Source organism: Halalkalibacter akibai JCM 9157 (genome assembly GCF_000513135.1).
Lineage (GTDB): Bacteria > Bacillota > Bacilli > Bacillales > Bacillaceae_D > Halalkalibacter > Halalkalibacter akibai.
This window is the reverse complement of sequence record NZ_BAUV01000001.1, coordinates 1-230686: the sequence shown is the minus strand read 5'-3', so window position 1 is coordinate 230686 and position 230686 is coordinate 1. Positions and strand designations below refer to the sequence as shown.

At 38.6% G+C, this 230686-nt stretch carries 232 protein-coding genes, 1 other RNA gene, 9 pseudogenes and 2 riboswitches (1 of these 244 cut by a window edge); of the genes and pseudogenes, 36 read left to right on the top strand and 206 right to left on the bottom strand.

Translation table 11 applies throughout. From position 1 onward, the window contains the following. From JCM9157_RS01150 to JCM9157_RS24515, 4 genes are all read left to right on the top strand, one after another. Nucleotides 1-239, top strand: partial view of a YsnF/AvaK domain-containing protein gene (locus JCM9157_RS01150; protein ID WP_035661174.1) — the end only. 244 nt of this gene lie to the left of the window's left edge; only the last 239 of its 483 coding nucleotides appear in the window; the start codon falls outside the window, past its left edge; its stop codon occupies nt 237-239. Between the two features lie 213 nt (nt 240-452). Next, nucleotides 453-974, top strand: a complete 522-nt coding sequence (locus JCM9157_RS23155) for a YsnF/AvaK domain-containing protein (protein WP_052012868.1) — start codon at nt 453-455, stop codon at nt 972-974. Nucleotides 975-1124: 150 nt separating this feature from the next. Further along, a complete protein-coding gene (locus JCM9157_RS01140) occupies nt 1125-2372 on the top strand; it encodes a helix-turn-helix domain-containing protein (RefSeq protein WP_035661171.1) in 1248 nt (415 codons plus the stop codon). A 3-nt stretch (nt 2373-2375) separates the two neighbouring features. After that, nucleotides 2376-2513 carry a hypothetical protein gene (locus JCM9157_RS24515; protein WP_156321465.1) on the top strand — a complete coding sequence of 46 codons (138 nt, stop codon included), beginning with the start codon at nt 2376-2378 and terminating at the stop codon, nt 2511-2513. Between the two features lie 172 nt (nt 2514-2685). Here the strand turns inward: JCM9157_RS24515 and JCM9157_RS01135 are convergent, their stop codons facing one another. After that, nucleotides 2686-3822, bottom strand: coding sequence for a S8 family peptidase (locus JCM9157_RS01135; RefSeq protein WP_035661169.1), 1137 nt, complete (start codon nt 3820-3822; stop codon nt 2686-2688). 244 nt (nt 3823-4066) lie between these two features. Between JCM9157_RS01135 and JCM9157_RS01130 the strand changes: the two genes are divergently transcribed. Together JCM9157_RS01130 and JCM9157_RS01125 are read left to right on the top strand one after the other, a co-directional pair. Further along, nucleotides 4067-4246: a hypothetical protein gene (locus JCM9157_RS01130; protein ID WP_035661166.1), complete on the top strand. Its 180-nt coding sequence runs from the start codon at nt 4067-4069 to the stop codon at nt 4244-4246. An 80-nt stretch (nt 4247-4326) separates the two neighbouring features. Next, nucleotides 4327-4563, top strand: a complete 237-nt coding sequence (locus tag JCM9157_RS01125) for a hypothetical protein (protein ID WP_035661163.1) — start codon at nt 4327-4329, stop codon at nt 4561-4563. Between the two features lie 40 nt (nt 4564-4603). Here JCM9157_RS01125 and JCM9157_RS01120 read toward each other — a convergent pair whose 3' ends face one another. Then, a complete protein-coding gene (locus JCM9157_RS01120; RefSeq protein WP_158318609.1) occupies nt 4604-5419 on the bottom strand; it encodes an endonuclease/exonuclease/phosphatase family protein in 816 nt (271 codons plus the stop codon). A gap of 221 nt (nt 5420-5640) precedes the next feature. Here JCM9157_RS01120 and fbpA point away from each other — a divergent pair, with 221 nt between their 5' ends. Beyond that, nucleotides 5641-5838, top strand: coding sequence for a Fur-regulated basic protein FbpA (gene fbpA, locus JCM9157_RS01115; RefSeq protein ID WP_035661159.1), 198 nt, complete (start codon nt 5641-5643; stop codon nt 5836-5838). A 57-nt stretch (nt 5839-5895) separates the two neighbouring features. Here fbpA and galE read toward each other — a convergent pair whose 3' ends face one another. Then, complete coding sequence (galE, locus tag JCM9157_RS01110) at nt 5896-6909, bottom strand: UDP-glucose 4-epimerase GalE (RefSeq protein WP_035661157.1); 1014 nt, start codon at nt 6907-6909, stop codon at nt 5896-5898. Between the two features lie 275 nt (nt 6910-7184). Between galE and JCM9157_RS25595 the strand changes: the two genes are divergently transcribed. Both JCM9157_RS25595 and JCM9157_RS01105 read left to right on the top strand, forming a co-directional pair. Then, a complete protein-coding gene (locus JCM9157_RS25595; protein WP_268870907.1) occupies nt 7185-7319 on the top strand; it encodes a hypothetical protein in 135 nt (44 codons plus the stop codon). Continuing rightward, entirely contained in the window at nt 7312-7698 is a 387-nt protein-coding gene (locus tag JCM9157_RS01105) for a hypothetical protein (protein WP_035661155.1), read from the top strand. The genes JCM9157_RS25595 and JCM9157_RS01105 overlap by 8 nt, the downstream gene beginning before the upstream one ends. Before the next feature lie 45 nt (nt 7699-7743). Here the strand turns inward: JCM9157_RS01105 and JCM9157_RS01100 are convergent, their stop codons facing one another. Then, complete coding sequence (locus JCM9157_RS01100; RefSeq protein WP_035661154.1) at nt 7744-7995, bottom strand: hypothetical protein; 252 nt, start codon at nt 7993-7995, stop codon at nt 7744-7746. A gap of 185 nt (nt 7996-8180) precedes the next feature. On the opposite strand from JCM9157_RS01100, the gene JCM9157_RS01095 reads away from it, so the two are divergent. Together JCM9157_RS01095 and JCM9157_RS01090 are read left to right on the top strand one after the other, a co-directional pair. Beyond that, on the top strand, nt 8181-9836 hold the full coding sequence (locus tag JCM9157_RS01095) for a M20/M25/M40 family metallo-hydrolase (protein ID WP_035661151.1): 1656 nt from the start codon (nt 8181-8183) through the stop codon (nt 9834-9836). 651 nt (nt 9837-10487) lie between these two features. Beyond that, nucleotides 10488-11687, top strand: coding sequence for a chromate transporter (locus JCM9157_RS01090; protein ID WP_035661149.1), 1200 nt, complete (start codon nt 10488-10490; stop codon nt 11685-11687). Between the two features lie 82 nt (nt 11688-11769). Here the strand turns inward: JCM9157_RS01090 and JCM9157_RS01085 are convergent, their stop codons facing one another. From JCM9157_RS01085 to JCM9157_RS01020, 15 genes are all read right to left on the bottom strand, one after another. Further along, the gene (locus JCM9157_RS01085) at nt 11770-11982 is read right to left on the bottom strand and encodes a hypothetical protein (RefSeq protein ID WP_035661148.1); all 213 of its coding nucleotides are present in this window, start codon (nt 11980-11982) and stop codon (nt 11770-11772) included. Between the two features lie 39 nt (nt 11983-12021). Further along, a complete protein-coding gene (locus tag JCM9157_RS01080) occupies nt 12022-12936 on the bottom strand; it encodes an ATP-binding protein (protein ID WP_052012867.1) in 915 nt (304 codons plus the stop codon). A 33-nt stretch (nt 12937-12969) separates the two neighbouring features. After that, nucleotides 12970-13149, bottom strand: a complete 180-nt coding sequence (locus JCM9157_RS24305) for a hypothetical protein (protein WP_148296784.1) — start codon at nt 13147-13149, stop codon at nt 12970-12972. A 138-nt stretch (nt 13150-13287) separates the two neighbouring features. Continuing rightward, nucleotides 13288-13533 carry a hypothetical protein gene (locus JCM9157_RS01070; protein ID WP_035661142.1) on the bottom strand — a complete coding sequence of 82 codons (246 nt, stop codon included), beginning with the start codon at nt 13531-13533 and terminating at the stop codon, nt 13288-13290. An 877-nt stretch (nt 13534-14410) separates the two neighbouring features. After that, complete coding sequence (locus JCM9157_RS01065; protein WP_035661140.1) at nt 14411-15367, bottom strand: thymidylate synthase; 957 nt, start codon at nt 15365-15367, stop codon at nt 14411-14413. Between the two features lie 608 nt (nt 15368-15975). Beyond that, nucleotides 15976-17997 (bottom strand): TRAP transporter permease, encoded by a 2022-nt coding sequence (locus JCM9157_RS01060; RefSeq protein ID WP_235714764.1) that lies wholly within the window; start codon nt 17995-17997, stop codon nt 15976-15978. Nucleotides 17998-18218: 221 nt separating this feature from the next. Then, a complete protein-coding gene (locus JCM9157_RS01055; protein WP_035661137.1) occupies nt 18219-18716 on the bottom strand; it encodes a DUF1850 domain-containing protein in 498 nt (165 codons plus the stop codon). Then, nucleotides 18703-19734 (bottom strand): TAXI family TRAP transporter solute-binding subunit, encoded by a 1032-nt coding sequence (locus tag JCM9157_RS01050; RefSeq protein ID WP_035661135.1) that lies wholly within the window; start codon nt 19732-19734, stop codon nt 18703-18705. The genes JCM9157_RS01055 and JCM9157_RS01050 overlap by 14 nt, the downstream gene beginning before the upstream one ends. A gap of 270 nt (nt 19735-20004) precedes the next feature. Further along, complete coding sequence (locus JCM9157_RS01045; protein WP_235714763.1) at nt 20005-20784, bottom strand: HD-GYP domain-containing protein; 780 nt, start codon at nt 20782-20784, stop codon at nt 20005-20007. Beyond that, nucleotides 20781-21116, bottom strand: coding sequence for a hypothetical protein (locus tag JCM9157_RS25070; protein ID WP_235714762.1), 336 nt, complete (start codon nt 21114-21116; stop codon nt 20781-20783). The genes JCM9157_RS01045 and JCM9157_RS25070 overlap by 4 nt, the downstream gene beginning before the upstream one ends. A gap of 367 nt (nt 21117-21483) precedes the next feature. Continuing rightward, nucleotides 21484-21789, bottom strand: coding sequence for a YunC family protein (locus JCM9157_RS01040; RefSeq protein ID WP_035661132.1), 306 nt, complete (start codon nt 21787-21789; stop codon nt 21484-21486). A 111-nt stretch (nt 21790-21900) separates the two neighbouring features. Then, a complete protein-coding gene (locus JCM9157_RS01035; RefSeq protein ID WP_035661129.1) occupies nt 21901-23262 on the bottom strand; it encodes a bifunctional metallophosphatase/5'-nucleotidase in 1362 nt (453 codons plus the stop codon). Between the two features lie 20 nt (nt 23263-23282). After that, entirely contained in the window at nt 23283-24095 is an 813-nt protein-coding gene (locus tag JCM9157_RS01030) for a sulfite exporter TauE/SafE family protein (RefSeq protein WP_035661127.1), read from the bottom strand. 49 nt (nt 24096-24144) lie between these two features. Then, a complete protein-coding gene (locus JCM9157_RS01025) occupies nt 24145-24993 on the bottom strand; it encodes a DUF72 domain-containing protein (RefSeq protein WP_035661125.1) in 849 nt (282 codons plus the stop codon). A 320-nt stretch (nt 24994-25313) separates the two neighbouring features. After that, entirely contained in the window at nt 25314-27932 is a 2619-nt protein-coding gene (locus tag JCM9157_RS01020) for an alpha-amylase family glycosyl hydrolase (RefSeq protein ID WP_052012866.1), read from the bottom strand. A gap of 343 nt (nt 27933-28275) precedes the next feature. On the opposite strand from JCM9157_RS01020, the gene JCM9157_RS01015 reads away from it, so the two are divergent. Then, complete coding sequence (locus JCM9157_RS01015; RefSeq protein WP_035661124.1) at nt 28276-28845, top strand: LysM peptidoglycan-binding domain-containing protein; 570 nt, start codon at nt 28276-28278, stop codon at nt 28843-28845. Nucleotides 28846-28901: 56 nt separating this feature from the next. On the opposite strand, the gene JCM9157_RS01010 is transcribed toward JCM9157_RS01015, so the two are convergent. From JCM9157_RS01010 to JCM9157_RS00930, 19 genes are all read right to left on the bottom strand, one after another. After that, a complete protein-coding gene (locus JCM9157_RS01010) occupies nt 28902-29915 on the bottom strand; it encodes a DUF3231 family protein (protein ID WP_035661121.1) in 1014 nt (337 codons plus the stop codon). Nucleotides 29916-30197: 282 nt separating this feature from the next. Continuing rightward, on the bottom strand, nt 30198-31595 hold the full coding sequence (gene sufB, locus JCM9157_RS01005) for a Fe-S cluster assembly protein SufB (RefSeq protein ID WP_035661119.1): 1398 nt from the start codon (nt 31593-31595) through the stop codon (nt 30198-30200). A 93-nt stretch (nt 31596-31688) separates the two neighbouring features. After that, complete coding sequence (gene sufU / locus JCM9157_RS01000; protein WP_035661117.1) at nt 31689-32123, bottom strand: Fe-S cluster assembly sulfur transfer protein SufU; 435 nt, start codon at nt 32121-32123, stop codon at nt 31689-31691. After that, on the bottom strand, nt 32113-33333 hold the full coding sequence (locus JCM9157_RS00995; RefSeq protein WP_035661115.1) for a cysteine desulfurase: 1221 nt from the start codon (nt 33331-33333) through the stop codon (nt 32113-32115). Before JCM9157_RS00995 ends, sufU begins: the two co-directional genes overlap by 11 nt. Next, nucleotides 33333-34640, bottom strand: a complete 1308-nt coding sequence (sufD, locus tag JCM9157_RS00990; protein ID WP_035661114.1) for a Fe-S cluster assembly protein SufD — start codon at nt 34638-34640, stop codon at nt 33333-33335. The genes JCM9157_RS00995 and sufD overlap by 1 nt, the downstream gene beginning before the upstream one ends. A gap of 65 nt (nt 34641-34705) precedes the next feature. Then, nucleotides 34706-35497 (bottom strand): Fe-S cluster assembly ATPase SufC, encoded by a 792-nt coding sequence (gene sufC / locus JCM9157_RS00985; RefSeq protein WP_035661113.1) that lies wholly within the window; start codon nt 35495-35497, stop codon nt 34706-34708. Between the two features lie 315 nt (nt 35498-35812). Next, entirely contained in the window at nt 35813-35950 is a 138-nt protein-coding gene (locus JCM9157_RS24825; protein WP_162831745.1) for a YuzK family famiily protein, read from the bottom strand. A gap of 197 nt (nt 35951-36147) precedes the next feature. Beyond that, nucleotides 36148-36519, bottom strand: a complete 372-nt coding sequence (locus tag JCM9157_RS00980) for a carboxymuconolactone decarboxylase family protein (protein WP_035661111.1) — start codon at nt 36517-36519, stop codon at nt 36148-36150. 592 nt (nt 36520-37111) lie between these two features. Then, nucleotides 37112-37984: a MetQ/NlpA family ABC transporter substrate-binding protein gene (locus tag JCM9157_RS00975; protein WP_035661110.1), complete on the bottom strand. Its 873-nt coding sequence runs from the start codon at nt 37982-37984 to the stop codon at nt 37112-37114. 17 nt (nt 37985-38001) lie between these two features. After that, nucleotides 38002-38670 carry a methionine ABC transporter permease gene (locus JCM9157_RS00970; RefSeq protein WP_035661107.1) on the bottom strand — a complete coding sequence of 223 codons (669 nt, stop codon included), beginning with the start codon at nt 38668-38670 and terminating at the stop codon, nt 38002-38004. Then, a complete protein-coding gene (locus JCM9157_RS00965) occupies nt 38663-39688 on the bottom strand; it encodes a methionine ABC transporter ATP-binding protein (RefSeq protein WP_035661104.1) in 1026 nt (341 codons plus the stop codon). Before JCM9157_RS00965 ends, JCM9157_RS00970 begins: the two co-directional genes overlap by 8 nt. A gap of 143 nt (nt 39689-39831) precedes the next feature. Then, a riboswitch (SAM riboswitch) is annotated at nt 39832-39946 on the bottom strand. Between the two features lie 123 nt (nt 39947-40069). Beyond that, entirely contained in the window at nt 40070-41341 is a 1272-nt protein-coding gene (locus tag JCM9157_RS00960; RefSeq protein ID WP_035661102.1) for an MFS transporter, read from the bottom strand. Nucleotides 41342-41652: 311 nt separating this feature from the next. After that, nucleotides 41653-41889 carry a YusG family protein gene (locus JCM9157_RS00955; protein ID WP_035661100.1) on the bottom strand — a complete coding sequence of 79 codons (237 nt, stop codon included), beginning with the start codon at nt 41887-41889 and terminating at the stop codon, nt 41653-41655. Between the two features lie 118 nt (nt 41890-42007). Beyond that, entirely contained in the window at nt 42008-42394 is a 387-nt protein-coding gene (gene gcvH, locus JCM9157_RS00950; RefSeq protein WP_035661097.1) for a glycine cleavage system protein GcvH, read from the bottom strand. 70 nt (nt 42395-42464) lie between these two features. Beyond that, on the bottom strand, nt 42465-42824 hold the full coding sequence (locus JCM9157_RS00945; protein WP_035661094.1) for an arsenate reductase family protein: 360 nt from the start codon (nt 42822-42824) through the stop codon (nt 42465-42467). A 40-nt stretch (nt 42825-42864) separates the two neighbouring features. Further along, complete coding sequence (locus tag JCM9157_RS24510; RefSeq protein WP_156321464.1) at nt 42865-43029, bottom strand: hypothetical protein; 165 nt, start codon at nt 43027-43029, stop codon at nt 42865-42867. Nucleotides 43030-43212: 183 nt separating this feature from the next. Further along, a complete protein-coding gene (locus JCM9157_RS00940; protein ID WP_035661091.1) occupies nt 43213-44997 on the bottom strand; it encodes an acyl-CoA dehydrogenase FadE in 1785 nt (594 codons plus the stop codon). A gap of 183 nt (nt 44998-45180) precedes the next feature. Then, nucleotides 45181-46359, bottom strand: coding sequence for an acetyl-CoA C-acetyltransferase (locus tag JCM9157_RS00935; RefSeq protein WP_035661088.1), 1179 nt, complete (start codon nt 46357-46359; stop codon nt 45181-45183). A 25-nt stretch (nt 46360-46384) separates the two neighbouring features. After that, nucleotides 46385-48745, bottom strand: a complete 2361-nt coding sequence (locus JCM9157_RS00930; protein ID WP_035661086.1) for a 3-hydroxyacyl-CoA dehydrogenase/enoyl-CoA hydratase family protein — start codon at nt 48743-48745, stop codon at nt 46385-46387. A gap of 322 nt (nt 48746-49067) precedes the next feature. On the opposite strand from JCM9157_RS00930, the gene JCM9157_RS00925 reads away from it, so the two are divergent. Together JCM9157_RS00925 and JCM9157_RS00920 are read left to right on the top strand one after the other, a co-directional pair. Then, nucleotides 49068-49394, top strand: coding sequence for a hypothetical protein (locus JCM9157_RS00925; protein WP_439644327.1), 327 nt, complete (start codon nt 49068-49070; stop codon nt 49392-49394). An 82-nt stretch (nt 49395-49476) separates the two neighbouring features. Beyond that, the gene (locus JCM9157_RS00920) at nt 49477-49806 is read left to right on the top strand and encodes a spore coat protein (RefSeq protein ID WP_035661083.1); all 330 of its coding nucleotides are present in this window, start codon (nt 49477-49479) and stop codon (nt 49804-49806) included. 58 nt (nt 49807-49864) lie between these two features. On the opposite strand, the gene JCM9157_RS00915 is transcribed toward JCM9157_RS00920, so the two are convergent. Then, nucleotides 49865-50680 (bottom strand): methyl-accepting chemotaxis protein, encoded by an 816-nt coding sequence (locus tag JCM9157_RS00915; RefSeq protein ID WP_035661081.1) that lies wholly within the window; start codon nt 50678-50680, stop codon nt 49865-49867. Then, the gene (locus JCM9157_RS00910; RefSeq protein ID WP_035661078.1) at nt 50653-51387 is read right to left on the bottom strand and encodes a hypothetical protein; all 735 of its coding nucleotides are present in this window, start codon (nt 51385-51387) and stop codon (nt 50653-50655) included. Before JCM9157_RS00910 ends, JCM9157_RS00915 begins: the two co-directional genes overlap by 28 nt. A gap of 565 nt (nt 51388-51952) precedes the next feature. Here JCM9157_RS00910 and JCM9157_RS00905 point away from each other — a divergent pair. Next, complete coding sequence (locus JCM9157_RS00905; RefSeq protein WP_035661075.1) at nt 51953-52588, top strand: pentapeptide repeat-containing protein; 636 nt, start codon at nt 51953-51955, stop codon at nt 52586-52588. A gap of 880 nt (nt 52589-53468) precedes the next feature. Here the strand turns inward: JCM9157_RS00905 and JCM9157_RS23150 are convergent. The 5 genes from JCM9157_RS23150 to JCM9157_RS00875 form a co-directional block, all read right to left on the bottom strand. Then, nucleotides 53469-54356, bottom strand: a complete 888-nt coding sequence (locus JCM9157_RS23150; RefSeq protein ID WP_052012865.1) for a VanZ family protein — start codon at nt 54354-54356, stop codon at nt 53469-53471. A 168-nt stretch (nt 54357-54524) separates the two neighbouring features. Then, nucleotides 54525-55607 (bottom strand): polysaccharide deacetylase family protein, encoded by a 1083-nt coding sequence (locus tag JCM9157_RS00890; RefSeq protein WP_052012864.1) that lies wholly within the window; start codon nt 55605-55607, stop codon nt 54525-54527. A 53-nt stretch (nt 55608-55660) separates the two neighbouring features. Beyond that, entirely contained in the window at nt 55661-56371 is a 711-nt protein-coding gene (locus tag JCM9157_RS00885) for an ABC transporter ATP-binding protein (RefSeq protein ID WP_035661068.1), read from the bottom strand. Next, on the bottom strand, nt 56372-58012 hold the full coding sequence (locus tag JCM9157_RS00880) for an ABC transporter permease (protein ID WP_035661272.1): 1641 nt from the start codon (nt 58010-58012) through the stop codon (nt 56372-56374). Between the two features lie 297 nt (nt 58013-58309). Continuing rightward, the gene (locus tag JCM9157_RS00875) at nt 58310-59440 is read right to left on the bottom strand and encodes a Fe(3+) ABC transporter substrate-binding protein (protein ID WP_035661067.1); all 1131 of its coding nucleotides are present in this window, start codon (nt 59438-59440) and stop codon (nt 58310-58312) included. A 235-nt stretch (nt 59441-59675) separates the two neighbouring features. Between JCM9157_RS00875 and JCM9157_RS00870 the strand changes: the two genes are divergently transcribed. Then, nucleotides 59676-60152, top strand: a complete 477-nt coding sequence (locus JCM9157_RS00870) for a hypothetical protein (protein ID WP_035661064.1) — start codon at nt 59676-59678, stop codon at nt 60150-60152. Between the two features lie 131 nt (nt 60153-60283). Here JCM9157_RS00870 and JCM9157_RS00865 read toward each other — a convergent pair whose 3' ends face one another. After that, nucleotides 60284-62581: a glycoside hydrolase family 95 protein gene (locus tag JCM9157_RS00865; RefSeq protein WP_035661062.1), complete on the bottom strand. Its 2298-nt coding sequence runs from the start codon at nt 62579-62581 to the stop codon at nt 60284-60286. A 57-nt stretch (nt 62582-62638) separates the two neighbouring features. Next, nucleotides 62639-64048, bottom strand: a complete 1410-nt coding sequence (locus tag JCM9157_RS00860; RefSeq protein WP_035661059.1) for a family 43 glycosylhydrolase — start codon at nt 64046-64048, stop codon at nt 62639-62641. A gap of 265 nt (nt 64049-64313) precedes the next feature. Between JCM9157_RS00860 and JCM9157_RS00855 the strand changes: the two genes are divergently transcribed. Then, nucleotides 64314-64727 carry an LAGLIDADG family homing endonuclease gene (locus JCM9157_RS00855; protein ID WP_035661057.1) on the top strand — a complete coding sequence of 138 codons (414 nt, stop codon included), beginning with the start codon at nt 64314-64316 and terminating at the stop codon, nt 64725-64727. A 687-nt stretch (nt 64728-65414) separates the two neighbouring features. On the opposite strand, the gene JCM9157_RS00850 is transcribed toward JCM9157_RS00855, so the two are convergent. Together JCM9157_RS00850 and JCM9157_RS00845 are read right to left on the bottom strand one after the other, a co-directional pair. Further along, complete coding sequence (locus JCM9157_RS00850) at nt 65415-65996, bottom strand: superinfection exclusion B family protein (RefSeq protein ID WP_035661055.1); 582 nt, start codon at nt 65994-65996, stop codon at nt 65415-65417. A gap of 311 nt (nt 65997-66307) precedes the next feature. Then, the gene (locus JCM9157_RS00845) at nt 66308-67852 is read right to left on the bottom strand and encodes a hypothetical protein (protein WP_035661053.1); all 1545 of its coding nucleotides are present in this window, start codon (nt 67850-67852) and stop codon (nt 66308-66310) included. 820 nt (nt 67853-68672) lie between these two features. Here JCM9157_RS00845 and JCM9157_RS00835 point away from each other — a divergent pair. After that, a complete protein-coding gene (locus JCM9157_RS00835) occupies nt 68673-69197 on the top strand; it encodes a hypothetical protein (RefSeq protein ID WP_175576994.1) in 525 nt (174 codons plus the stop codon). A gap of 185 nt (nt 69198-69382) precedes the next feature. Here the strand turns inward: JCM9157_RS00835 and cdr are convergent, their stop codons facing one another. Continuing rightward, nucleotides 69383-71320: a CoA-disulfide reductase gene (cdr, locus tag JCM9157_RS00830; RefSeq protein WP_035661048.1), complete on the bottom strand. Its 1938-nt coding sequence runs from the start codon at nt 71318-71320 to the stop codon at nt 69383-69385. A gap of 217 nt (nt 71321-71537) precedes the next feature. Between cdr and JCM9157_RS24820 the strand changes: the two genes are divergently transcribed. Continuing rightward, on the top strand, nt 71538-71708 hold the full coding sequence (locus JCM9157_RS24820) for a hypothetical protein (protein ID WP_162831744.1): 171 nt from the start codon (nt 71538-71540) through the stop codon (nt 71706-71708). A gap of 95 nt (nt 71709-71803) precedes the next feature. Here the strand turns inward: JCM9157_RS24820 and JCM9157_RS00825 are convergent, their stop codons facing one another. The 23 genes and pseudogenes from JCM9157_RS00825 to JCM9157_RS00715 form a co-directional block, all read right to left on the bottom strand. After that, entirely contained in the window at nt 71804-72718 is a 915-nt protein-coding gene (locus JCM9157_RS00825) for a cupin domain-containing protein (RefSeq protein ID WP_035661046.1), read from the bottom strand. A gap of 212 nt (nt 72719-72930) precedes the next feature. Further along, a complete protein-coding gene (locus tag JCM9157_RS00820; RefSeq protein WP_035661044.1) occupies nt 72931-73530 on the bottom strand; it encodes a class I SAM-dependent methyltransferase in 600 nt (199 codons plus the stop codon). 450 nt (nt 73531-73980) lie between these two features. Then, nucleotides 73981-74757 carry a sulfite exporter TauE/SafE family protein gene (locus tag JCM9157_RS00815; RefSeq protein ID WP_035661042.1) on the bottom strand — a complete coding sequence of 259 codons (777 nt, stop codon included), beginning with the start codon at nt 74755-74757 and terminating at the stop codon, nt 73981-73983. 59 nt (nt 74758-74816) lie between these two features. Continuing rightward, the gene (locus JCM9157_RS00810; protein WP_035661039.1) at nt 74817-75044 is read right to left on the bottom strand and encodes a sulfurtransferase TusA family protein; all 228 of its coding nucleotides are present in this window, start codon (nt 75042-75044) and stop codon (nt 74817-74819) included. Nucleotides 75045-75087: 43 nt separating this feature from the next. Next, nucleotides 75088-76215, bottom strand: a complete 1128-nt coding sequence (locus JCM9157_RS00805) for an MBL fold metallo-hydrolase (protein WP_035661037.1) — start codon at nt 76213-76215, stop codon at nt 75088-75090. A gap of 42 nt (nt 76216-76257) precedes the next feature. Further along, entirely contained in the window at nt 76258-76653 is a 396-nt protein-coding gene (locus tag JCM9157_RS00800) for a DsrE/DsrF/DrsH-like family protein (protein WP_035661036.1), read from the bottom strand. Between the two features lie 17 nt (nt 76654-76670). Next, nucleotides 76671-76904: a glutaredoxin family protein gene (locus JCM9157_RS00795; RefSeq protein WP_035661034.1), complete on the bottom strand. Its 234-nt coding sequence runs from the start codon at nt 76902-76904 to the stop codon at nt 76671-76673. A gap of 11 nt (nt 76905-76915) precedes the next feature. Next, a complete protein-coding gene (locus JCM9157_RS00790; RefSeq protein WP_035661032.1) occupies nt 76916-77491 on the bottom strand; it encodes a sulfurtransferase TusA family protein in 576 nt (191 codons plus the stop codon). Between the two features lie 55 nt (nt 77492-77546). Then, on the bottom strand, nt 77547-77831 hold the full coding sequence (locus tag JCM9157_RS00785) for a rhodanese-like domain-containing protein (protein WP_004427588.1): 285 nt from the start codon (nt 77829-77831) through the stop codon (nt 77547-77549). 19 nt (nt 77832-77850) lie between these two features. After that, nucleotides 77851-78150, bottom strand: coding sequence for a rhodanese-like domain-containing protein (locus tag JCM9157_RS00780; RefSeq protein WP_081733997.1), 300 nt, complete (start codon nt 78148-78150; stop codon nt 77851-77853). An 81-nt stretch (nt 78151-78231) separates the two neighbouring features. Continuing rightward, nucleotides 78232-78711: a DsrE/DsrF/DrsH-like family protein gene (locus JCM9157_RS00775; RefSeq protein WP_035661027.1), complete on the bottom strand. Its 480-nt coding sequence runs from the start codon at nt 78709-78711 to the stop codon at nt 78232-78234. A 71-nt stretch (nt 78712-78782) separates the two neighbouring features. Next, a complete protein-coding gene (locus JCM9157_RS00770) occupies nt 78783-79010 on the bottom strand; it encodes a sulfurtransferase TusA family protein (protein WP_035661026.1) in 228 nt (75 codons plus the stop codon). Nucleotides 79011-79170: 160 nt separating this feature from the next. Next, nucleotides 79171-79431: a metal-sensitive transcriptional regulator gene (locus JCM9157_RS00765; protein ID WP_035661025.1), complete on the bottom strand. Its 261-nt coding sequence runs from the start codon at nt 79429-79431 to the stop codon at nt 79171-79173. Further along, entirely contained in the window at nt 79418-79807 is a 390-nt protein-coding gene (locus JCM9157_RS00760; protein ID WP_035661024.1) for a rhodanese-like domain-containing protein, read from the bottom strand. Before JCM9157_RS00760 ends, JCM9157_RS00765 begins: the two co-directional genes overlap by 14 nt. 16 nt (nt 79808-79823) lie before the next feature. Beyond that, nucleotides 79824-80213, bottom strand: a complete 390-nt coding sequence (locus tag JCM9157_RS00755; RefSeq protein ID WP_235714761.1) for a rhodanese-like domain-containing protein — start codon at nt 80211-80213, stop codon at nt 79824-79826. A gap of 159 nt (nt 80214-80372) precedes the next feature. Beyond that, a complete protein-coding gene (locus tag JCM9157_RS00750) occupies nt 80373-80756 on the bottom strand; it encodes a DUF302 domain-containing protein (protein WP_035661023.1) in 384 nt (127 codons plus the stop codon). A 98-nt stretch (nt 80757-80854) separates the two neighbouring features. Beyond that, the gene (locus JCM9157_RS00745; RefSeq protein ID WP_035661021.1) at nt 80855-81412 is read right to left on the bottom strand and encodes a carbonic anhydrase; all 558 of its coding nucleotides are present in this window, start codon (nt 81410-81412) and stop codon (nt 80855-80857) included. Nucleotides 81413-81421: 9 nt separating this feature from the next. Continuing rightward, nucleotides 81422-83083, bottom strand: coding sequence for a SulP family inorganic anion transporter (locus JCM9157_RS00740; RefSeq protein WP_035661020.1), 1662 nt, complete (start codon nt 83081-83083; stop codon nt 81422-81424). 64 nt (nt 83084-83147) lie between these two features. Continuing rightward, nucleotides 83148-83375: a sulfurtransferase TusA family protein gene (locus tag JCM9157_RS00735; protein WP_035661018.1), complete on the bottom strand. Its 228-nt coding sequence runs from the start codon at nt 83373-83375 to the stop codon at nt 83148-83150. A gap of 14 nt (nt 83376-83389) precedes the next feature. Then, nucleotides 83390-84524: pseudogene (locus JCM9157_RS00730) on the bottom strand (MBL fold metallo-hydrolase). Nucleotides 84525-84547: 23 nt separating this feature from the next. Next, a complete protein-coding gene (locus tag JCM9157_RS00725; RefSeq protein ID WP_035661016.1) occupies nt 84548-84937 on the bottom strand; it encodes a DsrE/DsrF/DrsH-like family protein in 390 nt (129 codons plus the stop codon). Between the two features lie 17 nt (nt 84938-84954). Next, nucleotides 84955-85528, bottom strand: a pseudogene (locus JCM9157_RS00720) (sulfurtransferase TusA family protein). Nucleotides 85529-85551: 23 nt separating this feature from the next. Further along, nucleotides 85552-85872: a rhodanese-like domain-containing protein gene (locus JCM9157_RS00715; protein ID WP_035661015.1), complete on the bottom strand. Its 321-nt coding sequence runs from the start codon at nt 85870-85872 to the stop codon at nt 85552-85554. A 193-nt stretch (nt 85873-86065) separates the two neighbouring features. Between JCM9157_RS00715 and JCM9157_RS00710 the strand changes: the two genes are divergently transcribed. Continuing rightward, nucleotides 86066-86458 carry a YgaP family membrane protein gene (locus JCM9157_RS00710; protein WP_035661013.1) on the top strand — a complete coding sequence of 131 codons (393 nt, stop codon included), beginning with the start codon at nt 86066-86068 and terminating at the stop codon, nt 86456-86458. Between the two features lie 54 nt (nt 86459-86512). Here the strand turns inward: JCM9157_RS00710 and JCM9157_RS00705 are convergent, their stop codons facing one another. The 23 genes and pseudogenes from JCM9157_RS00705 to secG all read right to left on the bottom strand — a co-directional run bounded on the left by JCM9157_RS00705 (nt 86513) and on the right by secG (nt 109107). Then, nucleotides 86513-87169 (bottom strand): thioredoxin family protein, encoded by a 657-nt coding sequence (locus tag JCM9157_RS00705; RefSeq protein WP_035661011.1) that lies wholly within the window; start codon nt 87167-87169, stop codon nt 86513-86515. A gap of 5 nt (nt 87170-87174) precedes the next feature. Next, nucleotides 87175-88746 (bottom strand): bifunctional metallophosphatase/5'-nucleotidase, encoded by a 1572-nt coding sequence (locus JCM9157_RS23145; protein ID WP_052012863.1) that lies wholly within the window; start codon nt 88744-88746, stop codon nt 87175-87177. A 24-nt stretch (nt 88747-88770) separates the two neighbouring features. Continuing rightward, nucleotides 88771-88920 (bottom strand): annotated as a pseudogene (locus JCM9157_RS25925) (ATP-binding protein); the annotation flags it as partial. Next, nucleotides 88911-89825, bottom strand: a complete 915-nt coding sequence (locus JCM9157_RS00695; RefSeq protein ID WP_369384669.1) for a histidine kinase dimerization/phospho-acceptor domain-containing protein — start codon at nt 89823-89825, stop codon at nt 88911-88913. The pseudogene JCM9157_RS25925 and the gene JCM9157_RS00695, both read right to left, overlap by 10 nt. Before the next feature lie 34 nt (nt 89826-89859). Then, nucleotides 89860-90549: a response regulator transcription factor gene (locus JCM9157_RS00690; RefSeq protein ID WP_173401240.1), complete on the bottom strand. Its 690-nt coding sequence runs from the start codon at nt 90547-90549 to the stop codon at nt 89860-89862. A gap of 21 nt (nt 90550-90570) precedes the next feature. Then, entirely contained in the window at nt 90571-91131 is a 561-nt protein-coding gene (locus tag JCM9157_RS00685) for a peroxiredoxin family protein (protein WP_035661008.1), read from the bottom strand. A gap of 16 nt (nt 91132-91147) precedes the next feature. Further along, nucleotides 91148-91864 (bottom strand): cytochrome c biogenesis CcdA family protein, encoded by a 717-nt coding sequence (locus tag JCM9157_RS00680; RefSeq protein ID WP_081733983.1) that lies wholly within the window; start codon nt 91862-91864, stop codon nt 91148-91150. Beyond that, complete coding sequence (locus JCM9157_RS00675) at nt 91848-92510, bottom strand: hypothetical protein (protein WP_035661006.1); 663 nt, start codon at nt 92508-92510, stop codon at nt 91848-91850. The genes JCM9157_RS00680 and JCM9157_RS00675 overlap by 17 nt, the downstream gene beginning before the upstream one ends. 570 nt (nt 92511-93080) lie before the next feature. Next, nucleotides 93081-93599, bottom strand: a pseudogene (locus tag JCM9157_RS00670) (MFS transporter); the annotation flags it as partial. Nucleotides 93600-93691: 92 nt separating this feature from the next. Continuing rightward, entirely contained in the window at nt 93692-94411 is a 720-nt protein-coding gene (locus tag JCM9157_RS00665) for a hypothetical protein (protein ID WP_035661004.1), read from the bottom strand. Nucleotides 94412-94708: 297 nt separating this feature from the next. Next, nucleotides 94709-94852, bottom strand: coding sequence for a hypothetical protein (locus JCM9157_RS24505; RefSeq protein WP_156321463.1), 144 nt, complete (start codon nt 94850-94852; stop codon nt 94709-94711). Nucleotides 94853-95152: 300 nt separating this feature from the next. After that, on the bottom strand, nt 95153-95347 hold the full coding sequence (locus tag JCM9157_RS00660) for a hypothetical protein (RefSeq protein WP_035661002.1): 195 nt from the start codon (nt 95345-95347) through the stop codon (nt 95153-95155). A 498-nt stretch (nt 95348-95845) separates the two neighbouring features. Beyond that, nucleotides 95846-97195 (bottom strand): TniQ family protein, encoded by a 1350-nt coding sequence (locus JCM9157_RS00655; protein ID WP_035661001.1) that lies wholly within the window; start codon nt 97193-97195, stop codon nt 95846-95848. 20 nt (nt 97196-97215) lie between these two features. Beyond that, on the bottom strand, nt 97216-98343 hold the full coding sequence (locus tag JCM9157_RS00650; RefSeq protein WP_035660999.1) for a TniB family NTP-binding protein: 1128 nt from the start codon (nt 98341-98343) through the stop codon (nt 97216-97218). Next, nucleotides 98343-101081: a TnsB C-terminal domain-containing protein gene (locus JCM9157_RS00645; RefSeq protein WP_035660997.1), complete on the bottom strand. Its 2739-nt coding sequence runs from the start codon at nt 101079-101081 to the stop codon at nt 98343-98345. The genes JCM9157_RS00650 and JCM9157_RS00645 overlap by 1 nt, the downstream gene beginning before the upstream one ends. A gap of 18 nt (nt 101082-101099) precedes the next feature. Further along, the gene (locus tag JCM9157_RS00640; protein WP_035660995.1) at nt 101100-101915 is read right to left on the bottom strand and encodes a Mu transposase C-terminal domain-containing protein; all 816 of its coding nucleotides are present in this window, start codon (nt 101913-101915) and stop codon (nt 101100-101102) included. After that, the gene (locus JCM9157_RS00635; RefSeq protein WP_052012862.1) at nt 101912-103177 is read right to left on the bottom strand and encodes a helix-turn-helix domain-containing protein; all 1266 of its coding nucleotides are present in this window, start codon (nt 103175-103177) and stop codon (nt 101912-101914) included. Before JCM9157_RS00635 ends, JCM9157_RS00640 begins: the two co-directional genes overlap by 4 nt. Before the next feature lie 659 nt (nt 103178-103836). After that, nucleotides 103837-104173: a transfer-messenger RNA gene (gene ssrA / locus JCM9157_RS23725) on the bottom strand. 147 nt (nt 104174-104320) lie between these two features. Next, a complete protein-coding gene (gene smpB / locus JCM9157_RS00630) occupies nt 104321-104794 on the bottom strand; it encodes an SsrA-binding protein SmpB (RefSeq protein ID WP_035660994.1) in 474 nt (157 codons plus the stop codon). A 98-nt stretch (nt 104795-104892) separates the two neighbouring features. Further along, a complete protein-coding gene (gene rnr / locus JCM9157_RS00625; RefSeq protein WP_035660992.1) occupies nt 104893-107292 on the bottom strand; it encodes a ribonuclease R in 2400 nt (799 codons plus the stop codon). A gap of 30 nt (nt 107293-107322) precedes the next feature. Next, nucleotides 107323-108069 (bottom strand): alpha/beta hydrolase, encoded by a 747-nt coding sequence (locus JCM9157_RS00620; RefSeq protein WP_035661262.1) that lies wholly within the window; start codon nt 108067-108069, stop codon nt 107323-107325. Continuing rightward, the gene (locus JCM9157_RS00615; RefSeq protein ID WP_035660990.1) at nt 108050-108766 is read right to left on the bottom strand and encodes an alpha/beta hydrolase; all 717 of its coding nucleotides are present in this window, start codon (nt 108764-108766) and stop codon (nt 108050-108052) included. Before JCM9157_RS00615 ends, JCM9157_RS00620 begins: the two co-directional genes overlap by 20 nt. Before the next feature lie 116 nt (nt 108767-108882). After that, nucleotides 108883-109107: a preprotein translocase subunit SecG gene (gene secG, locus JCM9157_RS00610; protein WP_162232036.1), complete on the bottom strand. Its 225-nt coding sequence runs from the start codon at nt 109105-109107 to the stop codon at nt 108883-108885. A 154-nt stretch (nt 109108-109261) separates the two neighbouring features. Between secG and JCM9157_RS00605 the strand changes: the two genes are divergently transcribed. Continuing rightward, complete coding sequence (locus JCM9157_RS00605) at nt 109262-109441, top strand: H-type small acid-soluble spore protein (RefSeq protein ID WP_035660987.1); 180 nt, start codon at nt 109262-109264, stop codon at nt 109439-109441. A 264-nt stretch (nt 109442-109705) separates the two neighbouring features. Here JCM9157_RS00605 and JCM9157_RS24300 read toward each other — a convergent pair whose 3' ends face one another. After that, entirely contained in the window at nt 109706-110179 is a 474-nt protein-coding gene (locus JCM9157_RS24300; RefSeq protein ID WP_052012861.1) for a hypothetical protein, read from the bottom strand. Nucleotides 110180-110355: 176 nt separating this feature from the next. Between JCM9157_RS24300 and JCM9157_RS00595 the strand changes: the two genes are divergently transcribed. Further along, nucleotides 110356-111636, top strand: a complete 1281-nt coding sequence (locus JCM9157_RS00595) for a M48 family metallopeptidase (RefSeq protein WP_035660986.1) — start codon at nt 110356-110358, stop codon at nt 111634-111636. A gap of 204 nt (nt 111637-111840) precedes the next feature. Here the strand turns inward: JCM9157_RS00595 and wrbA are convergent, their stop codons facing one another. From wrbA to JCM9157_RS00540, 13 genes and pseudogenes are all read right to left on the bottom strand, one after another. Further along, nucleotides 111841-112533 (bottom strand): NAD(P)H:quinone oxidoreductase, encoded by a 693-nt coding sequence (wrbA, locus tag JCM9157_RS00590; RefSeq protein WP_035660983.1) that lies wholly within the window; start codon nt 112531-112533, stop codon nt 111841-111843. A 14-nt stretch (nt 112534-112547) separates the two neighbouring features. Next, entirely contained in the window at nt 112548-113852 is a 1305-nt protein-coding gene (locus JCM9157_RS00585) for an amidohydrolase family protein (RefSeq protein ID WP_052012860.1), read from the bottom strand. Nucleotides 113853-113855: 3 nt separating this feature from the next. Further along, a complete protein-coding gene (locus tag JCM9157_RS00580) occupies nt 113856-114920 on the bottom strand; it encodes an amidohydrolase family protein (protein ID WP_158318608.1) in 1065 nt (354 codons plus the stop codon). Then, the gene (locus JCM9157_RS23135; RefSeq protein ID WP_052012858.1) at nt 114917-115105 is read right to left on the bottom strand and encodes a hypothetical protein; all 189 of its coding nucleotides are present in this window, start codon (nt 115103-115105) and stop codon (nt 114917-114919) included. The genes JCM9157_RS00580 and JCM9157_RS23135 overlap by 4 nt, the downstream gene beginning before the upstream one ends. Next, the gene (locus JCM9157_RS23130) at nt 115098-115994 is read right to left on the bottom strand and encodes an FAD-binding oxidoreductase (protein ID WP_052012857.1); all 897 of its coding nucleotides are present in this window, start codon (nt 115992-115994) and stop codon (nt 115098-115100) included. Before JCM9157_RS23130 ends, JCM9157_RS23135 begins: the two co-directional genes overlap by 8 nt. Continuing rightward, on the bottom strand, nt 115966-116472 hold the full coding sequence (locus tag JCM9157_RS23125; RefSeq protein ID WP_052012856.1) for an FAD-binding oxidoreductase: 507 nt from the start codon (nt 116470-116472) through the stop codon (nt 115966-115968). Before JCM9157_RS23125 ends, JCM9157_RS23130 begins: the two co-directional genes overlap by 29 nt. Nucleotides 116473-116564: 92 nt before the next feature. Then, complete coding sequence (locus JCM9157_RS00570; protein ID WP_035660981.1) at nt 116565-117347, bottom strand: ABC transporter ATP-binding protein; 783 nt, start codon at nt 117345-117347, stop codon at nt 116565-116567. Between the two features lie 4 nt (nt 117348-117351). Next, entirely contained in the window at nt 117352-118185 is an 834-nt protein-coding gene (locus JCM9157_RS00565) for a creatininase family protein (protein ID WP_035660979.1), read from the bottom strand. Between the two features lie 23 nt (nt 118186-118208). Next, entirely contained in the window at nt 118209-119225 is a 1017-nt protein-coding gene (locus JCM9157_RS00560; protein ID WP_052012855.1) for an ABC transporter substrate-binding protein, read from the bottom strand. 55 nt (nt 119226-119280) lie between these two features. After that, nucleotides 119281-120050, bottom strand: a pseudogene (locus JCM9157_RS00555) (ABC transporter permease). 160 nt (nt 120051-120210) lie between these two features. After that, complete coding sequence (locus tag JCM9157_RS00550; protein WP_035660975.1) at nt 120211-121560, bottom strand: FAD-binding oxidoreductase; 1350 nt, start codon at nt 121558-121560, stop codon at nt 120211-120213. A gap of 356 nt (nt 121561-121916) precedes the next feature. Beyond that, the gene (locus JCM9157_RS00545) at nt 121917-122600 is read right to left on the bottom strand and encodes a cyclase family protein (protein WP_035660974.1); all 684 of its coding nucleotides are present in this window, start codon (nt 122598-122600) and stop codon (nt 121917-121919) included. Between the two features lie 237 nt (nt 122601-122837). After that, a complete protein-coding gene (locus tag JCM9157_RS00540) occupies nt 122838-123170 on the bottom strand; it encodes a YuzC family spore coat inner layer protein (protein WP_035660972.1) in 333 nt (110 codons plus the stop codon). 157 nt (nt 123171-123327) lie between these two features. Here JCM9157_RS00540 and JCM9157_RS00535 point away from each other — a divergent pair, with 157 nt between their 5' ends. Beyond that, nucleotides 123328-124023, top strand: a complete 696-nt coding sequence (locus tag JCM9157_RS00535) for a hypothetical protein (RefSeq protein ID WP_035660971.1) — start codon at nt 123328-123330, stop codon at nt 124021-124023. A gap of 576 nt (nt 124024-124599) precedes the next feature. Here the strand turns inward: JCM9157_RS00535 and eno are convergent. The 8 genes from eno to rpoN all read right to left on the bottom strand — a co-directional run bounded on the left by eno (nt 124600) and on the right by rpoN (nt 134094). Next, nucleotides 124600-125889: a phosphopyruvate hydratase gene (gene eno, locus JCM9157_RS00530; protein ID WP_035660969.1), complete on the bottom strand. Its 1290-nt coding sequence runs from the start codon at nt 125887-125889 to the stop codon at nt 124600-124602. 117 nt (nt 125890-126006) lie between these two features. Further along, on the bottom strand, nt 126007-127542 hold the full coding sequence (gene gpmI, locus JCM9157_RS00525; protein ID WP_035660967.1) for a 2,3-bisphosphoglycerate-independent phosphoglycerate mutase: 1536 nt from the start codon (nt 127540-127542) through the stop codon (nt 126007-126009). Beyond that, complete coding sequence (tpiA, locus tag JCM9157_RS00520; RefSeq protein WP_035660965.1) at nt 127539-128294, bottom strand: triose-phosphate isomerase; 756 nt, start codon at nt 128292-128294, stop codon at nt 127539-127541. The genes gpmI and tpiA overlap by 4 nt, the downstream gene beginning before the upstream one ends. Nucleotides 128295-128320: 26 nt before the next feature. Beyond that, nucleotides 128321-129505: a phosphoglycerate kinase gene (locus JCM9157_RS00515; protein WP_035660964.1), complete on the bottom strand. Its 1185-nt coding sequence runs from the start codon at nt 129503-129505 to the stop codon at nt 128321-128323. 90 nt (nt 129506-129595) lie between these two features. After that, nucleotides 129596-130603, bottom strand: a complete 1008-nt coding sequence (gap, locus tag JCM9157_RS00510) for a type I glyceraldehyde-3-phosphate dehydrogenase (protein WP_035660962.1) — start codon at nt 130601-130603, stop codon at nt 129596-129598. Between the two features lie 61 nt (nt 130604-130664). Next, a complete protein-coding gene (locus JCM9157_RS00505; protein ID WP_035660961.1) occupies nt 130665-131696 on the bottom strand; it encodes a sugar-binding transcriptional regulator in 1032 nt (343 codons plus the stop codon). Between the two features lie 129 nt (nt 131697-131825). After that, a complete protein-coding gene (locus tag JCM9157_RS00500; RefSeq protein ID WP_035660959.1) occupies nt 131826-132077 on the bottom strand; it encodes a glutaredoxin family protein in 252 nt (83 codons plus the stop codon). Between the two features lie 697 nt (nt 132078-132774). Continuing rightward, nucleotides 132775-134094, bottom strand: a complete 1320-nt coding sequence (gene rpoN, locus JCM9157_RS00495; protein ID WP_035660958.1) for an RNA polymerase factor sigma-54 — start codon at nt 134092-134094, stop codon at nt 132775-132777. Between the two features lie 406 nt (nt 134095-134500). On the opposite strand from rpoN, the gene clpP reads away from it, so the two are divergent. Further along, the gene (gene clpP / locus JCM9157_RS00490; RefSeq protein WP_035660956.1) at nt 134501-135085 is read left to right on the top strand and encodes an ATP-dependent Clp endopeptidase proteolytic subunit ClpP; all 585 of its coding nucleotides are present in this window, start codon (nt 134501-134503) and stop codon (nt 135083-135085) included. Between the two features lie 228 nt (nt 135086-135313). Here the strand turns inward: clpP and JCM9157_RS00485 are convergent, their stop codons facing one another. The 7 genes from JCM9157_RS00485 to JCM9157_RS00455 all read right to left on the bottom strand — a co-directional run bounded on the left by JCM9157_RS00485 (nt 135314) and on the right by JCM9157_RS00455 (nt 141813). Continuing rightward, complete coding sequence (locus JCM9157_RS00485) at nt 135314-135568, bottom strand: HPr family phosphocarrier protein (RefSeq protein WP_035660953.1); 255 nt, start codon at nt 135566-135568, stop codon at nt 135314-135316. A 28-nt stretch (nt 135569-135596) separates the two neighbouring features. Continuing rightward, complete coding sequence (gene whiA, locus JCM9157_RS00480) at nt 135597-136559, bottom strand: DNA-binding protein WhiA (protein WP_035660951.1); 963 nt, start codon at nt 136557-136559, stop codon at nt 135597-135599. 52 nt (nt 136560-136611) lie between these two features. Continuing rightward, nucleotides 136612-137565, bottom strand: a complete 954-nt coding sequence (gene mgfK / locus JCM9157_RS00475; protein WP_035660948.1) for a gluconeogenesis morphogenetic factor MgfK — start codon at nt 137563-137565, stop codon at nt 136612-136614. Then, entirely contained in the window at nt 137565-138458 is an 894-nt protein-coding gene (gene rapZ / locus JCM9157_RS00470; protein ID WP_035660947.1) for an RNase adapter RapZ, read from the bottom strand. Before rapZ ends, mgfK begins: the two co-directional genes overlap by 1 nt. Nucleotides 138459-138475: 17 nt before the next feature. After that, complete coding sequence (locus JCM9157_RS00465; RefSeq protein ID WP_035661256.1) at nt 138476-138934, bottom strand: NUDIX hydrolase; 459 nt, start codon at nt 138932-138934, stop codon at nt 138476-138478. A gap of 769 nt (nt 138935-139703) precedes the next feature. Then, on the bottom strand, nt 139704-140648 hold the full coding sequence (gene trxB / locus JCM9157_RS00460) for a thioredoxin-disulfide reductase (RefSeq protein ID WP_035660944.1): 945 nt from the start codon (nt 140646-140648) through the stop codon (nt 139704-139706). 115 nt (nt 140649-140763) lie between these two features. Then, nucleotides 140764-141813 carry a tetratricopeptide repeat protein gene (locus JCM9157_RS00455; protein ID WP_035660942.1) on the bottom strand — a complete coding sequence of 350 codons (1050 nt, stop codon included), beginning with the start codon at nt 141811-141813 and terminating at the stop codon, nt 140764-140766. Between the two features lie 169 nt (nt 141814-141982). On the opposite strand from JCM9157_RS00455, the pseudogene JCM9157_RS00450 reads away from it, so the two are divergent. Continuing rightward, nucleotides 141983-142170, top strand: a pseudogene (locus JCM9157_RS00450) (DUF4177 domain-containing protein). 224 nt (nt 142171-142394) lie between these two features. On the opposite strand, the gene hisIE reads toward JCM9157_RS00450, so the two are convergent. The 18 genes and pseudogenes from hisIE to JCM9157_RS00360 form a co-directional block, all read right to left on the bottom strand. Continuing rightward, a complete protein-coding gene (hisIE, locus tag JCM9157_RS00445) occupies nt 142395-143021 on the bottom strand; it encodes a bifunctional phosphoribosyl-AMP cyclohydrolase/phosphoribosyl-ATP diphosphatase HisIE (RefSeq protein WP_035660940.1) in 627 nt (208 codons plus the stop codon). Then, nucleotides 143018-143776: an imidazole glycerol phosphate synthase subunit HisF gene (gene hisF, locus JCM9157_RS00440; RefSeq protein ID WP_035660938.1), complete on the bottom strand. Its 759-nt coding sequence runs from the start codon at nt 143774-143776 to the stop codon at nt 143018-143020. The genes hisIE and hisF overlap by 4 nt, the downstream gene beginning before the upstream one ends. Before the next feature lies 1 nt (nt 143777). Further along, complete coding sequence (hisA, locus tag JCM9157_RS00435; protein ID WP_035660935.1) at nt 143778-144512, bottom strand: 1-(5-phosphoribosyl)-5-[(5-phosphoribosylamino)methylideneamino]imidazole-4-carboxamide isomerase; 735 nt, start codon at nt 144510-144512, stop codon at nt 143778-143780. Then, the gene (gene hisH / locus JCM9157_RS00430; protein WP_035660932.1) at nt 144505-145149 is read right to left on the bottom strand and encodes an imidazole glycerol phosphate synthase subunit HisH; all 645 of its coding nucleotides are present in this window, start codon (nt 145147-145149) and stop codon (nt 144505-144507) included. The genes hisA and hisH overlap by 8 nt, the downstream gene beginning before the upstream one ends. Before the next feature lies 1 nt (nt 145150). Then, complete coding sequence (hisB, locus tag JCM9157_RS00425) at nt 145151-145741, bottom strand: imidazoleglycerol-phosphate dehydratase HisB (RefSeq protein WP_035660929.1); 591 nt, start codon at nt 145739-145741, stop codon at nt 145151-145153. A 1-nt stretch (nt 145742) separates the two neighbouring features. After that, nucleotides 145743-147013, bottom strand: a pseudogene (gene hisD / locus JCM9157_RS00420) (histidinol dehydrogenase). Beyond that, nucleotides 147010-147648: an ATP phosphoribosyltransferase gene (gene hisG / locus JCM9157_RS00415; RefSeq protein WP_035660926.1), complete on the bottom strand. Its 639-nt coding sequence runs from the start codon at nt 147646-147648 to the stop codon at nt 147010-147012. Before hisG ends, hisD begins: the two are co-directional and overlap by 4 nt. A 1-nt stretch (nt 147649) precedes the next feature. Then, complete coding sequence (locus tag JCM9157_RS00410; protein ID WP_173401239.1) at nt 147650-148822, bottom strand: ATP phosphoribosyltransferase regulatory subunit; 1173 nt, start codon at nt 148820-148822, stop codon at nt 147650-147652. Between the two features lie 736 nt (nt 148823-149558). Further along, nucleotides 149559-149987 carry a VOC family protein gene (locus JCM9157_RS00405; RefSeq protein ID WP_035660924.1) on the bottom strand — a complete coding sequence of 143 codons (429 nt, stop codon included), beginning with the start codon at nt 149985-149987 and terminating at the stop codon, nt 149559-149561. A 498-nt stretch (nt 149988-150485) separates the two neighbouring features. Beyond that, complete coding sequence (locus JCM9157_RS00400) at nt 150486-150974, bottom strand: acyltransferase (RefSeq protein ID WP_035660921.1); 489 nt, start codon at nt 150972-150974, stop codon at nt 150486-150488. Next, nucleotides 150971-151618 carry a pyrophosphatase PpaX gene (gene ppaX / locus JCM9157_RS00395; protein ID WP_035660919.1) on the bottom strand — a complete coding sequence of 216 codons (648 nt, stop codon included), beginning with the start codon at nt 151616-151618 and terminating at the stop codon, nt 150971-150973. Before ppaX ends, JCM9157_RS00400 begins: the two co-directional genes overlap by 4 nt. Then, nucleotides 151608-152564: a nucleoside recognition domain-containing protein gene (locus JCM9157_RS00390; protein WP_035660916.1), complete on the bottom strand. Its 957-nt coding sequence runs from the start codon at nt 152562-152564 to the stop codon at nt 151608-151610. Before JCM9157_RS00390 ends, ppaX begins: the two co-directional genes overlap by 11 nt. A 23-nt stretch (nt 152565-152587) precedes the next feature. Further along, nucleotides 152588-153448 (bottom strand): prolipoprotein diacylglyceryl transferase, encoded by an 861-nt coding sequence (gene lgt, locus JCM9157_RS00385; protein ID WP_035660913.1) that lies wholly within the window; start codon nt 153446-153448, stop codon nt 152588-152590. A 42-nt stretch (nt 153449-153490) separates the two neighbouring features. Beyond that, nucleotides 153491-154429 carry an HPr(Ser) kinase/phosphatase gene (gene hprK / locus JCM9157_RS00380; RefSeq protein ID WP_035660910.1) on the bottom strand — a complete coding sequence of 313 codons (939 nt, stop codon included), beginning with the start codon at nt 154427-154429 and terminating at the stop codon, nt 153491-153493. 441 nt (nt 154430-154870) lie between these two features. Beyond that, nucleotides 154871-155860 carry an L-glyceraldehyde 3-phosphate reductase gene (gene mgrA, locus JCM9157_RS00375; RefSeq protein ID WP_035660907.1) on the bottom strand — a complete coding sequence of 330 codons (990 nt, stop codon included), beginning with the start codon at nt 155858-155860 and terminating at the stop codon, nt 154871-154873. Nucleotides 155861-156066: 206 nt separating this feature from the next. Further along, nucleotides 156067-156906: an aldo/keto reductase gene (locus tag JCM9157_RS00370; RefSeq protein WP_035660905.1), complete on the bottom strand. Its 840-nt coding sequence runs from the start codon at nt 156904-156906 to the stop codon at nt 156067-156069. An 18-nt stretch (nt 156907-156924) separates the two neighbouring features. Beyond that, nucleotides 156925-157772: pseudogene (locus JCM9157_RS00365) on the bottom strand (NAD-dependent epimerase/dehydratase family protein). An 11-nt stretch (nt 157773-157783) separates the two neighbouring features. After that, on the bottom strand, nt 157784-158713 hold the full coding sequence (locus JCM9157_RS00360) for an aldo/keto reductase (RefSeq protein ID WP_035660902.1): 930 nt from the start codon (nt 158711-158713) through the stop codon (nt 157784-157786). A 177-nt stretch (nt 158714-158890) separates the two neighbouring features. Here JCM9157_RS00360 and JCM9157_RS00355 point away from each other — a divergent pair, with 177 nt between their 5' ends. Further along, on the top strand, nt 158891-159217 hold the full coding sequence (locus JCM9157_RS00355) for a winged helix-turn-helix transcriptional regulator (RefSeq protein ID WP_035660900.1): 327 nt from the start codon (nt 158891-158893) through the stop codon (nt 159215-159217). 174 nt (nt 159218-159391) lie between these two features. Here JCM9157_RS00355 and JCM9157_RS00350 read toward each other — a convergent pair whose 3' ends face one another. The 4 genes from JCM9157_RS00350 to rfbF are packed head-to-tail and all read right to left on the bottom strand — an operon-like array spanning nt 159392 to nt 162804. After that, nucleotides 159392-159991 carry a P-loop nucleotide/nucleoside kinase family protein gene (locus JCM9157_RS00350; RefSeq protein ID WP_035660897.1) on the bottom strand — a complete coding sequence of 200 codons (600 nt, stop codon included), beginning with the start codon at nt 159989-159991 and terminating at the stop codon, nt 159392-159394. Nucleotides 159992-160015: 24 nt separating this feature from the next. Further along, nucleotides 160016-160933, bottom strand: coding sequence for an NAD-dependent epimerase/dehydratase family protein (locus JCM9157_RS00345; protein WP_035660895.1), 918 nt, complete (start codon nt 160931-160933; stop codon nt 160016-160018). Further along, a complete protein-coding gene (gene rfbG, locus JCM9157_RS00340) occupies nt 160926-162029 on the bottom strand; it encodes a CDP-glucose 4,6-dehydratase (RefSeq protein ID WP_035660893.1) in 1104 nt (367 codons plus the stop codon). Before rfbG ends, JCM9157_RS00345 begins: the two co-directional genes overlap by 8 nt. Beyond that, on the bottom strand, nt 162016-162804 hold the full coding sequence (rfbF, locus tag JCM9157_RS00335; protein WP_035660890.1) for a glucose-1-phosphate cytidylyltransferase: 789 nt from the start codon (nt 162802-162804) through the stop codon (nt 162016-162018). The genes rfbG and rfbF overlap by 14 nt, the downstream gene beginning before the upstream one ends. Before the next feature lie 180 nt (nt 162805-162984). On the opposite strand from rfbF, the gene JCM9157_RS00330 reads away from it, so the two are divergent. Continuing rightward, nucleotides 162985-164967 (top strand): alpha-amylase family protein, encoded by a 1983-nt coding sequence (locus JCM9157_RS00330; protein WP_052012854.1) that lies wholly within the window; start codon nt 162985-162987, stop codon nt 164965-164967. Nucleotides 164968-165086: 119 nt separating this feature from the next. On the opposite strand, the gene JCM9157_RS00325 is transcribed toward JCM9157_RS00330, so the two are convergent. The 3 genes from JCM9157_RS00325 to JCM9157_RS00315 all read right to left on the bottom strand — a co-directional run bounded on the left by JCM9157_RS00325 (nt 165087) and on the right by JCM9157_RS00315 (nt 166290). Beyond that, a complete protein-coding gene (locus tag JCM9157_RS00325) occupies nt 165087-165740 on the bottom strand; it encodes a hypothetical protein (protein WP_035660888.1) in 654 nt (217 codons plus the stop codon). A gap of 59 nt (nt 165741-165799) precedes the next feature. Beyond that, entirely contained in the window at nt 165800-165985 is a 186-nt protein-coding gene (locus JCM9157_RS00320; protein WP_035660885.1) for a hypothetical protein, read from the bottom strand. 107 nt (nt 165986-166092) lie between these two features. Then, nucleotides 166093-166290 carry a hypothetical protein gene (locus JCM9157_RS00315; RefSeq protein ID WP_035660883.1) on the bottom strand — a complete coding sequence of 66 codons (198 nt, stop codon included), beginning with the start codon at nt 166288-166290 and terminating at the stop codon, nt 166093-166095. A gap of 140 nt (nt 166291-166430) precedes the next feature. Between JCM9157_RS00315 and JCM9157_RS00310 the strand changes: the two genes are divergently transcribed. Continuing rightward, complete coding sequence (locus JCM9157_RS00310; protein WP_035660880.1) at nt 166431-166733, top strand: hypothetical protein; 303 nt, start codon at nt 166431-166433, stop codon at nt 166731-166733. 458 nt (nt 166734-167191) lie between these two features. Here the strand turns inward: JCM9157_RS00310 and JCM9157_RS00305 are convergent, their stop codons facing one another. The 10 genes and pseudogenes from JCM9157_RS00305 to JCM9157_RS00260 all read right to left on the bottom strand — a co-directional run bounded on the left by JCM9157_RS00305 (nt 167192) and on the right by JCM9157_RS00260 (nt 177332). Further along, a complete protein-coding gene (locus JCM9157_RS00305; RefSeq protein WP_052012853.1) occupies nt 167192-167566 on the bottom strand; it encodes a DMT family transporter in 375 nt (124 codons plus the stop codon). A gap of 2 nt (nt 167567-167568) precedes the next feature. Next, the gene (locus tag JCM9157_RS00300) at nt 167569-168105 is read right to left on the bottom strand and encodes a TetR/AcrR family transcriptional regulator (RefSeq protein ID WP_035660877.1); all 537 of its coding nucleotides are present in this window, start codon (nt 168103-168105) and stop codon (nt 167569-167571) included. Nucleotides 168106-168235: 130 nt separating this feature from the next. Continuing rightward, on the bottom strand, nt 168236-168820 hold the full coding sequence (locus JCM9157_RS00295; RefSeq protein ID WP_035660874.1) for a P-loop nucleotide/nucleoside kinase family protein: 585 nt from the start codon (nt 168818-168820) through the stop codon (nt 168236-168238). A gap of 221 nt (nt 168821-169041) precedes the next feature. Further along, nucleotides 169042-169386: a phage holin family protein gene (locus tag JCM9157_RS00290; protein ID WP_035660871.1), complete on the bottom strand. Its 345-nt coding sequence runs from the start codon at nt 169384-169386 to the stop codon at nt 169042-169044. Further along, complete coding sequence (locus JCM9157_RS00285) at nt 169383-169586, bottom strand: PspC domain-containing protein (protein WP_035660867.1); 204 nt, start codon at nt 169584-169586, stop codon at nt 169383-169385. Before JCM9157_RS00285 ends, JCM9157_RS00290 begins: the two co-directional genes overlap by 4 nt. Before the next feature lie 63 nt (nt 169587-169649). Continuing rightward, nucleotides 169650-170738 (bottom strand): DUF4097 family beta strand repeat-containing protein, encoded by a 1089-nt coding sequence (locus JCM9157_RS00280; RefSeq protein WP_235714760.1) that lies wholly within the window; start codon nt 170736-170738, stop codon nt 169650-169652. Between the two features lie 198 nt (nt 170739-170936). After that, on the bottom strand, nt 170937-173810 hold the full coding sequence (uvrA, locus tag JCM9157_RS00275; RefSeq protein ID WP_035660864.1) for an excinuclease ABC subunit UvrA: 2874 nt from the start codon (nt 173808-173810) through the stop codon (nt 170937-170939). 4 nt (nt 173811-173814) lie between these two features. Continuing rightward, nucleotides 173815-175794, bottom strand: coding sequence for an excinuclease ABC subunit UvrB (uvrB, locus tag JCM9157_RS00270; protein WP_035660861.1), 1980 nt, complete (start codon nt 175792-175794; stop codon nt 173815-173817). A gap of 275 nt (nt 175795-176069) precedes the next feature. Next, on the bottom strand, nt 176070-176291 hold the full coding sequence (locus tag JCM9157_RS00265) for a DUF2198 family protein (protein ID WP_035660859.1): 222 nt from the start codon (nt 176289-176291) through the stop codon (nt 176070-176072). 137 nt (nt 176292-176428) lie between these two features. Then, nucleotides 176429-177332, bottom strand: a pseudogene (locus tag JCM9157_RS00260) (glycerophosphodiester phosphodiesterase). A gap of 496 nt (nt 177333-177828) precedes the next feature. Here JCM9157_RS00260 and sda point away from each other — a divergent pair. Next, the gene (gene sda, locus JCM9157_RS23715) at nt 177829-178002 is read left to right on the top strand and encodes a sporulation histidine kinase inhibitor Sda (RefSeq protein ID WP_081733978.1); all 174 of its coding nucleotides are present in this window, start codon (nt 177829-177831) and stop codon (nt 178000-178002) included. A gap of 22 nt (nt 178003-178024) precedes the next feature. Here the strand turns inward: sda and JCM9157_RS00255 are convergent, their stop codons facing one another. From JCM9157_RS00255 to secA, 12 genes are all read right to left on the bottom strand, one after another. After that, nucleotides 178025-178744: a class I SAM-dependent methyltransferase gene (locus JCM9157_RS00255; protein WP_035660857.1), complete on the bottom strand. Its 720-nt coding sequence runs from the start codon at nt 178742-178744 to the stop codon at nt 178025-178027. Nucleotides 178745-178903: 159 nt separating this feature from the next. Continuing rightward, complete coding sequence (locus JCM9157_RS00250) at nt 178904-180091, bottom strand: PDZ domain-containing protein (RefSeq protein WP_035660854.1); 1188 nt, start codon at nt 180089-180091, stop codon at nt 178904-178906. Nucleotides 180092-180220: 129 nt separating this feature from the next. After that, the gene (locus JCM9157_RS00245) at nt 180221-181678 is read right to left on the bottom strand and encodes a S41 family peptidase (protein ID WP_235714759.1); all 1458 of its coding nucleotides are present in this window, start codon (nt 181676-181678) and stop codon (nt 180221-180223) included. 225 nt (nt 181679-181903) lie between these two features. Next, nucleotides 181904-183259 (bottom strand): murein hydrolase activator EnvC family protein, encoded by a 1356-nt coding sequence (locus JCM9157_RS00240; protein ID WP_035660851.1) that lies wholly within the window; start codon nt 183257-183259, stop codon nt 181904-181906. A 130-nt stretch (nt 183260-183389) separates the two neighbouring features. Further along, the gene (gene ftsX / locus JCM9157_RS00235; RefSeq protein WP_035660848.1) at nt 183390-184283 is read right to left on the bottom strand and encodes a permease-like cell division protein FtsX; all 894 of its coding nucleotides are present in this window, start codon (nt 184281-184283) and stop codon (nt 183390-183392) included. Further along, entirely contained in the window at nt 184273-184959 is a 687-nt protein-coding gene (gene ftsE / locus JCM9157_RS00230) for a cell division ATP-binding protein FtsE (protein WP_035660846.1), read from the bottom strand. The genes ftsX and ftsE overlap by 11 nt, the downstream gene beginning before the upstream one ends. 251 nt (nt 184960-185210) lie before the next feature. Continuing rightward, nucleotides 185211-185630 (bottom strand): VOC family protein, encoded by a 420-nt coding sequence (locus JCM9157_RS00225; protein WP_035660843.1) that lies wholly within the window; start codon nt 185628-185630, stop codon nt 185211-185213. 11 nt (nt 185631-185641) lie between these two features. Then, the gene (locus tag JCM9157_RS00220; RefSeq protein ID WP_035660840.1) at nt 185642-186586 is read right to left on the bottom strand and encodes an aldo/keto reductase family protein; all 945 of its coding nucleotides are present in this window, start codon (nt 186584-186586) and stop codon (nt 185642-185644) included. Nucleotides 186587-186898: 312 nt separating this feature from the next. Continuing rightward, nucleotides 186899-187246, bottom strand: a complete 348-nt coding sequence (locus JCM9157_RS00215; protein ID WP_035660838.1) for a c-type cytochrome — start codon at nt 187244-187246, stop codon at nt 186899-186901. A 54-nt stretch (nt 187247-187300) separates the two neighbouring features. Further along, complete coding sequence (locus JCM9157_RS00210) at nt 187301-188173, bottom strand: YitT family protein (RefSeq protein ID WP_035661247.1); 873 nt, start codon at nt 188171-188173, stop codon at nt 187301-187303. Between the two features lie 353 nt (nt 188174-188526). Further along, nucleotides 188527-189631, bottom strand: a protein-coding gene (gene prfB, locus JCM9157_RS00205) for a peptide chain release factor 2 (RefSeq protein ID WP_148296782.1) whose coding sequence is annotated in 2 segments (ribosomal slippage) — nt 188527-189558 and nt 189560-189631 — 1104 coding nt in all. Because the reading frame shifts where the segments join, the coding sequence is not laid out codon by codon here. A 64-nt stretch (nt 189632-189695) separates the two neighbouring features. After that, nucleotides 189696-192212 (bottom strand): preprotein translocase subunit SecA, encoded by a 2517-nt coding sequence (gene secA, locus JCM9157_RS00200; RefSeq protein ID WP_035660833.1) that lies wholly within the window; start codon nt 192210-192212, stop codon nt 189696-189698. 224 nt (nt 192213-192436) lie between these two features. On the opposite strand from secA, the gene JCM9157_RS00195 reads away from it, so the two are divergent. Continuing rightward, nucleotides 192437-193090, top strand: coding sequence for a glycoside hydrolase domain-containing protein (locus tag JCM9157_RS00195; protein WP_439644326.1), 654 nt, complete (start codon nt 192437-192439; stop codon nt 193088-193090). A 22-nt stretch (nt 193091-193112) separates the two neighbouring features. Here JCM9157_RS00195 and JCM9157_RS00190 read toward each other — a convergent pair whose 3' ends face one another. After that, nucleotides 193113-195209 (bottom strand): sensor domain-containing protein, encoded by a 2097-nt coding sequence (locus JCM9157_RS00190; RefSeq protein WP_052012852.1) that lies wholly within the window; start codon nt 195207-195209, stop codon nt 193113-193115. A 24-nt stretch (nt 195210-195233) separates the two neighbouring features. Beyond that, a complete protein-coding gene (locus JCM9157_RS00185; RefSeq protein ID WP_035660827.1) occupies nt 195234-195488 on the bottom strand; it encodes a hypothetical protein in 255 nt (84 codons plus the stop codon). Between the two features lie 402 nt (nt 195489-195890). Between JCM9157_RS00185 and JCM9157_RS00180 the strand changes: the two genes are divergently transcribed. Together JCM9157_RS00180 and JCM9157_RS00175 are read left to right on the top strand one after the other, a co-directional pair. Further along, the gene (locus tag JCM9157_RS00180) at nt 195891-196199 is read left to right on the top strand and encodes a hypothetical protein (RefSeq protein ID WP_035660826.1); all 309 of its coding nucleotides are present in this window, start codon (nt 195891-195893) and stop codon (nt 196197-196199) included. A 382-nt stretch (nt 196200-196581) separates the two neighbouring features. Further along, on the top strand, nt 196582-196887 hold the full coding sequence (locus tag JCM9157_RS00175; RefSeq protein WP_035660823.1) for a hypothetical protein: 306 nt from the start codon (nt 196582-196584) through the stop codon (nt 196885-196887). A gap of 118 nt (nt 196888-197005) precedes the next feature. Here JCM9157_RS00175 and JCM9157_RS23120 read toward each other — a convergent pair whose 3' ends face one another. From JCM9157_RS23120 to JCM9157_RS00150, 5 genes are all read right to left on the bottom strand, one after another. Beyond that, complete coding sequence (locus JCM9157_RS23120; protein ID WP_052012851.1) at nt 197006-199138, bottom strand: LuxR C-terminal-related transcriptional regulator; 2133 nt, start codon at nt 199136-199138, stop codon at nt 197006-197008. Then, nucleotides 199123-199377: a hypothetical protein gene (locus tag JCM9157_RS00165; RefSeq protein WP_052012850.1), complete on the bottom strand. Its 255-nt coding sequence runs from the start codon at nt 199375-199377 to the stop codon at nt 199123-199125. Before JCM9157_RS00165 ends, JCM9157_RS23120 begins: the two co-directional genes overlap by 16 nt. Nucleotides 199378-199388: 11 nt before the next feature. Next, entirely contained in the window at nt 199389-200816 is a 1428-nt protein-coding gene (locus tag JCM9157_RS00160) for an ATPase domain-containing protein (protein ID WP_035660821.1), read from the bottom strand. A 91-nt stretch (nt 200817-200907) separates the two neighbouring features. Further along, nucleotides 200908-200990: riboswitch (cyclic di-GMP riboswitch) on the bottom strand. Nucleotides 200991-201334: 344 nt separating this feature from the next. Next, nucleotides 201335-201886, bottom strand: coding sequence for a ribosome hibernation-promoting factor, HPF/YfiA family (gene hpf, locus JCM9157_RS00155; protein WP_035660819.1), 552 nt, complete (start codon nt 201884-201886; stop codon nt 201335-201337). Nucleotides 201887-202321: 435 nt separating this feature from the next. Further along, a complete protein-coding gene (locus tag JCM9157_RS00150; RefSeq protein ID WP_012960443.1) occupies nt 202322-202519 on the bottom strand; it encodes a cold shock domain-containing protein in 198 nt (65 codons plus the stop codon). Between the two features lie 654 nt (nt 202520-203173). Here JCM9157_RS00150 and JCM9157_RS00145 point away from each other — a divergent pair. After that, nucleotides 203174-204127 carry a DUF6612 family protein gene (locus tag JCM9157_RS00145; RefSeq protein ID WP_035660813.1) on the top strand — a complete coding sequence of 318 codons (954 nt, stop codon included), beginning with the start codon at nt 203174-203176 and terminating at the stop codon, nt 204125-204127. A 137-nt stretch (nt 204128-204264) separates the two neighbouring features. On the opposite strand, the gene JCM9157_RS25920 is transcribed toward JCM9157_RS00145, so the two are convergent. The 26 genes from JCM9157_RS25920 to JCM9157_RS00025 form a co-directional block, all read right to left on the bottom strand. After that, the gene (locus JCM9157_RS25920) at nt 204265-204420 is read right to left on the bottom strand and encodes a Uma2 family endonuclease (RefSeq protein WP_201768888.1); all 156 of its coding nucleotides are present in this window, start codon (nt 204418-204420) and stop codon (nt 204265-204267) included. A 1-nt stretch (nt 204421) separates the two neighbouring features. Then, the gene (locus JCM9157_RS00140; protein ID WP_201768887.1) at nt 204422-204769 is read right to left on the bottom strand and encodes a Uma2 family endonuclease; all 348 of its coding nucleotides are present in this window, start codon (nt 204767-204769) and stop codon (nt 204422-204424) included. Between the two features lie 240 nt (nt 204770-205009). After that, nucleotides 205010-206692, bottom strand: a complete 1683-nt coding sequence (locus JCM9157_RS00135; RefSeq protein ID WP_035660810.1) for a methyl-accepting chemotaxis protein — start codon at nt 206690-206692, stop codon at nt 205010-205012. A 129-nt stretch (nt 206693-206821) separates the two neighbouring features. Next, a complete protein-coding gene (gene fliT, locus JCM9157_RS00130; protein ID WP_035660807.1) occupies nt 206822-207184 on the bottom strand; it encodes a flagellar protein FliT in 363 nt (120 codons plus the stop codon). Continuing rightward, nucleotides 207184-207579 (bottom strand): flagellar export chaperone FliS, encoded by a 396-nt coding sequence (gene fliS, locus JCM9157_RS00125; RefSeq protein ID WP_035660804.1) that lies wholly within the window; start codon nt 207577-207579, stop codon nt 207184-207186. Before fliS ends, fliT begins: the two co-directional genes overlap by 1 nt. Nucleotides 207580-207599: 20 nt before the next feature. Next, nucleotides 207600-209252 (bottom strand): flagellar filament capping protein FliD, encoded by a 1653-nt coding sequence (fliD, locus tag JCM9157_RS00120; protein WP_035660801.1) that lies wholly within the window; start codon nt 209250-209252, stop codon nt 207600-207602. An 18-nt stretch (nt 209253-209270) separates the two neighbouring features. Then, complete coding sequence (gene flaG, locus JCM9157_RS00115) at nt 209271-209612, bottom strand: flagellar protein FlaG (protein WP_035660799.1); 342 nt, start codon at nt 209610-209612, stop codon at nt 209271-209273. A gap of 101 nt (nt 209613-209713) precedes the next feature. Next, a complete protein-coding gene (locus JCM9157_RS00110) occupies nt 209714-210757 on the bottom strand; it encodes a glycosyltransferase family 2 protein (protein ID WP_035660796.1) in 1044 nt (347 codons plus the stop codon). 59 nt (nt 210758-210816) lie between these two features. Beyond that, nucleotides 210817-212052, bottom strand: a complete 1236-nt coding sequence (gene fliB / locus JCM9157_RS00105) for a flagellin lysine-N-methylase (protein ID WP_035660793.1) — start codon at nt 212050-212052, stop codon at nt 210817-210819. Nucleotides 212053-212256: 204 nt separating this feature from the next. Then, nucleotides 212257-213099: a flagellin N-terminal helical domain-containing protein gene (locus JCM9157_RS00100; protein WP_035660790.1), complete on the bottom strand. Its 843-nt coding sequence runs from the start codon at nt 213097-213099 to the stop codon at nt 212257-212259. Nucleotides 213100-213283: 184 nt separating this feature from the next. Further along, complete coding sequence (locus JCM9157_RS00095; RefSeq protein ID WP_052012849.1) at nt 213284-214117, bottom strand: HD-GYP domain-containing protein; 834 nt, start codon at nt 214115-214117, stop codon at nt 213284-213286. Nucleotides 214118-214163: 46 nt separating this feature from the next. Beyond that, a complete protein-coding gene (locus JCM9157_RS24500) occupies nt 214164-214310 on the bottom strand; it encodes a hypothetical protein (RefSeq protein WP_156321462.1) in 147 nt (48 codons plus the stop codon). A gap of 157 nt (nt 214311-214467) precedes the next feature. Beyond that, entirely contained in the window at nt 214468-214854 is a 387-nt protein-coding gene (locus JCM9157_RS00090; protein ID WP_052012848.1) for a hypothetical protein, read from the bottom strand. A 423-nt stretch (nt 214855-215277) separates the two neighbouring features. After that, on the bottom strand, nt 215278-215502 hold the full coding sequence (gene csrA / locus JCM9157_RS00085) for a carbon storage regulator CsrA (RefSeq protein WP_035660787.1): 225 nt from the start codon (nt 215500-215502) through the stop codon (nt 215278-215280). Continuing rightward, complete coding sequence (gene fliW / locus JCM9157_RS00080; protein ID WP_035660784.1) at nt 215503-215958, bottom strand: flagellar assembly protein FliW; 456 nt, start codon at nt 215956-215958, stop codon at nt 215503-215505. It abuts the gene before it with no gap. 86 nt (nt 215959-216044) lie between these two features. Beyond that, entirely contained in the window at nt 216045-216626 is a 582-nt protein-coding gene (locus tag JCM9157_RS00075; RefSeq protein WP_035660782.1) for a DUF6470 family protein, read from the bottom strand. Nucleotides 216627-216689: 63 nt separating this feature from the next. Beyond that, nucleotides 216690-217883, bottom strand: coding sequence for a flagellar hook-associated protein FlgL (gene flgL, locus JCM9157_RS00070; protein ID WP_035660781.1), 1194 nt, complete (start codon nt 217881-217883; stop codon nt 216690-216692). 16 nt (nt 217884-217899) lie between these two features. Then, nucleotides 217900-219597, bottom strand: coding sequence for a flagellar hook-associated protein FlgK (gene flgK, locus JCM9157_RS00065; protein WP_035660779.1), 1698 nt, complete (start codon nt 219595-219597; stop codon nt 217900-217902). 50 nt (nt 219598-219647) lie between these two features. After that, nucleotides 219648-220142, bottom strand: a complete 495-nt coding sequence (locus JCM9157_RS00060) for a flagellar protein FlgN (RefSeq protein ID WP_035660775.1) — start codon at nt 220140-220142, stop codon at nt 219648-219650. 27 nt (nt 220143-220169) lie between these two features. Then, nucleotides 220170-220430 (bottom strand): flagellar biosynthesis anti-sigma factor FlgM, encoded by a 261-nt coding sequence (gene flgM / locus JCM9157_RS00055; RefSeq protein ID WP_035660772.1) that lies wholly within the window; start codon nt 220428-220430, stop codon nt 220170-220172. Nucleotides 220431-220533: 103 nt separating this feature from the next. Next, nucleotides 220534-220974, bottom strand: a complete 441-nt coding sequence (locus JCM9157_RS00050) for a TIGR03826 family flagellar region protein (protein ID WP_035660769.1) — start codon at nt 220972-220974, stop codon at nt 220534-220536. A gap of 77 nt (nt 220975-221051) precedes the next feature. Next, nucleotides 221052-221750 carry a ComF family protein gene (locus JCM9157_RS00045; RefSeq protein WP_035660766.1) on the bottom strand — a complete coding sequence of 233 codons (699 nt, stop codon included), beginning with the start codon at nt 221748-221750 and terminating at the stop codon, nt 221052-221054. Then, nucleotides 221747-223063, bottom strand: a complete 1317-nt coding sequence (locus JCM9157_RS00040; protein ID WP_235714758.1) for an ATP-dependent helicase ComFA — start codon at nt 223061-223063, stop codon at nt 221747-221749. The genes JCM9157_RS00045 and JCM9157_RS00040 overlap by 4 nt, the downstream gene beginning before the upstream one ends. Nucleotides 223064-223130: 67 nt before the next feature. Beyond that, a complete protein-coding gene (locus JCM9157_RS00035; RefSeq protein WP_035660763.1) occupies nt 223131-223988 on the bottom strand; it encodes a DegV family protein in 858 nt (285 codons plus the stop codon). A 139-nt stretch (nt 223989-224127) separates the two neighbouring features. Then, nucleotides 224128-224829, bottom strand: coding sequence for a response regulator (locus JCM9157_RS00030; RefSeq protein ID WP_035661234.1), 702 nt, complete (start codon nt 224827-224829; stop codon nt 224128-224130). Nucleotides 224830-224887: 58 nt separating this feature from the next. Then, complete coding sequence (locus JCM9157_RS00025; RefSeq protein ID WP_035660760.1) at nt 224888-226021, bottom strand: sensor histidine kinase; 1134 nt, start codon at nt 226019-226021, stop codon at nt 224888-224890. A gap of 226 nt (nt 226022-226247) precedes the next feature. On the opposite strand from JCM9157_RS00025, the gene JCM9157_RS00020 reads away from it, so the two are divergent. Then, nucleotides 226248-226892 carry a YigZ family protein gene (locus JCM9157_RS00020; protein ID WP_035660757.1) on the top strand — a complete coding sequence of 215 codons (645 nt, stop codon included), beginning with the start codon at nt 226248-226250 and terminating at the stop codon, nt 226890-226892. Nucleotides 226893-227276: 384 nt separating this feature from the next. Here JCM9157_RS00020 and JCM9157_RS00015 read toward each other — a convergent pair whose 3' ends face one another. Then, nucleotides 227277-228893, bottom strand: coding sequence for a sensor domain-containing diguanylate cyclase (locus JCM9157_RS00015; protein WP_035660753.1), 1617 nt, complete (start codon nt 228891-228893; stop codon nt 227277-227279). Nucleotides 228894-229048: 155 nt separating this feature from the next. On the opposite strand from JCM9157_RS00015, the gene JCM9157_RS00010 reads away from it, so the two are divergent. Continuing rightward, on the top strand, nt 229049-229450 hold the full coding sequence (locus JCM9157_RS00010; protein ID WP_035661233.1) for a secondary thiamine-phosphate synthase enzyme YjbQ: 402 nt from the start codon (nt 229049-229051) through the stop codon (nt 229448-229450). Nucleotides 229451-229606: 156 nt separating this feature from the next. After that, nucleotides 229607-230686, top strand: a 1080-nt coding sequence (locus tag JCM9157_RS00005) for a muramidase family protein (RefSeq protein ID WP_148296781.1), incomplete at its 3' end; no start/stop codon positions are given.

Below are 230686 nucleotides of genomic sequence, written 5' to 3'. Positions count from 1 at the left end.
TCATCGAGCAACATGCCGTAGACCATGAACCAACAGATGATCCGATCACAGATGAGGAAACAATTCGTATTCCTGTCACAGCTGAGAAGATTGATGTTGATAAGCACACGGTTGTAACAGGTGAAGTATCTGCTCATAAGCGTTCCGTTCAAGAAACAGAACAAGTACGTGATGTCCTTCATAAAGAAGTAGCAGATATCGAAGCTCACGGTGACACAGATATCATTAGAGAAGACTAATCTATCCTCATCTTTACCTACTTACCATGTGTAAGTAGGTTTTTTAAATCTTCTCAAATAGACCGTTCCATTGCACTACAGGTACTTGCTTTCCGCGGGGAGGAGCCAAGTACCTTCCGCTCCATTTCACTAGGATTTCAACAAAAGACATTTATAATTACATTAAGTCAGGACAAAATATAATTAAGAAAAAATCATTCTCAGGAGGGTCCGATGGGTATTTTTATGATTATTGGAGCCATTATTGGCGGCACTGTTGCGTTTGTTTTTAATGTTTCCATCGTTTTAAGCCTAATTATTGGAGCCATCGCTGGTCTTATTATCGGTTATTTATTTGAAATGAGAGCAGCTTCGGTAAAAGAAACCATCTCTCCTCCAGAACAAGAACCGGAACAAGTACAGACGATGCAGCTACGCGAAGAGCAACTAGACATTAATAAAGTAAGAGTTCAAACTGGTGAAGTTAAAGTGTACAAAGAAGTAGTCGAAGAAAACAAAACATTTACCGTACCGATTAAACGTCAAGAACTTGTAGTTGAATCAGGTGATGAAGAAGTTTATCGAATTCCTTTAAAAGAAGAAGAAGTCGATATTTCAAAACACCCCGTTAAAGTAAATGAAGTTTGGATAACTAAGCAACAAATTGAAGAAATGGAACAAGTAAAAGAAATGATAAAAAAAGAACAAGCTCGTGTTGAAATACACGGAGAAGCAGATGTGCACGAAGAAAAATAACGTTTCTGGTTCTAAGACATTTGTTTTAGAACCTTCTTCCATTTATTCCCTCTCTTTTTTTCCCAACAAAAACTTTCTCTGTTTAGTCAATTTTCAAAAGTTTAATAATATTATTAGGAGAAACAACTTTATACAAATGGGATGGTACTCATGAAAGTAGGAACTGTTATTAAGTATTACCGAGTTAAACGTAACTTAACTCAATCACAGCTTGCAGATGGAATTTGTTCAATTCCACATTTAAGTAAAATTGAGAATAACTCTTACAGTGCAAACGAAGAAACGGCTACCCTTCTTTTGGACAAATTAGGAGTTGAGCTTTCGAGTGAATTTGATCAGTATCTTCAAATTAAATCCGATTTAGATCATTTTGTGGAAGCTGTTCTTTATTACGATATTGAGAACATCAATATGCTCGGGAAAAAGTTACAGAAGCTTGAAGAAATGTTTGCTAGAACCGATTTAATTAATTTGTATCATGCTTATATGATCAGATTCTTTTTATTTAACAACCATTTTAAAAAAGCAACAGCACATCAGAAAATGTTAGAAAAATTACGTGTAAACTTCACTCCATTAGAAGAGCTTCTTTACTCATTTAATGCTGGTTTATTATTACTGGCAGACAATAAAGTTCAAGAAGCAAAAGATCATTTCCTCCAATTAAAGTCTATGAGTTTAAGTAACAATCCATTTATTATTCGCGATTTATTTTATCAGATCAGTTTATGTTTCAGTTTATTAAATAAGCCAGAAAAGGCTGTTACCTATGCGAAACAAGCTTTAATTTATTACAAAGAAGAAAATAATTACATCCGAACCGTGCACACGCAAATGATTTTAGGGATTAATTACGCAAGACTTGGCTTGTACGACGAAGGAATCGAAGTGTATAAGGTTTTGTTGCGTAACACGCGCTTGCTTCAATTAAACGATTTATATCATCAAATTATTTATAATTACAGCTTACTTTTATTTAAGAAAAAAGACTATAATGGGGCTCTTGCATTTCTATATCAGGCTATCAAAGTCTTTGCAAAAGGCTCTAGGCACCATATACTTAGTCATCTAGCTATTATCGAAATTTTATTATTAACAAATAAGGATACAACTTCTATTCGTGAGCATATCAATGAAGTAATCAAGTATAGCCAGTCTACTCAGCTAAAAAAGTATCGTTTATTAGCTCAGAAGTTTGAACTCCAATTACAATCTAAAACTGACATGTATCAGTTTATCGAAAATCAATTATTTCCCTTTTTAAAGAAAAACGATCATGTGGAAGAAAAAATGAAAACAGCGCTAGAATTGGCCCAATATTACCAAGAGTTAAAAGAGATCGACCTTGCAAATGTTTATTTTAACGAATATATAGTTGCATTAAAAAAGGAGGAATAAGAAATGAAAAAAACATTTTTCATTTTATCATTAGTCATGACAATAGCGGTATCCGGAGGATTTGCCAGTTCAGTCGTCACAGGTGAATCTTTAGGAATGGAACAAACAATGAAACCTGAACCGATTCATCCACCTAGTTAAAAAAATATAATATGAACAAACCCAGGTGAGAAAATTTTTCTTACCTGGGTTTTTGATAACTCAGCACCTATTGTTAAAAAGAGACCACTCAATAAGATGAATAAACACCTCCTTAAGTGGTCTCTGTAAAAAAGGTTGTAGCCAATTCTACCGGCTACAGACCTTTTTATTACTACTGATTAATTGCGTCCATTGCTTGAACTAAGCCATATCCATATTGAGAAGCAGTACCTAGTGACTTCGCTGATGATTGAAGTAGCTCTCGAAGTTCAGTATTGGTTAAATTCGAATTATTTTCTAATAGAAGCGCAGCTACACCAGCTACATGAGGAGATGCCATTGACGTTCCATTATATGAAGCATATCCATTATTAGGAATCGTACTTAATATACTTACACCTGGAGCTGAAATTTCCACAGCAGGTCCTGTACTTGAAAAGGTAGCTCTATTATTATTTTGATCAACGGCAGCAACTGCAATTACAGAATCATATTTGGCAGGGTAGCCTACGTTATCTCCTCTACCTGGACGTGTTCCGCTATTACCTGCTGCTGCGACTAATAATACCCCTTGTGCATAAGCTAAATCCGACCATTCTTTCAAGATTGACGAACTCGTTGACCCACCTAAACTCATATTAACAATGTCCATTCCATTTTGAACGGACCACTCAATTCCTCTCGCAATTCCGGCATAAGAACCACTGCCATCATTATTAAGTACTTTGACTGCATAAAGGTCAGCTTGATAGGCAACTCCTAGTACTCCTAAGTTATTATTAACAGCTGCAACCGTCCCTGCAACATGAGTACCATGACCATTTGCATCATAGTAAGGATCTCGGTTTGCTGCATCATCGAAAACGGAGAAACCACCTTTTACATTTGCAGAGAGATCTTCATGACTCAGGTCAATCCCTGTATCTAAGATCGCTACTTTCACACCACTTCCAGTAAAACCATTTGCCTGTGCAGTCGTTCCTTGTACATGAGGAACACCCCAAGGTACACTCTCGGCAAAAGATTCAGCTGTTGCGTTTTCTTCTAAGTATTTAATATGTGGATTATTAGCAAGCCCTTTTGCTTGTGGTTCAGTAAGTTCTAAGTGAACAACCGGCAATAATTGATACTCATAAATAATATCTTGATTATCGACTCCAAAAGCTTTCAATAGTCCTTTATTAACAGAACCATTAAACTGCACTAAATATTCTTTCGCATTTTGTGGAGATTGTGCAAAACCAACACCTGAAAAAGTCAAGCTAAACAAAAGTACCGCGACAAAAAACAAGGATAAGTATTTTTTCATAAGAAAATTCCTCCTACTCTTATCTTTTAATAAGTAACTTAGTAGCTTGTGGTTTTAATCCCTCCTAATTTTTAACGTCCCAAGAACTCTTGGTACTTTAACGATAGCAAAGAAATCATTTTTTTTGTATTGGGAAAATTTTTGCTCGTTGAATATTTAAATTGGATTAGAGCACCATAAAGATGGATTACTAACATATTAAAAAGTGAAACAATGAGTAAATTTTTTGTAGGAGGTCACATTTGTGAAAAAACTCCCAGTAGGTAGCATCCTTTTCTTTATCTCCGCTTTCCTTTGGCTTTTCCTAGCGTTTACCGGTATCGGAAATTGGTCGACAAGAGTTTATATTTTTCTGTTTATCATTTTCTTAGCCATTGGATTTGTTAATTGGCGCATGACTGATCGAGCTAATTCAGAAAATTGATGAAGAATTAGAGATGTAAAACCTCTCTCCCTTTTTGATAAAAACGGTGGTATGCCACCTATAAACTGAGGTGATCCTTTTTGAACCACGATTTAGATTATGACCGTGATGGTGACCGGGAAGATACGTTATCGACAGATCAATTGATGGCGCAGTTACAAACAAGTCTTGATCAAGAAGAAGAAATGATGAGAACATATTTAATTCTTGCTGAGCGAATTCATGATAACGATACTTTAAAAAACCGATTAGTGAATTTTGCGGAAGGAAATGCGAAACGCTCTCGGCAGTTACTAGATGAACTATCTCAAGACTAATACTCATGAGCCCCGTACTCTTTTCATAGTTAGGGCGGGCTCATGGTTTTAACAGAAGTAACGCAGTAACTGGGAAATGGTCTGATGCTTCCGATTGTGTCACCCTCGTTTCTTTCACAATGAAATCAGAACTGTGAAAAATATAATCAATTTGCCAGTCTTGATTATGAAAGGTTTGAATGGGTATTCCTTTATTGGTCTTTGTTAATAATGACTCCCATACCCGGTACTCCTCATGTTTTGGAAGCGAATTAAGGTCGCCTGTCAGCAAAATTGGTTGATCAAGCCGTTTTAACCTGTCATGTATTTCGTCAATTGCTTCTAAGCGTTCGGAACGGTTTAAGCCTAAATGTGTATTCAGAACATAAATGGATTGCTCTTCTGATATCGTTAATTTCGTTAACATCGCTGTACGGTTTTCAATCCGGTTTGAAAATGGAATAGTAGCTGTATCCTCAATTGGATATTTAGATAAAATGGCATTGCCATAATAAAGCCCTGGATAGTTTAAAGAAGGGGAAAACACAGCGTTCATTCCGAGCGCATTTGCGATGGTCGTTACTTGATCGGTAAAGTAAGAACGAAAGCTGTTCCTTTCTACTTCCTGCAAACTAATAATATCAGCTTCTAATCCTCGTAACGTTTCAATCGTGCGATTTAAGTCAACGCGATTATCAATTCCTTTTCCATATTGAATGTTAAACGTTGTAACCGTTATCAATTCTTCGTTTGGTTTGTATGGAATCGGATGATGTTCCCACATGTATGTATCCTTATTATAAAAATGATATAATATCGTAGAAAGAAGAGTACAGATGAAAAACAGTAGTAGTATGTAGTATCTTTTTTTCTTCAACACTGATCCCTCCATTAAGAATTCTCTATCTATTATACTATATAATCTGAATATTCGGTCTAAAAAAACCAGTTAATTTTTACTAGAAATAATAGCCAATTGTTACTTTTTATATGAGTAATGTCTACAATTTAATTTTGGCTTGATCACATCTTGACAGTGAAGTGCAATTCATCTAAAATGAAATTGTAAACGCTTACATCTTTAAAAGGAGTGATGTTATGTCTTTTACAACACCTGCTGCATTCGATAAGGAACAAATTATCGACACCCTCCTAAAACATCAGTGCTTTAAAATGCCTGACGGTCGTCAATTATACGAAGCGACTCATTCAGAGCTTCAATCCTTAATTTGTTCCAAGGTAAATGACCAATATACGTTCTGCTCGTATAGCAGCGAGTTCATACATGTACAGTAATTAAAAGAGGGTACGTTAGAAGATCATTGACCTTTTAACATACCCTCTTTTTCACATTTATTCGCTGTAACCATTTGGGTTATTTTTTTGCCATCTCCAAGAATCTACACACATTTCCTCGATCCCCTTTGTTGCTGACCAACCCAATTCGACTTTAGCTTTAGAAGGATCTGCGTAACAAACGCCAATATCTCCAGGTCTTCTAGGCGCTATTTCATATGGAACCTGACTGTTTGACGCTTTTTCAAACGCATCGACCATTTCGAGAACACTATATCCATTTCCTGTACCTAAATTGTATGCGTCAGCCCCTGTCGACTCAAGCACTTTTTCAACAGCTTTTAAATGCCCTTTCGCGAGATCGACAACATGGATATAATCTCTCACGCCAGTCCCATCAACGGTCGCATAATCATTACCAAACACTTTTAATTGCTTGAGTTTCCCAACTGCAACTTGAGTAATAAAAGGCATTAGGTTATTGGGAATTCCATTTGGATCTTCACCAATTCTCCCGCTAATATGGGCTCCAATCGGGTTAAAGTAACGTAACAAAGCAATGCTCCAAGCTTCGTCTGAAATATAAAGGTCGCGTAATATTTCTTCAATCATTAATTTCGTTCGACCATATGGGTTTGTTGCTCCAAGTGGAAAATCTTCTTTAATTGGAACCTGCTCAGGCATTCCATAAACCGTTGCAGATGAGCTAAACACGATTTTTTTGACATTATACTTTCTCATGAGTTCACAAAGAACTAATGTCCCAGTTATATTCGTGTGGTAATAATGAAGAGGAATTGTGACTGACTCTCCTACCGCTTTTAAACCTGCAAAATGGATAACAGCCTCTATTTTCTGCTCCTTAAACACTTGCTCAAGAGCCTCTTGATCTAATAAATCAACTTGATAAAAAGGAAAATCTCTTCCTGTAATTTGTTTCACTCTGTCAATGGATTCCATTTTACTATTTGAAAAGTTATCGACCACAACAATGTCATACCCTGCCTCTAGAAGTTCAACGCAAGTATGACTTCCAATGTACCCAGCTCCACCTGTGACTAGGATCAACATGACCACTCCTAAATAAAAATAATTTGCCAGAACAATATAAATCTCTCGTATTTTACCATATGTCTGTCAAATTTGATAGAAGTGGTTCAGCACTTTAAAGTAGATACCATTTTATCCAGCCATAAAAAGATAACCAGAAAGGAACACTTAAACTAACACCCCAAATAAATCCTTTTAACAAGTTCCCATCTTCTTGTTCCAATCGTATCCTTCCTCCCTTTTCCAACGTTTGAAACGAGCCGTAAATGACAACACTGCTTTATGAGGTGATTAGAATGGCTATTAGTTTGTTACTAAGTTCACTTGTCATTATGGCGGTTTTTCTTTTAATAGAACAAATTATCACACTATTAAACGGTGAACATTCTTTTATACTAACTTCAACTCTGATTGGAGGCTGTTATGACTAAAGCAGCTGTGTTTGGTTTTATCTTTGTAGTCATCTGTGTCCTGATTCCAGGGGGACTAGGCTTATATTTTGCCGACAACGATGTTGATGATTCATTATCGGTACCTGAAATCAAAGAGGTGATTGAACCTGGACACCAACAAGAAGAGATAAATTTAACTGGTGCTAGCCAGACATTTACTAGGGAAGAGGCTATCGAATTAATCCTAGAACAATTCACATTTACTGAACTTTTAAATTTGTATGCAACTGTTCAAAATGGTATGAGTGCTGAGGAGAAAAAGGAGATATTATCCTTACTTCAAGAACGCTTTTCCGAAGAAGAGATAGAGGCCATTAAAGTGATGGGGTTTGCTGAATTGGAAAAAGTGTTGCAGTGATTGGTCATAAATTGCCTCAACCAAAAAAAGCCCCTATTGTTAGGGCTACTGAGGCATTCTTTTTTCACAATGTGCAATCATTTCTTCCAAATAATTTTCCGTTGCGAGTGTGATCCAAGGTACTTCAATTCCTTTTCCTGGAGCTAATGCTTTTCCTCTATACTCTGCTTTATCATTGGCAGCAATGTAAATATCCCAACTCCATGTTTTTAATTTACCTGCACCATCCTGTACAGCATGATTATCAATTTCAACTAAAAAATGGTTTTTAACGGTGAACTCTCTAATGTTTTCCATAAAAATCCCCTCTCCCCTCTAATATACTTAATATTCTGCAAAGTGTTGGTATATTCCTATAACAATCGTCAGACATTTTCTGACACTAGTTGCTTTTTTTGTCGAGAAAACGATGATTATAGACTCAATACAACTCCATTTATCTGTTATATTTATTATAATTAGGATTACAAAGGAGTATTCATATGTTAAATAGTCGCGAAGAACTTTTATTTTTAACGAAACAGCTAGTCGAAGTAGAAAGCATTGTTAATACGGAAGGAGAAAAAGAACTGGCACAGGCCATCTATACTCTTCTATCTAGTTTTCCTTATTTTAAAGAAAACCCTTCTTATATTATCAAGCAACAAACGATTAATGATGAGCAAGAAAGATATAACGTCATTGCTTTTGTAAAAGGAACGAAGAAACCAAGTCCAAAAACAGTTCTGTTAATGGGGCATTTAGACACTGTTGGAATCGATGACTTCAACCATCTTAAAAATAAAGCCTGTAACCCAGCCGAATTGATGGAAGCTCTTCAATCAGAGGAACTTCCACCCCTAGTAGCCTCACACTTACAGTCAAGCCAATATCTGTTTGGCCGCGGGGTTCTTGACATGAAAAGTGGAGTGGCTAGCCATATTCATCTACTTAACTATTATTCGAAGCACCCAGATCAATTGGAAGGCAATTTAATGGTTGTTATTGAATGTGATGAAGAAGATGGTTCACACGGGATTTTATCTGCGTTAAAAGAATTAAAAAAACTTAAAGAACAGCATCAGTTTGATTATGTGGCCGCTATTAACGCCGATTTCGTCTCTCCTCTCTATCAAGGTGACGAAAATCGCTATATCTACAAAGGTACAGTTGGAAAATTACTTCCCTCCTTTTTCATAACAGGAGCAGAAACTCATGTTGGCTCTTGTTTTGAAGGGCTTGATCCAAACTTCTTAGCTGCTGAACTAACAAGAACGATTAACTATAACCCTGAGTTATGCAATGAAGCATTCGGAGAAACGACCGTTCCACCGGTTTCCTTAAAACAAACAGATTTAAAGCCAACTTATACCGTGCAAACCGCTCTTTCTGCTTTTGTTTATTATAATTTCTTCATTCATTCCTGGTCTCCAGAAGATGTATTGGACAAGTTAAAACAACAAGCTGAGTTAGCCTTCACCAACGCTCTTGATGAATATAAGAAAAGGTATCTACAATATTGCCAAGCTAGTAAGCAACCTTATCAAGAAGTCGTTTGGAAGCCTCGAGTCATGACTTACGAGGAAATGCAGCAACTATTAATAGAAGAGCATGGGGATGTATACGTTGTTCATATGGAAAACTTTAAAGCTGAATTAAAACAAGATCTTAGCTTAGACACTAGAATGTTCTCAGCCAAAGTTGTGGAAGAAGCTTGGAAGTGGATGCCAGATAAAGATCCAGCAATGATCTTGTTCTACTCATCCTTGTATTCACCGAGAATTGAAGTAACTGGAAAAGACGATAAAGAAACTATCTTAATTCAGGCCTTAGATGAAGCGATTAAGAAAGTTCAACCTAGTTACGATTATCCAATCAGAACGAAAAACTTCTTCCCTTATATTTCTGATATGAGTTTTGTTGCGTTGAGTGACGATGAACAAGGTATTGCTGCAGTCACTAGTAACAACCCAGGTTGGGGCGTTAAACATTTTGTCAATTACCAAGATATTAGAGATATAAATGTCCCTGTTATAAACATTGGTCCGTATGGCTTTGACGCTCATAAACAGTTCGAGCGCTTGGAGCAAACTTATTCCTTTGAAATCGTTCCAATGATTACAAACGAGGTTATTCAAGGAGTTCTTAGGAGTAGGTAATCCTATCTTCATTGAACTGTTGAAGGATTAATAAGAGTAGATTGGGTCTTCATTAGTCTTATGAAGGCCTTTTTTTGCTTTCTTTTTATGTGAGTTGGTCTTCATTAGCCTGATGAAGACCTTTTCTTGCTTTCCTTTTATGTGAATTGGTCTTCATGAACCTGATGATGACCTTTTCTTGCTTTCCTATTAGGTGAATTGGTCTTCATGAACTTGGTGAAGACCTTTTTTTGCTTTCCTTTTATGTGAATTAGTCTTCATGAAACCAAGGAAGACCTTAAATAATTACCATTTTGTTGTTTTAATAAATGTATTAAGCCTCTGGTAGTTTTACTGAAAATTTCCCTTCTGTGTTTTCTTCCCTCTCACCCGTTAATGTTCATTTTATAGTCTTTTTAATCTAGTTTGTTTAGTAAGGTTACACTTCCCTCGTTTCTATTTTAGGTTGCTTTTCACTATAGAAATGATAAATTGGAAGATAGAGTATGGAGAAAGCTTATTGAAACTGTATTCATTTGATTAAAATGAAGCAGCTTTTAAAGGATTAGGCTTTTTTCTCTTAGTGGAGTGGAACGAACACCTCTTCTCTCTCCCTTTAACCTTTACATATAAACAAATGCAAAAGACACGAATAAAAAAGAAGGTGTAATTATGACAGATCCCCATCAAAACAAATTAAAGTCGTTAGTAGAAATCCTATTGATTTCTACTAGGCTCGGGTTTACATCGTTTGGAGGGCCTATTGCTCATTTAGGGTATTTTCATGAGGAGTATGTTCGCAGAAGAAAATGGATGAACGAAAAAAGCTATGCTGATTTAGTTGCTCTTTGTCAGTTCCTCCCCGGCCCGGCAAGTAGTCAAGTAGGCATCGGGATTGGTGTGATGAGAGCTGGAGTCTTAGGAGGAATTGTATCCTTTCTTGGCTTTACGCTGCCGTCGGTTATAGCTTTAATTATTTTTGCTGTTCTTTTACAGAGTTTTGGTTTTACAGAAGCTGGTTGGATTCACGGGTTAAAAATCGTAGCAGTCGTTGTTGTTGCCCATGCGATTTTAGGAATGGCGAAAAACTTAACGCCTGATCTGAACAGGAAAACGCTCGCGTTATTCGCAGTGGTCGTCACACTCATGTGGCAAACAGCATTTACTCAAGTAGGAATTATTATCTTAGCTGGATTGATTGGTTTTCTCCTTTATAGAAATCATACACTTGAAGAACAAACAGATAAAAACGCTTCTTTTCCGATTTCACATCGCTTTGCTGTCATCTGTTTAACCTTATTTTTCGGGCTACTTATTGCTCTTCCTATTTTAAGGGAAGCAACAACTTTAAATTGGATAGCGATGTTTGATAGCTTTTATCGTGCAGGAGCTCTTGTTTTTGGTGGAGGACATGTTGTACTCCCTTTACTTGAAAGAGAATTTGTTCCAACAGGCTGGTTAAGTGAAGAACAGTTCCTAGCTGGTTATGGTGCTGCACAAGCTGTACCAGGTCCGTTATTTACGTTTGCCGCTTATATAGGAGCAGTGATAAACGGTTGGAAAGGCGGACTACTCGCAACCATTGCGATCTTTTTACCTGCTTTTCTACTTATTTTAGGAACTTTACCATTTTGGAATTCAATGCGTCGTAACCCGAGTATTAAAGGGGCATTAATGGGTGTTAATGCAGCAGTAGTAGGGATATTAATCGCTGCGCTTTATCAGCCTATTTGGACTAGTTCCATCCTATCTGCGGCAGACTTCGCTTTTGCTGCTGTCTTATTCAGTATGTTGGTTTTCTGGAAACTGCCTCCGTGGGTTATTGTAGTGACAGGTGCTTTAGGAGGATGGATTTTGTCATTGCTGTTTTAGTGCCTATGCAAAAGGGGGAATCTCAAAAGGTTAAAAACACCCATTTAGATTCCCCCTCAATATATTACGAACTGCTCGCTTTTTAATCCCTATTACACTGAAAAGATATTAATTGAAATCCTGATTTCTCGATAACTGGGAAACCCCCTTGATCAAAACAACCATTTGCCGCTTCTGTTACCTCTACGTAACTAAAATAGGACTGAGTCGCTAATAAGATAAAAGCGATAACAATGGCAAAAACAGCGATTAAAAGAATTCCTTGAACAGGTGTACAATTTCTTAGAAATGCCATACTTACCTCCCTCAAACCCTAAAATTTTATCCTTTATGATTACCGATTAAGTGGTAGTAAAATAGATACCTTCGTACCACCATCTTGATTTTCAAACATAATTCTACCATTATGTTCTTGCATAATTCGTTGTGCAATGGATAGTCCTAAACCAGTTCCTGTATCTTTTGTTGAAAAAAATGGTTCACCGATCCTCCCCATAATAGACAATGGAATGCCACTCCCATTATCTCTAACTTCGATAACCACTTCTTCTTTAGATAAGGATACCCTAGCATCAATCTGAATTCTGCCATTTTGCCCAACTGCTTCAATACCATTTTTGATAATATTTAAGATAACTTGTTTCAATTGAGCACGGTCGCCATAAACAGTAAGTTCTTCTAGCTCATAACTAAATGAAATTTCAATATTATGTAAGATTGCTTCATTTGATATAAGTTCGACCGTCTCAGAAACAATATCCGTTACATTACAACTTGCTTTTTTCGGAGCTGTTGGTTGAGTCGCCAGTAGGAAATCACTGACTAACTGGTTCATTCGATCTAATTCGTTTAAAACAATATCACGAAAATGATTATCTTTTTGATCCTCGAATAGCAGTTGAACAAAACCTCGAACTGACTGCATCGGATTTCGTAATTCATGAGCCAAACCAGCTGACAATTGGCCAAGCATCGCCAATTTTTCCAGTCTTATTAACTTATCATCTACTTCATTGTAACTAGATGTAAAGGCATTTTCTAAAATAACTGAAATGACCGAAGATAACCTCTCAATGGTTTCCATTTCCTCTTTAGTAAAAGCATAGGGCTTCGGGTCAACCGCACAAACTGTACCAAATAGTTTGCCGTTTGGTAAATAAACAGGCATTCCTAAATAAGAACCTACATTTGCCGCATAGATTGAATCAAATACCTTCGCTCGCTCATCTTTCTTTGTATCATTAATCACTAACGGTTCCCGACCGTTAACTTCAATGAGACTTCATAATGCATCGTTTAATTCTAACTCCATTCCTTCATTCAGATCGCAACCATTTTGATTAAATACTTTAATAATCTTAAACGTTTCTTCAATCTGACTAACGAAGAATGTTTTCGTTCCTATTAACTTACTTGAAAACCACAATAAATCTTCTAGTGCTTTCTCATAACGGACACCCACTTGACTCACCCCCGTTTCCCTGTTTGTGTTTTCTCCAATATACGACACTTTGATTATAGCAATTTTTTTATAGGAATGTGGTCTCAATTGGTAGATATCCTCCAAATTTCCTACAGAAAACACAAAAAAGCATCCCAATTAAGGATGCTTAGGCATTTGTTGTTCACATAGAGCCATCATTTCTTCTAATATGTTTTCTCCAATTGGCGTCCACGGAATCTCAATTCCTTGGCCTGGCGCAAGAGCTTTTCCTCTATATTCCTGTTTATCATTCGCCGCAATGTAAATATCCCAACTCCAAGATTTTAGCTTTTCACCTACATGATCAATCTCAGCTAAATAATGCTTTTTAAATTTAAAATCTCCCATTAAACCCTTCATCATTGAAATCACTCCTTTAATTTTTGTTCACGGACAACCTCTTAGTTATTATAATAGTCTGAAAATATCCAAATAAAAAGGTATTCGTCAGATTTTCTCACAAAAAAATCTGTTCATTCTTAATTCGCTTTCCGGAACGCTCTTCTTTCGGCATATTCCAAACATTTTGGACAAACTTTGATCTGTTCATTTCGTGTATTAACATAAGACGTAAAATAACCCTTTGTTGTTTTACAGAAATAACACTGCTTTATAAATAAAGATTTAAGAAACTTAAACACAACACCACTCCTATTTATTGTTCTCACTTTTCTCTATCTTTATCATATTTTACTTAATATGAATAGTGATTAGCATCCAAGTCGATACTTGGTAAAAATAAAGACTGTTTTCGTATATATTTACAATTCCTTACCGGGTCAACATTGCGATTCACTCTAGACGTGACATCAACAATTTTTGCGAACACAGTTAAAATAAAAGAAGGAATGATTAACTATGGAGGAAGATGGAAATGTTTTTAAAGGCCTTATGTGGGGCTCACTATTAAGCGTTCCTTTGTGGGCAGCTATTATTTTTATTGTTAAGCAGTTAATCAACTAGCGGTCGATAATATTAAAAGCAGCCCGTTTCTTGTTGGAGGGCTGCTTTTACATGTACAGTTTTAAGAGGACACAGATGGTCTTATTTAAGATAAAAACAGCTCTTTATTGCCTTTCACGGACTCAGATGACTCTATTAGACGTTTTATGAGCTAAATTAGTGCTGAATGGTTAAGATAAGGGATCTGTTGTCCTTTAACCTCTCAAAAAGAGCTCATTTCATGAAAATAGCGTCTTGTAGGTCCGCTCAATTAAGCCATCTTCATTATTCCACTCGTCTAAACAGCAACAGGTGCTTTAATCGGCCCATGTGGCTCGTAGCCAATTAGCTCAATGTCTTTTAATTCAAAGTCAAAAATACTTGTTAGCGTTGAATTTAATTTAATCTGCGGTAATGCTCTAGGTTCTCTTTGTAACTGCGTCTTAATCTGTTCTACGTGATTAGAATAGATGTGAACGTCAGCTCCCGAATAAATTAACTCTCCAACCTCTAGACCACACTCATGGGCAATCAAATGCGTTAATAGAGCATATGAGGCTATATTAAACGGTAATCCTAGAAACACATCATTTGAGCGCATATTGAACATACAGCTTAACTTGCCTTCATTTACATAAAACTGAAAAGCATAATGACATGGTGGAAGCTGTTGATTTTCTAGTTCAGACGCACTCCACGCATTACAAAGCAAGCGCCTTGAATCAGGATTGCGTTTAATTTCGTCAATAATATATTGAATTTGATCGTAAACTTTGCCGTCAGCGCCTTCCCAGCTTCGCCACTGTTTCCCGTACACATTCCCTAAATCTCCATATTGTTTAGCGAAGTCATCGTCATTTAACACCTTTTCTTGATAAATCGTTAATTGTTCCTGATATTGTTTGTTAAACTCCTCATCTTGTTGAGAACGAATACCGAAATTTTTCATATCTGGTCCTTGATAGTCACTAGACTCTACCCACTTTTGAAAACCCCACTCATCCCAAATATGATTATTGTTTTCAAGTAGATAGCGGACATTCGTATCTCCTTTTAAAAACCAAAGTAATTCAGATGCGATTAAGCGAAAAGGAACACGTTTTGTTGTTAAAAGCGGAAATCCTTCTTGTAAATCGAAACGCAATTGATGACCAAAAATAGAGATGGTACCAGTCCCTGTACGATCTTCTTTTTTTGTTCCATGTTCAAGAATATGACGACATAAATCTAAATAAACTTTATCTGCTTGATTCATTGTATAAACCCCTTTCAAATTCTCGTGATCCAATCTTTATTCCTCAATTTTTTCTATCACTCATTTTAACATAAAGGATGTTAAATGACTCAGTTGATATTTGTTAAAACGAAAGGAGATTAGGTCTCATCTCCCTAACGAATCCGTTCCTTTGCGCTTCAGGTACTTGCTTTCCCCGGGGAGTAAGCCAAGTACGACATTCGTCTATGTGGTCTTGTCCTTCCCTCTTTTCCCGCAGGAGTCAAGTACCTTCCGCTCCATTTCACTTTGGTTTTTTTAAAAATAGAGTCTGGTAAATGAATAAAATTTTAAACTCAGATCCTTAGCGAAGTATATTTCCGGAGCGATCGCTAAGCACCAACTATCATCACCGAATTCTTCATAGCTTTCACACAAAAAAAACAGGTGCTTAGTTTAAACTAAACACCTGTTTAAAGTTATCTGACAATTGATTTCCTGTGAAATAATTCCTAGTTACGTTGCCTGTGGTTGAACTCCATCTCCGCCTTTTTTCTTACGCATCACTTGGATAGCCACTAAAAGAATCAACAATGCGATTCCGGCTACATCTGTCATCCACGAACCATGAATGAATACGAGAGCTGTAGCTAGGCTAATAGACGCTCATAGAAACGCAATTTAACTAAGAAGAAATTTTGGATGAACACAACAAATGCGACGATCCCAAGTAAAGCTGTGAAAATATTTTGTGCAATGACTGGCCATGTGTACAAGCCTGCGTTCTCAGGTAACAATAAAATAACGGTATTCGTAGCAAAAACAAACGGTAATAACAACGCCCCTGAGTCAAACTTAAAACCTTGAATACCCGTACTTATCGGCTCAGAGTTTGCAATACCAGAAACGGCATAGGCCGGTAAGTTAATAGGCGGTGTATCATCAGCTAAAATTCCGTAGTAAAGAACGAATAAATGAGCGGCCATAATCGGTACACCCATTTGAACAAGAGCCGGAGCGACCATCGCTGCTAAAATAACGTATGTGGCCGTTGTTGGTAATCCTAATCCTAAAATTAAACAAGCAATTAGAGTAAACGCAAGAGCTAGATATAAGTTGTCTCCAGCAAAGTTCACAATGATAATTGGTAGCTTTGCTGATAATCCTGTTAAGTTAATAACCCCAATTAAAATACCAGCAGTAGCACATGCAACAACTACTGTTAAAGAATTACGTGCTGCCATTTCAAAGCCAGCAAACAATTCTCTCATGCCAAACCGTACAGGTGCTGCATCAATTTTAAACTGCTTCTGCAATAGGATGACAAATAAAGCTACAAATATCCCGATCGCAACCATGACAGCAATTTCAATTCGCCAATCTAATACAAAATGCATCGCATAAGCGAAACCACCAACGATTGCGGCAATTAAAAGGCCAACGCCCATTTTTTCTCGCATCCGGTGAGTGAACACAGCAAGCGTTAGTAAGATCACAATGGCAAAGAATGCGGCATTTGGAACCGTGTTTCCTCTTACTAAGAAATACACCAAAATAATGACCGGCAAAATTAAATATCCATGCTGAATCAGAGTTTTACGAGCTGACACAAGCATTTCCTTCGGTAAACCGCTGATATTATGCTTGGACGCTTCAATATGAACCATAAATAAAATCGCGATATAACTTAAAATAGCTGGAATCGCTGCCGAACGAATAATCTCCGCATACGTATATGGTGTGTATTCGATCATTAAGAAAGCGGCTGCCCCCATGATTGGTGGCAAAAGCTGGCCACTAGAAGATGAAGCTACTTCAATTCCACCGGCAACTTGTGGCTTAAAACCAACTTTTTTCATTAACGGAATCGTAAATGTCCCTGTTGTAACCGCATTGGCTACCGAACTCCCCGAAATAGATCCTAGCATCCCAGAAGATACAACAGCAGCTTTGGCTGGCCCACCTTTATACTTACCAAATGCACGAAGAGCTAAGTCGATAAACATTTTACCCGCACCAGTCGCTTCTAATATCGCTCCAAATAAAATGAAGATGAAGACGTATACAGCTGAAACCGATAACGGTGTACTGAAAATTCCAGAAGTCGTATAAGTCATTTCATAAATAAAGTTTTCAAAATTAGCACGTGTATGTCTAAACGGTGGGTTTAGATAATGCCCTAAAAAGAAATAAGCAATAAAAATCGAAGCGATAATCACTAATGGCTTTCCAACTACACGTCTTGTTGATTCAAGCACAAGAGCGAGTAGGGTTATTCCCATAATTAAATCCATTGTTGACATTCGACCTGTCAAGATCGACGTTGATGTTTGGTTTGCATATAAATAATAGCCTACAAAAATCGCGAGAAGGGCAATTAAAAAGTCATACCAAACAATTTTTGTTTGACCAAGTCCCCTCTTTATTGGAAAAATTAAAAATACGAGCGCAAGTCCAAATGTTAAATGGATAATCATATGAGTACGAGTTCCGACACCTGGCATTAAACCAAAGCCTGCCGTGTACAAATGATACAACGACATCGCAATCGCAATGACTAAAATGAGTAGCGCCATCCAGCCACGCAGGACCCTGTCACTGCCTGCTAGCTCGTTTACTTTCTTTTCAACTTCGGGATCAGCTTGATAACTAATTTCCTCTTTCTTTGACATACGTTCAACTCCTTTCAAATGATAAGACTGTTTTTTGCAAACTTTTGGTTTAGGGCTTACCTGTCTTCACATGTATGTTCGGTCGTTGCATTGCGCTGCAGTCACTCGCTTTCCGCGGGGAGGTGCCGAGCCTGTGGGGTCTCGGCCCTACCTAATTTCCCGCAGGAGTCGAGTGACTTCCGCTCCATTTCACTACGAGTAAATACTACTTTACAACAATGTTATTTGGTTATTACTCGAATCCGTAGTCGCTCTCCGTTTAATTCACCAGATAAATCAACCGTTTCCTCTCCCACATGAAACGAATGCGGAAAAAGATGTGAAGGAAGGATATTTAAATGTTCAATTAAACGTTCCTGCTTAATAATGATAAAACCATCTTTCATTTCCAACTCATCCTTTGCTTCATAGGGCAAGCCAGCCCCAAATGATTGCGTCCAACTTTCGGTTGCTACCATTTGATACTGTTCATTGATTTTGTAGTATTCTCTTACAGGAGATAACTCTACAGAATGAATATACTCATGATAAAACACATCATTGACAGTAACTTCTGTTTCAAAATAAACCTCATCTTCGTAAGGTAAGTAAATCTGCAAAAAATATGCTTGTTTCTGTTGGAAAAAGGTAAGAATCATCACACATACCAAAAGGAACAAAAAGGCAGTGCTAAAGAGCATTGCCTTTTTGCCGATCTTCTTCTTTTTATTGCTCGTCATAGTAACGTTGTGCACCTGGGTGAACAGGAATTGACATACCATCAAGAGCGGACTCAAGTGTGATGTTATTTCCTTGTTGGTGAGCATTACTGAAAGCATCTGTGTTTTCGAACATTGCTTTAGTTATATCATAAACAAGGTCTTCATCCATATCAGCTGATACTGCTAGCATAGCTAGAACAGCAGCAGTTGTTGTATCACCAGCAGTTCCGTAAGCATCAGCCGGTACTGTGAACTCTGTGTAGTACGGATAAGCAGCTGAAAGTTCAGCAATCTTTTCTGCACTAATTGAAACTAGTGAAATTTCTTTTGTTGCTTTTAATGCTTCAACAGCACCAGTTGGTAAACCAGCTGTGATGAATGCAGCATCGATGTTTCCATCTTGAATGCTTCCAGCTGCGTCACCGAAGCTCATATACTCTTCACTGATGTCGTCATATGAAAGGCCGTGAACTTCTAGAATTTGGCGAGCATTGATTTCAGCACCTGAACCTAAGTCACCTACAGCAACACGCTTACCTACTAAATCTTCAACTGTTTCAATGCCACTGTCAGCAGCCGTGATAATTTGGATTACTTCAGGGTAAAGTGTTGCGATTCCTTGGAATCCTTCTAGTGCACCAGCTTCTTCAAACATGTTAATACCTTCTGAAGCGAAAAACGCTACATCGTTTTGAACTAATGCAAGATCAGCATCTCCATCAACAAGGCTGTTGATATTCGCAACTGAAGCACCTGATGAGAAAGAAGCAGCATCTACGTTTTCTACGTGAACGTTAATAATATTATTCGCAAGTGCCGCACCAAGTGGGAAGTAAGTACCTTGTTCTCCACCTGTCATGACTGTAATGTCTGTGAATTCACGAGTTGTTGCCTCGCCACCCTCAGCTTCTGTTTCTTCACCTGTTTCTTCAGCATCATCCGCTGGAGCTGGATCAGGATCTGCAGCGCCACCACAAGCAGCTAGTACTAGCATAAGAGCTAATGCTAACATCATTAAGTAACTAACTTTTTTCATTTGAAAATTCCCCCTTATGTTTGTTTATATGTAAGCAAACCAATGGCTCGCTTAACAACCTATCTTCATTGAACCCTTTTCTATTCTATCTATATCTTTTTCATTTTACAACTTATTAGGGCTAATTTGTAAGATAAATCTATTATTAGCTATAATAACCAAAAATTAGTAATAGTTCGACAAATCCTGCAGTCTTCTTGCTTTTGCAACCTAAAAAAACGCTTGTGAGCCAGTTACCGCTCGCAAACGTTCATTCATTAACTACAAAAGCTAAACAAAACTACTCGCTGCAAGCGTTGTTTCCGTCTCAACAATCGTAACATTCAACTGTTCAACTAAATCTAACTGATATGGATTCGCGAGTTCTCTAGAGTGCTCCTCTATAATTCGGACGACTGGATGAGTACTCAACTGTTTATTTTGTTTTACTACGATTCCTACTCTACCATCGCTTAGTTTCACTTTTAAACCAGCTGGGTAAACGGCTATCGTTTTTCTAAAAGCTTCCACCAAACTTTGATCAAATTGATTTTCTACTCCTGAATAAAGCAACTCTAGACCTTCATGAGGTAGCATCGGCTTGCGGTAAATTCTATTAGATGTTACCGCATCAAAAACGTCTGCTATCGCAATTAATTTGGCGTAGTAATGAATTTGATTACCTTTTAGTCCTTGTGGATAGCCTGTCCCGTCTATACGTTCATGATGTTGGAAAGCACAATGCGCGGACAACAAAGAAATGTTTGGAGCATTTCGGAGCATATCGTAGCCTGCTTTAGCATGGGACTTTATAATTTCAAATTCTTCAACAGTCAACCTACCAGGTTTATTTAAGACTTCTGTTGGTATCGCCATCTTGCCAACATCATGTAACAACGCGCCCATTCCAATGTCCATTAATTGTTTCTCCGTAAAGCCAAGCTCAACCGCTAAACCAAGCGTATAAACGGTCACATTAAGAGAATGTGTGAATATATAACTATCATATACAAAGATATCTGATAGAATCGCTAAAGCATCTTTGTTATTTTTAATATCCGCTAAGATCAACTCAACTGGACTACTTTGCCAAAGTCCTTGCTTAAATGATCTGCATTAAAGGTTTTCTTTAACTTCAACTCATCCGCTATCGCTATAAATTCATCTTTAATCGTTTTTATTGCTTTTCGTTTTGTTTCCTCGGTAATCACATTTTCAACAACAATATCATCCGTTTGACTGTCTTGAACATATAGAAACGAGAAACCAAGTTGAGTAAGCCTGTCGAGAACTCGTTCGGTTAATTCCGCTCCTTCAAACAACAGCACTTGACCATTATCGTTATATATAGGTTTTGCAAGCTTAGTACCAGAGATTATAGAGCGTATCGAAACTAACCTCATAATGTTCTCCTTTTCAGTAGTGATAATAGATTAAAGAATGGAGCACTGCCCTAATTGGCACGTCTATGTTATAGAATTTAAAAGTGTTTAATAATCGTTCTGACCTTTTCCATTGTCCTATATCTAGTGTACAACATATTAAAATGTGCGCAAGCAAAACTATGCATTTTTACACGAAAAACTTCGAATTTTGTCGAAAAAAGAGATTGAAACATTTTCTCCCTTTTAAAATATCGGTATATCTTTCATTTAATTAAACATTGGAAACTTTTGCTTAATGAAATAAAAATTGACCACCAAATGATCACGTCATTTAATGGTCAATTCGTATTACCTTTTGTCTGCGTATTTGCTTCTATTGCTAAAATTAGTATTTCATTTTTAGCAATGCATCTTTCCCCTTCATACCAACTGTGACGCCTAATTGTTCTGCTTCTAGTGTCACAGATTCTAGCGGTGCCTCTAATAATTGATCAATCGTTCTAACGCCAACAGCGCGACCTGCGACAATTTTACGTTCTTTAAGCTTGGCATTTAAAAGGGCTACGTCTAAAGCTCCACACATGATGTATCCCGTGTCGTTCATAACTGCCATAAAATTGGTTTTCGGGAGCTTTAATGTAACAGCGATAAACGTCTCACCTTCTATTTGAATTGGATTCATTTCAAGCATTGTAAACCCTCCCTAATCATCATTCCAATCTCATTAGTACGATATGAATAGATGATTAAAGGCGTGAACCTAAATTACGTCTTCGTTTAAAAAGGGCATCCCCCTATTAGGTTATGTCCCAATTTGAGCTAATTTCCAAACTAGTACGTCCCTTAGAAACTCAGGCATGAAATACTGCTTATTCTTTGAATCTGTAATTTCTTGAAAGAGATAACCAAATGTGTACATATCAAGAGTCGCTAGCTGATAGGTTTCTTCTTCTTTAAGAGGCTTGTTTTGTATAAAAATCTCTAATTGATCAGATTGAGTATTTACCTCAATCCCTGTAAATAACATCACACCCAAAACCTTCCCTCTAAAGCCAAAACCCTTTAACTCTAATTCTGTAATTTCTTTTGATAAAGCCCTTTTTATCGTGTTCTCTAACTCCCTGCCTGTCAATTCAACGACACAAGGATTGATTGGATGTGGACAGATTCGGTGAGTGTCTGCCTTTGTGACAAGACCGTGCTCCAACGATTCAAGCAGAACGCCCGCATTCAACATGCCAATTTCCTTGCCACACCACTCCGTTACAGCGTCACAAAGCAATTGGCCAAATTCAGTCTGCTTATGCCAATCTATCATCAGTGGTTCTGAGATGGTTGCGACAGGTTCACTTAACAGTTGCACTGCTTCTACTTCGAGCCTCTTTAATATATGATCCGTTTGCGAATCTTTCGCATTCGTTTTGACATCATGTAGGACGGCATGTTTTTGTTGAATCTGCTTATTCAACTCGTTGAATTCAATTGAAATTTCTCCTAAAAAGGCTCCATGCTTGCCCGCTTGTGCGATTAACGTATTACCAATCCATTTGCCGTTTGGTAGGACATGATGGGTGTGTGCACCGATAATAACATCTATTTCATTAAATTCGGTTGCAATTTCTTCATCTTTTTGCAATCCAAGATGTGACATAAGTACAAGAATATCCACTTGCTTCTTTACAACAGGAAGTAAGTTTTCAAGTTGTATTTTGTAAGAAGTTATGTCCCAGCCTAGTTGTTCATAGGAAAGAGTAAATGGTGCAGTTAATCCGATAATGCCAATTTTTACTCCATTCTCCATCGTATGTACAGTAAAAGGAATAGACCAATCGGGGCGCTCTCCTTTTTGATCAAATAAGTTTGCAACGACCACCTGGAACTGAGCATCGTCATATAGATGATTTAATTGATCTTTTGAAAATGTAATACCTTCATTATTACCAATCGTTGCGTAGTCAACGCCAGCAGCATTCAAAAGTTCGACATTGCCTTTTCCAAACGTCGCTTCTGTTAACGGGTTACTTCTATCGGCATGGTCACCAAGATCAACATATAATGTGTTTGCATCACGATGGTGGTTGATATGAGCAACCATCTGTGACCAGTTATCAAAACAGCTATGTATATCATTCGTATGAAAAATAGTTATTTGTTTATGTGTCATCCGCTTCCTCCTTCCCGCTGTTACACGATCCCTTCATATATTAACCGAAGAGCAATCACGATTAACATGAGTCTAAAAACAATCATTAATTTCTCACTGGTTAAACGTTTATTTAACGCTGCCCCTGCTATTCCTCCAAGCCAAGCACCTGGCAAAAGAGCTAACACGTATAACCAGTTTACATTTCCTAATACCATATGTGAAACAGATCCGACCATTGCCGAGAGCAATATCATAAACATCGATGTAGCAACAGCTAAATGGGGAGGAAAATGAAAAAGCACAACCATGGCTGGAACCATCAATGAACCGCCACCAATCCCAAAGAGCCCTGACAACATTCCTACCATAAAAGCAACAGAAAGCGCAGGAAGTATGTTATAACCATATGTATATAGATTTTGTTCCGTGTCGATATACTCTCGTTCAATTCTCTTTTTTACATATGGCCGCTTCTTCAAATATTTCCGGATAAACAGGACTGTGGCCATAAGCAAAATAAAAACACCAAATAAAAGTTGAAACGCTTCTGTATCCACCAAACGATTTAACCAAGCTCCAACAACTGCACCCGGCCCACTTGCACAAAAAAAGAGCAATCCACTCTTGTAATCAACCTTCTTTTGTTTGACATAAGCAATGGTAGCTGACAAACCCGTACCAATCATAATAACAAGAGATGTGCCGACTGCTATTTGCGGGGTAATCTCTAAAATGGAATAGCTAGCTAGAAACAATAAAGCCGGAACAACAATAATTCCGCCACCCAAACCCATTAAGCTTCCGATCGTTCCGCCGATTAAACCGACTAAAGCTAAGATGATCCAGACCATTTTCACACCTACTCCTCGTTAAACATCCGTGATGCCATCTTTATTATTATCAAGAAAACAAATCGAGTTGTCTAGGTGCAAGTCCAGCATACTCTATTCCTAACATGTCAATTAGTTGCTTTGCATTTCCCGCTGCATGCCCACCAGAGTTATTATTGAAAATAATGTAAATGTCCTTCGATTGCGTTTGTAAAAGCGCAAGTCTTTCTTTCCACTCTTCTAATTCCTTCTTATTATATTCATATAAATAACGGACGTCCCGCCATGTACCATCACCCGGATCATTCCAACCATGAACATTGCGTCCATGAAAACGAATGAGCGTTTTTTGCTGATCTGTTGCTTCAGTTACAACTGGCACTGATCTTTGGCCTGCTTGCGGTTCATCGCAAATACTATGTATCCAGCCTTCTTGTTTCATAAAAAGAAGTGTTTTTTCACGAGTCTGTTCTTCAAACCACGAACGATGACGGAATTCGAGGGCAACCGGTATTTCCTTTAGTTGTTCTTTAACAAAACGAATCCACTGTACATGTTCTTTTTTACAATCGAACCAAGGTGGGAACTGACAGAGCACCATCGCTAATTTATTCGCTTTTTGCAACGGAGCTAACGACAACCGGAACGCTTCAAACATCTCCTCTTTCGATTGAAACGGATCAAATCCTTTTTGATGACCCGTCATCCCTTGAAAGGCTTTCACCACAAACCGAAAAGCCGGCGGTGTTTCACTCACCCATTTTTCCATATTCCGAAGAGGTTGTACCGCATAAAACGAGGCATCAATTTCGACAATCGGAAAATGTCCTGCATACACTTCAAGCTTCGACTGCCTTTGCGTTCCGTTCATATACAAATCATCATGATCGCCCCAGCCCGCCAAGCCAATATAAATCATCGCCACCCACCCACTTTACCGTAAATCTTCATTGACTTTATTATACCTGATTTACTACTCGGTCTCACACTCCCCGCCTCGACTTTCACATTTTCTTTTTAGGTGCCTGTCGCCCGGAATTTTATCTACTATTTTTGCGATATATCTACTAATTTTCTGATATATCTACTAACCGAACTCATATTTCTACTTTTCCCCTTCATTTATCTACTACTTTACGAATATATCTACTAACCCTTATAAATCTACGAAATCCGTCGTAGCAGTACAACGCAAAAAAAAGTGAACCTCGACTGAACGCGAGGATTCACTTTTAAGCATTACTTCTTGCTTCTATTATTGAGGAAATAAGAGACTGCGGCAAAGAGTATGACGATTAACCCTATCAAGAAAAACACATACGGATTCGTCTCTGAGCCGGCGTTCTCCTCGACCTCTTTATTTTTTTCCACATCCACATCAGCCCCAGTAACTACTTCCGTTAACTCGCCCTTTATTTCAAAAGCGGCAAACCCGGTTTCACCCGTACGCAAGCGAATGGTCCCTTCTTCTATTTGATGCTCTTCCCCTGTCCAAACGTTAAGCAAACTAACATCGCGTAATTCCTCAAATTTATAAAGAGAAGCTAGATTCAGAGTGCGGTCTACACCTTTGTTAACGATGAGCAAAAGCCTTGATTCTGCATCTTCTCTCTCAAAAATCAGCATATCATCGTTAGCAAAAATTTCAGCATAACTACCTGTTCGTAAAGCAGAATACTCTGCACGTAAAGCAATGATGTTTTTATAATGAGCGAGCAATTCTTGATCCTGCTCTTCGTCCCAAATCATCATTTCACGATACCAACGGTCTTTCCAATCTGAGTAGTCGTTATGATCTTTAGTTTGCGAAAGCCCTACCTCTGTTCCATAATAAATCATCGGTGTACCCGGTAATGTAAACTGTGTAAATGAAGCCTGTTTCAGTTTCTTAGTATCATTTCCAACTTCATGTAAAAATCTTGGCACATCATGATTATCTAAGAAAGACGTCATAATATATTCGGAGTGATAGATTTCAAGATTTTCCTGTACTAGATTACTCACATTACGAAGGGAACCCTCTTCGGCAAAAGCACCTTTAAACGTATCATGAAAACCAAAGTCAAGAGCTCCGTCTAATTTTCCTGAGTACGAATTAATTTTATTACGGCTATCCCAAATTTCACCGATAATAAGATAGTCTTTATCAAGTTGTTTAACCGCATGGCGGAAGTCGACCCAGAAGCTGTAACTTGGTCCTTTCGCATAATCTAAACGATACCCGTCAAATCCTACCTCTTCTAACCAAAACGGAATCACTTCATTTAGCATATAATCTCTGGCTTCATCATGATCGTTGTTAAGCTGAGGCAAAGATTCGATGCCATAGAACGCTTCATAAGAGCCATCTTCATAAAAAGTATACCAGTCATAATAAGGACTTTCTGACCCAAGCGCTAGCGCATCTTCGAAAAATGGATGCAAATTTGAATTGTGATTAGGAACCATGTCATAAATAACTTTCATGTCACGACTTTTTGCGTCTGATATTAATTGTTGAAGCAACTCAAGCGAACCAAAATTACGATCAATATTTAAGAAGTCCATGGGATGGTAACCGTGTGAGTAAGGTCCTTCAAACACAGGAGATAAATAGATCGTGTTCACACCTAACTCTTCAAGGTAATCTAGTTTTTCTATAACCCCTTCAAGATCTCCGCCCATCCAGTCCTTTAACGCTTCCTCTAACCCGACTTCATCCGCATCGACTGTATCATAGTTGTTGTCTTTGTTTCCGTCTTTGAAACGATCAACAAAAATATGATAAATGACCGCGTCTTTCGCCCATTGCGGCGACCTGAAATCATCTACATAATAAGCAAATTCCGTTGCTTCACGAGCCGTTAAGCTATTTGTATCAGCAAACTGTGAGCCTTCTCCCGCTTCGTTCCAGACGTCGATTTTATATTTTACAGGTGTTTCATTTTCTTGAGCTGGGATTATTCCCTCAAAAACAGAGACAAAGCCTCCCCTGTCTTGTTCGTTTGTTTGAACTAAAGTGAGCTCAGCCGTTTGGCCAACTACCGCATTCCCTCTTGCGCCATCTGGAGAAGCTCCGTCTGTTGTAAAATAGATTGCACCATGTGTAATCGGACCATGGTGTTCGATTTCAACAGAAATGACGACATCATCATTCTCGGTTGGAATAAAAGGAGAATGATTAAAGTCGTGAACTACATTTGTTGCAATCGGAATACCCGTCCAACCTTCAACTTTATCTTCAATCAATGTTCCGGTTTCTGAAAAAACAGCGGATCGGTTATCCGGATTCATTTCTTGATACAAAATATCTCCTAACCCATAACGATATTCAAATGTTTCACCAGGATTTCCTTCAACCGTTAGCGAATAAAGACCATTCTCCTCTTTCGTCATCTCCGTTGTAGTATAAGTGAAATTATTTAAATTAGAGGCAACAGTCACCACAACCCAATCAGGAGTTCCTTCTGGCAATTCAAGCTGAAGGGTTAATTCTCCTTCATAATCAACAGCCGGACGAACATCTACCCTTCTTTCATCCTGTGGATAAAAAACAAATTGATATTCACCTGCTTGAGCGGTTGTAAACTCTAAATTTTCGCCTGGCATCCACTCACTATCGTAAACGAATTTATACTCTACATTCTGTCCACCAGGCAGATTAATAGGTTCACTGACCCAAGCACCTTCACTTTCATCAAACACAAGCGGATGGTCATAACCATCCCAAGTTAACGGAGCAACACTCCCCCGCAATACAACGTTTTCGTACCCTCCGTCCTCAGCACTCCATTGGGCAAAACCAACTTGCGCAAACGTTGGCACAAAAGTGGTCAATAAAATCAATAAACATAAAAAAACCATAGATAAACGCTTCATCATTTATCCTCCTTATCCCTTTTAAAATAGAAAAAAACGCTTACATTAAATCTTACTAGTAAAATAGGTTTATTGCAATGGTAAATAGCTGGAGTGAACACCGTTTACGAAATCGTTTGCACTTTAAATTACCTACACAAGCTTATTTTGATATATTTCGCATTCAAAATTGAGAAGATTCAATAACGGACATTTCTAAGTAGGTAAAATACCGACTAAGAATGTACTTAGAGATAAACAGGGATGGTCTGAAAAATTTGTATGATTCTGTCGATACATAAGTTTAAAATCTCATCTAACAGGTATACAGTAAATGAACGTTACTAACAAAGGAGGAGATAGCATGAAAAAAACGACAAAATTCATGACACCTATTCTGGCAGCAGGTATGGTTTTCGGGTTTTCGAGTTTATCCCCTAGTGCCGCGTCAGTAACGACCATTGAGGAAGGTGATACACTTTGGAGTATCGCGCAAAATCATCATATGACTACGGAGGAGCTAATGAACATCAACCATAATTTAAACCCAAATAGCCTTCCTATCGGTACAGAGATTTTGCTAGAACGAGTAGATGATGACAATTCAGATGAAGAAAAAGTCACACACACCGTTCAGCCTGGTAACACTCTCTGGAACATTGCCAATACTTATGATGGGGTGACTGTTGAGCATCTTATCGTTGAGAATATTGGTATAGACCCTTATGCTTTACCAGTTGGCTCCCAACTGACCATTCGAAGCTCAGATGGCTCTGGAGACTCCGTTACACACACAGTACAACCGGGTAATACTCTTTGGAACATTGCTTCGGTCTATAATGGTGTAACCGTAAACGATTTAAGAGAAGCTAATCCAAATGTGAATCTATTGGCATTACCAATAGGATCAACACTTACTATTCCAACCTCATAATAAAAAGTTAAGAGAGGATGACTTCAGGTCATCCTCTCTTTATCTCTTCTCTTTAATTAATCTTTCTTCACAAGCGCACTTCGATTTGGTGCTTGGGGCGGTTGTTCTAACCAACTGCGGTTTATCATGATTTGTGTTCCATCTTCGGCAAAAAGTAATACCTCTTGAATGATCCGATTATAGGTTACTCCAATATCACGACGTGGACTTGTCCCCATACTCGTTCCGTAATGACTCACTGAAGCTCCCGTTAAGACCGTTGCGTGAAACATCATAAGCTTGTCTGAGAAAGTTTGAGTTGTTGAAGTCGTTGGCATCGTATCCCAAGTCATTGGCGATGGAAGTTCTGACTCACTTAAAGCTGATCCGAAAATCTCAATATGCTTTGCTGCGATTTCCTTCGCTCTCACAAAATAGTTAGCAACTTCCTTATCAGTTGTCGTTTGACTAAATCCAGTTACTAATGATTTACCGATTTGATTTCTCTCGATATTAAAGAATAAATTCATGATCTCTACTGCATTTAACGGCCTTCTATCTCCAAACCATCCATTCAAGAAGCTTTGGTGTTGAACAAAATCAACTTGCTTAGGCATTTCTATTTGAGGCGGACGCAAAAACAATCCCTTAGAGAGTAAAGTAGATGAGGTTCGTTCAAATAACTCCATTGAATGCTCTACGCATTTTCTAAAAAAATCTCTCACATCTTTACGAGCCGAGGTTGCTAAACAAAGCGTGAAGCTATTTCCACCAATCTTACCCATGTTATGTAGATACATCAGATAGAACGTATCAGAATACAGTCTTGGAGCAGATAAATTAACATCTGTCTCGACATTAAATCCTTGTGGAATAGCTGCATTTTCCTCTTTAAATAAACCCTCAATAAACGCACAATGCTCTTCAGAAAGCTTTAAAGCATACTCAAGAATAACTTTTATTTCATCATCATCTATGTGTTGTAAAAATTGATTAAACATGCAGATCGCCATTGAATCATTCATGTAAGTTGTCCATAAATCACCAAGCTCTGACGACGTGATCTGCACTTTTTTGTTACCAGGCTGCATTCTAGTTCCGCCCTCCTATAAGTGCTTACTAATATAGTACCCCAGAAATTAACGGAGTATAACTAAACATATGTAAAGTAGCGCTCTGAAAGGATACGAGGCTCGTTTTCCTTGCAGTCTTCAATTTCGTGTAAGGACGATTTTATTAGATTTTCTTTCATTTAATTTATGAATTACGTTTCAATTGATTTTATAAAACGTCTTACATCTGCTTATGCTCTTAAACTTGACAATAAAAAAAAGCACCGCAATGCGGCGCTTCCTTGTAATAATCATTTTTAATTAACCGATAGAACCTTCCATTTCGAACTTGATTAGGCGGTTCATTTCAACAGCGTACTCCATCGGAAGTTCTTTTGTGAACGGCTCGATGAAGCCCATTACGATCATTTCTGTTGCTTCTTGCTCAGAAATACCACGGCTCATTAAGTAGAAGAGTTGATCTTCAGATACTTTTGATACAGTAGCTTCGTGCTCAAGCGTAATGTTGTTGTTTAGAATTTCGTTGTATGGAATTGTATCAGATGTTGATTCGTTATCCATGATTAATGTATCACACTCGATCTTCGACTTCGAACCAGCTGATTTGCGGCCGAAGTGACAGATACCACGGTATGTTACTTTACCACCATGTTTAGAGATTGATTTCGATACAATCGTTGATGAACAGTTTGGTGCAAGGTGATGAACTTTCGCACCAGCATCTTGGTGCTGTCCTTTACCTGCGATCGCGATAGAAAGGATTGTACCTTTTGCTCCTTCACCACGCATGATAACAGCTGGATATTTCATCGTTAATTTTGAACCGATGTTACCGTCAACCCATTCCATTGTAGCACCAGCATCAGCTACTGCACGCTTTGTTACTAGGTTGAAGATGTTTGGAGCCCAGTTTTGGATCGTTGTATAACGGCAGTAAGCATCTTTCTTAACGATGATTTCAACAACCGCACTGTGTAGTGAGTTTGTTGAGTAAACAGGTGCTGTACAACCTTCTACGTAGTGTACAGAGCTGTCTTCATCAGCGATGATTAACGTACGCTCGAATTGACCCATGTTTTCTGAGTTAATACGGAAATAAGCTTGTAATGGCGTTTCCGTTTTGATTCCTTTTGGTACGTAGATGAAAGATCCTCCAGACCAAACCGCTGAGTTTAAAGCTGCGAATTTGTTATCTGTTGGCGGAATAATCGTACCAAAGTGCTCTCTGAAAATTTCTTCATGCTCTCTTAAGGCCGTATCTGTATCCGTGAAAAGAATACCAAGGTCTGTAAGCTCTTGCTTCATGTTGTGGTAAACAACCTCAGATTCATACTGAGCTGAAACCCCTGCAAGATACTTTTGCTCTGCTTCTGGGATACCAAGTTTATCAAATGTATTTTTTATTTCTTCCGGTACTTCATCCCAAGATTTTTCCGATTTCTCTGATGGCTTAACATAGTAAGTAATGTCATCAAAGTTTAATTCAGCAAGATCCCCACCCCATTGTGGCATTGGCATCTTGTAGAATAATTCTAATGATTTTAAACGGAAATCTAACATCCATTGTGGTTCACTTTTCATGCGTGAAATTTCTTCAACGATTTCTTTCGTTAAGCCACGCTTTGAACGGAAAATCGAGACATCTTTGTCTGAGAACCCGTATTTATATTCTCCGATTTCAGGCATTTTTTTAGCCATTTGAAACCCTCCCTTATCATTTGTGTATCTAGGTTGCAATGGCTGGTCAGCTGCTTGTAACAAGGTTAAAAGCAGCTGTTCTCATTGCTAAAACTATTGGTGATCGTTAATTCCCTTTTCCATCGCTTTCCACGCCAAAGTTGCACATTTAATACGAGCTGGAAATTTAGCGACACCTTGCAAAGCTTCAATATCACCCAAGTCAAAGCGGTCATCGTCATAATCTTTTCCAAGCATCATGTTTGAGAAAATTTGTGACATTTCAACAGCTTCTTCTAGTTTCAAGCCTTTAATCGCTTGAGTCATCATAGAAGCGGAAGCTAAACTGATCGAGCAACCTTCACCACTGAACTTTGCAGCCGTAACTTTTCCATCTTCTACTTTCATTTGAAGTTGAATACGATCTCCACATGTTGGATTGTTCATGTTTACGGTAACCGTTTCTTCTTCAAATTCCCCGCGATTACGAGGATTTTTATAGTGATCCATTATTACCTGTCTGTAAAGGGTATCAAGATTAGAAGACATCTCCAAAGTACTCCTTTGTTTTTACTAGTCCTTTGTAAAGGGCATCGACATCTTCTTTTGTATTATACAAATAGAAGCTAGCACGAGCCGTCGCTGTTACTTCAAGCCACTTCATCAGCGGTTGAGCACAGTGGTGACCTGCGCGTACTGCGATTCCTTCTGCGTCAAGGACCGTTGCCACATCATGAGGATGGACGTCATCTAAATTAAATGTCACAACTCCAGCTCGGTGTTTCGGACCGAAGATCGACATCCCATCAATTTCAGACATACGTTCAATCGCATAGCTAGCAAGTTCATGCTCATGCTTAGCAATCTCATCTAATCCTACCTCTTGTAGAAAGTCTATGGCAGCTCCTAGTCCAATAGCACCTGCAATAATTGGTGTACCCCCTTCAAATTTCCAAGGAAGCTCTTTCCATGTTGAATCTTGAAGACCAACAAAGTCAATCATTTCACCACCAAATTCAATTGGCTCCATCTTTTCTAGCAGAGCTTTTTTACCATAGAGTGCTCCTATTCCAGTCGGACCTACCATCTTATGACCTGAAAAAGCAAAGAAATCACAATCAAGATCTTTTACATCAATCTTCATATGTGGTGTACTTTGAGCTCCGTCCACGACCATAATGGCCCCATTACGATGAGCAATTTCCGCGATTTCCTTAATCGGATTAATCGTTCCGAGCACATTTGATACGTGCATCACCGAAACAATTTTTGTATTGTTCGTAATAGTTGTTTCCGCATCAGCTAAATCAATCGTACCATCTGGCTGAAGTGGCAAGTATTTTAACGTTGCTCCTGTTACTTTCGCAACCTGTTGCCAAGGGATGATGTTACTGTGATGCTCCATCATGGAGATGACAATTTCATCTCCTTCTTTAAGGTTATCGCGACCGTAACTTCCGGCAACTAAATTAAGTGCTGTTGTTGTCCCACGAGTGAACACAATTTCTTCAATCGAACTAGCATTGATGAAGTTACGAACCTTTTCACGGGCTCCTTCATATCCATCTGTTGCAAGTGTTCCAAGCGTGTGAACCCCACGGTGAACATTTGAGTTGTATCGACGATAGTAATCATCAATAGCCTCAATGACTTTTAGTGGTTTTTGCGAGGTAGCCGCACTGTCTAAATAAACAAGCGGGCTGCCATTCACATCTTGGTTGAGAATCGGAAATAATTCCTTAATCTCCTTTGCATTCATTAGCGCACTTTCCTTTCGATCGCTTCGCGCATACGCTCCTTAACAGATTCAATTGGTAATTGTTCCACAACTGGCGCTAAGAAACCATGAATAACTAAGCGCTCCGCTTCTGTACGTGAAATACCACGACTCATTAAGTAGAACATTTGAAGTGGATCTACTTGACCAACAGAAGCAGCGTGTCCTGCAGTAACATCATCTTCATCAATAAGAAGAATCGGGTTCGCATCTCCACGAGCTTTTTCACTTAGCATTAGAACACGCTCAGTTTGAACACCATTTGATTTCGTTGCACCATGCTCAATTTTTGTAATACCGTTGAAGATTGCAGTAGCTGCTTCACGCATTACACCATGCTTCAGGATATGACCTTCAGAATGCTTACCATGGTGGAAAATTTGTGTTGTGAAGTTTTGCTTTTGCTCTCCGCGACCAATTGTAACAGTTTTCGTATCTGCCCAAGAACCGTCGCCAACAAGATGCGTTGTATTTTCTGAAACCGTATTTCCATCGTTCATTTGACCAAGTGCCCAGTCAATACGAGCGTCTTTATCAACGTGACCACGACGTACTACATAGGTTGTCACATTGCTACCAAGGTTATCTACTGCACCAAAAGCAATTTTAGCTCCTGCTTTAGCATATACTTCGGCAATGATATTAGCGACAGCCGATCCTTCACTTGAAGAAGTATAGTTTTCTACATACGTAACTGAACTATTTTCTTCCGCTACCACAATTACATGATTGCTTAGTACAGCATCAGGAGTTTCTAAAGAAAACACCGCTTGTAATGGAACTTCTACATGAACATTTTTAGGAACATAGATGAACGCTCCACCATTTAAAAGAGCTGCATGTAGAGCCACTAGACGGTTTTCTTCCGGCTTTACTGCTTCTCCGAACAAGAAAGGCTTCACAAGATCTGCGTGTTTATGAACAGCCGTTTCAATGTCAGTAAAGATAACTCCTTTTTCAGCTAACTCAGCATTTGTTTTTGAGTAAACTGCTGTTGTATCTTGTTGCACTAATAAGTTTTGTTCAGCTGTTTCTTCACCAATTAAAGCTTGGATTGCTTCTGATAGAGCTTTCACTGAAACGGCCTTTGGCTTTTTATTCATATCAAAACGAGTTTGAACAAAATTCCACTTATCTATTTTTGTTTTATCAGGCTTTGGAAGCTCTGCTGTTTCAGATAGCTCTAAGCCTTTTAATCGAATGTCGCGTAACCATGCTGGTTCATTGCGTCCATTCGAGAATGATTCAATTTGTTCTTTTTCGAACAATCCTTTTGTCTCGACTGACATACATACCCACCCTTTACTATTGTACTCTCGTTAAACGAGTCGTTTGTTTATTGTTTGTGCCTGACTTAAGCTTCTTGGTTTGCTTCTACACGCTCGTCTTCAATACCAAGCTCAGCTTTAATCCAGTCATAACCTTCTGCCTCAAGACGTGCAGCAAGTTCAGCACCACCAGATTTAACAATACGACCTTGCATCATTACGTGTACTTTATCAGGTGTGATGTAGTTAAGTAAACGTTGGTAGTGAGTGATAATTAAGCAACCAAAGTTCTCACTGCGCATTTCGTTTACACCTTTAGAAACTACTTTAAGCGCATCGATATCAAGACCAGAGTCAATCTCATCAAGAATCGCAAATTTCGGCTCAAGCATTAATAATTGAAGAATTTCATTACGCTTCTTTTCTCCACCAGAGAAACCTTCGTTTAGGTAACGGTGTGAGAAAGACTCGTCCATATCAAGAACGTCCATTTTCTTGTCTAATTGACGAATAAACTTCATAAGTGAGATTTCGTCGCCTTCTTCACGCTTTGAGTTAATAGCTGAACGTAAGAAATCAGCATTTGTAATACCACTAATTTCACTTGGGTATTGCATTGCTAAGAAAAGACCAGCTTGTGCACGCTCGTCAACTTCCATTTCAAGTAAATCTTCACCATCAATCGTTACTGATCCACTAGTGATTTCATATTTAGGATGACCCATGATCGCAGAAGCTAAAGTAGATTTACCTGTTCCGTTAGGTCCCATGATTGCATGGAATTCTCCACCTTTGATTTCAAGGTTGAAATCTTTTAAAATTTCTTTTCCTTCTACTGATACGTGTAGGTTCTCAATTTTAAGATGTGGTACTGACATTACAATGACCTCCAATGTATTGCTTTATCTATGACAAAGCTACTTTAATTTGTTTAGTTTTTTGATTCTCAATTTATTCTCATTCTAATCTTATAACAAATCTATTATAAGTTCAAGGAAGAGACAGCAGATAAAAACTATTAATCCTATGCTTATAGTACTAACATTTTCTACCATCGTATTTGTGCTTTTCATGGCGCATCTATACTAAGTATGTACAACATTTCAGACAATACTTAAAATAAATATTTTACATAGAAAAAAGTAGCACCACAAGGTACTACTCAATAATAATTTTATCATATTTAATTTGATCTAGCCAAATTGAGCGGCAATTTTTTTACTAGCTTCGTAATCTTTTTCACGTTGTTTCTCGATTTGAATTCGTTTTTCTAAGCTACGTTCATACTCAGAATAACTAATCCCATGAGCTTGTTGCATTCCTTTTTCCATTTCACTTGTTACATCCTTGTTTCCTTCTAATGAATGGATACTGAATCAACCCTTTCTCGTTTTGTCATAAACAATCGTATCATAGTAAGAAAATATGACCAATGTTGAAAAAACGAGATCTGAACGGATATACGGTTGTGAGAAGCGATTATGTATTGTCAGAAAATTTACCAATACAAATGCTAATAAATACTCCCTTATTGAACTTGGGAACCGTTTCCGCCTAATTCAGTTAAACATTCTTGAACAAGTGTTACTGCTTGACTCATTGCAGCTCCTCCACCAAATGCAGCTGTTACACCAACCGTTTCAAGAATCTCTTCTTCTGTGCAACCTTGATCTAAACAGCCCTTTGCATGATAGATGATGCAATACTCATCTTGAGAATAAACACTAATACCTAAAGCGATCATCTGCTTTTCTTTTTGAGAAAGTTTCCCTTCAGCAAAGCAAGCTTCTGTAAAAGCATTGTATTTTCTTGCGATTTCCGGCATTTTTTGTGTGAAGTTCCCTAAACCTTGCTTATACTCATGTAACGCTTGTTCAATTGGATTATTTTGTTGATCCATTATAATGGCCCCCTTATGTCAAAATGTAACAATGGTAGTATTTGTTGCACTAGAGGGGTTTATGCAAGACGATGTTTAAAAAGTGGAAAGTTGTGTTTGGTTCTTTTCAATGTGGACACAGGATACCTTATTTCATATAATCCAGCTTCTTTCCCTGCCTTCGCCGACACAGGGTTCCTTATCAGCCAGATTTACTTGCTCTACCAGCACTTTTTCAACCAATAAGGTACCTGGGGGCCGCTCTCGCCTTCAAAATACCCTATTTCTCAGCAATAAGAGCTCCTGTGTCCTCCCACATTGCGGTGCGGACTCACGATGCCTTATTCAACCTAAACCAGCTCCTTTCTCTACCTCCGCGGACACACGGTTCCTTATCAGCCAGATTTACTTGCTCTACCAACATTTTTTCAACCAATAAGGTACCTGGGGGCCGCTCTCGCCTTCAAAATACCCTATTTCTCAGCAATTAGAGCTCCTGTGTCCTCCAACCTCCTCTCAAAGCAGACTCACTATAATTTTATTCAACTAAAAAAAGCACTTGGATTATGTCTTAATCCAAGTGCTTCCTCGTCAACCCAAGATATAAAATTAATTATTTCACTAACGGAATAACAGCACCGTTATACGTTTCAATAATAAATTGTTGAACTTCTTCAGATTGAAGAACCTCGACTAATTTTAATAATTCTGGACGGTTTGCGTCTTCAGAGCGTACAACGATCAAGTTAGGTTGTAGTACGTCTTCGCCTTCGAATGCAATTCCGTATTGGTCGATGTCAACTCCACCTTCAAGTGCGTAGTTTGTATTAATAACAACTGCGTCTCCTTCACCAGCTTCAAAAGATGGTGCAAGCATTCTAGCTTCTACTTGAAGCTTATCGAATTGTAGGTTTTTCGGGTTTGATGTGATATCTTCTACTGTTGCTAACACGCCTTCTTCAACACCAAGCTCAATTAAGCCATAACGCTCAAAGATTGGTAAAATACGACCGTGATCGCTAATCGAGTCACTCATGATGATAACCGCTCCATCAGGAAGCTCATCTAAGCTCTCAAATTCTTTTGAGTAGATTCCAATTGGTTCAGCATGAACAGATCCAATTTCAACAAAATCATAGTCTGGGTTTTCGTCCATTTGTCTAGCAAGGTACCCTGGAGTTTGGAAATAGTTTGCATCAATGTCTTTGTCACGTAGTGCTTGGTTCGGTAAAATGTAATCTTGGAACGTTTGAATTTTCAGCTCAATTCCTTCTGCTGCAAGTAGTGGTTGAATAAACTCAAGAACTTCTGCATGAGGAACTGCTGATGCACCTACTACGATTTCTGTTAATTCTTCTTGAACTACTTCTTCACCTTCAGGCGCTTCTTCTCCTGCTTGCTCAGCTGCTTCTTCCTCAGCTGTACCGCATGCTACTAATGATAGAGATAGTGCGGCTGCACCAATGATACTTAAAAACTTTTTCATTTTTCTTTTCCCCCTAATTATCTTTTATCTAATTTATTTGTCCAATAATCACCTAGCCATTGAATCATGAAAACAACGAGTAGGATGACGATGGTTGCAACTAATGTGATTTGACTGTTGTTTCTTTGGAATCCTTCGAGATAGGCAAAGTGCCCAAGCCCTCCAGCTCCAATCACTCCAGCCATTGCTGTGTAACTGACTAAAGCAATCGCGGTAACCGTAATACCTGAAATTAAAGCGGGCAACGATTCGGGAATTAATACTTTGCGAATAATATCCCAATTGCTTGCTCCCATTGCTTGCGAAGCTTCGATAACACCTTTATCAATTTCTCTCAGGGCGATCTCAACCATCCGTGCGTAAAATGGAGCTGCACCAATGATTAGAGCTGGCAAAGCAGCATTCGCACCGAGCATCGAACCGACAAGCATTCTCGTAAAAGGAATCAGTAGGACGATTAAGATAATAAATGGAATGGAGCGAAAGATATTAACGATTAATCCTATGACACCATTTACCAATGCATTTTCCCATAGGTTACCTTTACTTGTTAAATATAAGGTTAAACCTAAAATCAATCCTAAAATAAAGGTGGCTGCGACTGAGATTCCTGTCATATAAAACGTTTCAAGTGTTGCTTCCCACAATTTATCCCACTTTACTTTGCCAAAGTATTGATCAAGCATGGACAATCACCTCCACTTCTACTTCTTTCTCTCTGATGAAGGCGATCGCTCGATCTATTTCAGTTTGGTCGCCATTTAACGCGACAAACAGCGTCCCATAGGAGCCTTGCTGAATTTTGGTAATCTTTCCTTGAACAATATTCACTTCGATATCGAAATGTCTAATCAACTGAGTAATGAGTGGGCGTTCTGCTTCTTCACCAACAAATGTTAGTTGAACGACCCGTCCATCTGGGTGCTCCGCCAACATGTGTGTGACGGCATCGACCGTTTCTTCTGGCTCAGTGATCTGCTTAACAAATTCTTTCGTCATGTTTTCCTTTGGCTTTCGGAACACTTCACGAACAGGTCCTTGCTCGACAATACGTCCTGCTTCCATCACAGCAACTTGGTGACAAATTTTTCGAATAACATGCATTTCATGTGTAATCAAAATAATGGTTAAACCAAGCTTTTCATTGATATCAACTAGCAAATCTAAGATTGAGTCCGTTGTCTTTGGATCTAGTGCTGAAGTTGCTTCATCACAAAGGAGCACTTTGGGATTATTAGCGAGCGCGCGCGCGATCCCGACTCGTTGCTTTTGACCACCACTTAATTGCGAGGGGTAGCTTTCTCCTCTTCCTTGAAGACCTACCAGGTCAATGAGCTCATTGACTCGTCTATCACGCTCAGACTTTTTCACACCGGCTATTTCGAGTGGAAAAGAAATATTTTCGCGCACTGTTCGTGACCAAAGTAAGTTAAAGTGTTGAAAAATCATACCGATTTCTTGACGAGCTTTTCGTAAATCTTTTTGACTTAGCTTTAACAGGCTTCGGCCTGCCACTTCAACGACACCTTCAGAAGGGCGTTCTAGTAAATTCAACATACGAATTAACGTACTTTTACCAGCCCCACTGTATCCGATCACACCGTATATTTCACCTTCATTAATGGTTAAATCAATTCCATCAACAGCTACGACAGGACCATCCTTTGTTTTGAACACTTTTCGAATGTTTTGTAACGAGATCAATTTCCTTCCTCCTTCCTTTTGTTTTTATCAGTTATCCAATTTGAATACTCCGAATTAAAATTGGATGGGTATTTGACTAGCCTTTTTATTTAAAACAAAAAATCCTTTCTGCCTATGATGACAGAAAGGATCGTTACACCTTTCTCTCATCTTTCAAAGCAAAATTGCTTTGCAGGATTTAGCACCTTCTTAGATGACGTTTCATCTAACGGTTGCCGGGCATCGTCGGGCCAGTCCCTCCGCCACTCTGGATAAGAGTTTATGTGATATTTTATAACAATGAGAGAATAATAGCATGCAAGAAAAATAGAGTCAATAGATATAATCAGCAAATGAAAATGTCTTTCTTTTTAGAAAAATCAGTGTTTTGCTTATTGTTGTTTAGGCCACTTCTTCAACATTTTTATTTTTCTTATCTAAACGTCTGAAGACAAAGTAGAAGTAACTTGATCCAATTAAATAAAGAACAGAAGTGATTGTGAAGACATAAGCATATCCATAATAAGCTCCGTAGACAATTACAATCGACGTTGAGACGGGTCCCATCACGGCCCAACCTAATTGAAAGATCATTTGCCCAACCGAATTGGCTAGTCCTTTCATCGAATCGTCAACCGTTCTCATCATTAAAGCCATTTGAATTGGATTTCCTGCGTTCATAAGTGCCTGTCTAAACAGAAAACCAATTACGGCTAACCAAAGTGTTTCTGTGTACGCTGTTAACAAAAGAAACGGAAGCGATGCGATTTGAAGCATGACAACAGCTTTCACTTCACCGTATCGTTTCACAACAGATGGTCCAATCATAAAGGCAACAGCTGTCATCGCTTGGCCTAGTGAGAGAATAATGCCAACCAAAGAATTGCTGATTTCAAAGCGGTCACTAAAATAAATATTCAAATAAGGAATGACTAAGCCTGAGCCAAATCCAATTAACAGATTAGCAATCGCAAAAAGTCCAATCCATTTTAAGCTTGAGCGATGTGTCGTAAATAATTTCCCTAACGAGCTTGCTCCTGTTTTTTGTTCTCGTTTTTTTAGTTCTTCACGAAGTTTTAGTACAGGTAATAATGCCATGAAAAAGAAGAAAGAGGCAATGATTAATGTAATACGTACACTTTCTAGCATTGAAATTGAAAATAAGAAAGTGAATAAATCCGTCAGTGTTCCTCCTAGTGCATTTCCAATTACATTAGCTACCATGATCAGTGCAAAATTGAAACTAAATAAATGAACTCGTTCTTTTTCGGTTGAGTTCTCAGCCAATAAAGGAATCGAAGAAACTTGAATAAAGGCCATGAAAAAACCTGTGGCAAAGGCCGTTGTTAATAACGTCACGTCTGCTGTCAAAACAGCTCTAAGCAAAAGACTAGTCGCAGTGAAGATTGCACCGATGAAAATTAATTTTTTTCTTCCAAATTTATCACTCAATAAACCTGCAGGTAATAAAGCGATCGCACTTGCCATCGCCTGCATCGCAATAATCCTACCATTCATCTGATCATCATAACCAAGCTCGCGAATGTAGTAATTATAAATCACCATGAAAATACCCATTCCGATATTGGCTAGTACGGATGCCAATAGAAACAATTGAATATTTTTATTGTAGGATTTTAACTGTGTTGTCCACTCTCCAAAAAACCTCTTCATAAACAAACACCATTTTCTTTTTATTTCGTATCTCTAAATATGATAGGCGATCTTATAAAAAAAGAAAAGAGGGAATTTTTTTTCGATTCAGGTGGGGATACTATTTTCATAAATGATGAGAGGATTGGATAAATAAATGTTTAACGAAAGAAAAATCATGACACTTATTTGGATGGTTGTTGGTAGTGCACTACTAACGACTGTCTTCAGCAGCGTTTTAATCGGATTAAACTTCAAAGTTCTTAGAAAGTTAAATAAGGCATGAAAAAAGGACTGACATTCTCAGGTAAGAATGTCAGTCCTTTAGCTGATTAACACCAGCCCTCGTCACAGCCTTCAACATATGATTTTACTTCGTTCGGATTTTCTTGCTCGTAACGAAATACTTTATCATTTTCAAACTCAAAGCCTTCAGCCATTTCATGCTGAAATCCTTGATTCGTTTCAATTACTTTCCCGACTTGCGCTTCTCCCATATATAAATTCATATGGCCATTTTCGTACTTTCCCTTAACCTTGCTTGTAACATCAACACGTACAAGTCCCACAGTACTAACCTCCCTTTAAACAGAAGTTACTATTATGTTGTCCGACTTCATCAATCACAATCATGGTTAATACAAGAAAAAAAGGAAGAGCAAATTTATGCTCTTCCTCCTTTTTAAATTAGTCTTCACTAATCATTTCTTGATATTGTTCAGCTGTCATTAGCTTGTCTACTTCGCTTGAATCACTTGGTTCAACTACGATCATCCAAGCTTTTTCGTACGGAGACTCATTAACGAATTCCGGAGAATCGTCTAAGTCTTCGTTTACAGCTACAACTTTACCACTAATTGGAGAGTATAGCTCTGAAACTGTCTTAACTGATTCAACACTTCCGAAAGGCTCGTCCGCTTCGATCTCGTCCCCAACTTCTGGAAGTTCAACGAACACGATGTCGCCTAGTTCAGATTGTGCAAAGTCTGTAATTCCGATACGAACTGTTTCGCCTTCTACTTTAACCCACTCATGTTCTTCCGAATACTTTAATTCTTTTGGTAAATTACTCATCGACAAAATCCCTCCACTAAATAATAGCAATTATTTCTACATTATACCTTTTTTATAACAAAAATGAAAACTACTTGTTCCACGTTTGTTCAAATTGGTCTTCTTTAAATCCAACTGTCACTTGATCGCCATCAAATGTTAATGGACGCTTGATTAACATTCCGTCTGAAGCAAGTAAATCTAATGCTTCCTCTTCTGACATATCTTTTAATTTATCTTTCAGACCAAGCTCACGATATTTCTGACCACTTGTATTGAAAAATTTCTTTAGTTCCAACCCGCTTTTTTCATAGATACTCCGCAACTCATCTTTGGAAGGGGGATTTTCAACAATATGTATGTCATTTACGTCAATATTCTTTTCTTGAAACCACTTGCTTGCTTTCCGACAAGTTCCACACTTAGGGTATTGATAAAAAACGACTGCCATTAAAATGACCTCCTTTAAATTTGTTTACCAATGCCTATTATTACTTATCCTTTTCACCTTCACAATTTTTTTGCTTATCTAATTCCGATTCAGTTTCCCATGTTTTTTGTAAAGCGTCATGAACGGAATCAACACTCATATCTTGGGCAAATTCTTCAACTCCTGTTAACGGTGCCGTGTAGCTTACTTTCTCGTTTTGTTTCATTCTAAACCCTCCTCAAAATGTTAATCATAGATTGTGTCATTCAGGTCTGAAACATACTTGCTGGCCCCAAACGACAAAGAAGCCCCATTGGGACTTCTTTGCACTAGAGAGGAGAATGCTCCATAAGAAAGGAGTATATATTATTTTTGGGGAAGGATGAACTTCCCCAAAAGTGAAAACGAATTAAACAACGTAACGTTTTTCTTCTAGAACGACACTAGCAATTTGACGCTTTTTAGCAACAACATTAATTGGCGTGTGACGAGTTAACTTACGTAAAACACCTAACATTGTACGAAGCTTGTCGCCTTCTTCCATAGCTACTAAAGATTCTTTCGCATGAGCTTCAATGCGGTTGAACGCTTCTTGACAGAACACTTCTGTCATTAGTAACTTTTGAGCTGCTTTATCAACACCTGCTTTGTTAATTGCTTTTTCTGTACGAAGGATCACCGATTCCATCGAGTAGATCTCACTTACGATATCTGCAACATTAGATAACTGCTCTTGCTCATGTTGCAGCTTTTCGCCGTACTTTTGAGCGCCGTTACCAGCAACCATTAAGAAAACTTTCTTCGCCATTCCTAGTAGATACTTTTCTTGCTCAAGAGGTTCATCACTGATTTCTTGTGGCATCATCATCATAATTTCTTCTTGTAATGCCATCGCTTTTTGAAGAAGTGGCAGCTCGCCTTTCATTGCTTTACGCATGATCGTACCTGGAACAAGTAGACGGTTAATTTCATTTGTTCCTTCAAAAATACGGTTGATACGAGAATCACGGTACATACGCTCTACTTCGTACTCAGCCATAAATCCATAACCACCATGGATTTGAACAGCTTCATCAACTACATAATCAAGCGTTTCAGAGCCAAATACTTTATTTAAAGAACACTCAATGGCATATTCAGCAATTGCATTTGCAACAGCACGACCATCTTTTTGTTCTTCAGCCGATAAACCACCTAAGCGTTCTTCGAAAAGACCACCTGTACGGTAGATAGAGCTTTCTGCTGCAAACGTTTGAGTAGCCATGTTTGCAAGCTTTTCTTGGATCAATGTGAACTTACCAATTGGTGTTTTAAATTGCTTACGCTCTGTTGCATATGTCGCAGCAAGCTCAAGCGCACGCTTTGAACTACCTACACAACCTACCCCAAGCTTGTAACGACCTACATTTAAGATGTTAAAGGCAATAACGTGACCTTTACCGATTTCACCTAATACGTTATCAACCGGCACAAGCGCATCTTCAAGAATTAACGTACGAGTTGATGAACCTTTAATTCCCATTTTCTTTTCTTCTGGACCTGTTGAAACGCCTTCAAAATCCTTTTCAACGATGAATGCCGTGAACTGTTCGCCATCAATTTTTGCATAGACAACGAATACATCTGCAAAAGCTGAGTTCGTGATCCATTGCTTTTCCCCATTTAATACATAGTGAGTACCCGCTTCATTTAGAACGGCTGTTGTTTTAGCACCTAGGGCATCCGATCCAGAACTAGGCTCTGTTAAAGCGTAAGCTGCAAGCTTCGCACCTGAAGCTAGATCAGGTAAATACTTTGATTTTTGTTCATGGTTACCGAAGAAAACGATCGGTAAAGAACCAATTCCAACGTGGGCACCGTGGCTTAAACCGAATGCTCCTCCACGTACAAATTTCTCAGAAATTAATGATGAGCTAATTTTGTCTAATCCAAGACCGCCGTACTCTTCAGGAACATCAGCTCCTAGTAAACCTAAGTCACCAGCTTCTTTTAATAGCTTAACTGTATGCTCAAACTTATGCTGTTCGATTTCTTCTAATACAGGCTCAACTTCATTAATAACAAATTCTTCTGTCGTTTTCCCGATCATCACATGCTCATCTGTAAAATCCTCAGGCGTAAATACCGCGTCTGCCTCAATATCTTCAACTAAAAAGCTACCGCCTTTAACAACTTTGTTTTCTGTTTGACTCATGATCCGTTCCTCCTCTTAAATATATAAGTTTTTTTATTTATCTATGAAAGCATTTAGAACTGATGCCAAGGGCTGGCAATGGCTTCACTCACTACGCGCCTTTTATAAGAAGGTCGCTTATAAAAGGCTTAAGACCTTGTAGCGGCTTCGCTCATTGCAGTATAAACAGGGAAGTTCGCCTGTTTATACTAACTCAAAAACTCCTGCTGCACCCATTCCACCCCCGATACACATGGTGACGACACCGAATTGCTCGTTACGACGTTTCATTTCGTGAAGAAGAGTGAGTGTTAGCTTCGCTCCTGAACATCCTAGTGGATGGCCTAGGGCAATCGCTCCTCCGTTGACATTTACTCGGTCTTGGTCAAGACCTAAATGACGAATAACTTGAAGCGACTGAGAAGCAAACGCTTCGTTTAACTCGAATAATCCAATATCAGAAAGTTCAAGGCCCGCAATTTGAAGGGCTTTTGGAATTGCTTCAACAGGGCCAATCCCCATAATTTCAGGAGCTACCCCAGCAACAGCAAAGCCACGGAATTTTAATTGCGGTGTTAAGCCGTTTGCGAGGGCTTCTTCTTTATCCATTAAAAGGACAGAAGCTGCTCCATCACTCATTTGTGACGAGTTACCAGCTGTCACACTTCCTTTCGGATGGAAAGCTGGACGAAGCTTAGCTAAGCCTTCTGCTGACGTATCTAGTCTTACTCCTTCATCTGTATCAAAGCGTACTTGTTTTTCTTTTAGTTTATGATCAGCACCTACTGAACGAAGTGTTACGTCAACAGGTACAATTTCATCTTTGAAGCGTCCTGCTTCAATCGCTGCTGCAGCTCGTCTATGACTTTCTACAGCAAAGGCATCTTGATCTTCACGACTTACACCAAAACGATTGGCTACCTCTTCAGCTGTGTACCCCATTCCCATGTAATACTCAGGCTGTTCTTCAACTAGCTTAGGATTTGGTGCGATTACGTGCCCTCCCATTGGGATTAAGCTCATAGACTCCGCTCCACCTGCAATAATCGCTTTCGAGTGACCGAGCATAATGCGCTCTGCTCCGTAAGCAATACTTTGCAAACCTGAAGAACAATAACGATTGATCGTGATGGCAGGTACTGTGTTTGGCAGTCCTGCTAAAGCAGAAATGTTACGTGCCATATTCATGCCTTGTTCAGCTTCTGGCATTGAACATCCCATGATGACATCCTCAATATACCTAGCATCAAAATCTCCAGCACGTTTCAATGTTTCACGAACTGTAATAGCTCCCAAATCATCTGGACGAACATTCGCTAACGTTCCGCGCTTTGCTTTTCCGACTGGTGTTCTTGCACCAGCTACAATAACCGCTTCTCTCATTGTCGTATCCCTCCTATTCTTCTGATTAATTACGAAGTGGTTTCCCTTTTGTTAACATATATTGCATCCGTTGCTGTGATTTCGGTTCAGCAACTAGACTTAAGAATGCCTCACGCTCTAAATCAAGTAGGTATTGCTCATCAACAAGTGTTCCTTTTGGTACTCGACCACCTGCAAGAACAAAAGCAAGTTTTTCAGCGATTTTCAGATCATGATCTGAGATCATTCCACCGAACTTCATTGTTTTTGCTCCAAGTAAAAGCGTTCCATAACCCGTTTCACCAACAACAGGAATCTTCGTTCTCTCAGGAGGACGATAGCCTTTAGCTGATAGGTGAGCTACTTCTTGCTTCGCTCGGTCAATTAGGAAATCTCCGTTTATAACAATTCCGTCTCGCTCACTTAGGAAACCATTTTCTTTAGCTTCTTGAGCTGATGTGGCGACTTTAGCCATTGCAATCGTTTCAAACGTTTTGTTTGCAACTGCTTGTAGGTCGCCACCACCAGATTTTTCAAGATTACGGAGGTATAATTCTTTATTTCCGCCTCCTCCAGGAATAAGTCCAACACCAACTTCTACTAATCCCATGTAGGTTTCAAGCGACGCTTGAATACTTGCCGATGGTAAACAAATTTCAGAACCGCCACCAAGTGTCATTCCAAATGGAGCTGTAACGACTGGCTTTTGCGAATATCTAATGTTCGCCATTGCTTGTTGGAATTGACGAACAACTAAATCTAATTCAAAGAAGTTATCATCTTGTGCTTCCATTAAGATCATCATTAAATTAGCGCCAACACAGAAGTTTTTGCCTTGGTTTGTAATAACAAGACCTTTATAATTCTTTTCAACCTCTACAATAGATTTGTTGATCATTTGAACCACATCTGAGCCAATTGAGTTGTTTGGCGAATGGAATTCAAGAAGCGCTACGTCATCTCCGATATCAAGCAAGCTTGCTCCTGAATTTTTAAACACAACGTTATCTGGCTTTAATGATTTTAAATGAACAATTTTCTCGTTTACTTGCTTTGGCGAATAACCACCTTCATGGTAGAAGCCATTGTCTTTGTAGAACGTTTCTTGACCTGAAGCAAGCATATCTTTGACCCAAGTAGGGACTGTCTCTCCCTCTGCTTCCATTCGCTCAACGGACTTTGCCACACCAATGGCATCCCATGTTTCGAATGGACCTTGTTCCCAACCAAAGCCCCACTTCATCGCTTCATCAATTGCTTGAATATCATTAGCAATTTCATAGGCTTTTTCTGCTGAGTAGAGTAATGTCGGTTTAAGCAAACTCCAGATTAATTGACCAGCTCGATCATCTGCATATGCTAGCGTTTTCATTTTGTCTGAAAGTTTCTTTGCTTGTTTTGCTTGTTCAACAGAAGCTGCTTTTAATTTTTTGCGTGCTTCGTATTCCATTGTTTCTGGGTTTAATTCAAGAATTTCTTTTCCTTGTTTCAAGAAAAACCCTTGGCCACTTTTACTTCCAAGCCAACCTCTTTCAGCCATGTCATTCATAAACGGCGCAGGATTAAATACTTCCTTTTCTTCTCCGTCTACAACGTCATACACATTCTTGGCTACATGTAAAAATGTATCAAGCCCAACAACATCTAACGTACGGAATGTTGCACTTTTTGGACGACCAAGTAATGGTCCTGTTACAGAATCAACTTCTCCAACCGAATAGCCACCTTTTAACATTTCTCGAACAGTTACAAGCAGTCCGTATGTTCCGATTCGATTCCCAATGAAGTTTGGAGTGTCTTTTGCTTCAACAACCCCTTTACCAAGCGTTTCTTCAGCAAACGCTTTCACGAATGTTAACACTTCTTCATTCGTTTTAGCTGTTGGGATAATTTCTAAAAGCTTTAAGTATCTAGGTGGATTGAAGAAATGAGTTCCTATAAAGTGCGCTTTGAAATCTTCTGAGCGACCTTCAGACATTGCTTCAATTGAAATCCCTGAAGTATTTGATGTAACAATTGTTCCAGGGTTACGAACGGCATCAATTTTTTCAAATAGCTGTTGTTTAATTGCTAAATTTTCAACAACAACTTCTATAATCCAATCTACTTCTTTTAGTCGATTTAAATCATCCTCTAAGTTTCCTGCTTCGATATAAGAGGCTTTTGCTTTTGAAGATAATGGAGCGGGCTTTTGTTTCGCCAATTTTTGAATAGCAGTAGAACTTAAACGATTTCTAACGACTTTATCATTTAATGTAAGTCCTTTTGCTTGTTCGCTAGCTGTGAGTTCTCTTGGTACGATATCAAGTAATAAAGACGGAATTCCGACGTTTGCTAAATGAGCTGCAATCCCTGAGCCCATAACACCAGATCCAATAACGGCAACTTTACGTATATGACGAGTCATGATTCTCCCCCTTTTCCTGCTTAAAATCAGAATAAATTTGGCTTTGTCATAAAACGAATGAATACTCATTCATTATTTATCCAAAAAAATAACGACAAATTTCAAATGTCATTTTCTATAAATATCATAACGGAGTTTCTCAATTGCGCAATACATAATTCTGAAAATTATTAATTGAATCTTAGATTTTTTCTTTAGTTCCATAAAATGGCCAAATCACCTCTTTGTGTGACACATACATCTAACCAATTTACTTCACACTAATGAAGTATCCGAATGACGGGTACGTTGCTTTTGCAACATCCAAAGGAGGGTATATAAAATGGATCAACAACAAGGAATGCAAGGAATTCAGCAACAACAAATGGGCATGCAAAACCAACAACAAATGGGAGGACAACAGTCTCAACAAGCAACCTTCCAAACGCCTCCTCCTGTCATCACGACAAAGGACCAATTATACCTTACAGACATGCTTTCTTGGAACTTAATTGCAATGAAAAAAGCCCACTTCTTCGCTCAACAATGTCAAGATCAAGAAATCAAAGCTACTTTAGAGAAAACAGGTCAAATGCATCAACGTCATTACGAAAAAATACTAAGCCATCTTCAAACAAGCCAAGCACAACAAACAATTCCAATGCAATAATAGGAGTTCTTTGTCATTAAAGATCCTAATGTTCCATTTATAGGCATTGGTTTATACATTTTTAAAGGGGGCTTTTCTCATCATGAATCAACAATCAAAAAAAATTCAAAATCCAGAACTACAAGTACCAAAAACACCACAAATGAATGACCGCGATTTCATTAACGATATTTTGATGTGCGCTAAAAACATGACTAACTCTTACAGTGTCGCTTTAAACGAATTAAGTCATGATCAGTTGTATCAAGATGTGAACCAAATTTTTAACGAAACACAAAATTGTCAACGTGAGTTATATAATGTTATGTTCCGTAAAGGTTTCTACGGTTTAGAAGCTGCAGAACAGCAAAAGCTTGATCAATCTTATCAACAATTCTCTGGCTATAGCAGTCAATTTCCATATCAGCAATAAAGAAAAAGGGTTATCTCATGGAGGTCTTATTACAGACCTCTTGAGATAACCTTTCTTTTTATGAGCCTTTATTGATCTGCTCTGTTAAACGCTGGAGATCTTCTCCTAATTCCGCTAACGCTTCAGATATGGTTTGCAATGTTTCAACAGAAGCTAGTTGTTCTTCAGACGCTCCAGCAATACTGTCACTGTTCACCTGAGATACTTTAGTAATTTCAGTCATTCCACTGACCGACTGACTCACAGATAAAGATTGTTCATCAATCTCCTTCATCGTCGTCATGACGTCCTTTAATTGTTGTTCCATATTAGTAGTCGCATCGACAATTCGCTCAAACATATCTTTAGCGGATGTAATGGATTCTGTTCCAGAGGTTACCTCTTCTTGATTAGAATTCACCACATCAACGGCTTTAGCTGTTTCTCTTTGAATATCGGCAATGATCGAACGAATTTCCGAAGTAGCATTCTCCGTTTGTCCAGATAATTTACGAACCTCGTCAGCTACAACAGAAAACCCTTTTCCATGTTCCCCTGCTCTTGCTGCTTCAATCGATGCATTTAACGCTAACATATTCGTTTGACTTGAAATATCGGTAATGACTGTCACGATTTGTCCAATTTTTTGTGAATGATTTGAAAGTTTTTTAATAACTTCAGCCATTTCATCCATTGAACGAGCAATGGTGTTCATTTGAATCGTTGACCCTTCAATTAAATCACGACCAGCTACAGCTTCTTTGGCTGTTAGTTCTGAAGCTTGTTTAACTCGATTTGTAGAATCAACAATTGTCTGGATACCTTTATTCATTGTTTCAATTAGAATTTCACTCTGTCTGGCATGGCCTAACTGCTGATCAGCACCTGAAGCCATTTCTTGGATCGAAGCAGCAATTTCCTGCTCGCCAATTTGGATTCTTGTGACCCTTCCTTTAATTGTAAAACCGTATTTAAAACTTGATTAGCCGTTTTGGTAAGTTGAGCCACCAGTAACTCTTCTTTCTCTTGTTGCTTTTCTTTTTCTATCTGCATTAGAGAAGTCGCTCGGTTTTGCAGTGTAATAATCAAACTTGCCGCACCACTCATTAAAATGAGAAAAACGGCGTGAATCATTAGCAATGAGAAAGCATAATTTTCTGTTCCGCACAGTAGTTGTGGAAATAAGAAATACCCACCAAAGTGTTGAATCGCAAAAATCACTGTGCTAATAAGGATTAGTTTGAATGAATTAAAAAAGATGATAAAAGCAAGAACCATAAAAATAGAAAAATGATATTCAACTAATCCGTCCCCACCGGCAATAATGGAAATGCTCGCAAATGTTAATGTAAGTGTTAATAATAGCGGCAGTTGATCATGCTTTTCCTTCTTAAAAAGGAAAAAGCTTACGATTAATAACAAAATAGGCACTATAAAGAAAAGATTTTGAAGCAGTTGTAAACCGGGAGACAAAGGTGTTACCCCTTGAATAATTAAATAGGTTTCTAAAAAACCAAAAACCCGATGAAGCAAATGAATAACAACTGACAACAACACAACAAAAGCAGAAACAATAAGCATAGTTTTATTTCTACTACCCACGACGAAAGTCCTCCTCAAGTGTTATACGGTGAACCTACATTATAGATGAATCATTCGAATCAATCACTGGTAGCGCTTCCCATATACGTATATTAATTTGTTTTCAATTTCATATACCCTAAAGTCCTAGGATTAAAACATCATTTTTAATATTTTTTTATTCTGTTGATTTGAATTTTTGCATCCTAGAATGTTCATTGCATTGCGGTCAGGTCACTAGGAGGGATTCATTCGTAGAAATAATCTTTACAAAAAAGCCTTTTGATTGATCTATAACCTCACCCTCTTTCTACGAGTAAAGGTTTTTCGCACTTCCTCTTTTCGTAAAAATGTTGTCATAGTTATGTTTGTACTATAGTGGAATGGAGCGAAAGGTACTTGTCTTTCTCTCCCCGCGGAAAGCAAGTACCTGTAGCGCAATGTAACGGTGCAGTTCCGCTGAATATTAGTACAAACCTCATTAAAAAGACTAGTCTTTATTTCACACCAGCTGTTTCATATAGTTATATATAGAAACTCAATCAAGACGTTGCAGCAGTAAAGAGCGAAAAGAGGTATAGCAAGTATGAAAATAGATGCGCCTAAAATTCCAAAGGATTTACAAACAAGACCTTTTGAAGATATTTTTTATGAGGAAGAACCTGAACTTGAGCTTTGTACAGTCATTGATTCTGATTTTGATCATCAAACTTTAGAAAGAGTGCGTTTATCAAACATGGTCATAAAAAACGGTCGCTTCAACCATACACATTTTGGCCGAAGTGATTTGACTGATGTTTTATTTGAAAACTGTGATATGTCTAATGCCAATCTGAGTCAGTCTTCCATTCACAGAGTCCATTTTAAAAACTGCAAATTAATTGGTGTCGATTTTACAGAATCAAGATTCGGGAATGTACGCTTTGATCATTCACTATTGGATATGACATCATTTGGCCACTCCAAGTTTGAGAAAGTGATCTTTCAGGAAACCTCACTCATCAGTGCCGATTTTTACGAGTGCAAATGGAAAAAGGTCAATTTTGATTTTTGTAACCTGAACGACGCGAACTTCGAGCGAACCCCTTTAAAAGGGATTGATATTAGTTCTTCCCGTTTTGAAAAGCTAACTGTGTCTTTGTCAGATTTGCAAGGATGTAAAGTCTCTAGCCATCAAGCTCTTCAGTTTGCAACTTTGCTAGGATTGATTATTAAGGATTAAATCAAAAAGAAGGAGTTCTCTTTCTAATAACTCCTTCTTCCCTCAAAATATAACTCTTACCTTCTTACATTTACTTACATTAATATTGCAAATTTTGAGCATCCTATGTCTGTACTAGCCTATCACGGTTGAAAGGATCATGACATGAGGCATATCATTTTATCTACCTTCCTTGTATGTTTAAATTTCCGACAAGAAACCTGGCGACTTCTCCCAAAGTTTCTCCAAGCTTTACTATACATTGCGTTTATTAATTCGTCTTATTACTACTTTTTTAAACGGCGTATCCTGTGGGAATTTCAATCCCACATTTTGAATTTAAAGGGGTTACGCATTATCCACATCTTCTTTATCACGCCTTTGTTGTTTTTATTATGCATGAAAAATCTTCCACAAGAAAATGTAAAATTACAGATGATCCATATCATCAAATGGGCTTTTAAATGTGCTTTTTGTGAGTTTCTTGGATTAAAAACGAAAATGATCTTTTTCAAAAATGGCTGGAGCATTTTCTGGTCCTGGCTCATTTATATTTTTCTATTTACCTTCGGCTATATTTATACGAAGAGACCTTTACTTATTTGGAAATTAAGCGCTCCCACTTTGTTGTTTTTTTTATATAAATTCAAGGCGCCATTATATCGGATTACCATACTCGGTCCGCTATTTTTCTTTATAAGAAAAAAACAACCAACTCTTTAAATTCATAAAAAAGCTCTCTTTTTGAAGTCGCCTTTTACACTCTTTTCCTTATCAGCCCGTAGCAAATGTTATAAAGAAATAAAAGAGTGGTGCACATCCCAACTTCGGGCTATGCACCACTCTTTTTTTGTACTTACTGGGTTTCACCAGCTTACCCCAGCTTATTGCGTTATTAGAACTAAACACTTTTGTTTCTTCGGCCTTTATATCTTCTTTGACTTTTGTTCTTACTTTTACGGATATCAATAAAACAATAAAGTAATAGAGCCAGGGTAACTCCAGTAATTCCACCGGAGAAATCTAAAATAACATCTTCGACTAACGGTGATCTGCTTGGTGTGAACGCTTGATGGACTTCATCAGAGATGGCATAGAGTAAGTTAAAGATTAGGGCAATCACATAGCTGGTCCTTTTTTTACAACTACTAGCAAGTAGAGCACGGTACGTAAGGAATCCTAGTGCAAAGAAAAAGCTGAAATGAGCAGCTTTGCGAATGAAAAATTCGATAAAACTCTCCAAACCTAATCGTTCAACACTTATCAAATTTCCCGCATATGTGAACTCAATGCCTCTAACAAGCTGCATGGTTCCTTCGCCCATTAAACGATCTTTTACATACAATAAAGCTTCTTCAATTCGAAACGCAAAAAATATCCCGCTGAACATTAAAAGTATTCCAATCAAAGCAACAAAAGTTAAAATGGATATGGTTCTAAGGAAACGTTTAAACCCTCTTTTTCGAATGTAAGCAACTGAATACCGGACACCGATTCCGAAAAGAATTAGAAGCATAAGTCCGATGAATCCAACGAACCATTTTCCTTTTTCCACGATCAACACTAACGTTCTTTTAAAACCATTTTCTTCTAAGTAAAGCCGATGTTGAACATGCTCTACTTTTAGTTGATTGTACATATATTGCAGTTTTTCCATATCGGTAACGTGACTTAGATATGGCCTTATGTCTTGTTGATGATATGGCTGAGATGAAGCGGTGAAAATCATCGCAGCAACAAAAAAAACAGGTAACCAATATAAAAACAAAAGTTTTACAAGTCTTCTCATGGAGTAGCTCCTAGTCTGTGAAAGATTAATAGCTTTACACTGATCAAGAATGAACAGCATTGTAGGTGCTACTATAACTATTAGTTTACCATAAAAGAGATACCCGTTTATAACCAACGACACAAACCGTATGACTCATTTGTCATACGGTTTCGGCTAAGCTTTTTCCTAATCTATAATAATGTCTGACTCCCAAGATAGCTGCTCACACATCTTATGTAATCGGCGCATGTCTTTTCTCGCGACAATTTGTTTGCATCCTAAGTCTTGCGCGATTTTGGCTGCCCATCTTAATACATATACTAAGGCATCAGCCGCTGACTCTCTTAAAAAGAAATCAAGTAAGACCAATTGTTGCTGATCGACCCCGAAGCGAGCAAATCCCCAACAGTCATCGGTTTTTTGCCAACTTGAAAATAACTGTCTGTCTTCAAGCACATTTTTATAACGCAATGACTCCGACAAATGCCTTTGCCACTCAAGTTCAGTTTCTATCCCCATTAGTGTCTGCTTTACTCCCCAATCAAATGTCTCTGCACTGATTGGTTCCACTTTATCTTCAAAAGCCCAATCCTGATAAGAATCCTCATTCAAAGAAGTGGTTGGAACGTTAATGACTATTTTCCACGTTCGATGTCTAGGTGGTTCTGCTACTGCTTTTAGCATATCAGACACCTTAACTGGAGTCAGTTCATCCTTAATCGCCTTACGAAGAAGTGGCTTTAAGGCTGCTGGTGTTCCTTTGGCTATATCATTACAATGTAGTACGAGTATCGCACCATTTTTTAATAAGGGTTCTGCGTTTTTAATGATCTGTTCAGGTTTGAGACCTGCCCAATCTCCCGTATCATCCCCGCCGATGTGGACGTAACCATTATCTGAAATCCACTTTAAATTTTCTTGATTAAAGTTTAGATAAGGAAACCGTAATAACAGCGGACATGGCATTCCAGTTGCTTCTTGGTAGGCCAACTCGGTTTGTTTTAGCTCTTCAAAGAACTGATCCTGATTGAGTTCAGACATATTTCTATGATGATAGGAGTGCGGAGCAAGCTCATGCCCACGTGAAATTAGTAGCCGTGCCTTATCTTGGTTACGGTCGATCCATTCTCCTGTAAAGAAAAAGGTTGCACGAGCACTAAGCTCTTCTAAGGAATCTAACCATAGTTCTAGCGGGAGTAAATCAGGTCCATCATCAAATGTAAACGCACACAAATTTAAGTTAGATTCAATCGAATGTTTGTTCATCATCATCATCTTCCTTTTTAGAAAATAACCGCATGACCATCATCATGCGGCTTAGCTTATGAATTCGCCCACATTAACAAACTTGCACAACCTAGCACTTCTTCTGGAGGTCCTATTTGTTTAATCTTGCCGTTCTCTATAAAGACAATACGATCAGCTAATACCTTAGCATCTTCTTGATCGTGAGTCACAAAGATTGACGTGATTCCTGTTTGTTTTAATATAGCTCTTAACTCATCTCTAATTTTTAATTGTAAATTGGCATCAAGATTACTAAATGGTTCATCAAATATCAGAAGAGAAGGAGCTGGTGCAAGAGCTCTAGCAAGCGCCACTCGTTGTTGCTGGCCTCCACTTAGTTCAAAAGGGTAGCGTTTTTTATACTCCGTCAGGTTAACTAATGCTAACATTTCTTCGACTCTTTGATTTTTCTCTTTACCTGACATTTTCCTGAGTCCATATTTAATGTTTTTTTCCACTGTCATATGTGGAAAAAGCGCATAATCTTGAAAAACCATGCCCACTCCTCTTTTTTCAGGCGGAGTGAACGTATGTTGACTCATGATTGTCTTCCCACTAATGGAAATAGAACCGTTGCTCGCTTCCTCTAACCCAGCTATTAAACGTAAAATGGTGCTTTTACCGCTTCCGCTTTCTCCAAGTATACAAACAACTTCTCCTTGTTCGATGTCTATAGTAAAATCCTTGATCGTTGGTTCGCTCGCATTCGGATATTTATACTGTAAGTTTGAGATCTGTACAAACATTTAGCTCGACTCCTTATCTAAGACTTTATGGAAGACAAAAATACAAAGTGCACTTATTAAAATAATCAGAACAGAAGCAGATGCTGCCTCATTAACCATTTCATCATTTGCATAAACAAAAGCTTTCGTAGCTAAAGTGGAGAAATTAAAAGGTTGCAAGAGCATGGTTAATGGCAACTCTTTTAAAATGTCGACAAACACAAGAATAAAGCCACCCATGATTCCACCTTTAATCATAGGGATATCAACTTTGAAAAACGAACCTATCGTTGATGAGCCTAGCGTTCTTGATGCATCCGTGAAATTCGTTCCAACTTTCTCAAATCCGGCATCAATTGAGTTAAATCCAACGGCTAAAAAACGAATCACATAAGCTGAAATCAGGACAATCAAACTCGTACGGAAGAAAAAGCTTGGCTCGGCCTGAAAAGATTGAAACAGACTGTAAATATAATCATCTAACGCTAAAAATACAGTGATAACGGCAATGGCAATTACAGCACCTGGAATGGAATACCCTAGAACACTAAGTTTAGAAATAATTTTACTAACCACTCCGCGATGTAGCCTCGTGTAATTGGCTATAATTAAAGCGAGAACGACAATGACTGTTGCCCCGACCGCTGCGACAAAGAATGAATTTTTAATAAGAGTGAAAAATTCAACACTCCAAATTTTTTCAAACGTCATAAACACCCAATAGATTAATTGAATAAAAGGAATTAAAAAGGCAATCGCAAAAATCCCAAAACAATAACTAAACGCCATCCATTTTTTTGTACCAGATAACAGCTGAGGCTGGATCGGTTTAATTTTTGATGTTGAGTAACTATAGCGTTTTCGACCTTGGATGATCTTTTCAAATACTAAAATAAAAATAACAACAATCATGAGTGTCCCAGCTATCTTAAAAGCACTATCTAGATCGCCCATCCCAAACCAAGTTTGGAAAATAGCTGTGATGAACGTTTGAACTCCAAATAATTTTACAACCCCATAGTCATTAATAATTTCTAGCATGACGATCGTAATACCACCAACAATGGCAGCCCTTGAGATTGGTAAAATCACTCGAAAGAAAACTTCGAAAGCATTTCCACCTAATAAGCGAGCGTTTTCAATAATTGAAGATGGTTGATTTTGCAGAAAACTTTTCGTAATAACAAAAATATATGGAAAAAGGAATAATGTAAAAATAAAAATGGTTCCTTCAATGTTCATAATGTTAAAGTACTGTTGATTTACTGAAATATCAAAGTTGTTGCGCAAGGTTGATTGAATAATACCTGTGTAGCTCAATATGCCGTGGTACGTATATGCACCAATAAATGGTGGAATGGCGAGTGGCAAGATCAAGCCCCATTTTAAGAAGTTTCTTAGTGGAAATTGGTAGGCTGTAATAAGCCAGGCTAAACTTGTTCCTATGATGGTTGTTGTGATGCCTGTGAAGAACAGTATTACAACTGTATTGCGAATGATATCGGCTAATAAAAATTCTTTAATGTGTATCCAATTGTCGTTTGATTCTGAGAAGAATTCAACAGCGATCAATATATTTGGCATGAGAATGATGGCAATGAATAGGAAACTTAGTACAGCCCAAATATCTAGTTGTTTTTTCATTTGTTGAACTACCTTCATGGCTGCCACTTCCTTAATCGCTGTATTTAAAAATTTGTTTCGCATTATAACGTGTTCGTTCCATTCCGCTACAGTCACTCGCTTTCCGCGGGGAGGTGCCAAGCCCCCACGACATTCGTCTGTGGTGTCTTGCCCTACCTCTTTATCCCGCAGGAGTCGAGTGACTTCCGCTTCATTTCACTATGAGTTAAAACCTTATTATTTGTACCGCCCATTTATATAAGAGAATAATTGTTTAGAAATAGCAATGTACCGTATCTTTTGGATACGGCACGTCTACTATTCTATCATATTTTCTTATTTCCAACCAACTTCATTGAATAATTGGATGGCTCTTGCGTTATTTGTTCCTAGGATGGTTAGGTCAATGTCTTGTTCTTTGAACTCGCCCCAAGATGCTAGAAGTTCAGTTGGCTCGACCTTTGGATTTACTGGGTATTCGTTATTTCCTTCAGCAAATACAAATTGTGCTTCTTCGCTCGTTAAGAACTCGATGAATTTAATTGCATTTTCAACGTTTTTAGCATGCTTTGTTACAGCTGCTCCACTGATATTAATGTGTGTTCCAGTTGTATCTTGGTTAGGGAAGAAAATTCCAACATCTTCGCCAATTTTCACTTCTTCGGGATTCTCAGAATTTAATAATCTTCCTACATAGTATGTGTTAGAGATGGCCACATCGCCTTCGCCAGCTACAACCGCAACGACTTGATCTGTATCGCCACCTTGTGGTTCTCTTGCCATGTTTTCAACAATTCCAGCAGCCCATTCTTTTGCCGCTTCTTCACCATTCAATTCAATAAATGAAGCAAGAATAGATTGATTGTAAATATTTTCAGAAGAACGGATTAACACTCTTTCTTTCCATTCTGGCTCAGTTAATGCTTCATACGTTGAAAGCTCTGATGGATCAACGCGGTCTTTAGAATAAACGATTACACGTGCACGTTTCGTTAATCCGAACCACTCATTATCATCATCACGTAATTTATCCGGAATATTTGCAGTTAATACTTCACTATCAACTGCTTGAGTTAACTCTTTTTCTTTTAATCGTGCCAGGTTACCTGCATCAGCAGTAATAAACACATCTGCTTCAGTTGCTGGACCTTCTCGGTCAAGACGTTCCATTAACTCATCGCCTTTACCTTCAACCACATTTACAACAATTCCTGTTTCTTCTGTAAAACGGTCGTAAAGTTCACGATCCGTATCATAATGTCTGCTTGTATATAAGTTTACAACACCAGCATCCTCTGATTCAGTTGCTTCTTCACTCGCAACTTCACTTTCATCTTGCTCTTCTACTTCCACTTCAGCTTCCTCTGTTGGCTCAACTGCTGGTTCTTCGTTAGCACCGCAAGCTGTCACAACTGTAAGAGCCAATGCTAACAAAGCAAATAACATTAATTTTAAAGCTTTACTCATCGTAATATTCCCCTCCATATGTATCTGTTTATTAGTGGTAATGAAATTCATTATCAACTAGTACATTGATTATCATAATAGAGTTGATAATCAATGTCAACGGGTTTTTAGAATTTTCGTTAACTAAAATTTCAGTTCGGTGAACATGCTTAACAAAACAGACACAAACGTTTTGTACATACCCATTTCATATTTGGGAAAACTACATTTCAAATGATGGAAAGGGAGTATAAAATTGAAGACATCAAAATATCTAATTGTAATGACCCTTTTACCTTGGCTTACCCTCCCCTTTATTGGTTCAAAAACGTTAAAACGCTTTCTACCAGGAGCATTGTTTATGTGTGTGTATGTTTTTCTTGAAGGGACTTTTGGAGAAAAGAAAAAATGGTGGTGGTTCCACTTTAATGTGAAGCCTAATGTGTTAGGAGAAGTACCGCTTATTATTGGTCCGTTTTTTGTCGGTTCTCTTTGGATATTAAAATACACTTTCGGAAACTTTAAATTGTACCTTTTGACTAATCTTATCGTCGATTCTATTTTCACTTATTTTGGACTGACTTGGTTTAAAAAAATAGGGTACGTTTCTCTAGTACGATTAAGTAAACTACAGCTTTCTCTTGTATTTATGATTAAATCGTTTGTTATGTATGGGTTTCAGGTGCTTTATGAGAAGGTTTTCTCAAACAGAACATGGAAACAAGCCTATTAATGAACCGCATGACCTGATGGTCAAGCGGTTCTCTCTTCTACTAGGTAACACTTTTTAACCGAATAGAAATGTAGATGGATTGATGCATCTCTTTCTGCCAAAGTTCTTGATTTTTAATGACAGTGGTTTATCTACTGTTCAATTTGATCAAACAAAAGTTGACATACTCCACTTTTTATTTTTATGTCATAAACACCGGAGTTGATTTCCGTGAGTATAAGGTCTTGCTTTCTTACACTCACCTCTAATGCCTGATTCGTTCTGATTCTACAGACCTTATTATCTTGAGTTTTTATTGTGCAGGATTTTAGTTTATGATTATCCCAACTTAAGTCTACTTCATATCCTCCCCTAGCTTTTAGACCTTTTACCATTCCACTTTTCCATGCTTTTGGAAGAGCAGGTAGCAAGTGAAGCTCCTCATTATGACTTTGCAGTAACAGTTCTGCTATACCAGCTGTTCCTCCAAAATTCCCGTCAATTTGAAATGGTGGATGGTTATTAAGTAAGTTAGGCAATGTAGAGGATCTTAATAGATCAAGGATATTTTGATAAGCTAGTTCTCCTTCTTCTAAACGGGCCCACATGTTAATAATCCAAGCCCGACTCCACCCTGTATGACCCCCACCATGCATTAATCTTCTTTCAAGGGTAACTTTAGCTGCTTCCGTTAGTTCTGGTGCTGTCCGCGGAGAAATTTGATTACCAGGATAAAGGGCAAACAAGTGTGAGATGTGACGATGTCCAGGTTCTGCTTCATCATAATCTTCTAACCACTCTTGTATTTGACCATGCTTTCCTATTTTAGGCTTAGGTAACTTTTCTCTTAGTCCCAACAGTGTGTCTCGAAATGTTGGATCTGTATCTAAGATCTCACTAGCTCTAATGCAACTAGAAAACAGCGCAAAGATGATTTGACTGTCCATGGATGGTCCTTCGCACAACGTTCCACTTTCACCATTAGGCAATATATATGTATTTTCAGGTGATACTGAAGGCGTTGTAATTAAAAGACCCTTTTCGTTTTCAACGAGAAAATCTACGAAAAACAAGCAAGCTTCTTTTAACGTATCATAAGATTTTTGTAAGAATTCTACATCATTAGTAAACTCATAATGCTCCCATAAATGTAAACATAGCCACGCTGCTCCCATCGGCCAAATGGTTGCTGGCAAATAAATATCTTGTGGCGCTGTGTCTCCCCATATATCTGTGTTGTGATGAGCGGTGAAACCTCGGCATCCATACATGGTCGCTGCCGTTTTTCTGCCGTTTTCCTTTATTTTCTCAATATGATCAAATAACGGTTCATGACATTCTGATAGATTACATATTTCTGCCGGCCAATAATTCATTTCCGCATTAATATTAATAGTATATTTACTATCCCACGGTGGTAACATTTGATCATTCCAAATCCCCTGTAAATTAGCAGGGAGGGAATCAGGACGACTAGAAGAAATTAATAAATAGCGTCCATACTGAAAGTAAGTACTAATTAACGATGAATCCTCTTCTCCCTGTTTCACTAGTTCTAAGCGTTGATCTGTAGGCAGGTCTGAATATTGAGGAGTCGACTCATTTATTTGTAAATCCATTCTGTTGAATAACGCCTGATAATCATTAACATGAGCTTCTCGTAACTCATCGTACGATTTTGCAGCAGCCTGCTCAATTGTTTTCAAACATTGTTGCTCAGGATCTTCAAAACGATAAGAAGTGGCGGCAGCAAGAATCAAAGTAACCGCATCTGCTTTTTCAACGATTAAATGATTTCCAAGCGTTTGCACGGTTCCATTTTCAGGAATTGCTTTTATCCCACATCTAAATGCAATTCCATCTTTCCCTCCAGTCTCTCCTCTTAACATCGTGCAGTTAGGAGACAACGCCTCTAGTTCGTCAAAATTCCTTCCGTTTCCACGATCCAAACGTGTTTGAAATGAGAGTGAACCTTCTTTTGAGGCGGTCATCCGAATGACCATCACTTGATCTGGATAACTAGTGAATATTTCACGGTTAAATGTAACATCATCTATCGTATACTCCACCTTAGCCATAGCCGTTTCCAAATCTAATTGTCTAGAATAATCATTTGCTTTTGTGCTTGCATGGTTCAAGTTTAGTAGTAAATCACCAAGAGGTTCATAATGACGTTGTGTTTCTGGTACACCTGTGAATGCGAGTGCCGCCAGCTCTTCAGCTTCTTTCAATCTTCCATCTTTTAATAGTTTTCGAAGTTTCGGTAATTGCTTTAATGCATCCGGGTTATTACGGTCTCTTGGTCCACCATACCAAACAGAATCTTCATTTAATTGGATTCGTTCTTTCGTCACATGACCGAATATCATCCCACCTAATCGACCATTTCCCACTGGCAAAGCTTCATTCCAATCTTTTGCCGGTTGTTTATACCATATTGTATTCTTCAAGTTGTATCCCCTTTCATAAACGACTAGGATTAGCTTGATCGTGTAAAGTTAGAATCCCTATTCCAATGTAAAAGAAGCTAAGCTAGCCCGACCATTTCCTGTGTACGTAATATAAATTGCCTGGATACCGTCTGGGATCGCTATGTCAGCAGAATATTCGGTCCATACATTTGTAAACTCAACCGGTATTTTTCCGAGCGCCGGACCATCCCAACGTGTTTTCACTTCAAATTTACCATTACAATAGCCTCTTACCTTAATTTTGACTTTTTTGATCCCTTTACAGTTAAAATATTTAAATCCTGCTGTTGCAGAATCTGTCATATTAGCGATGTATCCTATTTCTTCATCGCCGTCTTTTCCATCCTGGGTTATTTTCGGAAATTGGCTGTCCATCCATAAATCACCTGTATATATTGCCTCATCTCGGTGAATTAAATTGCATGCTATATATGCTGGATACTCTCCCTGTCCAATAAGTGGACCACCATTAGAACCACAAGATGTCATTTCTACCTGCGGAATTGTACCATCACTTAGAAATTCAATTGCCTCCACACAACCTTGTCGGCTAAAATTCGATCCATTGGTATGTCTATGATAGAAAATATACCACTTATCCTTGATAGCAGTTATACTGCCATGGTTATTTCCACCATAGTACATGGGCTTGTCTGCTGGTTTATAAGATTCAATGTGAAGATCATTATTGCTGATAATGACTCCTTGATAGATAAAATCCTTTGTTGGATGTTTGCTTGTAGCGTAACATAGCTCATGCATGACAACAGAGGAATAGATCAAATAATAAGTATCCCCTTTTTTCCTTATTGAAGGTGCCTCAAAAAATTCGTGACCCTCGAAACTACTTCCAGCACTATAAGGTTCACTCGGAGCGATAAAAACAGGCTCTTCTAAAATAGTAAACATATCCGGTCCAAGTACCGTTGCCATAGCGCCGCTCCTCGATTTATCACCAATTGCACAAAACCCTGTATATAAATACGTTTTGTCTCCTTCCGTTAACACCCCAGGATCAAACTGTGGCTCGTCCCCAGCTCTTTCTCCTAGACGTACTCCATCTGAATAATGAACATATCCGTAGAATTCATATTTTCCTGCCGGCGTATCACAAACCGCTACTGATACAACGGGAACTTTATCAAGTACATAATACAAATAATATCTTCCATCCGGCCCAACCGTAACGTCAGGTGCATAAAGACACATTCTCCCATCAGGATTCAGCGGGTCATCTGTTTTTTCATAAATCACACCTTCGTAGCTCCAGTCTGCGAGATCGTCCACTGGTGCAGACCAGCAAACATAATCGTTTAAACAATAGACATGGCCGTTAAAACGGTCATGAGACCCGTAAACATATACTCTGTCATTAAACACATGCGGTTCCCCGTCTGGAATGTACTCCCAAGACGGGAGGTAAGGGTTTAGTCCTTGTTTTTTCATTGTGTGCACCTCTAATTATTTAAATTTTTAATGAATTTAGTTTGTAAACGTTTTCCTTCATAAATAATATTACGCTGTTTAACTAAAGAAATAAACCGATTTTCAATAGGATATATCAATAACTGTATAGGATTTTTTTAAAACAGGGTCAAAAACGACTGGTTGTTATTTATCCCTTATAATATTAATCCTTATCTTTTATATTTCCTCTGTTCAATATATAATCTAAACGGAAACATTCGTTCTACCTAGAGGAGGGAAAGTAATGTTAACTTTAACAGAAGCCGCTTATCTTGCAGGAATAATTGATGGAGAAGGAACAATTACATTATCTAAAATGCACCTCACTGAGAATAGGAGACCTATTATTTCCATAGCTAGCACGGACAAAGAATTACTCGTTTATATTAAACAGTTAGTTGGTGGCTATATTACAACTAAGAAAAATTATAATCCTGCATCACACAAAGACTCCTTCGTTTTGACTATAAAAAATAAGAAAGATATATTTAGTACTCTTAACTATATTGTTCCTTACCTTAGAATTACCCAGAAGAAAAAACGGGCAACTCTAATATTAGAGAAATATGATAAATTGACCTCTCGTAACGGCAAATACACTCCCGAAAAGTTGGTCTTAAAACAACAATTTGAAGAAGAATTTTTATCAATAAAATAAGTTCTTTCGTAATGATTGTTGCTTTGAATATGGCCTACTGCTCATAGTGAAATGGAGCGGAAGCCACTCGTGTAGAGGACCGGGCGAGACCTCGCAATCGTGTTGAGGAGGCTCGGCTCCTCCCCGCGGAAAGCGAGTGGCTGCAGCGCAATGCAACGAACTTGTCCCTACACTCAAACCCCTAAAAGCAACAAATTATGCGAAAACAGTCATAAAATAAAAAGAACCGCATGACCTATGCGGTTGTGACTTGAACCATTACTTTGCCACGAGAAGTATCATATCTTTGCCAATGGTTCGTATGTCTGGATTTCTACTTATATTTTTTCCAACTTTCACTATTACCTCTAGGAAAATAATGTATATTTCCCCTTACCACCTTTAAGATTTTGCAACTTTGGGCAAGGTTACGAGGCGTATAAAAACTTCAGGCAAAAGTATAATTCAGTGTGTAATATCACATTTTCCCTTAACATTCTTGTACAGTATCGTTGTACCGTGCAGTATATAGGTTGTATTTTGTCTTGGTTATTCAACATCAGCGCCTGATTGTTGAAGAGTATAATTAAAGAAAAGCACCAGCTAGTTGATCTTCAAGGGCATCTTTTCAAGTGTTTATACCTAATTAGTCTCTAATATACCAGATTATTATAAATGTTTTTCATTTAACGCCCACTACCAACAACTTTACAAATAATCGACTCCTACTTTCTCCTTATTAAAGTCTTCATCGTACTGCAATTCAAATGCTCTACGAAAATCGGACAACAAATTTGTTTTATTATTTATTTCATCTACTACCCATGGCTGTAATAAATAAGGAAATGAGGCATTGTTTAAATCGCTAACAAAATATTGTGAAGTTGCTTTACCAACCATCATGTTTTGTTCAAGCTCTAATACAGCACCATCGTGTAACGGAAGAGGTAATGTTCGATTATTTTGTTGATATAACGCATATATTATTGCTTTTTGATAATCGTTAAGTTTTTGTAGTCTTATTTCTGCTGTTGCATAAAAATTCTTTTTGGATTTAGCATTAGAAATAGATGTAAAAGTTTTATATAGTAAATTCACAATGAGGATAGACATCGAAACAATGAATACAATTCCAATAATAAAGCCATATTTTTCTCTGAAACCAAGCATATACATTCGTACTATTAATGCTGTAGGTGAGAATAAAAGGATACCACTCGCTAATGACAGGGCAGCCATGATTGTCGTAGGCAGGGTTAGAATCTCTTTGATATTAAAATCTATCTTCATAAAGTCCTCCTGATATATTTCTTTTCTTAACAAACCAATAGATTTGTTAGAGTAAGTAATTTTATATGAATTCCATGTTTTAATATTATTCCTCTTTTCCAAACTAACTTCTCTATTTTAAGTACATTTCTCCACAATGTTTTGCTTAACAATCTAGCCTTTAAAAGAAAGAAGCGCTTCTCCTTGTTCATGTGTACATGGAAAGCGCCTGTTTTGGGAAGAACACTACGTAGAGTAGTTTAAGATTTAAAGAGATATTAATTTTCAGGATTTCAAATCGCTTAAATCTCTGAAAAACATTGGTGATTATATCACTCATCCATCTCATCAAATTCAAAGTCTGCCTCGATTTCCTCTATTCTTAAATCTAGGTAATTATTAATTTCATCAAGAACACCATTTATGTCTCTGATTATAGGAATTTGCGATTGTAAATTATCCTTGTAAAATTCCATATAAGTTGTCTGTTGGATCTCTTTGGTCGCTCTTTTAGGGATTAAATATTTAATAATACTGTCTTCTAAATCAGCCATTAAATCGGAGGTATATAAAATTAGATGGTAATTTTGAAACCAGAATTGTTCGTTCTGCTTTTCTTTTAATATACTGATTTCTCCTTTTTCAAATAATCCATCTTTTAGATAATATGAAATTAATATTTGATTATTTGTTTCTATAACTGCACCTTTTGTTTCAGATAATATATCTGTAAAACCAAAAGATTTTATTGCATAATAAAAATAGAGTTGCTCTTCATTAAATAAGTTTTGAAGTGACTCTTTATATCTAACCTTTAAAAATTTATGTAACCTGTAATTATCAAAATTACTCATGTTACTAAATCTATTAACTGTATATAGCAGTGACTCAGGATTCAATTTTAACAAAAAGCATAACTGGTGGTAGTCATAGTCCTTGACCTGAAATTTCTCTAAATCCAACTCTATAAAATATTTTGTTTTGAAAAAGTTATTTATAAAGACTTTTTTAAGTTTTTCATCCTCTAAATTCGAAAGTCTATATACAAGCTGATTAATGAAGTATAGCTTGTTATCATCCTTCTCCTTATTAATCCTAATATTAGAGTGTGCAATTAATTTTTTCCAATACCTTGCAACCAAGTTGTATTTGTTAAAAGTTTCATAAGTCCAAACTTCCTTTTTGGTATCGTTTCTCTCAAGTTCATATTGTTCTAATACTTCATCAAAAATCTTTATTACATTATCAGCATCATTCTTATTGCAAAAGAAGAAAAAATCATCAGAAAAATAAGAGAACTCACAATCTATGCCTGATTCTCTAATTTCATTTTGAATGTCCTTACTAATATTCTTCAAGTTGGATTCTGCGAAAAATAACGATAAGTAATTCCCCATTATTAGACCATTTGTTTTCCCAATATTCATATTAGTAAGAAAGTTTTCCTTGTGTCCTTGATAATCTATTAGATGCGTGTATATTCTTCCATAATACTCCTTAATATCTACTTTTATTAAATTGTCATATACGCACAATCTGTTAAAGTCTTCCTCTAAATGTCTATCATACTCACCTGATACAAAATCTCCAGTACTAATGTTTGCAGATAATCGTTTATGTAAAGGATCCATATCTTGAATTGACTCAAAGTTTGATATATCCTTGAAATGCTCACAAGCAGCTACAAAATTCAATATATTAGGTATTTTTAGTGTGCGGTGTTTATCTTCTTGTTTTTTCACTCTAAAGTTAAATGGCTCAACCCAACTTAACTTCTTAATTTCAATTGTGGATATATCTGCTGGGAATCTCAGACTTTCAATATCAAGAAAATGCTTTACCGAATTTTTGAAATTGTATAGACTATTAAGATTCATTCTTTTCCCCCGTTTAAATAATTTCTTTTTTGAACACCGCTTAATCTAGTTTCGATGGTTTAACAACAATGGATTATAGTCAACTGCATCGTTACTCGTACTAATTCACAACCCATTACATTTTAACATATATCTCCAACTTAATTAGTAACCTCTCTTCCACAATCTGGCCCAATTGTGGAACCCTACCACCGATAAATAAATCTTCTTTACTTTAAAGCACATTATTTCATAAACGAAATTATTTATTGTGCAGTATCCGTCTACTCCGCGGCAAATAACGCTGTTTTTTTTCATCTTTTCTACTCAACATAATCTTCCTGTTATACTATATATAAATACAATCAATTACCATAAAAAAACAGACATTTAATTAAAAATAGTCTGAGAAATATAATGCTCATTCTTCAATTCAATTCGAGCAACTGCTTAACAATCGCAGATATGATGTAGTAGGGTTTACTTTAAACCCATTTTCCTGAAAGATACGTGTTGCTAAATAGCCTCGAAATGCTAGACGTAATCGAAAATCGTCAATAGAGATATTAATATCCCCTTCGATAAATCCATTTCTAACTTGATAGCTGTACATCGACTAACGTAGCCCCCTCTGCCACGATTTCAACGATTCAGTGCCACTGAACAGTTTTCAATCACACCCTCCACAATGTTGATTGCTACGTACTTAGGCATATTTACAGGATCTTCGTGCTTTTTGTTTATATAATCGGTTTAAAATTAATGTTCAAGAAAATATTTAATCAGTAAATATTAATAATGAAATTCGGAAAGATAAATAAAAAAGAAAGGAGCCCATAAAATGCGTATGCCAAACATTGTTCGAATTATTTTATTGGTAGCCCCTTGGCTTTCAATTTCTTTAATACCCAAAAGATCCTTTAAGCAATTTCTTCCTGTTACTCTTTTTGCTTCAACGCTTGTAGCTGGGCTATGCGCATTAGCAGTACCTTATAAATGGTGGGTTGTAGAAGGTGGCTTAAAAAACAAACTCCTTAATGATGGAAGTTTTATATTAGGACCATTTTTTGTTGGAACAATATGGATTTTTCACTTCACGTTTGGAAATTTCAAACGCTATCTATTAATAAACTTGCTCATCGATTTGTTTTTTTCTTACCCTTTAAACTGGATATTTCAAAGAATGAGACTTTATAAATTAGTACATTTCACACCAAAACATATATTTTCTATATTTACATTGTTTGCATTTATAATTTATGGATATAAATTATTATTAAGTCGTTTAAAAATTTTTTATTTAATAATATCTAGAGGTTGCCTCGTTGGGCAACCTCTTATTTACTTTCTATATATGGCTGGGTAGTGACCAACAAATATGATGTAGTATATTTTCCTTATCTTATCTTAAGTGCTAGCGAAACCTTAAATAGATGTTAGGTCCTGAGTAACAATCCACTATTAATTAGAAGATTTTGTAGACTTCAAAAAAATTCAAGACCAATTCACAAGAAGAAATATGAACTTTTTCCCACGCCTTAATTTCCAGCACTAATTTCTCTGAACATAAGCTTTAACCAGTTTCCCATCTTTCTTTTCCTCTAGTAAAGTATGGCCATTGTGCTCACACCATGAAGGTAAATCCCTAACAAATTGTGAATCAGTTGCTGTTACTTCTAAAATTTGTCCTTTTCCCATTTCTTTTACTGCTTTTGCTACACTTATAATAGGTCCTGGGCACTGAAGGCCGCTAGCATCTATTTTTACATCTGGTCTAAACTCTTGGCAATCAAGTCGTGCCACACCGGAGTCGTCCGTTTTCATATCACAGTCTTTCTTTTTGTTGCTATGCACTGAAGAGTAGGTTTTCCAGCCACCATCTAAATTTTTCACTTTAAACCCATTTTCCTGAAGGATTCGTGTAGCTAAATAGCCTCGTAACCCTACTTGGCAGTTAACATAAATCGTTTCATCTTTCGGAAGCTCTGCTAGACGTTCCCTGATGTCATCAACAGGAATATTAATGGCCCCTTTGATAGATCCCATTTCTAACTCGATAGGTGTACGTACATCGACTAACGTAGCACCATTTGCCACGATTTCATCGATCTCGTACCACTGAACGGTATCAATCACACCTTCCACAATGTTGGTTGCTGCGTAACCTAGCATATTTACAGGATCCTTTGCTGAAGAATATGGAGGAGCATAAGCTAGCTCTAAGTCAGCAAGGTCTACGACAGACAATCCCCCCTTAATTGCTGTTGCAATCACATCAATTCGTTTATCGACCCCATCCTTTCCAACCGCTTGAGCTCCATATATTTTGCCTGTTTCTTTATCAAACACTAGTTTGAATGCAATAGGTGCTGCTCCGGGATAATAGCCGGCATGTGAGCCAGGATGAAGATGAATCACTTCATATGGAATCCCTAAACGTTTTAATGTCTTTTCATTATTTCCTGTCGTCGCCACCATATAGTCTAGAACTTTAGCAATCGAAGTCCCAAGTGTACCGTTATACTTTGTTTTCTTTCCATAAATATTATCAGCTACAAGTCTGCCTTGCCGATTTGCCGGCCATGCAAGTGGAATCATCGTCGGCTTCCCGTTAATATAATCCTTTACTTCAATAGCATCACCAATTGCATAAATATTTGGGTCGTTTGTTTGTAAATAGTCATTTACTTGTATTCCTCCACGTTCTCCAACATGAAGGCCAGCGTGAACGGCAAGTTCATTCTCTGGACGAACGCCAATCGATAAAATAATGAGGTCTGTCTCCATTCGCTTACCGTTATTTGTAACAACAATCTTTCCTTCGCTTTCGAAAGAACGGACTCCATCGTTTAAAACAAGGTTGACTCCCTTTTCTTCAAGATGCGTATGAATGATGGATGCCATTTCATAATCTAACGGGGCCATCACCTGGTTAGCCATTTCAATAACCGTGACATCTATCCCACGTTTATGGAGGTTCTCTGCCATTTCTAAACCAATAAATCCACCACCAACGACAACCGCACGCTTTGGTTTCTCGTTATCGACATAAGACTTAATTTTGTCTGTATCTGGTATGTTTCTCAAAGTAAAAATGGCCTTTGCTTCATTCAAACCCGGAATCGGTGGCACGATTGGACGTGCCCCTGGTGAAAGCACCAAATCATCATAAGACTCTTCATACGTATTCCCCGTTTTATGGTCTTTGACTTGGACCGTTTTTGCTTCGCGATTAATTCCAATGACCTCACTAAGGTTACGGATGTCTAAATTGAACTTTTTTGACATTCCTTCTACCGTTTGCACTAATAGCTTTTGGCGATCTTTAATCGTCTCCCCAATGTAATAAGGTAAACCACAGTTAGCAAACGATATATATTCTCCTTTTTCAAATAGGACAATTTTTGACGTTTCATCTATTCTTCTTAAGCGAGCGGCTGCTGTTGCACCGCCTGCGACTCCACCGACAATTACAATTTTTTTACTCATTATTTTTTCCCCCTAGTTAGTTTTCTAATTACCTTATAGGTATATACCTATATAGTATGTTACAAGGTTACTCTCTTTTTTGATGTGATTTAAATCACAGTTTAGCCTTTTTTATTTTAATTTTATAAAGCTAACCTACGAAGGAAAAAGATCTAGATAAAAAGATAAAAACAAAGTATAATCACACTAAACTAATAGGAATTGGAGGTATTTGCAAATGACTATTATTAGTCTCTTTAAAGATACATGTCCGACTTGTAAACAAACACTAAAACACGATAAGTCTGAAGCTTTAATAGGACGAATTGTTAAACATTGCCCCGAAGGTCATTACGAAAAAGAGTATCATCCAGCTTTAGAAACTTTTGTAGAGACAATTCAACACTAAACACTATAATATTGAATATAAAAGAGCTTGAAAAACAACCGAATCGAACATTCGGTCGTTTTTTTCAAGCTCTTATCTTTCTTTATTAATGTATATCAGTGACCGTGTTCTTCTTCAGCAGCCATGGCTATAGCTTTCGTTTCATGAACAGTTCCATATGGATGCTGAGGTGGAGCATAGATAGAGTACAGCTTAAGTGGTTGATTACCTGTATTGGTCAAGTTGTGCCATTTACCAGCGGGTATCACAATCGCATAATCGTCATAGACTTTTTCTTCAAATTCTAGTCGATCTTTGCTGTCACCCATTTGAACAATCCCTTGCCCTTGTTCAATGCGTAAGAATTGATCAAGATTTGGATGAATTTCTAAACCAATGTCCTCTCCAACACCAATACTCATCAAAGTGACTTGCAAATGATCTCCTGTCCATAAGGCGGTACGGAAATTGTTGTTTTGTTTAGTTATTTCTTCAATATCTACTACAAATGGCTCCGCACCATAATCCATTAGTTCATTTGTGAGTTCATCTTCTAATGAACTAAATCGTGTAGCGTTCTCTTGTTCACCTGTTAAAGCCCACATAAACACATTTTGAATTTGTGGATGCCCCGTAAGATGAGAACTCTTTTGATATTCTTCATACCCCTCTAATTCCAGCTCATAAGCCTTTTGTAAACCATCTCTATAACTATTAAAGGGAATTGTATCAATCTGATATATAGGTTGTATACCAGTAAGATGGGTATAAAGATTGGTGAAGTGTGTTAATTGAGCTTTGTTCCCTTCTAAAGCCTGAAGAATGCCCTTTTTATGCTTATTAGAAGGCGCAGCATTGGCTAACTGTCTATAAAATTTAATGGCTTTGGCCTCTCTTTTAATCCCTCCAAGTACCGCTTCAAAAACTTGGTCATCCTGCCCGTGATAATTCCTTGCCATAAAGTCTGGATTATAGGTTGATGTGTTAGCATTAGCGTAATATGGATATGGATTCGTGTTAGAATAATACATTTCGTTCATTCCCTTCAATGGTTTATCAAATTTATCATATGCCTATGTGTAGAGAATGGACTTCTAATGAATATACTTAATTAAAAAAGGGCATTTGATTAGTTTAGAAATTTTCAAGTGTTCTTTTGCATCAAAAAAGAATAGAATAGGATCTACACCTAATCTATTCTTTAGTGAAATTACTAAGAAAAAATCATTAGTGGCTTTTGAATTCACTCTGTTTTTTGTCCGACAAATTGAATAACATGAGACAAGCCATTATGTAATTCTCCTTCATGTCGGACAACCTCTCCCATAAAAAAGTGAACAATACGCCAATCAGAAAAGACATTTAGAAATTCTTCGGGTTTGTATAAAAGCTCTAAGTTTTGAGGGCCCCCACTATTATATGGTATTTGATAATGCGAATAGACTTCGGTAATAAAATAACCACCTGGATTAACTGACTCTTTCACTCCTTGTAGTGTTTTCTTGCGTAACACTTCTGGAAAGTGACCAAAAATACAGACAATCTCATCCCATTTGTTTTGTTGCCAAACGGCTTCATTTAAATCAACCAGTTGCGTATTAACTTTTACACCTTTTTCATCTGCCAATTTATTCATTTTTGATAGACCTGATTCAGCGTAATCCCAAGCTGACACGTTCATTCCTTGTTCAGCTAAGAAAACGGCATTGCGTCCTTCACCTTCTGCAATAGCAAGAGCGTCACCTGATAATGGAAGTTTTCTCTGCATTTCCGCTAAAAACACATTTGGTTCTGTTCCATATACATAATTCTCATTCTGAAAGCGCGTGTTCCATGGATTCATTGTCTATTCTCCTTTATTGTATTTTATAATAGTAACACCCTATAGTCTGAATAGACATATAGGGTGAATGAATGATTAACGAATCACGACAAATTGACCTGTACCCAATACATTTTTCGTATAATCTATTTTAACATCATTAAAATAAACCTTATCTTTTTGAGCAATTAAAAATTGAAACCCATCCTGCTCCATAATTTCATCATTTTCTAAAGCTGACTCTTCCAGAGCCAGGCGAAGTTGTGGTCCTCCTCAACCAATACCCATGGTTAATCGGATGAAGGGTTCGACTCCTTGTTTGATTGTATCTTGTACTTCATTTAAAATCTGTTCGATTGCTGTGGGTGTTATTTTAACCATTTTTATAACCCTCCTGACTTATTTGAATTTCAAAACAAATATCCAGTAAAAAAGTTTATATAATCGTATGTTTTACATTGCGCATTACTTTTATAAGATATCAATCCAAATCTTAACTGCCGTTGCTGCTATTAATACAGCTAATATTACTTGCAAAATTTTTGTATTCATCTTCTTTCCTGCCATCGCACCTAGTGGAGATGCTATTAAACTCGCTACAATCATAATGAATGCTGGATAATAATCAATTTGTCCTGTGCTAATCTTTCCGACGGTTGCTCCTATGGATGAGATGAAGGTAATCGCTAATGAAGAAGCGATAGTCATTCGCGTTGGAATTTTTAAAACAACAAGCATAATTGGGACCAATAAGAACGCCCCAGCAGCACCTACAATTCCTGCTCCAACCCCTACGATTAATGCAAAGCTAGCCGCTAACCATTTATTAAATGTCACTTGATCAAGTGGAATATCATCAATTCCCTTTTTAGGAATAAACATCATGACTGCGGCAATTAACGCTAAAATTCCGTAAATAAGATTAATTCCGCCTTCTGACATCAGTTTTGATCCATAACCACCAACAAAGCTACCAATTAGAATAGCTGATCCCATATAAATAATTAAAGTCTTATTTAAGTATCCGCCTTTCCGATAGGCCCATACCCCACCTATTGTTGCAAAAAACACTTGGATTGCACTTATTCCTGCAACTTCATGGGCACTAAAAGCTGCCAATCCGAATAATGGTGGGATAAAAAGAAGCATGGGATATTTAATAATTGATCCGCCAATCCCTAACATTCCTGAAATATACGAACCTATGAAACCAATTAAAAAGATTGTAATAATAAAAGCAAAATCCATCATAACCTACCTCCTTTTAAAGGAAAAGGGAACCAACCCGGTTCCCTTTTCTTTTATATTTAGCCTTTTTTAATCCAGAACCTAAATACACCATCTTCTTCCGTATCTGATAGTAACTCATGACCGCCAGACTTCGCCCATGCTGCAAGGTCATTTTTTGCTCCTTTATCAGTCGCATGAATTTCTAGCACTTGACCTGATTCAAGTTCCATCATAGCTTTCTTTGTTCGAACGATTGGCATTGGACATGCTAATCCTTTTGCATCTAATACTTTATCTGAGTTCATTTATAAAACCTCCAGTTAATTATTTCTATTTTTTTATCGTTTGTTATCTTACTGCACAACGGTTTGGCCCAATTTCCATTTCACGTTGTTTCTCTTCATCCGGTGTAATTTTACCCATATTGGTTTCACGAATTTCTTGATACGCGTTTGGTTGTGGCGGTAAGTTTTCTGTCACCATTGATCTAAACTCATTTTCATCTTCAATGTTTAAACCATGATTTTGAGCAAATAATGTGCCTAGTTTTTCTGCAACACTTCCATCTTCATTTAGCTCTTCGATGATCATAAAGTGAGCCGGTAAAACAATCAACTCTTCTGATAGTTCTCTATAACGCGTATAAAGCGACTCACGTAAATCTCCTACCCAATCTTCAGCGAGTCCTGCTAGGTCAGGTCTTCCAATTGAATCAATGAAGAGAATGTCTCCGGATAATAGGTATTTTTCATCGATAACAAATGAAGTCGATCCGATTGTATGACCAGGTGAGTATAGCGCATGAATGTTGATCGTTGAGTTTCCGATCACTACGTCATTCCCACCTTCAAGTGCCGCATATTCAAACACTACTTCACCAGCGTCTTTTGGAGGTAACCAGTACGTTGCACCAGTTGCTTCGGCAATTTTTCTTCCTCCAGAAATATGATCAGCATGTAAATGAGTATCAAATACGTGTGTGATTTTTGCATTGATTTCTTTAGCAAAGTTCACATACACATCTGCCATACGTGTTGCATCGATAATCGCAGCTTCCCCATTTGAAACAACCATATAAGATAGACAGCCTTTACCTAGACGGACAAATTGATATAGCTCACCACCGTCTTTTAGGTTCCCTACTTTAACTGGCTCTAAATATTCACTCCAAGTCTTCATTCCGCCTTCAAGATAAGAAACATCTAGTCCTTCATCAGACAACATCTCTGCTACCATCATCGAAGAACCTTCTTTCGCACAAACGACTAAGACTTCTTTATCTGCTGGAATTTTATCCATGATTTCTTCTACGCCATCTAATAGTTCAAAATAAGGAATATTAAAGTAATCAAAGTTTTCTCCTTCAATTTTCCAATCAGCGAAATCACCTTCATTCCGAACATCTAGAATAAATAGCTCTTTCTTTTCGATTACTTTTCTTGCTACTTCTTTTGAATTCATCGCTTTTACTGACATTTTTATACCCCCGTTAGTATGTTTTGTTTTAAAAAAATTTAATTAAAACGTTAATGTTACATCTGCATCCTTGGCGAATTCTAAGAATGTAACTGCTCCACCCACTTCAATTCCATCAACAAATGCATCTTTTTCTAGTTCCATAACATCCATTGTCATTTGACAACCAATCAATTTAACACCCATTTCTTGTGCCATTGCCACGAGTTCAGGGATCGCTGGAACATTTGCTTTCTCAAAACCCTTTTGGTAATGCTCTTTCCCCTCTGGCATTGGTAATTGACCGTATGCTTCTTTATGAATTAGGTTTAGACCTTCAAAGGTAAAGAATATCGCTACCTCTTGGTCTGTTGCAGCTGCAGCTGTTGCTACATTGAAAACTTTATAGGCATCAAATAACCCACCATTGCTTGCGATAATCGCTAATTTTCTACTCATCTTCTTTCAACCTCCTATTATTTTCTCAATGCTGACATAATGCTATTTGGATCATAACCAACAACCCACTGGCCGTTCACTTCCGTTTGTGGAACCCCTAATTGACCTGTTTTTTCTACAAGTTGCTGCATAATGGCAGGATTTGTTTCTACATTCACTTCTTGATAGGAAATGTTTTGATCTGATAAAAAGTTTTTTAACATCACACAATAACGACAGTGATTAGATGTATAAACAGTAATCTGATTCATGTTGACCCCTCCTATTTATTAAGACTATCTGTTGGGTTACCCCATTCACTCATGCCAGGTACGACATTAATAACTGTTTTAAATCCAGCTTCTGTTAATTTTTGTGCGGCTAAATCACTACGGCTTCCAGTACGACACACAACATAAATATCTGCATCCTCGCTTAGTTCATTAAAACGATTCTCAAGTTCACCAAGCGGAATGGATTTTGCACCAGGAATATGATTGAAGGCATATTCAGCTGATTCACGTACATCTAACACTAGAATCCCTTCATTGTTAGCTAATTTCGCTTGAAGTTCCTCGTTGTTTACAACATGTGGGTGTTTCTTCTCTTCTTTTTCTTCCCCAGTCGCCTTACGCAGATAATGTTTTAACACTTCACCCTCTTCAAGCGTTCCTAAATATTGATGTCCAGTGCTCTGTGCCCACGCCTTAATATCAGCAGTTGATCCTTTATCTGTTGCTTGAATTTCTAATACTTTTCCTGGTTCGAGCTCATTCATCGCTTTTTTTGTACGAACGATTGGCATTGGACATGCTAATCCTTTTGCATCTACTAGTTGATCAAATTTAATAGTTTCCATAAATAGTCCTCCTTAGAATGAATACCTATATAGGTATAATAAACTTCAAAAAAATTTACTGCACGTTCCCTTCCCAGTTCATCATGCCTCCAACCATATTGGTAGCATGAAACCCGTGACTTGACAGAAACTCAGTGGCTCTTCCACTTCTAGCACCAGAGCGACAAACAATAATATATTCTTTCGTTTTGTCTAGTTCATGTAGACGAAATTCTAGTAATCCAAGCGGGATGTTTACACTTCCAGGAATATGCCCTGCTGCTACCTCATCCGTTTCACGAACATCAATAATATTGGGGTTAACGAGACGTTCTACTTCTTTTGGTGTGATTTCTTTCATAACTGATCTCCTCCTAACGTTAGTTCCAAGCGCTCATACCGCCTTTTACATTTGTGATTTTTTGAAAACCCATTTTTCTCAAAAGTTTTGTTGCCTTATTGCTGCGCATTCCACTCTGGCAAATAACAACAACCTCTTTCTCTTTTGATAACTGACTTCCTTTTTGAGAAAGTTCATGGAGTGGAATGTTTTTGAACGTGTTAATCTTGTTTCTAGAAAACTCACCTGGTGTTCTTACATCAATAAATTGAACATCTTTTCTCTTTAACTCTTTTTTAAGGTCACTCGTTGAAATTTGTTTTACACCTTTAACAGGCATGAACTTATTAATTAAAAAGAATGCTACTATAAGACCGAATAAAACATTTATGACTAAATCCAATTTAAGTACCCCCTTGGGTTAAATAAATAAGTTCACATTTCCTTCTTCTGCATCAGCTAAATATGCGGCTACACCAGCATATTCTAAACCATCAATCAACTCTTCTTTTTGTAGTCCTAATAGATCCATTGTCATTGTACAAGCAACTAACTTTACGCCTTGTTCTTGTGCCATTTCGACTAAATCAGGTAATGGCATAGCATTGTGTTTTTTCATCACATGCTTAATCATTTTCGGTCCCATTCCGGCGAAGTTCATATTGGAAAGCCCCATATTGTCAGCGCCTCGTGGCATCATTTTCGCAAACATCTTTTCTAGGAATCCTTTTTTCACTGGTACGTGTTGATCCTTTCTAAAAGCGTTTAGTCCCCAAAATGTTGAGAAGATTGTTACTTCATGATCATAGGCTGCAGCACCGTTTGCGATAATAAAAGCAGCCATCGCTTTGTCATAATCCCCACTGAATAAAATGATTGTTGTTTTTTTCTTTGCTGTCATGTTGTCCACTCCTTTGTTTTTTCTTAACTCATACCAGTACAGGTATATAAACTTTCAAAAAAATAGGTTGGTTAGCCTTTTTTAATCCAGAACTTCAATACATGACCTTCTTCAGTATCTGATAGTAACTCATGCCCACCAGATTTTGCCCAAGCCGATAAGTCATTTTTGGCTCCTTTATCGGTCGCATGAATCTCTAAAACCTGACCTGATTCCATCTCATTTATTGCCTTCTTCGTTTTTACAATTGGCATCGGACAAGCTAGTCCTTTTGCATCAAGAACTTTATCTGCCTTCATTTAGATAGCCTCCCTTTTCACTTTAATACATATACCTCTATAGGTATTATAAAAGAATAAAAAAATTTGTCAATAACTTTTTAATTCGTTTCGCAAAGCTCATTTAAACCTATAGGGGTATTATAATTGATGTCACTCACCCCTGTCAATCATCTTTTTATTATCTGCTTTTTACTAATAAGTTCACAGCTTCTTGAATAAGCGCTTCTGTGTCTTCGCCTTTTACAATTTGCTCGCGGACACACTGCTCTAAGTTAGAGCTTACGACTAAACCAATCGTTCGGTCCAACGCATTTCTTGCGGCTGACATCTGAACGACAAGATCCTTACAGTCCTTACCCTCTTCCATCATTCTAAGAATCGCTCTGACTTGTCCTTCTACACGTTTTACTCTGTTTTTCATTTTGTCATTGTACTCCATGGATTTCCCTCCTTTTTCTACAGTTAAACCTAGTTGGTTGTTTATTATTATACAGATAATACCCTTTAACTTTTGCACCCTTATTCTTCAAGAACCTGGCACTTACATTAACATCAATCATCTCTGAACCAATGATATAAATGCTGTTCCCCTCAAAAAGATCGTAGTTCCTTTTTAAATAGGCTAATGGAATATTAACAGCTCCTGCTACCCGAGATTTATAAACAATAGAAGAATCCCTTACATCAAGAATGATAGTATGATCTTGATCATTTATTTTCTCCAGTTCAACACAACTTAAACCAAGAACTGGTACATATCTTTTATATAAGAAGCGAGTAAAGATAATTGTTAATACGATTAAGAATGTCGTCATATAAGCACCTATGAAGTTATTTTGTAACCTCGCCTTCCCACTTAAGCATTCCGCCTTTTACACTGACTAAATCTTGATACCCAAGATCCTTTAATGCATTTGCAGCTTGAAGACTTCTGTTCCCACTGCGGCAGATGATGACGATTGTTTGATCTTTAGGAATAAGTTCGGTTTGATCACCTAGTGTACTTAAAGGAATATTCATCATACCATCTATATGCCCTTCATTAAATTCATGAGACTCACGAACGTCTACAAAGAAAACATCTTCATGTGGCTCATTCATTAAATTGGCTAATTGTTCCGTGTTCATTTCATCTATCCCTGCATTAAGCGATAATTTATATCCAAAAAAGCCAATTAATATGGTTATAGGGATTATGATATGCCAATATTTTTTTATCAATGATCTGCCCTCCTCGTTGTTTATACTCATATGATATACCCTGATAGGTATATAGTCAAGCCTAATTTTTAAATGGAAATTATTATTTAACAAGCAATAAAGAAGTCTCTTAATGAAAAGTCATGACCTTTCACAAGAGACTTAAATTGGTTGTTTCCCTTAAATACTTTTATCTATAGCGGACATCAATCTTTTTTCAATGTCTAAGGCAATCTCATTCAATTCCTCATCATTTACATTTTGAATTAAAGCAGATGGCTTCGGCATTCCAATTTTTGTTTTTCCTTGGTCTGTATAAACAACTATTTTACAAGGGAGAAAGTAACCAACCATTTTATTTTTGTCTAATACTCTTTTCGCTTCATGTGGATTACACACTTCCAAAACTTTATACGGTTCATTGAATTCTAACCCTTTCTCTTGGAGCTTTGCTTGAATGTCAAACTCCCATAAGACACCAAACTTTTCTTCCATAAGAGTTGCTTTCAACTTTTCAATTGTTTCTTCCATCGTGTTCGATGTTTCAATTGTGTAATCAAACATGTTATCTCTCCTTTTAGGTCTTTTTTATACCGCACAGGGTATACAGTAAAGTATGTCGGTCTTGTTGTCAAACATTAAACTCATTTTTTTATATAACTTTATAAAGGATAAACCCTTTCAAGCTCTCCGGATTCTACGTGAAACAAGCAACCAATCATTTGTACACCTTGCCCATATTTTTTATAGATCGGATGCTGTTGTAGATGTTTAACTTGTGATAATACATTTTCTCTAGTTAACTCATCCATCGAAACATCTTTTAACAAGTTGTGATCCGGCAAACTTTTTCTAACCTTGTCAATCCAACCTCGGAGCTCTTCTTCATTATTGCCCGACCAAGCTGCTTTGACTCCCCCACAATCAGTATGGCCTTTGATCACAATTACTTTTACATTTAAATGTCTTAAAGCATAGTAAAGACTTGCTGAAAAACTCTCATCCTCAATAGAAATTTGGTTAGCAATATTTCGATGAACAAACATATGCCCTAAAGGCATTTGTGTGACGACAGAAGGGCTTACTCGTGAATCGCTACAGGACAGCACAAAAAATTCTGGAGCTTGCCCCTTCTTTAATTCATCAAAGAAAGTTGGATCATATTCTTTCATCTCTCTTATAAATTCTTCATTTCGTTTACGTAACTCTAAATTCCGCATAGCTTTCACCTATTTTCCGATTGCTTTTAAAGCTTGGTTAATAAATAAATAGTTAAGATTATCGCCATATTTCTTATCCCAATCTGCCTTCTTCATTAAATCCATCACAGGGCCTTTAATCCCTGCAAATAAAAACTCAATTCCACCTTTACCACACGACTCCATTACTTCTTCTAAAGAATGAATGGCAACAGCGTCAATTGAATTGACACCTGAAAAATCAAGGATAATCCATTTCGTTTCTGGTTTTTCGCCAACTCGCTCACATAGTTTATCCTCTAAAAAGGTCATATTGGCAAAATACAGTGAAGCATCCGTTCTAAAAATTATCACCTCAGGATCCACTTTCGCCTCAGGATAACGGTTAATGTTTCTAAAAACATGATCTTCTGTTAAATATCCTAACTCGGCAACATGAGGATAGGCACTTCTAGCAATAAACACGAGCAAGGAAAAGGCAATCCCAATCAAAATCCCTACTTTAATTCCGAGCACAAGTGTCGCTATAAATGTAACCACCCAAGTCCAACCGTCCGCTTTTCGTATCCTAAATAATCGTTTTGCTTCCTTTACATCAATGAGTTTATAGACAGCAACCATAATGATGGCTGCTAAAACTGCATTAGGAAGGTAATAAAATAACCCAGTGAAAAAAAGCAAAGTGAGGATAATTAATGCGGCTGTAATCAGTGAAGCTAATGGTGTGCGAGCACCTGCTTGATAATTAACAGCTGACCTCGAAAAACCACCTGTAACTGGATAAGCCGAAAAAAATGATCCAGCTACGTTTGCTAAACCAATGCCGACTAACTCTTGATTCGGTACAATTTTATATTTTTCTTTTGCCGCAATTGCTTTTGAGACTGAGATAGCCTCCATAAAGGCAATAAATGAGATCGTTAAAGCAATTGGCAGTAGTGAGACGGCTGAGCTAAGTGAAAGAACTGGCAGACTAAAAGCTGGAAGTCCTCTTGGTACTTCTCCCACAATCTTCACGCCTAATTCATCTAGCCTTAAAAATAACACAACTAAAATGCTTAGTGTTACAACTACAAGAGGGGCTGGGATTTTTGGAAGACGTTTCAATCCAATTAACAAGAAAATACTAATTAACCCAATTGCCAACGTAACGATATTTATCTCCACTACTCTTACGATTGCCTCCCAAACAATGGTGAAAACATTCTGGTCCGCAAGTATATTCACCCCAATTAGATGCTTTAATTGGCTGAGTCCAATGGTAATAGCGGCAGCTGATGTAAAACCACTTATAACCGCATTCGATAAAAAATTTACAAGGAATCCAAGCCGGAACAGTCCCATTAAAAATAATATAAGTCCGACCATTAACATAAGTAAAAGCGTTAATGAGATATATTCTGCTGTACCTGGTTCTGCTAAGACAGATACACCCGCTAAAACTAATAAAGAGTCCATGGCAACTGGTCCTACGGCCAATTGACGAGACGTTCCAAATAGTGCATAAACAATAATCGGAATAGTAGACGCGTATAGACCAATGACAGGCGGAAGTCCTGCTAACATCGCATAAGCCATTCCTTGAGGTATTAACATCACCGCTACAATTAAGCCAGCGGACATATCTCCTCTCAGATCTGTTCTCTGATAATTGGGGATCCACTCTAATGCAGGAATAAATTTTTTAAACACATCTATTGCCTCCTTTCTGTTGTTAACAAATGGTATGTAGAAGGGTGCAGAGCACCCTTCTTAATTAGGATTTCTTAATATAGAATGTAAAGACTCCATTCTCTTCTTTGTCACTTACTAATTCATGCCCTCCAGAATTTGCCCATGCTGTAAGGTCATTTTTTGCACCTTTATCTGTAGCTTGAACCTCTAACACTTCACCTGACTGTAATTCATCCATTGCCTTTTTTGTTCTCACAATTGGCATTGGACACGCTAGACCTTTTGCATCTAAAACTTTCGTCACTTCCATCTTTTCATTCCTCCTTAACGTACTGCACAGCGATTTGGCCCAATCTCCATCTCCCGTTGTTCCTCAAGATCAGGATTGATCTTGCCCATATTCATCTCTCGAATTTCCTGATATGCGTTCGGCTGTGGCGGTAAATTTTCTGAAACGGTTTTTCTAAATTCATTTTCATCATTGATGTTCAACCCATGATTTTCTTTATACAACTTACCTAATTCTTCTGATACGCTCCCATCTTTTTTCATTTCATTAATTCCCATGTAATGCAGGTAGCACAATCAGATTATCTGCCAATTGTTTGTACCGGTCATAAAGGGTTTGTCTAAGATCTGATACCCAGTCTTCAGCTTTTCCGGCTAAATCAGGCCGGCCAATTGAATCGATAAATAAAATGTCTCCAGTTAAAAGATATTGATCATCAACAATAAAGGACGTACTCCCTATCGTATGTCCAGGCGAATAAATAGCTTTGATTAACACTTTCCCAACCCTGATCTCATTTCCATCCTCAAGCTTCGTATATGAATACGTTACCTCTTCAGCATCCTTTGGTGGTAAGTGATATTCAGCACCTACCTTTTCAGCTAAAGTTCGTCCGCCGGAGATATGATCAGCATGAAGATGCGTATCTAACAGGTGAGTTAGCTTTAAGTTATGTTCGCTAATAAATTGTTCATAAGGTTCAATCATACGTGCTGCATCAATGATAGCTACTTCTCCATTTGATTCAACTAAATAGGATAAACACCCTTTACCAATTCGAACAAATTGATAAATAGTACCTCCACCTGTTAAATCACCTATTTTAATGGGCTCTAGATGTTCACTCCAAGCTTTCATTCCGCCTTCAATAGAATAAACATTGTTGTACCCCGCATCTGCAATTTGTTCAGCGACAAATTCAGAGGAACCTCCCTTTGCACAAATAACATAGATCGGCTGATCTTTAGGCAGTTGATCCATAATCGGATCAAGACTGTCAATTAAATCAAAGTAAGGCTTGTTAATAATATGGACGTTTTCCCCTTCAATTTTCCAATCGTCAAAATCACCTGTGTTTCTTACGTCTAAAATAAAAATGTGATCGCCATTAAGAATCTTTTTTGTTAACTCTTTAACATTGATTCCTTTAATCGCCGTTGTTGTTGTCATAGTTCCCCTCCTATAGTTCTGTATTAAAATGTCAGGGTCACGTCAGCATCTTTTGCATATGTCAAAAATGTAACGGCACCACCAACATCAATTCCCTCAATAAAATGTTCCTTCTCTAAACTCATGACATCCATTGTCATTTGACAAGCAATCATTTTTACACCCATTTCTGTTGCCATCGAAACAAGTTCATCAACTGGTGGGACGTTGTTCTTCTTAAAACCTTCTTGGAAATGTTCTGTTCCTGCAGGCATTGGAAGGCTTTTATGTGCCTCTTTATGAATTAAATTTAATCCTTCAAAAGTGAAAAATATTTCAACTTCAGCATCTGTAGCAGCAGCTGCTGTTGCGATATTAAAAACTTTGTAAGCATCAAACATTCCACCATTTGCAGCGATAATTGCAATTTTCAAGACACTCTCTCCCTTTTTTAATGAAGTTTATTTATTGGGCCCGTCCATTCTTTCATTCCAGGTACCACATTTTTCACACGATTAAATCCCTTTTCAGCAAGCTTTTGTGCTGCGAAATCACTTCTGCTACCCGTGCGACACACGACATGAATCTCATCACTTTTATCTAATTCTTCAAAACGTTCTTCAAGCTCTCCTAACGGAATATGAACAGCTCCCGGAATATGACCAAAAGCATATTCTGCAGATTCTCTTACATCTAAAATGGTGACTTTTTCGTTACCCTCTATTTTCTTTGATAATTCATCCAGCGTAACAACATGAGGATGATTGGTTTCGTTTTTTTCTTCTTCTGAGCTTGCTTTTCGAAGGTAGTGCTTTAGAGTATCTCCCTCTTCAATGGTTCCCAGATATTGATTTCCTGTACTATCTGCCCATGCTTTTATATCAGCCGTTGAACCTTTATCAGTCGCTTGTATTTCCATGACTTGACCAGGTTCAAGCGTATTCATTTCCTTTTTTTGTTTTAACAATTGGCATCGGACATGCTAGACCTTTTGCATCTAATGTTTTATTTACTGTTACTTCCAATTTCTTCACCTCCCTAACATCTTTTATTTTCGTTCTAATTCACCTTTCCAATCCAACATTCCACCTGCCATATTCTTCACCTTATACCCTTTGCTTTTCAAGAATTCAGCAGCTCTCCCACTTCTGGCACTGGATCGACAAACTAAGATATGTTCTTTGCTTTTATCTATTTCACTAAGTCGATCCTCAAGCTCTCCAAGTGGGATATGGTGGATACCAGGAATGGCTCCTTCCGCTATTTCATCATGCTCACGAACATCAATGATGCTGTCTCGCTTGCCTTCATTTATGCGTTGTGACACTTCGGTTGGTGTAATTTCTTCCATTTGTGTTTTTGTTGACATATTGTATATTTCCCCCTCAATATGCAGATAAAAAAAGAGTGGTACATAGTTATCATTTCAAAAAAATAAATTTTTACTTCTTCAAAATTAAAAAGACTTTGCTAATTTCAGTTAGCCAACCCAAAAATCAAATTCGCCCTTTACTCCTATTCTGCGAAAAGTTTTATCAATTAATTGAAAGAGGTGAACTCACATGGGATTCCTTCCCCCAACTTCAAAAAGAGTTCAGTTTAACACTTCAGAAAGGATTAACGAAAAATTCGCATTAGAAACACAACTTAATATTGAAAGATATCGATATGAGGACCAAAAAGAAATAATGAGGAGAATCGAAGCACTTGATCAAGAGTGGGATACGGAACGAGTTTTAGAAGCTTCAGCATCATCTTTCATTCTCCTTGGAACCATTTTAGGTCTCACGAGTCACAAAAGGTGGCATTTACTTTCAGGAGTAGTTGGTTATTTTTTACTCCAACACTCTTTACAAGGTTGGTGTCCTCCATTACCTCTAATAAGGGAGCTGGGTATTAGGACCGCTAATGAGATTAATGAGGAACGCAATGCTTTACAAACTCTTTTACACTAAATAATTATGGCAAAAAAGACCTCAAACATAATGTTTAAGGTCTTTTAAGATGAATTAAATACTATTATGGGTTTTATAATCTTTTAAAACCAATTCAACTTTTTCAATACCAAATGCGTGTAACGTTTGTTGTAGACACCTTTTCATGTTGTAAGCATTATGTTCTGAAATTGTTTTTTTTTCATGGTTAATATAAACTCGTGCTAAATCTTCTTCAAATTTAACTAATTCTAAAGTAGCGCTATCTGGAAAGGGGTTAATTAATGGTGGTTGAAAATCAGCTTCTAATAGCAAATTGATTGCTGTGATACGAGGCGTTTTCACCGATGTTGGATTAGTAAAGTCTATGTCTACCGCTTCAAGTGCGTCACCATTGAGTAAATAGATAGTGTAAGATTCTACACTCTTCTCTCTTTTGGCTCCGCTTGGTAAGGTTGTATAGTTTTTTTTAGTTTTAATCAGTTGTATTACCTCGTCTGTTTCCTTAAATCCCTCAATCCGATGGAATTCTTTTCCATTTTTATCTCGAATCAACGTAGTCGGATTATTTTTTATCCGTGCCTCATTCGTTAACTCAGGTTCTTGATCAATAAACACAATTGAAAATGTTAGTTCAGGTAACAAGGTTGTAACCTCTTCCAGAACATGCCGCATCGTTCTACCTAAGGGACAAGCTGACATTGTAAATAAAGTGATGTCATTCACTTTCATCGGTTTCACTCCTCTATATTGCTATTCTTTAATGGAAAACACCTCTTTTGAAATTTCTGGGCATCTCGTATACGTAATGGTTTACTCCACCCTTCTTCATATACAGGTAATGCCGAATTATCTTTCATCCAGTCGATCACCATCTCAATATCTGTTTGTTCCCATTTACACACATGCTGTCCTTTTTTTAAAGATGAGTACTTATGGCCACCTTCAAACATCAACTGGTTCAAAACAACCTTATAGAATTGATCAAGGGAGATTGGTTGATTATTCACTCTTACATTTAGAACTAAGTTTTTCAACTTAGAGGAATATTGATAAACAAAAGCAAGTCCTGTTACTTGAATAAGACCACCAACTCGTTCTTCTACATCTAGATGAATTTGGTTTATAATACTTTGTTCTAAAGCTGCTACAATATCTCTACCTTTTAATTGTACGGTATAAATAGATGAACGATGAGGTAACAAGTTCGTTAACTGTTCGAGTGTGATAGGCCCAGGAGGGATCGTTACCCCAAACCCTATTCCGGGTAATATTGAGATATCACTAGTTGTCTTAGTACGTAGAATATTGCCAAAGAACGTTTCAGCAGGCGATTCTCGCTTATAATTACGAATCATAGGAGATGTAATACTTCCGACATCCTGCTCTAGTCGATCTATGTGCTCAAACCACATTTCATTTATCATTCTTTGTATATTTACATTCGGTTGGAAGTTCTCAGGTATAATAGGGATAATACTTCCTTCTGCTCCTACTAATGAGCTACGATTAAATTGCAACCGTAGTACCCCAAGTCCAGTATAGTATGGTGTAGACTGAGAAATGATGACACCATTTCTTATCTCCTTTGGAATGGGTTCATGAGAATGCCCTCCTACAATTACATCAATTCCTTCTATGTTTTCTGCCATCTTTCTATCTAAATCTGATCCTAAATGCGACAATATAATTACGCAGTTAACTCCCCTATTTTTTAATCGATTAATGTCCGACTGGATTGTTTCTAAACTAAACGTGTATTTAGCGCCACTTGTATTCTTTTTTGACGTTGTTTCGGGTGTTAAATGATAAGTCAGACCGTAGATACTTATTTTAAAACCATTGATCTCTTTCACCATATAAGGATTGCCTAATAAAGGTGCTTCTGTTTCCTCTTCTAATAAATTAGCTGCTAACATAGGAAAGTTCGCTTCATATGCTCTTTGTTTTAAAACCTCTATTCCATAATCTACATCATGGTTTCCTGGTGTCATTGCATCATACCCTAATTGGTTCATCAATTTAATGTAAAAACTGCCTTTTGTTATGTTCGCAATTTCACTATCACAGAATACATCTCCTGCTTCAAGTAGAAGTACATGATCATTTTCTTGCCGAATACGATTAACTGCTTCAGCTAAATAGCCGAAACCACCTAACTTTTTATATAGTGGAAATGAGTGACATAGACGCAATTGAGAAGAGATATCCAAACTAGATACCTCAATAGGCAATAACTGTCCATGACTATCATTTGTATGAATTAATGTGAGTGTCCAATCGTCTTTTTTTTGCTCCTTATAACTCATTGACAGCCTCCCCAAAAAACAACTTTATCCAGAAAACGTTCTATCATTTTCAATTGGTAACGTAAACCAAAAGGTATGAACATTTTGACTCGTTTTTAGGCCTACTTCTCCGTTATGACTTTTAATAATCTCTTTGACAATCGACAGCCCTAACCCAGACCCTCCTAAATTACGATTCCGTGAAAGGTCAGCTCGATAAAAACGTTCAAAAGGTTGGTTCTGATCTTCAACTGGATAGGTAGCCCTTCATTTTTCACTTGAACTTGATAGCCTTTTTCACTCATAAAACCTTTAATCTCCATCCATCCCCCCTTATCATAATTGAGGACGTTTTCAATTAGATTTGTTAAGACCTGTTTCAATCCCTCTTTCTCAGCGTGTAACTTTTTATCTTCTACGCTAACCTTGATTTGGATCGAGTGTTTCTGAAGTTCTAAGCGAAAAATTTCAACTTGACTTTCAATAAGCAGACGAATAGATAAGCACTCATAATTTACAGAGCTGCCATATTCATTTTTCCATACATTAAGTTGTTGCAATTGTTCAACAAGACTTGTAAGCCTCTTCGATTCTTCGAAAAGAGAATCGTATAGCTCTTGATTTCCATTTATTACTCCCGATCTTAATGCCTCTAAATAGCCATTGATATTGGTTAAAGGAGTTCTTAACTCATGAGCAACATCTTGAGTCATTTTCTCACGAGATTCCTCTACTTTTTTTATTTTCCTTATCATTTCATTAAAGTGCCTTGTTAATTGGCCGATTTCATCAGAGTTTTTGTTATAAATAATCGCTGGATTGTTCCCTTTTGCAATCTCTTTTGTCGCCTCCGTTAATGTACTTAGTGGGTATAATAACGAACGAATAAAATAAAAATGAACGACCCCAGCAATGAAGATGGAGAGAATAACAGCGTAAACGAGGTAAGAATTCAATTGATTTGTAAAACCCAACCTTTGTTCAGCTGAAAGAGAATTTTCTTGTTCTATTAAGTAGCAAGCAAAATCTTTTACAGATACACCAACAATCCAAATGACCAGTCCGACAAGGATGCTATTTATCACCGTTAGCTTCAACATAAGGTTTATTTTTAACATTCTTTTTACGATTTGTTTAAAAGGCAACAAACTGATACCCCATGCCCCGAACTGTTTTAATACAATCTGGAGCGTCTACTTGCTCTAGTTTTTCCCTAAGATTTCGGATATGGACATCAATTGTCCGATTCGTAATATCTTTCTCAACATTTGGATAAAGTTCCTCGATCATCTGTTCTCTTGATAAGATTTGATTCGGGTGCTTCATGAACATGTATAGTAATTTGCTTTCATTATTTGTTAAAGAAAGTTTCGTTCCATTAAAATTCACTTCTCCTTTTAAAGGCTTCACTGTGATCCCTTGAAAACTAATTTTATTACAACGATTCTCTGTTCGACGCAGCACCGTTTCGACGCGAGCAACAAGTTCATTGGGACTAAATGGCTTTGTTATATAGTCATCTGCCCCCATTCTGAGTCCATTAATCCGATCCTTTTCTTCCACCTTGGCTGTAACCATGATAATCGGACTATCACTTTTCTTCTCTGTCCTAATCCATTTACAAACCTCTTCTCCACTGACTTCAGGAAGCATTAAATCAATGATCGTAAAACACGGATCGTACCGCTCAAACATGTCTATGCCTTGTTTGCCGTCTCCCGCCTCCCACACATCATAACCTTCTTTTTCAAGATAGATCTTAATTAATTGTCTTATTTTATGATCATCTTCTACAATTAAAATAGATTTGCCCTTAGTGTTCACTCCGAACCTCCACATCTCGTATTAATTAATATTGTTTATCATTGTCTCCATCATTTCATAAGACATGGGCCCAATCACTTTATTTTGAACTAACCCCTCAGTATCAATGACATAAGTTGTTGGTATAGAGTAAGCTTGGTACATCGCTCCAATATCACCATCCACATCTAATACAACTGGAAATGTCAATTGAAATTCCTCATACACAAAAGGCCTTACCGCATCTTTATTTCGCTCTTGAGTTGTTAAATTAACTCCCAATATTGTAACTCCATCATTCTTATGCTTCTCATAGTAGTCTTGCATATGGGGCATTTCAGCTCGACATGGCGGGCACCAAGTTGCCCATAAGTTTAGGATTACTTTTTCCCCTCTAAAGTCTGATAACTTCAATGGCTCTCCTTCTAATGTTTCTAATTCAAAGTCCGGTGCCAAATTTCCTTGGTTTAATCCTACTTCAACATCTACTACAGTCGTTTCACTATTCGGTTCATTCCCACTTTCTCCACGTAAATCCATTAAACCCCATCCTATTAGCCCAACTAAAAGGAGGATCACAATCAAATTCTTTTGTTTTTTCATCTTTTATTTCCTTTCCTTAACCAAAATAGGTGAAAGTTGCAAGCCAAGCACTAATCCTTTGAAATTGACCTGTAAATAGAAGCAAACCTAAGCCGATTAAAATCCAACCATTAACTACACTCAATTTAGGTAAGATTGAATTAATATTCCTTACAACTTTCAATGAATAGGTCACAAGTATTGATACCATTAAAAATGGTATCCCCAATCCTAATGAGTACACTGACAATAAAATCACACCACTACTTACTGTTTCGTGCGAGGCTGCTAATAATAAAATAGAGGATAAAACAACACCTACACATGGACTCCATCCAAATGCAAAAGCCATTCCAATTAAAAAGGAAGGTCCTGCACCTGCCCTTTTAGATTGCATATGTATTCTTTTTTCCCTCATAAGGAATTTGAGTTGTAAAAGGCCTACCATTTGAAGTCCAAAGATGATAATAAGGAGTCCGCTTATTTTTTCAACAATGTTTCTATTTTCCATAAACATTTGACCTATGAAACTTGCGGATACTCCTAAAAGGACGAAGATGATACTAAATCCCAAAATAAAGCTTATTGATCTAGTAAATACTAGTTTCTTATTTACATTGACCTTATCAGAGACTGTAGAACCTGTTAACGTAGCAATGTAAGCAGGAAGTAATGGAAATACACATGGTGATAAGAAAGAAAGCAGTCCTGCAGTAAAGGCTACTAAAATGGATAAATTATCGATTTTTCTCACCCCTTTTCCTTTTCTGTACGATTAGCATAAGTAGAGCTAACAAAATAAAACCAATTTGGAGATTTGTGAACCCAAAAATAACTGGTTTTATTTGAGTCAAATACCCTAAAAAGATTTGACCTAGACTATAAATTAATAAGCTGTTGGATAATCCTTTTCCAAGATCTACTTCTTTATTCTTCGACATGACAAATAGTAGCCATCCAGCTAAAAAAATTTGACCAGAGTAGTAAAAATAATTTGTATGGAATAAATAAATAAAATAAGTTGCGCTCCCTGCAAGCCAACCACTGAAAGTAAGATTCACATACGTTACTATTCCTATGCTCTGCTTAGTAGATTGAAAGTAAATATAAATGAAGCCCATTAGAATTCCTAACAACATTCCTTCTTGACCACCATCAAAATAAAGAATCCCCAGTGGATAGGCAAAAGCATGAACCGGATTGAATAATACATAACTTAGTTTCCAAACAATAAAGCCATAAAATAACGCATTAAATACCGTATCTAATAATGGTTTCTTGTCTAAATTTAATCGACTTAAACGAATGTTCATTGCTAGATAGGTTACTACTAGTGCACCCCCAATAAAGATCCATTTGATAGGCAAACGTATCGAACCAATAATTAAAAACTCCTCCATAATGCTCCTCCTTTATCTTCAGTTATACTTTGTGAATATTAAGAAACGTTTAAGAAATAAATAAAACGAAAAAAGTGCATTTTTACATGCACTTCTCCATGACTCTTTAACTAAATAAAGTACGATCCATAATTAACAATATCCCCTAAAAAATTGAGAGTACAGTACCCATAATACTATAGATAATAAATATAGCTCCTACCAGGAACCAAAGATAAACAGCTGGTCATATTGGAGGCGATACTTTTGCCTTTTTACCATCTGTTGTCCGTTTATTCATTCCTCACTGGTTAGTTGAACAACTTTTTTCTTCATTCTTCATATGATGCACACTCCCTCTACTAAATAATACCCTAACAGGTACAGTTTATACCTATTAGGGTATGTAATCAACTAGAATTACAATTGTTTCACATATTTGATGAATTAAAAAGCCGATTTCTACGTTAGGCGTTATAGCGTACTTTACGTTGAAAATAGTTAGATTCCCAATCTCCTGCCTCTAATTTTAATAGTGACTTTTAAATCACTGCTAATCGTTAGCTGATGTAGGTTAATCTGAATCAATTCTCAAACATCAGACTCTTCTCTTCTTTTTCCCTTCCTTCTAGACCAGATCACCACAGGAATCAGTAATAATGACAATCCGCCTCCAGCTAGTGATAATATTGTATAGCTCGTATTAGCTACAATCATTCCAGACATAGCTCCACCAGAAGCACCTGCTAATGCAATGAAAACATCCACTGTTCCTTGAGTCTTAGCTCGTTGTGATGAAGCAGTCGAATCAACAACTTGAGCTGTCCCACTTATCAATCCAAAGTTCCACCCTACTCCTAGTAAGGAAAGAGCTATGATTAAGACAAGAATAGAATCACTTGATGCAAAAGCTGCCAACAAACCTGCTAATAGTAACGTGACTCCAGCAGCAATAGCCATCGCAGTTCGACCAACCTTATCCACAAGTACACCTGTAACCAATGAAGGAAGATACATCGACCCAATATGATTTCCAATAACAAGACCAATTGCGCCAAGTCCATGACCATGATGAGCCATATGAATAGGTGTCATCGTCATAATAGTTACTCTATTTCAGTTTATTAAATGTCATATTACAAGAAAGTCCGTTGACTCTGGAACTTTTCAAGAGACAACGGACCTTTCTCATAAAACTTTTATCACGTTACCTTTTCTTGCATTCTTTTTCTTAAAATGATGATTAAATAGCACAATAAACAATTAATAATTACCGGGAAGATGGCCATGTCAATTTGTGCAAATATCATTAAAATATCTATTCCATTATCAAAGAGAATATTTGAATATTCCGGAAATTCAGAAGATAATTGAAACATTTCTAAGAATAAATGCCAAACTAACGCTATCACCACAAATATTATTCCTATAAATTGAATTGCTCTTTCAACAATTTTCAACTCACCTTGATAACATAAAAATGCCCACGTTACCAAAAGAGTTACAATGTAGATAATATAATCATAACCTCTTAAAATTTCAGTCTCTGAAAGAAAGACCATTGAAAATAATGGAACAATGACCATCCATGCTAATGAGATTCTTAAACTTTGATAAGCTTTAATAGTAAAAACCCACAACGCGGCTAGTATTAAAGCTACCCATAACCAAATGATTATTTCGTTAACAAATCCAATATTACCGAAGATAACGCTTAAAATCAGAGTAATAATGAAAAGTAGACCTAGCCTTCTAACTTCTATACTTCGATTTTTTATATCTAACCAAATAAAGCTTGAAACAGATAATGTAGCAACTGGAGTAACTAAAATCTTGAATATTTCATAATACTGAGATAAAAACAAAAATACTACAGTTAACGTAAGAAACAAACCTAAAAACACCTTTTCTGTATAGTTCACTGAATTCCCCCTCACCTTTATTAGACATGTCCTTCTAATCAATATGCCTTGTACCATTTCCTTATACCTAAATTTTTACATTATTAGTATTTAAAATAAGTCTATGTCACTAAGGAATTCACTAAATTTTGTTGATTTCTTAATGTTTTGGTCTGTTGATACTTCCTGTTGAACAGTATTTAGTCGAATACGAAAGACGATTACTTTAAGAGCAATCGTCTTTTCGAGGGTTATTCTATAACCAATATATTTGTCTGCGCAACAGATAATATTTTATGATCTTTAAACCTAACTTAGTTAATTCCTTACATCGTCCTTGCATATTTCACTAACTAGCTGCCACAACGCGTTGGTTTCTTTATTTTTTGGTTCAAGCCTATCACAAAGCTCTTCTACTTTGTTCCTAAACTCTTCCGACACACCATCATCATGTTCGGTCATGTGGACAACTCCTTTTTTCTGAAAAAGCGACTTTTCTTCTTGAACACTCGCTCTTCTTTAGTCAAAAAACTACTTACAATATGTATTTTATGAAACAGTTTGTTTTGGTGATATTTATTATCTCTTTTTTAGTTATCCCACATACAAAGGCGATAACTTTGCCTTGTAGTATGGTTTTAAACCCAATTGATAAAGAACTTTAAAAAATACAGTTAGTCCCCCAAGTATGCATCCTTAATAGAAACAAAAATCAAGGTATAATATATCTCCCTGCTCTCAGTATTCAGTTTAATAGTTATTTTAGGCGATTATTTCAAACCAAGCCTCGAAATTAGGACTGCCAATTTGACACGCGAAACTACCATTTACAATTACCCCTTCTTTTTCTGAGGCATTGAAAAGTTCCCCTTTATTAACGTTATATCCATTCGTTCTAAAATCTTCTTTCGCTCTTACAATTATTAATTCGTCATCAGGTATAAATATTTTAAACATATTATTTCCTCCAATCTGCTCCGTTAGTTTAAGTGAATACTTCACAAAGTAACCAATATTGACGTATATATAATACCAGAAAATAACAAATTATGTATAAAATAACTATCTAACTATTCTTATCTATGTGCAATTGTTAATTACAATATAAAAGGTATCTTGATTTTAAATAAAAATCGTCTACTACGTAATATAAAAGAAACTCTACAATCAGGCCTAATTGCTAATAAATGAAACCCTCAGCAATTCAAATAACAATTACTTAGGGTTTGGTTTTGTAGGATGAAAACAAGCTCAGCTATCCCTCAATCGTAATAATTAAAAAGGATATCCATAGAATAAAAAAAGACAGCAAAAGACCCAGCTACTGTCCAATAGAAGCATTACTAGTTTTCTTGTAAATCATCATGATACGGAAAATGAAAAATGACCAAATCACGAGGATTCGGTCATTTTTTGTCTTTTAAATTAATCAACAAACCCACTAATCTATTATAGTTAAAAGTTATTTTTTTTTAGAAGCTCCTCCATAATTTCATCAATTACAATTTTTAGTTCTTTCTTAAAAACTGTGTAGGGAATTCTTTGTTCTACAATAGCTTCAGAAGGATATATACCTTCTTCTAGGAGTTTCTCAACAATTGGAATTACATCATACTTAATTTGATTTAGCTTTATTTCTTTTTGTCTAAGAAAGTGCGCCTTCCTCTTTGAAGTTATTTCTTCACACAAATCCTTTGCATGTTTATAGAGAACATAAGTACTATACTTAGATAATTTTATTACTTGAGCCATACTTAAGGGAGGAATTTGTTCTGAATCTAATATTGTTTGAAGTTCTTTTCTAACTTCCTCAGGTGAAACATTATAATAGCTGTGCTGTCTATTTTCGAGATTATCAATCGCAGACAAATTGATGTTACTTTTGTCAATTGGCTTAAAGTGAATTAAATCTACAATTGACGTTTGAAAGTAGAATGATAGATTTAGTAACTTTTCAAAAGTTATATTACTACGATCCATCACATATTCAGAGATCATACTTACATTAAGGATTCTACTAAACTCACTTACATTTCCATCTGTATATTGATTAACGAGCATTTTTACAATTTGATTAGGGAAATGTCTAAGTGGAATGTTGTTACTCTGTTGAAGGAACTCTAAAATTTGTTTAAAGTTCGAGATACACCATAAATCCCATTCATCTAATTCCTTGTATTCTTCAACATTCTCTTTTCCAAGCCAATTGCCACATTTACCACAATGCCCAACCTGCTGACTAGAAGAAATGAATTTGTTTTTCTTGCCACATGAGTAACATTTCTCTTCTAATGGAACAAAGTGATCAGGACAATACTTCATTAATTCTATACTCCATATGAGTGGTTCATATATTTCCTTGCCTTCTTCTTTCCAACTTTCAAAGCAGAGGGGACACCAAGCACGGTTTTTCCTTATCATATTTCTTTTAATACTAAATAGTCCTCTTCCATTTAACAGAGTTAACTTTGATAATTCTCTAGTGGTCACAATCTCTAGAGCATTTAAATACTCCTCTGTAATTTCGGTGCAACTATTGATATAATGCACATGATTAGTTTGTCTTTTCTTAATATATTCCTTTAAGAATTCTTTTGAAAAAAGATAAGCTACTTCTTTCTCCAAAAGTATCCATACAGGTACTACATGTTTTTCAGCTAATCTTAATAAATAACTGTGAAGACTCTCAACTTGGTAGGTATCTAGTCCTTCAGGCATGATGTTGTATAATCTGCTTCTTTCCATGCTAGTAGTTTTGGAAGCATTATTCCCTTCGACTCTTTTTAGCCCTACATTATTACACATTATCTGTCACCAACTTTAATTTACTGTGCATTGTTTAAATATTCCAATCCCGTTTTGTCTCTCTTAGGATCTCTTATCCCAGGCTTTTTATTTGTTGGCTTCTTTTGCTCTACCTCTTTATTTACCTTACCTAATCCTAACTTAAAATTTAAATCATTTTCCGTCTTTTTCTGACTTTGAAGTAAATCTTCTCCAGTAATAATTTCTTCTGCCATTTTATATGCTTGGTCAATTGTTGGCTCAAACTTTTTAAAATCATTTAACGTTAATGTTTTTGCATTTGGAGTTTTATTTAATTTATACTCCAAAGTATTTGTTAGCCAATCTCGTAAAATTCCAACACAACCAATAGTTCTTTGATAAAAATACTCCCAATTATTCATAAGGTCTGGTTGATTTTGTATAGGGAGATGAACTTGAAAAAAACCAATAACATTCTTAAAAGCATTTATTTCATCGGTTAATTCTGCATTATACCTTGGGAAATTTATATCTATGCCTCTTCTACTTAATTGACCACTTAGATTTCTAAAGCTTAAAAGTTCATAAGTTCCAAACAGAATAATTGGAATTTCGAATTTTGACGCTAATGATTTAATAGTATCCATATGGTTTCTTAAGGCTTTAGAATTGCCTGCCTTAGTCATATGTTGTGCTTCATCAATTATTATTACTTTTACCTTTCTGTACTTTATTACATTTTCCAAGGATCTTCTCAAGGTCCTCTTTGTACGTTGGGTATGATTTGTAGGAACTTGACTACCGTGAGGTAATCTCTTTTCACTAATTAGTATTTCTTCAACTTTTTGAAGTGCTTCAGTGTAAAAGTCGATCCAATCAAATTTTCCATCCTCTGGTGAAGAAGCCTCCACCCCTATAATGGGGACAAAACCCTTATCTTGCTGCATTTCATCGTTGTATTGCTTAGTTATCTCCTTTTCCACTTTTCTGAACAGGGTCGTCTTTCCAACACCACTAGGTCCATAAACCAATAAAACTTTACCTTTGCCTGCAATCTTAATTTTATCCATTAAGTCTAAATATGCTTGTTGTAATGCTGGATGTCCTACAGTTCTTTCTTTGAAGTAGTCAATCCTTTCCTTCTCGGTTCGTTCTAATAACTCCATAGGAAAGCCTAATTTATTCATTAGAAAAACTCCTCGTATAAATCAAATTGAGTAACTTCTTCAATTTCGTCTTTAGAAGTTTTTATATCATCATCTACTTTTTGCAAGTTAGTACTTTTAATCTCACTTTTATTAAAAGCCTTACTATCAGCTTGCTTTTTCGCTAGACTTTTTTTCCCACCTTCAATAACAGTGAGAGATTTTTTAAATGCTTCATCCTTTAACCTTTGAATTTCTAGCAGTTCATGTGCTTCTGTAGTCCTAAGAAACTTTGCTATATCTAATGCCGATATATTAATTGAATCCTGTGTATTCTTTTTCCTACTTCTTAATTCTGCCGTAGCAATTTTTATTTCTTTTTCTGTTCTACCTGCAAACTCTAATTCATATTGTGAGTTTAATTTTATCCACCTCTTATTTACATAAGCGTATGCTTTACTATAATCAAATGGATCGTAACGAACAGGGACTTGTTTTCCCTCAACTGCAGGATTTTGCAACTCATATGACCAGTAATAAACATTGTTTATCTTTATCCCATCTCCTATCTGTACTTTGGCAGTCCCTTTTTTTGTTGTCGGTAGTGTAAACATTTCAAAGTTGTAATCATACTTGATATAAGTTTGCTTTCTTTCACCTGTTTTCCTAATATTCTGTTGATAAGCATCTCGGGGACTTTGATCAAGTGATATATGTGTCCTCTGATCATATTCTTCATAGAGCCATTGATTTAAAGCTTCATATAAATGCTCTAAAGTCCAAATTGCTAAGCCTTTTGGATTTGTATCTTTTGTCAACAACCGCACATTATTTTTGGTCATCTGAGTATTTCCTTGAAGATTATATATGAACATAGTGTTAGTTGTTCCAAATAGCCTTTCACATACTGAGCCAAATCTTGGTTTTGCACCTGGTCTTGTTTTCTTATTACACTCATATTGAGCTAGTAAGGTATCAAAATACGTACCTTGAAAATCCTTCCCGCCGTCTACTATGATTGTCTTTGGCATTCTAGAAAATTTATTTACACATTCTCTTATCGTGTTCATGCATGATCGATAAGACGGAGGATCATAGGTTAAATGAAATGATAAGACTCTTCTTGAATAAGCATCAACCAATAAGCTTAACCACGGCCTTCCAAGGTTTTTTTGAGTTTTTGAACATATGAGTTCAATATCAAGCTTTGTATGATCAATATGCGCAATCTCAAACGGCCTACCCCCATGTCTTGGTGTCGTTTGGGTTAACTCCCAATAAACTGGTTCCTTATCATATGCTGCTTTTTTCCCTTTTCTTTTCAACTCTTGTTCATGAGAGGGACGGCGTTCAATTTGTTTTTCAAATGTCTTTTTAGTAGGTGGATCAAACCCTTTCTCAATGCAATCTAATTTAAAGGAATTATATACAGATGACACATTACGTTGTTTTTTATTTTCATAAACTTCCGTTATATATATTTCCATTAAATCAATAACATCTTTATTTAATCTTCTTGTTTTATTTCCTTGTTTATGTCGAGCAGGAATTAAACCAATATATCCTTTTCCATACTCTCTTACAGCATCATTGTATTTCTTCTTCCAATGTCTCAATGTTCTAGGAGGGACATCCACTACTTCTCCTTCTAGATGCTTACGCAAAAGAAAGTACTTCTCATTTGCCTCTTGAAGGTCAGAGGGACTTGCTGACTTAATAATTTCTTTATATTCTTGAACTTCTTCATCGTGTTTCTCATTGGATTCATTTGAAGCAAGTGATTTTATGTATCCTTTTTTTATCAGTTCCTCAACAGAATGTTTAGGTAAAGGAATTATTTTTTCTGCCTCATCTAATAAAGAAATTTCAGTTTCCCCAATATTTACAACCATAAACAAGTTTCCGTTCCAGAGGATATTACCACCTATCTCTAGAACAACTTTATTATCTAGTTCAATCCCGTCAATGTCTCTATTAACAGTAGTTGCTTCAAAATTTAATAAAGCTACGGCAACCTCTTTATCTATAAAGAGGGGGAACTTTTCAAATTTTTCTATTAAAAACCCATCTAAATCTACATAGATTTCACCTAAGATAATTAACTTATATATATCATCTACACTGAATTGAGCATCCTCAACAGACAATAAATCATCAAGAGTTATCCCTAAATCAGATTTAATATAGTTAGTAATGATGTTTCTACTAGTTACCGAAACGGATGGATTTTCTTCTAATAAATAATCTTCTAAAAAACGGAGATTCTCCTGAAGAGTCCAGTTTATCTCCTTAGAACTTCTTACTCGAAAGGATAAACCTTGCTCCTTAGCGTACTCTTCAGCTGGTGGGCATCTCCATACCCCATTTTCATCCAAGATGTACCTCTCGGGCGATTCTGCCATCTTCTTGGATAACTCCTCTTCTGTCTTCCACTCTTCCCAACCGATAAAGTCTTTGGAGATTACAAAAAAGTCTGCAGTATATCTGTGACCTCTATTCTTACCATTTATTTTGTAATTTAGTTTGAACGAAGGAGGTTGATCATAAAATTCGTATACGTCGTCATCAAACTCCATTAAATAAATTGCTGCTAACTCAAGTTTGTGACTCTCGAATTGAATTGTTACACCCATTTTCTTACTAGAGTAAAAACCAGGTACGTTTTTTCCGCTACTTTTAACTCTTCTTGCTGGATCAGATGAGCGAATATTATTGATGAATAATTCCTGTTCACTACTAATACCTTGTTCTTTGCAAAACACATCAAAATTGTTGATCATTAATGATTCTCCTTTACTTTAATTAAAGAATAGTATTGAGAGCTTTTTCCAATTATTATCAAGATAAGCGTAAACGTTATTTATATCTTGAGGATCGAATTTCACCATAACCTTTCTACCGCTAAGATTTGGGTTTAGGAAGTCACGTGTCCAATAATAAATATTGTTGAACCTAATTCCCTTTCCACTAACTATCCTTAATTCAATCTGGGGTAAACATAAAATGATGAAATGTTGATCATACTCTGCTCTTGGTGGTAATCTACGTGAAGTACTTTTCGAGTTGAAAATTCCTCTTGGACATGTTCCCATATATGTCATTTGCTGATCATAAACCTCATATAACAAAGATGAGATAAACAAATTTAATTCATCAAAGTACCACGGTGAACGGCATCGTTCTTCCATTCTCTCGATCAACTTGCTTACATTGGTGAACAATTTCTCACAAAAATGTTTTGGATAGGTAATTTTTTGAATATAATATGCTGATAGTAACGTATCTAAATTCATATTATTAAATACTTTACGATCATCATCGGTTAACACAATGTTCTTTGGGAGCATTTTGTTTATTCTCACACATTCCCTTACGACCATCATTATTGATACATAAGATGGCGACTCCATTGACAAGTCAAAAGCGAGAATCCTTTTAGAGTACTCATCCATTAAAATAGTAAGCCACGGCCTTCCGAGAGTATTATTTGTTACCGGGCTTATTACTGCTGTATCCAGACAAATGTGACATATTACTGCTCTTTCCATAGGTTCCTTGCCTAGCATCTGTTTAAGCACTGAGTTTGGAAATTTATACTGCTTTCTAATTGTCATATTTGATAGCTCCTTTTTAAATTATTCCATTTCTCTTGAACTGCTTTCTCCTTTAAAAAACCATTACCTAAAATACTTTCCACCTGCCTTCTACTTGGGTATATAGCATGGGAAGATAATGACTTAACTGCTTGCTCAAGTTTTAGTAACTTTAACTCCTCATTTTGTTGGCGATTTTTTTGAACATAATAAGAATAATTAGCCTTTATTTGTTCGCATTCATCTTTGTACTTTTTTGAGAGTAGTTTACGATCACAACCAATCCTTCTTGCTAATTCACTTATTGATACTGGTTCTTTTTCAATGATGGCTTTATGTAAAATATTTCTTATCTCAAAATGGTCATATCTTTCTCTATGATTGAAAACTTCTTCTGCTGAATGTATCAGTTTTATGTCTTTATTCATTTCTAGAAATTCAATGAGTGAAATTCCTAACATCTTTGAGACTTGCAATAAATATTTAATACTAGGGTTGCTTTTTCCAGTCATCCATAAAGTAAATGTTGATTTAGGTACTTTAAGGCATCTTGCCGCTTCAGTTACTGAGCCATCAAAAATAGAGCTAACATAAAAATTTATGGACTCTTTAGGACTTGCAATAGAAAAAGTATTTTTCTTTTCAGCCAACAATTCGCCAATAAGAGAAACATTTTTAAGTGATTCATCTTTGTAACTTTCTGGATAAGTTAGACTATTTATTGTGCCTAACCATTGACCACATTTGGAACAAGTGCCTGGCACTGATTTTCTATTTATTACTGATACAAATTGTCCACAATGCACACATATATTTTTAAGTGGTGACTTATGTTTTAGACATGTGCCAACAAGTTGAAAATTCCAAATTAATTGATCATAAATAATCCGTCCTTTAACCCTATCTTCCTCATAGCATATAGGGCACCATGATTTGGTCTTTTTCAGTAAACCCCTATTTGGAAATATTTGCGAAAAAGCTTTCAAAGTAGTAAATCCTAAATCTGTTCTACCAGTGAATTTTTCAGTTAACTCAATAAATTCCCCAGCTAATTTTCCTAATCCATTAATTCCAATAGCTGAATCATAGAAACCATCTCCCCCTCTAGAAGAGATCTTTGATAAGTATTCTTTTCCTAATAATGGTGTATAGACTTTGGATATCAGACTTCCAGTTAACACACAATGTGCTTCTGAAAGCCTTATGATGTAACTGGTTAAAGACTCAACAAAAGGTGTTCCTATCCCTATTGGCTCAATATTATAGAGAGTACTCCTATCCATAATTTTCTAACACCCCACTTTTTGGGGTATTATTGACATTAGTAACATACCTTTATACCTGTCTTATATTTCTGAATATTCACCTCTCTTACAACAACAAAAAAGCACCGTTTAATAAACCTACATTTTAAGTAAGTTTTTATTAAACGGTGCTTCCGTGTTAGTCAATATTTTTTTTTAGAAAAACTAATTTTTTTAGAACAACTAATTAAACAAAAATCTTTCTCAGTTTAATAAGCGGCAAGGTAATTTCAAGTATTTTGAAGTATATTCTTGCCTAAAGTTTTTTGAAGCATATCCTTGCCTAAGCGGCAAAATTATGGTTCAAGTCACAGCGGTCATGCGATTCATGGTATGGTTTTGGTGGAGACGGTGGGACATGTTATTCCAAGCTTTCGCATTGGCACTGACTATATCTTGAACTTGATTTAAATCAAGTCCCTTGGCGTATTATGAAGTATATAAATTTGTCAGATGACCGAATACTTCATCCTAGTACTACCTGTCTTGCTTAAGTAGGCAGCCTATGAGTCGATACACGGCTGTTGGATTACTCCACATACCGCTCGATATTACCTTATCACCATAAAGGTGACGTAGACTTCATCGATAAAGCCAAGTTATCACTCATGTGTCACCACACGAGGCGACTATTTCCATAATCGAACCCACGTCCAAAGATAACGACACTTACGCTTCTACGAGCGTAGTCACCGTATTAGCATTTCGCCAACACGTCAGCCCAGTGACAGGCTTCGTTGTGGCTAGTCTGATTGATCTCTTCCTTCACCCTCAGACGGAGGGTAACCGGCGTAGCCCACTTAGAGTGAGTCCCAGATCCTACCACATGGGCGATGGAGGGTGGAACCGCAAAGCGCTATTAAGCTGCTAGTGCGAAGTTGTTGTTTTCTTTGCCAGTTAATGGCTTTGGCGTTTTAACGAGGCCGACCCCCTCGACTCGCAACGCAAGCACGACCTATCCCTGTCGAATCCAAAACGTCCCCAAGTTAAAAGTTAGCTTAAGAGGTATTCCCTCAGAAACTAAGTGTCCAGAACAAGTTAATCTCTCGCTCTGGACTTTATTATAGCACACTGACTAATGAATACAACTGGTAATTCTCTACCAATACTGTCATTTCATGCTCAGCCTTTTTGACGCTCTCTTAACGCACGATCAATATCGCGTTTTGCATCCTGACGTTTTAACGTCTCGCGCTTATCAAAATTCTTCTTCCCTTTTGCCACACCTATTAACACTTTTGCAAAGCCATTCTTAATGTACACCTTTAACGGGACAATTGAATAACCTTTTTGTTGTGTTAACCCAATCATCTCATTAATTTGCTTTTTATGAAGAAGCAGCTTACGCGCACGCGTCGGCTCATGATTATAACGATTTCCTTGCTCATATTCGCTAATGTGAGCATTATGAAGATACATCTCTCCATTGGAGATACGAGCAAATGAATCTTTCAAATTCATTCTACCAGCACGCATCGACTTAATTTCTGTTCCCTTTAACACCATACCTGCCTCATACGTTTCTTCAATAAAATAATCATGAGATGCTCGTTTGTTCTGAGCAATAACATTTCGATCTTTATCTTTAACAGCCATTTGCTACACCCTTTTGCTTCACGACATAATCCTAATGATAGCAAACATGAAAGAATGGCGTCAATTTCTCTATCAGAGAAGTTTTCGCCATTCTTTGATTATTTACGACGTTTCCCTTTTTTCCGTTTCGCACTTGGCGCATTTTCGAAAAACTTTTTCTTTTTGCGTCCGCCACCTGTTTTCTCACCTGGCTTGGCTTCTTCCTTGCCAACGCGTCCACTTCCAGCACCTCGACCTTTGCCGCCACTTGAACCAGATCCACGTCCTTTTCCTTCTGACGCGCCACCACGGCCACCACCGCCACGGTTTTCACGTTTACCGCCGATGATAACTTTCGGACGATCTCTCGGTTCACGGCGCTCTCTAGGCTTCATGCCAACGACTTCAAAGTCAATTGAAGCTTCATCAACGTTTACGTTTGTTACTTTTACTTCAATTTCGTCACCGATGCGGAACTGTTTACCGGTGCGTTCACCAATCATCGCATATGATTTTTGGTCATAGTGATAATAGTCGTCCGTTAAGTAACTAACATGGACAAGTCCTTCAATTGTGTTTTCTAGTTCAACGAACATTCCAAAGTTCGTCACACCACTAATCATACCTGTGAATACTTCACCAATTTTATCTTCCATATACTGAGCTTTTTTCACACTATCTGTGTCACGCTCTGCTTCAACGGCACGTCTTTCCATTTCTGATGCATGACGAGTTAAGTCAGGAAGCTTCGCATTCATTCGTTCCTGTGTTTCTTGATCAACATTTCCTTTTATTAAATATTCACGAATTAAGCGGTGAACAAGTAAGTCAGGATAACGTCTAATTGGAGATGTAAAATGCGTGTAGAACTCGGTTGATAAACCAAAGTGTCCAAGGCTATTCACATCATATTTGGCTTGTTGCATCGAACGAAGCATGACCGTACTAATAACCGTTTCTTCCGGCTCGCCCTTGATTTCTTCTAACAGCTTCTGAAGTGCGCGTGGATGAACGGTATTCGCACTCCCACGAACCACATAACCAAAGTTCGTAATGAATTCAAGGAACTTAGCTAACTTCTCAGAGTCTGGATCTTCGTGAATTCGGTAAACGAACGGAAGCTTTAACCAGTGGAAATGTTCGGCAACAGTTTCGTTTGCTGCTAACATGAATTCTTCAATTAATTTTTCCGCTACAGAACGCGTTCTCAAAACAACATCCGTTGCTTTTCCTTCTTCGTCAACAAGCACTTTTGCTTCTTTGAAGTCAAAGTCAATCGCTCCACGGTCAAAACGCTTTTTGCGAAGAATCGCCGCTAATGTTTCCATTTCCTCAAAGAACGGCACAAGAGATTCATAATTAGCACGAGTTTCCTCATCTTTATCAACTAAAATTTTATTAACATCAAAGTACGTCATTCGTTCCGTCGTTTTAATTACACTTTGGAAAATTTCATGTTTGACAACATGACCGTTTGAGTCGATTTCCATTTCACAAGTCAAAGTCAGGCGGTCGACTTTTGGATTTAAACTACAAATCCCATTGGATAAGCGATGTGGAATCATCGGGATGACTCGGTCGACTAAGTATACACTTGTTGCACGGTCAGCCGCTTCTAAATCAATAGGAGATCCTTCTTTTACATAATGAGTCACGTCTGCAATGGAAACACCAAGCAAATAGTTTCCATTTTCTAATTTTCTAACATGTACCGCATCATCTAAATCTTTTGCGTCTGCGCCGTCAATCGTTACGATCGTTTCGTTACGTAAATCACGACGATCTTTAAGATCAGCTGGATCAATTTGATCTGGAACTGAGTTCGCTTGAGCAATCACTTCATCTGGGAATTCAATTGGAATTCCGTGCTTGTAAATGATTGAAAGGATGTCCATTCCTGGGTCATTTTTATGACCAAGTACTTTAATGACTTTCCCCTCTGCACTCATTCTACCTTCAGGGTATTTAATAATCTTTACAACAACTTTATGGCCATCAACGGCACCTTGAGTATTTTCTTTTGGGATAAAAATATCATTGGCAACTCGCTTATCATCAGCGATCACAAACCCGTAAGATCCTTGATCAGAGAAAAGCCCGACTACTTCGGTTGTTCCACGCTCAATGATGCGGATAACCTGCCCCTCAGGTCTTGAACCTGAGCTTTTTTGATTTAAACGAACGAGAACCGTGTCCCCATTCATCGCACTATTCATGTCCCCGCTCGTGACGTAAACATCATCCATTCCTTCAACTTCAGGGATAATAAAAGCAAATCCTTTTGCATGACCTTGTACACGCCCACGGACGAGATTCATTTTCTCAGGAATACCGTAACGATCCGTTCTAGTGCGAACGATTTGCCCTCGGTTTTCAAGCTCATTCAATGCTTTTACTAGCTCTTTAAAAGAGTCACTGCCTTCTACTTTAAACTCTTCCTCTATTTCTTGTATGGAAAGAGGCTTTTCCGCTTTCTCGCGAAAAAAATTTAATAATTGTTGAATTTGATCTTCATTCAATGTTGTTACTCCTTTCGCTAAGCTTCATCCTTATACGGTCCAATCTAACTGTTCCAAAAATAGATAGACATCTTCATGAAGCTGTTCTTTCTCTTTATCTAATGTAATGACGTGTGTGGAATCCTCATACCATTTAATTGACTTCTGATCAGATTCCACGTGGTCATGAATGATGGTAGCACTGTTAATATCAATCATCTCATCATGGCGGGCTTGCACGACAAAAGTAGGTGAGTAGATAAAATCTAAATTTTTTCTCACATCTTCAATCAGTTGCTGTAAAGCCTGCAATGTGTTCATTGGCGTTTCTTTAAACGCAACCATTTCCTCTTCAATCTGATCTGCTTCTTTTTGCTCTAGCTGCTTGTAACCTTTAGCATAGGCTAGAACGCCTTCGTACATCGCTTCTTCTGTCTTAGGCTTCATTGGTGCACACATTGGTACAATTCCCTTTATAGGTAGAGTGTACCCGATTTTAAGCGAGAATACCCCTCCAAGCGAAAGACCCGCTACGGCAATCTCTTCATATCCTTCTGATTTAAGAAATTCATACCCTGCAACAACATCTTGCCACCATTCTTCTGGTCCTGTTTTCACTAACTCTTCAGGAGGAACCCCGTGCCCTTTGTAAAGTGGAGCATGACACGTATAGCCTTTTTTTTGCAAGAAACGACCGATCATTCTCACATCAGCCGTTGTTCCGGTGAAACCGTGCAATAATAAAACTGCTCGTTTCCCTCCTTCGAATGTAAATGGTTTAGGAGCAACCACCTTCATTTTCATCTATCCTCTCACATAAAAATTCTTCTACTTTTGCTATAAGTTGCTTTTTATCATAACCGTGACAGATTAAGTGCTTTGACTCAGGTAAAAAAATTAATTCTTTTACCTTTGATTGAATCGTTTCATATAAAAACACTGCACTTTTCCGAGGTACAATCCCATCTAACTCTCCTTGGATAATAAGAGCCGGAATGTGGACTTGCCTCACATATGGTTTAATTCTTTTAACCACTTGCATAAATTGCAAAACCGCTGTTATCGGTGTTTCAATGACTTTTTTGCGATAATGCTGATAATGCCGATCTGCATCTAGTTCGCCTTTTAAGCGTAGTCGCACAATATCTTTCATCTCTTGCAATAACTGTTGTGGATTCCCATAATAAGCTGCTGCACTTAAAAGCACCAGTTTCGCAACAGGATATTTAGCAGCTATATATGAAGCTAGCATGCCACCCATCGAGAATCCAATAACATACACTTTTTCACAGCGCTTTAATAGTTCCCTAATTGCCACTTCAGCAAGAAACACCCATTCTTGGTAGGTGACATCTTTTAAGTTTCCGTTTGGTCCATGTCCTGGCAACGTAGGGGTATAAACGAGCCAGTTCTTTTCTTCAAGAAAATAGGTTGAGATCGGCTCGACTTCCCACGGTTCACCAGTGAATCCATGCAAACAAAGACAACCAATCATGTTACTCACCCTTCTTCTTTTTCTGTCATTATGTATAGAGTACCTTTTTCCATTTATATCAAGCAAGCAACAGCCCTTAAACAGAAAAAAACAGCAGGCGAAGCCCACTGCTTTTCTTATAACATATATGCAACTGCGATCGTTAAAACAAAAAACAAAACAGCAAGTACGACTGTTGCTTTTCCAAGTACCGCATCGATTCCACGTGCTTTTTGTTTCCCGATAAGCTGTTCAGCTCCACCAGAAATCGCTCCTGAAAGTCCTGCACTACGACCAGATTGTAATAATACAACCGCGATTAAGCTAATTGACACAATGATTAGTAAGACTGTTGCTAACATTTGCACTATTGTTACACCTCCAAGCACAGTTTTCGCTTCTATTACTGTAACACAACTAAGTACAAATACTCAACAGAAATAAAAGCGTTCTCTAGGATAAAATGACAGTTTCTTCTCATAATAAGGACAAACGTTGAAAGGAGTGATTATCAAAATGGAAGCAAACCGTGTAAAACAGATTCTTTCCTCATCTGCTGAAATTGACGTCGTCTATAACGGAACATCTGTCTGGATTGACAAGCTACACGAAGACGAAAAAAGAGCAACCGTCCACTTAAGAGGCACATTAGAAGAACGCTCAGAAGTAGACATTTCAGAACTAGAAGAAATGTAGACTACATAGCAAAACACTCCTATGACCTAAATTGGTTGTAGGATTTTTTGTGGTGACAAGGCTCTTCATAAGTTTCTCCTAGTGAAATGGAGCGGAAGCCACTCGACTCCTGCGGGAAAAGAGGAAAGGGCAAGACAACACAGACGAAGTCGTGGTGGCTTGGCAATACCCCTCGGAAAGCGAGTGGCTGCAGCGGAATGTAACGGATGCGTAAGTATAAATACACATAAAAAAGACTGCCGCATAACGACAGTCCTAAATGTGTTATTGAAGTGTATCTTGATCAACAGCCATTGCCTCATACACTTGCTTTTGAGCTTGAAGCACCTCTTCTTTTTCTTGAACAACCTGTTGTTTCTTTTGAATCACATCTTGTTGTGTTGAACGCAATTGGTTTTGCTTATCAAGCACTTGTTGATGCATTTGTTGAAGATCTAACTTCTGCTGCTGCACTTGTTGTTGCGCTTGTTGTAATTCTAACTGTGCTTGCATTAACTCTTGGTTTTCCATTTGTAGTTGTTGCTGCGCTTGTTGAAGAGCAGTTTGAGCTTGTTGGATCTGCTCAGGAGATCCACTCGCTTGTGCCAAACTTAAAGCAGCACTAGCTTCCTCTAATAAAAGTTGTGCCGGTTGAGCCTCACTTAAAGGTTGTTGTTGCTGTGTATTAGTCGTATCCACATTTGAACTTGCTGTTGCTTGCTCATATAACATCGGTGCTGGATTTGTTTTCGGGTTCATAAGTAAGAAACCTCCCATTCCTTTATTTACGTGCCCAACCTTAGCGTATGCACTAGCTGTTTTTCTATCCTGTACAATCCCTACCAGTCACATTTAGTTTCTTTTAAAAAATTATTTCATTTTTTTGGAAAATGAATTACATTAATAAGAAAAAGAAATATGAGGAGAACCTTACGATGTCAAGCAATGAAAGTAACTTAATTCATTCAAAAGAAAATATGCTTTATGTTTTTTGTTTAATCATTAGTATCATTATCACGATCTTTTTACTATTCTCTGTAGTTGGTGCTCTTATTTTTGCCTTTTTTATTTTTGCATCCATTTTTTCACACGCTTTATCGATGTCACATATCCGTTTAAACGGTGTTCGCTTAAGACCAACACAATTACCCGAGCTGTATCAAAAAGTTGAAACTTTATGTACGAAAATGGAGGTCAAAGTACCAGAAGTGTATATCCTAGAATCTGGAGGCATATTGAATGCTTTTGCCACAAAAGTATTAGCTTTCTCAGGTAAAAACATGGTCGTGCTCTATTCAGATTACGTCGATCTTTCTCTTGAGTCAAAAGGAGCAGAGCTCGACTATGTCATTGCTCACGAACTTGCTCATATCAAACGAAATCATATTGGTAAAGCGGTATTTATTTGGCCTGCGATGTGGATTCCATTTTTAGGGGTTAGTTACTTACGTGCATGTGAATATACTTGTGACCGAATGGCTGTTTATTACACTGAATCGCCAAACAATGGTGTCCAAGCACTACTTGTTTTCGCCGCTGGTAGACGCTTATACAAAAACATTGCAGTGAAAGAGTACGTGGAACAATACAACGAACAAAAGGGCTTATTGGCTACGTTAACAGAACTTCTGTCTACTCATCCTCCTATCCCTAAAAGGATTGCAGCGATTGAAGCCTTTTTTGACACACAATCAGTTGAATGCATAAGTCGCAACAAACAAACGGCCTTCATTCTCCTTACTACTTTTCTCTTGCTTCCTATTGCCTCAATAGGATTGGTTACAGCAACGGAAAATCTCTTCTCTGATTTAGATTTTGGTTTTTCAGAAGCTGCTTGGGAGGATGATTGGTCACCGTTAATGGATGCCAGCTTCGAAGGGAATATTGATGAAGTCGAACGTTTGCTAAATGAAGGCGCAGATCCTAACGAAATTAATGGTTTTGGTGAAACAGCTCTAATGGTTAGCGCTCATAATGATGCTGACATCATTCAACTTCTTCTCGATTATGGAGCGGATCCGAACCATCAAGATGATTATGGCTGGACTCCACTTATGTCGACTGTCTCAGTTGAAAATATCGAAGCAACAGCTTTACTCATTGAAGCAGGTGCCGATCCTTCTTTTATGAATGAGGAGGGTTTCTCTGCCATGGAAATTGCCTCTGATTCCGGTAATAATGAGTTAATGGAGTTGCTTGGGATTTATAAAGATTAGCCTTTGCTTGTCTCATATGTCAGCTTAAGAATTTATTCAAATTTGATTATAGTGCTTAGAAAGGCTATTACATAACTAGAATGTTTAACTGAGACTGCGAACCATACGCGACAACCTAGCTAAGGAAATAACTCAGACTCTTGCAGATCAAAGGAAGGGGCTAAAAAAGGGTAGTTTCGCTTTTTTTAGCCCCTTTTCATCATGTCACCCAAAAGGTTTTGCCAACGTAAATGCCTTTGCCACTTGTGCTACTCGTTCACCTAAACGACTAGACATGATGAGTTCTTCCTTTACTGGTGTCCTTGATCCATCTGGTCCTGCAAGTGTTGAGACTCCATACGGAGAGCAACCAATCGCTTTATCTGTCAAATACTCAGGATTTTGGGTATAAGGCAGACCAACAAATATAAAACCTAGGTGTAGAAGTGGCACAAGTGAATTTAAAAGAGTTGCTTCATGCCCCCCATGAATGGATCCTGCACTTGTAAAGAGTGCAGTTGGCTTCCCTTCTAATTCACCTGTCGTACAAAATTGACCCGCTTGATCTAAGAAAGTTTTAACTTGACCTGGCATCGACCCTAAATAGGTTGGAAAGCCAAAGATCACTCCATCTGCTTCTTTTAAATCGTCCATTGTTGCCACTGGTATATGCTCTTGCTCTTTTTGAACTTTTTCATAATCGTCTATCCGCTTGGTTAACTTAAAATGTTGTGCTAATCCGTCTTGCTTTTGGTTGCTACGCTGGTTAACGACACGAATACTTGGGTCAGCAAATTCAGGAATGCGAACGAGCTTATATTCCACTCCTTCGACTTTTTCAACCCCTTTTGCTATCGCCTGAGCAAGGTTGGCTACGTGTCCAAATGCACTATAATAAATCACTAATATCTTCGTCAATTCAAACACCCTTTTTAGATCGTCATCGGTTTATTTACCACTACTTGTCTATCTACACTGGTCATCGCCACCCAACGGCCTTCAGCAAATACAGCTCTGGCTTGAGACAGTTCAGCAAATAATGTCTCAACAGATGTTGCATTAAATAAAACAAAATCTGCTTTTTGATTCACGCTTATCCCTTTTTCTTGTTTCCCAACAAGTCTAGCTGGAACTTCAGTTATCATTTCAAGCAAAGTCGTTAAATCTTTGTTCCCACCCATGTGGGCTGTATAACCTGTTAATTGAGCAATTTGCAACAAATCCCCTCTGCCAAAAGGATGGAACGGATCACAAACATTATCTGACGCTGTTGCAATGGGTACACCCGCCTCATGTAATTCACGTACTCTCGTGATACCCCGCCTGACCACCCCACGATCTTCTCTTCCTTGTAAATATAAATTGGCAGCAGGTAGTGTGATAGCCCCTAGTTGAGCCTCCTTCATCTTCATAATAACCACTTCAGCCTTAGCGTGATCCATCGCAGCTAAAGAGCATAGATGATCGACAACGACTTTCCCTTGATAGTTTGCCTCCATTGTTTTTTCAGCGATGTATAGGACCGTATCAACCGTTGGATCGTCACTTTCATCAGTGTGTAAGTCAATCGGTAATTGATACTTAGTTGCATAAGCAAAAATTTCATCGACGCATTCAAGTGGACGTTCACTAATATGAGGGGCACCACCAATCCCATCGACGCCCATTGTGAGCATTCTCTCTATTTTCTTTCGGTCTTGGTCTTCATAAGGGTAATAAGGTAGCATAGGATACACTTGAAGATCTAAATAAGGGGCCAATTCCTCTTTTAGCTCTAAAGCCATCCGGACTCCTCTAAACGTCGTATCCTCGCTCATTTTTGTACTAAAATCAATATGAGTACGAATCGTTGTTGTGCCGTGCGCCATAGCTGTTAAAGCTGTTTTCCTCATTCGTTCCTTGACATTCTCATCAGTAAACCGTTCAGATGCTTGCGTATAGCTTTGGATCGCCTCAAGCAACGTACCACTTTTGTTCGGTGCAACAAATAGCGAGTGCGATTTATCTAAATGCATATGAGCGTCAACCATTCCTGGTAATAAGATTCGACCTTGCGCGTCCCATTCACTTTCACTTTCTTGATGATCTTTCAACGAGAAAGAAAATAAACGTTCTACTTTACGTAGCCCCTCATGTGCAATAATCTCTGCCACATACCCATCCTTAATAACAAGGTCAAAATAGTAATTTTCGTGCAGTATTGGTATTCTGACATTCATTAATTTCATCATCATCATCGTTTAAACTCCCTCTCTAGCTTGCATATGAAAAGTTGTTTTTAAAGCTGGGGTTTCTGCAATCAACCTCCCCTTTCCGATCACCAATTCAGCGACAGGCTGTCTTCTTAATAAATCATGAGCATTTTCAGCAGACACGATCAACAGATTTGCTTCCATTTCTTCTTCAATCCCATAATGTGTAAGCCCTAATATTTCTGCTGGATTTCTCGTCATCATTTGTATCACAGTTTCGAAATCTTCAGCTCCTGTCATATGAGCTACATGTAATAGCAGGTGCCCTGCTGCCAGCAGAGACCCTGTCCCCAAAGGGTAAAAAGGACTAAGAAAATCATCGTGTGCAACCGCTACTTTAATGCCGGCCTTTTGCAAATCTTTCACTCTTGTGATTCCACGGCCTTTCGGCCAAGAGTCAAATCGGCCTTGCATCGCACTATTAACAAGTGGTGCAGTAACCACATTGATCTTCGAAGCTTGAAGAATGCCGATTAATTTCCTAACATACGCTTCATCATAGTAACTCATTGCATTAATGTGGCTGACCGTTACTTGATTTTTCAAATTCGTTTCAAGGGCAAGAGAAGCCACTACTTCTAAAAAACGAGACGCTTGGTCATCCGTTTCATCACAAAAGATATGGATAAAGCATTGATGCTTGATCGCTAACTGAAAACAGGTTTCTAACGATCTGACTCCATGTTCACGAGTGGGCTCCAGATGCGGAACGGCACTGATTCCATCCACTCCTAGTTCAATTGCTTGTTCAAGCTGTTCCACACCTTTAACAGAACTAAGACCATTCTGGGGAAATCCAACAATTTGTATCGTCATAAAAGCAGATACTTCTCTCTTTACTTCGAGCAAAGCTCTTAATGCTATAAGCTTTGGATCGGATGTGTCGACCATCGTTCTCATAAATAGCACACCTTGACTAGCCATGATCTTTATGACAGAAAGAGCGCGTTCTTTCACATCTTCCATTGACATCGTCTTCCGGTATTGATTCCAAAGCTGAATCCCTTCAAATAGTTCACCTGACTGATTAAATGTTGGTTTACCGCTCGTCAAAGCCGTATCGAGATGAATATGAGATTCAACGTAAGGAGCAGGACCAAGCGCCCCTCACCTTCGATCAATTGCTTACTAGGACTCTTAATGGAGCCAATTTGTGTAATGAATCCATCTTTAATACCAATATCAACAGAGTGAGGATTATTTAGTTTACGTACATTTTTGATTAGAAGGTCAAACATGAATATCACCTGCTCGCAGAAGTCTCACGAACCGATTTGTTTTTCCCGGATTAAGAAGGTCAAAAGGGTCATTATCCTGTTTCGCTTGACAGATTAAATCAATCCAGTCGTCTTTGCCACCTTCTTCAAGTAAATACGTATGTGGGTTGCTCACTTTAATTCCAAACTCCTCAAAGGACAAAATGATTTCTTGCAAACGTTCAATCGTTGTAAAGCGAATGACTGGTTGAGAACTCGGCACAACGACACCACCCACTTTAATCCACTCAAAATGTATCAACACTTCATCCGAGTAACGCTTCTTTAATTGCCGAACTTGATCGAGATACGTGACCGGATTAAATCTACCTTGTAGGTACGTATCTTCACTATGTTGCTTGAGCCACCAAAGCGTAACGTGGTTCCAACTAAAATCAGTTATTCTTAATTGTTTCTCCTTTACATAACCGGAAAAAAGGTCCGATGTTTCACCTTCATACGTAGCAGCTAATTCTTGTATATGATGAGTATGTTCAGGTGCAATTTGTAATAATACTGTTGCTTGTTTCTCATTTGTAAAAGAGGTTAATGGAGGATAGACGGAAGAAAGTGGCGCTTCACAAACAGAAACTAATCGTTTTTTTATAATTTCTGAATTAGCTACCTCACCCGAAAATAATAGCGCGTGCTCTAATTCATTAAAAGACACAAGAACATCGACCCATTCAGTCTTCTTTGCTAATGCCATTCGAGCTTCAAGAATAATACCGGAAATCCCATAGCTATGAATGTACTTCACTAACTCTTCTTTCGTATTGACCAATATCTTTTTCGGGACTTCCTCCATCGTCAAAATCGTAAGTGAAAGTACGTTCCCTTCATCATAGCGTGCCGTATTCGATTGAGCCAATTCCCCCCGTTCCGCCAGCAATGAACCCTGCAATTGTTGATTTCATATATGTGCTAGGGAAAAAACGAAGCTCTTGATTTGTTTCTCGTAGCGTGCGCTCTATAACGCCAAGCTTCACACCTGCTTGAAACGTTCCTGCTCCACTTTCAATTTTGATTATCTTGTTTAGCTTAGTTGTATCTAATACAATTCCACCACGTAATGGAATGATCTGCCCATAGTTGCCAGTTGCGCCCCCTCTTGGAACAATTGGGATTCTTCTTTGGACAGCAAATGTAATGACTTCTGTTAACTCCTGCTCAGTTCGAGGAGTTATCACACAATCTCCATAACGATTTTCAAGTTGTTTCTTTAAAACAGGAGAGTACCAAAAGTAATCTTGAGACATGCGCTTCACATAAACTTCTTTTGTTTTGACGATGTCAGAGCCAAAATGATCAACGATTTCCTGATTCCAATCACTCTGTATGCTAGTCATTAACATCCTCCTTTGATGATAACGATAATAGAATAGAACCGGTCTTCAAATAAGAAGAGTGCAGCTAAAAGAAATTCAAGCTGCACGATTCTTTAATGTTTTAAGCCTTTTTCAATTTCTCCAACCAAACTACTAAACTCATGTGTACTTCGGAAAGAGTCATTTCGCTCATAGGGAGGAACATCAAATACATGGGTAATTCGGCCAGGACGAGCACTCATAACAGCAATTTTCGTTGAGAGAAAAACAGACTCAAACACATTATGAGTAATAAAAAGAACCGTCATCCCTGTTTGTTGCCAGATTTGCAGAAGCTCATAATGAAGATTTTGTCTCGTCATCTCATCCAAAGCCCCAAACGGTTCATCCATTAACAATAGTTTCGGCTTTGCGATTAACGATCGCGCAATCGAAACCCTCATTTGCATCCCACCTGAGAGTTGCCTTGGTAATGCTTTTTCATACCCCTTCAACCCGACCAACTCAATTACTTCCATTGCCTTTTCTTGTCTTTCTTTCTTTGAAACCCCCTTTAGTTCAAGAGGTAAAGCAACATTGTCAATAACAGGCTTCCAAGGTAGCAGTGTCGCATGTTGAAAAACAAATCCTACTTCATCGCGTTTTATCGCTGTTTCCACTTTCTCTGCCGTGACCATTTCAATAGATCCTGTTGTAGGCTCGCTTAATCCCGCAATAATCTTAAAGATTGTCGATTTCCCACAACCAGAAGGACCAACAAATGACATAAACTCTCCTTCTTCTATTTCAAGATTTACCTCACTAAGCGCTACAATTTTCTGATCGTATATTTTACTAACATCATTAATTTTAAGCATTGGTTTCTGAGAGACTTCTGTTACTAGAGCTGATTTCATCTTACTACTCCTTTCTGTTGGTTGTTGTCACCATTTTCTTTAAATCTCTCATTTCAAAACTACTAATAACCTGTAAAGTTGACGCAATCTTACTGCCCAGTCGCAAAAGAATTTCTATGCCCTTTTCCTTTGTAGCCTCTGTTGCATTTCCTGATATTCCCGAATTAGAGAGATCATCCATCACCCAGGCAACATACGGGCCACCTTTTATATCAAGTGCATGTTCGTAGTCATAAAATTCTTTGGGAGCTAGTGCCATCTCAACCCAATTTTCCTCAATTGCCAGAATCAGTGAAGTTTCCACATCACCACCATGAATTCCATACGATAGTTCTTCTGGTGAAAACAAAGAAGCAATTTCAGCTTTAAAATCCATTCCATTCATTCGAAAGACCATTAATTCTGTTTCAATTCGTAACTCACGAGCGATCATATTTAAAAGGTCATTGTTGCCTCCATGCGTATTAAAAAGAACTATTCGACGAAAACCACTTGCCTTTACACTTGAGCCAATATCCAGAATAACTTGCTGAAGCGTTTGACTAGACAAGGTAAACGTTCCTGGATGGTTGACGTGTTCCGTGCTTTTGCCATAAGGAAGAGGAGGTAGCATCCAGACTTGATCTTCTTGTGAGAGTTGCTCAAACGCTGTCGTAAGCAGACCTTCTGCAATTAACGTATCTGTATAAACAGGAAGATGTGGTCCGTGCTGTTCAATAGCCCCAATTGGTAACACAACGACTCCTTTATCTTTTGGCAACTCTGTAACTTGTTTTGTTGATAAGCGTGGCAGGAATAATTCCTGCCACGCCTTGCTTTCAAATCGTGAATATAACATACCATTCTCCTTTGTAAACAGGCTTAATTTAAAAACTCTGTTGTGAATACATCTTCTACAGAAATATCTGAATCAATTAGCTCAAGCTCATACAGCTGATCAATTAATGTTTGCCAACGCTCTTCTGTCATATAGCCAACACCATGAGTCGCTGCATCTCCTCCAAACACAAGTTCTGTCATTTGCTCTGTTGCATAAGTCATCTGCTCCACAGTCTTATCTGGATTCAATTCAATTATATAATCATAAACTTTCTCAGGTTCCGCTTTGAATGACTCCCAGCCTTTTGTAATAGCATCCACGTAGGCTTGAACGATCTCAGGATTCTCTTCCATAAAAGCTCTTGTCGTAAAAATGACATCGCCGTACGGAGAGTATCCTGAATCAGCAATTAGCAAGTGACCTGTCTCAATTCCTTCTTGTTGTAAATAAAATGGCTCTGAGGTGACATACATTTGCGAAGCTGCTTTTTTATTTGAAACAAAAGCTGAGCTATCACCTGTGTATACTCGGTTTTGCGAAGAGTCAATGTCAAACTGATTAACTAAAAATTCCCAATAACCAGCTCCTGCTGCTGTATAGATTTCATAGCCATTACCTAAATCATCAAATGATTCAATTCCTTGGTCTTTATGAAACATAATCCCTTGCGGCGTTTTTTGGAAATTAGCGAACACCGCTACTAATGGAATGCCTTCATTGATGGCATATAATACTTGATCCGCTTGAGCCATTCCAATTTGCGCACTTCCTGATGATACAATGGAGATCGAAGAAACCTGAGGGCCACCTGGTTCTGTGGTCATTTCAATGCCAGCTTCTTCATAAAAACCCTCCATCTGCGCATAGTATTGACCGGCATTTTCTACCTGCGGGAACCAGCTTGTAATTTGCTTCATTTCAAACAAGTCAACGCTCACTTCTTCTTCCTCACTAGCCTCTGTTTCAAGATTTCCTGTTGTAGCTTCTTCTACCTCCGATGCTCCACATGCCGTTAAAGCAAATAATAAAGTGATGCTTGCGAACAGTCTTTTTACCATGACGTTACCCCCGTTATTTATATAATTTTAGTTTGTACTTCTTGAATGATTGCTTCTATTCTTGTTCCATTTCTGATTCATGCCATGATCCTAAAAAGAATTTTGAGATATAACTGACAACTAAGAAGAAAGTGATACCCAGTACGGCTGCTGACAAGCCTAATGCAAATAAGTAAGGTGTTTGCAGCCTAGATGCCGCAACCGTAATAGCATAACCTAACCCACCTGCGCCACCACCAACACCGGCGATATATTCTCCAACAATTGCACCGACTACCGCTAATGTACAAGAAATTTTTGCACCAGCAATAATATAAGGAAGAGCCGCTGGGAAACGCAACTTCCACATGACTTGCCATTTAGACGCATTATAAAGATAGAATAAATTTTTCATATTATGATCTGTTGCGTTTAAGCCAATTAATGTGTTGGAAAGCATTGGAAAAAAACCAATCGTAAACGCAATAATTACAATTGCACTCATCCCAGAGCCAAACCAAATGACAATGATCGGCGCAATAGCGACAACGGGAATAGTTTGTAAGATTATTGCATAAGGATAAAAACTTCTTTCCACCCATTTTGAACTAGCCATTAATACGGCAACGCTATTCCACCGATCAAACTAAAAACAAAACCTAGCACCGATTCAACAATCGTCGTAACGAGTGCACTTGATAGGTTCGCCCAATTTTTAACAGCTGCCTCTACTATATCTGTTGGTTTCGGCAAAATATAATGTGGAATTCCGATTAACGTGACAATAATCTGCCACATCGCCACAAAGACAATTAAAGCAATAACTGGAGGTAACACTTTCCCCATCCATTCAAAACCTTTCTTTTTTATGAAAGATATCGAGTTACTTGTGTTCGGTACAGAAATCTCACTAGAACTATTGACTACTTGTCTAGACATTTACAAACACCTCCCAGTTGCCTCCTGTACCTTTTGGTCCTTTAACATTCATCATGTTCTCCCCCACTCATAAATAATCTTTTATTAAGTCATAGGCTGGTAGCTTCTCTTGATTGAGTAATTTAAACGGATCATTTTCTTTCTTTTTCTTTGCTATCGACTCTAATTGAAGATTCCATCCTCCCGCCCCAAGTAAGTAAGTGTGAGGGTCATTAACAGAAGCCCCTATTTCGTTAAAAAAATCAATAATCTCATATAGTCTTTCTTTTGATTGATATTTTACTAGTGGCAAACCAGCTGGAATCAACTTACCTCGGTCGCGAAGCCATTCTACGTGTATTAACACTTCATCACCAAAGCGTTCTTTTATTTGAGCAATTTGGCTAAGAACGGATTCTAATGAGAAAAAATTTTGCAAGTACGTCCAGCTCTTGTCGGCTTTAAGTGCCCATAGCGTTGTATGATTCCAAGTGAAATCTGATATCCCAATTCCTTTCCGGTAAAATTCTGCCTCAACGGTATGAATACTTATTCCATTGTGTGTATGGGCAATTTCCACTAAACGTCCGTGATCTTGTTCAGCGATTTCGATTAAGACAAGATGTTGATCTTTGTTTGTTACGATCTTTTTTAAAGGTCTAAAAAAACTTGGAATCGGATCCTCACAAACGGAAACGAGCCTTTTTTTCAAACTGTTATCTTGAGCAATTTGTTTGGAAAACTGAAAAGCCTCTTGTAAATGAGTAAAGCTGATGAGCTCCTGTACCCAACTTGTCACAGGCTTGATCGGGATGGTGACTTCGGTAATAATTCCTGTCGTACCGTAACTATGGATATAATCCATAAGTTCTTCCCCTTCTATAATCAGCTCTTGTATGTCCTCTTCCATTGTAAGTACTTTAGCCGATAACACATTTCCATCCCAAAGGTTACCCCACGTTACGGAACCAATCCCTCCAGATCCTCCAGCAATAAACCCGCCAATAGTTGCTTTAACAAAAGTAGATGGATAGATCGTTAGCTCTTGTCCCGTGTTTGAAATTTGCTTTTCAAGTTCACGTATCCTCATTCCAGCTTGAACCTTTACAAAACCGTCTCCAATCTCAATGACCTTGTTCAGTTTGCTAAGATCAACAACTAATCCGCCAGTCATTGGAACAGCCTGACCGTAATTCCCAGTACCAGCTCCACGTAACGTTACAGGAATTTTTTCCTCAACCGCTAGTTGCAAAGTATCCTTTAGGATTTTCTCGGTTTCAGGTACTATGACATACTCAGCTTGCTTACCCGCTAAATCCTTTTCTAAAATAGGTGAATACCAGTAGTAGTCTTTTGAGAGTTTTGCAACTATCTCTGTATCCTTGACAACAGCTTCAGGAGCTAACTCTATAAGCTTCGTAAAAAAGTGATCTACCATTCCCTCAACCCCTTTCTTTCATTCATTTCATAGTTGGTTAATTAACACAATATTTCGAATTATTTTTATGCACTTCGAATGAATATAGGCTTAGATTAATGGAACTTTTCTCTGTTTTGTTCATTTTAGTGAGATTTCCTGACTGACTTTTTACGAACGTTTCAATTAAATAAATACTGTCATCTTCGTGTTTTTGTGAAAAATAACTAAAATAAACTACAAACTAATCGCATTCTTAATTGAAGTAAAAACACCTAAACACATCTTTTTCAAGGGTGTCATGAAAAAGGTGTGTTTAGGTGGAAGATAACCTTACGTTTATTGTAACCATTTTTTTCATTGTTTTTGACTCTCCATTAATCAATTAGTAAAGCGACTGCACGAATCGGAGAACCGGTTCCATTTCTTATTTTCAACGGTAAACCCATGTAAATAAATCGCAAATTTATCACTTGCTGCAGATTACATAAATTTTCCGTATTGGTAATTTGATATTCTCGACAAACAAGGTGACCTGAGAATTTGGAATCCTCCGGATGATCAATTGACGGTGCATCAATGCCGATGTTTTTCACTCCTAGGTCAGCTAACCATTTAGCCGCTAAATAGTGCAAGCCTGGGTGACGCTTAAACCAATCCTCCTTACCGTAAGCGCGTTCATAGTGACCTGTATACAACAACACAATGTCACCTTCTTCAATTTTCTGTCCTGACTGCTGCAACGCCATTTTCAAGTCTTGTCTCTTAATGTATTGATCAGGCAAAACATGAGAAACGTCAAGACAAATAGCTGGCCCATAAAATGATTCTAAACTCATCTCATCTATCGTTGGACCATCTGGATCATATTCAAAAATCGCATCACTATGAGTCGGGCTGTGCTCATTAATAATCAAACTATTTGTCGCAAATTCAAATCCTAATTTACGTTTTGTCATCTCATGAGAGACATTTGAAAATATAACCGTTTGTTGTTGAACAGGCAAAACTGGCATACCCTGATAAATTTCTTGAGTTAAATCAACGATTTTTGATGTCATATTGGTCTCTCCTTCTTATTTGATGGTCAAAACTTCTTCTTCAAAATGAGCTAAAGATTTGACAATCACAGCATTAAACCGTTAATCGAAATATTCTAGCCTTAGAGTAATGGAAAACTCATAAATATTGGTCATTTAAGTGATCAAATCTAACAAACTTTTCCTAGTTCCTCAGCTTGTCCAGCTCATAAAAAAATCGGTGTCAAAAAGAGTGACCTCACCTCTTGACACCAATCATTAAAATCCCCAGCGGAGATTCATCATTAACGTACAACAGCCTTCTTCACGGAGAGTGAAAGTAACTCCCGTTGGATTATAAGCAGTTTCAACCGTTTTAGTGACTCCCGTCTCTCTAATAATTTGATCAACCTCTTCATCTGCACTTCGTTGCGCAGCATCCATTAAACGCCTCATTCGTTCCTCTGACCCGAGTAACCCGTTAATGATTGCCCTTCCTTGCTCTAAAAGCGACTGGTAGGCAGTTAATGATTGCTGAAAGGAGGAAATATTTACAGGTGGGAACTGTCGATTCGATTCAGGATAAAACTGATAAAAAACCTCGGTAAACATAAAGGTTACCTCCAAACTTTTTCGCTTTTATAGTATATGTAGAAGCCAGTAGGAAGTGAAAACTCCTTTTGCATAGATGATGTCTAGTTTTTAGAACACGCATAAGCTAGTTAAAGACAGGGAAATTTGGGTATAGTGAAAAAGAGGAGGGATTCAAATGAGTAATACCTTTATAAAGCTTATGTTGGCTTTTTCATTATTCCTAACGGGCTGTATGCAATCTACAGAAGAGCCTATGGATAATGAACAAACTGCACCAGCAGAGGAAGAAGTAGAGGAACAACCAACTACAGAGCCCACTTTAGATGAAGAAGTTGTTGAAGAAGCAAAGTCTGAGGAACCGGAGAAGATTCAATTAACGGTAGAAGAAACAGCCGATCAGGTTGTTCAGCTTTTGAAAGACAAAAATATGAAAAAGGTAGCGACATTTGTTCATCCAGAGCACGGGGTTCGTTTTTCTCCATACGGTTATATTGATGTTGATCAAGATTTGGTTTTCTCAAAAGAGGAAGTAGCCGGCTTATGGGAAAATGAACAGGTTTATCACTGGGGATATTTTGATGGTAAAGGGGATCCAATTGAAAAAACGTTTGCGGATTACTATGACCGATTTGTTTATGATGCTGATTATGTCCATGCAGAAGAAAAAGCTGTTGATGAACGTTTAGGACACGGAAATACTCTTGATAACACAAAAGAAATTTATCCGGATGGAACGGTCGTTGAATACCACTTTAGTGGGTTTGAAGAACAATATGAAGGAATGGACTGGAGAAGTTTACGCCTTGTTTTAATAGAAGAGAATGATAAGTGGTATTTAGTATCGGTGATTCATGATGAATGGACTATTTAGATAGAAGGATATGGTGTTGGTTTATTGTTTATTAGCATAGTTAGGTTTAGCTGTTTTTAGGAAGAGTTAGATTGAAAAAGTTATTTGTCGGGGAGGAGGGGCTGTTGGACTTTTAGTGGCTTTGTGATGGCCTTTTTTCTGAGATTTCTAGATGCTTTTGGTCTTCATTGGCTTGATGATGACCTTTTTTCTCAGCCTTCCAGATGCTTTGAGTCATCATCAGTTTGATGATGACCTTTTTTCTCAGTCTTCCAAATGCTTTTGGTCTTCATCAGTTTGATGATGACCTTTTTTCTCAGCTTTCCAGATGCTTTCGGTCTTCATCAGCTTGATGATGACCTTTTTTCTTTAACTTTCAGATGCTTTCGGTCTTCATCAGCTTGATGATGACCTTTTTTCTTTAACTTTCAGATGCTTTCGGTCTTCATCAGCTTGATGATGACCTTTTCTGTGTTTCTTTCAACCACTTTCGGTCTTCATCCACTTCATGATAACATTCCCCCACATTTTCCAAGCTCCCCCAACACCAAAAAAAGACGTGCGGTTTAATCCAAACCACACGTCTTCCGTATATGATTACTTCTTCAAGTTATAGAATGCTTTTAAGCCACCGTAAGTTGCTACGTTAGCAAGCTCGTCTTCGATGCGAAGAAGTTGGTTGTACTTCGCTACACGGTCAGAACGTGAAGGAGCACCTGTTTTGATTTGGCCAGCATTTGTTGCAACTGCGATGTCAGCGATTGTTGCATCTTCTGTTTCACCAGAACGGTGAGAGATAACTGCTGTGTAACCAGCGCGCTTCGCCATTTCGATTGCTTCAAATGTTTCAGTTAATGTACCAATTTGGTTAACTTTGATTAGGATTGAGTTACCAATTCCTTTTTCAATACCTTCAGAAAGTTTCGCTGTGTTTGTAACAAACAAGTCATCACCAACAAGTTGAACTTTTCCGCCAAGACGCTCAGTTAGGATTTTGAAACCATCCCAGTCGTTTTCGTCTAAACCATCTTCAATTGAGATGATTGGGTATTTAGAAACAAGCTCTTCGTAGAAATCAACCATTTCTTCAGAAGTGAAGCTTTTGCCTTCACCAGCTAAGTGGTACTTTTTGTCTTCTTTGTTGTAGATTTCAGAAGCAGCTACGTCCATTGCAAGCATAACTTCTTCACCTGGCTTGTAACCAGCTTTTTCGATTGCTTCAATTATTGTTGAAAGTGCTTCTTCATTTGAAGAAAGGTTAGGAGCGAATCCACCTTCATCACCTACAGCTGTGTTGTAGCCTTTGCCTTTAAGAACAGACTTCAGGTTGTGGAAAATTTCCGCACCCATGCGAAGTGCTTCGTGGAAGTTTTCAGCGCCAACAGGCATAACCATGAATTCTTGAATGTCAACGTTGTTGTCAGCGTGCTCTCCACCGTTGATGATGTTCATCATTGGTACTGGAAGTTGCTTAGCGTTGAATCCGCCAAGATACACGTATAAAGGAACACCAAGAGCGTCAGCAGCAGCGTGAGCAACAGCCATAGATACACCAAGGATTGCGTTAGCACCTAGCTTGCTTTTGTTTTCTGTTCCGTCAAGCTCGATCATTAATTGGTCAATTCCAAGTTGATCAAGAGCATCGAAACCGATTAGCTCAGGAGCGATAACTTCGTTTACGTTATCAACTGCTTGAAGAACTCCTTTACCCATATAACGCTCTCCACCATCACGAAGCTCAACTGCTTCGTATTCACCAGTAGAAGCACCACTTGGAACTAAAGCGCGTCCCATTGCGCCAGATTCTAGGTATACTTCAACTTCAACTGTAGGATTACCACGAGAATCTAATACTTCGCGAGCATAAACATCTGTAATCATTGTCATTGTTAAGTCACTCCTTAAATTTTTCATCATTTTATTTTAGTGTTAGGAAAAATCAGCAAAATCATGTCAACCGTATTATCGTTCGACTTTAACGATCTCATTCCTTCTTTTTAAAAATTATTTTTGAATTAATGTAACACCTGTCATTTCTTCAGGTTGTTTGCCACCAAGTAAGGATAAAACAGTTGGTGCTAAGTCAGCAAGCTTTCCATCTTGACGTAATGTTACGCCATTTTCCGTTACAATCACTGGTACACGGTTCGTTGTATGTGCGGTCATTGGCTTGTTCTCAGGTGTGAGCACTTCATCAGCATTTCCGTGATCAGCGGTAATAACTGCAGCTCCTCCTTTTGCGACAATCGCATCGACAATTTTACCTAAGCACTCATCAACCGTTTCAACTGCTTTAATTGTTGGCTCAAGCATGCCTGAGTGTCCAACCATGTCAGGGTTAGCAAAATTTAAAATAATCGCATCATGCTTATCAGCTGCAATGTCTGCTAGTAACGCGTCCGTTACTTCGTAAGCACTCATTTCTGGCTGTAAGTCATAAGTTGCTACTTTTGGCGAATCAATTAAGATGCGCTCTTCACCAGGAAACGGCTCCTCACGACCTCCACTAAAGAAGAACGTTACATGCGGATACTTTTCTGTTTCCGCGATACGAAGCTGTTTAAAGTTTTGTTGAGCTAATACTTCACCGAGCGTATTGTCTAAGTTGGTTGGTTTGAATGCAACAAACCCATCAACCGTCTCACTGAAATGAGTTAAACAAACATAGTGAAGACGCTCTGGATGTTGTTCACCACGATCAAAGCCACGGAAGTCTTCGTTCGTGAATACTTGTGACATTTGAATCGCACGGTCAGGACGGAAGTTAAAGAAGATAACCGCGTCATCGTCTTTTACCGTTCCAACTGGTGTTCCATCTTCTTTTGTTATAACAGAAGGAATGATGAACTCATCAAAAATGTCATTTTTATAGCTGTCCGTTACAACATCAATCGGATTTGTGTAAGTTGGGCCTTCTCCGTATACCATCGCACGGTAAGACTTCTCGACACGTTCCCAGCGACGGTCGCGATCCATCGCGTAATAACGGCCGTGAAGGGAAGCAAGTTCACCTACACCCAAATCTTCTAATTTACTTTGTAACCCACGCACGTAAACTTCAGCTGATGTTTGTCCAACATCGCGTCCATCAAGGAAACCGTGAATATACACTTTTTCTACTTGTTCACGTTTCGCAAGTTCAAGTAAAGCAAAAAGGTGATCAATGTGACTATGAATGCCTCCATCAGAAAGCAAGCCATAGACATGCAACGCGCTTTTCTTTTCTTTTGCATGGTTCATTGCATCAAGGAACGTTTGATTTTCAAAGAAATCACCTTCGCGAATCGATAAATTCACGCGAGTTAAGCTTTGATACACAACACGTCCAGCACCAATGTTTAAGTGCCCTACTTCAGAATTCCCCATTTGACCTTCAGGCAAACCTACTGCTTCCCCTTGCGCTTCAAGCGTTGCATGAGGGTATTGGTTCCAGTAACGATCAAAGTTCGGCTTGTTGGCTTGAGCAACGGCATTTCCTTTTACTTCCTCTCTCATTGCAAATCCGTCTAGGATTATGAGAGCGACTGGCTTTTTACTCATTTGCCTTCCTCCAAAAGTGAAAGGAATGAATCAGTTTCAAGACTTGCACCACCAACTAAAGCTCCGTCAATATCAGATTGCGCCATGTATTCTTTAATGTTAGCAGGCTTTACGCTACCGCCGTACTGAATACGAACAGCTTCAGCGGCTTCTGTAGAAAAAGCTTCAGCAACGACTTTACGGATGTAAGAACATACTTCATTTGCATCTGTTGCAGAAGAAGATTTACCTGTTCCAATTGCCCAGATTGGCTCATAAGCGATCACTGTGTTTTTCACTTGCTCATCTGTAAGACCTGCAAGACCAGCTTCTACTTGAACTTTAACCACATCATTTGTTTTGCCAGCTTCACGTTCTGCATCTGTTTCACCGCAGCACATGATTGGCACTAGATTGTGTTTGAACGAAGCATGAACTTTTTTGTTCACTGTTTCATCTGTTTCAGCAAACATTTCACGACGCTCAGAGTGTCCGATAATGACATAATCCACTTTCATGTCCGCTAAAGCAACTGGACTAATTTCACCCGTAAATGCACCATTTTCTTCAAAATGTACATTTTGAGCTCCGACTTTAAGGTCTGTGCCTTCTGCAGCCGATACTAAGCTTTCTAAAAATAGAGCTGGAGCACAAACGACTGCATCCACTTCACTATTTGCTGGAATCGCTGTTTTCACTGCTTCAACAAATTGCTTTGCTTCGCCAAGTGTTTTATTCATTTTCCAGTTACCTGCAATAATAGGCTTACGCATAAGTAAACACCTCTCCGTTTCAAGTCTTATTTATCGTTTAATGCTTTAAGTCCAGGAAGTTCTTTCCCTTCCATGAATTCAAGGGATGCACCGCCACCTGTTGAGATATGGCTCATTTTATCTGCGATACCAAACTTCTCAACTGCTGCAGCTGAATCTCCACCACCGATTACTGAGTACGTATCTGTACTGTCAGCAAGAGCTTCACCTACACCGCGAGTTCCTTTTGAAAATGCTTCTAATTCAAACACACCCATTGGTCCATTCCAAATCACAAGCTTTGATTCAGAGATCACCTTACGATATGTATCAATAGTTTTTGGTCCGATATCAAGAGCTTCCCAATCAGCTGGAATTTCGTTGATATTAACGACTTTAATGTTCGCATCATTTGAAAAATCATCGGCAACTGTTACATCTAATGGCATATAGAAATTAACATTGTTTGCCTTCGCTTTTTCCATGAATTGTTTAGCAAGATCAATCTTATCTTCTTCAAGTAAAGATTTCCCAACCTCATGACCTAATGCTTTCACAAACGTGTAAGCAAGTCCGCCACCGATAATTAAATTATCAACTTTGTCTAAAAGGTTGTCGATCACACCGATTTTGTCTTTTACTTTTGCTCCACCGATGATTGCCGTGAAAGGACGCTCTGGATTCGAAAGTGCTTTTCCTAGAACATCTAGTTCTTTTTCCATTAAAAGGCCGGCAACTGCTGGTAAGTGATGAGCAATACCTTCAGTTGACGCATGCGCACGGTGAGCCGCACCGAAAGCGTCATTTACATAAACATCAGCAAGAGCAGCAAATGCTTTTGCTAGTTCAGGATCATTCTTTTCTTCACCTGCATAAAAACGAACGTTTTCAAGTAAAAGGACGTCGCCTTCAGAAAGCGCGTTTGCTGCTGCTTCTGCTTGTGGTCCGTAAGCTTCATCGACTTTTTGAACATCTTTGCCAAGAAGTTCGCTTAGGCGAGCAGCTACTGGAGTTAAACGAAGCTCTTCCACTACTTCCCCTTTTGGACGACCAAGGTGAGAAGCTAAAATTACTTTTGCGCCTTGTTCCACTAACGCTTGAATCGTCGGAATAGCCGCACGAATACGAGTTTCGTCTGTTACTTGGCCGTCTTTCATTGGAACGTTGAAATCAACACGACAAAATACCTTTTTTCCTTTTAGGTCAATATCACGGATTGTTTGTTTGTTCATTGCTAGGACCTCCTGTATCGGCGATTGTTTTTTTCAGAATAAAAAGGAGGAGAAGCAAACCTTCTTCCTCCTCTTACCAACTGTTACCTATTATAGTCCTTGCTTCGCGATGTAATCAACAAGGTCTACAACACGGTGAGAGTAACCAGACTCGTTATCGTACCAAGAGATTACTTTTACCATGCTGCCTTCCATAACCATTGTAGAAAGAGCATCGATTGAAGAAGAATGCGGGTTGCCGTTGTAATCACTAGATACTAGTGGCTCTTCGCTGTAGTGAAGAATTCCTTTTAATGGACCTTCAGCAGCTTCTTTAAGAGCATTGTTCACATCTTCAACTGTTACGTCTTGGTTTAACTCAGCAACTAAGTCAACTAAAGAAACGTTTGGAGTTGGAACACGCATAGCTCCACCATTTAATTTACCTTTAAGTTCAGGAAGAACAAGAGCAACTGCTTTTGCAGCTCCTGTAGAAGTTGGGATGATGTTCTCAGCAGCAGCACGAGCACGACGGTAGTCCTTGTGTGGAAGGTCAAGGATTTGTTGGTCATTTGTGTACGAGTGAACAGTTGTCATCATACCACGCTTGATTCCGAACTTATCGTTAAGAACTTTTGCGAAAGGTGCAAGACAGTTAGTCGTACAAGAAGCGTTTGAGATTACATGGTGGCTTCCTGCATCATATTTGTCTTCGTTAACACCCATTACGATTGTGATATCTTCGTCAGAAGCAGGAGCTGAGATGATTACTTTCTTTGCACCAGCTTCGATGTGTTTTGCAGCGTCTTCACGCTTAGTGAAGAAACCAGTTGATTCAACAACTACTTCTACTCCACGTCCAGCCCAGTCAAGTTTCGCAGGGTCACGCTCAGCAGAGATGTTAACTTCTTGTCCGTTAACAACTAATGTGCTGCCGTTTACAGTTACTTCAGCATCTAAGTTGCCGTGTACTGTGTCATATTTAAGAAGGTGAGCAAGCATGTTAGCATCCGTTAAATCGTTGATTGCTACTACCTCTACTGCAGGGTTGTTAAGCGCTGCACGGAATACGTTACGTCCAATACGTCCAAAACCATTAATACCAATTTTTGTTGCCATGTTCAAATCTCCTCCTAGTGCTTCTGTTTTAGATTTATCAAAAAGAGCATTGCCCTTTTATCTACGAATGATCAAAAAGATGTAATAAAGATTCTGCAGCTGCTTCATCTGTAATTAACACATCGCTTGGACGGTATTTCATATAAGCAGCAATGGCTTCCGCCTTTGAGCTTCCTCCAGCAACGGAAATTACATACTTGTCTTCTTCAAGGTCATCGAGCTGCAACCCAATGGTTCTTTGCTTGTGAATCGGCTCTCCGCTTCGGTTAAAATAGTAACCGAATGCTTCTGCAACAGCTTCTTCACTTTTTAATTTATCAAGAAATGAATCTTTAGAATCTCGTCTGGATGCCATTGTAGTCGCATCTCCAATCCCATGAATAACGGTACATGCTGATTGGATCAAATTTAGGATATCCTTAACGGATGGTTCTAATACGAGTGATGCGTAAGCTTCTTGACTAATTTGATCTGGAACATGTAAAAGTCGATATTGAGCTCCAGCTCTTCTTGCTAATTGAGAGCTAATTGTATTAGCTTGGTTCTCAACCTGCTCGCCAAGACCACCCCTTGCTGGTACAAAAACAACTTCTCTCGTTCTTGAATCCGGCTGCATCATTTCTGCAACTGCTGCTAAAGTAGTTCCACCCATTACAGCGACAACATCTTTTGGCTCGAGGATTCTTTTTAATTCCTTGATACAAGCCCGGCCCATCTCGCGTTTTACCCAAGTATCCTGATCACTGTTGCCAGCAACCACGATCACTTGTTTAACCCCAAGTTCCGTTTCTAGCTTGTTTTCCAGCTCTCTGAGTCCAAGTAGGTCTTTCATCACTTCTTCTAATTTAAGAAAAAGCTGTTCTCCTTCTTCGGTAATACTCATTCCAGCCGTCGCAAAATGCACAAGCCCTTGTTCTTTTAAAAAGGTTACTTCTCCTCTAAGAACACGCTCTGATAGCTGTAAGTTTGCAGATAAACTTCTACGACCTATCGGTTGCATGAGCTTAATGTAGTGTAGGATTCGATACCGTTTTACCATAACATCTAGCAAATCAGGTAATAATTTTTTCTGAATGTCTAACAATAGTTGCATAGAGCCTTACTCCTTTTCAAGGTAGGACTCAATATGTCCCGCATAGACTTTTCGTGTCCCGATCTAATCAAAAAAAGACCAAATCCTTCCTACAAGTTCATCTTACAAAAGATTAGGTCTAAACACAAGTTAAATTTGCCCATTTAATTCAAGTAAACGCTTTCTTATTTTTTCCCTAGAGAGGATACCGAAATCAACCTCTTCGTTGTTAATTAACACGACTGGAATCATAATTTGATATTTCTCCAAGAGGGCATCATCTTGGTAGATGTCAACTACTTTTATCTCAAATTGAAATTCTTCAGCTAATGGTTTGATTACTTCGATGCCTTTGTCACATAGGGGGCAGTCGATTTTTGACATGACTGTTACTTGTAGCATGGGGTTGATCACTCGTTTCTATACTATAATGTTGGTAGTTCGTATTAAGCTATATCGATTTGCACCATTGCGCTGCAGTTGCAGGCACTTGCTTTCAGCGGGGAGGATGCCAAGCCCCACGACGTTCGTCTGTGGTGTCTTGCCCTTTCCTCTTTTCTCGCACGAGTCAAAGGTCTTCACCGCTTCATTTCACTTGTGCTCAGCAATATCCTAGTGAAGTTGAGTCCCACAAATTATTGAGCGGACTCAGGTGCTCTTATTTGGGTAAAAATCGCTAGTTGTGGGTGTTTAGCGGACTACTGGTTCCTTAATTCCCTTGAATCAAGTAGATCTGAACCGCTTTTTTCCTAGATAAGGGCTCCTGGGTCCGTTTGTTACTATAATTCTGCTTTTTTCTTTGTAATAGAGGCCTCTGTGTCCTCTTAGGTTTTTTTAGCGGACTCAGAGGCTCTTATTTAGCTAGAAACCGCTAGTTGTGGACGGTTAGCGGACTAATGGTTCCTTATTCCCTTGAATCAAGTAGATCTGAGCCGCTTTTTCCCTAGATAAGAGCTCCTGGGTCCGTTTGTTGTTATAATTCTGCTTTTTTCTTGTAATAGAGGCATCTGTGTCCTCTTAGGTTTTTGCATCTGATGATTCTTGGCAGTGGTTTCGCTCATTACTGAGTTAATCCCAAAACGCAAACAGCCTTTTGGGATTAACTCTCATACCGTTTTCTCTTACTTGAGGCGGGGATGCCTAGTTCGTCTCGGTATTTGGCGATAGCTCTTCTTGATACGTTTGTTTGTTTTTCGGTTTGGAGCCAGGTTGCGATTTTGGCGTCTGATAATGGTTTTTGTTTATTTTCGGTTGCGATCAGTTCTTTCATCCAGTTTTTTATGGATTGGCTTGATGTCGTATCACCTGACTCATTTTGCAATGATGAAGTGAATAATGACTTAAGTTCAATCACACCTCTTGGGGTATCAGCATATTTATTCGATGTAGCACGGCTGACCGTTGATTCGTGCACTTCGATTTCATCTGCTATTTCTCTAAGTGTCAATGGTTTTAACACTCCGGTTTTATTCAAGAAGTATTCTTTCTGGTGTCTGGCTATTGCTTCAGCGACTTTTAAGATTGTTTGTTTTCGTTGTTGAATCGTTTTTACTAACCATTGTACTTGCTGAACTTTTTGCTTGGCATATTGAGTTGATTCAGAATCTCCTTCTTGCTGAAGCAATTGCTCATAATGATGATTTAATCCTACATTCGGAATGAGGTCATCTTCTATATGGACAAGCAAATCTCCTTCATATGGGACAATCCTGAGTTCAGGTTTTACAAACTGAACCGGCTCGGATATAAATTGGGTGCCTGGTCTAGGGTCAAGTGTTTGGATCAGATCTTTTACTTCTTGAATTTCAGCAAGAGTGACTTTTAAAACTAAAGAGATGTTTTTCCACTTTCTTTTTGCGAAAGGCTCCATGTAATGCGTGATGATTTGTTCAGCTAGGAAATTTCTATTTTCTAACCTTTCCAACTGTAAAAGCAGACATTCTTGCAAGTCACGTGCTCCGACACCTGCAGGTTCAAAACTTTGTAGCGTAAAAAGTAGTTCTTCGCCCTCTTCAAGATCCAATTGCAGTTCTTCACAAACTTCAGAAAGAGGTCTCGCTAAATATCCATCCTCTCTTAAACTGTAAATTAAATAATTCATCTCTTTTTTCTGTTTTTTTGATAGCTTTAATTCTTGAACTTGTGCTAGTAGATGATCATTTAGCGTTTTCCGGTTGATATGAGCATAATCAATAATTGAGGGCTGGCTTTCCTGCTGAGTTCTTCGGTTTGAGGTCAAAAAGGAATAATCCTCATTTTTCTTGGATTCCTTTACATCGAGTAACGGGTTATCAAGAGATTGCTCATTCAGATAATTCACAAGCTCTACAGCTGAGTATTGTAAAAGGTGAATCGCTTGACGTAATTCCTGTGTCATGACTAAACTCGTTGTTTGTTGTTGATATAAACCAAACTGCAAAGATCTTCCCCTCCGTTCATGTTCATAACAGTCCAACGGTTCTTATATATTGTAAGCGCTTACTGATATGTATGCTACTCAATGTTTATTTCATTCCTATTCCTATTATAAAGGATTTAAGTTGCTAAAACTATGTTAAAGCTTACCTATACCGTTTAGATATTTTAAAAACGGATATTATGAAAGGAGGGTTTAAAGATCTTAGTATGGAATAGTATGTATAAGAGGTTATTTTAGGGCACCTCTAAAAAAAGAGAAGGTAAATCATTTGACCTTCTTTGACCATTTTTGTATGATGTACATAACTTATAATGAATGCATGTTTCTAACAGGCACTCATTAAAAGCATGGTCGTAGTAACCATGCAAGCTTTTAAAGTCACTACCATTTTGAAGGAGGAATTTCAATGAATCTAATCCCTACAGTAATTGAACAAACAAACCGAGGCGAACGCGCTTATGACATTTACTCTCGTTTATTAAAAGATCGTATCATCATGCTTGGTAGCGCGATCGATGATAATGTTGCAAACTCTATCGTAGCTCAACTTTTATTCTTACAAGCAGAAGATCCAGAGAAAGACATCTCAATCTACATCAATAGCCCTGGTGGATCAATCACAGCTGGTATGGCAATCTATGACACAATGCAGTACATAAAGCCAAAAGTATCAACTATTTGTATCGGTATGGCTGCATCTATGGGTGCCTTCTTATTAGCTGCTGGGGAAAAAGGCAAGCGTTTTGCTCTTCCAAACAGTGAAGTAATGATTCACCAACCACTTGGTGGAACACAAGGTCAAGCTTCTGATATTCAAATTCACGCAAAACGTATTATCGAAATGCGTGAGAGCTTAAACAAAATTTTATCAGAGCGTACGGGTCAACCTCTTGAAGTAATTGAGCGCGACACAGACCGCGATAACTTTATGATTGCAGCTAAAGCGCAAGAATACGGTTTGATCGACAAAGTCATTCCTGCATCTAAATAATTTGACTAACAAGCTAGAACGATTTGTTCTGGCTTGTTTTTTTGCAGAGCGGAAGGCACTTGACTCCTGCGGGAAAAGAGGAAAGGGCAAGACACCACAGACGAAGTCGTACTTGGCTTACCCCGGAAAGCAAGTGCCTGAAGCGCAATGCAACGGAGCCGAAGGAGAAAGTTACTGAGAGAGACAAATAAAAAACACCGTTTCCTAAACAGGCAACGGTGTTTGCTTTTATTCAGTTTCAATGAAAGCACTTAATGTTTCAAGAGCTTCAGCTTCGTCTTTACCTTCTGTAATTAGCGTAATCACAGTGCCTTGACCAAGCGCTAAGCTCATTAATCCCATAATGCTTTTCGCATTTACTTTTTTCTCGTCCTTTTCGATGTAAACATCGGCTAGGAAGCGAGACGCTTCTTGAACAAATAATGCGGCTGGTCTTGCTTGTAAACCTGTTTTTCTTTTGATTGTAACTTCTTTTTTCAACATATCAATCATTTCTCCTCTATAAGTTCTTTTATTTTTTAGTTTCTACATCAAATGGTTGACCGTTTCTTAGTTTATCGGCAATTTGGTCTAATTTTCTGAGACGGTGATTAACACCTGATTTACTTACGGGGCCAGAACCGACCATTTCTCCTAATTCTTTAAGGGTTACGTCTTGATGAAGTACTCGTAATTCAGCAATCTCCTTTAATTTAGGTGGAAGTTGGTCAAGTCCCATGACCCGATCAATCAAACGAATGTTTTCAACCTGTCTTAGTGCAGCTCCAACTGTTTTATTTAGGTTAGCAGTTTCACAATTGACGAGCCGATTTACCGAGTTACGCATGTCCTTCATAATTCGGACATCTTCAAAATATAATAAAGCTTGGTGAGCTCCAATGACATTTAAAAACTCAGTGATTTTCTCACTCTCTTTTAAATACGTAATGAACCCCTTTTTGCGTTCCAATGTTTTGGCTCTTAATTGATATTCGTTCATCAGTTCACATAAGGAATCATTATGTTCTTCATAAAGCGAAAAAATCTCCAAATGATAAGAAGACGTTTCGGGATGGTTAATCGACCCTCCAGCTAAAAATGCCCCTCTTAAGTAAGCTCGTTTACAACATGAACCTTTTGTTAGTTTTTTAGAAATCGTTCTCATAAAGATGAGTCCTTCTCCCATAATCTCTAACTGCATTAATAATTCTTTCACTTCATGTTGCATTCGAACGAGATACACATTGTTTTTTTTCAAACGCATCTTTTTCTGAACGAGCAGTTCAACGAACATCGTCGGATACACTCTTTTAATAAGTGTATAAATCCGTCTTGCAATCGCTGCATTTTCAGTCGTCACATCTAACCCTAATTTCATTTGATTAAACGAGACCGACCCATTCATCCGAATTAAAGCAGCAAGTTCAGCTTGCGCACAGCAGTCTTCAGATTCAAGCTGTGTTAATTCTTTTTTCGTTTTGGCTGCAAAGGACATCGTCCTCCTCCTTTCAGCCGTGTAGTGAATCTTCATTCGTTGAACTACACGTTTATTTAATCTCGCTTGCTCGTAAAATGGCTTCAGACACTTTTACCGCATCATGTCTTAAAATATCATTTCGTTCTAGAACAAAATGATCTCGAATAATAGAGATTCCGAGTCTCATCAGGCGCTGTTCATCAACAATAACAGGAACAGCCCCTTCTTTCGCGTAACGAGCTTGAATAGTTGAAGAAACAGGCGAGCCATTTACTAGAATGTCATCAACTAACTTGCATCCACAATGATCAACAATTGCTTGAATATGGTCAGCCGCTGTGTAATGATCGGTTTCACCAACTTGAGTCATAACATTACAGATATACACTTTTTTAGCTTTCGACTGCTTAATGGCATTTGCAATACCAGGGACGAGCAAATTAGGAATCACACTCGTATAAAGACTTCCTGGACCGAGTACAATCAAATCGGCTTCTTCAATGGCTCGAATGCCCGCTTGAAGCGGCTGAATTTCCTCTGGTGTTAAAAACACTCGCTTAATTTGTTTTTTCTTAAGCGGAATAAGTGATTCACCCGTTACAACCGTGCCATCCGTCATTTCTGCGTGCAAAACGATACTTTGATTAGAAGCTGGATAAACATTTCCTCTAACATTTAGAACTTTGCTTAATTCTGTGATGCCTCTAGCAAAATCCCCCGTGATCGACGTCATCCCAGCTAACAATAAATTCCCTAAAGAATGTCCAGATAAGCCATTGCCGTTTGCAAAACGGTGCTGAAATAACTCTTCCACTAAAGGTTCAACCTCTGCTAGCGCTATCAAAACATTTCTGACATCCCCTGGTGGAGGTATGTCTAATTCTTTTCGAAGTCTGCCTGAGCTTCCTCCGTCATCTGCCACTGTTACAATGGCAGAAATATCAACAGAGAATGTTTTTAACCCTCTGAGTAAAACAGATAAACCGGTTCCCCCTCCGATTACCACTACATTTTTTCTTTTCATTAATGGGCTTCCTTGCCTTTTTCAATATCCCGATGACTTACGTGTAAGGCATATTCATCAGCGAAGGATTTACCAAAATACTCAGCGAGAGTAACAGAACGGTGCTTACCACCAGTACAACCTATCCCGATTACAACTTGACTTTTTCCTTCTCGTTTATACTGCGGAAGCATGAATTTCAACAGATCGGTTAATTTCTCAATAAACTGCTGAGTTTCAGACCATTTTAATACATAGTTCGATACTTCTTCTTGGAGACCTGTTTTCGGTCTCATATGATCAATATAATGGGGGTTCGGTAAGAATCGAACGTCAAAAACAAGATCAGCATCAATCGGCATTCCATATTTAAAACCGAAAGACATGACATTTACCGTAAAAGGATGCTTTTCATTAGATGAAAATCGTTGGATGATCTTCTCTCTTAATTGAATCGGCTTCATGTCTGTAGTATCAATAATTTGTTGCGATCGACCCTTCATTTCTTCAAGCATTTCGCGTTCTAAACGAATGCCTTCTAATGGCAATCCATTAGGAGCAAGTGGATGCGATCTTCTCGTTTCTTTATAGCGTTGAACAAGCTTCGCGTCCTTCGCATCTAAAAAGAGGATTTGAAGTTTGTAGTTTAAATTAAGTGAGAGGCTAATTGAATCAATTGCGTCAAACATATGTTCAAAAAACTCACGACCACGTAGGTCAATAACGAGAGCTACTTTATTCAACTTACCGTTAGAACCCTCAATTAACTCAACAAATTTTGGAATAAGGGCAGGAGGTAAGTTATCGACGCAAAAATAACCCAGATCCTCAAAGCTTTGGACTGCAACAGTCTTTCCCGCTCCTGACATTCCGGTAATAATCACAATTTGAATTTCTTCATGCTCGAGTGTCAACCTCTTCACCTCTCTTACTAAAATTCTGGTGTTAAACGATAAGATATTAATTTAAAATCTTTTGTATAGTAAAAAGTCCCATACATTAATCCTTGGCGACTTAATACATGGCGAAACATGTATAAATCTCCTTCTGCCATTGGAAGTTGAGACACTTCTTTTATCGGTTTCCACTCCAAGTCCCCTTCAGGAGATTGGTCAAATAACTGACCTTGATAACTCTTTGCTTGAAAGGTAAACATCATCCATTCATCAACCATTTGATCGTTTTCAAGAATGACAATCGTTGAAATGGCTCGCAATTCAGCTGAAACCTCGAGTCCTGTTTCTTCACGAAATTCTCTTTCGGCTGACTCTTTAATTGTTTCACCAGGTTCCATTTTCCCACCTGGCGCTACCCACCAGCCCCGACTTGGCTTTTGTAATAGTAATGTTTGATCACCTATTGTAAGTACACAGTTTGTTATCCGTTGCAACAGCTTCACCCCACGTCACCTAGTCCATGTTATTTAATGCTTTTTAACCCTTAAAATAATATATAACACGGTCTATTATATTATTATACAATTAATTGAAAGGTCTCACAATTGCTAGAAATAGGGAAAAAGCGGATTTTACTTTATTTATGGATGTTTTGTGAATGGAAAAAAGCTAAAAAAAGGGCACGGACCTAAGTCCGTGCTTTAAAATATATAAAAAAGGGGGTCAATTACTTATTTATATCTTACCCTTTTTATATTTCATCCGTGTTACAAAAGGATTAAAAACGAATGACGTTTGAAAGTGGGACGAGACTAGTCATGGCTTAGGCTGAACACCTTTTTCAATAAAACTAATTTCGGGGTTGCACATCATTCTTCCCTACCGGCTCCGTTGCATTGCGCTTCAGGCACTTGCTTTCCGCGGGGAGGAAGCCAAGCCTCCACGACTTCGTCTGTGGTGTCTTGCCTTTTCCTCTTTTCCCGCAGGAGTCAAGTGCCTTCCGCTTCATTTCACTAGTTTTAATTAAGCAAAAAAAGAGACTAGGACATAGCAATAATATTGAACTGAGAAATAAAGCTAGGCTCTAACTTAGCGGATGAAATATACGTAGACTCCTGCGGGATGAAAAGCAAAGGTGAGACCCCACAGTGCGTAGCACGAGGAGGCTCACCAGCTTCCCGCGGAAAGCGGAGTATATTTCAGGAGCGGTGTATTTGCACCATCCATCATTTGTTCGAATTTTTGTCCTAGCATAAATCTTGGTTATGCTTTTTGTTTATCTGTTAAAGATTCTAGGTAGTGTTGGACGTTTTGTGCGGCTAGGCTTCCGTCACCTGTTGCTGTGACAATTTGACGAAGTGATTTTTCACGGATATCTCCTGCTGCAAAAATACCAGGTACTTTTGTTTCCATCTCTTCATTTGTTTCAACATAGCCATCTTCATTTGTAATGCCTAAATTTTTAACACTTTCATTAAGAGGAAGCATTCCAATATAGATGAAAACTCCGTCTGTTTTAAACTCTTTTTCTTCTCCTGTTTCTGTACTCACAAGAGTTAAACTACTTACTTTGTTGTTTTCGCCGTTGATTTCTTTTACTGTGTGATTCCAGATAAATTCAATTTTCTCGTTATCAAACGCGCGTTGCTGCAGAATTTTTTGAGCACGTAGTTCGTCACGACGATGAACAACCGTTACTTTTGATGCAAATCGAGTTAGATAAACGGCTTCTTCCACCGCAGAGTCCCCGCCACCAACAACAACAAGTTCTTTATTTTTAAAGAATGCTCCGTCACATACCGCACAATAAGAAACTCCACGGCCGCCTAATTCCTTTTCACCTGGTACGCCAAGTTTCTTATACTCAGCTCCAGTCGCCACAATAACAGCGCGCGCCTTGAATTCCTTGCTTCCGGCTTTGACGATTTTAAATTCACCTTCATCAATGATTTCTTTAATATCACCGTAACCGTATTCAGCTCCAAATTTCTTCGCATGTTCAAACATTTTTGTTGAAAGTTCCGGGCCTAAAATATGATCAAAGCCAGGGTAGTTTTCGACATCTTCTGTATTAGCCATCTGACCACCTGGAATTCCACGTTCAACCATGATCGTGGATAGGTTAGCACGTGATGTATAGACAGCTGCCGTCATACCAGCTGGACCTGCTCCAGCAATGACTACATCATAAATTTTTTCCTCACTCATTTAATTCCACTCCTTTATATGAGCGCAATGATCAGAATCCATTGCTATATCATAGATAAGCTTTATTACCCTTATCGTAGCGAATCGTCTGATGATTGTCTATAAATCTGCTCAGCTACTCAACCCAAATATCATAAAAAATATTGCTTCGATCAACCTCACCAGCATTTAATTTTTTAACCAATTTTTTTGCTTGTATTGACCCCATCTTAGCCGCTTTCGTTATAGTAGAAATCGCCTTTTTCTCTTCTCCGATATGATAAAGAGCGACACCAAAGCTAAAAAGCAACTCAGGACGCAATTCAAGCTCCCACTGTCCTAAATCTTTAAGGCGTTCGTACGCTAATTTAAATTCTCCAACGGCACAAAGAGTTTCAGCCACTTTTACAAAGTGATCACCATCAAGCGGGTACACACGTTTCAATGAATGAATAAAGGGCTCTGCCTTTTTAGCATCTCCATTTTTTTGATAAAACAAAGCTAAATTAGCAATTGCAAACAAGTTACCTTCATCTTTTTCAAGAATGGCTTCACAAATAGAGAAAGCCGAATCGTCGCCAAGACGATAAAGTGCTTCAGCCAAATGATTATGTGCAGCCCAATAAGAAGGATGTTCCGCGATAATCTTCTTCAGAATTGGAATCGAGGCTTCGACATTACCTTCACGCAGCATCGTGTGCGCACGTTCGTGTTCGGCTATTAGTTCATCTTCATCCTCAGCTAACGAATCCCAATCTTCTTCTTCCCGCTCAAATTGTAGTAAGTCTAATAAATCTTTAGCATCTGTTGAAAAACGTTCATTAGGAGATGTTTCTAAATAGCGCAAAGCCATCCGTTCCGCTTTTTCAAACATTCCTAAGTATGCATAATTATTTGCCATAAAGAAGAAACATTCGTCTACGTTTCCTTCTTTTTCATGTAAAACGTTCTGTAAAATCTCATTGGAACGCTCATACTCACCGATCTCCGAGAGTACCGCTGCCAATTGAACATGAAAAACAGGTTCCGTATTTGTGATTTTCACAGCTCGTTCAAAGAGCTTAATCGCACGATGTAAATGATTCTTACGGTAAGCTTCTATGCCGCGATGGAAAAAGTAATCTCCACTTTGAAACATCGGGACAACTTTGCTTTTTTCATGTTCATCTTTAGGTGATATTCCCATTAAATTTGGTACCTCCAGCTTCTCTTCATAACTATCAGTATACAACATTTTAGGTAGAATGGGCTATGTTTTTTGGAGGTTACCTGCCACTAAAGCTCTGATGGGCGAAATGAAACTTATCTTTTTTTCTATTCGTATAATGAATAATACTAACAAGGGAAGTGAGTCTATGTATGAACATACTTTTAGAAGAGTTGAATTAAGCGCATTTAATAAAAAACCGAAAGAAGATTATCAGCAAATTGTGTTTGATTTTGAAAAAGAGGGATGGGAGTTAGTGCAGATTTTCGCCCCTGCACTTCGGGTTACGGCGCGGCTTCTTATTTTGAATTGATTTTTAAGCGGCGGATTGATTAGCGAAAAAAATATTCAATTAAGATATGAGTGTAATGATAGTTACTGTATCGCATTCGCTTCGGAAATATACTTCGCTTTCCGCGGGCGGCTGGTGAGCCTCCTCGTGCAAACGCACTGCGGGGTCTCACCCTTGCCTTTAATCCCGCAGGAGTCTACGTATATTTCCTCCGCTAAGGTTGTGCTAGTTATCAGTCAAGTTTCGATAGTTGTTGTATTCTAATCTCTTACTTATGTCTTTCCTCAAGCACTGCTAACACTTCATCAAGCGGCAGCTTTTGCTCGCGCAGGAGGACTAGTACGTGATAGAGCAGGTCGGCGACTTCCCATTTTAATTCTTCTGGGTCACGGTTTTTGGCAGCGATGATCACTTCTCCTGCTTCTTCTCCGACTTTTTTCAAGATTTTATCAACGCCTTTTTCAAAAAGGTATGTTGTGTAAGCACCATCAGGCATTTCTGCTTCGCGCTCGGCAATCGTGCGCTCAAGTTCATCTAAAATGGCAAAGCGGGTTGGATTTACCCTAATAGCTTCATCTTGTAAAAGCGAATCGGAAAAACAAGTATAAGAGCCTTTATGACAAGCTGGTCCTGCAGGCAAAACAAGAACAACTAAAGCATCGGAATCGCAGTCATAACGCATGTCTACAATCTTCTGTGTATTGCCAGAAGTAGCTCCTTTATGCCAAAGCTCTTGACGAGAACGCGAGTAAAACCACGTTTCTCTCGTTTCAATCGACTTTTCTAGTGATTCCTTATTCATATAAGCAAGAGTTAATACTTCTTTACTCGTTGCATCTTGAACAATGGCTGGGATTAACCCTTTTTCATCAAATTTAATTTGATCGTTTGTCATCGTACGGCCACACCCTTTTCTTTTAAATACGTTTTTACTTCTGCGACCGAGGTTTCTTTATAGTGAAAAATCGAAGCGGCAAGCGCTGCATCAGCTTTGGCTTCTTCAAACACGTCAGCGAAGTCTTCTTTTTTCCCAGCTCCACCTGAAGCAATTACAGGTACAGTAACCGCGTCATTTACGGCTTTTGTTAATGCAAGATCAAAGCCTGTTTTCGCTCCGTCTTGATCCATACTCGTTAGTAAAATTTCTCCCGCACCAAGACGCACCGCTTCCTTCGCCCAAGCTGTCACTTCCCAATCCGTTGCTTTCCGTCCACCGTGAGTGTAAATCCGCCAAGAACCTAGTTCTTCATCGTACTTGGCATCAATCGCGACAACGATGCATTGTGAGCCAAAGAAGTCAGCTCCTTCTTTAATTAACTCCGGTCGATTAACTGCGGCTGTGTTCAATGAAACTTTATCCGCTCCAGCACGTAGCACGCGTTTCATATCTTCAAGTGCGTTAATGCCTCCACCAACCGTAAAAGGAATGGAAAGTGTACCAGCCACTTGTTCAATGACTTCCACCATCGTCTCACGCCCCTCATGAGAGGCTGAGATGTCTAGAAAAACAAGCTCATCAGCTCCTTGTTCATCATAAAAAGCTGCCAGTTCTACTGGGTCACCCGCGTCACGTAGATCAACGAATTGCACGCCTTTGACAACACGACCTTCTTTTACATCAAGGCATGGAACAATGCGTTTAGTCAGCATGTTATTCTCCTCCTTGTAACGCTTCAGCTAACGTGAATTGATTTGTGTACAAGGCTTTGCCGACGATCGCTCCACTCACACCTCTGTTTTTACGTTCACGAAGCTCAGTTAAGTCAGCTAATGAGCTAACTCCACCAGAAGCAATTACCTGTTTTCCTGTTGCTTCAGCCAAAGCCGTAATAGCCACCGTATTAGGACCTGAAAGCATGCCATCGCGGGAAATATCGGTAAAAATAAATACCTCTGCCCCGTGACGTGCTAACTCTTGAGCAAGTGTTTCTGCTTTCACCGAGCTTGTCTCAAGCCAGCCTTCTGTTGCTACGAATCCATCACGTGCATCTAAGCCAATCGCAATTCTTTCTCCACCGTATGTAGCTAACATTTCCTTTGTAAACTCAGGGTTGTTAACAGCTACACTCCCTAAAATAACACGGTCGACGCCTTGCTCAAGGTAAAAGGCTACATCTTCTTTTGTGCGAATGCCTCCGCCAACTTGAACTTTTGCGTCTAGCTCTTTGGCCACACGTAGAACATGCTCATGGTTGACACGTTTTTTTGCTTTTGCCCCGTCTAAGTCGACCATGTGAATCCACTCTGCTCCTGCATCCGCAAATTGTTTGGCCATATCAAATGGAGAGTCACCATAAACCGTTTCCTGATCATAATCTCCTTGTACTAGTCGAACGCATTTGCCGTCTCTCATATCAATTGCTGGATAAATCACAAACTCACTCACGAACTTCTCCTCCTTGTGTCACGAGCTCTCCGAAATTTCTTAAGATCGCCATTCCGACATGACTGCTTTTCTCTGGGTGAAACTGAGTACCAAGAACATTATTCCGACCAACGACTGCCGGGACTGTCACATCATACTCACTTGTCGCAAGTAATACATCCTCAGCCTCTGTTTTGACTACATACGAATGAACAAAATAAACATGACCTTCTTCAACATCTTGCAAAAGAGGCTGGTCTGGTTGATGAAACTCAAGCTTATTCCAACCCATATGTGGCACTTTGTATTTCACACCGTTCGCATCATGACCGACAAAGCGCTCAACGCGTCCTGGAAGCAAGCCTAATCCGGTTGTTTCACCATGTTCGGTACTCTCTTCAAACAACAGTTGCATCCCTAAGCAAATGCCTAAAAGCGGTTTACCTGATTCAGCCCATTCACGCAAAAAATCACTTAAACCCATTTCGTTTAACGTTTTCATCGCATCTGGAAACGCACCAACACCAGGAAGCAAAAGCCCATCTACTTTTTTCAACTCTTCTATGTTATCTGTTAAAATATAATCCAACTCTAAACGCTCCAGTGCCTTACTCACACTGTGCAAGTTCCCCATCCCATAATCTACGATGCCGATCATCTTATAACATCCCCTTCGTTGACGGAACTCCTTTAACACGCTCATCAATACTTGTCGCCTCGTCTAAAGCACGCGCTAGCGCTTTGAACACAGCCTCAATCATATGATGAGTGTTAGAACCATAATGAACGATAATGTGAAGATTCATGCGCGCTTCAAGAGCAAGTTTCCACATGAATTCATGAACAAGTTCAACATCGAACGTCCCAACCTTTTGACTTGGAAATTCAGCTCGGAATTCAAGATGAGGACGATTGCTTAAATCAACGACCACTTGAGCTAATGTTTCATCCATTGGCACAAAGGCATTACCGTAACGACGAATTCCTTTTTTATCTCCTAGCGCTTCCTTTAACACGTGACCTAGGCAAATACCGATATCTTCAGTCGTATGATGATCATCGACCTCTGTATCTCCTTTAGCATCAACTGTTAGATTAAAGTGACCGTGCTTTGTGAAAAGGTCGAGCATGTGTGTTAAAAAAGGAACTCCTGTTTCAAGGTTAGACTGCCCCTCTCCATCTATCGCGAAGTCTAGTTTGATTTGTGTTTCTCCAGTTAATCGTTCAATTTGTGCGCGTCTTTCTGTCATCTTATTTATCCTCCAACCTTATATCAATTGCTCTGGCGTGGGCTTCTAAGCTTCTAAACGAGCCAATGCTGAGATTTTATGTCCGTTTGTTTGTAATGCTTGTTTGCTATAAGAGATAATGCTTGATTTTTTCGTAAAATCATCGACATTAAGTGGGCTTGAGAATCTTGCCGTTCCGTTTGTTGGCAACACGTGGTTCGGTCCTGCAAAATAATCGCCAACAGGCTCTGAACTATAAGGTCCGACAAAAATAGCTCCCGCATGACGAATGCGACCAACAAGGTTCATCGGTTCTTCTGTTAAAATTTCTAAATGCTCCGGGGCAAGTTGATTCACGACATCAATCGCTTCAACAAGATCACGAGCAACATAAATGACGCCATAGTCTCTGATCGAAGCTTCAGCAATCGCTTTTTTCGGAAGCGGTGCGAGCTGTGTCTCGACTTCCACTGCCACTTGTTCTGCAAGTTTTTGTGAAGTGGTCACTAATACAGCTGACGCTTGTTCATCATGTTCGGCTTGCGAAAGTAAATCGGCTGCAATAAAACGTGCATCCGCCTGTTCATCCGCTAACACGACAATTTCACTTGGTCCTGCAATCATATCAATATCCACTTTACCAAAAACCGCTCTTTTCGCTAAAGCGACATAGATATTTCCTGGTCCTGTTATTTTATCAACAGCTTGAATGGATTCAGTCCCATAGGCCAGTGCCGCAACGGCTTGTGCCCCGCCGATTTTATAAATCTCTTTTACATTAAGCTCACTTGCTGTTACAAGAACACTCGCTGGAAGCTTGCCATCCGCTCCGGCTGGTGACACCATCACAATCCGCTCCACTCCCGCCACTTGGGCTGGGATAACATTCATCATAATCGAAGACGGATACGCCGCTTTTCCACCTGGCACATATACCCCAACTGAATCAAGTGGCGTTATTTTTTGACCTAGAATTGTTCCGTCTTCTTTTGTTGTTAACCAAGACTGGCGTTTTTGCCGTTCGTGGAAATCACGGATGTTAGTAATCGCTTCTCTCAGTGCCTCGATCAGGCTTTGATCCATTTCTGCATAAGCACCTTCTAGCTCTTGTTTTGTTACGCGAAAGTTTTCGATGTCTGCGCCATCAAACTTTTTCGTTAATTCACGGATGGCTTGATCACCTTGATCTCGAACTTGTTGAATGATTGCTTCAACCGCTTCACGCTGTGTTTCGGTTCCTGTGTCTATGTCGCGTTTAATGCTTACATCCGCTGTTACTGGAACAATTCTCATGCTTCTTCCCCCTCAACGACCCGTGACAAGCGCTCAACCATTTGGTCAATTCGTTCATCTTGCATCCGGTAACTGACTGGGTTCACAATCAAACGTGATGTAATTGGTACTATCGTTTCGAGTTCAACAAGACCATTTTCCTTTAGCGTTCTTCCTGTTGATACAATATCGACAATCCGGTCAGCAAGCCCGATTAACGGCGCTAATTCAATGGAGCCGTTTAACTTAATGATCTCCACTTGCTCGCCTTGCTCTTTAAAATATTGAGTCGCTAAGTTCGGATATTTAGACGCCACTTTCGGGTTGATGTCTTTCTTTTCATAGCCCGGAAGACCAGCAACTGCTAAGTAACACTCGCTAATTTTCAAGTCAAGTACTTCGTAGACGACGCGCTCTTCTTCGATCATCGTGTCCTTACCTGCCACTCCTACATCAGCAACACCATGTTCGACATAAGTCGGTACATCCATTGGTTTAGCAAGGATAAAGCGCATTTTTTCTTCAGGAACATCTATAATCAACTTGCGCGAATCATCAAATTCCGCTGGCAGATTGTAGCCAGCTTTGCGTAATAACTCAAGTGCTTCTTCAAAAATTCGCCCTTTCGGCATCGCAACCGTTAACCAATCTGTCATTTTACGCTTCTCCTTTCTTTTGACCAATGTAGTAGTACACTTCTGTAAACTGTTCGGACATGCCGTCCACATCGGTTACGCCTGCAATGTCTTGAACAACAACCGCTTCTCCAGCTGCTCTTAGACTAGCAGCCTCTTGGAAAGCTTCCGCACGTCTTTCCTTACTAAAAATAATACACGTTTTCTTTCGCTTTTCTTGCGTTTCACCAATTGCTTCAACTAGAAGATCTAAGCGCAGTCCAAATCCTGTTGCTTGCCCTGGACGCTCAAACTTACCAAGCAATTCATCATAACGGCCGCCACTACAAAGTGGGACTCCTAGGTTGCCACCATACCCTTCAAAGACAGCACCTGTATAGTAGCTCATGTGTAAAACAAGATTTAAATCAAGCTTAACGTATTCTTCAATTCCATAGCTTTCAAGCACTTGCCATAACTCTTCTAATTCCGTTAATGCTTTCGTGCCTTTTTCGTTTGAGATTAATTTTGACGCTTCTTCAAGTGTATTTTTCCCGCCTCGAAGTTTCAGGAGACCAAGAAGTCTTCCTTTATCAATCGAAGACAAAGGCAAGTTCTTCACATGCTCACGGAAGCCAACGTAATTTTTTTCATATAGAAAACGTCTTAACGCATCTGCGCGTTCTCCGACGATATCATCTAATAACGCGTTCACATAGCCTATGTGACCAATTGCCACTTTGAAATTTGTTAGGCCCGCTCGTTTTAATGAAGACACCATAAGTGCAATAACCTCACCATCAGCACTAACAGTTCCATCACCAATCAGCTCTACCCCAATTTGTTCAAACTCAGCTGGCTTTCCACCTTCATGCTGCTGAGCGCGGTAAACATTTGATTGATAAGAGAGTCTCAAAGGATAGGCTTCACCCTTCATGCTAGAAGCCACTAAACGTGCGATTGGTGCGGTCATATCAGGACGAAGCACTAACGTGTTTCCTTGTTGATCTAACAATTTGAAGAGTTGTTGATCTAAAATCGCTGACGCTACACCAACCGTTTCGTAATATTCTAATGTCGGAGTCTCAATCATTTGATAGCCCCAACCACTCATTTCTTCTTCGATCTGCTCTCTCACTTGCTTTTTCATTTCGTACATTCCAGGTAATGTATCCCGCATTCCAAGCGGTTTTTCAAACATAAATGGCTTAGCCACCGAACGTCACTCCCTTATCTTTTCTCCGTTTGTCTGTCAGCTATCTGCTGCAGATCCCCAATTCTTTTTCTATCTTTACATATCATTCGCGATTACTGTCAAAATACCTGTTTTTTCGCGCGCGTTTTAATATGTGAGGTGTTTGTTAATGTTGTTGTTTGAGTTAGATTGATTATTTCACTCTTTGCTTTAGTTCGCTAATGTGCTAATAAGATAAAGTATAGTGTTTAGTTTACAATGACCCGCAATTAGCGTCAACCGTTTTGCAAAAATTCAGGTGATTAGTTGTGGTAGGAGGAGGAATTGTTATATTCAGGAAGTTTGTAAGCGTTTAACTGTGGATAAAAGGGGTAAATGTGCATAACTTGTTGATAAGTGTGTGTATTGTTGGTAGTTATCCACAAATGTGGGGGTCTGACCCCCAGCGCGTTAATGCGTTAATAGGCTGGGGGTCAGACCCCTCAACCGCATTTGAACTACGCGGACAGAGAGGTCTTTATTGGTGCCGATTTAGTTTATTTTCAGCTTCAAACGGTCACTAGGTTCGCTATTTGAGAAAATTCACATTAAAACCAGCTTCATTTTGCCATATAAGGTCACCTGAGTCCGCTAAAGTCGAAATACACTTGTTTTTTGGTTATATAAGGTCTTCTGTGTCCACTCACTTATAGAGTACCTACCTTGTAAACAAGGTACGTCTCAAGACTAAACAGCTGACCCCTAACACCCCTAATAACTAACTTCCCATTTCACCGTTATCATAGCTTAACTGCCATTCTATCCCAAACTTATCAGTTACCTTGCCGTAACACTTGCTCCAAAACGTTTCTTGCAGCTCTAAGCCTACTTTCCCACCGTTCTTTAACTGGTTGAAGTAGTGAGTGATGTTGTCTTGATTTTGACTGATTACAGCTAAGCTAATGTTATTACCTGCTACATATGGTGTTCCAGGGAATGTATCTGAGAACATCACGTTGCTTCCCTCAATTGATAGCCTTGTATGTAAGACAAGATTTTTTGCTTCCTCTGGCATCTTGAAACTTGGATCTGACGGTGTTTCTCCATATGTCATAATTTGTGGAGCTTCTGTTCTAAATACCTCAGCATAATACTCTACTGCTTCGCGACAGTTTCCATTAAAGGTTAGATAAACATCAACAGCCATTACCCCGACTCCTTTTTCTTCTTTTTTAACTTTCTACTTCATTTTGCACCAACCTTAGTAATTTTAAAATTCAATAACATACAAGAAATCACTATTACTTGTTGTAAGACGACAATGCAATTGTCAGAGGTGCTTTCACATAACACGTATATTTTTAAAAGGTTTTCAGAAAATAGAATATATAGCTAGCTCTACTTAGGAGGCTGTTTAAACTTATGAATGCGACGAACCTTATACTTTTGATTACCTTTGGCATCTTCTTAGTCTTATGTATTAGCATGGGTATCTGGGCAATGAAACGTAAAAAAATGAGATAACACTAGTTACCTTATAAAGTCATACAAAAAAACCGAGTACCAACCTTGAATAGGTGTGTACTCGGTTCTTCTTGATTCTTCTCATTAACTCTCGCTCTTTAGCACAGTAACGCATTACCCTAATGGGGGTCAGGCACGCTAACACACAGTAACGCGTTAAACGACTGGGGGTCAGACCCCATCAAACCCCTGCCCTGATCACTCTCATTGGGTTGCCGCCGACAAACGCGCCGGCTGGGACGTCGCGGTGGACGAGCGTCCCTGCTGAGACGATTGCGCCGTCACCAATTGTAACTCCAGGGAGGATCGTCGTATTGGCTCCAATCATCACTTCATCTCCTATAATCACGTCGCCCAAGCGATACTCCTTAATCAAGTATTCATGAGCTAAAATGGTTGTGTTATATCCGATGATCGAGTTACGACCAATTTGAATGCGCTCTGGGAACATGACATCCATCATCACCATGAGCGCAACCGCTGTTTCGTCACCGACCTTCATGCGTAGAAATGTACGATATAGCCAATTTTTGACACCAATAAAAGGAGTATATCTGGCAATTTGAATGACGATGAAGTTTTTAACGACTTTCCAGAAAGGAACCGTTTTATAAATTTGCCAGAGCGAATTTGCTGCTTCTACTGGATATCGCTCTGTTTTTCTTTTCACGACTGATCCGCTCCAACGATGGCGAGTAAGTCACGCATATTCGAAAGCGTGTAGTCCGCTTCATATGTGCGAATCTTTTCCTCACCTTTAATTGACCAGCCAACAACCGCTGTTGGAACGCCTAAGTTTTTACCTGCTAAAACATCAAAATGACTGTCTCCAATCATCATCGCCGTTTCTTTAGAAGAACCTAATGCTTTCAGCGCTTTCTCTAACGGTTCTGGGTCTGGCTTCGCTTTTTCAACATCATCTAAACCAACAACAACATCAAAGAATTTCGCTAATCCCGTTAATTCTAATCCCATTAAAGCCGTTTTACGAATTTTTGTTGTCACAATCGCTAGCTTATAACCTTTTTGATGAAGCTGTTCAATTGTTTCATACACACCTTCATACTCCGTTACGAGCTCATCGTGCTTAGCATGATTAAACGTGCGATACGTTTGAATCATATCCTCAACACGCTCTGGATCAACCGACTCGAAACTATCCGTTAACGGTGGTCCAATAAATTCAATCGCATGCTCTCTCGTGTACTCTCCTGGCTTATAATGCTCAAGCGTATGAAGAAAAGAGGCTATTATTAATTCATTTGTATTAATTAATGTTCCATCTAGGTCAAATAAAAGGGTATCAATGTTCATAAGATGCTTCCTTTCCTTCTTCTAACTGTTGTTTCTTTTCAACTCGTCTCCAAACATAGGCAATCGCAACTGTTAGTAAAATCGCTGTGACCACTCGAATGATTAACAAAGGCAAAATCGGAATACCTAATGGAATGAAAATCAGTGTGTCCTCAACGACTGCGTGACAAGCTACGAGAAAAATAAAAGCCAAATACAAATCTTTCTTTTTCACTCCATCTTCTTTAACAGCTTGAATCATAACTCCTGCCCCGAAAGATAGACCGAAAAATAACCCTGATGCAAGCGTTGTTGACGTATTTTCTTTAATTCCAAGCATTTTCGTAAGAGGTCTCATTGCTTTTGATAAAAAGGCAAGCCAGTTTTTCTCTTTCATAATTTGAATGAACATCATTAACGGGATAACGATAATGGCTAGTTGAATAATTCCAAGCGAAGCACTCATAACTCCCTGCCAAGCAATCGCTAGCCAACCTTCAATTACTTCATTTCCACTATTCGACACAAATCCATATTGCGCAATTTCTTGGCCGCCATCCCAAAGCCAATTGATTAGCAAGGCTGACACAATCGCCAGTCCACACCGAACAACAAGAACAACCCAAATGCGAATCCCAACTTTATGAGCCACAGCCGATTCTAATATGATCGCATGTGAGAAAGACAGCATCACGGCTAATATAAACACTTCTTTCACGGTCAACTCAAGCGTAAGAATGGCTCCGATTGCTGCGTATAAGTTCAGGGCATTTCCAAGAACGAGTGGAATGGCTGCTTCTCCCGGCAAACCAATCCAGCTCATTAACGGTGCAAGTATTCCTGCGATCCACTGTAAAACCGGTGTGTATCCGAGGATTGTAACTATAAGGGTAATCGGAAAAATGATCTTTCCGAGCATCCACGTTGTCTTCAATCCGACAAGAAGCCCGCGTTTAAGCATCCCCATGCTTTCTCCTCCACTCTATCTCTTTATTTTTTCTTTTTTTTCTTTGTTTTTGTTTTTTTCTCTGTAACAGGTAATGCTGGCGCATTGTAATGCGGTGTGTTCGGCTGCATCCGGCGATAAACGATTAAAATAATCGCGGCCACAATGGCGACGATTGACGCAACTTGTGCCGTTTTCAACACTCCACCAATAAGCAAGTAATCAAGTCGAACCATTTCGAGGAAGAATCGTCCGATTGAATAGTAGATCATATACGTCATGAAAATCTCACCTTGTTTCAGGTTTAATTTTCGAAGATAGATTAAAATAAAGAAACCTAGTAAATTCCAAATCGACTCATATAAGAAGGTCGGGTGATAATAAGTTCCGTTAATGTACATTTGATTAATGATGAATTCAGGTAGCATTAACCCTTCTAAATAAGCTCTCGTAACAGGACCACCATACACTTCCTGGTTCATGAAATTGCCCCAACGACCAATCGCCTGCGCAAGAATTAAACTTGGTGCTGTAATATCCGCAATTTGCCAAAAAGAGTAGCCTCGTTTTTTACAAAAGAAATATGCAGTAAGCATCCCACCTATGACACCACCGTGGATCGCTAAGCCGCCCTCCCAAATGTAGAAAGCGCGGATTGGATCGTCCGCAAACTGTTCCCACCTAAAAATCACATAATAAATTCGCGCAGAAATAATTGCGATTGGAAGAGCAAACAAAAGTAAATCCGCGTATGTATCCTTTGGAAAACCTCGTTTCACTGCTTCCTTTGTCGCTATAATGTACCCAATAAAAACGCCTAAACCAATTAAAGCTCCATACCAATAAATTTTAAAAGGACCTATTTCTAAGAAGATCCTACTTAAAGGTTGAATTGTTTCCTCCATTGTTCCACCTCACCTTATCTCTCTAGCAACCAATCTCACTTTTTAGCGGAATTCCTCGTGATCTCCTTCTTCGATCACATCTGTTAAACGGGCCGAAAATTCTTGAGCGGCATCGTAACCAAGGCGCTTTAAGCGAAAATTCATCGCTGCCACTTCAATAATAACAGCTAAGTTACGACCTGGTCGAACCGGAACCGTTAGCTTCGTGATATCTGTATCAATAATACGCATCTTTTCTTCTTCTAAACCTAAACGATCATACGCTTTTTTCTGATCCCAAAGCTCTAGATGAATACAAAGGACAATCCGTTTAAACGGACGAACAGCTCCTGCACCAAACAACGTCATCACGTTGATGATTCCTAAACCACGAATTTCAAGTAAATGCTGAATCAAATCTGGCGAACGACCAACAAGTGTTCCTTCGCTTTCTTGACGGATCTCAACAGAATCATCGGCAATCAGACGATGTCCACGACGAACAAGGTCTAGTGCTGTCTCACTTTTACCTACGCCGCTGTTCCCAGTGATTAATACACCAATGCCGTAAATGTCGACCAATACCCCATGAACAGCTGTCATTGGTGCTAGTTCACTTTCTAAGAAAGTCGTAATACTACTACTCAATCTCGTTGTCGGCATGCTAGAACGTAAAATCGGCACACCAACTTTATTAGCAGCATCAATTAACTCAGGTGGCACTTGTAAACCACGTGATAAGACAATTCCAGGTGTATCATATGTACACAGCTTCAACATTCTTTCTTCTTTTTCATGTTGTTTTAAATGTTCGAAAAACGAAAGTTCTGTTCTTCCTAATAATTGAAGGCGCTTCGCTGGATAGTACGTAAAATACCCTGCCATCTCAATTCCGGGTCTGGAAATATCACTCGTTGTAATCGGGCGATAGATTCCTTCTTCTCCGGCGATTAACTCTAAATTAAATCGCTCTAGTAAATCATTTGCAGTAACTTTTGCCACTTCTTATCCCACCTTCGTGATCTCTATGGTTGAAAAAATTAATCACAATTATAGTAAGTACGTTTTCCATTTTAGCACGTTTTATATTAGAAGAAAGTAGTTCGTTATAAAACGTTTAACAGCTCTATTTTGTAGTTTGTGATTTTTCAGAGAGATTCATGATTTTTTCTGCCAAAATACTTCTTTTTGAGACTGTTTTCGGTTAGTCTTCCTGAATGGGTTCGTTCATTACGCTCCATCCACTCGCTTTCCGCGGGGAGGTGTCAAGCCTCCTCGGCTGCGCCTGTGGTGTCTTGACCCTACCTCTAAATCCCGCAGGAGTCGAGTGACTTCCGCTTCATTTCACTATAGCTCGACACCTTTAACACCAACCCTACCTAATCCCCTTTTAAAAAAGGCAAAGACTCTACTTTCATCAAAATAGAAAGTAGAGTCTGTTGACTATTTTAAAATGTCTTCGATTCGTTGTAGTTCTTCATTTGAAAATTCGAGGTTTTCGAGGGCGGCGACGTTTTCTTCGATTTGACTGACTTTGCTTGCGCCAATTAAAGCTGAAGTGACTCGGCCTTCTCGTAACACCCACGCAAGTGCCATCTGCGCTAAGTTTTGTCCTCTTTCAGTAGCGACTTCATTTAATTGCTTCACTTTATGAATGACTTCTTCTGTGACTTGATCTTCCCCTAAAAATTGAGAGGCACTAGCTGCTCGTGAGTCAGTTGGAACGCCATTCACATATTTATTTGTGAGTAAGCCTTGTGCTAGTGGACAAAAGGCGATCGAACCTACGCCATTTTCTTGTAACACATCTTGTAAGCCGTCTTCAATCCAGCGGTTAAACATAGAATAACTCGGCTGGTGAATCAGCATCGGTGTTCCGAGATCTTTTAATATCGAAACGGCTTCTACTGTCTGCTCTGGACTATAGCTTGAAATGCCGACATACAGAGCTTTTCCTTGACGTACAATTTGATCAAGTGCTCCCATCGTTTCCTCAAGTGGTGTGTTCGGGTCTGGTCGATGTGAATAAAAAATATCAACGTAATCTAAGCCCATCCGTTTTAAACTTTGGTCAAGACTCGAGATTATATTTTTCTTTGAACCCCATTCTCCGTATGGCCCTGGCCACATATAATAACCAGCTTTCGTAGAAACGACAAGCTCATCACGGTACGGTGCAAAATCAGTTTTCAGCATTTTCCCAAACATTTCTTCAGCTGACCCTGCAGGAGGTCCGTAATTATTTGCTAAATCAAAATGCGTAATCCCAAGATCAAAAGCTTTTCTTAGCATCGCACGACCGCTTTCAAACGAATCTACTCCACCGAAGTTATGCCACAAACCTAGTGAAATAGCCGGAAGTAGTAATCCTGAGTTCCCTGTTCGATTGTATTTCATTTTTTCATAACGGTTCTCACTTGCTTGATACACCATATGACAAACTCCTTTTAATGACTGTTTTCAGAAAGTCTGTTGCATTAGTTTTCCTCTTAGTGAAATGGAGCGGAAGCCACTGAGAAAGGTGTGTTTTCCACCTTTTTCACTGCTCTCTAAAGCGAGTCGCTCGAGCGCAATGCAACGAATAAACGGGAGAACGCATGCCCCATAAAAACAACTTTACGAGAGACTGTTAGTTGGCCCTAAAGACGATTAAACTCATCTGGATCTGGCCCAATTCGCTCATCTTGATTTAATGCACTAATCTTACCCATCTCTTCTTCTGTTAACTCAAAATCGAACACATCCGCGTTTTCTTGAATGCGATGAGCTTTAATCGATTTCGGAATCGTCACTACTTCATTTTGTAAATCCCAGCGAAGGATTACCTGAGCAGTCGATTTTCCGTATTTATTCGCAATCTCATTAATCGTCGGATCTTCTAAAAGACCGCCACGCATTAACGGGGACCACGCTTCTAGCTGAATTTGATGTTTCTTACAAAATTCATGAAGTTCCGTTTGCGTCAAACGAGGGTGATATTCTACCTGATTGACCATCGGTACGATCTCACATTGATTGATAATATCTTCAAGATGAGAAACGTTAAAATTACTTACACCTATTGCGCGAACACGGCCGTCTTTATAAAGCTGTTCAAGTGCCTTCCACGTTTCCACGTATTTCCCGATTCCAGGGCATGGCCAGTGAATTAAATACAAATCTAGATAGTCTGTTCCTAGTTTTCTCAAACTTTCTTCAAATGCTTCAATCGTCGACTCATAGCCTTGGTGGTTATTCCATACTTTTGATGTAAGGAACAGTTCTTCCCGTGGAACATTCGATTCGGCGATCGCTTGGCCGACACCTTCTTCATTTGCGTAAAGTTCAGCTGTATCAATGCTTCTATAACCAGCTTCAATCGCTGCCTTGACTGATGAAACAACTTCTTGCCCTTCTTCTACTAAGAAAACACCTAGTCCTAACCACGGCATTTTCACCCCATTATGTAAGGTAGTCGTACTTTGTAAACTAGTCGCCATAATTCCCAACTCCTCTTTCTACAGTTTTACATTGTCTCTCCATTTATGAACTGGTTGCCAATTTAATAATTTTTTAGCTTTTTCATTGTTTAACAAGCTCTCATAACCTGTTAACTCTTTACGGAAATCGGTCACCTCTGGGTAGATCGTTTCCATCAACGTTTTACTTTCAATATCCATACTCGTATCATCGGCGCCTATATTTAATGCAACTGAACCAAGTCCATCCGTCTCAACCGCTAAACGGTACGCTGTCGCTGCATCTCTCGTATCAATATAGCTCCACAAAATTGTTTTACGTTGTTCAGGATCATGGATGAAGCTTGGAAAACGCTCGTACATCTCAGGTGAGATCACATTTCCAAGTCGCATCGATACGACTTGCATCCCCGTTCTTTCATGCATCATATCAGCTGTTTTTTCATTTACAATTTTAGATAAGCCGTAGCTTTCCTCTGGCAATTGCGGGTGGTCCTCATCAATTGGCACATATTTCGGCTGTAAGTTTTGCTTTGAAAAACAAATGCCATAAGAAGACTCACTTGAAGAAATGACTGCTTTTTTAATCCCTAAGTTGCAGCAGCCTCTAAAATGTTATATGTTGACATGACGTTGTTTTGGAACGTCACTTCATTTGGATGCGAGTATGCGACTGGAATCGCTGCTAAATGAACTACCGCAACCGCACCAGCTAACACACCATATACTTCGCCAAGATTCGTTAAATCGGTAATAACCGTTGGACAAAGAGCTTCTTTCGGGTGCTTGATGTCCGCATTTACAACCTGATAACCGTGATCTAAAAATTCTTGAATAACGGCTGAACCTAATAAGCCACTTCCACCTGTTACAACTACTTTTTTCATATGAATTCTCCTTATCGTTTCTCGACAGCTTGTCGATGATTAATGGATACCAATTCTAAATCAGCCGCTCTCGCATTTGAGATCACTTGATCGACTGTTTTACAGCCTGGAATCACGCTTGTCACGGCTGGATGCTGCAAGCACCAAGCTAACGCCCACTGTGCCATGTTGACGCCTACAGGAACTTCCTCATGTAAAATTTCCTGAACTAATTTTAAATTTTTCGTTACTTCTGCTTGCTCATGCTTATTGCGAACATCACTCGCTTCAAACACAGCCCCTGGCTTGTATTTTCCACTTAAATATCCGCTAGCCAGTGGTACACGTGCTAACACGCCTAAATCTTGTTGTTCACACGACGGGAAAACGCGTTCTTCCGGAACTTGGTCCAAGCGATTATAAACGACTTGAATGACGCTCGCGTTATACTCAGTTGCTAATTCCGTTTGAAAAAGATTGTCATTTGAGCCGATCGAAATCCCAAGATGACGGACTTTCCCTGCTTGAATTTGCTTATCTAAAGCGGTCCACAAATCATCATTTCGGAATGCTTCATCACTGCCAGAGTGAAATTGATATAAATCAATATACTCGGTTTGTAACGCCTTTAATGAATCATCTAATTGCTTTACCACTTCCTCAGCAGACCAATGATTCGTCCGCTCAAAACGATCGTGAAAATGATGCCCAAATTTCGTCGCCACAATCCAATCTTCCCGATTATCTTGCGCCAGATAATTCCCAATAAACTTCTCAGAAAGATGATCGCCGTAACACTCAGCTGTATCAATTAAATTAATGCCCACTTCTTTGGCTGTATGTAAAATTCCATCTACCTCTTTTTGAGTGAAATCTTTGCCCCATTCACCGCCAAACTGCCACGTACCAACACCGACGACAGACACGTTTAAACCAGATCTTCCAAGCTTACGGTATTTCATAATCCCACTCCTTTTCATATCTGAACTCTAAATCAAGTCAATCGAGCAAAAACGCTTTCATAAAAAGTATACGTTTTCTAAAATGGAATCACAATTACTGAAATATATTTGATATAATTACATCAAAGTGAATTACTATATTTTTTATAGTTTCTATTCTAGAAAAAGAGGTGCTCTATGAAACAAGAAATGGAAGTAGAACAAGTGCAAATTGAATGTTCCATTGAAAAAGCTCTTAGTGTGATCGGCGGAAAATGGTCGTTCCTTGTTTTAAGAGAGTTATTTTGCGGAACGAAACGCTTTGGCGAACTACAGAAAGCGATTTCGAAAGTAAGCCCAAAAGCATTAACAGATACACTCAGACACTTAGAAGAGAATGAGGTGTTAACCCGCACCGTTTATCCAACCGTTCCGGTAACAGTTGAATACTGTTTAACTGAAAAAGGTCAAGCTCTTCATAAGATTATTAAGGAAATGAAGCACTGGGGATCGGCCTGGGCTTGATCGTCTAAAAACGATTGGGACGATTGTTATACCAAACGTATAATTGTTTTAAAAACAAAAAATAGGGCCTGTAACCAGCTCATTCTCTCTCTAGCATTGGCTAGGAGGGAGCTTGCTAGGCTGCAGGCCCTTTCTTTAATAAGGATAATCAAACAAAGAGGATTTGCCCTTCCTTTATCTATTTCTTTTAAACAACTTATGAAGCCACTGCCATTTCTTCGTAGTGCTAGCTTTTCCTCTCATCTCTTTTCCTACTATCATCAACTCATAAATTGCCTGGACGGTCTCCTCAGGTGTGAGGTTCGAGTTATCAATAACGTTAGTCCAATTCGCTTCTACATAAGGCTGCCTTTCAGCTAAATGACTGTCTAACCAATCTGGGACTGTCGATTGTCTTTTTACTAGTCTTTTAGCAAGTGTATCTCGAGTTGGGGCAAGTGTGATATGGTAAAACGCTACATTCATAGACTCGATATTTTTTCTAACATCTTTTACTTGTTCCTCTGAAAAAATGGTGTTGCCAAATATAAAGACAACATCAATATTACCTTTCAACAATCCATTCGCTAGATGTCCGGTACTCTCTCTTGCCGCCTTCCAAACTTCTAAATGATGTTTTGCTTTAAATTCCGGATCTAAAAAGCGATAGATATCATCAATTTCAATTCCTGCAATGCCGTTTTGAAAGTGATTCTCCAATACCTTCGGAACTACTTTTCTCATTGTTGACTTACCGGCACCGGATGGAGCACTTACGAATACGACTGTTTTCATGTGTAAAACTCCTTTCTACTTTTTCTATCTCGCATCATTCTCCTTAAAATACATTTGGATTCCACGCTCTAAAGTGATCGTTTGTTGCCAGCCTGGCATTCGAATTCCTTTATGCCATGGGATCATAATTTCATTGGGCCGATAGTCAATCGCTCCCCACTTCACACGAACTTGTTTTCCTATTACTGTTTCAACTGTTGAAACAAGTTTGCGTAATGAAATGCGTTTTTCACTTCCAACGGAGAAGCGCTCCATTCCACTCGATTCGTTAGCTAGTAATCGCTCGGCAGCGACAATATAAGCTGCTATAACATCATCAATATATAATAGATCTAACAACTGTTCCCCTGGTGATAGAAGTAGAGTGGTTCCTTCTGAAGCAGCCCGGTAGATAAGATTCATCAGTTTTGGTCTCGGATCATGAGGGCCATAGTTATCAAATAACACTAATGTGATCGCGTTCATTGCCGTGCCGTCTGTATAGTAAAACAATATGTCTTCAAATGCTTGCTTCGTAGCGGCATACAGGCTATTAGGATGATAGAGTGCTTGATTCATATGCTGAGAAAAAGAGCTTGTGTTAACCAATTTGTTTACTTGATTTTTTGCCATTGCCTCAAGCAAATAACTTGCCATCACGACGTTGCTTTCTAGCATGTTCGGGACATCTTTTGTCTCATAACGAATCGAAGCAAAGGACGACAAATGGAACACAATATCTGGCCGAGCTTTCTTGATCGCCTGATCCATTGATTGGTAACTGCCATCGTAAACATGTATTTGATGGTGTGCTAGCAAATTTTCTATCGTTTTTTTGCTCGAAGAAGGCCTTATGAGCACATGCACCTCACTGCCATCTTCGACTAGTTTTTTTGTTAAATGAGAACCAATATATCCAGTCGCACCAGTTGCAAAAACACGGGCCCCTTTTAAACTACTCATCTAAGCTCTTCCTTTTTGTTAAACCATTCATATATTCATCTATTTGCTTGAGAGTCATTTCTCTCATATTCTCCTGTTGGTGATAAGCTTTCATCCATTTTACGATCTCTACTAAAGAATTTTCTAAATTCCAGAGTGGCTTCCACCCTAGTAAAGCCCTTGATTTGGCACAATCTAGCTTCAAAAAAGTTGATTCAGGGTATAACGCTTGCTTGTATTCTTCTGTTTTCACTTTTAATCCCCAAAGCTTCATTAAACGATCAACAACAAAGCCTACCTCGCGACAATCCCGGTCATCAGGGCCAAAATTCCATGCTTCTGCATATCTTTGATCTTCTTGATATAATTTTTCTGCTAGCAGTAAATAGCCTGACAACGGCTCTAGCACATGTTGCCATGGACGAACCGCATGGGGCTTTCTTAATACAAGCGGCTTTTGCTTTGCAAGTGCATCTAAACACTGAGGAATGAGCCGTTCTGTTGACCAATCTCCGCCTCCAATGACGTTACCCGCTCGAGCTGAAGCAAGGCGTACATTCGAGTCTTTACTACTAAAGAAAGATTTTCGGTAAGAGGTTGTCACTAATTCAGAACATGCCTTACTAGCAGAATAAGGATCATTCCCACCTAAAGGCTCATTTTCACGGTACCCCCAATGCCACTCTTTATTTTCATAACATTTATCAGTTGTTACATTGATAACAGCTCGAATCTTGCTATCTTGTTTCTCTAAAGAACGAATCGCTTCAAATATATTTACGGTTCCAATTACGTTAGTTTGAAAAGTTCCAACCGGGTCACGGTAGGATTCTCCGACGATCGGTTGAGCTGCCATATGAAAGACAATGTCAGGATTTGCAGCAGATACAACCTGCTGCAAATTCTGGGCATCATTGATATCCCCGATATGAGAATCAACCAATTGCTCTACCTTGGCTAATTCATACAAGCTCGGAGACGTAGAAGCTGGTAAAGCATAACCCGTTACATTTGCTCCTAGTTGAGTTAACCAAAGGCTTAGCCACGAGCCTTTGAACCCGGTGTGGCCTGTCACCAAAACTCGCTTCCCTTTCCAAAACTCTTTATTCAAAGTCATTAGACCACATCCTCCACGGCGGATTTCCTTGCTTCCAAAGTTCCTCGAGCTTGTTTCGATCATTGAGTGTATCCATCGGTTTCCAAAAACCTTGATGCTTGTAAGCCATCAGCTGTTGATCTTCGGCAAGCTTAGGCAATGCATCTGTTTCAAACACACAAGCGTCACCTGTCAAGTAATCGAGTACAGCTGGTTCTAATACAAAGAAACCACCATTCACCCAATGACCGTCTCCTTGTGGTTTCTCTTGGAATCTTCTAATATTCATCTCTTTCGCAATATCTAATGAACCAAATCTTCCGTCAGGTTGAACCGCCGTTAAGGTCGCTAATTTTCCATGACTCTTGTGAAATCGTACTAAATCACTTATCTTCACATTCGATAAACCATCACCATACGTCAGCATGAATGTTTCATTATTTAAATAAGGCTTAACTCGTAATAGTCTTCCACCCGTCATTGAGTCCGGCCCTGTTTCTACTAAAGTTACCTTCCAAGGCTCGACGTTCTTTCTGTGTATTTCCATCTCGTTCTCCTCTTTTAAATCAAACGTAACATCGGCTTTCTTTATTAAATATTGAGAGAAGAACTCTTTAATCATGTGCCCCTTATAACCAAGGCAAATCACAAACTCGTTAAAACCATAAGTTGAATAAATCTTCATAATATGCCACAGGATTGGCATATCACCAATTTCCACCATTGGTTTTGGCTTTAACCTCGTTTCTTCACTAAGTCTTGTTCCAAACCCTCCTGCTAATATCACTACTTTCATAAAATACCTCCTTTTTTTGAGTCTTCTAAAGTGTATGGAGCAACAGATTTATATGTTTGTTCAAAAGTCTATTAATCTATCCTCCTTTTATACTATTTCTTTTAAAACAAACGAGTAACTAGAGCAATCACAACTAGAATTCATACAGTATCAATATCAAACAGAAAGGGGTAAATAGATATGGATTTATTAGATAAGCTAAATTTTTCACAGATGCCATTTAGTAGAAAAGCGAGAACAATAGGGAATGTAACGGATAATCATGATCGTTATCATCTTTGTGTGACAGCTAGTAACGATTATGTATTGAGGGTTCTTACCTTATATGAGTCTTTAGAAGAGAACTCAAACCGGTTTAAATTGTGGGTTTGCTGCATGGATAAGCAGGCCTTCACTTTTTTTAAAAAGTTAAATAAAGAAAATATGGTTCTGTTTTTTGTCGAACAACTTGAAACACCCGCCCTTCGTGAAGTACGGCAACAACGGAAAATGAATGAATATTGCTGGACCATAAAAGCTCCGTTAATTCATCATCTTCTAACAACCTATCACTTAGATTCCGTTCTATATTGTGACGGAGACCTCTTCTTTTTTTCCGATCCTAAAGAGATCTTTGATGACTGGGGCAAAGCTTCTGTTTATTTAACGACTCAACGAGATCTAGATTGGGTCGAAAAAAAATACGGGAAGTTTCAAGCTGGAATGATTGGCTTTCGAAATGATAAAAACGGCTTACAAAGTGTGAAATGGTGGATGAAGAGGTGTGAGGAGTGGTGCTCTTTAGATCCAGATGAAAAAAGATTTGGCGACCAGAAATATTTGGACTCCCTTCCTGAACTGTTTTCTAATATCAAAATCTCAACTCATTTAGGAATCAATGCGGCGCCTTGGAATTGTGTTTACAACAACAACTATCAGATTGAAAAAAAAGACGGCACCGTTTACGTCAATAACGACAAACTAACAGCCTATCACTTTGCTTGCTTTTCCATTTTAAATGAAGATGAATTTGAGCTGTGGTCACTGAATCACATTAAAATTAAGCGTGCCATTAAGAAGAATATTTACGAGCCCTATATCGAAAAAATTCGCAACACCATCCAAACATTGAAAAATAGTGGGGTAAACGTACAAAAGTACTTTAGTAAAACTTCCCGTAAGGAGGTAAAAACCTTTTACAAATTCACCCCTTTACGCAGAAAAATGGATGAAACCGATGCCTTCTATTGTTTCTGTACGATCATCAGTAAGGAGTATGTGCTAAAAGGCCTCGCCCTGTATCAATCTTTACAGAAGCAAGGAGACCCCTTTCATCTTTGGATCGGTTGTATGGATGATGACACGGCTAATATACTAGAAAAACTCAATCTAAAACACGCAACACTCATCCCATTCCATCAAATGGAGGACACCCTCTTAAAAGAAGCGTTAAACGATCGCACCCTAACAGAAAAGTGCTGGACGATGAAACCCGTTTTATGTAGTTATGTTTTACGAACATACAGCGAGCTTGATCATATCGTTTACTGTGACGCTGATATGTATTTTTTCAATAGTGCCCAGACGATTTTTGACCAATGGTCCACCTATTCGATTTTTCTAACAAAGCAAAGAAGCACAGATCAAGTTGAGTACGAACACGGAATTTATCAAGCTGGACTAATTGGTTTTAAACAAGAACCTAATAGCATTAAAATTCTTAATTGGTGGAAGGAACGATGCATTGATTGGTGTTACGATTCTCCCTATGATCCAACTCGATGGGGAGATCAGAAGTATTTGACGGAGATCCCGCGATTATTCTCAAATATAAAAGTTATCGACCATGCTGGAATTGATGCAGCCCCCTGGAACCTTGTCATGACAGGTAAATACCAAGTAAAGAAAGAGGAACAGCAGATTTTTCTGAATAACACACCGCTGATTTGTTATCACTTTGGTAGTCTGCTGATCTTGAATTCTAATAAATATGAGCTGTGGAAACTTGAGAAACTTCCTTTTACCGAGGAGACATTAAACTATATTTACAATCCTTATTTACAACAACTTCAGGAGAACCACAGGAAAGTGAGTAAAGTCGATCATCGTACTCAATACTTCTCATCGGTTCCAACTAACTATAGTCCTAAAAACATTTACCACTTGAAAGGGGCTGGGACATAACCTGCCAAGAACAATGAAAAGGTTCTGATCATTAAGCTATAATGGTCGGGGCCCTTTTTTTGTTGATTCATTCTGGTAGTTCATGCTCGTCTTGCTTCATGGAGATATATCTATTCTTCTCATCCATAAATATCGAGTCCCACTACACTTCCATCCATATCATCTACAACCAATACCACTTTCTCAGCAAATGTACTAAACATACGGATCGTGATGGATTCCTTAAGTTCAGCTGTTAAAAACCACCCTGTTGGTCGAAGCGCTATGGAACCGCGATCGATAAAGAATAATGTGATAAATTCTTTTGTCTTCTCTGTTTCTTTTAAAAAAAGTGGCTCGATTTTGGCTTTGTTTACTTCATAGTAGGTCAATTTTCTTGGTGAAGTCGGCAGCTTGCTATTTGAGGATCGATACAAATCAGGAATTATAGGAGAAATGCCATCTGAAAGTAACTGCTTAATGATTTCTTTCGAAGTATTTTTGAGAAATCTTACGTTAATTTCTTTTCGTTTTCCATTAATGAAAATCTGCTGTACCTCTTCGTAATGAGGGGCTATTTCACTCATAATTGTTTTTAAAGCCTTGTCACTTTCGGCAGGTAACGATGTGAACGAGTCTGTATGTAACAGCACATCGAAGGCAGCAAAGAGCTGGCAGATTTCACTCATTTCGGTTAGCGGTGTGGTCGGGTTTATTCTTTCGATATGTAGTTCGCCGTTTTCAAGTGTTACTTCGCTTTGTGGTTCTTCGATTTCGATTAGCCATTCATACATGAAAAACGACTCCTTACTCTATTCGTTTTCACTTGCTTTTTAACATTTTAGTTAAGATATTAATGAATAAATCCATAGTAGATTACACCTGCAATCGTAAACAAAGGTATAACAAAAATCAATGCGTTTTTGAATGCTTTAAAGTACGTTTTATAACCTTCACCTTTATCGGAATGTGTGGCTAATTCCATTGCTAACCAAAGCACTGACAAAATTCCTAATCCAATTCCTATTAACCAGGTCACTTCGGGACACCTCCAAAATTTTCCTTTTTTGTTAGTTTAACATATTTTTTTTCAAGCGTCCTATGTTTAAAATTATCACTCTAACAATTTACGTTTAAAGATTTTGATCATCTCTTTGTCTCATAATAATAAAGTACACATGCTATCATCATTCCTAATGACAACCCTATTCCAGCGCCTACAATTTGAATAAAAACATATCCTAACACCGTTCCAATTGTACTAACGATTGAGCCACCTAATAATCCGAATAGGATTCCGTAAGTTAGATAGTTTTCAAGTTTAGGCTTCTTTTTATCAGTCATACCCTCTCCTCCAGTTCTGTGCTATAAAACTTCATCATGAGTTCCGAGGACACCCCCTCCGGAATTCTATATTTAACTGTTGAATAATGCTCCCAAAATGCTTACACTATTGTGATACGCTTATCAAAGGAGTAACTAGAATGAACAACTTTAAGTTCACCACTTACCAGTTTTTTTTGTTTACTATCGCATTACTGACAAATGTTCTGTTCGATAAACACATCGGTCCACCACCTGATATTACCGATCTAATTTCCTTAGTTATTTCTCTTCCGATCTATATTTTCGTAGTTCTCTCAATTAGACATTTATATAAACGCCATCGTACGATCTCGCGAAGAAATAAGATCGCCTTATCCATATTCGCCTTTTTTTCATCCATTGTGTTTTTGGCGATATTAGAAAGTATTTGGTTTGAGATAACAGGAAAGATGTTATTTTAGTCTAGCTGATGGTCCTTTTATTGCGTATAGGATTCCATTCAGCAGGTCGAACCGAGGAAGTGAGGATTAAATGGGAGCTAGCAAGAGAGCATATGACTTGCTTTCGCAATAAACTTGGTAGATTTCACTATTATTTTTTTTGAATTGCAATTATTCACCTTTCAATCGCGATTTAAAAATTTTTTCGCTATTAAGCCAAATATTTCTTCCTTAAGATTTGGGAATGTACTTAATAGCGATCAAAATTCGCTATAAAAATTCCATTCGCTATTATAATTTGATTATCGCTAATATTTTTCGAAATTCGCTATTATTTCAGACGGTTTCACTATTATATTTAAGAATTCGCTATTAAATCCGCCGTTTGTATTCTCGTTAGAAACCTTTCCACTAACAAACAAAAAAACACCTACCAAATCATCAACGACCTATTTGATAGGTGATGCCCCCACAATAAACTACAATCCAACTTCCTCTGCCTCTACATCCAACTGATTTTCACTAGTTACTGCTTGACTTGAAGCCGTCACATTGATCAATACAATACCGACTACAATGAAAAGAATGCCAATCATTCCTGTGACACTGAGTTTTTCCTTCCAAATGATAAAGCTGATTAGTGAGGCTCCAGCAATTCCTACTCCGCACCAAGTTGCATAGGCGACACTTAATGGGATCGTTTTAAAAGCTAACGCCAAAAAAAATAAAGCTAGGCCGAACCCGACCACGCCTCCAATTGCTGGAACCATCTTTGTAAATCCTTCTGATGCCTTAAGCATCGCTGTACCAAAAATTTCAGATAAGATGCCAAGTGCTAAAAATAAATAAGCCATCTTTATCCCTCCTCTGTTACCTTCATTAATCTCTTATATACGTTTTCTCTTTGTTCAGTCGATAATGGTGCTAAACCAAATAATTCAGAAAACCAAAGTCCATCAACAGCTAATCGTAAGATCGTAGCTGTTGTTTCTTCAAGGCCATCGTCTTCTATTTTTTGCTTCCAGTCGCTGTAAGCATCTTGCATCGGTTGTAGGAACTCTGGATTATAAGCTGCAGCTGCTAAAAGCCCTGCGTTCATCTTTTGACTTGTTACACCTTGATGAAACGTTTCTTTTATAAACGCGCGTGTCCATCGTCCTTTAACGACAGGGCCTTGCTCGGCTTCTTTTTCAATGTTGTCGATATATTGAGCAATCACATGGTCAACCATCCCGCTAATTAACTCTTCTTTGGATGGGAAGTGATACAGAAGTCCACCTTTACTTAGTCCAGCCTGTTTCGCAACCGCTTCAAGAGTAAGCTCCAAAATTCCTTCAGTCTGAACAATGTGTGAGGCTGCTGTTAGAATTGAATCACGAGTATTAGTCTTCATATTGTTTATTCTCCTTTTATTTAACCCCTATAACCACTGTACCGTCTGGACGGTTTAAATGTCAATCCGTTTGCTTTTAAAATGCAAAAAAGTTCTTAGCATTAGCTAAGAACCTCTTCTTTCAATCATCCTATTTATTTACCACTCTATAAACCCAAATTCCCTCTACCTTACCATGCATCGTATTTCCTTGTTCCATTATGTTATAGATGACTGCTACGGTTTCTTCGGGTGTTTGCCAAGAGTTATCAATGACATTTGTCCACTCTGCTCCTAAAAAAGGCTGTCTTTCAGCTAATTGATAGTCAAGCCATTCTGGGACGGTTGATTCTCGCTCCACTAACCGTTCGTGAAGCTTATCACGAGCTGGTGCAAGTGTAATATGATAAAAGGCTATATCTTGCGGAACTTTTATATGCTTTTTGATGTCCTCTACCTGTTCTTCTGAAAAAATGGTATTTCCAAATATGAAGACGATTTCTACACTGCCATTTAGCATTCCATTTGCCAGAGAACCAGTACTTTCTCTAGCTTGTTTCCACACTTCCGAATAATCTGCAGCTCTAAATTCCGGGTCTAGAAAACGGTAGATATCATCAATTTCAATCCCAGCAATTTGTTTATAATAGGGATGTCCTAATGAATTCAGGATTATTTTTCTCATGGTTGACTTTCCTGATCCAGAAGGACCACTAACAAGTACAACAGCTTTCAATAGAATCCCCCTTTCTCAACTCTTTATATTGTATGTAATTCTTTTAGCTTTCGTTTGTATGATTGATCCAGCTTTATAGTATTGCCTCTTAAACGAGCGAGTATCTAGAGGATTCTAACTAGTAGTCTTACTTTCATCAACCGCTATTTTAATGAAATTGAAAAAGAGGAAACCAAGTTCAAAAACTCAGTTTCCTCCAAGCATCCACTTTTAATTTCACATTATTTCTTCCTCATCGGTTTTACAACAAACGTTTGTATAATCGCTATTAAAATCGCGGCTAAAATGGCGGTGCCAAAACCGTTAATCACAAATGCGCTTCCCATTAAACCGGCTGTGAGCATGAGGGTTATCGCACTGATCACAAATAGAAATAATCCGAGAGTTAAGACTGTGATCGGTAACGTTAGAATGACAAGAATAGGCCTAACAATTGCATTCATAATGGACAAGAGCACACTGGCAATAAGCGCGGCCCCGAAACCTGAAAGCTGGAATCCATCAAATAAAAAAGCAATTCCCATTAAAATGAGGGCGTTAATGATTAATCCTACGATCCATCTCATGAACGACTCACATCCTCTTCATTTGGAATAACGAATACCGCAATGATGTATCCCAAAACGAAAGGAAATACACCTGTAGCAAAAAATAATACAACCGCAAGTAATCGAATGAGAGTTGGGTCAATATTGACGTATTGAGCCAGTCCTCCACAAATACCCGCTATTTTCCGGTCATATTGTGAACGAAATAACTTTTTCATGCTTGTCACCTCACTTTTTAGAAAATCGCTACAACCCTTTGAATAGGATTGTAGCTTTCTTTTTTAGTTTTGATCTCTTATTAACAAAGAACCTGTATTGGTCGATGCATTTACTTTGATTCGTGGCGAAGATTGCTGATTTCCGATAAAGTTCATCGACTTATGTGCGAACTCTTTCTTTTCCTCAAGCACTTCATAGTCCGCTAAATCAACGGTAAAACCGCCGACATTGGTTTTTAACTTGCCTTCGACTCTTGTTGATTTCGGAATAAACAAGTGGATACTACCTGTAGTTGCTTTTAAATCGGCATATCCTGACTCCGTTAAATCACCAAGGTTATAGGTGATTGAGCCATTCACAGTTTCGACATCTACATCTTGGACTGTTCCGGTCACCGTAATACCACCGTTTATTGTTTTTGTATCTAGTAAATCAACGGTTATATCTTTGAAGTCAATCGCTCCGTGTACCGTCTCTGCCATCACCTTTTTTCCTTTAATACCTGTAAAAGACAAAGCTCCATTTACTGCATTAACGTCAAATGTATCGACTTCAATTTGCTCTCCGGTAATTTGCCCATTAAATGTGTACAGCTTAATATGAGAAAAAGCGTTTCTTGGCACAAACACGGTTGTTTGAACTTTAATGGATTTCGTTTTCGTATGGAACAGCATTTTACGTTCATCCACTCGGAAAGAAGATTCTTGTAAGAAGACACGCCTTGCTTCTTCTGTATCCTTTACCCGATAAACCTTCGCTTGACACTCAATTCGAATATCTTTTTCATCCCAAGGTTTAAAGAGGATTGATCCATTTTCAAGAGAGATATCTATCGACGTTGGTTCAATGTCACGATGCTGGAAAATATGGTCAATAACAACGTGCGGTCCAAAATTAAAGTCTAGGTCAACATCTTTAATTTTTTGAATCGCACTCTCGATAAAGGACGCAAACATATTCGTAGTTGATGACGCCGCTTGGCGTGCGCGCTCGCGATAGTTATCGCCTTCATCCCAGTTCACTTTTGTCGATACTTCAGCTGTTTTTGGAGGCTCTGATTTTTCAATCGCTTCTAACAACTTAATTCCTTCTTCAGCCGTTATCTTCCCGTCTTCAATCATCTTTAATATCATTTTACGTTCTTCCAACATAGTCACTCCCTCTTGAAAATTAAGACTTCTGTATATTTTCCAATGAACAGAAAGGACATGAGGTTCTTCTCATGTCCTTTGAACGAAACAGTCCTCATTAAAATGGAGACGCTTCTTCACATGACAACAACAAAGTTTATTCTTCACTATTGTATTACGAAGCAAGCAAAAATAATGTTTCATTTTATTAGATCTTTTTTAGTTTCTTTGTAATTCTTTTTCTTGGATGAATTGATCCATTCTCGCTTTATCTCGTTCAAGAATCGGCTTTAAATATTTTCCTGTGTAAGAACCGGCTACTTCTGCTACTTGTTCAGGTGTTCCTTGGGCAACAAGCTGTCCACCTTTATCGCCACCTTCAGGTCCTAAATCAATTATGTGGTCAACCGTTTTAATCACATCAAGGTTGTGCTCGATCACAAGCACCGTGTCACCGTTATCGACTAATCGCTGTAACACTTTTAACAAGCGATCAATGTCATCAACATGAAGCCCAGTTGTTGGTTCATCTAAAATATAAATGGTCCGACCAGTAGCGCGCTTATGAAGTTGAGACGCAAGCTTAACGCGTTGTGCTTCACCACCTGAGAGAGTCGTTGCCGGTTGTCCGAGTCTAATATAGCCAAGTCCAACATCAACGAGCGTTTGAATTTTCCGGTTGATTTTAGGAATGTTCGCGAAAAACTCAAGTCCCTCTTCTACCGTCATTTCTAATACATCGGCAATCGTTTTACCTTTATATCTAATATCAAGTGTTTCCCGATTATAACGATTTCCCTCACAAACTTCACAAGGAACATACACATCTGGTAGGAAATGCATTTCAATTTTAATGATCCCATCGCCACGACACGCTTCGCAGCGACCACCTTTGACATTAAAACTAAAACGACCTTTCTTATAGCCACGAACTTTTGCTTCGTTCGTTAGTGCAAAGACATCACGAATGTCGTCAAACACTCCTGTATACGTTGCTGGGTTGGATCGAGGCGTTCGGCCAATTGGTGATTGGTCAATCTCAATGACCTTATCAATTTGTTCAAGACCGACAATTTCCTTATGCTGACCAGGTTTGTCTTTTGCTCGGTGCAGCTTTTGAGCAAGCGATTTATAGACGATTTCGTTAATCAACGTACTTTTCCCTGATCCAGAAACACCGGTTACGGCAATAAACAACCCAAGTGGAAACTCAACCGTGACATTTTTCAAATTGTTCTCGGACGCTTTTTTCACTGTAAAAGAGCGGTCGTCGGTTTTCCGTCTTTCCATTGGAACGGGAATGAATTTTTTTCCTGATAAATATTGCCCTGTTAAGGATTGATCGTCGTTCATAATTTCTTCCGGTGTTCCTTGCGCCGTAATTTCTCCGCCATGCACACCGGCTCCAGGTCCAATATCAATGATGTAATCAGCGGCCATCATTGTATCTTCATCATGCTCTACGACGATTAACGTATTGCCTAGATTCCGCATATGCACAAGTGTTTCAATTAAGCGATCGTTATCACGTTGGTGAAGACCGATTGAAGGCTCGTCCAGGATATAAAGAACACCCATTAACGAAGACCCAATTTGCGTCGCTAACCGAATTCGTTGCGCTTCTCCTCCTGATAATGAACCCGCTGAACGGCTAAGCGATAAATAATCAAGACCCACATTGATCAAAAAGCCTAAGCGATCATTGATTTCTTTTAATATTAAGCGTGCAATCGCTGCATCTTTTTCTGAAAGCTGGAGCTGCTCAAAAAAGGTTTTCGCGTCTTTTACCGATAACGTCGTCACATGCCCAATATGGCTTTCGCCAATAAATACAGCTAGGGTTTCTTTTTTCAAACGATAGCCTTTACACGTTGGGCAATGCTTATGCGTCATGTACACTTCCATTTGCTCACGAATGTAGTCAGAGCTTGTCTCTTTATAACGACGCGCGATGTTGCTGACCACACCTTCGAACAAAATTAAGTTTTCGCGAATTTGTCCAAATTCGTTTTCATAGCGGAAATAAATCCGGTCCGTTCCACTTCCGTATAAAATTTTATCCATTAATGCTTCTGGTATTTGTTCAACTGGCTGGTCCATATTAATATCATAATGCTCACAAACCGCTTCAAGCAGCTGTGGGTAATACTGAGAACTAGTCGGTTCCCATGCCGCAATCGCATGCTCTCTTAGTGTTTTCGTCCGGTCTGGGACAACTAGCTCCACGTCAACCTCAAGCTTATGACCAAGCCCATCACATGAAGGACAAGCTCCGAATGGACTGTTAAAAGAAAACATTCTCGGCTCTAGTTCTGGAATTGAGAACCCGCATTGCGGGCAGGCGTGGTGTTGACTAAAGAGTAGCTCTTCTTCTCCCATCACATCGACTAACACTCGGCCGTCTGCTAAAGTCAACGCTGATTCAATTGAATCAGCTAAGCGCGTTTGAATGCCTTCTTTCATAACAACACGATCAATTACTACTTCTATGCTATGTTTTTTATTTTTTTCTAGTTCAATCTTCTCTGCTACCTCGCGCATTTCTCCGTTAACGCGAACACGAACATAGCCTTGCTTCTTGATGTCCTCAAATACTTTCACATGAGTGCCTTTTCGACCAGATACAAGTGGAGCGAGAATTTGCATTTTTGTTCGTTCTGGATATTGAAGTAAACGATCGACCATTTGCTGAATCGTTTGTGAAGTGATTTCAATGCCGTGCTTCGGACAAACAGGTTTCCCAATTCGCGCATAAAGCAAGCGAAGATAGTCAAAAATTTCCGTTACTGTTCCGACCGTTGAACGCGGGTTACGGCTCGTTGTTTTCTGGTCAATCGAAATCGCTGGTGATAAACCTTCAATCGCATCAACGTCAGGTTTATCCATTTGCCCAAGAAATTGACGTGCGTAAGCAGAAAGAGACTCAACATAACGACGTTGTCCTTCTGCATAAATAGTATCAAACGCCAGCGACGATTTTCCCGAACCTGATAAACCTGTGAGCACAACAAGCTTATCTCTTGGAATCGTCACATCAATGTTTTTTAAATTATGAGAGCGTGCTCCTTTAACCACTATGTTTTCTAAAGCCATCTCCTCACCCCTCTGCTTTTAATTCAAGAACAAGATCACGAAGCTCCGCTGCTCGCTCAAAGTTCAATTCACGCGCTGCTTCTTTCATTTCTTTTTCCATCCGCTCGATCATTGCCTGCCTTTCTTTCTTGCTTAGCTTCTGAGCAGGTGCCGCATACGTTGCCGCTTCTGCGTCTTCTGAAACAAGCGTGGCTTGAATCACATCTGGAATTTTCTTTTGAATCGTCTTCGGCGTAATGCCGTGCTTTTCATTATGCTCTTGCTGAATCGTCCGACGACGTTTTGTTTCTTCTATCGCTAAATTCATTGATTTGGTAATTTTATCAGCGTACATGATGACGTGTCCGTTAGCATTCCTTGCTGCTCGACCAATTGTTTGAATCAGAGAACGGTCGGAACGAAGGAAACCTTCTTTATCCGCATCTAAAATCGTTACAAGTGATACCTCAGGAATGTCGAGACCTTCACGTAAAAGATTAATCCCAATAAGCACATCAAACGTTCCCATCCGCAGTTGGCGGATGATCTCAATCCGTTCAAGCGTTTTAATCTCCGAGTGGAGGTAACGAACTTTAATACCGATTTCTTTTAGATAGTCGGTTAAATCCTCCGACATTTTTTTCGTTAATGTCGTCACAAGGACACGTTCATTTTTCTCAACACGGGCATGGATTTCTCCGATGAGGTCATCAATTTGACCTTCAATCGGGCGCACGTCAATCGTTGGATCAAGTAATCCAGTTGGACGGATAATTTGCTGAACCATTTCAGGCGTGTGCTCAAGTTCGTATGGCCCTGGTGTCGCTGAGACATAAACCGCTTGATGCATTTTTTTCTCAAACTCTTCGAATTGCAATGGACGGTTATCTAACGCTGACGGCAGTCGGAAGCCGTGATCAACGAGCACTTGCTTGCGCGCCCGGTCTCCGTTATACATGCCACGGACCTGTGGCAGGGTAACGTGTGACTCGTCCATGATTAACAGGAAATCCTCTGGAAAGAAGTCGATCAACGTATAAGGTGTTGCCCCAGACTCTCGTAAGGTGAGATGTCTCGAATAGTTTTCGATCCCTGAACAGAAACCCATCTCAGCCATCATTTCAATATCATAGCGGGTCCGCTGCTCCAGACGTTGCGCCTCAAGAAGCTTGCCATTTTCATGAAGCTCCTTCAGTCGCTCTTCTAACTCCACTTCGATGTTTGCTATTGCTTTTTTTAGTTTTTCCTCACGGGTAACGAAGTGGGATGCTGGGAAAATCGCAATATGATTGCGCTCGCCTTTAATCTCACCCGTTAACGCATCAACCTCTGTCATCCTGTCAATTTCATCACCAAAAAACTCAACGCGAATACATTGCTCATCTCTTGAAGCAGGAAAAATCTCCACAACATCGCCTCGCACACGGAACGTTCCGCGCGTGAAGTTAATGTCATTGCGGTCATACTGGATATCGACTAACATCCTTAGAAGCTCATTGCGATCAATTTCCATCCCAACTCGAAGGGATACGACCAATTCACGATATTCTTCCGGCGAACCTAAGCCGTAAATACACGAGACCGAGGCAATGATAATGACATCATTACGCTCAAAAAGAGCACTCGTCGCCGAGTGTCGAAGCTTATCTATTTCATCATTGATACTGGCATCTTTTTCAATAAATGTATCTGAACTCGGCACATAAGCCTCTGGTTGATAATAATCATAGTAACTAACAAAATACTCAACCGCATTGTTCGGAAAAAACTCTTTAAATTCACTGTATAGCTGTCCTGCTAGTGTTTTATTATGAGCCATAATGAGCGTTGGCTTATTAATTTCTTTTATTACATTCGACATCGTAAACGTCTTCCCTGTTCCTGTTGCTCCAAGTAACGTCTGATGGCGCTCGCCTTTTTTTATACCTTCTACTAACTTCTTAATCGCTTCTGGCTGATCTCCCTCTGGCTGATAAGCTGATACAAGTTCAAACGTTTCACTCAAGTCAGATGCCCCCTCACGAACTAATTATAAGTAGATGTATTATACCATGATTCAGTAGATGGAAAGCAAATAATACGAACGTTTGTTTTAATTTTGCAGTGGTGGGGTGGGTGCGGTGCAGAGTGCTCGGATCAGAAAAGTGTGAAGTTGGATCATAAATTGCCACAATTGGATCATAAATCGTCAGTTTCAGATCATAAATTAGTGAAACCGGATCACATTCGCCACCCCACGCTCTCCTCAAACAGAAAAAGAGACGAATCGCTTCGTCTCTTCTACATTCCTGGCTTTTTTTTCAGCCTTTTTCTAGAAACAAGAAGGCCAGCTATAAATGATATGATCATAATTCCTATAATCCATGGTTGCTGCTGAACGGGAAGGACAACCAGGCTGACCATCCATGTCACAATACAAGCCCCAAGCAAGCTAAAGGTCACGCGTGTTGTCACAACCATTATGAGAAAAGGAACGATTAGAGCAAGGACAATGTCCGTCATTCTTCGATTCAAACTCCTTTTATCCAAAACTTATTCTCTCTGCTCATTATACTAACCTTTACAGTCGAAAGTAAGAGTCAATTCAATGAAAAAAGCGAGGAGCCTACCTGGCGTCCTCACTTTTGTACATTATCCTATTATTTACCACTTTTAAATTCTTTAATAACCTCGTTAAATAGATCCGGGTAATCCGTGAAAACTCCGTTCACTCCCCAGTCTAATGCGCGTCTCATATTTTCTTTTGTATTAACTGTGTAAGGGTGCATTTGTAAGCCCTCTGCTCTTACTTGTTGGACATATTCCTCATTAACTCTGGCTAAGCTCGGGCCAACTCCAATGGCGTACTCTTTAATGTAGGCAAGCTCAGCTGCTGCACCTGCTCCAAGTGTCGGTTGACTTAAAAGTTGAACTAAAGGCAAGTTTGGATTCATCTCGTGGATGTTAATTAAGCTTTGCGGGAAAAACGATTGAATCAGAACTTTGCTTGAACGAGCATTTTCTCCAGTTAAGTTATATTTATCAATTAATCGAAGCAACTCTTCTTCCATCCCTGGGTAAAGTGTTGGAGATTTCGTTTCAATGTAGTAGTTTGTGCTCCGGCCAAATTTTTGGAAAACCTCTTCAAGCGTCGGAACTTCTAGTCCAACAAACTCATCCTTTGCTTTCTCTGGGTTACGCGTATTGAACCATGATCCCGCATCTAGTTGCTTGATTTCATCAATCGTCATATTCGCCACAGATCCAGTGCCATTTGTTGTGCGGTTAACAGTCGTATCATGCATCGCGATAAGCACACCATCTTTGGTCATTTGTAAGTCAAGCTCAATATAATCTGCTTTCATTTGACGCCCAAGTTCATAGGCCAGCCATTATCGTGTGCTCAGGAGCATGTCCAGATGCACCGCGATGGGCGACATTGATAATTTTCGAATCCGGAGCTGGGGTGTTACCTGCTGCAGATGATGCGGCAGGCGCGGCAACTTGAGTTAGTAATCCTACACTAAATACGGCTAGAGCAACTTTCTTCATCCATTTCTTCATCTGTTCTCTCATCTCCTTTTAGTTCTTACTAGACTACTGTAACGGAGAAATATTAAGCTCGTATTAGTTGTATGTAAAAGCTTGTCTCTTTTAAGAAACGATTCGATTGTCCCTTCAAATTATTCCCCATCTCGTTCTTTTTAACTAAAAAAGGGGACATGTGGGTCGGGCGCTCGACTATTGGGTAGCTGACAAGGATCATAAGCCTGAATTCTAGTAAAAGGTGGATGAGCTTTTCGTAAAGAATGTTACCGTTCGCTATTATATTCGTAATATAGAAGATATATGAGTCGAATTAGTAGATATATCACTAAATTAGTAGATAAACAGAGCAATCATACTGATATATTCGTAAATTAGTAGATAAAACTCAGACCGAACCACCGTCATCACTGCCACCTTATTTGTTTAATTTTCGCATAAATATTGTTTAATAAATGTTTAAAATAAATCAAATGTGGTATACACATACTAAGTCTTACTAAAGGAGTAGATTATGCAGACTAAAACGGGATTTCATAGACTTGATGACAATCTGCTAGTTCAAGCTCGCGATAAAGCTTTAAAATTGAATTTGGATCCAGCCTTTATCAAAATGTTAGATAAAGAGATTGCAATGAGATCCCTTGACCAATCGAACGAGCTAGTTACTAGTTATAAAACTAAATAATATTAATAGAACAAAAAGCGCATCAATTCTGCGCTTTTTTATTTGTAGCTTGTAATATAAGAAAATTGGGTTGCTTCATTAACTTCTCGTAAGCTTCTGGAGCCTGTTGTTTAAACGTTGCTGTTGGCAGTGGTTCTATCACTTGCTCAAGCGTGAAATACTTGAGAGTATCATTTAAGATCATCGACAAAGGTCTTCTGTAAAACTCGACGTCTACCTCGATCTCTTCTTTTTTCCAGCGATCTTGCAAATGTTCCTGCTCAAAATAAAGTTGAGTTTGTGAGAGTTTGATGTCCGTAAATGGATGATGGACAGAGAATAACAACGAACCGCCTGGCTTTAACACTCTGTTCCATTCTTGAAAAACAGGTTCCCAGTCCTCTATATAGTGAAGCGTTAGGGAGCTCACAATAAAATCAAAGTTGTTTTTTTGAAACGGCAACATACCGGCTAAATCTAAACAAAACGCTTCGGCTTTTGTGCCAATTCTCCGTTTCGTTGCTTCAATCATTTTGGGGCTTACGTCAATGGCAACCACATCTGCCCCCCGCGCAAGCAACTGCTCCGTGTACCAACCAGCCGCACATCCAGCATCTAAGCCTTTTCGATTCGTCAAATCAATGGGAATTTGCTGAAGCATTGCGGGTCGTTCGTATTGACTATTATATAAACTTGTTTGATCGACATGATGCTCATAGCTGTTTGCTAGTTGGTTAAATGCATTTTTCACTTGATCTCTCATTAGTCACCTCGATTTTATTTTTCAGTCATCTAACGAATCCGCTCCATTCCACTTTATTTTTTATAGAAAATGAAAATAGCAACCTATAACAAAAAAACTCCCTTCACTACTTCCTCTATTAAGAGCAGCGAACGGAGCTTTTGCCAATTGCAAGCAACATTAAGTGATTGAATCTTGCAACACGACATCACCCTTTACAAGCAGGACGCCTAGTTGATGGTGCTCCCCGTCATAAAGGGCACCTTGTGCGAACCGGATTTCTCCGTCGTGGTTCAGTACTTCTAATTTACAAAAAGCAGAATTGATTTGAAGGGCTTCGTAAAAGCCAGTTTCTGTGTTTACTTCTTGTCCGTTCACTTTGACAATCGTTTCTCCGATTTCTAGATTCATTTTGGCTGCTGGACTATTTGGAAGGACACCGAGAATGATGCAACCTTTTGTTTGTGTAGAAAAAAAGATTGGTTGCTTTCCTTCATGTATTTTTGCTTGGTAAGAAAGCAGCTCTCTAAACACGATGGCTAGTCCACCTAACACGACCGCTAGAACTGGAATATAATAGCTTCCTATCGCAAAAAGAGATAATAACAGCCCTAAACCGATTACACGGCTTCCCATTGCTTGAATAGGCATTCTCGGAATCGAACCACGTACGCGCTGGGTGAAGCCGATTAAAAATGGAATAAAAACAGGTTGTAATGTTACATCTCCAACCGAAAAAACAGGCCAATGCGTGATCGTTGGGATCATTCCTTCCGGGATAAAAAAGACGACTGGTACGAGCCAGATTCTTTTGGCCACATGCAAGCCTACCCATTTCCCTCGCTTGCTTCGTTCGAGCCTTGGTGAAGAATAGGTGGCTCCGTGATAACGGATGAGGAACCCTTCGGCAATCATGAATAAAACTAAGATGGTTGCCACGATAACAAGTGGAATGTTCCCTAACTCAGCGTAAATAGGGGCCACATACTCCATTGAGCCGAGCAACGGTTCTAGCCCGTAAAAAAACAATAAAAAACCGAGGACATACGTTGGCGTCAGCCATTGCACTTGTAATGTTAACGCAAAAAACACATACAAAACAGCGATCACCGCAATCCATTCCCAGGAAATAATCAGTCCTAGTCCAATGGTCACAATAGAAAGGAAGACTCCCGTAAGTAAGCCAGGTAGGAATGGAATCGTATAATCAGCAAGTCTCCTAAACACCCTTGTATGAAAAGAGATTCGCTCTTCTTTGACCCGTTTTTTTGATAGAAAATAAAGTAAAATCAGCCAAAGATAGAAAATAGGGTTGGCTAGGAAATAAAGAAAAAAGATAGCAATCATTTGGAATAGGTCCATTACCATAGTTGTAACTCCTTCAACTATTGTTTCTACTTTTAAACGTAACACATTTACACAAAAAGGTACATCCTTCAAAAGCTAGAAGGATGTACCTTTTTCAATTCGACAAGCAGGTCGCTTGTTCCTTTAATGTTATTCTTTTGCTTGTTTGATGATTAGCTCGATTGCTGTTTGAAGCTGATGGTCATTTTCTTTGTCACGAACATGTTCGACAAGCTCTTGTTGAATTAACGCTGCTGTTTCTTCGTTGATTTCACCTGTTGCATCCAAGCTATGAGCACGTTGGAAGGCAATAACAGCTTGCTCGGTTTGCTCGTTGAAATATCCGTCAGTACGACCAGGCTCAAACCCAAGACCTTTTAACATCATTTGAGCATTTTTAATTCGTTCACTCATCATATCAATTCGAAGATTTCCTTCATCACCGATAGATAATGGAGCGACGTAGAAATAATCTGGTTGCTTCACTTCAATCGTTGGCATAACCCCTTCACCGTGAATATCATTACCGGCCGAGGTTAACCACTTAAACAACGATAGTTTTAGTTCACTACCATCACCTAATTTAATCGTTTGTTGGACCGTTCCTTTACCAAATGTTTGTTCACCAACTACATCATAGCCTCCACCTTCGCTTAGCGCAGCAGATAATATTTCAGACGCTGAAGCAGATGCTTTGTCAGTAATCCCAATAATTGGATAAGGTTTCTTTTGATCAAGGTTAGACATGTAGCGAACTTTTTCCCCGTCACGGTTTTCAATCTGAACAATTGGCGTTCCACCAGGGATGATTAACTTTCCGATGTCCTCCACTGCGTTTAGGTAGCCACCTGGATTTCCGCGAACATCAATCAGTAGTCCTTCAATGCCTTGTGATTCTAAATCTTCTAGTTTTTCTTTGAAACGTGCCGCTGTATCTTCTGAGAACGATGTTATTTCAAGTAAACCAACTTTTGTTCCATCACGTTCAATTACGTCAGAACGGACGGTTTCAATTGGAATTAATCCACGTTCAACCGGAATATCAAACAACTCATTGACGCCTGGACGTTCAATCGTTAAATTGACAATTGTGCCTTTTTCACCACGAATTTGAAGAACTGCTTCGTATAAAGACAAGCCGTCAATGCTGTCTCCATCAATTTTTAAGATTTTATCATTTGGCTGTAAACCTGCTTTTTCAGCTGGCGACTCACGGAATGGAGCGACAATTGTTACTTTGCCATCTGTCATGCTCACTTCAGCACCAATTCCTTCAAAGTGAGAACCGAGTGATTCGACAAACTGAGTTGCGGTTTCTTGATCCATATAAACTGAATAGGGATCTTCTAGCGTTCGAAGCATGCCTTCGATTGCACCTTCAACCAACTCTTGTTCACTAATTTCCTCAACATACTGTTCTTGAATAATAGACATTGCTTTTTCAAACTTCTTCATTAACTCCTTGTTTGAGAGTTCTGCACTAACTTCTACACTCTCTGGAGCTGCTGAATCGGTTTCAATACTAGCAGGTGTCGCTTGCCAATATAAGCCAAATGCTCCTAAAACAAAGACTGCTGCTACAATCATCAGATACTGTTTTTTATTCACGTTTACCAACTCCCACTATGTCTAAGAACCTTTGTAAATTGAACCATCGTGTTATAGCAAAAGGCACTACACAACCGTGCAATGCCTATTTTTATTTGTTATTAGAACAGTTTAGTCTATGCTCGTTGTGTACGAGTTATGACGTTCTTTTATTGTAGTAAAGAATATCAAATAAGTCAAAACCTCATCCTACCAAAACAGGTAAGATGAGGTTTAAAAAAACGATTAACGTGGAATATATCTCATAGGGTCAACAGCATTTGATTTTGCACCATTCCAGCCACCTTCATGAACTTCAAAATGAAGATGCGCGCCGAATGAATGACCTGTGTTACCCATCATTCCTAAACGTTGTCCTTTAGAAACACGTTGTCCTGCTGACACTTCTCTGTTTTCTAAGTGAGCATACAATGTCGTAACTAAACGTCCATTAACTTGATGAGCAATTAACACAACATTTCCGTAACTAGATGAGTAGTAAGATTGAACGACTGTTCCGTCTTGAACCGATACAACCGGAACATCACCTGTACGTCCATTTTTACCAATGTCGATTCCATAATGCATACGACCACCTGAGAATGAACGAGGTCCAAATCCTGACGTAATTGATCCTGTAGCCGGACGCATAAACCCAGAGTTCGTTACAGCTGGTGCGCTATGAACTTGATTAGAACCGCCTGATGAACCACCACTTGTTGCAGTTGAATTGGAAGTGGAACCGCTAGAACTTGTCCCACGAGAAGCTAGTTCCGCTTGTCTCTTACGCTCTGCTTCTGCAGCTGCTTCTGCTTCGCGACGAACACGATCTTCATGCTCTTTTAATTCTTGTTTCAATGCAGCTTCTTGACGACGAAGAAGATCATCTTCATCCTGCAATTCACCAAGATCAGCATGTAAATCGTCTTGCTTAACTTTTAGTTGTTCCATCACACGATCTTTTTGCTTTCTTTGAGACTCAAGCTCTGCCATTAACTCTTCTAGTTGAATTAAGTGATTTTCTAACTTTTCAAGTTCTAGCTCAACTTGTGCTTTTGCTTCTTCTAAAAGCAAATGATCTTCGATGTGAGCATCTAAAATGTTACGGTCTTGTTGAGCAATAACAGACAAGGCACTAACACGATCTAAGAAATCACTAAATGTTTTCGCTCCAAGAATAACTTCTAAATAGTTAATCGAACCACCCGTTTGATACATAGAACGAGCACGATCTTTTAACAATTCGTCTCTCTCTGCGATACGCTCTTCAAGGATCACAATCTCTGCTTTTAACTCTTCGATTGCCTCTTGTACTTCTTCTATTTCCGCTCTTTTTTCACGAACTTTCTGATTCGTCACTGCCACTTGCTCATCAATTCGCTGAATTTCATCTGTTAACTCTTGCATTTCCGCTTTAAGTTTATTAAGTTCTGCTTGTGTTTTCACTTGTTCTGTTTGATTAGCCGCTCTTTCTTTTTCAACCTCTGAAATTTCATTACGAAGCTCACTGTTCGCTAGTGCCTTGGGATTAAACGTGTCTATTCCAAAAGATCCAGCGGTCAATAGTACAGCTACGGCAATTAGCCCGACTTTCCTTTTCATTCAGTCGTTCCCCCTCAACTGATCCCTGTTGGTTGATCAGATATTTTTAGATGAAATTCATTGCGCATATGTAGGTGGCGTGAGCGTTCGAGCTCACGCCTGCAACGATTCCGATTTATACTTACTTCTATTAAACTTTTAAGAATTTACGCACTGACATCATGCTTCCCCATACTCCGATAAAAGCACCGATTGCAATTAACAGACCTGCCACTTGCCACATATGTGGAAAAACAGGTAGTAACGAGAAGAACATCACTTCAATTCTCGAACCCCAGTTATTAAACAGATACGAATATCCAAAACCAATGATCAAGATTGGAATAACGGCTCCTAAAATACCGAGTAGCATTCCTTCAATAAAAAATGGCCAACGTATGAAACTATTTGTTGCTCCAACTAGTTTCATAATTTGAATTTCTCTTTTCCTCGCAACGATCGTTAACTTAATTGTGTTAGCAATTAAGAACATCGCGGTAAACATCATTCCAGCCACTAAGATTAAACCGACTGTTCGAATAAAGTCTGTTACGATGAACAAACGCTCAACATAATCTCGTCCATAGTTAACGCGCTCCACATAATCAAGCGTCTCGATGTTAGACGCCACTCTCTCTGTTAGCTGAGGTGTGGTCGCTCTCACGACATACGAATCATTTAAAGGATTTTCTTCTCGAATGGATTCAAATACTGCACCACTTTCATTTAAACTATCAATGAGTTGGTTAAGTCCTTCTTCTTTATCGACATACGTGATTGTATCAATGTTTGGTATTTTTTCTATTTCAGCTAGTAACTCAGCTTGTTGTTCATCTGTTGCCGTTAGTTCAATATAAACTTTAATTTCCACATCGTCTTCGATGTTTGTCGCAATGCTGTTTACATTCATGATTAAAAGTAGAAATACTCCGACCACAAAAAGCATGACAGCTACAGCACTAATTGATGCAAATGTCATCCAGCTATTACGTCCTAAGTTTCTTGATCCTTCTCGAACATGACGTCCGAGGGTTCTAAGCTTCATAGCCGTAGCTCCCCCTTACTTCATCTCGGACAACTCGTCCACCTTCAATCGCAACAACACGTTTTTTGATCGTGTTTACGATATCTTTATTATGAGTCGCCATAATAACCGTTGTTCCACGGTGGTTGATGTCATCTAAGATGTCCATAATTTCCCACGCTGTATCTGGGTCTAAATTCCCTGTAGGCTCGTCCGCTATTAATAGTTCAGGACTGTTTACGATCGCACGTGCAATCGCTACACGTTGCTGTTCTCCACCTGAGAGTTCATTGGGTAATGATCTTGCTTTATTTTTCAGATGTACAATATCTAAAACGTCCATCACTTTTCGTTTAATTACACTTGGACTTTCCTCAATTACTTCTAAAGCAAAAGCCACATTCTCATAGACTGATAGAGTCGGGAGAAGTTTGAAATCTTGGAAAACAACACCCATTCTTCTTCTCAGCTGTGGAATTGCTCTTTCTTTTACTTTTGCTAGATTGGTTTCATCGAAGAAAATATCGCCTTTTGTCGGTTTTTCTTCCCGATACATCATTTTGATAAACGTTGATTTCCCAGCTCCACTAGGACCAACTACATATATAAACTCGCCTTTTTTTATCGAAATCGAAATACCATTAATCGCTTTTACATTGTTCGGATAAGACTTCCAAACATCTTTCATTTCTATCACTAAAAATCACATCCCTGCGTTTCTCATAATTGTGCTAACTTGAAGCACGGGATCGTTGCATGTTGACCAAAAAACCTGTAGGAATTTCACGTCTCCTGTCGTTTTCTAGATTATTATAACACCGTTAATACGAAATAGGTTCAACATTTATGTTACAATTTGATTTCAACTTTGAAAAATAGAACGAAAAAAGCGAAAATCCCTCTTTTTAAAGGATTTTGCGCTTTTCGTTTTATAAAAATTACCTTTTTTTACTTAATGTTTTTCCCATTCATATGTGGAGAACGGGGGTCTAACTGCATAAACTCAATACGATTTCCATCAGGATCTTTTACCCAGCACTGGTAATTATAATCTTTTCCTCGCATTGGTTCGACATCTAAAACAACCCCTTTTGACTTCAGGTGATTGGCGATTTGATGAATGTCCGTTACTTCTAAGCATAGATGGTTGAAGCCAATTTTATCGTTTTCTGGTTTGTCTTTTGTTTTCCCACCATAAAATAGCTCAATAAACTGTCCTGGTGCGACTTTAATATACTCAATCCAAGGGTTGCCTTCGTCATCTAAAATATCAAAGGCCCTCTCAAATCCAAGTATCTCACAATAAAACTGAAGTGATTTCTCCATATCTTTAACGGTCAAAGCTAAATGTCCAATCCCTTTAATCATGCATGAACCTCCTAAGCTAAGATCGTTTCAATTCTAGCGACAACATCTTCCTGTAATTGAATGCCAGAAGCTTTCACATTTGCTTCAATTTGTTCAGGCTTACTTGCTCCAACAAGCGCACTTGCTACGTTCGGTTGACGTAAAATCCAAGCAATTGCAAGCTCTGGTAACGTCACGTCAATTTCTTTTGCTACCACTTCTAACTGTTCCACTTTACTTGAAACATCTTCATTTAACATCCCTGTGATGAATTGATTGATGGAACCATTGGCAGCGCGGCTGTTTTCTGGCAAGTTTCCACCTTTGTATTTACCTGTTAACACACCTTGTGCAAGTGGTGAGAATACAACTTGACCAATTCCGTGCTTTTCACTAACAGGAATTACTTCTTGTTCAATGTAACGGTGTAGCATATTGTATTGCGGTTGGTTAACAACAATGCGGTCTAATAAAAACTTGTCAGCGATTCCAACAGCTTCTTCAATTTGAGCCGCACTCCACTCACTGACACCTGCATATAAAATTTTGCCTTGACGAATCAAATCGTCAATCGCTCTAAGCGTTTCTTCCACAGGCGTTTCTGGATCGTAACGGTGACAGTAAAAGATGTCGACATAATCAAGATTCATACGTTGCAAGCTGCCATTCACCTGTTCAATCACGTGCTTACGAGATAAGCCACGATCATTCGGTCCTTCACCCATTGGCCAAAATGCTTTTGTTGTAATTACATAAGATTCCCGCGGGTATTCCTTAAGAGCTTGAGCCATCACGCGCTCTCCCTCGCCTCTCTCGTACACATTTGCCGAATCAAAGAAGTTGATACCTAACTCATATGCTTTATGTATCGTTTTTTCCGCGATGTTATCTTCGACTGACTTCCCGTATGTTAGCCAGCTTCCTAAGCTAATTTCACTTACTTTTAACCCTGTTCTACCAAGTCTTCTATATTGCATTTATGTTCCTCCTTAAGTTTTACTACTATCATTGTACTCAATTGAATTCGTTTACAAAAGTAGTGAAATATTCTTTATATAGATACATTTGTTTGAGTTACTATACTTAAGTATAGTTGCTTTTTTTGTCCGTGACATGTCGTTCCATTGCGCTGCAGTCACTCGCTTTCCGCGGGGAGGTGCCTTACCTCTATTTCCCGCAGGAGTCGAGTGACTTCCGCTTCATTACACTAAGAGTAATAACTAGGTTATAGCACCCTTAACGATAAAAAAAGAACCCAATCTCGCGTTGAGTTTGGGTTCTGGTTGCAATTATTGAGCCGAGATCCATTTAGCTAAATTCTCTGCATCCTCAGCAGGAATGTTAATAGCTGGCATTGTGCCTTGGCCGTTTTGAATGACGTTTAACACTTGCTCAGGCGTATGGTCTTGTCCCGCTAGAGCTGGACCGCCTCCACCTTGAAGGTTTCCACCATGACATCCGATACAGCTTGACTCATATACGGCACGAGCTGCTGTTGCATCGAAATCTCCTGTTGCTTCTTCAGTTGCAACATCCTCTGCTGGTGCTGTTTCTTCAGGTGCAGGAGCTGCTTCATCCCCGCCTCCACAGGCAGTTAAAGTCACAATCACACCTAATGCTAGTAGCATCTTTTTCATTTGAATTCCTCCTTTCTTTTTTCTTCCATAGCAGTATAACCGTTTTGCTAGGTTTTAAGCTCGCTTAAAGCCTTCACCAAGTACCTCTGTTGCATTGGCAACAATGACAAACGCTTTAGGATCAACCGCTTTGACAACTTGTTTCAATTTTGTGACTTCCGTTTGATTTACGACACACATGAGCACATCGCGCTCTTCGTTCGTATATCCACCGTAACCACTTAATTTAGTTACCCCACGGTCAATATCCCTCAAAATCATTTGTTGCACATCCTCTTGATGATTGGAAATAATGAGAGCTATCTTTGCATATCCTACCCCCATTTGCACAATATCAACCGTTTTTCCTGTAACAAATAAACTAATTAACGCGTAAAGCGCAAGTTCAATTCCAAAAGCCACCGCTGACGTGATGACAATCAACCCATCAATTAAAAAAACCGCGACTCCAAGCGAAAGCCCTGTATACTTTTGAATAATTTGTGCAGCCAAATCGGTTCCACCTGTGCTCGCACTCGCCCGAAAAACAAGACCAATTCCAAGTCCAACCCCTATACCTCCAAAGAGAGCACCAAGCAGCGGATCCACAAACCCAACCGACCAATCCCTCGTAACAAGAACCACGAATGGCAGAAAAATCGTTCCGACTAATGTTTTAAGTCCATATTTAAACCCACCAAGTAAAAGTATTCCTAAAATAAACAACGGAATGTTAAAGGCCCACTGCGTAAAAGCAGGCTCAATCCCAACGAGATGAGCAACGATCGTACTAATCCCACTCACACCGCCTGAGGCAATCTTGTTCGGAAGTAGAAACAAATTAAAAGCAATCGCCACAAGCGCCGCGCCAACAAGGATATATGTATAGTCAATAATTGCTTGCACCTTCGTGCTCGGAGGCTGTTGTCCTCTCCGCGCCTTTGCCATCATCATCATGCTGCTATTCACTCCTTACCTTACTATTAGAATATCCAAATAATCCTTGGGTAGTATAGCACCGCTCCTAAGATCTGTAAATGAGACTGTGCTAATACGTTAGTGAGGTGAAGGATGCGATCTCTGAGAGGAGCTGTTATTACCTGAAATGTTGTAAGGAGTGCCATTAATTCGCGATCTATTGTTTTATTTTGCTTTTTAAACTGGCTTATTCGCTATTAAATCGGTAATAAGAGCCTCGTCTCCATTTTCTCGCTGAAACCAGGCCTTACCAACTTCCCCAAAAAAACCGCAAAAAAGCCACCTCTCAAAGGTGGCTCTCTCTCTTTTCTACCTATATCATCTTACTTCCCTAAAGCCAAACGCAAATACGAATCAATAAATCCGTCTAAATCGCCGTCCATGACCGCATTCGTGTTTCCGATCTCAAAACCGGTACGGTGATCCTTCACCATACTGTATGGATGGAAGACATATGAACGGATTTGGCTCCCCCAACCGATTTCTTTTTGTTCGCCGCGAATTTCTAAAAGCTCAGCCTGCTGCTTTTCAATTTCTAATTGATAGAGCTTGGCGTTCATCATTTTCATTGCGCGCTCGCGGTTTTTAATTTGCGAACGTTCAGTTTGACACGTAACAACTGTGTTTGTTGGCAAGTGAGTAATCCGGACAGCGGAGTCAGTTGTGTTGATGTGCTGACCACCGGCTCCACTAGCGCGGTACGTATCCACTTTTAAATCTTCTGGTGAAATGTCGATCTCAACGCTGTCATCAAGTTCAGGCATAATCTCACATGAAACGAATGATGTGTGGCGACGACCCGATGAGTCAAACGGTGAGATTCGGACTAAGCGGTGCACGCCTTTTTCTGCTTTTAAGTAGCCGTAGGCATTGTGGCCTTTGATTAACAAAGTAACACTTTTAACTCCAGCTTCATCTCCAGGCAAGTAGTCAAGTGTTTCAACTTTGTAGCCTTTGTCCTCAGCCCAGCGTGTGTACATGCGAAGTAGCATTGAAGCCCAGTCCTGTGACTCGGTTCCGCCAGCACCTGGGTGCAACTCTAAGATCGCATTGTTTTTGTCGTAAGGTTCGCTTAATAAAAGCTGAAGCTCGTAGTCGTTCATTTCTTGAGACAATGATTTTACGCCTGTTTCAAGTTCTTTTTGAAGCTCTTCGTCCGCTTCTTCTTTGACTAAGTCATAGGAAACTTCTAGATCTTCAAATTTCTCGGCCATTTGTAAGAAGGTATTGACTTGTTCTTTTAAGCCGTTTGCTTCGTTGATGACCACTTGAGCGGAGTCTTGGTCATTCCAGAAGTCGGGGTCAGTCATTTTTTCGTCGAGCTCGGCAATTCGTTCTTGCTTGTAATCGAGGTCAAAGAGACCCCCTAAATTCAGTTATTCGTTTTTCCATTTTTGCGAGTTCTTGCTTAATTTCTACTAATTCCATTTTCGCACCTCAGGGCAATTGCCAGCAAAATCAAATTTGCTGGCAATGCTTACTTTCTTTTATTTTATTGATCTTGGCCGCAGCAGTTTTTGTATTTTTTCCCACTTCCGCAAGTACAAGCGTCGTTTCTTCCGACTGTTACGCCTTTGCGAATTGGTTTGCGTTTTTTCGGTTCTGTTTCTGTGCTTTGTTGCATCGCTTTTCCTTCAGCTACTTTTTGACGCTCAAGGTTTTGCTGTACTTGTGCTTTCATGATGTACATCGCGACTTCTTCTTCGATCGAGTCAACCATTGCTTCAAACATCTCGAAGCCTTCGAAGCGGTATTCACGAAGCGGATCGTTTTGACCATAAGCACGTAAATGAATTCCTTGGCGAAGCTGATCCATTTGGTCAATATGGTTCATCCACTTGCGGTCAACTGTACGAAGCATGATTACTTTTTCAAATTCACGCATATGCTCAGGCGTGAATTGCTCTTCTTTCTCATTGTAATTTGATGTAACTTTTCCAACGATGATTTCGATCATTTCTTCAGGATCTTTGCCTTTTAAGTCTTTCTCAGTCAGGTCATCTTCATTAAGAAGGTTAGCCTTCATGTAGTTCACGATTGCCGTGATATCCCAGTCCTCAGGCACTTCCGTATCCGGAGTGTGGAGGCCAACCGTACGCTCGATCACAGACTTAATCATTTTTTCAACGATGTCGCGAAGGTTCTCTGACTCAAGAACTTCCATACGTTGCTTGTAAATGATTTCACGTTGCTCACGCATCACATCATCGTATTGTAAAATTTGTTTACGAGCATCGAAGTTATTACCCTCTACTCGTTTTTGTGCGGTTTCAACGGCACGAGAGACAAGCTTACTTTCGATCGGCTCATCTTCTTCCATTCCAAGACGATCCATCATCGCGCCCATACGCTCTGAACCGAAGCGACGCATTAACTCATCTTCCATTGATAAATAGAATTGAGTTGAACCTGGATCTCCTTGACGTCCTGAACGACCACGAAGCTGATTATCAATCCGGCGACTTTCGTGACGTTCTGTACCAAGAACATGAAGACCACCAAGTCCAATAACACCCTCGCCAAGCTTGATATCCGTACCACGACCAGCCATGTTCGTTGCGATCGTAACCGCGCCTTTTTGGCCAGCGCCTTCAATGATTTCGGCTTCTCTTTCATGGTTTTTCGCGTTTAACACGTGATGAGGAATCTTGCGCTTTTTTAAGTAACCAGACACAAGCTCAGATGTTTCAACGCTTACGGTACCAACAAGAACCGGTTGACCGCTTTTGTGTTTCTCTTCAATTTCATTCACAACAGCTTTGAATTTCGCTGCCATCGTTTTAAAAATTAAATCAGGCTTGTCATCACGGGCAATTGGTTTGTTCGTTGGAATAACCATAACATCCATGCCGTAAATGTTGCGGAATTCTTCTTCCTCAGTTTTCGCTGTACCGGTCATACCAGCTAGTTTTTGATATTTACGGAAGTAGTTTTGGAATGTAATTGAAGCAAGTGTCATGCTTTCCTTTTGGATTTGCATGCCTTCTTTCGCTTCGATCGCTTGGTGCAATCCGTCACTATAACGGCGCCCTTTCATTAGACGTCCAGTAAATTGGTCGACAATTACGACTTCGCCATCTTCAACCACGTAGTCAGCATCACGGTGCATGACTACATAGGCTTTTAACGATTGATTCAAGTGATGGTTTAGTTGAACATGCTTGGAATCATATAAGTTATCAATACCAAAAGCACGCTCTGCTTTGTTAACCCCTTCTTCGGTTAACTGTACATTCTTTGTTTTTTCATCAAATGTATAGTCTTCTTCTTTTTTCAAAACACGGATAAACGAGTTGGCTTGTTGATAAAGCTGGGTTGAGCGTTCTACTGAGCCTGAGATGATTAATGGTGTACGGGCTTCGTCGACTAAGATTGAATCGACCTCATCGACTAAAGCGAAGTGAAGCGGACGCTGAACCATTTGCTCTTTGTAAAGCACCATGTTATCACGTAGGTAATCAAAACCTAGCTCATTGTTCGTGCTGTATGTGACATCAGCCTCATAGGCTTCACGTTTTTCTTCTTTTGATAATTCATTTGCGTTTAATCCGACCGTTAGGCCTAAGAAACGGAAAAGTTCTCCCATAATCTCAAAGTCACGACGAGCTAAATATTCGTTGACCGTTACGATATGAACACCTTTTTCTGTGATCGCATTTAAATAAACGGCAATCGTTCCAACGAGCGTTTTCCCTTCCCCTGTTTTCATTTCTGCGATATTTCCTTGATGAAGAGCAATCGCACCTAATAGCTGCACAGGGTATGGAGTCATATGTAAGACACGTGTAGACGCCTCACGGACAACCGCAAACGCTTCTACTAATAAGCTATCTAGAGATTCCCCTTTTTGATAGCGTTGTTTAAATTCATCGGTTTTTGCACGAAGCCCATCATCAGAAAGCTTCTTCATATCTGGAGCCAATGCTTCTATTTGGTCAACAAGCTTCTCATTTTTCTTCACTTGTCGTTGGCTTGGATCACCAATCACTTTCTTTAATAAACCTAACATCAGATTCGCCCTCTCTTTTCACAGCTCGTCCTAGAACGAAACGAGCCTGACACATTTTCATGATTCTAATTTTATCAGTTAACAGGTGGTCTTACAAGGGACAGCCGCTTGACAAACTTGTCGAATTGCGATTTCACTTGTCCTTTAAAGTCGGAAAGATTATTTTATCTAGGTTAGTGGCTCCTCCAACCGTTGTCGCATAGGCTATCTCGAGGAGGGATATGATGAGAATTTTAAACTGGGGTGTAGATTCTGCAGCTGCTGTTACTGAAACGTTACACCAATGTGTTCGAGATAATTTTGGCCGCCCTGATTTCTGGGGCCGTTATTTATCAACGATTCCAAACGTTAGTGACGGGTTGACGTTGGAGGAAATTCGCTTTATTCATGATAATGGCATGAAGGTGATGCCAATTTTTAATAATTTCAGAGAAGCCGTTGGTGCTCGGGCCGGGGCTGTCGCTGCTCGTAATGCGATATTCAAAGCAAGGCAGCTCGGTATTCCTGAAGGCACGTTTATTTTCGCAAATGTTGAACGATTTTTCTTAGTTGATTCAGCTTGGATTATCGCATGGGTGGAAACGATGTACAACAGCCCTTATCGCCCAGGTATTTACGCCGATCCTGATGAAGGTCCATTTAACGAGGCGTACTGTGCCGCTCATGCTGCTAATAACCTCGTTGGTGAACAGGCCGTTATATGGAGTGCAGAGCCAGAACTCGGAACGACCACAAAACAAAAAGCACCAAAACGTTTCATTCCAAGTCGCCCTGATTGTGACGCCAATGTGTGGGCATGGCAGTATGGTCGTGATGCCGAGGAGTGTCCGATCGACACGGTGCTAATGGAAAATCGTTTGTATCAGAATTTATTTTAATGACAAAAAAGAGTTACCGATATTAATTCAGTAACTCTCTTTGCGTTTTAAGAAGCTTTTTGATTTCCAGTCTTCTCTCTTGCATCTCACTTGCAGGAACGGGTTGGCTAAAAAAGAACCCTTGACCTTCATTGCATAAATGCTGTTGTAAAAAAGCGAATTGTTCTTTCGTTTCGATTCCTTCTGCTACCACGTTTAACTTTAGGTTGTGAGCCATTGCAATGATCGTTTTCACAATCGTCGCATCGCTTGTGTCGGTTTGAAGCTCACGTACGAAGGATTGATCAATTTTCAATGTATCAACAGGAAATTGCTTCAAGTAATTTAAGGAAGAAAAGCCTGTCCCAAAATCATCAATACTAATGATTACACCGAGCTTTTTTAAGCGCTGAAGTGTTGTGATCGTTTGTTCAATGTTAACCGTCATGCTCTCTGTAATCTCAAGTTCTAGAAGCGAAGGCTGTAAACCCGTTTCTAAAAGAATTCGTTCGACCGTTTCAACTAAATCTACTTTCTGGAACTGTCGTGGGGACAAATTAACGGACATCACACCGGTTATCCCTTGCTCTTGCCATATTTTATTTTGAATACAAGCTTCTCTTAACGCCCATTCACCGATTTTGATAATGAGCCCTGATTCTTCCGCAATCGGAATAAACGTGCCCGGTGAAACCACGCCCCATTTCGGATGATTCCATCTAATCAACGCTTCAACGCCAATGATGTCTTCTTTTTCGAGGTCTATTTTCGGCTGATAGTGAAGCACCAATTCGTTTCGTTCAATTGCACTATGTAAATGTATTTCTAGATCTAGTGGATTTATCGTGTCGCTTACATCAGGTGGAGAGTAGAAATGAACTGTATTTCTGCCGTTATTTTTCGCTTGGTACATTGCGAAATCTGCATTTTTCATAATCTTCTCAAACGTATCTCCGTCCTCAGGAAGCATGCTGATCCCGATGCTTGGCGACGTAAACACATCGTAATTACGAATGGAAAAAGGGGCAGACATCGCTTGAATAATGTGATTGGCTTTTGCAGCTGCCCTATTACGATCGAGATTCGTTAACACAATCACAAACTCATCTCCCCCTAACCGGAACAAAAAGTCTTGTTCCAGCAAACAGGCTTGAAGTCTGTGGCTCACTTCCATTAAGAGAAGATCCCCTACCTGATGTCCCATACTGTCATTAATCACTTTAAAACGGTCAAGATCTATAAACAAAATAGCAGCCGGTCGATCTTCGTTTAACTCTTCTTCAAGTCTCTTTTCCAGTAGAAAACGGTTCGGCAACCCGGTTAAATAATCATAGTAAGCTAATTGCTTAATTTTTTCTTCTTGTTTCTTTCTAACTGATATATCACGGTAATTCACGACAAATCCGTTAATGCTATCATCATGAAGCAAATTGACGATGCTGACTTCACAATAAATCGTTGTTCCATCAGCTTTCAGAACTCTAATTTCATCTTTAAAAGACGTAGCAGGGTTGGCTAAAGAAGAGGCGAAAAAGCTTTCAGCTATTGGCACATCTTTTTCATAAATGGAATCAAAACAACTTGTCCCAATTAAGCTTTTCGGAAAAAAACCTGTCACTTGTTCAACAGCTGGACTGACGTATCTGATCATTCCGTGCTGATCTAACACGACAATGACGTCTGTCGATTGTTTAATCAACGTATCAAAGCGAACTTCGCTCTTTTTCAATTCAGACTCTAACTGCTTTTTTTCCGTTATATCGCGAGCTACACCGTACACCCCGAGGATTTCCCCATTGATGATTGCAGGTACAACGGTCACAATGACAAATTTAATATCCCCATTCTTATGGACAATTCTAAATTGCTTTTCATTCACTTTTCCCTTTAGCGCACTGGTGAAAGCACGTTTCACTAAAGGTAGGTCATCACGGTAAATACACTTTGAAAAATGAGTATACAATAACTCCTCCTTAGAAGAGCCTGTTAAATTTTCTAAGCCACTATTCAAATCAATAAACTCTCCAGTGAAATCTATTAGAAACAAAGCATCGGGATAGTTTGAAAATAGATCTTTATAGATCACATCTTTATTTAATTGATCCAGCTTATTTTTCTTACTAAATGATAGTTTTCTCATACTTTCACCTCTACTTGTTTCAATTTAGATTTCATTGAAGGATTGTTCCTCTGGATAGTGATAGTGGTAAACCCCTTGCTTCTCTTTTAAAGAAGATGGTTTTAGTTGAATAATATTTAATTGAGCTAAAGCATTGAGCTCTTTGCGATAGGAAGAGGTGAGTGACGAATCACTCGACTGTTCAACATGAATGAGTAGGAGAACAAGGTTAGCTTTCATTCTTTCTTTCATATTAGTTGTTTTCATTTGCCCTTCCCATTCCTTATTATTTTGTCTCATGTTTTATTTTCTCTTTTTCTAGCGCCTTTGTATATCACCTTTTACTCTTAAATTGCTAGTCTTGATCCTACTTATATAGGAACAAAGAAAACAGTCTACTCTAGTCTGACGTATTCCGATTAGTCATACCAACGGCTCATGAAACTCCCCCCTTTCTCTCTTATATAGGAATATGGTCCCATTGCCGTTTTTACATGATTTATTTACTTACTTTTTGTTACAAGGTGTAGTGAACTTTGATGTCATCACTACCTTGATAGAGCCATTATTCATACTTAGCATATCATTTGAGAATTAAATTTTTACAAATATCATAAGCTGAATTGGATAAATATGTTAAAGTTATGTTAGAGACAATGTGGAAAGTATTTGTGCTAAGAAAATAAGAATTGAGGTGGGCAAATGATAAGCGCTTCTACATGGTTTGACCCCATTGTTTTAGAAGTCGTTGTGATTCCAATTGCTATAATACTCGGAATCATTTCAGCGTGGTTTTCTAGAAGAGTAGTAGTAGGACCTATTGTATATATTGGTGTTTTCACCCTTTTTTATGTGTTGGTTTATGTTTATTTTTATTCAGCTAATTCAGCACAGTTTTTTGCTATACATTTTCATAATGTTGAATCATATTTACTAGAATTACTCCTTATTGGTATCACGTGGATCGTATCATGGTGCTTCCTAAGTGCCCGTAGAAACAGGTTAGCCTAGAAGGTGGGAAAATGATGAGTATTCACATGGCCATTTTCGTAAGTGTACTTTTAATGAGTATGATCTCTGTTATCATCTTTTTAATAGGAAAACGGGTTTCGGGTGGCTCATAAAGTATATTCCTGCCATAGCTACTGGAATTGGAATGTTATTTTTCTATATAAAAATGAATTATATTGGGTATCAAACACACGCCTTTGAATCCATTCATGACATCATCGCCATTATTTTACTTTCTGTTATTTTCGCTGTCTCGCTAATAGGAGCTTTGTTAATCGAGTTCACTCACAAACCAAAAAATACACGATCAGATTGACAATCTAATATAATTTTGATGTTAATAACTAGTAATATAAATAGGACAACTTCAAGGCGGGATTAAATGGATATCTTTTTAATGTATGGGGTCTATTATGGGTTGTTGGCGATCATAATGGGTCTTTCCTTTTTTTTATTTACGAAAGCTATGTCAGTTAGAGAAAAAAATATACGGTTAGCGGTTTTTCTTTTTTCCATAGGAATTAATATCCTTGTGTTGCCTATATCCTTTTTCATAGGAGCCATGGCAACAGATGCACCCGAGAGTTCGAATCTTCAGATTGTCCAAGGATTTTTATTTGTTCAAGGATTACCTTTATTCGTGGCAATTATAAGTTTAATTCTTCTTTTAAAAAACAAAAGAAACTAGGATACGAAGCAATGATTTTTGCACTAAACAGGAAAAAGCTCAGAGTAAATACTGAGCTTTTTAACGTTGCTATTCATATTTTGCAAAAAACCGAATCCATCTCAACAGTTACAGATCCTCAACTAGGCACATACCCCAATTTATAGATCATCGCAATTGCTTGAGCACGATCGCCGACATTAAGCTTTTGGAAAATATGGGTAATATGATTTTTAACGGTATGTTCACTAATAAAAAGATTACTCGCAATTTCCCGATTATTAAACCCTTGCATGAGCTGGTTTAACACTTCAATTTCTCTTGAAGACAGATTTAATTTTTCTTTCAGGACACTGCTGTGCACTTCTTTAGAAGGTGGAGTCTCTTCTATTTGAACCGGGCGCTCGTTTAATGAGATCACCGTTTCAACAACCGCTTGCTGATTCAAGAAAGCTTGAAACTGCTCTTTTAATTCGGCTCTGATTTCAGATAAATCGTGAATAACAGAAGGCTCTTCTTTATTCATGACAAAGTAAGAAACAAGCCGTAGAATCTCACTATCTTTTCGCGTTGCCTTTTTCTGAACGATGAGTTGTTCATAATCTGTTAAAATAGCGAGCATCTCTCGGTCACTTAAATAATTTTCAAGCAACGACTTTTCAAAAAAGATTAAGCCACAGATTTTCTTTAACGATTGATAATTCCCATCATTTAAATAAGAAGTAAACTCACTCACGTGATTTTTGATTTTCAGGGCTTGCTCGTGTTGATCGTTATTTTGCTGTTTCATCACTTCATAAAGTAAGTCAATGATCGAGTCATCAGCCCCAGCTCCGTTTTGTTGCTGACACAAATGGATTGAAATGCTTCCGGCTACAGCTAAACTTGATAGAAATGCTTGATATTTACTCAGTTCATGTTGAGTCGTTAAGCCAACGGCCAGTACTCCGTATAATTGATCATTAAAGAAAAGCGGAAGTTCGAATACATCCACTCCCCAACTTGTTTTCCTTTTGAGCGGTTGTTTCAAGTCATAATCACTACTAGAGCCTGAAAAAGCTCTGACGGCGACATCATATCCAAATTCATTTATTTCACTTGACGTTAATCCTCTAGAAACAATATCAATTTTCGATTGATGTTTGATCGGTCGATACACAATACAGGAAAACGGTCCTCTCATTGTGTTAATGCTCATATCAACGAGAATATAAAGCACTCTTTTAATATCTTTAACTGTCGTCATCACACGAAACACTTCGTTAAAAGTTGTTAGCTCTAATAACTGATTTTGATTATTTTCTTTTAAGTAATTTGATGTCACTAACGTACTTAGGAAAGAGGCATGCATAGTCAGGGATTGTAAACAATCAACTTTTCTCAAAGTCTCTTTCGTACTCCCACCAAATAAAAGGCCAATTACTTTCGATTCTTGAAAAATAGGAAGACAGAACAGACTCTTTGGACGCAACCCACTTCGGTAAAAAAACGTTATACGGGGGTCTTGACTCACATCCTCCCAAAACTTCACTTGCAAAGCTGCGAGCGTATGGCCTAAGAATCCTTCACCAAGCACAAAGGAATGATCTATCAGAAACTCCGTGTTCGGTCCAAATACAGAATCAACCATGAAACAACTATCTTCTTTTTCAATAGCTAGTCCGATAAAATCAATGTTTTCATCCTGATGATATAATTCTTCTATAAAAGCAGAAGCAGTCGCTGTGCCTTTTTGCAGTCCTTCTAGCGACTTATGTAAAAAGGAAAAAGATTGATTGATAGACTGATTGTTTTTTTGAGCACTCAGATGGGCTTCAATGACCTGTTTGAGTGTGTTGATCTTGTTTAACTTCTCCGCTTTTTCAGCCTCAGTCAATTCAGGTATTTCATCTAAAGCTTCCGAGAATCCCTTTAGCTCTGGAAAATGTAACTTCGCGTATTGACGAATATGCTCACGCGTTGACTCTTCTAACATATAGCCACTTAAAAGGTAATAGCTTGGTTTATTTTGAACCAAGATAGGGGAAACAACTAGCTTTATCCCCATCCGGTTATCAATTATTGACGACTTATCTAATGACTTCATCGACTCTACTAAAGTAAGATATTGCTGATTATGACCCCATTCTGTATGAAACAACTTCGTTAATGCATTAAAGTTTGATACATCCGTTACCTCATTTCCATCAAGATCGACAAGAACGAGACTTAAATCTAGAAGTTGTGCGTATGCTTCTTGAACGTCTTGAAGAAAGACTACATTTGTTTCCATGACTCCTCCTTCTCAAAACCAATTGTTACAGGTTGAATGTAATGATAAATTGCATGTTCTCCTGTGCCAACTTGTTCTATAACCATATTAGCAACAAGCAAGTCAAGCACTTCAGATAGATCTTCCTTATTTCTACCAAGACGAGTAGCTAAGCCCTTTATCGTTTCATAAGTATACGGGTTTTCTTGAAAAAATAAAGTGCATTCCACTTGTAATGGATTGATGTGAAAAGAAACCATTTAATGCCCTCCTATATAAATCTGATGAAAGGTCTAGCTTGAATGTTCTCAACTAACAACGGCCGTGAAATATTTCCTTGCGGTGACTTTTTTAATTGAAAATACTGGTAGTTCCCATCAACCCATGTTTGAAAAACTCCATTACACGTTCTTTCGAGAAAGCTTGCTGTTTCCGTTCCAATTTCAGTGAAATTCGTCAAAGCAAGTAACGTCATCTCCGCAGCACTAATTGCTGCTACTTCTTCCGTAAAATAACTCGTAATGAATTCCTTCCCTCTTTGCGAAACTAGGGTATTCAAATCGTAAAAAACAAACCATTTTTCACCTCGTTCAATTCCTTGTGAAACGACGGTATTCACTTTTTCACGAATCAACTCTTTATAATCTTGATTAGCTACTTTATTGACTTTAATAACAGCATTCGAAAAAACTTCAGGAATCGGACGATCATAATGTTCAATAAAATAAATTCGTTCTTTTTGAGCTAAATCAGCAAGGTCTACACCATATAAACGATAAATATGCTCAAGGTCATGGATTCCAGATAAACTTGATAAAAGCAGAATAATGTTTTCACCAGCCCTAATTCGGCTCGTAATAATCGACGCTAGCAAATATTTATAATTCGCTTTGCTATTCGTATCTAAGACAAACGCGGTTCCTCTAGGCATTCCTCCAGCTAACATCTGATCTAGCGCCGGAATTCCCGTCGTAACACTTCGTTCATTTTCCATCACAACCATGTCTTCGATCATCGACAAGGCCGGGACTAAGTAAACTCCATCATCGGTTAACCGGTAAATATGCTCGCCTTCTTTGATGTTACAGCCACGCATTTTCAACACTTCTAACGTTCGTTTCCGGTAAATCGTGTTATGCTCTTGCAAAGAAAGCTGAATCACACCATCAACGACATAACTAACAAACGGAATCTCTTTTTTATTTAAAGAAGATTGCTCATGAATAAGTAAAGATGTCATCGAATGTTTTCGTAAAATATTTCGTAACATATAAACGATCTCACGCTTTTCCGCTGAACCCTCTACACCAAAGTGCAACAAGTTTAAACTATCTATTACAATACGCTTACAATCAATTTCTTTTACAATTCGTTCAAAGATCCCGTTTGGCTGCTTCATTTGCTCGATCAACACTTCAGGTGACATACAAATAACACGAAGCTTATTTTTCTTTTCTAATTGCCTTAGATCCCAACCAAACGAATTCATCTCTTGATAAAGCTGTTCAGGGAACTCTTCAAATGTAATGTAAATTCCCGCCTCATTCAGTTCCTGTGCACCGTGATAAAGAAACTGCATCCCAAGAATCGTTTTCCCAGTCCCAGGAGCCCCCTCTAGCAATATAGCCGATCCCTCCGGATACCCTCCAGATAGGATAAAGTCCAATCCCTCAATTCCTGTCTTCGCATATGTCACCATCATAAACACTCCCAGTTTAATAACAATTCTAAAAAATACCTATAAAAAAAAAGATACCTAAAAAAGGTACCCCATTAGTAATACCAATTCTTTCGGTACTCGGCTGCCATCGCACATTGCATTAGGCCCGTCGCTTTGCGTCCTTATCTTTCAATAAGTTTGCCATTATCGAGTACTAGTTATTATAAAAACCAGATAGAAATTAGAATTTTCATCAAAGTTACTTCTTATAATTGTAACATAGTTGTCATACTTGAAATAGTCTAGACTTATTATTGAAGAATGGTGAAGTATTGAAAAGCTGTCTCTGTACTTGGGTTATTATATGGTTTGGCTGTTCTTGCTATGTTCGTTGCATTCCGCTCCAGCCACTCGCTTTCCGCGGGGAGGTGCCGAGCTTCCCGCAGGAGTCGAGTGGCTTCCGCTTCATTTCACTTTAGTTATAATCAATTACAACACCTAGCTAAAAAAAAGAGTACAGCCAGTGCTGTACCCCTTTTACATTATTTATCTGATTTTTAAGCTTCCGCCTCAATTAAACCATATTTCCCGTCTTTACGCTTATAGACAACACTTGTTGAACCGTTAACAGCATCGGAGAAGACGAAGAAATTATGACCAAGCATATCCATTTGCAAGATTGCTTCTTCAGCGTCCATCGGTTTTAGATTGAATCGCTTTTTACGGACTACCTCAAGCTCATCAACCGGAACTGGTGCTCCTTCTACAGGCTCAAGATCATTTTTAAACATATATTTCAAGCTTCCCTCTTGGCGAAACTTGCGATTTACTTTTGTTTTATGCTTTCGGATTTGTCGTTCTAATTTCTCAACGACATTATCAATAGCAGCGTACATATCCGAATGCTTTTCTTCCCCTCTTAGTAACAGCTGAGGCATTGGGATTGTGACTTCAATGATATGCTGGTTGTTTAACACTAGCATACGCACATTCACATCTGAAATAGGTGTCGTATCAAAATAACGCTCAAGCTTACCGACTTTCTTTTCTACGTAGTCACGTAATGCCGGAGTCACTTCCATGTTTTCACCACGGATATTGTAATTCATAAACAACTCCTCCTTTTCTATGTACTTATTTCTATTTACCCCTTCTGAACTCCTTCTTAAACCTAAAAATGATTGGAAAATATGACAGTTTTGTTACTGTGTTCTTTTATTGTATGCTAAACACATTATGAACAGTCTTTTTTATAAGGGTATTTTAGGGCTTGTATTTCTTGACATGTTCGTTTCATTGCGCTGCAGTCACTCGCTTTCCGCGAGGAGGTGGTGAGCCTCCTCGTGCCTGCGGGGTCTCACCTTTACCTCTAGATCCCGCAGGAGTCGAGTGACTTCCGCTCCATTTCACTAGGAGTGAAAACTTTTTTACAGTTACAATCTTTGACTTTTATAAAAGAAAAAAACACAACAAAAAGCTCACCCCAGAATATTGGGGTGAGCATATTGGGTTTAGCTATTATTCATTTCCAACAGGAATGTGAATTAAAGCTTAACTACGTTCGCAGCTTGTGGACCACGAGCACCTTCAACGATTTCGAACTCAACGTCTTGACCTTCGTCTAAAGACTTGAATCCTTCTGAGTTGATAGCTGAGAAATGTACGAATACATCGTCCCCATCTTCGCGCTCAATGAAACCAAAACCTTTTTCTGCGTTAAACCATTTTACTTTACCTTGCATGCTTTCACATTCCCTTCGTAACTAAATTAACTTTGTTCTTGTGGAGTATTTCCACAATTCAACTATAACAGCGCTCTCATACCTTGTCAAACCAATAAACGTCTGACAACTCGCCAAAAAACAACATCTCTTGTCTGATCAAATCGAATTTTGTTTACGCTTACATTTAATCATCTTTTTAGTAAATAATTGAAATAAAAACCTCTGTCCAATAATCTCACAACTTCAATTGACGATCACCCCTTTATCCTAATACAATATATTCAGAATAATCCAAATTTCAACAAGTGACGACAAAATCCTTTACATATATACCCTACTTTATTCCTTATTTACCTAGCTAACAGACTCGCTCCTTACATATAACCCCCAGCCGGTCTGTTAATAGGATTAAAAAGTGTCGAAGCCCCTCACCTCCTGAGGTATTGTGTAACATCCCCGCTTCGCACTTTTATACATAGAATGGTCAGTTACAAACCCAAATTACAACATATAGCACCTCCCCCTTGAGAACACTCCTTTATGTTGTAGTTTTGCGGTTGCACTTTTTGTAATTGACCATTCTTTTTCATTTCTACCTTTTGTCACTATAAGAATAAGTAAAAGTTTGTTAAAATGAGGAGTGTTGTGTAAAACAAACAAGGGGGAACATACATGGGTCATTTAAAACACTGGTTCATTATTCTCTGCGCCTTTACTCTTTTAACGGCATGCAGTGAAAAAACATCAGTAGAATCAACAAGCCCTATCGAGGAAGAAATAGAAGTAGAAAAAGAAACAGAAGAGAAAGTTGAACTTTCTGTTGAAGAGATTCTACATAAATCAATTGAGGCCATGAACAATGTCAACAGTCTCGCTACTGAAATGAACATGGTTCAAGAAATGTCCTTACCAAACGAAGAAAACTATTCAACCAATATGTTAGTTTATATGGAAATTACGCAACAACCTTTAAATATGTATCAAAAAATCACAATGGATTTGCCTGAAGTAGGCGAAGTAGAAACAGAACTCTACATGCTCGACAACGCCTTCTACTACAAAGATCCAATGGAAGAAAAATGGTTCAGCTATCCCGAAGACATCGCAGCCCAACTTCGAGAAATGGAAAACACTGAAGTATCAACAGATGAGCAATTACAACTACTGTTAACACACACAGAGGAATTAACGTATACAGAAGACGAGGCTCACTACATCATCTCGGTTGAAGGAGAATCCGATCTTCTCCAAAGCTTCGCTCAAGAATTAAACGGAATCGTTCATGAAAACATGTCCGGAGACATCGACCAACTGATGCTAATGTCAGACATAAAAGAACTAAATTACTCGCTCTACATTGATAAAGAAACATTCAAGCAAACCAAAATGGATATGACAATGTCGTTCGAACTACAAACTGACGGCGAGTCAGTCCTGATCCATACAAGCACAGAAGCTACATTCTCAGATTACAACGGCATTTCAGAAATTATTATTCCAGCTGATGTGATTGAGAGTGCTGAAGAGTATAACCCTGATTACTCTGGTATTGAGGATTGGGAAGAGATGGATTTAGATTTAGATGAAGATGTAGCTGATGAGGAAGAAGAAGAGGCTGGAGAATAAAAAGAAGGAAGCTTGAGGTCGTGTAGAACCTTGAGCTTCCTTTTTTATTGATCTTTTTATTGTTTTGGAAACAAGCTTCCCACATCTAAAGTAAAACCAGGTAGTGTTTGCACCTCAATATTATCCTCTTTGTCAAATTAGATGGGTTTTCCAAATTGCTGATTGTCCTCAAGTAAATAAACCGTAATAAGCTGGTCCTGTGGATGAACAAGCCAATACTCTTTTACCCCGTGCTTCTCATATATCTTCCGTTTATAAATATAGTCAGCGGAAGCCGTTGAGGGAGAAATCACTTTAAATAATTAAATCAGGCGCACCTAAACAACCACGCTCATCTAATTTTTCTCGATCACATATAACAGCTAGATCCGGTTGGACCACGGTTTGAATATTTTCGTCTGGTGGTGTTGTTTCTTCTGTGAGTCTCACATCAAATGGTGCGATGTAGACTTCGTCGGGGTGGTCTTTAAGTAAATTTGCAAATTGCCTACCTAATTCTAAAACAATTCGCTGATGTTCTCTTGACGGTGTAGGAGTCATCGCAAACGGAATCCCATCTATTAGTTCAACTCGATCTCCTTCTACCCATTGTAGGTAATCGGCATATGAATAGCGTACAACATCCTCTTTTCGTTTCGACATCCTAACACCTCCATTTTTCTTTATTATAACAAATGACACCTTGCGAAACTTCCACACCGTTTATTCAAATCTACCCATCTATTATATCCTCCTAAATATGTCTTGCTTCCTTTACACCGGCTTGAGCTCTTCTTCTTCGTCTAAACCCATTTTTTATTTCAGCAAAATAAAGAGTCAACTCATCTTTCGAGTTGACTCTTAGTCTTATAAGAAAAGCAGAAAATGATTAACACTTTCCGATTAAAATTTAAATGTATCTACATTCTTCTGAAGATCTTCAGCCATTTGATTGAGAGTCTCCGCGGCAGCTAAAACTTCTTGCATGGATGCATTTTGTTCCTCAGCCGACGCTGCTACATTTTGAGTATTGCTTGCTGAATTCTCAGCTATAAGAGCCATCTCTTTTACCGAATGATTAACGGCCTCTGTATTAGATTGCATCTGCTGTATCGCAGCCGAGACCTCTTCCACCTGAGACATGACTTCGGATATAGCACCTGTGATATCTCCAAATGATGTACCTGCCTGCTCGGCAAAAACAATACCTTCTCCTACAGACTTTGTTACCTCATCCATCGACGATACAGAATCCCGAATTCCAGTTTGAATCTCCGAAATAAGAGAGTTGATTTGTCCAGCAGATTGACGCGACTGCTCAGCAAGTTTTCGAACCTCATCTGCAACAACTGCAAAACCTCTCCCATGCTCCCCAGCTCTTGCGGCTTCAATTGCAGCATTTAAAGCTAATAAGTTGGTTTGTTCAGCTACATTCGTAATCAACTGTGAAATCTCTCCAATTTCCACAGATTTTTCACCCAACTGCTGAACCACACCAGCAGTTTGAAATGCTTTTTGATTAATGTTATTTTTCATATGTTCAATGGAGTTATACATAACCTCCACTCCCTCAATCGCATTATCATTAGAACGAGAAGTCATCTCATTTACTCGCACCATACTTGATGAAATTTGCTGCATACCACTTGTAATCTCACTAATTGCACCTGTAACCGTATTAGCACCTTCTACTTGAAGGTCCGTACCAGAAGCAACTTCTTGAATGGATTGACTAATACTATCGGTTGACTTACTAGTTTCACCCGCACTAGCTGTTAACTGCTCTGAAGACGCAGCCACTTGACTAGTTGTCTGTGAAATATTCACTAGTAAATGACGCAGATTATCTAGCATCTGATTCATCGAGTAACTCACTTTTCCAATTTCATCTTTTGAAGTCACTTTAATTTTTTCGAGCTGAAGATTTCCTTGGCTAATTCCGGTTGCTAACTGAACGACATTATTTAATGCTTTCGATATATACTTACTAAAAAGAACAAATAGAGTCGTACCAATTAAAAAAGCAACAGCCACAGACATAGCTAAAGTCATTTTGGTAACAGCAAGAGCTTCCTTCGTCTCAACACCAGAACCGAGAAATTGCTCGTACATACTATCTGAAAGCCTTAATGCCGCCATTGCTGTATCATGCCTTATTGTTCCAAGTTCTTCCATTACCTTTTCATCAATTGCTTGCTTAGCTAAGAAATCATCCTTTATTTGGTCCATCTTTTCATTATTTTGCACTATCGTAGCAAATAATTCCATTTGCTGTTCGGTTGTCAATTGACTCTCTATTCGCTCAAAGATACTAACTAACTTTGAATCAAAATCCATAAACTCTACTTCCCGAAAATGACCGGTTCTGGCATATTCTGCGATAGGGATATATTTCGCTCGAAACAAGGCGGCAATTTCAGTTGCCATTATCGCACTATTCGCCCTACGTTCTAAGTTCTCCACTTCCTCCTCAGCTCGATCAAGCTCTAAAAAGCTTGCTACAAAACCTCCGATAAACAGGATAATAACGCTTCCAAAAATACCGAGCAACTTTGCTCGAATAGACAAGTTTTTAATAAATTTCATCTGTAATTAACCCCTTTTGCAGATTCATCAATTGGAATATATAGTTCTTAGTTTATAACGAAAAATTACCTAAGTATATAGCACTACATCCCTAACAAAAAAAGAGCCAAGCTCAACTTTGAGTTGACTCTAGATGCCGCGTTTATCAATAAACGCACCTTCGTTCGTTGTCATATCATAAGGATTGTCGTATTTACGGTTCATTTTCTTTTTTAACGTCATTTTATCAATGTCCAGCTTGACCTTCCCTTTTAGAAGATCAAGCTTAGCTACTATCTCTTTATTCGTTTGCACTAGAGACTTTGCAGCTGCTAGTTCTTCAGATGTTTTCGCAGGAGCGTCAATTGAAGTAATAATACCTTCTCGTTTGGTTAATAGTTCCTCAATTTTGGTGATATCCTGCTCACGTTGTTCATCAGCAAAAGAAACAGACTTTAATAACTGTAACAGCTCGTCCGACACCTCTATCAAACGTAAAATACTTTGATTCATTACGCCTTAACCTGATGACGTTTTTTTCGGTCGATTTGTAGTGCTTCTTTCCAAGTGTCACGGAAATCTTTAACCATTTCTTCAGCTTCAGATAGTTTCTCCATACTATTTTCTGTGTTGGCGTCTGTTAGTCTAGAAAGAATAAAATCGTATAGTGCTAACATATCTTTGCCGAGTTTCGTGTCGGTTTTTAAAGTTACCATAAGCTCTCTGATGATGTTTTGTGCTTTAACTAGGTTTTCGTGACGTGTTGCGATGTTATTTTCTTCAATTGACTTTTTTGCTACGTTTATGAATTTTAAGCAACCGTTGTAAAGCATTAATGTTAGTTCTCCTGGTGAGGAGGTTACTGCTTTGTTTTGTTGGTATGCTTGTTGGGGGTTATTGATAGCCATTAGTTCCAATCATCCTTTCATTATTGCATGCCACCAAATAATTGGTTCATCATCGCATCGGATTGAGCATTAGCCTTGTTCATTGCGGATTCCATCCGCGAAAACTGAGTCCAATAACGATCTTCAATTTGTTTTAATCTTCTCTGAAAAGTATCTATTTGAGTATCAACATTTACTAGCTCTCTTCCTAAAGTGAACTGCTGGTTAGTTCGGTTCTGATTACCTGCCCGATTTACAATTTCATTAATAGTGTTATTAATTGATCCTCTTAACCGTCCAATCAAACCTGTTTGGTTTCTAATATCTTGACGTTGTTGAGCTGTTCGTTCAGATAATGGAACAGACGTTAATGAAGTGTCAGCTACATTGTTAAAAAGTTGATGTACCGAATCAGGATCATCTGCCAACGCAGCTCTCAGCTTTGTTTCATCTATTTCTAGTCTACCACCATCTCTAAAATTACTAGTTGTTGAAATACCTATTTGAGAAATTAAGTTAAATTGACCGGACGTTTGTACAGGAGTATAAAGATCTGTGCGCATTTGAGTTAATATAGATGAAAGCATCGGATCTCTACGCAACATTCCACTTTTTGCTTTTTCATCCCATAACTCCGCCTCTCTTTCAGATAAGTCTTTTCGTTGCTCATCCGTTAGCGGCGGAAAATCTCTATAACGCGGTTCCGATAGTAGTGCTTGTATTTCAGCAATTGTATTGTTGTAAGTATCTACAAAAGTTTTAATTTTTTCAAAAGCATCATCAGTATTTGACATGACTGTTATTGTTTTAAATTCAATAGGTGAAGTATTATCACTTTGATTCACCCTTGTTGGTTCTGTAAGATTAAAGGCCATACCACCAATAACAACCCTATTAGTCCTTGAGTCATTTACTGTAATTACCTCATTACCAAATACAGGATTTTGAAAATGTACAATAGCATTTTGTCCAGCTTCTTCGCGTGTTGTATCAATTTTCAATATGTTTTCCAAAAACTCTAACCCTCCTGGATTATTCACACCATCTTCAAATGTAATCTGAAGTCCATTAGAACCTGCTCCGAATTCTCCAGTTTCTTTTCTTTCAAATACCACTCTATCGAAAGAGCTGTCATAATATGCTCTCACACCAACGTCAGATTCATTAATCTGTTTAAACAAATCATTAAGTGTTTTAGAAGTATCAATTTTAACTGTAACAGCTTTTTCAACACCATTTGCATCAAACGTTTTCATAGTAAATTCTTTATGATTATATTGCTCTATGCTACCTAAAGCATCTACCTGAGCATTTAATGTAACACCCGCAGAAAATTTCGTCAGGCTATTAACATCTGTTAGTTTATCTGTACCGATGTTTCTTGTCTTAGTTGCAATTTGATCTATTTTAAATTTGTAAGTGCCATTTTGAACATCAGAATTGGCTGTTGCAGTAAACATTTGATCATTTGATGATTGTACAAATCTTGTATTTAAACTTGATCGTAATCGGATACTTAAAGCCGACTCCTCCAAGGTTCTTAGTTTTAAGTTTATATCTCTATAAGCATCTCTTTGCCATTCTATAGTTTGTTTACGTTGGAAAAATCTATCTAACGGTTTTCGTTCAACTTGCATTAACTGTTTTATAATCGAGTCCGTATCAATTCCTGATGCTAAACCACCAATTCTCATTTTCTCAAACACCTACTCTCATATCTTTTCATCTATGAATAAACCAATTGTTTTTTTCATAGTCGCAAAAAAGTCCAACAATTTTTTCGGAGGAATTTCTTTTATCACTTCGTTTGTTTGAACATCTACGATAGCGACATAATATTCATTTAATTCTTCGTGCAAACTAAATTTTAAGTTTGTATTAGACGTCTCCATAAATTTGTTAAAACTAGCTACATTTTCCTTTATCTCATCGATATTATAATTATTTGGAGAGTTATCTGATCTTCTCGGTGCCACAGTTATATTATCTTTGTCTTTAACATTTTTCTGTACACCTTGAAAAGTTGGATTAGCCGTACTACGATTAATTTCCATTTTACTCGCTCCCAAGTTTTTTGATACTATTTATATCGACACAACATTCACTATTATTAATAATTGCTTACGATAAAAGTCTTTTATTTTTCCGATAAGAATCACTTTATTTTTTCCAATCTTTTTATAGCAGGCATATATTTATAATTTGCAGACAGCTTATAAAATTCTAATGCCTTAGTGAATTGATTAGTAGTTTCATAGTAAACACCTAAATTATAAAAGGCCATAAAATTACCTGTTCCAGAAACAATGTCATCACTATTATTTTCACCAATCTCAATACATCTTAAATAACATGATTCGATTTCTGTTAATAAATGACTATATGTTTTTGTATCTTTGAAAATTAGATCCATTAATAATAGTGCTTTTATGAAATGAAAATCTGATCTTTTATCAAGCCTTTCAATATTTTCATTCAAAATAAGGAAGGCTCGATTAAATTCCTCTAGATACTTTAATGTGTGTAAATAACAAATTACAGCACTCTGATAAAATTGCTCATTACCTTTTAATACTTGATAACAAATATCTAGATATTTTTTTGATAAATTAAAGTCTTTATTAATTTGATATTCTTTCCCCAACTGGAATAAGTAATATGGATCGTTAGGACTTTCACCTAATTCTTTAATTAATAAAGGTATATTACGAGAAGCTTTATTATTTAAAAAGTAACCAGTATGATTTACAGTAATTTCAAGTTCCCTTCTAGGTAATTCTGAGATTAATTGTTCATGAATCCTGCCTTCATATCTAATATCCCTAGGAAATAACCTAGATACATAATTCCTCGAAAACCTTTCTTCTCCTTCTTGTAAAAATTTACTATTTATTTGAATCTTACCAATAGCTATTTCATTCTTTAAAAAATTGTTAAATTCCACTAGATTTATTTTTTCAATATATTCATCGGCATCTAAAACTAAATTCCATTTTGACTGTGATTGGTCTAAACTAAAATTACGAGCATCTGCAAAATTATTATTCCATGTAAAATCAAAAATTTTAGCACCATATTTCTTAGCAATTTTCTTTGTATTATCAGTAGAACCTGTATCTACTATAACTATTTCATTTACTATATCGTGAATACTATCTAAACATTTTGAAAGGTTCTGTTCTTCATTTTTAACTATCATACATAGAGATATTAATTGAATAACAATCCTTCTCCTCTCTAAATCAGAAATGTAAGAGTCTAATTCTTTAAGAGTATAGCCATATACCCCATACTTAAGTACCCTTTCTCTTCTAATTCTTTTAATACCTTTCTTAGGAATATTCCGTTATGTTCAATAGTCCGTGAATAGGATTGTATTACTCTAATCACAATCTCTTCTGATAATCCCTCATGATATCCGGAAACTCCAATAAGAATTAATTTTATAATAGAAAAATGTACAGTTAGTAGACTATATGCTTTAAAGACTTCTAACCCTTGATTTAAAGGAAACAACTCTTTATATATATAGTTAACAAGGTAGTTTTCTATAATGTATTCATTGTCTTCCATGAAAGGTTGATAGAAGTTTGTAAAGTTCTCTTGGTAACTCTTAATTATTTTAGTATCTTCTCCAACTACCTCACTATTATTTAATCCGACACGTAGTTCTTCTAAGCACTTCAAGAATCTTTCATTAGTTATTCCTAACTTTGCTTCCAATATTGATTTTGTTAAGTTAACCTGTATCTCAATAGAGGTAGGAATTTTTTTAAATCCTTCTTTATCGTTTTTTTGAATGATATTTTCATTTGTATCATTAATTAGATTTGGAATTTTGTTAAAATCCCCTTTTACTATAAGAGTCTGTAATTTGTTATAGAACATACCTAATAATATTAATCGTTCAGAAATAGAATAATTTCTGTTCTGCATTAATCCAATTGAAAAAACTCTCAAGTCCCAAAAGTAAAAATTAATATTATCTTCTTTTTTACCTACCGTAGTAACTTTACGTCTAGCTAACTTATTTATTTCTTCAACATCTTCTTTTTCGTCAAAGATCATTAGATTAGATTTTAATAATCCTAATCTAGCAGCCTCTGGACAGGACATAGAAAGGGACACCTCAACTCTATCATCAACACGGTTTATTGATCGTGGGTAAACTTTACATGTACTAGATAAATAGTCTTCCCCTAATTGTTTTTGAACAGAACAGAGATTTTCTTTATCTAAGAGAGGGCAATTGCCATTTTCTTTTAATTTTACTTTTGCATAAAAACTATCAATTTTACTCTTTCTATTTCTAATTATGTTTTTATCAAGTGTAGCTTTTAATTCATGTTTTCTATTTAGTAACTTATACTTTTTATAAGTACTTTTATCAATGTCAATTACCCAGCCTTTGCAACAGGTATCTTCACACTTTTGCCCAATGCAAGAGAAATCTTTTACATATTGCGGATACAGAATATTTGATTGTTTTAACATTAATTGCAACTCCTTTGAATTTACATAAGGATTATAAATATAGCTATATTATATATATCGTCATTAAACACAATAAATTAATCACAAAACCTTTTTTTCTATAAATTGTATGTAGCATAAACTTAATTTCAAAAAAATGTCTAGTTAAATAAAAAAATAAAAAAAGGAACCTAGCAATGCTAGAATTCCTTTTTTATTCTTTATTTAACGAAGAAGTTGTAAAACAGCTTGTGGTTGTTGATTAGCTTGCGCAAGCATAGCTTGTGATGCTTGATTAAGAATATTCGAACGAGTAAAGTTCATCATTTCTTTTGCCATATCAACATCACGCACTCTAGACTCAGCAGCTTGTAAATTTTCTGCTGCATTATCAAGATTTTTAATTGTATGCTCTAAACGGTTTTGCATAGCTCCAAGATATGAACGTCCTTTTGAGACAGTTTCAATTTGTGTTTCAATTGTAGTAATCGCTGCTTGTGCATTAGCATGAGTATCAATTTTTGCCGTTGTTTTAGCTGCTGTCACTACATCTTCTAAATTTAGACCATTAGTTTTAGTAGATAAATCTAACTGAATTAGGTCTCCTGCATTAGCACCAACTTGCAGCTGTACTTTCCCTGCATCTCCAGCAGTACCTTTAAAGATATCTTGTTTATTGAACTGAGACTTTTCACGAATTCTTTCTACTTCCAAACCTAACTGAGTAAATTCATCCGATAGTGCAGTTCTATCAACAGTAACATTTGTATCATTTGAAGATTGAACAGCTAATTCACGCATACGTTGAAGAATTTCATGAACTTCTTGAAGACCACCTTCAGCTGTTTGAATTAAAGAAATACCATCTTGAGCGTTACGTGAACCTTGATCTAAACCTCTAATTTGTGAACGCATTTTTTCAGAAATTGCTAAACCAGCAGCGTCGTCACCAGCACGGTTAATACGTAATCCCGAAGATAACTTTTCCATTGAATTACCAGCAGAGTTAATATTCATCCCCATCTGACGGTGTGCGTTCATTGCATTAAGATTGTGATTAATAATCATTATAATTTCCTCCTTGAAATTAGCTCCGCCCACATCCTTGTGGTTGGATTATAAGTTTTTTTGTTTGTTAAGGCATTTGGGCTTGTCCGTCGGCCGTACTTTCAATTCCTCCTGCCTTACAATATATATATCGGATGGTAATTTGATATCTTTAGAGTTTTTTCATCTTTTTTTGATATTTTTTTTAGAAATTTATTATTTCTACTTCTTGTAGGAAATGTTCGATGTAAATGTCTGAGTTACCCGTGATGACGATCTCCTCATCTACTTCTACATAGGGGTTGATCGGGTCTTCTACTGGACCGAAGGCGATTTTTCCTTTTCTTCCGTCTGAGAGTCGGACCGTTGAACCAATTGACATCTCCATTATTTTTTTTATGAAGGTGTTTGCCATCTTTGGATTAAGCTTGCCGAATGATTCTCTTCTAAGCTCTTTTAAGGCGACATAGAATGAGAGTCCTTTGCGGTACACTCGGTTGGATGTCATTGCATGGAATGTATCAGCGATCGCAATGATTTTGGCGAACTCATGGATCGGCTGGCCTTGTTTATTAGCGGGATATCCAGTTCCGTCTTCTCTGAGATGGTGTTCTAGTGCAACTCGGCAAATGTCTTCATCGAGACCTTGGCTTTTTAAGATGTCGTAACCAAACTGTGAGTGAAACTTCATGATTTCATATTCCTGTGAAGTTAGGCGATCTGTTTTTTGCAAGATAGCACTCGGAATCTTGGTTTTGCCCACGTCATGAAGTAAACCGCTGAAGGCAATTTTGCTCACGGTTTCTTTTGGGAACCCCATCCATGTTGCTAATTTCCCACTAAGGATCGAAACAGCAATGTTGTGGCGGTATAAGTAATCGTCCTTACTTTGAACGGAGACCATAATATCATCTATTCCTGCTTGCTCGACCATATCAGTGATCACAGGGAGTAATTCCTGTTCTAATTTATCTGTTATTTCTCTACCGTCTTCAATGCGATTAAAATCATTTTCAAATTCACGAATGACTGAGTCCATCTTTTTTTCTACTGACTTTGCTGGTTCTTCAATGCATTCGGCGAAGTCATCGATGGACTTGGAACCGGTTCAGACGTTCAATTGTGATTTTATCTAGAATGGCTCCTTTGCGTAATAGCAAACCAAGCTGATCCGATATGATATCTTTTATCAGTTTATAACCTTCGTAAAATTCATTCTGTTGATTTGCCACTTTCTCACCCCATTTAGGCAATATGTACTATTCTAAATATAATGGTTTTTGCAAATATATACAATCATATTTAGATAATCGAAGAAAGTGGAAAAAGTTACCTATATTTATTCAATATAAAATCCCCACAGAATCAAATCTAATGGGGATTAATCTTTTACTGTTTCTTTAATTGAGCAATCTCACGTTTGTTCGTCTGGGTTTCTTGGAAAAGGAGGTTAATGTCTGAGTTCATTTTGAAGAAAGTAAGTTCGAGTTTGTCAAAGCGCTGGTTGTTTTCTGTACGTAACGTGTGGATATCTTCTGTGTTTTTAGCCGTCATGGTAATTAAGCTGTTTAAAAGGCGTTCATGCTGGTCAAGACGTGATTCGATTCTGTCTAGACGTGATTCTACTCGATCTAATCGAGATTCCACTCCGTCTAAACGTGATTCTACCTGATCTAGTCGAACCTCAATTCGATCTAAACGCTGCTCAATCCGCTCAAAACGCTTGTCCATTTTCTCATTCATTTGCTTCAGCAATAAGAGAATTTCATTTTCCACTCTTCTCACCTCCTTTTCCACAGTTTATGTCGAATAATCGCAAAAGTAAAGACAAGAAGAGGTTTTTATAAAAAGTCCAGTTTTTGTATTGTTATAATACCAAGCTATTTGGATGGAAGATATTTTTAGCGAGAATATGGTCTTTAACTATTGATCGCAATTCAAGTGTAATTAAGCGGAAGGCACTTGGCTCCTGCGGGAAGAGAGGAAAGGGCAAGACACCACTGACGTAAGTTGGAAGGCAACTGAAAAAGGTATGTTTTCACCTTTTTTCAGTTGCCCTCAGCAATGAGCGGAACAGTTGCAAGCTTTTAAGCATGCTATGAGTGGAGCCATTGCTGCTTCCTTGAATCTGCTACTTGGCATCCTCCCCGCGGAAAGCAAGTGCCTGCAGCGCAATGGAACGGGGCCAAGGCGGAAAATTTACTTCCCCTGCAAAAACCCCTTCAACGCATCCACCGAAATCGTCTGCGCTGCAGCACTGTTCTCCTCTTGAATAGCCAGAAAAACTTCTTTACGATGAATCTCAATATGCTTCGGCGCATCAATCCCTATTTTCACCTGATCGCCTTCGATCGCAAGAATCTTAATTTCAATATCATCTGCAATTTGAATTGCTTGCTTCAATTTCCGAGAGAGGACAAGCATCTACTTCCCCTCCTTGGTCGTTTGAAGTGCTACTTCTTTAAAAATTGTGTGTTTCGTTTTATAGTCTGAATCACTAAGTAGAAGCTGTTTTCCTTTTTGCTTGTTAATATTAATAATAATCGGTCCTTGAAGATTAGCGGTTGTTTCGGCAAAAGGTTCTTTGACCGTTAGAACAACAAACGTTGCTACATCTTCTTCTTTTTTGATTTCTAATTCTTCTAATGTAGCATCCGACAACTTGTATTGATAACTTGGCACAGCATCAAATGGATTCATGATGATGAAAGCAACATCTTTTGTTTTGACGGATTGAAGTACATAAAAAGGAGTTCCTTCTGCGAATGGAAGTAAGGCAAATTGCTTTTCTTCTTCGAATGCTGGGATTCCTTTTTGAAATGTAATGATTTTATCTTCGTGAATGTCCATTTGTCCTTGATATTTCGTTTCAATGTTCATCTAGTCACACACCTTTTTTTCAACTCTTCTGCCGTTTATTGTACCATAACGTTTTCTAGAGACAAAAAGAAGCCGCAATGCGACTTCTATAAACCTCGATTAACCGTGCTACCCACAGCCTGGAAGGAAATTTGATTTTTTTGTCGGATGTACGTTTCCGTTTGCCATTTTGGCATGTGGATTTGTGGATCGCGACGATTCACATGAATTTCTGTTTGATACTCTCTTGCTCTGATGTTTACTTTTGCTGGTTGAAAATCGAATTTGACGCGATCCGCTGATTTCGGCATGTAACCGATATTGACTTGGACGGGAGCTGGTTCGCTGTTCACCTTCGCAATTCGAGCAAAAGCGCCTGTGCCATTTTCAATCTTCATCATTTGATCGCCTTGTTGAGCTGTTTTTGCCACATACTTAGAAACTTGCTGTAAGGCTTTTCCGGCTTGCTCATTGGCAACTCGAAGTGGATGTTTTAAATTTGCATCAGCAAACGCTTCGGTTTGGTCGATAAACATTTGCGAGGCGGTTGTGCTGATTTCAATTAAGTTGTTGTGATTTTGCTTGATTTGCATATCTGGTGCTTGTTGCTTGATTTGCGGACCTGGTCGACTTGAATTCAAACCAATTTTTGCATCGTTTTGGTGAATGTGTAAGGATGTTAGCTGCATAACGATCGCTTCCTTTATATATCTATAGGCTTTGCGCGTCGAAACGGCAAAGCCCATTTATAATTATCTTAAGAAATCCATTAAACTTGGTTGAATGATGCGCGCTCCAGAAGAAAGAGCGGCACGGTGGATGCTTTCTTGTGTCATTAATGCAATAATGACTTTTTCCATTTCCGCGTCTTCATTTTCAGACATAATCCGGTTGGCACTTACTTCTTGTTCCATTAAACGATTTTCAATCATTTGAACACGGTTGATTCTAGCACCTAATTCGGCGCGCTCAGTTACAAAACGGTCGATGTGTCCAAAGACGTTGTCAATGTAACCAGAGAGCTCTGTTCCTTTAACTGACCCGTCTTCAAGTGCTCGTTCAAGACGAAGCAAGTCACCGAATAAAGCATTACTGAAAACCGAGCTTGGATTGATGTTCACAGGTACCGATACACCTTTTAACAGTTCAATCTCAACGGATTGTGAGTTAACGGAAACGGCATTCGCATTAGCAACCACGATATCGTTGGAACGTACTGCTGTTGTTAAGACTTCTTGACTCGCCGGATTAGCAGGGTCATGAGCACGATTTGGTTGTAAGAACGTGACCGTTTCGTCTTGTCCAATTATTAAGCGAATCGCTCCAGCGTTGAAGTTGGCGTCACCGAAAGCAGGTGTCGTTTGAGTAGCGTCTTGGAAAATATGCTGTCCGTTTTCCGTGCCAACGTGTTTGAAGATTTTACCGTTATGGACAACTTCCACAGTTGCTAGATCTGGAATCGTGCCATCAAACAAAGCTTGAATGCCGCGGTCTAGATTAGTTGTGTTTTGAATCGGTGCATTCGTTGTGTTCGTTCCGTTAAAAATATATTTATTGCTGTTTTTCGTGTTTCCGAGTGATTCAAGATGTTCACGAAGCTGAGCAACCTCTTTTGCAACGTTTGCTCGTTCGGTTGGGTTATACGTATCGTTTGCTGCTTGTGTTGCTAGCTCTCGGATACGCTGTAACACTTCCGTTCCTTTATCAAGCGTCGCATCCGCTGTATCCATCCAGTTATACGCCTCACTGAGGTTACGTTTAAACTGCTCGACTTCTGTTACTTGCGAGCGGTAACGCATCCCTTTCATTGCTACGACTGGATCTTGTGATGCACGGGTAATTTTCTTTCCTGTAGCTAGTTGATCTTGAATCGTCGCTAAGCGATTGTAGCCTTGGTTTATATTACGTAATGAGCTTTGTGATAGCATCATTTGAGTGACACGCATCTATATCCACCTATCCTTATCTGCCGACGACGCCCATACCGTTTATGATACGGTCAAGCATTTCATCAACCATTGTTATATTTCGCGCTGCTGCATTGTAGGCATGTTGGTATTGAATCATCATTGTCATTTCTTCATCAAGCGAGACATTACTAACTGATTTTCTGCGGTAGTCGACACTGTCTTGAAGCGAAGCAGAACTGTGAAGCATTCTTGTCGCTTCTTGAGTGGAAACCGCCATATCACCAATAACCCCTTGATAATAAGTACCGATCGTACCTGAGTCGTTGTTAAATGTTAAAGTTGTATCTTTAATATCTGCTAACCGTTTCGCATTTGTTCCATCACCAGCAAAAGCTGTCGGCGAACCGCCGGTAAAGTTCGCACCGTTGTTTAAAAACGCACGGATGTTATCGTAATAAGCTGCATCACGAGGCGCATTTAAAAGAGATTGATAGTTTTGCTGCTGAGCTGCAACAATTCCATTTGTATTCACACCAGATGCGGCAATGTTGTTTAAACTTCTTACAATGTCTGCATCTAGTTTGATTGCTTTAGCTGCGCCAACACCTGGTTGGGTCGCTGTTAAATCAAATAAATTTCCACCGCGTTGAACATTGCCGTTTTGATCGGCTAATGTGAACCCAATTGAGTGAATGTTGTTGACTTCAGTTGCGAAAACTTCAGCCATGTTATTGAGCTCGTTAATCATATCAGGGTAAATCCCTGTTACATTGTTAAGGTTTGTTCCGTATCCATATGTTTCAATTAAGGCTTTCATTTCCCCACGTGGGATCGAGTCTAAGCCAACTGTATGTTGAACGCCATTTTGGTCAGAAAACGCAAATCCACTCACAAAGTTTGCTGGGTCAAATGTAATATTCATTTGTTTTCTCGCTTCAGCACCTGTGCCATCTACTAGTTTAAAAGGTTGTCCATCTGCTTGTAGAAGTGGTCTACCTTGATCATCAATAAGTGTCACCGTTACCGCACCTTCAGCAGCTGGATTCGCTTGTCCACCACTTCTGACGCGATCAACTTGAATGTTCACAATTTGCGATAATTGGTCGAGTAAACGATCTTGCTCATCGTACAAGTCATTTGTTAAATAACCATGTGGCTCAATTTTACGAATTTGATCATTAACCGAATCAAGCTGGTTCAAGATCGCGTTCACTTCTCTTTGCGTTACTTCGATCTCATTTTTATAATCATTTCGAATCGCTGATAAGTTATCGTGTAAAAAATTAAATGTTTCCGCTACGGCCATTGAACGTTGGCGAACAACCGAACGTGCCCCTGCATCCTCAGGATCAACCGTTAAATCTTGTAGCGATGTCCAGAACATATCAATTTGTCTGTTCAGTCCTTGCTCAGAAGGTTCATTTAAGACATCTTCCATTTTCGTTAAAGCCGCTTGACGTGTTTCCCAGTAGCCAACTTTATTTGTTTCATTGCGATACTGAACATCTAAAAAGCTTTCACGAACACGTTGAATTGAACCTGCTTTTACCCCTGTTCCAAGGTTTCCTGGAACACTCGGGCTATTTTTCCCGACAGCTGGATAGGATTCTGTTTGGACGAAATTCACTCGTTGTCTTGTATATCCTTCTGTATTGGCATTGGCAATGTTATGTCCTGTTGTATGAAGCGCGTATTGTTGCGTCATCATCGCGCGTCTTGCTGTTTCTAATGCATGAAAAGTTGATAACACCAGTTGTTCCTCCGTTTCATCTAGTAAGCATTGGCTTTTATATGTCTGTCTTAAGCTTTTGAATCAAATAACGAGCGACCATGCTCAAACGGCCGGTCTTCGTGGTCTAACGGGTTATAACTGACATCTTCCTTATGCGGAAGCATTAAATCTAGGGAAAGGTTCACAAATCGTAACGATTCTTCGATCAGCTCTTGATTCAATTGATTCAAGGTTTTAAGTTCTACCACATGTTTGATCAATTGATCTTGGTGTTGATCGAGTATTTGTTTTTCTTCCTCAGTTGCGAATGCTTTTACATCTGAGATCGTTACGTTTTCTTTTGCCTCGCCCTGTTCGAGCAAGAAGGTTTTCACCGTTTTAGAACGTAACAATTCAGTTGTCTGGAGTTTGTGCGCCAGTTTTGATTCTTCGCGAACAAGGAGCTCGAGAGCTTTCATGTTGTTTTGTTTAATCAATTCTGTTTTCTTTGCTGCCAAGTCGATTAACTGTTCGTGAATATCAATTAAACGTTCAACCATTTGCGTAATGGCTTTGATAGACATATGCTACTCCTCCAGACAAACTGATTTTTACTGATTCCAAAACTCGTAAAATTTATTAGCGATTGCTTTAGAGTCTACGTGGTACTCACCAGCTTCAATTTTACTTTTTAACGATTCGACTTTCTCTAGTCGTTCTTTTTCAATTCTTGTTCCTTGCTGCATAGTCAACGCTTCAGAAGAGATTTCTAACTTATCTCTTTTTGCTTGAACGCTTGCTGTTTGCTCTGTTTTTTCAATCTGTTTTCGATATGGATTTTGTTGAACAGACTGATATGGATTAATTTTCATGTTTTTCACCTCATCTTTATTATAATGGTTTTTATGTATAACAACATAAAAAACGTCCCGATTTAACTACTTATAGTATCGGCACGTTTTCTTATATTGTTAACTATTTTTTTGTAAATCGATCATTTAATGAGTGATACGCCGTTACTTGACTTCTCTCAGCGCGACGCTCGACATCTTTTCTTGATTCAAATGCTTTCTCTTTTTCAACTTTCTCAAGTCCACTCGTTATGTTCTCAGTACACCCACCACATAAACGGCCCTCTTTAATAATCTCCCCACAAGATTCACAAGGATAGCCTAAGTTTGGAAACATTTTAATTTGCAGGCGTCCTTCGCGTACGAATTGATGGATCAACGAAAGATCGACACCTGTTTTCTCATGTAACTCCCTCATAGAAGCCATGCGATTTTGTTTTTTTCTCATAAAAGTAGACACGGTGTCGTAATGCTCTTCTTGCTCTTTAAAGCAAGGCTGACAGATGGATCGTAATGCCTTCACAAATATTTTCCCGCACTTCGGGCAATTTGCTACATCTTTCACTGAGTCTCCCCCTCCTCTTTGACGTAATTATATACGAAATTTGTCGAACTTGTCAGTCTGGTTTTGCAAGGTAATTATTACCTCGCGATCGTTAACGAAGCAACTTGGCTCGCACCGTTTTCTAGAAGTTTCAACGCCACTTGCCTAACAGTAGTTCCCGTTGTATATATATCATCGACTAAAACGATCGAGCCTTTAATAGGTTGATCAACAACAAATGGATTTTCTTGAAATTGTCTGATTCGTTCGCTTCGGGATTTTTTACTTTGTTTTTCTCCATACCGACGTGTAAGAACGAGTTTTTCTTCGGTCCAATTATTCATGAGCAACTGTGATTGGTTAAACCCTCTTGCTGTGAGTCTTTCTTGGCTCAGTGGAATCGCAACAGGTACATATCCTTTAAAGTTTTTCTGATATAACTTTTCGAGTTTTGGAGAAAAATAAGTGGCGATCACCGCATCTCCTCTGTATTTAAAAGTCGCTAACCAGTCTTTTAAAAAAGGATTGTACTCATACAAAGACACATTTTTCTCAAGAAGATTAGTGGTGTCTGGCTTTTGTTGCCAGCGCCAGCAGTCGAGGCATTGATCGTCCTTCCTCAGCTTTTCCGGTAACTTGTCTAATGAGCGCGAACACCCCTTGCATCTTTGTCCACTGATTAAAATGAGTTCATCTTCACACACTTGGCACAAAAGAGCTGGTTCATCTAACAGTAATATTTTCCTCCAACCAACTGGTTCAAAAAACAGCTCATGACAATGTAGGCAACGGTTCATAACCTCTCTCCTTCTTGATTCATTAATTGAATATGACTTCTGGCTTTTTTCATCTCCACTGTAATGCCAAAATGAAAGAACAACACATCGCCTGTTGGTGCCAAACTCGAGCGACCAACCCGGCCCGCAATTTGCACAAGAGCAGCTTCTGTAAAAATCTGATTTTCTGCGCCAAGTACGGCAACTTGAACGTTAGCGAATGTAACACCTCTTTCTAAAATCGTTGTCGTAACAAGCAATGAAACTTTTCCATTTCGGAAGGCTTCGACATACGAGTGACGGTTTGGCTCTTGTGAATGAACGGCGTGATGCGGAATGGTTAGGAGAGATGACACCGTTTTTAACACAGAAAGAGAAGGAACAAAAAGTAAAAGTGGTTTTCCAGGATGAGCCTGAATCCAGTGATGAAGGGCAGGCGGGAGTTTGTTTTTAGAAAGTTGTTTCGGCCAGTTGCCACACCACTCGAAGCGCGGTTGAGGTAGTGGATGACCATGAAATCGTTTTGGGATTTTAATAACTTGGAGGTTCGGAGTAGTAACTAGCTTTCGGGAAGGGGTTGCACTAAGGTAAATCATCGCTGACTCTAGCTTTTTCGCTTGGGATACAGCCCATTGCAAGCTTTGATCATAGGAAAAAGGAAAGGCATCGACCTCGTCAATGATCACAACATCAAACGCTCGGTAAAACCGCATCGCTTGATGAGTTGTGGATAACACTAATTGCGCGCCTGGTTCACGGTCTTTACTGCCTCCATACAAGGTGGATATGTGTGTATGTGGAAAACTACGGCGTAGTCTCGGGGATAACTCTTGGACGACATCCGTGCGGGGTGTGGATAACAACACGCGCTTTCCTTGTGAAAAAGCTTGTTCTAAACCGCGGAAGAGCACTTCTGTTTTTCCAGCTCCACACACTGCCCAAACTAAGATTTCCTCGTTTTGTTCAATCGCTTGCACAACCGCTGCAGATGCTTTTGCTTGACCCGTTGAAAGCTGTCCTTGCCACTGAAGGCTGTTTTCCCTTTGAGGAAAGACTATTTCTGGTCCAGTCCAGGTATATAATTTTTCACAGCTACTCACTTTTCTAAGCTGAATGCAATGGCGACAATATACGCACATCTGTTGACACTTTGTGCATAAGTGTTCTCCAAAAAGTGAGCGATCTTGATTGCCGCAGCGAAGGCATTGCGGTTTTCCTTTGTTAAATGAAATGGCTCGTTCTGTTTGGATGAAAGGTTGGTTAAGTTCTTCGAAGAGAAAGGGAATTTCAGAGCGAAGCAGGCGTCTGCCTGAGAGGAAGGTGTGAAGATTCAATAAAAGCACCTCTTTTTTTATGGGGTAAAAAGAGTATGACATCGTGTTTCGTCATACTCTAAGATGGTTATGTATATTGTTTTTGCCAAGATAAACCTAAGCTACCAGCGCCTAAATGCGTCCCGATTACCGGTCCGAAAAAGCTAATGTCGACTTTAACATCAGGGAAACGCTCTTGAATCGTCGCCGCTAACGCTTCCGCTCCGTCTAAGCGATGCGCGTGAATGACAGTCGCATAAAAGCTTCCACCTTTTGAGACATCCTCAGCAAGCAGATCAACAATGCGAGCAAGTGCTTTTTTCTCTGTTCTTACTTTTTCAAAAGGCACGATGCTTCCTTCTTCAAAATGAAGAATTGGTTTAATTTTTAGTAAGTTCCCAACAACTAGTTGTGCACCTGATAGACGGCCCCCACGATGTAAATGGTTCAAGTCATCGACCATGAAATACGCTCTTGACGTTTTTTTCATGTACGTTAGCTTCTCAATAATTTCTTTTGCGTCAGCACCAGCCTCAGCTAGCTTGGCTGCTTCAAGCACATAGTAGGCTTGCGGCGCACAGCTGATTTCCGTATCAAAACCGAAAACGTCAATGCGATCGACCATTTCACCCGCACTGATTGCCGACTGAAATGTTCCACTAATTTTCATTGAAAGGTGGATTGTCACAACTTGCTCGTACCCTTCGTCTGCCAATTGCTCAAATAACGTCACAAATTGACCAATCGCTGGTTGCGATGTTTTGGGAAGCTCGTCAGCTGATTTCATTTTTTCATAAAATTCATCTGTCGTGATATCTAGCTCTTCTTGGTAAGAAGTCTCACCAAAGATCACATTCAAAGGAACCATCTTAATTGAATGTTGGTTTCGAACACTTTCACTTATGTAGGCGGTACTATCCGTAACGATTGCAACTTTTCTATTCATGAATAGCTCCTCGCTTTTTTCTATTGTCTTGATCTCTATTATCTACTGTACCTTGAATGCTACAGGCTTTCAAGTAGGGATATTTCCTAATCTAGGAAAAAAAGAGAGAAGTGTGGCCTAAGCCATTTCTCTCTTTTCCTTATCTTACTACAACAAAGCCTTTTTTGATTGCTTCAACAACCGCTTGTGTTCGGTCATTAACATTCATTTTTTGTAAAATATTACTTACGTGATTCTTAACGGTTTTTTCACTAATGTACAACGTTTCACCGATCGCACGGTTACTTTGTCCATCTGTCATTAATTGAAGAACTTCGCATTCGCGACGCGTCAGAATATGAAGAGGCTTGCGGTATTCGACTTCACGGTAACCAATTGACTCTTCATGAAGATCATCTTCTTTCGCTAAACGGCGATATTCATTAATGAGGTTATGTGTCACTTTTGGATGAATATAAGCACCACCAGAAGCAACCACTTTCACCGCTTCGATTAGGGCATCTGCATCCATTTCTTTTAATAGGTAGCCAGAAGCCCCCGTTTTTAATACGTGCGTTACATAGGTTTCATCATCATGGATGGATAAAATAAGAACTTTTATATTCGGAAAAGCTTTCACTAATTCTTTTGTAGCTTCTACCCCGTTCATTTGTGGCATGTTAATGTCCATCAAAATAACATCGGGACGATATAGTTGAACTAGCTCCATCGCTTGCGAACCATCATTCCCATCAGCTACCACATCGAACTCTGACTCCATTGCTAGAATTCGTTTGACACCTTCACGAAATAATTGATGGTCATCAATGATGACGATTTTGATTTGGTTGTTTTCACTCATCATTTTCACCTCTCCGTTAAAACGGTTAAATTTACTTTTACTAGATAAATAGATTAGATTAGTTGTTAGAGTTTAATGGAATGCCAATTGCGACAATTGTTCCTTCGTTCAGTTTTGATTGGATGTTCATCTCGCCTTTAAGCATGTTGACTCTTTCTTTCATTCCAATCAAGCCGAACGAGCCTTCCTTTTTCTCTGTTGGCTCAAAGCCTTTACCATCATCTTTTATTATCATTATAACCTTTGTTGGTTTTATTTCAATTTTCACTTGAATTTGCTTAGGTTCTGCATGTTTATAGGCATTTTGTACCGCCTCTTGCACAAGTCGGAAGAGAGCGATTTCGAATTGTTGCGGAAGCCTTGTGTCTCTCCCAAAATGGTGAAACCCTACTGAAATTTGATTATGTTCTTCAAACGTCTTTAAATATTTTGCTAGAGTTGGGATTAAGCCAAGATCATCAAGCGCCATCGGTCGTAAATCATAAATAATTCTTCTTACTTCTGCAAGTGAAGATTTTACCATTTTTCGTAAGGACCGTATTTCACCTAACGCATCGTCTATCCCTTTTTCATGATAAATTCGTTCAATTAGCTCAGACCTTAGCATAACATTCGCTAGCATTTGTGCTGGCCCGTCATGAATTTCTCTCGATAAACGCTTACGCTCATCTTCTTGCGCCTCAATAATTTGAAGCCCAAAAGCTTGTTTCTCTTTTGCATCTTCAATAACATCAGTGACCAATTTTAAATCACTTGATAGAAAATTATAAACAACCGACATCTGCCCAGCTAATTGCTCGGCTCGTAAAACGGTATCTTTCAAGTTTACTAGTCTTCTTTCTATTTGATCACGTTTTTCACGTAACTGTAACTCTTCTTGTTTCAAGACTGCTAATTGAATTTGGTAATCGTTTGCTTGCTCGTATGCATTGCGCACTTCCTCATTTGAGAAACTATCAAATGCCTTACTCACTTCCACTAACCGACTCCTAGCGAATTTCGCATGCATTTGAGTTCGATCAGCCTTTTCAATGACGGACGCGACTTTCATACGAACCTCAACTAATTCTTTTTCTAATGCTTCAAGTTCAAGTCTTGATTGCTCGCCAATTTCAAAAATTTGCTCACGGCTTTCATCCACCGTTTCTAATGTTTGGTCAATAATCTTGTCCAAGAAATTTGCATCTGCCAAACTTGTCACCAGCCTCTTTCGAAGATGAAACGATCTATTTGCTAAGTAAATTGATTTTCGTTATTCTTATTTTACAACATTATTCAACAAATAGCCTTGAAAATCTTTTATTTCCATTGATTTTCTTGAAAATAGTTTCGAGTGACAAATCTATCCTAACATAGCTTTATTACATATACATGTCTTACATTTGTAAAACTATGAAAAAACAAAGGGGAAATCTGAAATGGCTCTTGCAAGTTATCAAACCGTTAAAGGAACCGGAGAGCATGAAATGATCGTGCAAAAATCACGATTTATCGCGTTTTGTGCTAGAGTTGAAACAGAAGAAGCTGCTCAAGCCTTCATTGAAAAAATAAAAAAAGAACACTGGAATGCCAATCACAATTGTTCCGCCTACTTAATCGGCGAAAGAGACGAAATTCAAAAAGCGAATGACGACGGTGAACCTAGCGGAACAGCTGGAGTCCCGATGCTAGAAGTGCTGAAAAAAAGAGGATTGAAAGACACTGTCGTTGTCGTCACCCGTTACTTCGGAGGCATTAAACTAGGTGCAGGTGGATTAATCCGCGCATATGGAAGTGCCGTGAGCGAAGGGTTGAATGCGGTCGGTGTCGTTCAACGTGTGTTGATGCAGGTTGTTCATACGGAAGTCGATTACCACTGGCTTGGCAAAGTCGAACACGCATTAAGAGAATCTACTTATCAATTAAAAGGGATTGAGTATTTAGAGCAGGTTGATGTTCAAACTTATGTAGAAGTGGAACAAGTAGAAACATTTGTGGAGTGGATGACGAACATTACCAATGGTCAAGCGAAGTTAAGGCAAGGGGATCAGGTGTATTTGGAGGTTGATATTGAAGCGAGATAAGAGGGTTAAGTGTTTTTGGGGAAATCTCAGCGGACACGCAGGCTCTTATTGAAGTGGAATGGGGCTGGTTCGTGAGCGGAGCGGCCAGGAGGTTCCTTATTCGGTGGTTTTGAGCGGAAATGGCTAGCCAATCTGAGCAATAAGGGCTTGTGTGTCCACTGCGAAATCTTAGCGGACTCACAGGCTCTTATTCTATTTTCCTAGTTAATAACGAGCTATTTATGATCCAGTTTGGAGGATTTATGATCCGACATTACTGATTTATGATCCAACATCGCCTATTTCTGATCCGAACTCCGCACTTTATGATCCAACCCAACCCGTCCCTTCTCACGACAAAAATAAACGCACAGTTCACATGAACTGTGCGTTCTCAGATCTCATCTAATAAAACGTTAATTGATTTTTGCCATTCTCTTTCGACTTATACAACGCCTTATCTGCATAACGTAACACTTGGTAACCATCAGCATCATCAGATGGCCATAAGGCAGCACCAATGCTACAACCAATCTTTACCGTTGTTCCTTCAAACGTAATTGGTTGATTCAGTGATTGAATAACCCGGTCACCGATTAACTGAATGCTATCATTGCAATCCTCTTCCGTTAATTTGAGGATAATGACAAATTCATCTCCACCTAACCTACAGATCATTTCATCATTCCTAAGGCTGCGCTTTAAACGCTCCGCCACTTCCTTCAATAGCAAATCACCATGATGATGTCCATATTGATCATTGACTGCTTTGAATCCATCAAGATCTAAATAAAGAATGGCATGATTGATGGCGCGGTCGGACTGATGCAATGCATCCATATAGTTGTCAAGCGCAAGACGATTCGGGAGCTCGGTCAATTTATCTATTTGAGCGATCGTTTCCATTTTTCCTAAATCTGATTTTGTTCTTGTTAAAGTTGCAATTAAATCTCTATACGCAGTCGATAAAGTCTCAATATCTTTTATTCCTTTTTTTACATAGATTTCAACCTTCTCGCCGTTCCGTAATTGTTGGGCAGTTGCCACTAACTCTCTTAGTGGATTAGAAACCAGTCCGGCAACATACCAAGAAATCACTGCAAAAGCTACCGCCAGAAGAGCTCCTACTAATACAATTTTATTTCTTAATTGCGTTACACTTAGAAAAGCAACGTCTTGAGGCTGCCGAACTAAGATCGTCCAATCTAAGCCCGGATAGTTTAGGAAACCTTCTGCAAAGGCATAGCCTGTTAAATAACTTTTTCCGTCTGGCCATTTTTCAACGGTCCAGTCATTACGCCCTTGCTGAGCAAGCTCTATCGCTTGTAAATGTAGCGCCTGCCCAATCATATCACTAGGTCCTAAAAGAACGGTGTTATCCTGTTTGCTAATAATAAAAACATCTAAATTTTCTCCTTGCTCTTTAAGAGGCTGAATCACACTTCTCTTCACTTCATCTGCCCACTCAAAACTTAAATGTGCAGCAAGAACCCCTACAAACTCATGATCATCAGTAAAAATCGGTGAACTAATATCAACAAACTTCAACGGCTCTCCTGATGGATTAGGTAATAATTCAGCTAGCAAAACAGCTTCGTGAACATCACCTATAAAGGGTTCTGTTTGTGCTTCTGTAAACACTGGGCGGTGCGAAATATCAGCTCCGAGCAAAACCTGATCGGTAGAAGCTTTAACAACTCCCTCTGCATTCGTGTAGCCAATCCAGGAGAACGAAGGGAAGTTGGCTTTTAGTTCGTTTAAAATTTTTCCAATTTCTTCTGTATTATCAGTTTGTTCAAAGGCTTTTAAGTGACTTAAGACTGTGACCTCTCCGTACCTCGACCACATAAATTGATCTAAGCGTTCTGCCATTTGAAAAGCTTTTTCTGTTAACGATTCACTTATTTGTTGTTCAACACTTTTACCTGACTCTTTGCTTATTATGAACCCGATTACAGCTGTAAAAAGGATAATAAAGACGGTAAAAATCAAAATAAAATACGTTCGTAATGCAATCGACATGAATAAACCACTTCCCTAGAAAAATACCTTCTATTATTCTAGCAGAATAATGTCGTTTTTTGTCGATAAAAGTAGTTTTTTTCTGATCCATTAATTTCTAAGAAAAAACATGCTAAAGTGAACGTATAACAAAGAGAAGGGAAGTTATGAGACCTATGCTGAAAACCTTTCATGTAAAAACAAAGACGCGCGATCAAATGATTGATGTGACAAGAGACATTCAAACTTGGATATCTGAGCAACAAATTGAGGAAGGATTTGTGATTGTTTCCTCTCTACATACAACAGCTGGCATCACAGTTAATGAAAATGCGGATCCAGATGTGAAAACCGACTTTCTAAGAAGGCTAGATGAACTTTATCCATGGGAACACCAAAAAGATCTTCATATGGAGGGCAATACGGCTGCTCATTTAAAAACTAGTCAAGTTGGACATGCACAAACGATCATTATTACAAACGGTCGACTTGCACTCGGCACATGGCAAGGCATTTATTTTTGTGAATTCGATGGTCCACGCAACCGAAAGTTTCTTGTGAAAGCAGTACAAGTATAAACGACCGTATAACTGAATCCTAATACTTTACATTTCCCCTTTCTGCAGTTAAAAAGGTCATTTCTTTTTACATAAAATATGGCTTTGGAGTTAATTCTACTTAAAAGTGAAGTTATAACTCGGAAAATGAGTTTTCTGTAAAAAGGGGAGTTTTTGATGGAAATCTTAAAACATTCATTAAAAGAAATCAATCAAGCAACTGGTGAATTTGCGCTAGAAGTTCATATAAATGATATAGATTTTGAATTTGCCAACGAGTTAGGTACACCACCTGAGTCCAATAAATTCATTTTTCTAGCACAGAAAATAATTAGAGAAAATTATCCTTCCATCAAAATTACGGCAATCAACGTCGTGTTCGGCGGACTTCTTTTAACGTCGATGTCTATCCATTCAAGCACTGCATCTGCACAGTCTGATTCCGTACAAACAGCTCAGTCTCAGAGCATTTATTATCAGGTGAGTGCTGGTGATACCCTATGGACTATTTCTAGAGCTTTTAATATTTCCATAGATTCCATAAGACTAGCAAATAAGTTAACATCGGATGTGTTACAACCGAATCAACGACTTATTATCCCAAGAGCTTTCCACACGGTTGTTACGGGAGATTCCCTCTCTGTCTTAGCAAGGAATTACAACACAACAGTCTCTGCGATTCGTGAAGCCAATGGATTAACGAGTGACACCGTAAGAATTGGACAAACATTGGTTATTCCCATTTTCACTGTTGCGGCAACTACACAACCGTCAGCCCCACTCTCTAGTAGTGAACCTAGTTTTAAAATTCAGCCGATTAACGAGTTTTATACGGTTGTGTCTGGAGACAGTCTCTCAGTCATCGCGGCTCGATTCAATACAACTGTTGCTGCGCTTAGAACAGCGAATGGCCTAACCAATGATACTCTTAAAATTGGGCAACGGCTCGTGATTCCACACTCAACGACTACTGCGAAAACTGATTCCTATACCGTCGTTTCCGGAGACAGCCTTTCCGTTATCGCTTCTCGATTCGGAGTATCAGTTAATGACCTTCGCTCCGTAAACAATTTGCGTTCCGACGTTTTGCAAATCGGGCAGGTGCTCACCATTCCTGGTGCGACAAGCTCCCCTTCTACAAGTACTGAGCAGCGGACTCAATCGTACACCGTCGTTTCCGGAGACAGCATTTCCGTTATTGCTTCTCGGTTCGGAGTATCAGTTAATGACCTTCGTTCCGTAAACAATTTGCGTTCT

Bases quoted from the DNA above. Each gene is read 5' to 3' on its own strand.
- JCM9157_RS23155 (WP_052012868.1), top strand. From the start codon at position 453: ATGGGTATTTTTATGATTATTGGAGCCATTATTGGCGGCACTGTTGCG.
- JCM9157_RS01140 (WP_035661171.1), top strand. From the start codon at position 1,125: ATGAAAGTAGGAACTGTTATTAAGTATTACCGAGTTAAACGTAACTTA.
- JCM9157_RS24515 (WP_156321465.1), top strand. From the start codon at position 2,376: ATGAAAAAAACATTTTTCATTTTATCATTAGTCATGACAATAGCGGTA.
- JCM9157_RS01135 (WP_035661169.1), bottom strand. From the start codon at position 3,822: ATGAAAAAATACTTATCCTTGTTTTTTGTCGCGGTACTTTTGTTTAGC.
- fbpA (WP_035661159.1), top strand. From the start codon at position 5,641: ATGTCTTTTACAACACCTGCTGCATTCGATAAGGAACAAATTATCGAC.
- galE (WP_035661157.1), bottom strand. From the start codon at position 6,909: ATGTTGATCCTAGTCACAGGTGGAGCTGGGTACATTGGAAGTCATACT.
- JCM9157_RS25595 (WP_268870907.1), top strand. From the start codon at position 7,185: ATGGCTATTAGTTTGTTACTAAGTTCACTTGTCATTATGGCGGTTTTT.
- JCM9157_RS01105 (WP_035661155.1), top strand. From the start codon at position 7,312: ATGACTAAAGCAGCTGTGTTTGGTTTTATCTTTGTAGTCATCTGTGTC.
- JCM9157_RS01100 (WP_035661154.1), bottom strand. From the start codon at position 7,995: ATGGAAAACATTAGAGAGTTCACCGTTAAAAACCATTTTTTAGTTGAA.
- JCM9157_RS01095 (WP_035661151.1), top strand. From the start codon at position 8,181: ATGTTAAATAGTCGCGAAGAACTTTTATTTTTAACGAAACAGCTAGTC.
- JCM9157_RS01090 (WP_035661149.1), top strand. From the start codon at position 10,488: ATGACAGATCCCCATCAAAACAAATTAAAGTCGTTAGTAGAAATCCTA.
- JCM9157_RS01085 (WP_035661148.1), bottom strand. From the start codon at position 11,982: ATGGCATTTCTAAGAAATTGTACACCTGTTCAAGGAATTCTTTTAATC.
- JCM9157_RS01070 (WP_035661142.1), bottom strand. From the start codon at position 13,533: ATGATGAAGGGTTTAATGGGAGATTTTAAATTTAAAAAGCATTATTTA.
- JCM9157_RS01065 (WP_035661140.1), bottom strand. From the start codon at position 15,367: ATGAATCAAGCAGATAAAGTTTATTTAGATTTATGTCGTCATATTCTT.
- JCM9157_RS01060 (WP_235714764.1), bottom strand. From the start codon at position 17,997: ATGTCAAAGAAAGAGGAAATTAGTTATCAAGCTGATCCCGAAGTTGAA.
- JCM9157_RS01055 (WP_035661137.1), bottom strand. From the start codon at position 18,716: ATGACGAGCAATAAAAAGAAGAAGATCGGCAAAAAGGCAATGCTCTTT.
- JCM9157_RS01050 (WP_035661135.1), bottom strand. From the start codon at position 19,734: ATGAAAAAAGTTAGTTACTTAATGATGTTAGCATTAGCTCTTATGCTA.
- JCM9157_RS25070 (WP_235714762.1), bottom strand. From the start codon at position 21,116: ATGAGGTTAGTTTCGATACGCTCTATAATCTCTGGTACTAAGCTTGCA.
- JCM9157_RS01040 (WP_035661132.1), bottom strand. From the start codon at position 21,789: ATGCTTGAAATGAATCCAATTCAAATAGAAGGTGAGACGTTTATCGCT.
- JCM9157_RS01035 (WP_035661129.1), bottom strand. From the start codon at position 23,262: ATGACACATAAACAAATAACTATTTTTCATACGAATGATATACATAGC.
- JCM9157_RS01030 (WP_035661127.1), bottom strand. From the start codon at position 24,095: ATGGTCTGGATCATCTTAGCTTTAGTCGGTTTAATCGGCGGAACGATC.
- JCM9157_RS01025 (WP_035661125.1), bottom strand. From the start codon at position 24,993: ATGATTTATATTGGCTTGGCGGGCTGGGGCGATCATGATGATTTGTAT.
- JCM9157_RS01020 (WP_052012866.1), bottom strand. From the start codon at position 27,932: ATGAAGCGTTTATCTATGGTTTTTTTATGTTTATTGATTTTATTGACC.
- JCM9157_RS01015 (WP_035661124.1), top strand. From the start codon at position 28,276: ATGAAAAAAACGACAAAATTCATGACACCTATTCTGGCAGCAGGTATG.
- JCM9157_RS01010 (WP_035661121.1), bottom strand. From the start codon at position 29,915: ATGCAGCCTGGTAACAAAAAAGTGCAGATCACGTCGTCAGAGCTTGGT.
- sufB (WP_035661119.1), bottom strand. From the start codon at position 31,595: ATGGCTAAAAAAATGCCTGAAATCGGAGAATATAAATACGGGTTCTCA.
- sufU (WP_035661117.1), bottom strand. From the start codon at position 32,123: ATGTCTTCTAATCTTGATACCCTTTACAGACAGGTAATAATGGATCAC.
- JCM9157_RS00995 (WP_035661115.1), bottom strand. From the start codon at position 33,333: ATGAATGCAAAGGAGATTAAGGAATTATTTCCGATTCTCAACCAAGAT.
- sufD (WP_035661114.1), bottom strand. From the start codon at position 34,640: ATGTCAGTCGAGACAAAAGGATTGTTCGAAAAAGAACAAATTGAATCA.
- sufC (WP_035661113.1), bottom strand. From the start codon at position 35,497: ATGTCAGTACCACATCTTAAAATTGAGAACCTACACGTATCAGTAGAA.
- JCM9157_RS24825 (WP_162831745.1), bottom strand. From the start codon at position 35,950: ATGGAAAAAGGAATGCAACAAGCTCATGGGATTAGTTATTCTGAGTAT.
- JCM9157_RS00980 (WP_035661111.1), bottom strand. From the start codon at position 36,519: ATGGATCAACAAAATAATCCAATTGAACAAGCGTTACATGAGTATAAG.
- JCM9157_RS00975 (WP_035661110.1), bottom strand. From the start codon at position 37,984: ATGAAAAAGTTTTTAAGTATCATTGGTGCAGCCGCACTATCTCTATCA.
- JCM9157_RS00970 (WP_035661107.1), bottom strand. From the start codon at position 38,670: ATGCTTGATCAATACTTTGGCAAAGTAAAGTGGGATAAATTGTGGGAA.
- JCM9157_RS00960 (WP_035661102.1), bottom strand. From the start codon at position 41,341: ATGAAGAGGTTTTTTGGAGAGTGGACAACACAGTTAAAATCCTACAAT.
- gcvH (WP_035661097.1), bottom strand. From the start codon at position 42,394: ATGAGTAATTTACCAAAAGAATTAAAGTATTCGGAAGAACATGAGTGG.
- JCM9157_RS00945 (WP_035661094.1), bottom strand. From the start codon at position 42,824: ATGGCAGTCGTTTTTTATCAATACCCTAAGTGTGGAACTTGTCGGAAA.
- JCM9157_RS24510 (WP_156321464.1), bottom strand. From the start codon at position 43,029: ATGAAACAAAACGAGAAAGTAAGCTACACGGCACCGTTAACAGGAGTT.
- JCM9157_RS00940 (WP_035661091.1), bottom strand. From the start codon at position 44,997: ATGAGTCAAACAGAAAACAAAGTTGTTAAAGGCGGTAGCTTTTTAGTT.
- JCM9157_RS00935 (WP_035661088.1), bottom strand. From the start codon at position 46,359: ATGAGAGAAGCGGTTATTGTAGCTGGTGCAAGAACACCAGTCGGAAAA.
- JCM9157_RS00930 (WP_035661086.1), bottom strand. From the start codon at position 48,745: ATGACTCGTCATATACGTAAAGTTGCCGTTATTGGATCTGGTGTTATG.
- JCM9157_RS00925 (WP_439644327.1), top strand. From the start codon at position 49,068: ATGGATCAACAACAAGGAATGCAAGGAATTCAGCAACAACAAATGGGC.
- JCM9157_RS00920 (WP_035661083.1), top strand. From the start codon at position 49,477: ATGAATCAACAATCAAAAAAAATTCAAAATCCAGAACTACAAGTACCA.
- JCM9157_RS00915 (WP_035661081.1), bottom strand. From the start codon at position 50,680: ATGGCTTCAGGTGCTGATCAGCAGTTAGGCCATGCCAGACAGAGTGAA.
- JCM9157_RS00905 (WP_035661075.1), top strand. From the start codon at position 51,953: ATGAAAATAGATGCGCCTAAAATTCCAAAGGATTTACAAACAAGACCT.
- JCM9157_RS23150 (WP_052012865.1), bottom strand. From the start codon at position 54,356: ATGAGAAGACTTGTAAAACTTTTGTTTTTATATTGGTTACCTGTTTTT.
- JCM9157_RS00890 (WP_052012864.1), bottom strand. From the start codon at position 55,607: ATGATGAACAAACATTCGATTGAATCTAACTTAAATTTGTGTGCGTTT.
- JCM9157_RS00885 (WP_035661068.1), bottom strand. From the start codon at position 56,371: ATGTTTGTACAGATCTCAAACTTACAGTATAAATATCCGAATGCGAGC.
- JCM9157_RS00880 (WP_035661272.1), bottom strand. From the start codon at position 58,012: ATGAAGGTAGTTCAACAAATGAAAAAACAACTAGATATTTGGGCTGTA.
- JCM9157_RS00875 (WP_035661067.1), bottom strand. From the start codon at position 59,440: ATGAGTAAAGCTTTAAAATTAATGTTATTTGCTTTGTTAGCATTGGCT.
- JCM9157_RS00860 (WP_035661059.1), bottom strand. From the start codon at position 64,048: ATGAAAAAACAAGGACTAAACCCTTACCTCCCGTCTTGGGAGTACATT.
- JCM9157_RS00855 (WP_035661057.1), top strand. From the start codon at position 64,314: ATGTTAACTTTAACAGAAGCCGCTTATCTTGCAGGAATAATTGATGGA.
- JCM9157_RS00850 (WP_035661055.1), bottom strand. From the start codon at position 65,996: ATGAAGATAGATTTTAATATCAAAGAGATTCTAACCCTGCCTACGACA.
- JCM9157_RS00845 (WP_035661053.1), bottom strand. From the start codon at position 67,852: ATGAATCTTAATAGTCTATACAATTTCAAAAATTCGGTAAAGCATTTT.
- JCM9157_RS00835 (WP_175576994.1), top strand. From the start codon at position 68,673: ATGCGTATGCCAAACATTGTTCGAATTATTTTATTGGTAGCCCCTTGG.
- cdr (WP_035661048.1), bottom strand. From the start codon at position 71,320: ATGAGTAAAAAAATTGTAATTGTCGGTGGAGTCGCAGGCGGTGCAACA.
- JCM9157_RS24820 (WP_162831744.1), top strand. From the start codon at position 71,538: ATGACTATTATTAGTCTCTTTAAAGATACATGTCCGACTTGTAAACAA.
- JCM9157_RS00825 (WP_035661046.1), bottom strand. From the start codon at position 72,718: ATGTATTATTCTAACACGAATCCATATCCATATTACGCTAATGCTAAC.
- JCM9157_RS00820 (WP_035661044.1), bottom strand. From the start codon at position 73,530: ATGAATCCATGGAACACGCGCTTTCAGAATGAGAATTATGTATATGGA.
- JCM9157_RS00815 (WP_035661042.1), bottom strand. From the start codon at position 74,757: ATGGATTTTGCTTTTATTATTACAATCTTTTTAATTGGTTTCATAGGT.
- JCM9157_RS00810 (WP_035661039.1), bottom strand. From the start codon at position 75,044: ATGAACTCAGATAAAGTATTAGATGCAAAAGGATTAGCATGTCCAATG.
- JCM9157_RS00805 (WP_035661037.1), bottom strand. From the start codon at position 76,215: ATGTCAGTAAAAGCGATGAATTCAAAAGAAGTAGCAAGAAAAGTAATC.
- JCM9157_RS00800 (WP_035661036.1), bottom strand. From the start codon at position 76,653: ATGAGTAGAAAATTAGCGATTATCGCAAGCAATGGTGGGTTATTTGAT.
- JCM9157_RS00795 (WP_035661034.1), bottom strand. From the start codon at position 76,904: ATGAATCAGATTACTGTTTATACATCTAATCACTGTCGTTATTGTGTG.
- JCM9157_RS00790 (WP_035661032.1), bottom strand. From the start codon at position 77,491: ATGGAAACTATTAAATTTGATCAACTAGTAGATGCAAAAGGATTAGCA.
- JCM9157_RS00785 (WP_004427588.1), bottom strand. From the start codon at position 77,831: ATGAAAGAAATCACACCAAAAGAAGTAGAACGTCTCGTTAACCCCAAT.
- JCM9157_RS00780 (WP_081733997.1), bottom strand. From the start codon at position 78,150: ATGCCTGTTAAAGGTGTAAAACAAATTTCAACGAGTGACCTTAAAAAA.
- JCM9157_RS00775 (WP_035661027.1), bottom strand. From the start codon at position 78,711: ATGACAGCAAAGAAAAAAACAACAATCATTTTATTCAGTGGGGATTAT.
- JCM9157_RS00770 (WP_035661026.1), bottom strand. From the start codon at position 79,010: ATGAAGGCAGATAAAGTTCTTGATGCAAAAGGACTAGCTTGTCCGATG.
- JCM9157_RS00765 (WP_035661025.1), bottom strand. From the start codon at position 79,431: ATGGAGTACAATGACAAAATGAAAAACAGAGTAAAACGTGTAGAAGGA.
- JCM9157_RS00760 (WP_035661024.1), bottom strand. From the start codon at position 79,807: ATGACGACATTCTTAATCGTATTAACAATTATCTTTACTCGCTTCTTA.
- JCM9157_RS00750 (WP_035661023.1), bottom strand. From the start codon at position 80,756: ATGTTTGATTACACAATTGAAACATCGAACACGATGGAAGAAACAATT.
- JCM9157_RS00745 (WP_035661021.1), bottom strand. From the start codon at position 81,412: ATGCGGAATTTAGAGTTACGTAAACGAAATGAAGAATTTATAAGAGAG.
- JCM9157_RS00735 (WP_035661018.1), bottom strand. From the start codon at position 83,375: ATGGAAGTGACGAAAGTTTTAGATGCAAAAGGTCTAGCGTGTCCAATG.
- JCM9157_RS00715 (WP_035661015.1), bottom strand. From the start codon at position 85,872: ATGTCAACAAAAACACAAATGGAAGAAATTACACCAACCGAAGTGTCA.
- JCM9157_RS00710 (WP_035661013.1), top strand. From the start codon at position 86,066: ATGGGATTCCTTCCCCCAACTTCAAAAAGAGTTCAGTTTAACACTTCA.
- JCM9157_RS00705 (WP_035661011.1), bottom strand. From the start codon at position 87,169: ATGAAAGTGAATGACATCACTTTATTTACAATGTCAGCTTGTCCCTTA.
- JCM9157_RS23145 (WP_052012863.1), bottom strand. From the start codon at position 88,746: ATGAGTTATAAGGAGCAAAAAAAAGACGATTGGACACTCACATTAATT.
- JCM9157_RS00695 (WP_369384669.1), bottom strand. From the start codon at position 89,825: ATGTTGAAGCTAACGGTGATAAATAGCATCCTTGTCGGACTGGTCATT.
- JCM9157_RS00685 (WP_035661008.1), bottom strand. From the start codon at position 91,131: ATGAAAAAACAAAAGAATTTGATTGTGATCCTCCTTTTAGTTGGGCTA.
- JCM9157_RS00675 (WP_035661006.1), bottom strand. From the start codon at position 92,510: ATGGAGGAGTTTTTAATTATTGGTTCGATACGTTTGCCTATCAAATGG.
- JCM9157_RS24505 (WP_156321463.1), bottom strand. From the start codon at position 94,852: ATGACCGAACATGATGATGGTGTGTCGGAAGAGTTTAGGAACAAAGTA.
- JCM9157_RS00660 (WP_035661002.1), bottom strand. From the start codon at position 95,347: ATGTTTAAAATATTTATACCTGATGACGAATTAATAATTGTAAGAGCG.
- JCM9157_RS00655 (WP_035661001.1), bottom strand. From the start codon at position 97,195: ATGTGTAATAATGTAGGGCTAAAAAGAGTCGAAGGGAATAATGCTTCC.
- JCM9157_RS00650 (WP_035660999.1), bottom strand. From the start codon at position 98,343: ATGAATAAATTAGGCTTTCCTATGGAGTTATTAGAACGAACCGAGAAG.
- JCM9157_RS00645 (WP_035660997.1), bottom strand. From the start codon at position 101,081: ATGATCAACAATTTTGATGTGTTTTGCAAAGAACAAGGTATTAGTAGT.
- JCM9157_RS00640 (WP_035660995.1), bottom strand. From the start codon at position 101,915: ATGACAATTAGAAAGCAGTATAAATTTCCAAACTCAGTGCTTAAACAG.
- JCM9157_RS00635 (WP_052012862.1), bottom strand. From the start codon at position 103,177: ATGGATAGGAGTACTCTCTATAATATTGAGCCAATAGGGATAGGAACA.
- smpB (WP_035660994.1), bottom strand. From the start codon at position 104,794: ATGGCTGTTAAAGATAAAGATCGAAATGTTATTGCTCAGAACAAACGA.
- JCM9157_RS00620 (WP_035661262.1), bottom strand. From the start codon at position 108,069: ATGAAGGTGGTTGCTCCTAAACCATTTACATTCGAAGGAGGGAAACGA.
- JCM9157_RS00615 (WP_035660990.1), bottom strand. From the start codon at position 108,766: ATGATTGGTTGTCTTTGTTTGCATGGATTCACTGGTGAACCGTGGGAA.
- secG (WP_162232036.1), bottom strand. From the start codon at position 109,107: ATGTTAGCAACAGTCTTACTAATCATTGTGTCAATTAGCTTAATCGCG.
- JCM9157_RS00605 (WP_035660987.1), top strand. From the start codon at position 109,262: ATGGAAGCAAACCGTGTAAAACAGATTCTTTCCTCATCTGCTGAAATT.
- JCM9157_RS24300 (WP_052012861.1), bottom strand. From the start codon at position 110,179: ATGAACCCGAAAACAAATCCAGCACCGATGTTATATGAGCAAGCAACA.
- JCM9157_RS00595 (WP_035660986.1), top strand. From the start codon at position 110,356: ATGTCAAGCAATGAAAGTAACTTAATTCATTCAAAAGAAAATATGCTT.
- JCM9157_RS00585 (WP_052012860.1), bottom strand. From the start codon at position 113,852: ATGATGATGATGAAATTAATGAATGTCAGAATACCAATACTGCACGAA.
- JCM9157_RS23135 (WP_052012858.1), bottom strand. From the start codon at position 115,105: ATGTTTGACCTTCTAATCAAAAATGTACGTAAACTAAATAATCCTCAC.
- JCM9157_RS23125 (WP_052012856.1), bottom strand. From the start codon at position 116,472: ATGACTAGCATACAGAGTGATTGGAATCAGGAAATCGTTGATCATTTT.
- JCM9157_RS00570 (WP_035660981.1), bottom strand. From the start codon at position 117,347: ATGAAATCAGCTCTAGTAACAGAAGTCTCTCAGAAACCAATGCTTAAA.
- JCM9157_RS00565 (WP_035660979.1), bottom strand. From the start codon at position 118,185: ATGTTATATTCACGATTTGAAAGCAAGGCGTGGCAGGAATTATTCCTG.
- JCM9157_RS00560 (WP_052012855.1), bottom strand. From the start codon at position 119,225: ATGGTAAAAAGACTGTTCGCAAGCATCACTTTATTATTTGCTTTAACG.
- JCM9157_RS00550 (WP_035660975.1), bottom strand. From the start codon at position 121,560: ATGGTAGATCACTTTTTTACGAAGCTTATAGAGTTAGCTCCTGAAGCT.
- JCM9157_RS00545 (WP_035660974.1), bottom strand. From the start codon at position 122,600: ATGACATCAAAAATCGTTGATTTAACTCAAGAAATTTATCAGGGTATG.
- JCM9157_RS00540 (WP_035660972.1), bottom strand. From the start codon at position 123,170: ATGTTTACCGAGGTTTTTTATCAGTTTTATCCTGAATCGAATCGACAG.
- JCM9157_RS00535 (WP_035660971.1), top strand. From the start codon at position 123,328: ATGAGTAATACCTTTATAAAGCTTATGTTGGCTTTTTCATTATTCCTA.
- eno (WP_035660969.1), bottom strand. From the start codon at position 125,889: ATGACAATGATTACAGATGTTTATGCTCGCGAAGTATTAGATTCTCGT.
- gpmI (WP_035660967.1), bottom strand. From the start codon at position 127,542: ATGAGTAAAAAGCCAGTCGCTCTCATAATCCTAGACGGATTTGCAATG.
- tpiA (WP_035660965.1), bottom strand. From the start codon at position 128,294: ATGCGTAAGCCTATTATTGCAGGTAACTGGAAAATGAATAAAACACTT.
- JCM9157_RS00515 (WP_035660964.1), bottom strand. From the start codon at position 129,505: ATGAACAAACAAACAATCCGTGATATTGACCTAAAAGGAAAAAAGGTA.
- gap (WP_035660962.1), bottom strand. From the start codon at position 130,603: ATGGCAACAAAAATTGGTATTAATGGTTTTGGACGTATTGGACGTAAC.
- JCM9157_RS00505 (WP_035660961.1), bottom strand. From the start codon at position 131,696: ATGCAACTATTGTTAGACATTCAGAAAAAATTATTACCTGATTTGCTA.
- JCM9157_RS00500 (WP_035660959.1), bottom strand. From the start codon at position 132,077: ATGCTACAAGTAACAGTCATGTCAAAAATCGACTGCCCCCTATGTGAC.
- clpP (WP_035660956.1), top strand. From the start codon at position 134,501: ATGAATCTAATCCCTACAGTAATTGAACAAACAAACCGAGGCGAACGC.
- JCM9157_RS00485 (WP_035660953.1), bottom strand. From the start codon at position 135,568: ATGTTGAAAAAAGAAGTTACAATCAAAAGAAAAACAGGTTTACAAGCA.
- whiA (WP_035660951.1), bottom strand. From the start codon at position 136,559: ATGTCCTTTGCAGCCAAAACGAAAAAAGAATTAACACAGCTTGAATCT.
- mgfK (WP_035660948.1), bottom strand. From the start codon at position 137,565: ATGAAAAGAAAAAATGTAGTGGTAATCGGAGGGGGAACCGGTTTATCT.
- trxB (WP_035660944.1), bottom strand. From the start codon at position 140,648: ATGAGTGAGGAAAAAATTTATGATGTAGTCATTGCTGGAGCAGGTCCA.
- JCM9157_RS00455 (WP_035660942.1), bottom strand. From the start codon at position 141,813: ATGGGAATATCACCTAAAGATGAACATGAAAAAAGCAAAGTTGTCCCG.
- hisIE (WP_035660940.1), bottom strand. From the start codon at position 143,021: ATGACAAACGATCAAATTAAATTTGATGAAAAAGGGTTAATCCCAGCC.
- hisF (WP_035660938.1), bottom strand. From the start codon at position 143,776: ATGCTGACTAAACGCATTGTTCCATGCCTTGATGTAAAAGAAGGTCGT.
- hisH (WP_035660932.1), bottom strand. From the start codon at position 145,149: ATGATCGGCATCGTAGATTATGGGATGGGGAACTTGCACAGTGTGAGT.
- hisB (WP_035660929.1), bottom strand. From the start codon at position 145,741: ATGACAGAAAGACGCGCACAAATTGAACGATTAACTGGAGAAACACAA.
- hisG (WP_035660926.1), bottom strand. From the start codon at position 147,648: ATGACAGATTGGTTAACGGTTGCGATGCCGAAAGGGCGAATTTTTGAA.
- JCM9157_RS00405 (WP_035660924.1), bottom strand. From the start codon at position 149,987: ATGGCTGTTGATGTTTATCTAACCTTTAATGGAAACTGTCGCGAAGCA.
- ppaX (WP_035660919.1), bottom strand. From the start codon at position 151,618: ATGAACATTGATACCCTTTTATTTGACCTAGATGGAACATTAATTAAT.
- JCM9157_RS00390 (WP_035660916.1), bottom strand. From the start codon at position 152,564: ATGGGGATGCTTAAACGCGGGCTTCTTGTCGGATTGAAGACAACGTGG.
- lgt (WP_035660913.1), bottom strand. From the start codon at position 153,448: ATGGAGGAAACAATTCAACCTTTAAGTAGGATCTTCTTAGAAATAGGT.
- mgrA (WP_035660907.1), bottom strand. From the start codon at position 155,860: ATGGTGTATCAAGCAAGTGAGAACCGTTATGAAAAAATGAAATACAAT.
- JCM9157_RS00370 (WP_035660905.1), bottom strand. From the start codon at position 156,906: ATGGCGACTAGTTTACAAAGTACGACTACCTTACATAATGGGGTGAAA.
- JCM9157_RS00360 (WP_035660902.1), bottom strand. From the start codon at position 158,713: ATGAAATACCGTAAGCTTGGAAGATCTGGTTTAAACGTGTCTGTCGTC.
- JCM9157_RS00355 (WP_035660900.1), top strand. From the start codon at position 158,891: ATGAAACAAGAAATGGAAGTAGAACAAGTGCAAATTGAATGTTCCATT.
- JCM9157_RS00350 (WP_035660897.1), bottom strand. From the start codon at position 159,991: ATGAAAACAGTCGTATTCGTAAGTGCTCCATCCGGTGCCGGTAAGTCA.
- JCM9157_RS00345 (WP_035660895.1), bottom strand. From the start codon at position 160,933: ATGAGTAGTTTAAAAGGGGCCCGTGTTTTTGCAACTGGTGCGACTGGA.
- rfbG (WP_035660893.1), bottom strand. From the start codon at position 162,029: ATGACTTTGAATAAAGAGTTTTGGAAAGGGAAGCGAGTTTTGGTGACA.
- rfbF (WP_035660890.1), bottom strand. From the start codon at position 162,804: ATGAAAGTAGTGATATTAGCAGGAGGGTTTGGAACAAGACTTAGTGAA.
- JCM9157_RS00330 (WP_052012854.1), top strand. From the start codon at position 162,985: ATGGATTTATTAGATAAGCTAAATTTTTCACAGATGCCATTTAGTAGA.
- JCM9157_RS00325 (WP_035660888.1), bottom strand. From the start codon at position 165,740: ATGTATGAATGGCTAATCGAAATCGAAGAACCACAAAGCGAAGTAACA.
- JCM9157_RS00315 (WP_035660883.1), bottom strand. From the start codon at position 166,290: ATGACTGATAAAAAGAAGCCTAAACTTGAAAACTATCTAACTTACGGA.
- JCM9157_RS00310 (WP_035660880.1), top strand. From the start codon at position 166,431: ATGAACAACTTTAAGTTCACCACTTACCAGTTTTTTTTGTTTACTATC.
- JCM9157_RS00305 (WP_052012853.1), bottom strand. From the start codon at position 167,566: ATGGCTTATTTATTTTTAGCACTTGGCATCTTATCTGAAATTTTTGGT.
- JCM9157_RS00300 (WP_035660877.1), bottom strand. From the start codon at position 168,105: ATGAAGACTAATACTCGTGATTCAATTCTAACAGCAGCCTCACACATT.
- JCM9157_RS00290 (WP_035660871.1), bottom strand. From the start codon at position 169,386: ATGAGATGGATCGTAGGATTAATCATTAACGCCCTCATTTTAATGGGA.
- JCM9157_RS00285 (WP_035660867.1), bottom strand. From the start codon at position 169,586: ATGAAAAAGTTATTTCGTTCACAATATGACCGGAAAATAGCGGGTATT.
- JCM9157_RS00280 (WP_235714760.1), bottom strand. From the start codon at position 170,738: ATGTTGGAAGAACGTAAAATGATATTAAAGATGATTGAAGACGGGAAG.
- uvrA (WP_035660864.1), bottom strand. From the start codon at position 173,810: ATGGCTTTAGAAAACATAGTGGTTAAAGGAGCACGCTCTCATAATTTA.
- JCM9157_RS00265 (WP_035660859.1), bottom strand. From the start codon at position 176,291: ATGACGGACATTGTCCTTGCTCTAATCGTTCCTTTTCTCATAATGGTT.
- sda (WP_081733978.1), top strand. From the start codon at position 177,829: ATGCAGACTAAAACGGGATTTCATAGACTTGATGACAATCTGCTAGTT.
- JCM9157_RS00255 (WP_035660857.1), bottom strand. From the start codon at position 178,744: ATGAGAGATCAAGTGAAAAATGCATTTAACCAACTAGCAAACAGCTAT.
- JCM9157_RS00250 (WP_035660854.1), bottom strand. From the start codon at position 180,091: ATGGTAATGGACCTATTCCAAATGATTGCTATCTTTTTTCTTTATTTC.
- JCM9157_RS00240 (WP_035660851.1), bottom strand. From the start codon at position 183,259: ATGAAAAGGAAAGTCGGGCTAATTGCCGTAGCTGTACTATTGACCGCT.
- ftsX (WP_035660848.1), bottom strand. From the start codon at position 184,283: ATGAAGCTTAGAACCCTCGGACGTCATGTTCGAGAAGGATCAAGAAAC.
- JCM9157_RS00225 (WP_035660843.1), bottom strand. From the start codon at position 185,630: ATGATTAAAGGGATTGGACATTTAGCTTTGACCGTTAAAGATATGGAG.
- JCM9157_RS00220 (WP_035660840.1), bottom strand. From the start codon at position 186,586: ATGCAATATAGAAGACTTGGTAGAACAGGGTTAAAAGTAAGTGAAATT.
- JCM9157_RS00215 (WP_035660838.1), bottom strand. From the start codon at position 187,246: ATGAAAAAGATGCTACTAGCATTAGGTGTGATTGTGACTTTAACTGCC.
- JCM9157_RS00210 (WP_035661247.1), bottom strand. From the start codon at position 188,173: ATGGCAAAGGCGCGGAGAGGACAACAGCCTCCGAGCACGAAGGTGCAA.
- secA (WP_035660833.1), bottom strand. From the start codon at position 192,212: ATGTTAGGTTTATTAAAGAAAGTGATTGGTGATCCAAGCCAACGACAA.
- JCM9157_RS00195 (WP_439644326.1), top strand. From the start codon at position 192,437: ATGAGAATTTTAAACTGGGGTGTAGATTCTGCAGCTGCTGTTACTGAA.
- JCM9157_RS00190 (WP_052012852.1), bottom strand. From the start codon at position 195,209: ATGAGAAAACTATCATTTAGTAAGAAAAATAAGCTGGATCAATTAAAT.
- JCM9157_RS00185 (WP_035660827.1), bottom strand. From the start codon at position 195,488: ATGAGACAAAATAATAAGGAATGGGAAGGGCAAATGAAAACAACTAAT.
- JCM9157_RS00180 (WP_035660826.1), top strand. From the start codon at position 195,891: ATGATAAGCGCTTCTACATGGTTTGACCCCATTGTTTTAGAAGTCGTT.
- JCM9157_RS00175 (WP_035660823.1), top strand. From the start codon at position 196,582: ATGGATATCTTTTTAATGTATGGGGTCTATTATGGGTTGTTGGCGATC.
- JCM9157_RS23120 (WP_052012851.1), bottom strand. From the start codon at position 199,138: ATGGAAACAAATGTAGTCTTTCTTCAAGACGTTCAAGAAGCATACGCA.
- JCM9157_RS00165 (WP_052012850.1), bottom strand. From the start codon at position 199,377: ATGGTTTCTTTTCACATCAATCCATTACAAGTGGAATGCACTTTATTT.
- JCM9157_RS00160 (WP_035660821.1), bottom strand. From the start codon at position 200,816: ATGGTGACATATGCGAAGACAGGAATTGAGGGATTGGACTTTATCCTA.
- hpf (WP_035660819.1), bottom strand. From the start codon at position 201,886: ATGAATTACAATATCCGTGGTGAAAACATGGAAGTGACTCCGGCATTA.
- JCM9157_RS00150 (WP_012960443.1), bottom strand. From the start codon at position 202,519: ATGCAAGGTAAAGTAAAATGGTTTAACGCAGAAAAAGGTTTTGGTTTC.
- JCM9157_RS00145 (WP_035660813.1), top strand. From the start codon at position 203,174: ATGGGTCATTTAAAACACTGGTTCATTATTCTCTGCGCCTTTACTCTT.
- JCM9157_RS00140 (WP_201768887.1), bottom strand. From the start codon at position 204,769: ATGTCGAAACGAAAAGAGGATGTTGTACGCTATTCATATGCCGATTAC.
- JCM9157_RS00135 (WP_035660810.1), bottom strand. From the start codon at position 206,692: ATGAAATTTATTAAAAACTTGTCTATTCGAGCAAAGTTGCTCGGTATT.
- fliT (WP_035660807.1), bottom strand. From the start codon at position 207,184: ATGAATCAAAGTATTTTACGTTTGATAGAGGTGTCGGACGAGCTGTTA.
- fliS (WP_035660804.1), bottom strand. From the start codon at position 207,579: ATGGCTATCAATAACCCCCAACAAGCATACCAACAAAACAAAGCAGTA.
- fliD (WP_035660801.1), bottom strand. From the start codon at position 209,252: ATGAGAATTGGTGGTTTAGCATCAGGAATTGATACGGACTCGATTATA.
- flaG (WP_035660799.1), bottom strand. From the start codon at position 209,612: ATGGAAATTAATCGTAGTACGGCTAATCCAACTTTTCAAGGTGTACAG.
- JCM9157_RS00110 (WP_035660796.1), bottom strand. From the start codon at position 210,757: ATGATAGTTAAAAATGAAGAACAGAACCTTTCAAAATGTTTAGATAGT.
- fliB (WP_035660793.1), bottom strand. From the start codon at position 212,052: ATGTTAAAACAATCAAATATTCTGTATCCGCAATATGTAAAAGATTTC.
- JCM9157_RS00100 (WP_035660790.1), bottom strand. From the start codon at position 213,099: ATGATTATTAATCACAATCTTAATGCAATGAACGCACACCGTCAGATG.
- JCM9157_RS00095 (WP_052012849.1), bottom strand. From the start codon at position 214,117: ATGGACTCAGTCATTCGTGAATTTGAAAATGATTTTAATCGCATTGAA.
- csrA (WP_035660787.1), bottom strand. From the start codon at position 215,502: ATGCTTGTCCTCTCTCGGAAATTGAAGCAAGCAATTCAAATTGCAGAT.
- fliW (WP_035660784.1), bottom strand. From the start codon at position 215,958: ATGAACATTGAAACGAAATATCAAGGACAAATGGACATTCACGAAGAT.
- JCM9157_RS00075 (WP_035660782.1), bottom strand. From the start codon at position 216,626: ATGCAGCTAACATCCTTACACATTCACCAAAACGATGCAAAAATTGGT.
- flgL (WP_035660781.1), bottom strand. From the start codon at position 217,883: ATGCGTGTCACTCAAATGATGCTATCACAAAGCTCATTACGTAATATA.
- JCM9157_RS00060 (WP_035660775.1), bottom strand. From the start codon at position 220,142: ATGTCTATCAAAGCCATTACGCAAATGGTTGAACGTTTAATTGATATT.
- flgM (WP_035660772.1), bottom strand. From the start codon at position 220,430: ATGAAAATTAATCCATATCAGTCTGTTCAACAAAATCCATATCGAAAA.
- JCM9157_RS00045 (WP_035660766.1), bottom strand. From the start codon at position 221,750: ATGAACCGTTGCCTACATTGTCATGAGCTGTTTTTTGAACCAGTTGGT.
- JCM9157_RS00035 (WP_035660763.1), bottom strand. From the start codon at position 223,988: ATGAATAGAAAAGTTGCAATCGTTACGGATAGTACCGCCTACATAAGT.
- JCM9157_RS00030 (WP_035661234.1), bottom strand. From the start codon at position 224,829: ATGAGTGAAAACAACCAAATCAAAATCGTCATCATTGATGACCATCAA.
- JCM9157_RS00020 (WP_035660757.1), top strand. From the start codon at position 226,248: ATGGCTCTTGCAAGTTATCAAACCGTTAAAGGAACCGGAGAGCATGAA.
- JCM9157_RS00015 (WP_035660753.1), bottom strand. From the start codon at position 228,893: ATGTCGATTGCATTACGAACGTATTTTATTTTGATTTTTACCGTCTTT.
- JCM9157_RS00010 (WP_035661233.1), top strand. From the start codon at position 229,049: ATGCTGAAAACCTTTCATGTAAAAACAAAGACGCGCGATCAAATGATT.